Genomic DNA, 226,065 nt, shown 5'->3' with positions numbered 1-226,065 from the left:
TCGATCCGGCCAGGCCGGCCCACCGCTTCCTCGCCAGGCTCCTGGGCCTGGCCAACCTGGGGCTGACGGTGCTGTGGATCCTGCCCGCGTGGGCGTTCCTTCGGGGCGGCCACATCCTCGCTGCCCTGGCCGTCCTCTTCCTGCCGGTACTCCTCCTCGCGATCGGCGTGTGGCACCGACTCGCTCTCTCCCGAGTCCTGTGGACGGAACTGTCCCGCTCCTCCTTCACCGGCAGGGCCCCGAGGACCCCCCTGTTCGCAAGGCGGCACACGGGCACACTGGACGCGATCGGCGAGGAGCAGTTCTCCCGCCTCGTCCTCTACAACGAGGACCAACCCTTCCTCGGCGCCGGCGAGTCCTACCGCCCCTGGTCGCTGGCCCTGGAACTCGAACGCCTTCCCGGCGCCCCGCACAGGGCCGAGCCCCTGGACGGTCGCCGCGTCCTCGACCTCATCACCCCGCAGTTGGCGAGGCTCGCCGAGGTCTCCTCCCAAACCAGCAGGGACCGGCTCAAGGACCTGGAGCTACAGGAGTGCGTCTTCCTCCCGGCCGCCCTCCCCGAGGGCGTGTGGCACGCCGACCGCCTCTACGAGGAGAGCAGCGTCCGTGAACACCTCGAAGCATCCGTCGGGGAGGGCGCCGAGCAGCGGCGGCACTTCCTGCGGATCCGGGTGGGCGGTTGGGACGAGGAGGTCGTCACCACCGTCTTCGTGCGGGTGCACACCCAGGGCGACCTTCTGATCCTGGAGGTGCTGCCTTACGTCCTGTCCCCGTTGCGGAGCTCCTTCCACGAGGTAGACGCCATTACCGCGCGGTCGGCCCGTTTCCCGGTGTCGGCCCTGGTGACCGCGCCCGCGATGACGGTGGCCGTCCTGGTCCGCGGGGCGGGCACCCTCAAGTCGTGGTGGTTCGAATGGTTCGGGCTCGGAGTCGGGGAGACACAGGAGGCGCCCCGGCTCAGCATCCGCGAGTCGGGCTCGCGCGACACACGGTCGATGTTCCAGGAGATGGACGTCAACCGGTACGTCAAGACCATCCAGGACCGTATTACCTCCGGGGCCCAGCAGGCCCTGGTCGAAGCGGGCTACAGGACCGAGGAGTTCCAGCAGCGGGTGGTGAACATCAGCCGCGGAGGCGTGTTCATCGGCGGTTCCATGAGCGGATCGATCGCCACCGGAGCCGCAGCGAAGGCCGTCACCGATCTGGTGGCCAAGAAAAAGAGGAAAGGAGAGGAAGTAGCACCATGACCCACGACGACACCGCACCTGCTGAGGGCTCTGTCTCCATCGGCGGCTCGCTGCACGGCGGAGCGGTCTCCACCGGCACGGGCGGCTCCGCCGAGGTTTCTGCGCCAACGGATTCCGATCGCCGAGAGGAGCCACGCCCCTCCACTCCGGTCGCACTCCCCCGGGGAGCGGTCGGGAAGCGCGCCCCGGGATCCGTCGCCATCGGTGGTGACGCCCGGGGGGTGGCGATCTCTACCGGGGACCACGGCACGGCGCGCTTCGAGGCGTCCTCCGACGCCGTGCAGGACGAGCGGTACCGGGAGCTGTTGGAGCAGGTCCGCCTGCTGCGTCAGCAGCTCCCCCTGTTCGCCGACGCGGAGGGGGTCGCCGAGGTGGAGGCCGAGCTGGTCCAGACGGAGGAGGAGATCGCACAGACCGGCACCGCCGCACCGGGCCTGTTGCGCCGGTTGTGGGAGCGGCTGGAGCAGGCGAACACCGCGCTGGGCGCGCTGACCTCGGCCACCGCCCTGGCCGAGACGGTGCGACAGCTCACCGGCTGAGGGGGGACCGTGCCCGATTCCACGAACGCGCGCTGGGACGCCGACCAGCAGAGTTGGGTCGGAGGAACCCGTCCGGAATCCGCTGGAGGCGAGACACCGAGGCAGCTGAACATACCGACCCTGATGTTGGTGCCCCTGGTCGTCCTGCTCATCGTGGTGGCGGTGGCGGCGGCGGTCGGTATCAGCAGGCCCCCCTCCACCGGGGGCAGCGACTCCGGACAGCAGAGTGCTCCCGCCAAGGACGAGGCCAGTGCGGCGGAGTCCACCGCTGAGGAGCCGTCCGAAGAACCCGCCGAGGACGGGTGTGCGGACGGAGGGAACAGTGAAACCTGTGACGACGCGGAGAGCCCGGAACCCCCCGAGGCCGAGGACCCGTTCGCCGAAGAGGACGTAGAGTCCCAGGCGCTCGACGGATATGAGCTCAGCACGGATTCTGGCTGGTTCGGGCTCCACATACCGGAAGGGTGGCAGTACGAGGGCGGGGGAGCGTCGGAAGAGTTCTTCTACCATCCGGACGATCGGAGCCACTTCATCAAGATCATCGACTTCCAGGGCGAATACCTCTCTCCATGGCGGGCCATGAACGCCCTGGAGTCTGAGTTGGAAGCCACCTACGGGCAGTCTGGTTACGACGACTACAACGGGGCGGCGGTGCTGGAAGAGGATCCGTCGGTCATGGAGTTGAACTACGCCTACGACCACGACACATTCGGGCACCAGGACGTGTACGTGCGTACCTTCTTTGGTGAGGGCGGTGGAATCTACGCGGTATCGGCCGAAGGACCGTTCGAAGAGTGGCGGACCACCAAGGAGCACTGCAAGGAGGCCGCCAACTCGTTCTGCCTGAACGAACATGAATGCTCCTGACAGGACGGCCTCTCCAGGGCGTCGCGTGCGGTCACCACGAGGCCCGCTCGGGGCCGGTCACCGGCTCCGAGCGGTCGACGGCCCGCAAGTCCGGCGGGAGGAGGCCGCCCGTGTGAACCTGTCCTGCTCGACTCCCCGAGTACATCCCCCTCGTCTTCGGTCCGGGATGCCGCTTCGACGGGCGCAGTCATCCACGTCGCGGAGAGCGCTGCCACCGAAATCCTGACCTGCCGTCCCTGAAGGTCCTCACGTGCCATGATCCCCATGGGTCATCTGATGATGACCGGATGTCACTGAACGGGAGAGCACATGAGTGAGCGCCAGACTGGCACTGTGAAGTGGTTCAGCGAGGAGAAGGGGTACGGCTTCGTCACGCCGGATTCCGGAGACCCCGATCTGTTCGTGCACTTCAGGGCGATCGAGAGCAGCGGATTCAAGACCCTTAACGACGGGCAGAAGGTCAGCTTCGAGGCCGTTCAGGGGCAGAAGGGGATGCAGGCCGACAAGGTTCGCGTGGAAGCGGAGTAGGGGACCGGGGGCGGTCTTGCGCGCCGGACCGAAGCCGGGAAGACGCTTCCCGGCTTCGGTCCGGGGCTGATGAGTCGGACTCCATCATGTGCCGGGTGTTCGCCGAAGCTTCTCGTCCTGTGTGTGCAGGGTGGTGATGAGGTCGTCGATGTGTGCGGCGGTGGTGGGGGCTCCGGTGTCGGTGGCCAGGTCGCGGGCTTCTTGGAGGGTGCGGATGAGGGTTGCGTGGTCGGGTCGTGTGTCGAGCAGGGTGTGGAGCTGGGTGCGGGGGTAGCGGCGGTGTCCGCCGAGGGTTTTGACCGAGGCGAGGCGGCCGTCTTTTTCCCAGCGGGCGACGGTCTTGGGGTCCACGCGGAAGAGGCGGGCGACCTCTGCGGGGGTGAGCAGGGCCTCGGCGCTCTCGAGCAGGTCGGGCAGGGGTGCGGTGGGCACGGTGGTTCTCCGTCGGTGTCGATCGGCGGTTGTGGGTTGTGGGTTGTGGGCGGCCGGTGGCCTGTGGAGCGGGCTCGGGGCCGGACCGGGGAAGGTCGTCCGGCCCCGAGCGGGTGGGGCGGGGCCGCCGGCTCCCCTTTTTTGGCGGCGGCCCCGCGGCCCGGTGGTGGTGTGCCACCGGGCGGGGGAGTGGTTCAGCAGCCGAAGACGGCGCGGACGGTGATCGCTCCGCAGGGGGCCTGGGTCCAGTCCCAGTAGGCGCACACGGCCTCGACCAGCCGTAGGCCGTTGCCGCCGACGCGCAGGGGTTCGGGGTCGGGGACGGCGGGGAGTGTGGGGGCGGTTCCGGGTGTGGGGCCGTTGTCGGTGACGTGGAGTTCGAGGTGGCGGCGGGTGCGGTGGATCTCGATGCGCACGGTGCCGCCGGGCAGGCCGGAGGCGGTGTGGCGCAGGGCGTTGGCGGTCAGCTCGGACACCGTGAGGGTGAGGGGGTCGGTCAGGCCGGGGCGGGAGCGGGTGGCGTGGGCGGCCCATTGGCGGGCGGCCTTGACGTGGCTGGGGTGGGGGCCGATGAGGATGCCCGATGTTGTGGGGGTTCCGCACAGGCGGCGTGGAAGTGCGGGGGGAGGGGCGGTAGGCTGCATTTAACTCACCTCGTGTCTTAGTGGACAGGTGAGGCACTAGCTCCGGTGGCCGCCTTTGACTTCGGCCACCGGAGCTTTTTTGTGCCCAAGATGGTCGCCCGCTCGTGGTTAGGGGCGAGCTGTGGTGGGCTCAGGTAGCGACTGACTGTTTCCCAAGAACAGACTGCTGGCCTGGGCGAATGCCGTCTAGCGAGGTGTGGAAACTGGGGTGCGTGTATGCAGGAAGTCTGTGAACTGTAGTGATGTGTGTTTAACTGGAGTCATGACTAAGGCTCATAACCCCGTGAGTCAAGCCGCAGTGGATCAGTTCCGGAACGAGTTGAAACGATTGCGGCTAATGGCTGATTTGTCTCAATCGGAGCTGGGGAGGCGAACAAGCACGTCAGGGGCCCAGATCGGAGCAATCGAGCGAGGTGAGCGACGTCCCGCTCGCACGTTTGCTGAGGCTGCCGACAAGGCTCTGGGTGCCTCCGGGTCGCTACACATGCTTTGGCCGGGCGCTCGTTCGTCGTTCCCCCGATGGATGGCGGAGTTTGCTGAGCTGGAGATGAAAGCCCAGGCCATCTATGAATTTCAGGTACAGGCGCTCCCTGGCCTCACCCAGACGAAAAACTACATGTCAGCACTGCTTGATGCTGCCTGGCCCCCCTTGGGGGTGACTGAAGCTGACCGGATCAGAAACGGCAGGTTGGAGCGGCAGGCAGTCTTCAAGCGAGAACCTCCTCCGATGTGCGTTTTTATCGTGGAAGAGATTGCTTTTCGACGGGACGTCGGCGGCTCAGAGGTGATGAAGGAACAGCTTGATCACCTCTTGCGCCTGGCTAAAGACCCGTTCGTTCAGATCCAGTGCGTTCCGACTGCCCGCGGAGCACACTCGGCCATGGATGGATCGTTCGTCGTACTCGAGATGAGTGAGGCCGAGAGCCTGGTTTACGCTGAAGTGCCGGGCGCGGGGCACGTGATCGTTGATGCACAGACCGTGGCAAACTCCCAGAGGAAGTTTGGTGCGCTGCGCTCGCAGGCGCTCCCGCACGAAGAGACTGTGCGGTTCATTGAAGTGAGAAGAGGGCATCTCGATGACTGACGATGGAGTGTGGCACAAATCCAGCTACAGCGGCCAGCAGGGCCACTGCGTCGAGGTTGCGGAGGGCCTGGTCACCGGTGTCCGCGACACCCAGAACCGAGAGCTGGGGCATCTCGACGTCCCTGCTCCTGAGTGGACCGCGCTGGTGAACGCGGTGCGCTGCCGGTAACACCCCCCACATCCTGCACGCGAAGAACCGCACCCCGTCCGGTTACGGGGTGCGGTTCTCCTGTGAGAGCCGGAGCCCTGCCTCTCGGGGTCACCCCACCTGGGCCAGCCCGGCAGGCCGCCGGCCGGTGGTGGACTTCTTGGACTGCAGCCAGATGATGACGCCGACCACGAGCGCACCGGCGGCGAGCAGTCCGCCGGCGAGGTTGGGGCTGCTGTCGCCGAGTCCCGTGCTGATGACGTAGCCGCCCAACCAGGCCCCGATGGCGTTGCCGAGGTTGAACATGCCGATGTTCATCGAGGAGGCGAGGTTGGGGGCGCCGGCGCGTTCGGCCCGTTCCATCACCAGGCGTTGGATCGGGGAGACGGTGGCGAAGCCCGCGGCGGCCATGAGGAACACCGCGGCGAACGTGACCACGACGTTGTCCGCGGTGAGCCAGAACACGAGCAGCGTGACCGTGAGCAGGGCAAGGCTTCCCAGCAGCAGACCCATGAGGTTCTTGTCGGCCAGCCGTCCTCCCAGGATGTTGCCGATGAACAGCCCGAGCCCGAAGACGAGCATGTAGGCCGTGATCCAGCTCTCCGGGGTGCCGGTCGCGTTCATGGTGATGGGGGCGATGTAGGTGATGGAGGTGAAGAACCCCGCCGGTCCGAGGACGGTGATCAGCATCGCGAGCAGCAGTTGTGGGTTGACGAAGGCGCGGACCTCGGCGGCGAAGTCGAACGACTCATCGGTCCTGCTCGCCGGGATGCAGGCGAGGATGCCGACCAGGACGATCAGGCCGATCGCCGAGATGCCCAGGAACGAGGTCCGCCAGGAGAACTCCGTGGAGACCCAGGTGGCGATCGGGGTGCCGATGAGCGTGGCCAGGGTCAGACCGGAGAACATGAACGCGATCGCGCTGGTCTTCTTGTGCTCGGGAACCGCGCGCGAGGCGATGATCGAGCCGATGCCGATGAAGGCCGCATGGGTCAGTGAGGAGACCACTCTGCCCAGGAGGGTCAGCGCGAAGGACGGGGCGAAGGCGGTCAGCAGGTTCCCGACCACGAACAGGCCCATGAGGACGAGCAGGAATCTCTTCTTCTCGAACCGCTGCCCGACCAGGACCAGGACCGGGGCGCCGAGGAAGACGCCGAGGGCGTAGGCTGTCGCGGCCCAGCCCGCGGTGGTGACCGAGATGCCGAATTCGGTGGCGATTCCGGGCATCAGGCCGGAGATCGCGAACTCGGTGGTGCCGATCCCGAAGGCGCCGGCGGCCAGGGTCAGCAGCACCAGCCGGGTGCGTGAGGCGTTGTCGTGGGAAAGCATGCCCACCAGCCTGGACGGACCGGGATACGGCAGCCAGACACCTGTTGGGTGTGCGCCCGGGGTTCCTACCACTGACAGGGTCATGCTGGTTCGGGCCGGAGTACCTACCCTGGTAGGTATGACACCTTCGGCGAGCACACCATCGGGGAACCTGGGTGAGTTCCTGCGCTCCCGTCGCGCTGCCCTCGACCCCGAACAGGCCGATGTCATCAGCTGGGGCCGACGCCGCAGGGTCCCCGGGCTACGGCGTGAGGAAGTCGCCCAGTTGGCCGGCGTCAGCGTCGCCTACTACACGCGACTGGAACAGGGGCAGGCACGCAACGCCTCGACCGAGGTGCTCCTCGCCCTGGCGCGGGCGCTGCAGCTGACGCCGACCGAGGTCGAGCACCTGCTCGACCTGGCCAAACCCTCGCAACTGCGTCCTGCGCCCCGGACCAGGCCCGAGCGACCGCACCCCCGGGCGCTGGCGATGCTGGAGGCCATCTCCGGTCAGCCCGCCGTACTCCTGGGGCGACGCAACGACGCGCTGGCCTGGACCCGGACGGGCCATGCCCTGCTGGCCCCGCACCTGCCGTTCGACAGCACCGCGGACCCCGCGACACGGCCGTCCATGCCGAGGCTGCTGTTCCTGGACCCGCGCGTGCGGGACTCCTACGTGGACTGGAAGACCGAGGCGTCCACGAACGTCGCCTACCTGCGGCGGATCAGCGGCAAGTACCTCGATGACACCCGTCTGGCCGAACTCGTGGGCGAGCTGAGCATGAAGGACCCCGAGTTCTCCTCCCTCTGGGCGTCCGGCCGCGTGGGGGAGTGCGTCGGTGGCACCAAGCGCTTCCGCCATCCCCTGGTCGGCGAGCTGAGCATGGAGTTCCAGATCTGGCTCCAGGCCGACAGCCCCGACCACCGCTTGGAGGTCTACACCCCGAGCGATCAGATGTCCGCCGATGCGATGACCCTGCTGGAGACCCTCACGCACGACGAGGGGCTGGGAGGCAGGCCTCCCACTGCGGAGAACGCCAACGGCACGGCTTCGGCACGGACACCGTCGGAGTACCGGAGGAACTGACCGGCACGCGAGTACCCGGATCCGCGCGCACGCGTCGGACAGCGGATGCCATGCGACCGCGCCCTCGGTGCACCGGCCCGAGGGGCGGGGGACTCGGGCGGTCGGCGGGGCCGGTCCGCGGCCTCGGGTCCGTCGCCTAGAGTCTGCCCCAGTCCCACAGTGCCTGGAGGACCGGGCCGAGGCGGCGGCCCCGGGGCGTCAGCGAGTAGCGCACCCTCGGCGGCCAGCCCGGACGCCGTTCCCGCCCGACCACCCCGGCCGCGCCGAGGTGTGCGAGACGGTCGGACAGCACCTTGTCCGACAGCTTCGGCAGGGCCTCGCGGAGCTCGCTGTAGGAGCGGTCGCCGCGCAGCAGTTCGCGCACCACCAGCGTCGTCCAACGGCCCTGGACGGCCGAGAGGGCGATCTCCACGGGGCAGGTGGGCGTGGGCTCCGCGACGTCCGCGCGCGGATCCTCGGGCAGTCCCGGGTGGCCAACCGTTGGGTGAGTCACGAGAGCGCCTCCTAGCGTGGTCGACACATTCATGATCCCGAACCGGAAGGACGTCCGTCGACCATGAGAGAACTGGCAGAACGGCCCGAAGACGTGCCAGCGGTGTTCGCCGAGCGGTTCAACAGCGGCGACCCCGACGCGCTGGCCCAGGTCTACGAGGACGCGGCGGTGCTGGTCCTGGACCCGTGGACGCCGCTGACAGGACCGGACGCGCACGCCGCCAACGCCCGGCTCCAGGGGCTCGGCGTTCCCGTCTCCGTCCACCCGCGACACGTCCACACCAGCGGAGACCTGGCGCTGCTGATCGTCGACTGGACCATCGAGGGCACCGGCCGCGACGGGCAGGCGGTGCACATCGAGGGGACCGCCACCGACGTCGCCCGGCGGGGACCGGACGGGCGCTGGCGGTATGCCATCGACAACCCCTTCGGCACCGGGGCTGGGTAAGCCTGCCGACGGCGCGGGGGGAACGGCGCCCTGCCACGGCGCGCCCGGTGACTCCTTTCGCACAGGTCCGGACGCGGAGCCGGACCGAGGACACCCGCACGGTTCCGTCGGAGGTCGCGGCCCGCCCGCCATGGCGGGTCACGACCGGCCGGACTCCTGCTCCGCGGTGCCGCAGCCCCGGTGGTGGCGCATGACACGGGCGGGCGGCCTCCCCCTTCTAGTACGTTTGTACTTGTACGCACGTACTAGACATTGGGGTGAAAAAGATGCTGTTCCGGACCTCTGGGCGACGCGCACAGGGGGAGCGCCCATGACCTCCCGCCGGGACCCCGAGAGGCGCCGACGCGCCATGGTCGAGGCCGCCGCGCAGGAGATGGTCGCCAACGGCAGTTCCGCCCTGACGCACCGGCGGGTGGCCGAACTGGCCCGGGTGCCGCTGGGGGCCACCACCTACTACTTCGACTCCCTGGACGACCTGCGTGCCGCCGCCCTGCAGGCCATCGCCGAGCAGGCCGACGAGGAGCTGCGCGAGTTCGCGGAGGAGATCCACGGCTGCGACGGCCGCCCCGAGGGCATCGCCGCGCTGTTCGCCGCCTACCTGGGCGACCGCGAACGGCTGCGCGCCGAGAGCCTGCTCTACTTCGCCGGCGTGGACAACCCCGATCTGCGTCCGTTCGCCCAGCAGTGGGTACAGGGGGTCACCGAGATCCTGCAGGCCTACGCCGCGCCCGAAGCGGCCCGGGCCACGGCCGTCTACCTGGACGGGGTCATCCTGTACACCCTGCTCCACGACCGGCCCCTCGACGAGGCGGCACTGCGCATGGCGATCGCCGCCCTGATGAGCACATCCCTGGAAGAGAAGCCGTGAGCACTCCGCACCACACCTCCGACGCACCGGGCGCCATCGCCGGACACCTGTCCGCCGGCCGCCGCTGGGCCGCCCTGGCGGTGCTGGCCGCCAGCCTGCTCGTGGTGGTCATGGACATGACCATCCTCAACGTCGCCCTGCCCGAGATGGCCGCGGCGCTGTCCCCGACCGCGGCCCAGCAGCTGTGGATCGTCGACATCTACTCGCTGGTCCTGGCCGGCCTCCTGGTCACCATGAGCACCCTGGGCGACCGGTGGGGCCGCAAGAGGATGCTCCTGACCGGCTTCGCCGTCTTCGGCGGGGCCTCCCTGCTGGTCCTGGCGGCCGAGTCGGCCCCCGTGGTGATCGCCGTGCGCGCCCTGCTGGGCGTGGGCGGGGCGATGATCATGCCGGCCACGCTCTCGATGATCCGCAGCCTGTTCACCGACCCGGCCGAACGGGCCAAGGCGCTCGGCATCTGGGCGGCCGTCGCCTCCCTGGGAGCGGCCGTGGGACCCATCGTGGGCGGTCTGCTGCTGGAGCACTTCTCCTGGCACGCGGCGTTCCTGCTGAACGTGCCCCTGATGGCCGCGGCCGTCCTCGTGAGCCTGTTCCTGCTGCCCGAGGCGCGCAACCCCCGCCCCGGGCGCTGGGACGCCCTGGCCACCGCCCTGTCGATCGCGGGCATGACCGCCCTGGTGTGGGGCATCAAGCGCATCGCCAAGGAGGGACCGGCCGACGCCCTGGCACTGGCGGCGCTCGCGGCGGGGCTGGCCCTGCTGGTCTGGTTCGTGCTGCGCTGCCTCCACAGCGACTCGCCGCTGCTGCGGGTACGCCTGTTCACCGTCCCCTCCTTCACGGCCGGGACCCTGGCGGCGCTGTTCACCATGCTGGCCATGGGATCGGCGCTGCTGCTCGCGGCGCAGTGGTTCCAGCTCGTGCAGGGGTGGTCGCCCCTGCAGGCCGGGATCGGGCTGCTGCCGATGGCTGTCGCCGCCACGGTGGTCTCCCCGCTGGCGCCGGTGCTGGCCCAGCGCATCGGCGCCCGCACCGTCCTGGTGGGCGGCCTGGCGCTGTCGGGGCTGGGCTTCGCCGCCCTGGCCCTCGCCCCCGCGCCGCTCACCTACGCGCCGGTCGCGATATTCCTGACCCTGCTCGGCGCGGGCATGGGATCCCTGGCCATCGCCTCGGCGATCATCATGTCGGGGACCCCGGCCGAGCACGCAGGCAGCGCCGCGGCGATCGAGGAGACCTCCTACGAACTGGGCGCGGTCCTGGGCGTGGCCGTGCTGGGCAGTGCGGCGTCCGCCCTCTACCGCGCCGAACTGCCGGCCTCCGACCTCGCCGCCGCGGGCCTGGGACCGCAGGGGGTGGGGGCGGCGCAGGAGTCCCTGGGCGGCGCCCTGCACGTCCTGGCCGACCTGGGCCCCGCCGGCGCCGCAGCCGCGTTCCAGGCCCAGGAGGCCTTCACCCACGGCCTGACCCTGGTCGGCGGCATCGGCGCCGCGATCATGCTGGTGTCGGTGGTCGTGGTGTTCGCCCTGACGCCCAAGGACCTGGACGTGACCAAGGGCCACTGAGGCCCGACCGCCGCTGCGGGCGGCGTACCGGGCGCCGCCCCCGCACCGTCACAGGACTGGTGCGGGGGCGGTCGGCGTCCTCAAGACCCGCTCGGGGCGTGGTCAGCGGGCGAGCACGACGGTCTTGCCGGGCAGCCGCCCGGAGGCGGCGTCCCCGTGCACGGCGGCCAGCTCGGCCATCGGGCGGCGGTCGGCGACGTGGAGCCGGAGCTTTCCGGCGTCCATCCTGGCGACGAGGGCGGCCAGCTGTGCGCCGTCGCTGCGGACCCACAGGCTCGCGGTGCGCACCTTCCGGTCGGGGACCTCGGGGACCGGGCCGGCCGTGCTGGCGGCGACCCCGCCGTCGGCGACGTAGTCCGCCAGCCGCGCGAGCTCCTCCGGGGAGACGCGCACGTGGTTCACCACGACCTGGAACGGACCGCCCACGGCGGCCGGGCCCGCGGCGAGGTCGAGGGGGCCGACGACCCGGTCCGCGCCGTAGCCCCGAAGGCGGTCGGCGTGCTGCGGCGCGTCCACCGCGGTCACGTGCGCCCCCGCGTCGACGGCGAGCTGCACCACGAGGCTGCCCACAGCGCCCCCCGCCCCGTTGACCAGGATGCTCTGTCCGGGCTTCAGCTCGGCGAGCTCGAAGGCCGTCTGCCAGGCCGCCAGGCCGGTCAGCGGCAGTGCCGCGGCGTCGACCAGCTCGATCGTCCGGGGTGCCGGGGCCAGGGACTCCGCCGGTACGAGTGCGTACTCGGCGGCCCCGCCGGCGGAGTCCAGGGGCAGCATCGCCACGACCCGGTCGCCGACGGCCGGGCCCGTCACGCCCGCGCCGAGTTCGGCGACGGTGCCCGCCAGGTCGATCCCCGGCACGTAGGGGAGGGTGATCGGGAGCATCTCGGCCAGGACGCCGGCGCGGATGTGGTCGTCGACCGGGTTGAACGAGGTGGCCGCCACCCGCACCAGCACCTGGCCGGCGCCGGGGACCGGACGGTCGACCTCCTCGTGGCGCAGGACGTCGCTGCTGCCGAACTCGTGGAAACGGATTGCCTTCATAACACTTTCCTCCGGGGTGTGGTGGTGCCGTCGCCCCAGGACGGGCGATCGGGCGCGAAGGTGAAGCACGTCGAGGCGCTCAGACCAGCTGAACCGACCGGGTGGAGTTGCCCATCACCATGCGGTCGATCGCGCTCACGGCGCTGCCGGGGTCGTCGGCGGCGCCGACGGTCAGCAGCAGCGGGACGAAGTGGTCGGCCGTCGGATGGGCGATCGCGGCGCCGGGCGCCTTGTCGCGGTAGTCGGCGAGGGCATCGGCGTCGCCCCGGGCGAGGGCGTCGACGGCCCATGCGTCGAAGGCCGCGGTGGCGGCGGCGAGCTCGGGCCGGCGGAAGACGGCGAAACTGTGCGTCATGAAGCCCGAGCCGAGAACGAGGACGCCTTCCTCGCGCAGGGGCCGCAGGCGTGTGCCGAGGTCGAGCAGGGCGCCGGGGTCCAGGCCGGGCATCGACAACTGCACGACCGGGACGTCGGCGGCGGGGTACATGGCCATGAGCGGGATGAAGGCGCCGTGGTCGAGGCCGCGGTCGGCGAACTCGTGCACCGGTGTCGGGCCCAGCAGGCCGGTGAGCCGCCGCGCCAGGTCGGTGGCGTCCGGGGTCGCGTAGGGAAGGGTCTTGTAGCGGGGGTGGAAGCCGCTGAAGTCGTAGTGGAGCGGGACGCCGGCCGCGGCTCCCGATATCGCGGCCGGCGCCTGTTCCCAGTGGGCCGATACCACGACGACGGCCCGGGGTTTGGGCATCGACCGGGCCCAGCCGAAGAGGTCGTCGAGCCACTGCGGGTCGTCGAGGGTGAACGGGGCGCCGTGGCTGACGAAGAGGCTGGGCATGGGTCCGTCGGAGGGGGTCCACACCCGCTGTCCGCGCGCCTGTGGCAGGACCCGGGCGAGGAGGTCGTCGTACGCCGCGGCCGGTGCGCGCGGCGGTACAGAGGGGTTCAGGCTGCTCGTGGTGGTCAAAATCAACTCCTTCACTTGCTCAGGAAAGTGTTTTTACTTTCCCAGGCAAGTGAAACGTAGCCCGTCGAGGGTTGCCTGCGCAAGTGATGCGAGTTGCCCAGGCAAGTATGATGGGGCTCATGGACACCCAACCCTGGCTCGACGACGACCAACAGGACCTGTGGCAGGCGCTGCTCACGGTCGTCATCGCCCTACCAGCGGCCCTCGACCGCCAGCTGCAGCGGGAGGCGGGCATCTCCAACTTCGAGTACGGGGTCCTGGCCCGGCTGTCCACGGCCGACGAGGCCACGATGCGGCTCAGCGAGCTGGCCCGGCTCTGCGACAGTACCCAGCCCCGCCTGTCGAAGGTGATGGACCGTTTCGAGGCCCGTGACTGGGTCGTCCGCCGACCCGACCCCGGCGACGGCCGGTACACCCTCGCCACCCTGACCGGCGCCGGTCGGCAGAAGCTCGTCGAGAGCGCGCCGGAACACGTCGCGCAGGTGAAGCGGCTCGTGTTCGACCCGCTCACCGCCGCTCAGCGCCGCCACCTCGGGACCGCGCTCACCCGCATCGCCGCCACCGTGCGCCAGGAGACCGAAGGGGGCTGAGCGCGCCCTTCCCGGACGGGGGTTCCCGTCGGCCCCGCCCCCGCGACGCCGGTGACGGGGTGGGGGGCGCTGCGAGGTGGGCTTCGGCCGCGCGTAGGGGCTCGGCGCACATAGAGGCGCGGTCGACCTGCTGCAGGCGGCCCGGCGTCAGGGGGCTCGTCCCGGGTTCGACCACGGGGGAAGGCCGGTGCTGCACGCCTCGGCGACCAGCAGGGCGCACACGCTGAACAACGCCCCCGGCTCCACCGCCGGCAGCCGTTCGGACCACCTCCAGCGCCGGGCCACGCCGCTGAACCGGCTCGTCGGCGCCGAGTCCTCCTGCCACCTCGCCCGGGACGCCGAGGAAGTGCGGGCCAGGGCCGAGGCCCTGGCCCGCACGTGTGGACCCCTTACACCTGGGCGTATCCACCGTCGGCGTGGAACTCGGCGCCGTTGATGTAGCTCGACGCGTCCGAGGCGAGGAACGTCGTCAGGGCGGCGATCTCCTCGGGCTCGGCGAGCCGGCCGAGGGGGACAGTGGCTTCGGCCTGCTTGAGCGCCTCGGGTGGGACGAGCTCCAGCAGGCCTTCGGTGCGTGTACCGCCGGGGGATACGACGTTGACACGGAAGCCGTGTGTGCGCGCGCTGAGGGCCCAACCGCGAGCGAGGGTGCGAACTGCGGCCTTCGACGCCGCGTAGACCTCAAGTCCCTGGTCGGGTCGGGTCGAGGCGGTCGAGCCCGTCAGGATCACCGAAGCGTTCTTGCTGAGCAGCGGTAGCGCCTGCTGGAGCGTGAGGATCGTTCCCTTGACGTTGGTGGCGAACACCGAGTCGATCAGCTCTTCGGTCACCTCGCCGAACGGAGCCGCGATGCCGATGCCGGCGTTGGCGACCAGCACGTCGACGCGTCCGGCCTGGTCCCGCACGGTGCTGTAGAACGCGTCGAGCTCGGAGGGCACCGAGACGTCGCAGACGACGCCGGTCACGCGGTCGCCGAGCTCGGCGACCGCGGCGTCGAGCACGTGCTTGCGGCGACCGGTGATGAACACCGTGGCGCCCGCGTCGCGGAATGCGCGAGCGGTCGCAAACCCGATGCCGGTGCCGGCCCCGGTAACGACGGCGATCTTACCTTCCAAGACGGCCATGCCGCCCTCCTCTTCATTGTGGACTGGTGCGTCAATAACCATACCCCTGTTATGGACCGATCGGTCAAGATGTGGCTCGTGTCGAAACATCGGGGCTCCGCGTCTCGGGCCCACCCCGTCACCGGCGGCGGCATCGCAGGGGCGGATCGGCCACCCGGGGCGGCCCAAGTCGTCGGTCGCGGATCGGGCCGACCGGCAGCCGGCAGCACACAGAGGGCCTGCAGGCGGACCGCGTTCCCCCCGGAAACAGCGGCGCGCAGCTCGAGGGCGCGCCGCAGGGTGCCAGGCCGGCCGCGGACTGCGGCGGTACGGGCCGGTCGGTAGGGCGCTGTTACTGCGCTGGGGCGGGCAGTAGTCGTGCCAGGGTGGAGTGAGCGGTCGTGCTCAGCGCGTCGATATCCATGCCGGTGCGCCCGAGCGCGATGAGACCGAGCTGCGCGACAAGGGCCGCACGGGCGGTCTCGGAAGGATCGGCGCCGGGATCGAGGTCGCCTTCGCTCCGGGCGCGCTCCAGCGCCGTGGTGAGGACGGCGGTGATCGCGTCGTAGCTGCGGCGGGCCTCGGCAGCGACGTCCGGGGTGCTAGCGGCAAGCTCGGCGTTGCTGTTGGCCAGCAGGCAGCCCCGGCGCGCAGCCGCCCCGGTCGGGTCACCGGTCAGGCCGAGGACGAACTCGCGCACCACGTCGACCCCCTTGGCGGCAGAAGCCAGACGCTCGCGCAGTGCCAGCAGGTTCGCGTCGTCGTACTCCCGCAGCACCCGGAGAAACAAGCTTCTCTTATCCCCGAACGCCCCGTAGAGGCTGCCCTTGCCCAACCCGCTCACGCGCAGCAGGTCGTCCATCGACGTCGCCGCGTACCCCTTGTCCCAGAACTCGTCGCGGACAGCGAGAAGCACGCGGTTTTCGTCGAACTCCCGAGGTCGCGCCATCCGCCCAGCGTACTGGTTCTGGACTACGCGGGCCACAACGAGGGGTTCCGCGTCGTCCGACGGCTTGTGCCCGGCGCGCACAGCGAAGACGACGCCCACCGCGTGGATCGCGTTGAGATTGGGGCATGACAGGACCCTCGGCCGCAGTGGTCGAAGACGCTGGACCGCAAGACCGGTCGGCACATCGGCCTCTTCCTGGCGATGAGGGCCCGACGGGTCGCCGATCCCGTCGCTCTGCCAGAAGGCCGGCGTCGCGACCGCCGATGCCGGGGGTCGAGACAGTCAGGAGTTGTAGATCGAGTGATCTGCTTTCTCCGTGGCTCCGGCCGCCGTGATCACTGCGTGTGGTCGCTGGAGGCGTAGCGGCTCCAGGTCCCGCCCGCCCGGGCAACGGCCCGGGGGGTGGTCGTGGAATGGAACCCCAGCGCCTGGGCGAGGACCGGTGCGGGGCCTGGAGCACGAGTTGACGCAGCGCGGAGGCGCGCACCGCCGTTCCGGGAACACCGATGTCGCGGATCAGCTCGGCGGGACTGTGCGGATACAGGGGGCGTCCGGCCCTGCGTCCGGGAAACAGCCAGGTCGCATCCCGGTTGTTCGTGTTCATGCCGGTCCGTCGGTCCCTGGCCTGGAGCGGCGGGTCAGCGAAGGGTTCGGGGACCGGGACCGGGGCCGGTGGGTCGCCGAGCCGGATGAGCACCCGCCAGTCGGCGTCCTGGGTCAACCGACAGGCGGGTCGGCCTGGTCGACGCGCTCGACACGGAAGGCGTCCAAGACCGCGTCGGCGATCAGCGCGGGCATCTCACCGACCGGGCGGCGCACCCCGAGTTGCGCCTCGATCTCGTCCGCGATCACAGCGGCGAGTGCGTGGGAGACCGCGCGCTTGTCCATCGCACCCTCTTCCTCTGCGCCGGGTGGACAGGGAGCCCGAAAGGAACTGAGGTCGATGGCGGCGCGAGCGCGGTTCATCACGGCGTCGTAGCCGTGAGCGCCGAGTTCCGGGAGGATGAGCGGCGCGAGCGCCTGCTGTACGTCGGACAGCACCTTCTGCTCGACCGGTCTCGCCGATTCGATCGAGCTCAGGTCGTACGCGAACTCTGCAAAGGCGATCAGCTCGTGTAGAACCGTCGCCTCGGCCTGCGACATGCCCAGGGTCACGGACCCGTCGGGGGCATCGGTTGCACGCATCGCATCGCTCCTGCTCAGATGTGTCATCGTGTCGGAACTCGACGGCGGCGCCGTCGGCCGTCACGTACTCGGGCGCTCTCCCCGGCCGAGCTCCAACGCCTCATGCGCCGAGCGGTCGTTCGGCCCGGCGGGATGGTCAGGGCGCAGCCGATGACCCTCCCCGTGCGATCGGTGGCCGCCGGCAGCGCCGACAGGCCCGCGGGAACCCCGCCGACCACGGGCGCGGCGGGCGTCTCGGCGCGGCAGGACGCGGTGGCTCACGGAGCCGCCGCGGGAGCGTCGCCGGGGGAGGGGGCGCTGTCGGCGGGCGCGTCCCCGTGATCGGTCGCCCGTCCGGGGCCGGGGGCGTCCCCGGGGGCGCCGGGGCGGCCCTCGGGGTGCAGGTGGGCCATCAGCCCCCGGAACCGCACCCAGGAGTCGTGCTCCACCCCGGTACCCACCTGGTACCAGAACGCGGGGGTCAGCGGCGGCCCGAACGGCAGCGGGCGCACGGGGGCGCCCAGCGCCCGACCGGTGCCGATGACGGCCACCGCCTCCTGGCCCAGGGCCATGCCCACCGGCAGAGGCAGACCCGCCCAGTGGGGCGCGTAGGTGAGATCGGCGCGGCCGCCCACCCGGCGCACCGTCATGGTCCGCAGCACGTCCCGCTCGGTCAGCTCCCCGACCAGCGAGGGCAGCACCGACAGGTCGGGTTCGGCGCCCTCGGGGTACCCGACGGCGAACGTGATCGCCTCGCGCACCCCGAACGAGGTGCGGCTCACCCGCACCGTGCCCGCGAACGGGCGCACGCCGTCCTCGCGCGCGCCCTCGGGCGGGCCGGAGAACGCCGCCCAGGTCCGGCCGGGGGCGCGGTTGCGCACGGTCCGGGTGAACACGGCCCGCCTCCACTCCTGGGGGAGGGGCTCCGCCGTGCCCCACACGGCGGGCGGGCCGCCGCCCAGGCGCTCGGCGAGCAGTTCCACGGAGCGGCCCAGGACCAGGCCGTTGTCGGCGGGGTGCTCCACGTTGAGGTCCACGTGCAGTTGGCAGCCGCGGTCGGCGTCGTCGGCGCGGAACGCCTCCGGCGGGCCGTCGGCCCGGGCGTCCCCGTCCACGGTGAAGGCCTCGCGCTCGTCCCAGCGCAGCCGAACGCCGGAGAAGCCGTCGTAGTAGGAGCCCCCGGGGGCCTGGACCACCCAGCGGGCGGCGGGGGACATCAGGAAGGAGTGCAGGGCGTGGGTGATGCGCGAGGTCGAGGGGGTGACGACCTGGAGGCGCAGGCCCCTGCGGCCGTGGCGGGCCAGGACGTCCACGATCCAGGGGGAGAGCGGGACCAGGGGGCGGTCCTGCACCACGACGGCGGCCTGCTCGGTGAGGGCGGTGACCGCGGGGTGGCCGGTGGCGCCCTCCAGGAACGGATCGCGCCGGTCCAGCCCGGGGGCGGGCTCCCACACCGAGCCGCCCAGGCGCTCGGCGAGGCGGCGGGCGAAGCGGCCGACCACCCCGGCGGTGTCGGCGCCGGGGAGGTCCGCGCCGCGGGCCTCCACCCAGTACGGCTGGGCGGGCAGGTCGTCGGCGATGCCGTCGGCGAGCAGGCGCTCGGCCTCGGCGGACAGGGCCAGCTTCTGGGCGGCCTGCATGGCGGCGACCACCCGGCCGCCCTCGTCGACGAGCTCCACCAGGGCTCCGTCGGCGACCAGGCGCACCCGCAGGTCGCGCCCGGCTGCGGCGAGCGCGTCGATGAGGGCGCGGCGGTCGGGGGCGTCGGCCAGCAGGGCGACCGCGTCGTGGCTCAAGGGGGACTCCTCAACACAGGGGGGCGGACGGCGGAGTGGTGCCGGGTGGGATACGCGGGATGTCCGGAAGGTTCACGTCCATGTGTTCCCGGAGCGGCCGCGGCGACGCCTCCGGCGGCGGGGGCGTCGCCGAACCCGCTCCGGACGGACCTCCGCGGCGCCCGGTGCCGGAGGGGGCGGGTGACACCCCGGTCCGCGCCGCCGCAGGTCGCGGGCGCCTCCGAAACCCTCGCGCACGGGTGGTTTCCTTTGGTCCGAAGACGGTGAAACCTTCAACGCGGAGGGGACGTCACACCTGTGTCCGCGTCCCGGGAGCCGGCCCCGCCGGCCGCCGGGGCCGTGGCCCCGGGCGACGTCCGACCGGTAGCCTTTTCCTCCCGCGACGCCTGACCCGCGCGCCGCCCCCCCGCCCGCACCCTTCCGGAACGACCCGCACCCCGGGACCGACGGGTCCGGACCGCGCCGGCCGCACGCCGACCGGCGCACACGCGAAAGGAGCAGTCCGTGTCGCAGTGGAACATCCAGCCCGCGGCCGTGGGCGGCGTCCTCCAGGCCGTCGCCGGCCACCTCGGCGAGGAGGGCAGCGGCGAGGGCCTGGTCGGCGTCATGGAGAACGTCGAGGAACACCTGGTGGACAGCGGCGAGTACGCCAAGAGCGGCATCATCGGCATGGCCCTGGGCGAGTTCGCCGAGCACTACTTCGGGATCATGGGCGACATCGCGGGCCTGACCATGGCCGCCGTCACCGGCGCCAGCGAGGCCACCACCCACTACATGAACGGCAACCTCGAGATGGCGGAGGAGGCCCAGGCCAACGCGGGAGTGATCCCGCCCCCGCCCCCGCCGCCCCCCTCGAACGGCCCCAACCAGGCCGTCTGACGCCGCCTCCCCGGCGGCCGACGGCCGCCCCGACGCCCCCGACGTGAAGGGATCACGATGAGCACCACCACCGCGGTCAGCGACCTCGCCGTCCGCATCCACGCGATCGACTGGGACGGCGACCTGGAGCACACGCGGTCGCGGGTCGCGCTGATGCGCGAGTACCTGCGCCGCTCGGCCGTGTGGACGCGTGCCCTGGGCGCCAAGGGGTGGCCGTTCTACGACATCGCGGAGTTCGCGGCGCCGGGCGTGCGCGCCGCCGACGAGGTGGTCGAAGGCGTGCTGGGGAGCCCGGTGATCATCGCGCAGTACCCGACGGTGGGCAAGAGCTGCGTGTGGGCGCTGCACATGGCGGCGGCCCGCGACGCCGGGGCGTCCCTGCCCGACCTGCCCGACCCCTTCGAGCCGCTGATCCGCATGTACGAGCGCGGCGGCGGCTTCTCCCTGTCGACCACCGGCACGATCGACATCGACGCCGCGGGCCTGTACCGGGGCACGCTCCCCACCCACCTCGGGGACGAGCCCAGGGCCCCCGAGACCGAGGCCGGGCTCGACGCCCTCGACGGCGCCGGCGCCTGACCCTCCCCGGTGCCGTGCGCCCGGCGCACGGCACCGCCGCTGAACCCTTCCCCCGCCCCCTCCCACCGGTGCCAGCCCCCACCGGCCGCCCGGACCCGCTCCGCCCGACCCCCCTCGGCCCGGGACGCGGATCCGCCCCGCGCAGACACGTACGGAACCCGGGAAGCACCGCGGCCCCGCACCGCCCGCGACCTTCCCCCGGCACTGGTAACGGTGGTCCCCCTTGTCCGACCTGATCGATCCGAGCGGCTTTCCCGTCCCCGAGACCCTCACGTACGCCCTCGACGCCGTGGCCGCGAAGCTGAAGACCGACGGCACCGACCTCACCGACACCACCGCCGACATCACCGGCGCCTGGGGCGGGCTGCAGGGCATCTACACCGCCCCCGAGGACCAGGACCTCTTCACCGTCCTCAACCCGCTCACCGGCGACGCCGAGGACGTGTCCGGCGCGCTGTCCAGCGCCTCCGGGGCGCTCATCGACTTCGCCGAGAAGGTCCGCGACATCAAGGCGCGCTGGGCCACCCTCAAGACCGACTCCTACGCGTTCCTCAGCAGCATCGACTACGGGAGCAAGGAGGACTGGGACGAGGGCAGCGGCTTCCTCTGGTGGAAGGAGGAGAGCGAGAACGTCACCAAGCACAACGACCTCCTCGACCGGGCCGCGGGCCTGATGCACGAGTTCGAGGAGGCGGAGCGGACCTGCGCCAACGCCATCACCGGGCTGTTCGGCGGCACCACGTTCATCGCCCAGAGGGCCGACGGGTCGGTCACGGCGGGCGACGGCGAGTTCGTGTACGGCTTCGACGCGCCCCTGGAGGGCATCGCCATGGAGTGGGGGGCGCCGCAGACGACCGACCACGCCTGGTACAACGACGTCGGCGACGCCGTCGGCGACTTCTTCGTGGGCATCGCCGAGGACGTCGGCGGGATGGTCGGCGCGCACGGCCCGGACGGGTGGTTCGCCGGGAACTGGGGCGACAACCTCTGGGAGTACTGGGGCGGCACCGTCGAGGGCCTGGGCGCGCTGGTGGGCGTCGGCAAGGACGAGAACGGCGAGTGGGGCTTCTCCTGGGAGACCGCGGGCAACGCCTGGAAGGATGCGGCCCACGCGGTCGTGCCGTGGGAGGAGTGGGGCGAGCGGCCCTGGTACGTCATCGGCACGGCGGCCCTCAACATCGGCGCGACGGTGGGCGGCGCGCTGCTCACCGCCACCGGTGTCGGCGCGGTCGTGGGAGTGCCGCTCATGGCCTGGCGCGGCGCCAACATCGTCAACGCGGTCGGCGGCAGCCGCACCCCGGACGTGCCGGACCTGTCGGAGTTCCCCGGAGGCATCGACCCGTCGGTGCTGGCCCGGGTGCCCCGGTTCGGCGACGGGTCCATCACCCCGGTGGATCTGAGCGACCTGGCCGACCTGGACCTCAGCCCCGCGGACCTCGGGCGGATGACCGACGCGCTGGAGCGGCTCAACGCCGCCGGCACCCCGGACCTCCCGGACGGCGACGGGCGGCGCACCACGGGCGACGGCTCCGACGGCGACACGGGGTCCGACGCCGAGCCCACCGGGGACACGGGGTCCGTGCCGCGCGGGACGACGAACACGAACACGGATCCGGAGCCGGAGAACGACAACCGCCGGAACGGGGACTCCGGCTCCGAGGAGACCGTCGACCCGACCGCCGACCAGCTCGACGCGGGCGCGGACTTCCTGGACGGCGTGGACCCGGAGTCGCGCCGCGACCTGGCGGAGGGGCTGGACGGGGAGCAGAACCGCTGGGTCGCCTCCCAGGTGCCCGACGACGCGGCCGCGCTCGACGACACGCCTGTGGACCGCTTCGAGGCCGACCACGAGAGGGTCGAGGTCGACAGCGCGGGCAACGAGATCGACGCCCGCGACGACGGCACGTTCGACAACAGCGTGGACGGTGCCACGGGGCTGGACGGCCCGCGGGGCGGCACGACCGTGGTGGACGCGGACACCGGGTCGGGACGGGGCGGCAACGGCGGGTCCGATGGGTCGGACCGCGGCCACCACGGCGCGGACGGCGGCGGCCTGCCGGAGCGTCCGGACGGCGACCTCACCCCGGACGGCGACCTCGCCCCGGACCGCACCGACGGCGCCGACGGCCCGGACGGGGAGCGCCCGGAGCACGTCCAGCGGGCCGGAGGGTCCGAGGGCGACAACAACCCCTCGGCCAACCTGGAGGAGGGGCCGGGCTTCTTCGACAGCCAGGGCGACCACATCGAGGTGGGGCGCCGGGACGAGACCGGCACCTACTTCGACGACGAGGGCAACCGGTACATCGACGTGCCGGAGAGCGCCGAGGCCCTGGAGCGCTACAACGAGATCCGCGCCGACGACGGCGACGTCGACCGCATCTCCGAGAACACCGGCTTCGACCCGGACGTCATCGACGAGATCAAGCAGCACCTGTTCTTCCGCGAGCACCCGGACGTCCCGGTGCCGCCGGACGGGACGACCCAGCGCAGCGGCCGGTTCGCCCCCATGGACCACATCGCCGACCTGTGGCGCAAGGCCGAGGCGGGCACCCTGGACGCCTCGGAGGCGGCCCACTTCCGCCGTCTGGTCATGCACGAGTACGTCGAGGCCCGGCTGATGGACGAGGGCGTCCCCTACCGTTCGCGCGATCCGCAGCTGTGGAGCGACGACACCTACACGCCGGACCCGGACCGGAACGGCGCGCACGACATCGCGCCCCGGGAAGGCGGACCCAACGCCTTCAACCTGTGGGAGAAGTGGGGCATCCCCTCACCCGACCCGGACTTCCGGATCTCCGACGACCTGTCCAACCTGGACGGGTACGTCGACTCGGCGCTGGACTGGTGGCGCGACCGCAACCCCTACGACGGCGCGGCGAACCGGCCCTCCTTCGAGCACACCCAGAGGCTCGACGCGGGGGACCCGGGTTTCCCCGGGGAGAACCAGCGGTTCGGGACAGGGGCGAACGGGGCCGAGGTCCGCCTGGATCCCGACACCCTCTACCGGGTGGAGGGCCGGGGGGTCTTCATCACCGACTCCGACGGCAGGATCACCCACGTCGAGACCCGGGCCGGGACGGACACCCAGGGCAACCCCGAACTCGTCTACCCCAGGCCGAACGCCACGTACTACGTCGACAGCCCCAGGACGGGCGGGCAGCTCGTCTACGAGACCGACGCCAGGTCCAGGACGGTCTCCATCGAGGGCGAGCTCAGGCCGGGGAGGGAGTCGCGCAACAACGAGCAGACCGCCATCGGCCACGAGGGCAGGAACTACTTCGAGGAGTACAACGCGCGCGACGACGCGGAGTACGTCTACGACACCTCCACCTGGCAGGGCGGGCACGTCGTCGCGAGCAACTTCTTCGCCGGCCCCGGGGAGCGCATCAACATCATCCCCATGCTCAAATCCCTGAACCACACCGGCGGGGGTGCGACCTTCCTCCAGAACTGGGGGCGCCTCGAATACCTCTGGAACGGGATCCTCTCCGGGGATGACGGGCGCCTGGGCCGGGCGTACAGCACCGAGTACGCGGAGGGCCAGCCGGGCGGGAAGCCGGCGCTCATCGACCACTGGCGCGACCTCGCCGGCGACAATCCCTCGATCACGTTCCGGGTGGAACTCAAATACGATGACTCGCTTCCGGATTTCGACCGGGAAAAATTCCAGGCGAGGCAGGAAAACCTCAATAGCTATGCGGATCGGTATGACAGAGACCGGCCTACGGAAATGGATACCCTGGGGGCCCCGCCTGGGGAAATCGTGGTAGACTGGTCGCTTAATGGCGAGGACCAGGCGATGTTGGTATATGACAACCATCCCACGCGGACTCCGGTGAATTAGTGGAGGGAAATTCGATGGATCTTGCCAAGCAGCAGGAGCTGGTGCGCGACATGGCCCTTGAGCTGGTCGGGGCCGCCCCGGCCGGCTGGACCTCGATGAATTACAGGTATGACTACATCGGGGGTGCTGCGGCGAGCGAGAATCTCGTGACCTTCGAGAGTGGAGAAACAAAGAGGAAGCGTCACCCGTATTCCGTCAGCCAGAAGGCCAAGTTCCTCAAGGGCGAGATGTACGAGGAGGGCAAGGGGACATGGCTGGCCATGTCGATTCTGGTGACCCGTCCGGAGAAGTTCAAGGCGGAATTCCATTACGACAGGGAGCTTGGGGTCCACCCGATTCCTCCGTCGCCGGACAGCTATGTCTTCGAGCTGAGCAAGTTCCCCCGGGACGACGACGCGCTCTCCGACTGGCTCAGGGAGAAGATCGCCCAGGCGCAGGGCTAGGGCGTGTCCTGGAAGCGGCTGGATTCCCCTGCCCCGCGTCGGCCCCGGCGCGCCCTCGTCCTTCTCTGACAGGGCGGCAGACGCCATGACCACGCGGACCGGGGGAGCCGTTCACACGTCGGGCACATGGCGTGGCTGAATACCATGAGGTGAGGCTGCACGTGCATGCCACACCACTCGGGAACCGGAGCGCTCGGTCATGAAGTACACCGTCTCGATCGAGGTCGCCCTACCGCGGGAGAGGGTGGCACAGCTGCTCGCGGACCCGGCACACATGTCGAAGTGGCTGCGGGGCCTGGTACTGCACGAGCCGCTGAGCGGGGTGCACGGGCAGGTCGGTACCACCTCGCGGGTCGTGATGCAGGCGGGAAAGCAGAAGATGGAGTGCACCGAGACCGTCACGCGCCGGGAACCGGCCAACCTGCGCGGGATCCCGAAAGAGCAGGTCGTTCACTTCGACCGCGAGATCGTCGGCGAGGGCATGTGGAGCGCGGCGCGCGACCGGCTGACCGAAGCCGGTCCGGAGACGACCCTCTGGGCGAGCGAGAACGAGTACCGGTTCAGCGGTGTGATGATGCGGCTGGTGGGGCTCCTGATGCCCGGCGCCTTCCGCAAGCAGTCGCACCAGCACATGCAGGACTTCAAAGCCTTCGCCGAGCAGGGAAAGGACGTCCGCGAGGCGAAGGGCTGATCGACGATCAGCGTTCGTCTCCCGCAGGGTGCGGAACGGCCGAGGCGACGGCGGGCCGACCGCTGGACCCCCTCCACGCCGACGGGTGGTCGGGCCGGCGCCCCCGGCGGCGGACATGAAGAAAGCTCCTGGTAGACGGATTCACGACCACATGACCGGTCCGCCAGGAGCTTCGCGTGCCCGTCTGCCATCGATCCGTCCAGCCGCATCCTGCAGCGCCTCCCCGGCCTTCCCACAGTTCACCGACTCCGCCTCGGCTCCCGGTGGAGCCGCCGCAGGCCCGACCCCGGTACCCCTACGGACCGGATTCGCCGGACAGGGCGTCCTTCCGGAGGCGCGGGTGTGTCGTGGGGCACCCCGCCCCTTTTCACGGAACAGCAGCTGGTAGGGTCTGTGCCGTTGTCGGTTTTGCGTAAGACGGGAGGGGAGTTGGCCGTGCAGTCGTCGCCTTCCCCGTTCACGTCGTCCTCGCCGAGCCGTCGTTCCTCTCGGCCGCCCTTCTGCGCGCGGCCCTCTCTCGCAGCCACCGGGCGGATGCGCTTCGCCGAGCGCTACAAGATCTCGGTCCGCAACCCCCGCCCCCTGGGCACCAACGGCTACTCCACCTCGTGGGGCACCAACGCCCACGGTGAGCTCAGCGCCTGCCCGCCCGGACGCAGCTGACCCGTTCCCTCGCCAGAGGGCTCTCTCTTTCACGCAACGACCTCTCCCGCCGCACGTGCGCGCACGGGCCGCTTCGGCGTACCCGGGCAGCACACACCCGTAGCGGGTAGGACGGGCCTGCCCCGTCCCGGTCGTGCGCGCGGCACTCCCGGAGTGCCCCACACCATCCTCGCTCCCTGATCGCCGGTGGTCCCGTGCCCGTGGGCACGACCGCCCCCCGGTGTGCGCCAGCATGCCCGGGGACCGGCGAGGAACCGTGAAAGGACGCGGCGTGCCGCTGCTCCTCCTCCTTGCTGTACTCACAGTGACCGTACTGTCCGTTCCCGTGCTCGACCGCCTGCTGGGCCGTGCCACCGGGTGGCCCCTGGCCGCGGTGCTCGCGCTGCTCACCGCCGCCGTCCTGGCCCGCGGCCCCGACCTCTGGGACGGGGGCCCGGCGTTGGAGGCCTCCCTGCCCTGGATGCCCGCCCTGGGCATCGGGATGTCCCTGCGCATGGACGGCCTGGCCTGGCTGTTCTGCGTCCTGGTCCTGGGCGTGGGCGCGCTCGTCACGGCCTACTCCGCCCGCTACTTCCCGCCCGGGCGCCGCACCGGTTTCTACGTGCTGATGAGCGCCTTCGCCCTGGCGATGACGGGGCTGGTGCTGGCCGACGACATCGTCCTGCTGTTCGTCTTCTGGGAGCTGACCACGATCTGCTCCTTCTACCTGATCGGCCTGTCGGGCCCCTCGGCGTCCCGGCCCGCGGTGCGCACCTTCCTGCTCACCGCACTGGGCGGACTCGCCCTGCTCGCGGCGGTCGTGCTGCTGTGGGTGCGCACCGGCACCACCCGGCTCAGCACCATCCTGGGCGACCTGTCCTGGACCCAGGACACCGGCTTCACCACCGCGGTCGCGGTGCTGGTCATCGTCGCGGTGTTCACCAAGTCCGCCCAGTTCCCCTTCCACTACTGGCTCCCCGACGCCATGGCCGCCAGCACCCCGGTCAGCGCCTACCTGCACGCCGCCGCCATGGTCAAGGCCGGCGTCTACCTGGCGATGCGGTTCTCCCCGGCCTTCGCCGACACGGCCGTGTGGGGCACCACCCTGATCGTCACGGGCCTGGCCACCGCCCTCTTGGGAGCAGCGCTCGCCCTGCGCAGCCACGACCTCAAGAAGCTGACCGCCTACTCCACCGTCAGCCAGCTCGGCTTCCTCATCGCCGTCATCGGCGTGGGCACCACCCAGGCGCTCATCGCCGCCGCCGTCCACACCCTGGCCCACGCCCTGTTCAAGGCGACGCTGTTCATGGCGGTCGGCGTCGTCGACCACCAGACCGGAACCCGGGACCTGCGCGAACTCGGCGGCCTCCGGCGTGCCATGCCCGTGACCGCGACGGTCAGCGCGCTGGCCGCGCTGTCCATGGCGGGGGTGCCGCCCCTGCTGGGGTTCGTCAGCAAGGAGAACCTCTTCGAGGCCCTGCTGCACACGCCCGGCCCCGCCTGGCTCGGCCCGCTCGCCGCCGTCGCGGCGGTCCTGGCCGCGGCGCTGACCGTCGCCTACGCCTTCCGGTTCGTGTACGGGACCTTCGGCGGAGCCCGGGTGCGCCACCCCGGTCCGGACCGTCCCCGGGAGGCGGGCGCCCTCTTCCTGGCCGCCCCGGCCGTAGCCGCACTGGCCGGCCTGGCCCTGGGCCCGGCGGCGCCGCTGCTGAACCCCATGGCCGAACGCGCCGCGGCCGACGCCACAGGCGAACAGGCGCAGGCGCACCTGGCGCTGTGGCACGGCGTCAACCCTGCCCTGGCGATGTCGGCGGCCGCCCTGCTCCTCGGAGCCCTCGTGGCCTGGGGCGCCACCGTGCGGGACCCCGCGTCCTCCCGGCTGCGGCTCCCGGTGACGGGCACGGGCGTCTTTGAGCGCGTCCACGCCGGGCTCATCGCCCTGGGCGCGCGCACCGGCGACCCGACCCGCAGCGACGCACCGGCCCGGCACCTGGCCGTGCCGTTCGTCCTGATCATCGTGTTCGCCGCCGCGGTGGCCGTCCTGGGCCCGGACTACGGGACACCGGCGGACGGGACCTCCCGGCCCCTCGACTGGATGATGGTCGCCCTCGTGGCCGTCTCGGTGCTCACCGCCGTGGTGACCCGGTCCCGGCTGGCGGCCCTGGCCCTGACCGGTGTCGCGGGGTTCGCCGTCGCCCTCTGGTTCCTGTTCCTGGGCGCCGTCGACGTGGCCCTCACCCAGCTCCTGGTGGAGATCCTGACCGTGGTCGTGGCCGTCCTGGTCCTGCGCCGGCTGCCGGCCCGGTTCCACCGCGCCCGACCCTCGCGCACCGCCGCCACCGCGCTGATCGCCGTCGCCGCCGGCACGGCCGCGGGGCTGGGCGCCTACCTGCTCACCGGACGCCGGGAACCCTCGGCGGTGAGCACCCACCTGTTGGAGAACGCGCCCGCCGACACCGGCGGCACCAACGTCGTCAACACCATCCTGGTCGACTACCGGGCCCTGGACACCCTGGGCGAGCTCACCGTCCTGGGCGTGGCCGGGCTCATCATCATCGCCGTCCTGCACTCCTCGGGGCTCACCGCCAACGGCGGGCCCCAACCGGAGGTGGCGCGCACCAACCCGGTCCGGGACGCCGACGCCAACACCGTCATCATGCGCACCGTCGCCCGCGTGCTGATCCCGCTGCTCCTGATCTGGTCCGCCTACCTGCTCCTGCGCGGACACAACGCGCCCGGAGGCGGGTTCATCGGCGGACTGGTCGGCGGCTCGGCCTTCGCCCTGGCCTACCTGGTGGCGCCCAGCGCCTCCGTGGCGCGCATCCGCCTGGCCTACCCGGCCTTCATCGCCGCCGGGGTGGTCACCGCCGTGGCCTCCGGGCTGCTCGGCCTCGCCGACGGCTCCTTCCTGCGGCCCCTGCACGCGGACATCCCGCTGCCGTGGGGCGGCCACTACCACTTCACCAGCGCGCTCGTCTTCGACGTCGGCGTCTACCTGGCCGTGGTCGGCGTGATCCTGACCGCCCTCAACCAGCTGGGCCTGCCGCGCACCGGCGCCGCGCCCGAACGCACCGCCGTTCCCGAACGACACGACACGGCCACCGGAGGCACCCGATGACCCTGGCCATCACCATCGGCGTCCTGATCGCCGGAGCCGTCTACCTCGTCCTGCAACGCGGCATGGTCCGCATCGTCCTGGGCTTCGTCCTGCTCAGCCACGGCGTCAACCTCCTGCTGATGTCCGCCGGCGGTGTCTCCCGAAGGGAGGCGCCCCTCCTCGCCGGTGGAGGCGGGGAAGCCCTGGCCGACCCGCTCCCGCAGGCGTTCGTCCTGACCGCCATCGTCATCGCCTTCTCCATCACCATCTACATGCTCACCCTCGCCGCCACCGGCAAGGGCGACGACACCGAGGACGCCTCATGAACACCGTGCTCCTCCCGCTCCTGGTCGCGGCGCCCCTGCTCGGCGCCGCCCTGCTGACCGTCCTGCCCACCGGACGGCTCGCCCGGTTCCTGCTCCTGGGCACCAGCGCCGGCGCGCTCGCCGCCGGACTGGCCCTGCTCGCGGCCACCCGGGACGGACAGGTGTACGCCCACCAGGTGGGCCTGTGGCCCGCCGGGGTGGCCATCCCGTTCGTCGCCGACACCTTCAGCGCCCTGATGGGCACCACCACGGCCCTGCTCGTCCTGGTGTGCTCGGCCTTCGCCGTCGCCACCGGCGAGGCCGAACGCCGCTTCTTCGCCCCGCTGGTCCTGGTGCTCTCGGCCGGCGTCTACGGGGCGCTGCTCACCGCCGACCTGTTCAACCTGTTCGTCTTCGTCGAGGTGATGCTGCTGCCCTCCTACGGGCTGATGGCCATCGCCGGAACCCTGCACGGCCTGCGCGGCGGACGCACCTACGTCACCGCCAACCTGCTCACCTCCACCGTCTTCCTCGCCGGCGTCGCCCTGGTGTACGGCACCGCCGGGACCGTCCACCTGGGCGAACTCGCCGGCGCCGCCCAGGACTCGCCCGTGGTCGCCGTCGCCATGGGCCTGGTCCTGCTGGCGATGATGGTCAAGGCCGCCGTCGTCCCGGTGCACGGATGGCTGGTGCGCACCTACACCGCGCCCTCCCCGGCCGTGACCGCCCTGTTCTCCGGCCTGCACACCAAGGTCGCCATCTACGTGATCTACCGCCTGTACGCCCTCGTCTTCGACGGCGAGGCCTCACTGCTGTGGATCGGCCTGGTCGTGTTCACCGCGACCATGGCCGTCGGCGTCCTGGGCGCGGTCGGCGAGACCACCACCCGCTCGATCCTGGTCTTCCACATGGTCAGCCAGATCGGCTACATCCTGCTCGGCGTCGCCCTGTTCACCGAGCTCGGCCTCATGGCCGGGATCTTCTACCTCGTCCACCACATGGTGGTCAAGGCCTCCCTGTTCCTGTCCACCGGCGCGATCGAGCACGTCCACGGCACCGGGGACCTCGAACGGCTGCGCGGCGCGGCCCGCGGGCAACCGCTGCTGGCCCTGGCCTTCCTGGGCGCGGCCCTGTCCCTGGCCGGACTGCCGCCCTTCTCCGGGTTCGTCGCCAAGCTGACCCTGGTCGCCGCGGCCCTGGACGCCGGGCAGTGGACCGTCGCCGCGATCGCCGTCGCCGTCAGCCTCATCACGCTGATGTCGATGCTCAAGATCTGGGGCTCGGTCTTCTGGGGCCCACCGCCCGGGGCCGGGCCCGCACCGGAACTCGGACCGGGGCAGGCGCCCGAAGCCGCCGGCGGCACCGCCACCGCTGCTCCGGCCGCCACCCGGGCCCCGGCCCGGATCAGGACCGGACTGGTCCTGCCGGCCGTGGCCCTGACCGCGGTCACCCTGTGCGTCGGCCTGGGAGCCCAGGTCCTGCTCGACCTGAGCGCACAGGCCGCCGCCCACCTGCTGGACACCTCTGCCTACGTCGAGGCGGTGACGAACCGATGAACGGCCTGCTGCGCAGGGCCGCGCGCATCGCGTGGTTCCCCTTCTTCTACGGAACCCGGGTGGTGACCTCCTCGTTCCGGGTCGCCCGGGACATCCTCACCCCCGGCAGCTCGGCGACGCCCGCCTTCCTGGAGGTGCCGCTGCGCTGCCGCACCGACACGGAGATCACCGCCATCGCCAACATGGTCTCCCTGACCCCCGGCACCGTCACCGTGGCCACGCGCACGGACCCGCCCACGCTGTGGGTCCACGGCCTGTACACCGCCGACGAACAGGCCTTCCACGACGACATCCGCCAGATGGAGGACTACCTGCTGGCCATCACCCGACCCCGGGACACGCACCCGCGCACCACCGCGGGAGAGGAGCACCGTTGAACCCGCTCGACATCGCCCTGCTGCTCCTCGGAGCCGCCATGGTGGCCGCCGTCCACCGGATCCTGACCGGCCCCCACCAGGCCGACCGGGCCGCCGGATCCGACATCGTCTTCCTCGGCTTCGTCGGCATCGTCATCGTCCTGGGCCTGCGCCTGGACTCCGCCGCGGTGGTCGACCTCGTCCTGGTGTGCGCCCTCATCGGGTTCCTCGCCGCCCTGTCCCTGGCCCGACTCGTCTCCGGAGGCAAACGATGACCCCCCTCGAAGGACTCGCCCTCCTCTGCGTCCTGGCCGGCGCGGCCGTCTTCGCCGTCGGAGCCTGGGGCCTGGTGCGCCTGGACGACTTCTACGCCCGCCTGCACGGGGTCTCGATCGCGGCCGGGCTGGGCACACCGCTGCTCCTGCTCGGACTCCTGCTGTGGTTCCCCACCGTGGAGAACGCCGTCAAGATCGGCCTGGCCCTGCTCGTGCAGCTGGCCACCGCGGCTGTCGGAGGCAACGCCCTGGCCCGCGCCGGCTACCTGGCCGGCACCCCCGCCGCCCCGCACACCCGGCGCGACGCCCTCGCCGAGGCCGACCGGGCGCCGCACAGCGAACAGGACTGACCGGACCGCCCCGCCCCGGCGGCCCACCGCCGGGGCGGGGGAGGGAGGACACTCATGGACGACATGCTGGTGGGCGAGGTCCGCACCTCGCTGCAGGTCCTCGCCCTCGTGGCCACGGCGGTCACCGGGCTGCTGCTCCGGCTCGCGCACCGGGCCCACACCCGGCTGCGCACCCTGGAGCAGGCGCACGCCCCGCCCCTGCGCGACCTGCCCGCGCCCGGGAACGAGGTCGCGGTCGACGGCAACGCCGAGACGGGCCCCGACGGCCTGCTCACCGCGCCGTACTCGGGGGTCTCCTGCGTGTGGTTCCGCATCGAGGTGTGGGACCGCAGCCCCAACCCCGACACCTACCACGAGAGGATCCGCCACACCCTGCTCTACTCCAGGCAGAGCCGCACCCCGTTCGCCCTGCGCGACCGGACCGGCGCGGTGCTGTGCGAACCGGACCGCGCCGCGGGGGACCGGCTGCCCCTCACCCACGAGTCCTTCGAGCCGGGGGAAGGGGGCGGTGGCGGGACCCCGCACGCCGAACACGTCGCCCCCGACAGCGGGCGCGTCTTCCTGGAGTGGGCCATCGTCCCGGGGACCCGGCTGCTGGTGCACGGGACGGTCGCGCGCAGGGACGGCAGGACCGTGATCCGCTCCACCGACGAGGACACGCTGCTCGTCTCCACCCGCCCCGCGCCCGAGTTCAGGGACGCCCAGCGGATGACGATCCTCTTCACGGCCCTGGCCTTCGCGGTGTCGCTGGCGGGGTTCGTGTGGCTCGCCCTCACCTGAGAAGGTCCTGTTCTCGCAACCGAAGCCACGGCGAGCCGCAGAGCAACCCGTCAGCAGCTACATGGTCTGGCTCGTGGCTCGTCCGCCGGACAGTTCCGGCACGTGTTCGCAGGCCCGGTTCTTCTGGATCCCCAGCAACGTCTGCCGGGGCAGCACCAACACCGTGCGCTACCGGCGGGCGATGATGATCCTGGCCTCCTCCAGCGGCAACACCGTCCCGGTCATCGCCCGCCTGGTCGCCGCTGACGACAAGACCGTGCGCGAGGTCATCCACGCCTTCAACACCCAGGGGCTGGCCTGCCTGGGCCCTCAGTGGGCGGGAGGGGTGTCCCCGCCTGCTCACCCCCGACGAGGAAGACCTCGTCATCCAGACGGCCACCACCCGCCCGGCCAAGCTCGGCCGGCCCTTCACCCGCTGGTCGCTGCGCAAGCTCGCCGCCCACCTGGCCCACCGGCCTGGCCCGGGCCTGCGCATCGGCCGCGAGACCCTGCGGACCCTGCTGCACCCCCGCCACATCGTCCACCGCTTGGCCCGCAAGGGTGTGTGTCTCGTTCCGGGCGTGACGGAGACTCTGGCGTCACCTGGACGGGAGAGAAGACACTGCCCTTCGAGGCCGAGTGCTCGCCATGCTCACCCGAGCCCATGCCGCGCGAGGTGATGCAGTAATCGCCCGCCGCTTCCTCGCGCAAGCTGAACATCTCCTTTCGGTACCGACCTCGCCTCGTTCGCAGTGGACGAGTCCCTTTGACCTCGCTTCCTTGGCGAGTGAAGCAGCCCGCGGACTACACGATCTGAAGGACCACGCGGCGGCGGCCGACCACGCCCGCCATGTGCTGTGTCTGCGTTCACCTGAACGCGTACGCGCCCGAGCCCTGGCTTCCCTGACGCTGGCGCGAGCTCTGCTCAGCCAGGGACAGGTCGAGGAAGCCGCATCAGTGGCCGGTCAGATCGCAGTGTCAGAAGCTGTGAAGGGGTCAGCGGTGGCAGAGGCACATCTCCGCACCGTGGCAAGAGAACTCGGACCGTACCGTCGTATTCCTGAGGTCGCTACGGTGTTGCTCGATGTAGACGAGAACCGGGCTCGGGCGGCTCGACCGCGCCCAGCGGTGGAGGGAGTGCACCATGAGCGGGAATGAGGCGGCAGAGGAACCTCTGTATGTACGTGACCCGGGCGCGTGGCGTGAGCAACTGGCTGAGGGGAACCGATTCCAGGCCCGCAAACGGGTGGCCGCGAAGGTCCTGATCCGCGACGAACAGGGCCGACTGCTCTTGGTCGATCCCGTTTACAAGCCGTTCTGGGACCTGCCCGGAGGCATGGCTGAAGTCAACGAGTCACCCCACAACGCGGCTCGGAGAGAAGTGGATGAGGAGGTGGGGCTGGTTGTCGAAATAGCGGAACTGTTGAGTGTGGAGTGGGTGGCCCCGCACGGGCCGTGGGACGACCTGCTCATGTTCGTCTTCGACGGAGGAGTGGTCACCTCACGGGTGGCGCGCGAGTTGCGACCGAGGGATCCAGAACTACGTGCCATCGGCTGGTACACGCTTGAACAGGCGGCTCGGCTCCTCCGCGAGGACGTATGGGAACGCACCCGCCAGGCCCGGCGGGCGCTGGAGGACAAAACCATCCTCTATCGGTAGCTGGTACTGGCAGTGAACCTTTCGGACGTTGTCGACCGGCCGTCCTGCCGAGGTGAGAGACATGAACGACCTCATTTCGCGGAGAACTGTCTGCGGCAGATGGTGTGGGATCGCTTGGACGCCGTACACGTTGGTCGTTCTGGCTCGTGAGTGGGAAGATCCCGAACTCCCACGGAGCTGACCGGGCAGCCGAACACCTGGCTGCGCACCCGCGTTGGCAGAGGGCCCGGGTTCTCAAGGCCTGTCTCGTTCAGCTCCCTGACACATCAAGCGCACGAACGATCACTGCGGACCCCGGCACTGCAACCGAAGACTGTGCACGCTGATGTCGTCGGGCGGGTGTCCGGCGTCCAGGATTCGCTTGAACATGGCGTAGGCGTGGTGGATCTTGCTGCTCCCAACCGGACCCAAGAGCAGGATCCGTGTCGTGGCGTCGCTGAGCACCTGGTCGCACCACTGATCCGCCGCGGCGTCGACGAACGGGCACCCGCGCACCACGGGTGCGTCCGCCTCGGACTGGTCGAACAGGCGGAGGAACATGTGTGGTGTCTCCCGGAGAGGGCGACAGGGTCCTCCGCGCACGGCAGGTTTCCCGGAACCGTCGCCAGCGCTGAGCCCCCGGTGGCTCGGTCCTCGACCGACTGTTCGGGGCCCGGAGGCGTCCGTACGAGAAACCGCGCCGGGCACCCGGCCTGCGCCGGCGTCCCCCCGAAGCCGCCGACAGGCCGACCGTCCCCGGCAGGGCCTCCGGGAGAACCGTGCCTGGACGAGTAGATCCGAAGTTCGGGCCCGTCAAAGGGGCGAGGGTGTCCATGGTCCGTGTGTGACGACAGACCTGAGCACCCTCTTGACCGCACTGTAGGTGGGGATCGACGACGAGATCGGGGGAACCCGATGCCTCGGCAGGCCACCGCCGTTCAGTGACTCCGACCCCTTCTGTCTGGCGGTGGAACAGGCTTTGCCCGGCTTCCGCTCCGAGGCTCGCCGGCTGGGCTACGCGAACGAGCACCTGTGGAGCATGTTCCCGTATCTGCCGCAGCCGGCGGGCTGCGGCAAGCGACTCCGCTCGGAGCTTGCGCCTTTCGGGGGGCGTCGCCGTCCAGGTTGCCCGGCGCGTCCTGGCGATGGCGGCCGGCATCTGGCACCACGACAAGATCGGCGCACCGGTCACCAGGTCGCTGGTCGCCTGCGATCACTGATCGCGGCGGCCCCCGCTCCACCGGGTCGGCATGCCTCCGTGCGGACTGTTGACCACCAACGGCACAGACCCTTCCGCGAGGTAGAAGTGCCCGGGGTAGTAGTCGATGTGGAGGTGACCTCCGTCCTCGGCGGAGGCCATGTCGCGCACATTGTCCGCGAGCACCGCCCTCCCCGCGGCGTCGCCGCTGATCACCAGGATCTGCCGCTCGGAATCAAGGTGGATGAGGACCCCGGGGCCGGGAGTCTTCTTGACCTCGACCCCCGCCAGGGCGTCAGCGGTCGGCGCCGTGGAGCCGAGCAGCTCCTCGCCCTCGGCGACCGCATCTGCCAGACGGTTCAGCTCTTCCGCCGACGCCGTGAGATCCACTTCGTCGCACACGGTGTCACGGCTGAGTATCACTGGCAGCACTCCCTCGAGGTCGGACTCCCATGATGCCTGCCGGCCGGTGAACGCCATCGGGCACTTCGGATCTACTCGTCTAGACGGGCCCGATGCCCTCCACGATGAGCAGGACCTCCTCGGGGTGGCCCTCCACGGCGCCGTCGGGGCCCTCCAGGAGCTCGTCCATGACGGTGTCGTCCATGTAGGAGACCTCGATCACCACGCCGGGTTCGGGGGAGAAGAGCGCCCCGGCCCCGTTGTAGTGGCCGGTGCCGTCCGGGAGCTCCCGGACGCCGCCTCCGGGCAGGGCTTCCTCGAGGGGGATGCCGCCCTCGGTATCAGGCTCCAGGTAGGCGTCCACGTCCGTGAAGTCCGCGTGCCGGCGGATCGTGACGTACACGTCGGAGGGGGCGAACACCTCGCGCTCGGGAAGGACCCGGCCGTCGTCGTCGACGAGGTGGTCCACGTCCACGGTGTCGGGCAGCCAGGACCGCTCGACCTCCTCGGCGTCGGGCAGGACGACCTCCTCCTGCCCTTGCTGCTGCCGGGACATCCAGGCGTTGACGTCGTGGTCGTAGGGGGTGCCCTCCACGGCGTCGGGCAGGTATCCGATCTCGTAGCCGCTGAGGTCGCCCTCGGCGGGGAAGTAGCCCTGGGCCTCCAGGAACGGTGCGGCCTCCTCCAGGGACATGCGCTCGGAGGGCGCGCTGCCGTCCGGGTTCAGTTCGGGGAGTGCCTCCTCCGAGGAGGAGCTGGGCTCCACCGCCTGGGCGGTTCCGCACGCGGTGGTGGCGACCATGACGGCCACGGCGCCGAGGGCCGTGGCGAGGACGGGGGAGAGGGGGGTGTGCTTCTGCCGGAAGGTCATGGGTCCATCGTGGGGGCCGGGGCCCGCGGCGGCATGAGTACGCGCACTCAACCGTTCTTCCCGGAGGCCTCCGGCAGACGTGGTCCGCCTCCCGTGCCACGCGGCGACGGCACCCTCCGCCGCCCGGCGGAACCGGGGCGGCGTCCGTCCCTGCCGGGGGCCGGTGGCCGGGATCACCGCCCCGTCGGCCGTGACCGCCTTGACCCTGACGCAGCGTCCGGGTCTTTCCTGGTCGCATGCCGCTCAAACACTCCCTCGTCGTCGTCCCCTACCTCGCCTCGCACCTGCTGAGCCTGCTCGGCAACGGCATCGCGGCGGTCGCGCTGCCGCTGATTGTGCTGCAGACGACCGGCAGCCCGCTGGGCACGGCGGCGCTGGCGGCCGCGACAGCGGTCCCGGCCGTACTGGTCGGACTGCTCAGCGGGGTGGTGATCGACCGGATCAACCGGCGGACGGCCTCGGTGGTCTCCGACCTGATCTCCGCGGCCTCCGTCGCCGCGCTGCCGCTGGTCGACCTGGTGTGGGGCCTGGACCTGGCGTGGTTCATCGTGCTGGGCGTCCTGGGCTCGTTCGGGGACGTGCCGGGGACGACGGCCCGCGAGGTGCTGGCCCCGATGGTGGCCCGGCACGCCGGGCTCGACCTGACACGGGTCGTCGGCCTGCGCCAGACCCTGACCTCCGCCGCCCTGGTGATCGGCCCGGCGGCGGCCGGTGTGCTGCTCGCCGCCTTCGACGCCACTTCCGTACTGTGGATCACCGCGGCGACCTCGGCCGCCGCGGCGCTGCTGACGCGGACCCTGCCGCGTCGGCTCGGTGAAGTCGAGTCCGACGGGTCGTCTCGCCGGTCGGTCCTGCGCGAACTCGGGGAAGGCATGGCGGTGGTGGTGCGAAGCCGGTTCCTGCTCGGCACCTCGGGCCTGGTCGTCGGCCTGGCCGTGGCGCTCGGCGGGCTGCAGGGCCTGGTGATGCCGCTGTACTTCGAACTCATCGACCGTCCCGACCTGCTCGGCCTCGTCCTCACCGCGCTGGCCCTCGGGATGCTGGGCGGCGCTGCGCTCTACAGCGCCATCGGCCGACGGCTCCCCGCGCGCACATGGCTCGCGGCCGGGCTCGTCGTCACCACCGCCGGCTTCCTGCTGATGGCCTCCCTGCTGGCCCCGGCCGTCGTGTTCGCCGGCGCCGCAGCCCTGGGATTAGGCAACGCCGTGGTCGGAGCGGTCATCGGGGTGCTGCAGGTCGAACGGACCGCCGGCGCGGTACGCGGGCGGGTGTTCAGCGTCAAGACCGCCCTGCTGATGATCGCCGCACCGGCGGGGATCGGTCTGGCCGGGGTGATGGCGGAGTACGGGACCCCGGTCCTGGCCGGGGCCGGCGTCGTCGGGGTGTGGATCCTCGTGCTGCTGGCCGTGATCGTGTCACGTGCCCTGCGCGACCTGGAACCGAAGGAGCTGTCCCATGCTCAGCGGTGAGCTCGCGGAGCTGGCCGGCGTCACCGTCCGCACGCTGCGCCACTACCACCAGATCGGACTGCTGCCCGAGCCGCCGCGCTCGGCCGGAGGCTACCGGGACTACGGTGTGGACCACCTCGTCCGCCTCCTGCGCATCACGAGGATGACCGCACTCGGCGTACCGCTGTCCGCGCTCCCCGCGGTGCTGGACGATCCCGAGGCCGCGGAGGAGCTGCTCGACGAGCTCGACCGCCGGGCCGCCGCCGACATCGAACGGCTTCTCGCCCGCCGGGCCGGGATCGCCGCGCTGCGCCGCAGCGGCGCCCCGCCCGACCTGCCGCCGGAAGTCTCGGCATGGCGCTCCGGTCCCGCGGCGGAGGTGCCGGAGGACATGGTCCGCTACGAGCACGAACAGCTGGTCCTGGTCGGCCACCTGCTCGGCGAGGACGGCGCGGCGGGGTTCGCCGCCCTGTTCGGCGGGGCGGACAGCGGCACGGCCGCGTTCGCGCCGCTCACGGCGCGCTTCTACGCACTCGGGCCCGACACTCCGGACGAGGAGGTCTCCTCGCTGATCGACGACCTGGTCGAGCACCTCGAGCCGCTGGTACAGCGGCTGGACGGCCTGCCCCCGCTCGACGCGCAGGCCGAAGAGCTGATGGACGAACTGAACCGGCAGAACCTCAGGCCCGTGCAGCACCGCGTCCTGCGCCGGGTCCAACAGCGGCTGGCCCGGCCCGGTGGGGCCTGACCCGGCTCCGCGGCCCCGCGCCGGTCCGTACTCTGAGGGGCACTGTGACCCAGGACATCTCCCGCGGGCTTGCGTACGACGCGACGTCGGGGTCTTGACTCGGGGGCGCCGTATCCACCGACCCCGAGGATTCGCCATGACCGCTCCGTCGAAGCTGATCTCCGTCGAAGAGTTCTTCGGCCCGCCCGTCCGTAGCCGGGCCCTGCTGTCCCCGGACGGCGCGAAGGTCGCCTACCTCGCCCCGTGGCGGGGACGGCTCAACGTGTTCGTCCGCGACCTGGACTCGGACTGGACCGCCCCCGACGACGCCCACGCCCCGGACTCCCGGCGTGTCACCTCCGACCCCCGGCGCGACATCGACGCCTTCTTCTGGACCACGGACGGCCGCTACCTGCTGTTCCAGCAGGACACCGACGGCGACGAGAACTGGCACCTGCACCGCGCCGACCCGTACCGGCCCGACGAGCCCGTGGTCGACCTGACCCCCTTCGAGGGCGTGCGGCTGCTCGGCGCGCAACTCCCGCCGGACCGGCCGGGCACCGCGTTCGTGCAGCTCAACATGCGCCGCCCCGACCTGATCGACCTCTTCGAGCTCGACCTGGCCACCGGCCGCCTGACCACGGCCGCGGAGAACCCCGGCGACGTCCTCTCCTGGCTGCGCACCCCCGACCGGCTGCTGGCCTTCACCATGGAGGAGGGGGGCGACCACGTGCTGTCGGAGTGGGACGCGGGTGAGCGGCGCCCGATCGCGCGGTTCCCCGGCGCGGACGCCCTCTTCGGGGTCCTCCCGGCCGCGCCCACCCCGGACGGGGGAGGGCTGTGGATCGGTTCCTCGCGCGGCTCGGACCGCACCCGCCTGGTCCGGGTCGACCTGGACACCGGCGAGCAGACCGGGGTGGACAGCCACCCCGTGTTCGACCTGGACACCCCCCGTCCCGAGGCCGATCCGCGCTTCCCGTCCTCGCTGATCCTGCACCCGGCCACCGGAGAACTCCTGGGCGCCCGCTACCTCGGGGCCAGGCAGGAGATCCACGCGCTCGACACGCACTTCGCCGCGGTGCTGCCGCGGCTGGCCGAGCTGTCCGACGGCGACCTGGCCCACGTGTCCTGCGACGCCGCGGCGCAACGCTGGGTGGTGGACTTCACCCACGACCGCGATCCCGGCGTCACCTGGTTCTACGACCACGCCACGGGTCGGGCCCGCCGCCTGTTCCGGCCGTTCCCGCACCTGGACCCGGCCCGGCTCGCACCGGTCACCCCGATCACCGTCACCGCCCGCGACGGCCTGACCCTGCCCTGCCACCTCACCCTGCCGGTCGGGGTCGAGCCGCGCGGCCTGCCGACCGTGCTGCTGGTGCACGGCGGACCGTGGTACCGCGACAGCTGGGGCTACGACCCGGAGGTGCAGCTGCTGGCCAACCGCGGCTACGCGGTACTCCAGGTCAACATGCGCGGCTCCACCGGTTACGGCAAGGCCCACACCCGGGCCGCGATCGGCGAGTTCGCGGGCAAGATGCACGACGACCTGCTCGACGCCCTCGACCGGGTGGTCGAGCAGGGGATCACCGACCCGGACCGGGTCGCGATCTACGGCTGCTCCTACGGCGGCTACGCCGCACTCGTCGGGGCCGCGTTCACCCCGGACCGGTTCGCCGCAGCGGTCAGCTACACGGGGATGTCCGACCTCGTCGACCTCGTCCGGTCGGTCGTCCCCTTCGCCCGCCGCGCCGTCGAGAACAGCTACCTGCGCTACATCGGCGACCCGGACGACCCCCGCCAGGAGGCCGACATGCTCGCCCGTTCTCCCATCGGCCGGGTCGACGACATCACCGCGCCGGTGCTGCTCATCCACGGCGCCAACGACGTTCGCGTCCACCGCCGCAACTCCGACCGCGTCTTCGACGCGCTCCGCGCCCGCGGCGCCGAGGTCGAGTACCTGCTGAACGAGAACGAGGGCCACTGGTTCGTCAACACGGACAGCAACATCGAGCTGTACCGCACGCTCGAACGCTTCCTGGCCCGGCACCTGGGCGGGTGCTCCTCGAGCACCGCCTGAGCCGGAGCGGCCGGGAGGGGGCCGCGCTCCCTCCCGGCCCGGGCGCTCCGGAGGCAGGGACGGGTCGACGCCGTTCCCGACTCCGGCCGGGATCTCGTGTTCCGGGGTGTTCCCCGCCCTGCCGTGCCCGAGGGCTACGTCTCGCCGTTCTTGGACAGGTCCTTGACGACGGTGCGGTCGGGTGTGAAGCGGACCAGGCGGCCGTCATCCGCGTAGTGCCGGAAGTCCGGATGCCAGGCCTCCTCGTCCTCACCCAGGTAGCGGCGCAGCAGACGTCTGGCCAGAACCTGGTCGAAGGGCGCCACCTCGGCTTTGCCGTGCATGGTCACCTGGAGGAATTCCATACGCTCCAGATCGCAGGTGTCCACCACCACGGAGGCGCGCGCGTCACGTTCCAGGTACTTGGCCACGACCGAGTAGGAGCCTGTGAGCCACCACAGGGCGTTCTGCTCCCACCCCGCCTCCCTGGCCCGCTTCTGGGCGGCGGCGCTCGACGGGTACGAGGTCGCCCCCTACGACGACGGGGAACTCGAGCGACTCCGACGAGAGGGGATCGAGGACCCCGAGGACGATCCCTCGGTGCTCGTCCAGCCGGTTTCGGGAGCAGCGCCCCGCTTGTTCTTCAACAAGGTCCCCGAACCGAAGAGCGCCAAGAACCGGGTGCACCTGGACCTGTGGGCCGAGGACGTCGGGGCCGAGGCCGAACGGCTCGTCCGACTGGGCGCCACCAGGACGGCCCGGATCGAGGACTGGGTGGCGATGGCCGACCCCGAGGGCAACGAGTTCGACGTCCTGCCCGCGGAGTAGTCGCGCTCGGCACGTCGCGGCCTCTCCGCCCAGGGAAGGCCCCCGCGGGCGGTGCCGCCGGGACCGGAGCCGGGGCCGTCCCGGGGGACGTCCTCCTGCCGGAGGGCAGGGCTGCCCGGCGACCAGCGCCTTGAACGTGGCGAAGTCGCCCGGGGCAAACGGGCCGACCGGCGGGCGGAGCCCGTCGGGGGGATCCGCCTGACGGCATCCGGCCGCGGGGGCGGACGCCCCGGCCCAGGGCCACCTGCGTCGCCTCGGGTGGGCCACCAGGGCCGCGCCGCGCCCCACCACGTGCTCGCAGCGCGGACAACCCTCATCGGTATTCGGTGTTGCTATGTACTGGTAGTCAGTAATACTATGCACTAGTAGTCAGTGTTGATGAGTAGCCAGAGGAGGCGTTCCGTGGGCAAGCAGGCAACGGAGATGCTCAAGGGGATCCTGGAGGGCATCGTCCTCGCGATCCTGTCCGGCCGACCGGCCTACGGCTACGAGATCACGGCGTGGCTGCGGGACCAGGGCTTCTCCGACATCGCCGAGGGCACCGTCTACGCGCTGCTCGTCAGGGTCGAGCGGCGCGGCCTCGTCGACGTCGAGAAGGTCCCGTCCGAGAAGGGGCCGCCGCGCAAGGTGTACTCGCTCAATTCCCAGGGGCGTGCATACCTCGAAGAGTTCTGGAGGACCTGGAGCTTCCTCACAGAACGACTTGAACAGCTCCGAGAAGGAGGAGAGTGAAAATGGCACCCAGTTGGATCGAACAGGTCACGGGATCGTTCGAGGACAAGAAGCGGTACCGGCAGTACAAGGCGCGCACGAAACAGCTTCCCGGGAACTACCGCACGGCGATCGAGGCGCTCGACCGATACCTGATGTACTTCGGCTCGATCACGAAGGGGGACATCCTGATGGAGATGCTGGACGACCTCATCGACCTCTTCGAGCAGAGCGCCGCGGTCGGAACCCCGATCCGGGAGATCGTCGGGGAGGACCCCGTGGAGTTCGCCGAGACGTTCCTGGCGAACTACTCGGAGGGCCAGTGGATCAAGAAGGAGCGCGAACGCCTGGCCCGGGCCATCGAACGCGCCGCCGCAGAAGACACCGGAAAGGAAGAGGGACCCCTCCGATGAAGACACAGAAGCAGTCGGCGATCCGCCTGCGGGGCCTGGAGAAGTCCTACAAGGACCTGCGCGTGCTGCGCGGGGTGGACTTCGACGTCGCGCCGGGCAGCATCTTCGCCCTGCTGGGATCCAACGGGGCGGGCAAGACCACGGTCGTGAGAATCCTGTCCACCCTGCTCAAGGCCGACAAGGGAACCGCCGCGGTCAACGGCTTCGACGTCGCCGCGCAGTCGGCGAACGTGCGGGAGTCCATCAGCCTCACCGGACAGTTCGCCGCCGTCGACGAGATCCTCAGCGGTCGGGAGAACCTCGTGCTCGTCGCCAGGCTGCGCCACATGGAGGAGCCGGGCGCGATCGCCGACGACCTGCTCTCCCGCTTCTCGCTGACGGAGGCGGGCGGGCGGAGGGTGTCGACCTACTCGGGCGGCATGCGCCGCCGCCTGGACATCGCCATGAGCCTCATCGGGAACCCGCCGGTCATCTTCCTGGACGAACCCACGACCGGGCTCGACCCCCAGGCGCGCGTCGAGGTGTGGGAGGCGGTGAAGAACCTCGCCGGGAGCGGCACGACGGTCCTGTTGACCACGCAGTACCTGGACGAGGCCGAACAGCTCGCCGACCGGATCGCGATCCTCCACCGGGGCCGGATCATCGTCAACGGCACCCTCGCCGAGCTCAGGGCGATGCTGCCGCCCGCCGAGGTCGAATACGTCGAGAAGCAGCCGACCCTGGAGGACGTCTTCTTCGCGGTCACCGGCGGCTCCGACACGGACGGCGAAGACCGCCGGACCGCATTAGAGAAGAAGTAGGGGACCGACCATGGCAACGCACTTCCTCGGCGACACCGCCGCGCTCACCGGACGGACCCTGCGCCACGTCACGCGCAGCCCGGACACCATCATCACGACCGCCGTCATGCCCATCGCCATGATGCTGATGTTCGTCTACGTGTTCGGCGGCGCGATCGACACCGGGTCGGTCTCCTATGTGAACTACATGCTGCCCGGCATCCTGCTCATCACCATCGCCTCAGGGATCGCCTACACCGCGTTCCGGCTCTTCACCGACATGCAGGGCGGGATCTTCGAGCGCTTCCAGTCCATGCCGATCGCCCGGTCGGGCGTGCTGTGGGCCCATGTCCTCACCTCGCTCGTCGCCAACGTCCTCTCCCTCGTGGTCGTCGTGGGCGTCGCCCTGCTCATGGGCTTCCGGTCGGGGGCCGGGGTGGGGGCGTGGCTCGCGGTCGCCGGCATCCTGATCCTGTTCACCCTGGCGCTGACCTGGATCGCCGTGATCCCCGGCCTCTCCGCGACCTCGGTGGAGGGCGCGAGCGCCTTCTCCTACCCGCTCATCTTCCTGCCGTTCCTCAGCTCGGCGTTCGTGCCCACCGACACCATGCCCGGCCCGGTGCGCTGGTTCGCCGAACACCAGCCGGTGACGTCCATCGTCAACACGATCCGCGACCTGCTCACCGGCCAACCGGTCGGCAACGACGTCTGGACCGCCCTGGCCTGGTGCGTCGGCATCCTCGTCGTCGCGTACGCCTTCGCCATGGCCACCTACCGGCGCAAGATCAGCTGAGCGCGCTCCCGCCCGGCCGTCCGTCGGGGACGAAGGGCGCGGACCGGCGGCGCCAGGGGCGGCACGGCGCGCCGGGCAGGAGCCCGGCCTCCACGGACGCGCCTCACCACGCACCATGACCCTGTGAGATCGCCCAGACACTCAAGGCGACCAAGGCCGCATGCGGAGACGCCGACGGCCCAGCGGCCCCGCACCGGATTCGTGCCGGTGCGGGGCCGCCGTGGCGGAGGGGCGTCGGTACGGGGCGGGGGGAACCAGGCAGGCGCACCCTCACACGCACGTCCGACCACGGAAGAACACGGTCTCCGAGGTGGCTCCGCCGAGGCCGGGCGCTCCACGGCGGCCGGCGAGGGCGCCGGGGTGTTGGAGGCCAGGGCCCCTTGGTTCTGGATCCTGTGCCGATGCCCCTCGACCCCAGGGGGCCGCAGACCTCAACGGCCCGGCGCGTCGACCTGTCCGGAGGGGCCCGTCTCCGCGGACAGGGTCTCGGGGAAACCACAGTTGCGCAGCCCGGGAATGGGCTCGTAGTTTCCGCCCCCGGAAACGTTCACCGCCGGGAACCAGCCCCATCCCTGGTCCAGATAGGCCTCATCGCCCTGGGTGTAAAGCCACCAGTTGTTGCGGTACTCGCCGGCCGGAGGGTTCTCCAGGTAGGTGAATTGCTGCTGGCAGACGAACCATGCCCTGTTCGCGTAGAGGTATCCAGAAATTTCACTGGGGTTGTCCCTGCCGACACCCCTTTCGAGGTTGCCGCCGAGCCATGCGTTGCAATACGTCGTTGACCAGGACGTTCCGTGGTGATCGACCACGGTCGGCCCTGCGCCGGAGCACCCCTGTGCCGCACTGGCGGGCCCGGCCGCGGCGATGCTCCCGGCCAGCGCTGCCGCGACAAGGAGGATTCTCGTCATTTTTCTCATCGTTCCCGTCCCAGTGGTGGTATTGAGGGTAAACACCGTTGACAATGATCCTCCCATGTGCGGGAGATATCCACTGGGAAAAAACAAACAATGTCCGATTCCGGCCATTGTCGATGGTGAGGAGTCAGTGTCACGCCATTCTCGCGTGCATCAGGATTCCCATCCTGCGAGCGTGTCGCCGTACGCCGACGGGTGCGTGCGCCGGTACGCCGTTCTGCGGAATACCCGTTGTCATGGGTGATGGACCGAAGATCTGCGGATCCGAGTGGATTCGAGCCTCCGCGCACCCCGGGCGGCACGGGTCATCGGCCGCGTCGGCCGCCTGTCGGCAGACGGTCGTCTGCCGACAGGCGCCGCCGGGTGGAGGCGCCGCGGATGTCGGGCATCGCGCGCCGGTGTCAACGTTCCGGCTTCGGGTCGGGTCGGCGGCCCGGTGTGTGTCTGGCGAGCATGGTCTGGACGGCCTGTTCGACGGCGTCGTGGATGTCGGAGGTTGCGGGGTTCCAGTCGGTCAGCAGCATGCGGGGCCACAGGACGTAGTTGGCGATCATGCCGAGGAACTGGTTCGCGGCGCTCACCGCGTCCGGGACATCGGCGTTGCCCGCCTCGTGCTCGGCTTCCAAGTAGTGCTGGACGGAGGTGAAGTAGGGCAGTTTGCCGAGCTGGAACTGCATCCGTCCCAGTTCGGGGAAGCGGGGCAGTTCGGCGATGACGATCCGGAACAGGGCTGTCATGCCGGGTCGGCCGACCAGGTCGGCATAGCGGTGGCCGATGGTCGCCAGTCCGGAGCGCAGGTCTCCGGTCTGCGGCCGCGCGGCGGCGTCGCCGGCGTCACGCTGCCAGGACTCGGTGACGATGGCCTCGAAGAGGGCCGCCTTGGTGGGGAACCGCTTGAACAGGGTGGACTTCGAGACCCCGGCCGCTTCGGCCACCCGGGCCAGCGAGGTGCCGTCGTAGCCGCGATCCAGGAACAGCTCTGTGGCCGCGGTGATGATCGCCTCGCGTTTTCGCTGAGCGAGCCTGCGGTGGTGTGCGGAGAGTTCTGCTGCCATGCGGACAGTATGCCGCAGACCCGAGGCGAGTCACTTGACTCGCCACTCGGCCCTGTCTACGATGCGAGAGCAAGGCGAGTCGAGTGACTCGCATCTTATCTGTGGCGCCCGGGTGAACCCCGGTGGCCGCGCAGTGGAGGAACAGTTCATGACGATCGACAAGATCGCTCTGGTGACCGGTGCGAATCGCGGCCTCGGACGCGGCGCGGCCACCGCTCTGGCCAGCCGCGGGGTTCGGGTCCTGGTCACCCACCGCGGTGATGCGGCCGGGGCCGAGAAGACGGTGGAACAGGTGCGGGCGGTGGGCGGGACCGCCGCTGTTCTCCGGCTCGACATCAGCGACGTCTCCTCCTTCGCGTCCTTCACCTGCGAACTGGGCGAGCAGCTGGAGCGCTGGGGTGCTTCGCGGCTCGACATCTTGGTCAACAACGCGGGCGTGGGGATCTTCGGACCGTTGGAGGACGTCACTGTCGACGACTTCGACACGGTGATGGGCACCAACGTCCGGGGCACGTTCTTCCTCGTCCAGTCACTCGTGCCGCTGCTTGCCCAGGGCGGCCGCGTCATCAACGTCTCGACGTCACTGACCCGCCACACCAGTCCCGCCACCTCGGTCTACTCGGCCTCGAAGGCCGCCGTCGAAGCCCTGAGCCGCACCCTCGCCGCAGAACTCGGCCCGCGCGGCATCCGGGTCAACTCCATCGCCCCGGGGCCGACCGCCACCGATTTCAACGGTGGAGCGATGCGGGACGACGCCGAGATGCGCCGGGGTCTGGCCGGACGGACCGCGCTCGGCCGCGTCGGCGAACCCGAGGAGATCGGCGACGCCATCGCCGCGCTGGCCTCCGAGGGCCTGCGCTGGGTCACCGCCCAGCGCATCGAGGTCTCCGGCGGCGCCCTCCTCTGAGCGACCGGGCGACGGCCTGGAAAGACGCAGGCAACGGGCCCCGGCTCACTCCCGGCCGGGTACGACAAGACCGCCGCCTCCTGCGAAGCGGCGGTCCCTCCCGCCCCGTTCCTGCCCTGGGCGAGACCTGTTCCAAGATGCACCCAAGGTGCACCGGCCCTGGGGACGGGGCGGCCAGGTGGCCTGTGCCGCACGTGCAGCCCGGCCGCCCGCCACGGGCGGCCGGGCGTGCGGGTCAGGAGGGCTCGGCGGTCGCGGTGCGCCGCACCTTCACGGCGGTGACGGTGCGCCCGCTGGTCTCGGCGACCTCGGCCTCCCAGTCGCCGAAGGAGACCTTCTCCCCGGGAGTCCTGGGGATGTGGCCCAGGATCGCGATGAGCAGCCCGGCGACGGTGACGTAGTCGCCCTCGGGGGGATCGTTCAGCGGCAGGTCCAGGTCGGACAGGTCGTGCACCGGGTAGGTGCCCGGCAGCGTCATGGTGCCGTCGTCGTTGGAGACCACGGTGCGGATGTCGGAGTCGGTCTCGTCGTAGATCTCCCCGACGATCTCCTCCAGCAGGTCCTCCAGGCTGACGATGCCGTCGATGCCGCCCATCTCGTCGACCACCACGGCCAGCTGCTGGTGTTCGGCGGTCATCCGGCGCAGGGCCAGGGAGACCACCAGGGAGTCGGGCAGCAGCATCGGCTCCCGCGCCAGCTCACCGGCCGCGCCCTCCCCGCGGACCAGGTCGGACCAGTGCACGACGCCGAGCACCTCGTCGAGGTCGTCGTCGGCGACGACGGGGGCGCGGGAGTGGCCGTGCTCGGCGAGCATGAGGGCGGCCTCCCCGGCCGGGGTGCGGGCCGGGATGGTGAAGACCTCGCCCCGCGGGACGACGACCTGGCGCAGCCGCCGGTCGTCGATCTCGAAGGCACCCGAGATGATGGTGCGCTGCTCGGCGGTCATGCCGCGCTGGGTGGCGAGCATCTCGCGCAGCTCCTCCTCGCCGATCTCCTCCTTGGCGGCGGTGGGGTCACCGCCGGTCAGGCGCACGACCAGGTTGGTGGAGGCGCTCAGCAGCCACACCACGGGACGCGAGAGCGCGGCCAGCAGGTCCAGGGGGCGCGAGACCACCAGGGCCCAGGTCTCGGCGCGCTGCATGGCGATGCGCTTGGGCGCGAGCTCGCCGAAGACCAGGGTGACGAAGGTCAGGACGATGGTGACCAGGACGACCGAGACCGGCGCGGCCGCGGAGCCGAGGAAGCCGAGCGGTTCGACCAGGGGCTGGGCCAGGGCCACGGCCGCGGTGGCCGAGGCCAGGAAGCCGGCCAGGGTGATGCCGATCTGGATGGTGGCGAGGAAACGGTTGGGGTCCTTGGCCAGGCGGGCCACGGCCCTGCCGCCGGGCCCCCGCTCCGCCAGCTGCTTGATCTGTCCTTCGCGCAGGGTGATCAGGGCGATCTCGCTGCCGGCGAAGAGGGCGTTGACCACGACGAGGACCAGGACGAGGCCGATTTGAACCCCGTAGCTCTCCATAACTGCTGTCGTCTCCGATGCTGCTGGTGAAATGTGTGGTTCCTGCCCGGTTCCGGGCCGCACAAGCCTCCCACAAACAGCAGTCGGCCCAGAAGGACCGCCGCGAACCTCCGGAGACGGGGCGGGCGGGGGCGTGACGCCCCGTCCGCCCCCACACCCCAGCGCGCCCCCGCCCCACGGCGCGTCGACGCACCGCGGGGCGACCTCGCGGTTACGCCGGCTTCGGCAGGGTGAGGATCTCGGCCCCGTCCTCGGTGACGGCGATGGTGTGCTCGCTGTGCGCGGTCCGGCAGCCCGTCTCGCTGCGCAGCGTCCACCCGTCGTCGTCGGTGACGAGCCGGGCGGTGTCCGCCATGACCCACGGCTCCAGCGCGAGCAGCAGTCCGGGGCGCAGCTTGTACCCGCGGCCGGGCCGCCCGGTGTTGGGGACGTGCGGGTCCTGGTGCATCGTCGAGCCGATGCCGTGGCCCCCGAACTCGGTGTTGATCGGGTACCCCGCCCCGCGCAGCACCTTGCCGATGGCGTGGGAGATGTCGCCGATGCGGGCCCCGGGCCCGGCGGCGGCGATGCCCGCGGCCAGTGCGCGTTCGGTCGCCTCGATCAGCGCGACGCTCTCCGGCGGCCGGGAGCCGCCCACGACGAAGCTGATGGCGGAGTCCGCGGCGACCCCTCCCAGGGAGACGGCGAGGTCGAGCGTCAGCAGGTCGCCGTCGGCGAGCGCGTAGTCGTGCGGGAGGCCGTGGAGCACCGCGTCGTTGACGGCGGTGCAGATGTAGTGGCCGAACGGTCCGCGTCCGAAGGACGGCGCGTAGTCGACGTAGCAGGACTGCGCGCCGGCCTCGGTGATCATCTCCTGGGCCCACCGGTCGATCTCCAGGAGGTTCGTGCCCACCGTGCTGCGGTCCCTCACCGTCCGCAGGATGTGGCCGACCAGGGCCCCTGTCTCTCTGGCCTGGGGCAGCTTGTCAGGGTCCAGGATCTCGATCATGCGGCGCCTTCCTCATGCAACCAATAACTATACCGTCCGTACTATACCGACTTCGGGGGCCGAACGAGGCCAGGCCGTTCCGCACACCCGCGGACAACGGCTGCGGGGAGGACGGCCACAGGATCCGGCGCCGGGAGCGGGGCTTGGTTCCGAAGCTCCTCACCCCCGGCAGCGGCCGGAAAGTGTCCCATACTGGTGCGCATGAAGGATTCATCCTCCCCCCGCCCCCTCGGCCCGCTCCGGGCCGTCGCGTTGGCTGCCGCGGTCCTGGTGGCCGGCGCCTGCTCTCCCCCCGCCCCCCAGGACGAACCGGGTCCCGCCGCCTCCGGCGAGCCGGCGTCCTCCGCCGACGCCGGTGAATCCTCCCGGGTCACCAGCCTGAACGCCGACTTCACCACGCAGGCCCAGCTCGTCGAAGGGCTCACCGCGGCCGTGCGGAACGTCGAGCGCACCCCGGACTCCAGGGGCGCCCCCTCCCTGGCATTCGACCTCACACTCACCAACGCCACGGGCCAACCCTTCGACGCCACCGGCGTCGCCGTGTTCGTCTTCCACGGCCCCGACAGCAAGGAGGCGTTGCCGGCCATCCTGGAGGTCGACGAGAGCGGCAACGGCACCCTGGCCCACTTCGACGCACCGATCCCCGACGGGCAGGAGGCGACCGTCACCTACGGGTTCGGCGTGTACCCCGACCACGAACAGGTGCTGATAGAGATCGTCCCCGAGGGTTCCGAAGGGTTGTACTTCAGCGGCACCGTCCCCACCTGAGAAAGTCCGCGGGGGACGCCGGTCCGCGCTCACGCGCCTGCGACGGCCGAACGGCGCCGTGGCCGGACCCCTGTGCGAGGGGAGGGACCGCCTCGGCCCTCCCCGGCGGGTCCGGCATTCTCCCGCACACCCCCGGCAAGGAGAACTGTTGAGTTACGACGTGGTGGCCCTGGTCGCGGAGAGGCCCGACGAGCCGGCGATCATCAACGCCCTTCGAGGCGTCGACCCGGAACTGCGGCTGCACCGGCACAAGGACACCGGCGTCCTGCAGATCCGCGACGGCGACGGCCGACTGCTGGCCACCCTCGAACCCGGGCAGCGGGTCGAGGCCGCGGGCGAGGTCGAGCGCCTGCTCGGCGCGGAGGTCGTGGCGGGTCTGCCCGACCGGTTCTGGTGGACGGAGGCCCGCGCTCGCCCCGACGAGCAGGGCCGCGAGGTGGCACACCGGCTCGCCGACCGGCTCGCCCTCACCCTCGGGGGAGCGGTGTGGACCTCGGGAGCGGCAGACTTCGGCCTGTGGGAGGAGTCCGAGCACCCGGCGGCCGAGCGCGCCGCGGCCAGGGCGGTCCTGGTCGCCCAGGACCGGGACGTGGTGCCCTTCTCCTCCTGGCTCAGCGACGCGGTGGCCACCCACGCCGGCCGCAAGACGCTCCAGGTGCTCACCCCGCCCACCGCACGGCTCACCTACGGCGTGCGCACCTTCCTCGCCGGGCCGCTGGGCCGCTGGGTCGTGCGCGGCCAGGACGGCGGCCACTACGACGGCCTCACCGGACTCGCCGTGCACTGGGACCACACCTACGGGTTCCTCGCCGACAAGGAGCCCTCCGGGCCGAACTGGGCGGCGAGGGAACCCGGCGCCGCGCCGGAGCCCGGGTTCCTCGTCGGCTTCGCCGAAGGCGCCGGGACACAGGTGGTCGTGGACGTGTCCGCCCTCCACCCGGGCCCCGCCGCCCCGCGCCCGGGCCGCGCCGCGGAGATCGTCGCCGAGCACCTGGCCGGGCACGCCCCGGCGGCCTGGGGCCCCCACGAGCCCGCGCTCCGGGAGTGGGACCGCGAGCGCATCGCCCGCTTCGCGGCCGAGCGCGGCCCCAGGGCGTCGATCCTCTACCTCGCCGGGCCGCTCGGCCGGGGGCAGCCGCTCGCCGGGCAGATCAGCCTCACCCACCGGGGCGGCCGCCTCCTGGAACGGGTCTCGATCGTGGCCGGGTTCGAGGAACGGGAGAGCGTCCCCTTCGGCGCGCTCCCGGACCTGGTGCGGGCCCTTGCAGCGGAAGGACTCCTGGAGAACCTGCGGGTACGCCATGTGCCGGGGCACAGCGACACCACCTGCGGACCCGTGTGGGCCGGACCCCCGACCCCGGTCGGAGTGGCCATCGGCCCCGACCGCCTGCGCGCGATCGGCCTCGGCCGCGCCCAGGCCGGACCCGTCAGGGGCACGCTCGTGGGGGAGGGCGAGGACCGGGCGCTCTGGTACCCCGTGGTGCAAGACGCCGCATCGCCCCTGAAGGGCCTGTGGCTCATGCAGCGCCAGACCGACTACCTCGCCTCGGCCTCCCCGGGGTGAGGGGCGGGCCGGAGCCGCCGCCGACAGCCGCCAAGACGGGTGGCGGCGCCACTCACGGGCTGCGCCGAGCGGGCGGCGGACACGGGTGCGGAGGACATGCCCCGTGCGGGGCCCGGCCGGTGTGACGCCCGGGTCCCGCACGGGAAGCCGGGATCAGCGCTCCATCAGGGCGAAGACCCCCCCAACCGAGGTACTCACGCGTGGCGCGCGCATAGCGGGCGGGCTCCGCGTCGAGCTCCTTCCGCACCTCGGGGGCCAGCTCGTCGTCCGGGTTCCGGTCGAGCCAACGGCGCAGGTTGAGCCACTGCGCCGCGGCGTACCGGTCCCAGCTGTCCTGGTCGGCCAGCACCATCTCCACGACGTCGTACCCCAGACCCTGGAACTGCCCGATCAGCTCCGGCAGCGACAGGAAATCGTCGATGCCGGCGGCGTTGCAGGCCCTGGCGGTCTCCTCGTCCGGAGGGGTCCGCCGCCAGTACGGCTCACCGATCAACATCAGGCCCCCCGGGGCGCAGGCTGCGGCCGAGCAGCTCGGCCGTCCCGGCGACGCCGTCACCGATCCAGGTGGCGCCGACACAGGCGGCCAGGTCGACCGGCTCGTCCGCGACATGGCCGGAGGCGTCGCCGTGGACGAACTCGACGCGGTCGTCGACGCCGAGCTCGACGGCGCGGGCCCGGGCCTGAGCGGTGAAGGCCGTGCTGATGTCGACGCCCGTGCCCGTGAAGCCCAGGTCGCGTGCCCAGGTGCACAGCATCTCGCCCGAGCCGCTGGCCAGGTCGAGCACCCGCGTCCCGGGGGCCAGGTGGAGCGCCTGACCCAGGGCGGCGAACTTGGCCGGGGTCAGCGGGTTGTGGATGCGGTGGCTGCTCTCGCGGATGGTGAAGATACGGGGAAGGTCCATGACCTGATTCCTTTCCGTCATGCCTTGAAGTTCGGGGACTGCTTGATGGCGCGTCGCAGGCGCGCGCCCTGCTTGGCCTGCCGGTTCATCTCGGCGCGCAGCCGCGCGTCGGTGCGGGAGGCGGCATGGGCGTTCTCGCGAAGCAGCCGGTGACAGCTGTCGGGGCGCCGCCCGGTGAGCCGGCCGTCCTCGACGGCGGCAGTCGGGGGGACGAGCACCGCGCGGGCGGGCCCGGTCTCGGCGACGACGTCGCACAGGCCGCGTGCGGTCCGCACCACGCGGCCCGGGACCGGTCCGCCGGCCCGCGACGGGGAGAAGGAGCGCTCGCGCTCCGCCTCCCAGCCGTAGTCGGCCGGTGTCAGGACGCGCTCGGGCGAAGGGGGAGCAGAGCGGTGTGAAGCGTGTTGACGAAACACAGTGGAGACCCTTGGAAAGGGGCCCCGCCGGACGGCAGGCGTGCCGGAACCACCCCTACGGGGGAGGAAGGCAGGCGAAGGTCAGGACGAGGCCCGGGAAGTGAGGATGGTCCGGGCACCGCGCACAGCGGTGGTCTCCACGACAGTCATCAACTCACCTCCTTCGGTCTCCGCAAGCGAACAGGTCGTCGCTGCGCCAGAAACTGTAGCATCCGATTCGACGAGCCCGGAGGGGAGTTCCGTCACCGGTTCCGGTACGTGCCCGCGAAGACCCGTACCCGGTGGAGCGTCCACCGGTTCCGTCGTCCCGCACCGGCCTGTACGGCGGCCGGGCCACGGGAGCTCGTCGGACAGGTCTCCCCTTCTCGGCGGAGGCGCCCACGAACGCCCCGGGCCCTCGTCGCCGCGGCACAGGAGAACGCCGTCGAGGTCGCGGCGTCGTCGCGGGGTGTTCGCGCGGTGGGCGCGGGGCGGTGAGACGGTGGTTGACGTCCATGGGCCCCGTGCCCGGGGCCGTGAACGAAAGGGAGGGTGTCGGTGGAAGAGGCGCTGGGACTGGTGTCGATCCTGTGCGGGGTGGTGGGGATCTCCGCGGCCTGCATCGCGGTGACCCGTTCGGGTTCCGACGGCCGACTGCCGCGTGACGGGGCGGTCGGGATCCGTACACGGCACACCACGGCCTCCGAGGCGGCATGGCGGGCCGGTCACACCGCGGCCCTGCCCCTGGTGGCCACGACCGCCTGGGTCGCCGCCGCCACCGCCGTGCTCGCGGTCCCGGCCCAGCTCTGGTTCGGTGGAGGATGGGGCGTCGTCGCGGGGCTGTGCGGCATGGCCTGCGAGGTCATCGTGCTCGTGCGTGCGACGATGACGGCCGATCGGGCCGCCCGGAGAGCCTCCTGACGCAACGCCCGACACAGCAGCCCCACCGAGAGGACTTCCGATGCGCAGCGTGATCTCTTCGATGGGCGTCTCACTCGACGGCTACATCGTCGGGCCGGACGGCGGCTTCGCCTGGACGGAGCCCGGTGACGAGGTCTTCCGCTTCGTCACCGACGAGACACGCGGGATCGGCGTCTACCTGTTGGGGCGGCGGCTCTACGAGACGATGCTGTACTGGGAGACCGCCGACCGGGATCCATCGCTCGACGCTCCGACGCTCGAGTGGACCGAGCTCTGGACGTCCCTCCCCAAGGTGGTCTTCTCCACCACGCTGTCGGCGGTACAGGGCCGTGCCCGCCTGGCCTCCGGCGGTCTGGCGGAGGAGGTCGAGCGGTGGCGGGCCGAGCCTGGAGAGGGCGACATCGCGATCGGCGGCGCGACGCTCGCGGCCGAGGCGGCCGAACTGGGTCTGATCGACGAGTACCGGGCCAGGGTCCACCCGGTGCTGGTCGGCGGCGGGATCCCCTTCTTCCCCCGACGCGAGCGCCGGGTGGATCTCGAACTCGTCGAGAACCGCACCTTCGATTCGGGGGTCGTGTACGTCCGCTACCGCGTGGTGCGTCAGCGCCACCACGGGGCCCCCTCGTCCGGTCAGCGGGCAGACGTGTAGAGGCCGCGGTCCCTCCGCGAGCGGCGCGGCGTGCGCCCGGCCACCCGGCGCACCCGCACCGCGATGGAGCACGACCGCCGGGGTCCGGAGCCGGGCACCTGTCGGACAGAACGGCGCGGAACCAACTCCTGAGCCACAGCGTCACAAGCCTTTGATGAGAACTGAAGAGAAGGCGGTGGCCCCGTGAGCCACATGCAGGACGCACTCGTGCTGACCCCGAGCCGTCGCAGGGTCTGGACCAGGCTGGCCGTCGCCGCGGTGCCCCTCGTGACGGCGACCATCGGCATCTGGGTGAAGGCCGGGCCCGTGGCCGGCCTCATCGCGGGCGCCCTGTTCGCCGTGATGGTCGTGCTGCTCCTGCTGCACACGCGCCGCTCCAGCATCGTCCTGACCCCGTACGAGTTCATCGAGAAGGGGCTGGGCTTCCAGCGGCGCCGTCCCAGGGGCCGCATCGCCCGCCTGGTCCGCGCGAACGTCGTCGTGCCCCGCTCGGGTGCCAACGAGACCCTGTACGTGCTCGACGCCGACAACGACGTGGTGATCAGGCTGTACGGCGCGAACTACACGTCCCAGGACGTGGACCGCCTGGTGGAGGCGCTCGCCGTGCCGTGCGAGGGCCCCGACCGGCCGGTCACCTACGCCGAACTGGCCAGGACCCACCCGCACGTCCTGTCGTGGGTCGAGCGGCACCCCGTTCTGATGACCCTGACGATCCTCGGCGTCCTGCTCCTGCTCGTCGCGGTGTTCGTCCTGTCCATGCTCCTGCTGGATATGACGGGGTACGTGTAGGACCGGTCCGGGAAGGGCGCGCGACCAGAAGGCCGGCCGGGGCCGCGGGGCAGGGCGCCCCCGGCGGTCACGCACGGGAATCGAGACGGTGGGAGCGCGGAGGCCTCGGCCCCTGCTCCTTCCCGGCCCCTCTCGTCCGCCTCCCCGGTCGGGGAGCGCCCCGACCGACGGCGGTGCGGGGGCGGCGGGGCGCTACGGCCGCCCGCCCAGCCCCGCCTAGCACCGCGCCGCTCAGCCCCTGCCCGACCGGGACGGCCGGTAGGTCGACTCCCGCGGGAGTCGGCGACGATCAGGGTGAACGCCCGGGCGATCCTGTCGGCGAGGTCGCCGTCGGCGGGGCGCAGCACGGCGGGAGGCCCTGTCGACGGGAGGGACGGGGGCGCCCTTTGTCACTGGGGCTCAGTAGCGTCGCGCCCATGTCGCACACCGCGTACACCTACGCCTATCTGCGGCCCTCCGCGGTGCACAGCACCGCGACGGGGGACACGCTCAGCCTCCAGACCTCCGGGGGGACCACCCCAGCGGGACGGGCCGGCCGCCCGCGGTTCTTCGCAGGCTTCCTGACGAACCCCCAGGTCGCCGCGGCCGGTCTGCTGAGCGTCGCCGACACCGCCGCCGCCCGCTACCACCGGCCGCAGAACAGGGCGTCGCTCGACCCGGTGGTCACCGGGAACGGCGACCGGCTCCGGTTCGAGTCGTTCTCCGGCTGCTGCGGGGTGTACGCACGGCTCGACCTGCTGGACGAGGCCCTCGACGGCGACGACATCAGGCACGGCACGACCAACGTCGACGTCAACGCCCCCCTTGCCGACGCCCTGGGCCGCGTCGGACCGGGCGACCCGCTGCACCTGGAGGTCGGCCCCGACGAGCTGGCCGTCACCACCTTCGACGGGCCGGTGGTGGAGAAGAAGGTGCCGCTGCCCGACCGCTGGCTGCGCGGCTTCGCCGAAACACAGGTCATCGCCTCGGGGTTCGACCTACGCGCCGAACTCGCCGCCGCCGACGCCGTCCGCTTCCTCCGGTCGCTGCCCCGCCCCAACGCCGCCCGGGGCGCGTCGCGCGGGGCCCTCTGGGCGGTGCCGTCCGGCCGCACGCTGCGCACCACCGCGCGCGCGGTCCCCGGGGCCGTGTGTCTCGCGGGCCCGGAACGGCTCGCCCCGCTGACGCGCGTGCTGCGCCACGCCACGGGACTGCGCATCCACGGCCCCCGCGTCGCCGCCGGAAGCGCCCCCGTGGCGAGCGCGTGGGAGGTCCTCCTCCCCGGGATGCGCCTCACCCTCACCCTGTCCCCGGACACCGCACGCGGGTTCTCCGGTGAGGGCGGTGTCCTCGACACCCTGGCGGCGGAGGATTCGACCGACGACGCCGACCTGGTGTCGGTTCTGCTCGCCTGGGAACCCACCGTCGACGTCGGAGACCTGGCCGCGCAGTCAGGACTCACCCCCGAGCGTGTACGGGCGGCGCTCACCCGCCTGGGCACGGCCGGACGCATCGGCTACGACGTGTCGGAGGCGGCGTACTTCCACCGCGAACTGCCCTACGAGACCGGGCGGGCCGAGCGCCACAACCCCCGGCTGAGGGCCGCCCGGGCCCTGGTCGAGGCGGGCTCGGTCCGCTTCGACGGTGACGAGCCCGCCACGGTCACCGTCGACGGCCGCGTCCACCGGGTCCGGTCCGCGCAGGGGCGCCTGACGTGCACCTGCCAGTGGTGGGCCGAGTACCGCGGAGGACGCGGCCCGTGCAAGCACGTCCTCGCCGTCCGCATCGCCCGCCCCCTCACCCCTGCCGACCACCCACCGGAGCCCCGATGACCGACCGCCCCGCCTACGACATCCCCGACACCGCCACCCCGGGCGTGCGAGCCGTGCTGCACGCCGTACGCGAGGGCCGCGGGGAAGACGTCTGCCAACTGCTCGCACCTCTCGCCGACGCCGAGCGCCGCACATGCCTGCCGGTGCTCAAGACCTGGCGCAGGTCGGTGCGCAACAACTGGGGGCCCGAGCACCTGGCGGTGCGCACGGCTCTGTTCTACGCCGGCGCGGGATGCTCCACCGGTACGGCCGACGCGGCGCAATGGATCGCGAGCCCCGATCTGCGCTGGGGCGACCACGACACAGCGCTGGTCGTCTCCGTGGTCGCCCATCGCGGACCGGAGTGGCTGGCCAAGGTCGTCCACCGGCTGGCGGAACGCCGCACCGTGGCCGAGGAGGAGTATCCCCTGATCGCCCTGCTGGCACGGGCCGCGGGCTGCGAGCTTCCCGCGACCGACGGCGTCGTCCTGGGCTGGGAGCAGAGCATCGGCGGCTGGGGCCGCTCGATCGAGGACGACCTGCGCAAGGACCCGTGGCTGACCGTCATGGTCCCGCGGCTGTTCGAGGTGCCCGGGACCGGATCGAGCTTCCAGTACTCCTGGCCGAACGATGCGGGCTGGCCGAACGCACTGGCCCGGCTCGCCGGGGAAGGACTGCTCGACCGGGCGATGCTGCTCGACGGCTGCCTGTCGCGGCTGCTGCGCGAGCCCCGGACCGGCACGGTGCGGGGCTTCCTCGCCCTGTTGACCGCGCTGGACCCGACCGAGGACGAGCACGCGGCACGCCTCCTCACGTGGGTACGGATACTGCCCGACGCGCACCCGCAGGCGGCGGCGCGCGCCCAGCAGGCACTGGCCGTGCTGGACGAGGCGGGCCGACTGGACGACGAGCACCTGATCGAGGCATCGCTGGCCGCCCTGGTCCGTCCCGAGAAGAAGATCGTGCGGACCCAGCTGACCCTCCTCGACAAGGCGATCAAGCGCGACCGGTCACGCGCCGACGTCCTGCTCCCCGTCGTCGCCGAGGCGTTCGGCCAGGAGGAGCACAGCCTCCAGGAGCGCGCCCTGGCCCTGGCCGTGCGCCACAGCCGGCACGCGGACGCCGCCGTGCTCGCCGGGCTGGCCGCAGACTCCGGCAGGCTCGCCCTGGATCTGCGCCGACGGGCCGCGGACGCGTTCGGCGACGCCGTTCCCACGGAGGCTCCGGAGGAGAGCGGGGATGCCCCGCTGCCGCCCGCACCGGAGCCCGAGCGGCTGGCGCCGCCCGCGCCCACCGCCGAGCTCGCCGAGGACGTGGCGGCGCTGCTGCACGGCAACGGCACCCCGGCCCAGGAGGAGCGTGCGCTGAACGCACTCGTGGTGCACGCCCGCGCCGATGCGGACGGCCTGCGCGCGGCCCTCGAACCGGTCGCGGCACGCCACCGCGAACGCGTGCCGTACGTGAACGCCTCCGACGGTCTGTGGTTCGTCGTCCACACCGCCGTGTACGGTCTCCCGCCGCGGAACCTGGACTACATCCGCTCCCTGGTCGAGGGACACCAGTGCCCGCACCAGGCGACCGGATCCATCCGCTTCCTGCGCGCGGACGAGGTCGCCGTACGGCTGCACCGCGACCCCCCGCCGGGCCTGCTGGCCACGCCCACCTGGTCGACGGGGACGATCGACCCCGCGGACCTGGCGGCGCGGATCGCCGACTACGAGCGCTCCGGCGCCGAACCCGGGCCGGTCGACCTCCAGCAGGCGCTGCTGCGTCTGGACCGCGACGTCTCGCCGGAGGCGCACACGGCCGCCGGGCGCCTCACGTCCCCGGCGGGGCGTCGGCTCGCGTCCTGGCTCGCCTCGGGCGGACTGCCCGATCCCGTCCTCACCCGCACCGCCGAACCGCTGCGCCTGCGCTCGCCCCGCCCCGGCGTCCTGGTCCGTACCGCGGCCCTCCCCGGGCACGCCGAATGGCCCGAGCCGTTCCAGTCCCTGCTCGCCGAGCACGACCCCGTCGGCAGCCCGTGCAGGTGCCACGGCGGAGGGGAGTGCTCCGCTGAGGCGCTGGCGATCCTGCCTCAGCACCGGGAGGTCATCGCGGGGCGCATGCTGGTGTCCGTCGCGATCCTCGCCGAGTACGACCGACTCGACGAGCACGCGCCGGTGCTGCCCGCCCTCGCGGAGTCGGGCGGCCCGGCCGGGCCCGCGACCCACCTCATCATGGCCTACGGTCTGGGAGCCCGCCGCCCGGAGTCGCAGATGCACGCCGTGGACGCGATCCTCACCCTGGCCGCCCGCGGCCAACTGGACACGCAGCGCCTGGGCGAGGACGTCGGCGAACTCACCGTCCTGCGCCGGCTCAAGGCGCAGCGCTACGCGAAGGTCCTGCGTGAGGTTTCCCGCGGCGGGGGGCACGACCTGGTGTGGTCCCTCCTGTCGGCGTCCCTGCCCGTCCTGCTGCGGGGTGCCCCGCCGTCCGGCCTGGCGGCCGTGATCACCCTGGCGGCGGACTGCGCGGAGCTCTCCGGGGCCAAGGGCCCCGAGATACCGTGTATCACCGAACTGGCGTCCCGCCCGGGATCATCGCAGCTGGTCAAACAGGCCCGGCGCATCCGCGACATGATCACGGCACCGTAGCGCGTGTTCGGGCGGGGGTGGCGGGACCGAAGGCGGTTTGCCCAGCGGGCCCGTCACCTACGCCGAGCCGGCCAGGACCCGTCCACACGTCCTGTCGTGGGTCGAGCGGCACCCCGTTCTGCCGGCCCGGGTGGTCGTCGGCGTCCTGCTCCTGTTCCTCGCGTTGTTCGTCCTGGTCATGCTTCTGCTGGACGTGACGGGGTACGTGTAGGACCCGCCCCGCGGGGGTGGGGGACCGCAGCCCCTGCGGGTCCGTGGGGGAACACCCGCCGGCCGGGCCCACCGGGCGCACCCGGCTCCGGAGCCGGTGCCGAGAGGAACCCCTGCCCCCGCGTGTTCCTTCCCGGCCGACCGCCGGGTCGCGCCCTGCCCACCCGGACCGGGAGGCCCGGTGGACACGCACAGACCCCTGCGCACCCCTTCATCAGCAGGAAGGATCCTGTCGCCCGCGGATTCCGTCGAGGAGGAAGGCGGTGCGGCGGTCGTACGCGTCCCGGGGCGGGCGGGCGCCGTGTTTGAGCGCGAGTGCGTTGTCGACGACGAGCGCGTGGAGGTCGTCCGGCGTGAACTCGGGCCGCAGGGTTCCGGAGGCGTGACCCGCGGCGACGAGTTCGCCGTTGATCTCGCCCGCGGCCCGGCAGATGTCCATGAGCTGCTGTGAATGGGGAAATTCCTGCAGCAGGACGTCGTTGGCGGTGGGCTGGCGGTACTGCAGGTCCCGGATCGCGGTGATGTAGTACGCGACCCTCTCCCCGGCGCCGTCGAGGGCCCGTGTCCGGTCGATGGCGGCGTAGAGCTCGTTCGCGACGACTTCTTCGATGACGGCCTCGATGAGTCCGACCCGGCCGCCGAACCGGTTGAAGATCGTCGCCTTGCTCACCCCGGCCGCCCTGGCCACCTCCTCCAAAGGCACGCTCAGTCCCCGCCCCTGGAAGGCGCCGATCGCGGCGCGGCGGATCTGCTCCGCGTTGCGCCGGGCGTCGGCGCGCAGCCGAGGCCTCGCGGGTGTCGCACCGGTCATGGTCCCTGCCGTTCCTCGCTGACGCCACCGTAAGTTGACTCTTGGGGTCAGTTTATCTACGGTCGACGGCGGACGCGAAACTGACCGCGCTGGTCAACTTATGCGGAAGTCCGCCACCGGGCCGGACACCAGCGCTGACGCCCAGGGAAGGCCACGAACATGATCGTCGTCACCGGTGCCACCGGCACCCTCAACGGAGCCACGGTCGAGCACCTCCTCAAGCGCCTGCCGGCCGACAGGATCGGCGTCAGCGCGCGCGACGTCGCCAAGGCCCAGCACTTCGCCGACCGCGGCGTGCGCGTACGGCAGGGCTCCTACGAGGATCCGGCCGCTCTGCGCGACTCCTTCGCCGGCGCCGACCAGGTGCTCCTGGTGTCCGGGAACGACCCGGCGGCCGACATGGTGGGTCTGCACCGCAACGCGATCGAGGCGGCCGTCGAGGTCGGCGCCCGGAGGATCCTGTACACGAGCCAGCAAGGCGTTGCGACCGACGGCCCGTACCCTCCGGCGGCCATTCACGCCGCCACCGAGACGATCCTCGCCGATGCGGGGGTCGCATGGACCTCCCTGCGCTACGGCTTCTTCTCCCACAGCTTCGCCCCCCTGCTCGGGCCGTGGCGGGAGACCGGGGTGATCGCCGCACCGGCCGACGGACCCGTCCCGTGGACCGCCCCCGCCGACCTGTCCGAGGCCACGGCGGCCCTCCTCTCCGGTGAGCGCTCCTTCGACGGAGCCGTCACCCTGATCGCCGGTGAGGCCGTCACCCTCGACGACTTCGCCGGGATCGCCTCCGAACTCAGCGGCCGCTCCGTCGAGCGTGTCGTCGTCGACGACGAACAGTGGGTGACCGACCAGACGGCGGACGGTGTTCCGGAGCAGGCGGCCCGCTTCATGCTCACCATGTTCCGTGCGACCCGTGAGGGCTACTTCGCGCAACAGGACCCGCTGCTGGCCGAACTCCTGGGCCGTGAACCCCGCGGCGTCGCCGACCGGCTCGCCGAGCAGATCGGGGCCTGAAGGGCTCGGAGCGGGGCCGAGGAGGACGTCGTGGACCGGGCTCCCCGGCCGCCGGCCGCGGGCGACCGGGGCGCCCGTGTCCGCCGGAGCGCCGGACCACGTCGTCGAGCGCGCAGGTGCTCCGGCGTGCCCGGTGCGGAGCCGGTCCATCGGTCCGAGGTCCCTTCGCGGTGCCACTGCGTCACGGGACAGCCGTGCCCCGAGACGGTTCTTTGACATCCGAGGTCGCGCACAGGCCCTTTCCCGTGCAGCGGCTCCGTCCTCGACGAGCGGTGCGACCCGGGGTAGTGGCGAGAGGGCTCGTCTTCGCCAAATATCAACAAGAGTGACTCAAGTCACCCTCTTGGTTCATGTGGTGACAATGCAGAACATCCGGCCTGCTCAGGTCGATTCCGGTGGCCGTGGGGACGGCGTTCGAGGTGGAACAAAGCCCCTGAGGAAAGTCACTGCATGTAGGCATACTGCAACTGCAAACCCTCAAAGGCAGGTGCAGCACTGACAAAGAGGAGAAAAGCCGGGCGAATGAAGTTCGAGCTGGTAGACCCCCCAGAGCAACCCCCCACCCCCGGAGAACTCCCCGGCCCCTCCGCCGCGAGCCAGGACCGGCAGGAACAGGCCGCGTCCTCCTCGGCCCCCGAGCACCCCGACGCCCTCCTCCCACCGGTCCGGGAACGCATGAACACCGCGGTCGAAGGCGTCCGCGCCTCGCTCGACCAGCTCAGGGCCCGCGTCGCGGACAAGAGCATGGCCGAGGCCGCACGTGCGGCTGCCCAGGTTCGCGACGCCGACGCCGGCACCGCCTTCCACCCGCACCGGTTCACCGCCCGCACACAGGCGGGTGAGCGATGAGCCGGTGGGACATCGACGTCCACGGTGTGGCGCTGACCCTGACCGACTTCAGCACCCAGCTGGGCCTGGACGGCGAGGGCTTCTCCGCCACCATCGACACCACCGCCGACGGCATCGACATGGCCCTGACCAACGCCAAGAGCCCCCCGGTCGAAGCGGCCCTGGGCGGGTTCCTCGGCCACTTCACGACCCAGACCAACGCCATGTTCACCCGCAGCCTCTCCTGCCTGCAGGGCGCCAACGACGCGACCCTCGCCTACGACCAGGGACAGGAGGAGATGGCCGCCGAAGCCCAGAGCCAGGCCGGCACCGGCTTCAACCTCGACCTGGGACCCGACGCCCCCGCCACCCCCGGAGGACCGCGGTGACCTTCGAGCCCACCCAGCCCCAGGACGGGGTGGACCCGAACATGTTCACCCTCATCGACCCCGAGGCCATCCCCTACCCCCTGACCGACGTCTGGTCGCTCAACTACGCCGCCGAGACACTGCGCACCGGCGGGGAGAACCTCCTCGGCGGCGCCGAGGACATGCACTCCACCTGGGCAGGACTACAGGCCCACTACGTCGCGCCGGAGAGCGAGACGCTCTTCGCCGCCATGGACCCGGTGGTGACCCGCGGCGAGGACATCCAGAGCGACCTGGCCACCGTCGCCGACGCCCTGGAGGAACTGGCCGAGGCCGCCTCGACGGCGCGTTCTTCGCTCAACACCCTCAGGATCGAGGCGCAGTCGTTCTGGAACAAGCACCACGACAAGAAGGTGTGGTGGCTGGACAAGGACGACGAGACCGACGAGTGGGCCCTTCAGGAGAACATCCGGCTCAAGGACGGCGTCAACACGGCCTGGGCTGCGTTCAACGAGGCCGAGAACGCCTGCGCCACACGGATCTCCGCCCTCTTCGGCGGACCCTCCTACGCCTCGCCCGATCAGGCGGGCGGGGACGACGTGCTCGTCTACGGGCTGCCCACCGACGCGGGTGAGCGCGAGGCCCCGGGGTTCGACGAGACCTTCATGGACCCGGCCAACGACTTCACCGCGTGGTTGGGCACCGAATTCCACCCCTCCATGGCGAGCTTCTCCAACAGCACCGACCAGGCCGCCTGGGACATCCTCGTGGTCGACGGACTGTGGGGGTCTGCGGTGGGGCTGGCCTCGCTGTCCGGCCTGTGGCACCCCCAGGGCGGATGGCAGATCACCCCCAGCGGGCGCTGGGAGAACGCCAAGAACACCGTCAAGGACGGATGGATGGACGCGATGACCTTCATCGGCGTCCACGACGAACAGGGATGGGTGGCCGATGGCGCCGAGGGCACCAGGTGGGACCGCTGGACCACCAACATCGGCGCCAGCTGGGACCAAGCGGTGGAGGGGCACACGGCCTGGTCCAGGCGTGAGGAGGACCCGGAGTACACCGGTTCCACCAGCGTCCTCAACACCGCGCTGATGACCGTGGGCATCCCGCTCAAGATCGGCACGACCGTGCTGACGCTCGGGCCGGGCGGAGAGGCGATCACCCCCTCCAACCGGGACGGTTCCTACTCCGACGGCAACGGCCAGTCCTCCCAGACCGGCGGGCGCCTCCCGGTGGGCCCGAGCAGCCCGCTGCCCCAGCGCCTGGAAGAAGGAAGCACGCCGATCGGCGAGCGCTTCCGGCATGACCTCACCCTGCTCCGGGAATCGCTCCTGGACCCCGACCAGTACCGCAACACGCCCGCACCCCGGCCGGATGCGCCCTCCCCGTCCCCGAACCGGCCGGTGGTCGGCGACGGCGGCGACCAGCCCTCCCCGACCGCACACCAGCGCGGCGACACCCCGCAGGGTCAGGGAGAGGGCCCTTCGCCCGACCGCCCCCGTGCCGAGGACACGGACACTCCCAGAAGGCCTGACCAGGACACCGAAGCCCTCGCGCCGACCACCCTCCCGGACACCGAAGGACAGCGCGGCGACAACGCGGAGCAACGAGCCGAGGACGGTCCCGAACAGCGTCCTACGAGTCGTACGGACGATGAAGGAACCGACGGTCAGGGCGACGACCGCCCCGTGCGGCGTGACGACGCTCCGAGAGAAGAACCCGCACGTCCGGAAACCGCCACCGGCGATGGTGAGGGCGGCGGAGACCAGCCGCCCCGGGACCGCACCGCCACCGGTGGGGATGATGGCGAAAATGCTGACTCAGGTGAGGAGAATATTTCTCCTCCCTCTGATCCAGACTTGGAAAGAAGGCTCGATAAGGCAGAAAAAGCCGAGAATGGTCTTCGTGATGCGAATTTGTCTGAAGAGGAGATTCTTGCCCTCCGTGGAGATCATCCCCGTGATGGAGACCAGTGGCAGCGTGTCGCATCGGCTCTCAGTCAGAAGTTTGGGGGAGGTGTGGCAAACGATATGCATCCGAGAGCCACTCGCTTTGCCATGGAGGGCGCCGAAAACCCGCGAGAATTCGCCTATCGATACGAGTACTTCAAGGCCACTTTTGACGAATTGGCAACTGAACTCCAGGAAAGTGGAGTAAGCAAGAGGGATTCGCAGAGAAATGTGGCGTCCGAGATGACAGATGATTTTGTTGCTCAACGCCTGGAGCAGGACCATGCTGCGGTCGAACAGAAAAGGCCCGATCAGCCAGCTCGAGTAGATACAGAATTGCCGCCCGAAGAATTCGAGCAGGCAATCCGAGGTCAGGCTGGCAATATCGGCATGGGTCACCAGACGTCCACTGCCTACCATGCTCGGAAGCACTATGATGAGATTCAGCCGTGGGAGCAGGGAGGTAGTATTGTAGATGACTATATGGATAGTGCGGAGGAGACGATCCGGAACGGAGAGATTCGTAGCCGGGAGCCACTTGACGGTGGTGGTGAGAGATTGGAAATAGTAAGACCGAAGCTTGACTTGGACGGGAATCAGGCAATCGACAAGAGAAAGAAAAAAGAAGTATTCTTGAGGGCGATAGTGATTGTCAAGGAAGACGGTTCTATAGTCATGCCGACATACGGCAACACGGTCTTCAAAGACTAGTTCAACTGGGGGAGTTTATGTCTCAAGAAGACATGATAAAAATTATTGAAAAACTTGAAAAGAAAAAAGGCAAAAAAGAGGCGGTGTTGGAAGTCGGCTCGGTGCTCGACTCTCTGCCTTCTGTCTATGTCGAATTGAAGAGTAGCCCCGTTTCTGTTGATATTTCAGAAGGCTTCAGGGCTTCCTTCTCCAGGCTTTTGGTGAATGAGGATAACCTAGGGGGCTTGAGGGCCTATGTTGGAAAGTGTTCCAACTATGCCGAGCGTGGTCGCCTAGATGGTTTTGAAGTGGCGTGCTGGATGCGCTCTGTGCTGCAAATACTCGACGATGAGTTCATGGATTGGGATAGTGTTGGTCCAACAAGTGTAGAAGTTACCTTCCATGAGGATCTTGAAGATATAGATGAAATCATCAAGGATGTTTCTGATGAAGCTCCGCCTGTGCGGAGTTCGGATATTCCAGACTGGGTTCCCGAAGGGTACTGGTGGTGGAGTTCCCCAGTTCGACAAGATATGAGTGAAGAAGAAAAAAGAACACGGCTTGAATATGACCATCTCGATGGTGTGTACGATGAATGACAATGTCTGATTTTTCTCTGAATTTTATCCCCTTTCTTCCTGCTCTCTTTTGGTGTTCCCTGGTCTGAGGTCGGTGCAGGTGAAGTCATATCGAAATATTCAGCGCGGAGCAGACGTATCGGAGAGTAAGGATGCGTACGATATTTATCGTAGTCACCTTCCATCTGCGCAGATGAGACCCTCGATTGATTGCTTGGATCACCCTGTTGGTGGTATGCCCGCACTCCAGGGCTTGAGCGAACCGGAACAGCTCTGTAGGCGCCACTATGAGAAGTCGCCGCTGTGATCGAAGACCTTCTACTGCTCAGGAGTTTCCTTGTCTTCTGACCCCACTCCCGGAGAGATCGCCGCTGCGCGGTTGCGTGCAGACCCCAGCCTGGTACAGCGACGTCTGGACCAGGATCTGGCTGCGATAGCAACGCTCGGACGTAGCGGAGTGCGTATAGAATCCGACGCAGATTCGGCTGCTGTGTGTGAGAAGCTTCGTTCTTACGCGAACATGCTGACGTTCGATTCCCCCGTCAACGCCGCGACGCAGACCAAACGCCGACTTGTTGAACTGCCTTTTACGGAACGCAGGGACGGCACGCCCGTCCGTGCATTCCACGCGTCGGCGTCCACAACAGTGCGAGAAGGAGCTGTGGTCAGCGACATTGCGGACTCCCACGGGTCACGCGTCCTGACCTTCCACCGAGCGGCGGCCGACACCGAGCTGGCTGCCGTGACCTTGTCGGCACGGGTGCGCGTGGAGACCGACGGGGCGGCCAACTTGGACGGTTACGGCTGGCCGGCGCCCCCCACCGAGCCCGTGCACACCTTCAGCGGAAGCGGACACGAGCTGATCTTCCAAGCCGCAGCCGATCTGGCCGACCAACACGTCCCGCTCGACCGGGCACTTCTCCTTCTCTGGGGAGCCACGCTCCAGGGAGGGACGCCTACCCAGGGCGAGAGGCTTCGCATTGCCGAACTCGCCGCGGCTCGAACGGGGGAGATCAACGCCTACCTCGGCCAGACCGACACCTACGCGCTGATGTCCGAGGGAGAGGGCTGGTACGGAGCCTGCCTGTATCGCTCGGCTCTGGAGAACCTGTTCGAGATCTATCTCGGCAGTCTGACTTTCACCTTGCTGGACGCCGAAGACATTGACGACACCGACGAGGAGCTCCGGACGAACCTGTCAGGCGTGCGAGGTGCTGGCACCGCGGTCCCCGAAGGCGTTCCCGTGAGTCACTGGTGGTGGGAGATGGCCACGAACGGATAGTTAACTCTCCTATATCCGCAGGGATGCCCATAAGGTGGAAGGTGAATGGTGGGCGAGCTGTTTCGTGCTCCCATTGAGGTTGGGTCTTGGTCCTGGGATATTGATTTTCAGGGGTGGCCAGGGGTTCAGGCCGCGCGGGCCTGCTCCGAACTCCACGGCTCTCCGTTGCCGATGGCAGCTCGGTCCTCGACCGGGGGCGTCCGTGCGGTGGACCTGCACCACGGGTAGGAGCAGGCCTCCTGCTCGTAGGATGTGCCGCTGTTCCTCTCGTCGTGCCCCGCGTCGCGCACGGCCGGGTTCGTCGGCATGACCACTGATCGCGGGCGGCCCTCAGAGTCCGAGCCAGGTGTGCAGGCGGTTCGCCAGCCAGGCGGGGTTCTGCAGCGGGAGACCGTGTCCGCATCCCTCGACGATCTCCAGCTCGCTGTGGGGGAGGGCCCGGCGCAGCGTCTCGGCCGACTTCCTCATGAACGTGCGCTCCCCGGCCCCGGCGAGAAGGAGCGCCTCACCGGGGAAGGCCGACCACCCCGCGGGCACGGTGAAGCGGATGTTCTCGCCGACGGCCGCGAGCAGCGTGCCCCTGGACACGGTCGAGGAGGTGCGGAGGTAGTCGTCGAGGAGCTCGGGCGGGATGAAGAGCTCCTTCGCCTGCAGCCGGGCGAACCTTTCGTGCTTGGCCAGCCCGGCGGTCGCACCGAGCAGGGCGAGGACCAGGCGCGGGGCCGGTGAGGGGACGGCCTGCGCGCTCACGGCCGCGACCCGGTCGACCAGGTCCGGCCGGCGGGCGGCGAGCAGGACCGCCAACTGCGCGCCGAGGGAGAACCCGACGACCGCGGCGGGCGTCGCCGCCTCCTTCTCGAGCAGCGACTCCAGTTCGGCGACCGCCTGCTCGTGCGAGCGGTAGGCCGTGTCGGCGCTGCGGTCGTGTCCGGGAAGATCCGGTACGAGGAGCCGGAGCCCCGGGTCCAGGTGCGCCCTCAGGGGCTCCCACATCCACCCTGCGACGCCGCCGCCGTGCAGGAGCAGCACGGGTCTGTCCTCCACGCGGCCGAATGTCCTCATGTACACGTGCGTTCTCATTCCCGGAGGGCGGAGCGGTCGGGCGCCGGGGGTGATCCGCCGGGCTCGAAGGTCGCGGCCATTATCGCGTCGGAGCCGCACTGCCGGACCAGGACCTGTCCCGAGTTCTGATCACGAGGGGGCGTTCGCCCCTCGAAGGAGTGCCCGGAGGACCGGCACGGTCCCGTGGACGTGGTGATGGCCCGGGCCGCCGTCCGCGGGGGCGCCGACGCAGGCACCGCCCGGGCCGCCGTCCGGTCGTGCGCCTTCCGGGGCGGACAGCCGCTCCCGTCGACCCCTCACGCGTGAAGGTCGGCCATGACCAGGTAGGCGTCGCCGGGCAACGCGTCGAGGAGCGCGTTCGTGCGGCGCAGGTACTCGCGCCGTGCCTGCCGTGCTTCGGGGCCGTCACCGGCCCCGGGCAGGTGTTCCACGGCGTACCAGGTTCCGTCCGTGTCGATGAGGGCCCATCCCGGCACCGCGCCCCGACGCGCCTGTTCCACGAACTCCTCCCGGGGCGTGGAGTAGTGCTCGACCGCGCGCACGGCGAAGTGCGTGAGTCCGGCTCCTGTGAGCTCCCGGACGGCGTCCTGGGCATGGTAGGCCTTCATGGCGGCCGTCCGTTCGGCCTGGGCGGTCCTCCCCGCCGGCGTCCGGACGTGCGCGGCCGTCGCCCCGGGGCGCGTGCGCTCGGCCCTTTCCCCGCCCCGCAGGAGGAACGCGCGGAGCGTCTCGGCGTCGGGGTGGCGCCGGAGTATCCCCGTGGCGCGGTCCCACCTGTCGGCCGCCCTCCCGGCCGCCGCCTCGCGCTGCGCGTCGAGGTCGAGCAGGGATGCGGGCGCCGCCGTCACCATGCGGGGTTCGCCGTCCTCGGCGGGCAGGACCCGGGGGTCGTCGGGGTCCGTGCACAGGAACGCGTTCTCGAACCGGCCTCCGATCATCCACCGGTCCCACCAGCGGCCGGGCGGGTCCGTGTCCTCGCCCGCGTAGTCGGGTTCCCCCAGCAGGGGGAGCAGCTCCCGCAGGAGCACCTCGCCCGGGGCGGCGCCCGCCGAGGTGTCGGGCGGCTTCGGCAGGACCACGACGACCTGGTGGTGGGACACGTTCGCCTCCTGGGGGTTTTCGGTGGGCGGAGCAGGATCGCACGGACCCACGACACGACGGCTTCCCCGACGGTCTCGTGGCCACCGGTCGAGAGCTCCGTTCGCAAGGCGTCCGCGGCGCTGCGGGCGAGGAGCGGTCGTGTCGCCGGCCGACACCGGATCCAGGGCCGCACACGACCACAACCGGGTTGACCTGCGCACTCGGAGGGCAGGCCGATACGGGACACGCCGCCCCGACTCGACAAGCAAGTGGTTACTTGCCTATCATGGTGGCCGTGGCCGACCAACTCTTCAAAGCTCTGGCCGACCCGACTCGCCGCACCATCCTCGACGAGCTCACGGAGAAGTCCGGGCAGACGCTGTTCGAGATCTGCTCGCGGCTGAGCATGAGGCACCGGCTCGGCATCTCGCGCCAGGCGGTCTCCCAGCACCTCGCCGTGCTGGAGTCCGCAGGGCTCGTCGAGACCAGGCGGGAGGGCCGCTACAAGTTCCACGACCTGAACACGGCCCCGCTGCGGCACATCGCCGAGCGGTGGCCCCTGCCAGACGCATCCGGACCGGAGGGGAACACCCCATGAAGATTCACATGACCAGCGTCTTCGTCGACGACCAGGCCCAGGCCGAGCAGTTCTACACCGAGGTCCTCGGCTTCGTGAAGAAGCACGACGTCCCGGTGGGCGAGAGCGACCGGTGGCTGACCGTCGTCTCGCCCGACGAGCCCGACGGCACCGAGCTCCTCCTCGAGCCCGCCGCCCACCCGGCCGCCAGGACCTACCGCGACGCCCTGGTCAAGGACGGCATCCCGCTCGCCCAGTTCGCCGTCCAGGACGTGCAGGCGGAATACCAGCGCCTGCGCGGCCTCGGCGTCCGCTTCACCCAGGATCCCCTGGAGATGGGACCGGTCACCACCGCCGTCCTCGACGACACCTGCGGCAACCTGATCCAGATCGCGACCGTGCCGCAGTAGGCGGCGACCCGCGTGCGCAGGGCCGCGGGCGGCGACCCGCCCGCGGCCCTGCCCGGGTCCCGTGCCCGGGGCGTCAGAACTGGTGTTCACCGCCGTCGACGTACAGGGTGGTGCCGAGCATGAAGCTGCTGTCGGGGGAGGCGAGGAAGGCCACGGCCGCGGCGACCTCCTCCGGGCGCCCCATGCGGCCGAGGGGGACCCCCGCCGCGAGGCCCGCCTTGGCGGCGGCGGCGTTCTCCTCGCCGACGGCGCCGTCGATGCCGGGGGTGTCGATGGCGCCCGGCGAGACGGCGTTGACCCGGATGCCCCGGCCCTTCAGCTCGTTGGCCAGGGTCCGCGCCAGGGACCGCACCGCGGCCTTGGACGCCGCGTACAGGCCGTAGTCCTCCCAGCCGTCGTCGGCGCGGATCGAGGCGTTCAGGACCACCGACGCGCCCTCGCCCAGCAGCGGCAGGGCCTTCTGTACGGTGAGCAGCGTGCCCCGGACGTTGACGCCGAAGGTCCGCTCGAACTGCTCCCCGGTGGCCTTCTCCAGCGGTGCGAACGAGACCGCGGCCGCGTTGGCGAACAGCACGTCCAGGCCTTCGCCGCGCTCCCGGACCGCGTCGTACAGCCGGTCCAGGTCGGCGGGGTCGGAGATGTCGCCCGCGACCGCGGTGGCCGCGGGGCCGATCGACTCCGCGGCCCGCGCCAGCACGTCCTCGCGCCGGCCGCTGATGAACACGTGGGCGCCCTCGGCCGCCAACCGCGCGGCGGTGGCCAGGCCGATCCCGGTGCCGCCGCCGGTGACGACGGCGGTCCTGCCTTCCAGCTGTCCCATGGGCGCTCTCCCGAAAATTTAGGTACCGAGTGGTACAGAACCAGACCCTAGCACTTCTGTACCGATTGGTACCAATGGTGCGGGTCGACGGCTCGGAACCGTGCGAGGACCGGGCGTCCCGATGTCCGCGCAGGTGCCCCGGCCCCGACCGGCGGGGCCGGGGCGGACCTGCGTTTTCGCCCCCGGTCGCCGGGTAGTCGTGTGCGCGAGGCCCACCGAGAGGCGCGACCGGGGCCGGGGGAGGGGAGCCGATGTCCACACCGACACGGGCGCAGCCGCGCCCGCGCCACGGCCGCAACCTGACCGCCGGGATCCTGCTCGGGCTGGGCACCGTCGCCTTCGTCGACGAGGTGGTCTTCCACCAGCTCCTGCACTGGCACCACTTCTACGACCTGTCCACCAGCGACGTCGGCCTGGTATCGGACGGGCTGTTCCACGCCTTCAGCTGGTTCGCCACCGTCGCCTCGCTGCTGATGGTCGCCGCACTGCGCCGCGAACGCGCCTTCCGGGGCGCTGCCTTCACCGCGGGATGGCTGACCGGGGCGGGGTTCTTCCAGCTCTACGACGGATTGGTCCACCACAAGGTCCTGGGGCTGCACCAGATCCGCTACGGGGTGGACCTGGTGCCCTACGACGTGACCTGGAACGCCGTCGCCGCCGTCCTGCTCGTGTCCGGGATCGTGCTGTGGACCGTGACCGCACGACGCGCGGGCCGGTCCGCCGCAACCACCGGGGCCGGGGCCTGAGCATGCACCACCACGGACACCACGGGACCGAAACCGCTCTGCTCGGCCCGGGCGGGTGGGCGGCGGCGATCCTGCTGGTGGCCGCACTGGCGGCCTACCCGGCCGCGGTGTCGGCCCTGTACAGGCGCGGTACCGCCTGGCCGGCGTCCCGCACCGCGTCGTGGGCGGCCGGGTGCCTGTGCGTGGGCGCCGCACTGGTCGGCCCCCTGGCCGAACGCGCCCACCACGACTTCACCGCCCACATGGCCGGACACGTCCTGCTGGGCATGCTGGGCCCGCTCCTGCTGGTCCTGGCGGCCCCGGTCACCCTGGCCCTGCGGACCCTGCCGGTGCGCGCGGCCCGTCCCCTCGCCCGAATACTGTCCTCGCCCCCGGCGGCCGTCCTGACCGACCCGTTCGTGGCGGGTGCGCTCAGCGTCGGCGGCCTGTGGGCGCTCTACCGGACCGGCCTGTACGCCCTCACGCACACCGACCCGCTCCTGCACGCCCTGGTCCACGCGCACGTGTTCGCCGCCGGGTACCTGTTCGCCTTCGCCGTCCTGGGCGGCCCCGACCCGGCGCCGCACCGCCCCTCCCCGCCGTGGCGGGCAGCGGCCCTGGTCCTGGCGATCGCCGTGCACAACATCCTCGCCAAGACCCTCTACGCGGCCCCGCCCGAGGGAGTCCCCGCCGAGCAGGCCCGCGCGGGCGCGGAACTGATGTACTACGCGGGAGCGCCGGTGGAGATCGCGCTGATCTTCCTGGTGTGCCGCCCCTGGATCCTGCCGCGCCGAAGGACCTCCGACGGTCCCGGGATCGGCTCCGCACAGGTCACCTGACGCCGTGCCCGGGGCGCCTAAGCGCCCGGGGCCTCGGGCACGGCGGCCCCGGACACGAGGGGTCGGCCGCCGCCGACGGCTGTGCCCGGCCCGCTCTCCTCCCGGTCCCTCCGCGCCGACAGTGACACCACGTCACATCCCCACCCGTACGAACGTCATGGTGCATCAGTGACGTGGTGCGACTGCCGGACGGCGGCGCCGACGGCTGGAATGGGGACATGCCAACGCAACCAGTCATCGAAGTCGAGCACCTGAACGTGAAGTACGGCGACTTCCACGCCGTGAAGGACCTGTCCTTCCACGTGGGGCGCGGGGAACTCTACGCGCTGCTCGGAACGAACGGGGCCGGGAAGACCTCGACCCTGGAGGCCGTCGAGGGCCACCGCCCCGCCACGTCCGGCACCGTGCGGGTCTTCGGGAGCGACCCGCGCGACCGCCGCGGCGTACGGCCCCGCACGGGCATCATGCTCCAGGAGAGCGGCTTCTCCCCGGACCTCACGGTCCGGGAGTCGGTCCGCCTGATCGGCCGGCTCAGCAGGCGCACGGACAGCGTCGACCGCCTGCTCGGCGTCGTCGACCTCACCCGCAAGGCCGGCACCAAGGTCTCCCAGCTCTCGGGCGGCGAGAAGCGCCGGCTGGACTTCGCCACCGCCGTGTACGGGGCACCGGAGCTGGTCTTCCTCGACGAGCCCACCACCGGCCTGGACATCCAGTCCCGGGACGCCCTGTGGGAGGCCGTGGACCGGCTGCGCGAGGACGGCTCCACCGTCGTCCTGACCACGCACTACCTGGAGGAGGCCCAGCAGCGCGCCGACCGGATCGGGCTCATGCACCAGGGCTCCTTCCACCGCGAGGGGACGGTCTCCGAGCTCACGCGCACGCTGCCCGCCACGGTCCGCTTCTCCCTCGCGCCCTCCGCCCCGGCGCTGCCGCTGCCCGCCGTTCCCCAGGGCGACGGGTCGTTCCTCGTCGAGACCACCGGTCTGCAGGAGGACCTGCGCGCGCTCCTGAACTGGGCGCACGACCACGGGGCGGAACTGCGCGACCTCCAGGCCGGGCCGACCCGCCTCGACGACGTCTTCCGCGCCATCGGCAGCGAGTAGACCGTGCGGTCCCTCCCGGACCCGGCCGTCGCCGGCCGCCCTTCTTCCGCAACTTCCAGTCAAAGGATCCCCGCCATGCTCGCGATCGCTCACGGTGAGCTGATCCAGATCTTCCGGAACCGGCTGATCCTGGTCACCATGCTCGTCATGCCCGCGGCGTCCAGCGCCTTCTACATGTACCTGCACGACCGCATCCCGGCCCTCGACCTCGGGGCCGTCGCCGCGGTGCTGATGTTCCTCGTCGTGACGATGGGGCTCTACACCACCGCCGTCACCACGCTAGCCTCCCGCCGCCAGAACCTGTTCCTCAAGCGGCTGCGCTCCACCGCGGTGGACGACACCCGCATCCTCGCCGGGCTGCTGCTCCCGGTCACCGCGATCACGCTGGCCCAGGTGGGCGTGGTCCTGGTCGTGCTGTCCGTCGTCGCCGACCCGCCGGCCGACCTCCTGCTCACAGGGGCGGCCACCCTCGCGACGGTGGTCATGATGATCGGACTGGCACTGGCCACGGCCGGGGTGACGAACTCTCCCGAGCACGCCCAGGTGACCACCCTGCCCGTCCTCATCGGCGTGCTCGCCGTGTCCGGCTGGGTCGGGTTCACCGGCACCGAGGAGCTCACCCTGCTCAAGCGGCTGCTCCCCGGCGGTGCGGCTTCCGAGCTGGTCGTCAACGCCTGGAACGGCGGCGTCCCGCTCTCGGAGTCGCTGTTCCTGTTGGCCCCGACCCTGGCCTGGGTCGTCGTCGCCGTCACCCTGGCAACCCGGATCTTCCGGTGGGAACCGCGCCGCTGAGCCGAGGAGCCGTGGGCGCGCGGACGACGGACGCCGAGGGGGCGGTGCTGAGGGCCGCGGACGGCGTCCGGGCGCCCGCGCCGGGAACGGTGCGGGCGCGGCAGCGCTCGGGCAGGCGCCCGCGAGCCCGCCGCGGAGGGGAGCCCGCTACGGCAGCCAGTTCCGCAGCGCCATGTCGGCGCTGTCCTGGAGCTCGTCGCGGCCGAGGCCGTTGGCGGCCTGGACGGCGATGCCGAACGCCACCGTCATGATGTACCGGGCCAACCGCCGCGGGTCGGCGTCCTCCGGGAGGTCGCCCTCGTCGACGGCCCGCCGGAAGCGCTCCTCCACGCGCAGCGTCGCGTCGTTGCGCCAGGCGACGAGCATGTCGTGCGCGGGCCTGCCCCCCTCACCCGACGCCAGCGCGCCCTGCACGCCCAGGCACCCGGGAGGGCCTCCGGGGAGGGTCGTGGTCCGCACCGAGCCGCGCAGGAGCGCCTCGGCGACCTGCCGGGCGGTCGGCTCCTCCATGGCGCGCGCCGCGTAGGAGGCCGGCCCCTCGGTGTAGCGCTCCAGGGCCTTGCGGAACAGCTGCTCCTTGTTGCCGAAGGCCGCGTACATGCTCGTCTTGGTGATCCCCATGGCGCCGGTCAGGTCGGCGAGGCTCGCCCCCTCGTAGCCCCTCTCCCAGAAGACGCGCATGGCGCACTCCAGCGCCTCGTCGACGTCGAACTCCCTGGGACGGCCGATGACAGTACTCCGGGAAACACCCATGCCACGATCCTAACCGGTCGGTACAGAAACCCGGGGCGAGGAGCCGCGGCCGGGCGGGCCCCGGCCTCCGCCCGGCCCCGCGCGGATGCCCTCCGAGGGACCGGCGGGGACGCGCCCACGTGGGCGCGTCCCCGAACCGCGCCCCGGGAAGGGCGTCCTACGCCAGGGATCTGCTCCGACGAGCGACGGGGGAGTGGCCGGCCCGGCGGGCACAGGTGTTCAGGCGCGGCCGCTGCCCGTGCCGGGGAGCATGACGGCGATCTGGCCGCGGATGTCCTGGACGATCTCCTCGACGCTCGCCGTGATGTTCACCGATGCCGCCATGCTGAGGAACATGACGGCCGACACGGTGTGCGCCAGTGTCGCGGCCTCGTGTTCGCCGATCCCGGGGCCCCGACCTATCAGGGCGGCGATGCTCGCCTCGGTCCGGGCCGTGATCGTGAGGGCGTCACGGTGGTGGGGCTCCTCGGGGTCGCCGAACACCATCTCGCGAAGGTAGGTGCGTCCGTTCTCGATCTGCGTGCGGTTGCACTCGACGATCGGGCGCACGACGGCCATCACGGCGTCCACCGTGTCGGTGATGCCCTCGGCGTCCCTGACCCCCCGCTCCAGGGACTCGGAGTAGTGGGAGTTCTGTACCAGCAGAAGCAGTTCGCCCTTGCTCTTGGCGTAGAGGAACAGGGTGCCGGTGCCGATGTCGGCGCGCTCGGCGATCTGCTGGGTGGTGACCTCGTCGATCCCGTGCTCCGCGAAGAGCTCGCCGGCGGCGGCGGTGATGCGTTCGAGTTTTTGCTGCTTGTTGCGCTCGCGTCGCCCCTGCGCCCGGGAGGCGGATGGCATCGTGCCCTCCTTGGGAATAGAGACTGACTAGACTCAGTTATGAGCATAGTCATTTAAAGTGTGGTGCCTACCTGACCGGGCTCATTCTCCCACGCGGGTGCGGAGCGCCCCCTCCCAAGGCGGCATCCACGACCGATCGACGTCACGGAGCAACCGACCCATGAACAGTTCCTCGCTCTGGCAGCCCTTCACCCTCGGCCGGGTGAAGCTTCCGCACCGCCTCGCACTGGCGCCGATGACCCGCAACCGCGCCCACCCGGACGGCACGCCGGGTGACCTGGCCGCCGAGTACTACGGCCGGCGCGCCTCCCTCGGACTGGTCATCACCGAGGGCACACAACCCTCGGAGGACGGACAGGGCTACCCCAACACCCCTGGCATCCACACGCCCGCGCACATCGAGGGCTGGCGCCGGGTCGCCGACGCCGTCCACGACGGTGACGGGGCGCTCTTCATCCAACTGATGCACACGGGCCGCATCGCCCACCCCGACAACACACCGCACCACCGCCGGCCGGTGGCCCCCTCGGCGATCTCCGCCGATGCGGACATCTTCACCCCGACCGGCCCCCGGAAGACACCCGTGCCCCGCGAGCTGAGCATCGGGGACATCCAGGCCACCATCTCCGACTTCCGGCACGCGGCGGCATCCGCGATCGCCGCCGGCGCCGACGGGGTGGAGATCCACGGCGCCAACGGGTACCTGCTCCACCAGTTCCTCTCCCCGAACTCCAACCAGCGCACCGACACCTACGGCGGGTCGGTGGAGAACCGCGCCCGGTTCGTCGTCGAGGTCGCCCGGGCGGTGGCCGAGGAGATCGGCGCGGACCGCGTCGGAATCCGACTGTCCCCGGCCTTTCCCCTGGGCGGGATCGACGAGGGCGACACCGAGGGCGTGCGCGCCCAGTACCGTCACCTGGTCGGTCGGCTCGCGGACCTGAACCTGGCCTACCTGCACATCCACCACATCGGGGACGACGACCTCCTTCGGTCGCTGCGCGCTGTGTGGCCCACCGCGCTGCTCGTGGTCCGCTACGGGCGCACCCGGGAGCAGATCGCCGACGACATCGACGCCGGGCTCGCCGACATCGCGCCCCTGGGCCGCTTCGCGCTGGCCAACCCCGACATCGTCGAACGCCTGCGCAACGACGCCCCGCTCAACGAGGTGGACCCGACCACCCTGTACGGCGGCGGCGCACGGGGCTACACCGACTACCCCACTCTGGCCACGGACTGACGGGCCCCGCAACCCCACCCGGATCCCCCACAGCGAACAGTTGAGGAGAACGAACATGCCCACACTCGACGGATCCGTCGTCCTGGTCACCGGAGCCAACGGCGGTATCGGCACACACTTCGTCAACGAGGCCCTGGCGCGCGGCGCCACCAAGGTCTACGCCACCGCGCGCAAGCCCCGGACCTGGGACGACGAGCGCATCGTCCCCCTGCGTCTGGACGTCACCGACCCTGTCTCCATCCGGGAGGCCGTCGAAGCCGCCGGTGACGTGACCATGCTGGTCAACAACGCCGGGACCTCGGTGTCCAGCCCGGGAATCCTCACGCACACCGACGAGGAGATCCGCACCAACGTCGAGACCAACTTCCTGGGCCCGCTCTTCCTCGCCCGCGCCTTCGCCCCCGTCCTGTCGGCGAAGAAGGCGTCGGCCATCATCGACATCCACTCGGCGCTGAGCTGGTACGCCGTAGCCGGCATCTACAGCGCGACCAAGGCCGCACTGTGGTCGGCGACCAACTCCCTACGCCTGGAGCTCGCCCCTGAGGGGGTGCACGTCGTCGGAGTGCACGTGGGCTACGTCGACACCCCGATGGCCGCGCACTCCGCCGGTCCCAAGACCGACCCCGCCGGCCTCGTGCGCGCCGTGTTCGACGCCACCGAGGCCGGACAGTACGAGGTCCTCGCGGACGAGGACTCCGTCAAGGTCAAGGCCGGGCTCAGTGCCCCGATCGAGGCGCTCTACCCCCAGCTCGACGCGACGAACGCCTGAGACCCCGGTGCCGGGCGCCGCGGCCGTGCGTGTCACGGTCGCGGCGCCCGGCACCGGCGCGGTGGGCCGCTGCCCGAGGGCGGGGGACCCGCACGGCGTTCGGCGGCCTCGCCGGGTGCACGCGCGGGGCCCTGCACCATCCCCTCCCTGGCCCCGGCCCCCGGCCCCCGGCCGTCGGGGTCCGGGGACGTTCCCGCGGCGTCAACGGGTGAGGAACTCCACGGCGACGGGGGCGAACTCCCGGTGGTACTGGAAGATGCCCCCGTGGCCCGAGCCGGGGTAGATGACCAGTTCGGAGCCGGGGATGCGCCGGTGCAGGTCCTCGGAGAGCACCGAGGGCACCATGCGGTCGTTGTCCCCGTTGGCGATCAGGGTGGGCTGAGCGATCACCGACAGGTCGGCGGGCGTCGAACGCCCCCACCTCTTGATGGCCTTCAACTGCTTCTGGAGGGCCTTGACCCTGATGGGTGCGTCGCGATCCGCGGTGCGTTCCCCAAGCCGCTCGACGAACGCCTTCCCTGCCTTCTTGCCGGTGGCGTCGCGGTTGAAGAACAGGAACTCCTTCGGGTCCGACCGGGTCAGCGCCGCCCGCGCCATGTCGTAGTACGTGGTCCTGGCGACCTTGTCGATGTCCTTGCCCCCGGCGGGCCCGGTGCCGGTGAGGACGAGCCTGCGGACCAGTCCGGGGTGCTCGCTCGCCAGTACCTGGGCGACCATGCCGCCGAGGGAGAAGGCGAAGACGTCGATCTCCCCGAACCCCAGGGCCCTGACGAAGGCGGCCGCGTCGGCGGCCATGGCCTCCACCGTGTCGGGGACCTCGCCGGTCGAGGCCCCGACCCCGCGGTTGTCGAAGGCGATGACGTGCCGTTCCCGGGCGACGGGATCGACGATGCGCGGGTCCCAGTTGTCCAGGGTCGCGGCCAGGTGCACGAAGAACACGACGGGGATGCCCCCTCTCGGCCCGAGTTCCCGGTAGGCGTAGGTCACCCCGCCCGCGGTGACCGTGCGGGTCGGCGCCTTCGCGTACGAGGTGTTGACCGGTTCGTCGCTGGTCTCGCTCATGATGGTTCCCCTGATGGTGTGTCGGCACGGGACGGCTCGACGGCGGTGGACGGTTTCCGACGAGTGGTCATGTGCGGCTGATGACGGCCTTGCCGCGGATGCCTCCCTCCGCCAGGGCCCGCAGGGCCTGGGGCGCCTGTTCGAAGGGGAACACCCTTCCCACGACGGGGCGCAGCTCCCCGGCGTCGACGAGGGCGCTGATCCGGCGCAGCTGGTCGCCGTCGGCGCGCATGAACAAGAACTCGTACGTCACGCCGAGTTTCTTGGCCTGGCGGCGGATCCCCGCGCTCAGACCGGTGATCGCCAGGCGCAGCAGCGGGTTCAGGCCGATCTCCCGGGCGAAGTCCGGGTCCGGCGGTCCGGAGATCCCGATCGCCTTGCCGCCGGGCCGGAGCACACGCAGCGACTTCTCCAGGTTCTTGCCGCCCAGGCTGTCCAGGACCAGGTCGTACCCGCTCAGCACCTGCTCGAAGTCCTGGCTGCGGTAGTCGATGACGGTGTCCGCGCCCAGCTCACGGACGAAGTCGGCGTTGGAGGCGCTGGCGGTCGTCGCCACGTGCGCACCGAGGTGTTTGGCGAGCTGGATGGCGATCGACCCGACGCCACCCGAGCCCGCGTGGACGAGGACCTTCTGGCCGGGCCCCACGCTGCCGCGTTCGACCAGCGCCTGCCAGGCGGTGAGCGCCACCAGCGGCAGCGAACCCGCCTCCGTCATGGGGATCGACGAAGGTGTGGGGGCCAGGTCCGCCTCGGAGACGGCGATGCGTTCGGCGAAGGTACCGATCCGGTCCTTGCCGGGCCGGGCGTACACCCGGTCGCCGGGTTTGAAACCCCGGACCTCGGCGCCGACGCCGATGACCGTTCCGGCGACGTCGTTCCCCAGGATCAGCGGAAACTTGTAGGGCAGGATCTGCTTGAACTCGCCGACACGGGTCTTCTCGTCCAGCTGGTTCAGCCCGGCGGCCTCCACCCGGACGAGCACGTCCCCTTCCCCGACGACCGGTTCGGGGACCTCGGTCTCCCTCGGCTCCTCCTTGTACCGGGTGATGACGAACGCTCTCATGCCCTGTCGCTCCTTCTCCGTGGGGCCGGGTGTGGTGTCGGCCGCTGCGCACTGCGCGGAAGGGACCGTCCCGCGGTGGTGCACGCGTTGCGGTGCGGGAAGTCGGAGCCGCCTCCGGCCGGTCACGTGAGCGGTGGCGGTGGGGCCGAGGCCACGAGCTCGGATGCCGTTGTCCGGTGTGCCACAGGCCGGCCTCTCCCTGACCTGGACATACCCGGCTTTAATGAGTGTAATCAAAAATGAGTATACTCATAAATTGTGCAGAGGGAGAGCCTGGCCGTGTGCAGGCGCGTGACGCAGCGGCGAGGCGCCAACGCCCCGGCGGCGGCGCCGTGGACCGAGGAGAGCGAGTCCGGCAGGAAGGCCGCCGAGCGCCGCGCCGTGATCGCGGTCGGGTCTGGACTCCAGGAGTGCGGCCGCACCGGGTTCGGCGCCCTCGCCGGGAACCGGGAGACACTCCATCACCGGTGGGGCCGTGCCCGCCCACCGTGGCCTCCGGGGCCGACATCCGATCGAGGCCCTGGCGGACAGGGTCGGCATCATCGCGGCCGCTCCGCCGCGCTGCGGCCCGGGGTGCCGGCTCGGCCGGGCGGGCTCCCGGCCTCCGCCCGGTCCGGGGGTGACGCCGCCCTGGCGGACCGGCGGGGACGCGCCCACGTGGGCGCGTCCCCGAACCGCGCCCCGGGAAGGGCGTCCTACGTCAGGGGCAGGCTCCGAGGGAAGCCCTCACCGGTCGTCGGCGTCGAAGGCCTCGGCGACGGCGAGACTGTCCTCGTAGACGTGGTGCCTGGTGACCAGGCCGTCCTCGAAGGTGAGGTGCATGGCGAACCGGGCACGGTACGCGCGTCCGGTGGGCCGGGCGGTCTGGCGGATCTCCCCGAGCACGACCGCGTCGTTCCCGTCGACGAGGACGCGTTCGATCTCGGTCGCCACCTGCTCCGGCACATGGTGTTCGGCGATCTCGCGGTAGTGGGCGGCCGCGTCGGCCCGGGTGGAGCGGTGGCGGATCCAGGGCGTGGCGGCGCGGCCGTGCTCGGCCTGCGGCCAGCTCAGCTTCCAGTCGCCCCGATCGGCGTACAGTTCGGCGATGCGCTCGGGGTCGCCCTCACCGATCCTGCGCAGCAACTCCTCCACCGCTGCGTGGGTGTTCGCGGTTGCTGTTGTCGACATGGCCGGCTCCTCCGTAGGGACCGCCTCCTGCTCGGGCGGCGAAGGCCCCAATCTAGCCCGTGGCGAGGACGATCGGCCTCTCCGACGACCGGGGCCCCGGGCTGCCCCGGCCCCCTCCCGGACGGGGCGACCAGCCGGACCCCCGGTCGCGCGCGGCTGTCGGCCGGTGGCTCCAGAACCCGTACCCCGCCGTCGCGCGTGGTCGACGTCGTCGCTCCTCCCTGTTCGCCCAGGTCCGACAGGAGCGACCTCGCCGGGTGACGTCCCAGGGTGTCGTCACCGTTGGGGTCGGTCCATGGCGAGATGGAACCCGGGCACACAGGGGCGGCTCGAGCAGGCCGCACTGGAACTGTTCACAGACCACGGGTACGACAACGTGACCGTGGCGCGCATAGCCGAGCGCGCGGGCATCACCCGGCGCTCGTTCTTCCGCTACTTCCCCGACAAGCGCGAGGTCCTGTTCGGCGGCTCGGAACGGCTGTCCGCCGCCGTGGCGCAGGCCGTCCTCGCCGCAGATGCGGACGACGCCCCGGTGACCGCCGTCTTCAGCGCCTTCTCCCAGGTCGGTGCCCGCCTGGCCGACTACGTCGACCACGCGGCCGAACGCCGAGCCGTGATCGAGACGAGCCCCGACCTGCAGGAGGGCGACCGCACCAAGCTCGCGGACCTCGCCGGGGCCGTCGGCGACGCGCTGGTGCAGCGCGGCGTGGAGCCCGGCTCCGCGAGGATCGTGGCGCGGGTCGCCGCGGTCTTCTACCAGGAGGCCTTCGAGCGGTGGGTCGACGCCGGCGGAGAGGAGGAGTTCGGTTCCTGCCTCCTCGCGGCCGCCGCCTCCCTCCAGGAGGTCCGTTGACCGGGCTCCGACAGCGATGACCCGAACCGGCGCCGACGACCGTCCTGTTTCCCGGTCGCGGGGCGCAGGGTGGGCGCGGTGGCAGCTCTCCACCGCCGAACGCCGCCGTGCGTACACCGGCGGGGGAGCGGGCCCGCACGATATCCCGTCGCCCGTGAGCCCGGGCCCCTCTATCGTGGCCGCCATGGTCCACCCCCCGCTCGGGACTCTGCCGGAGACGCTGCCCACCCGGATCCCCGACGTGTCCCTGCGCGTGCTCACCCCCGCCGACGCCGCCGGCATCCGGGCTCTCCTGCAGGCCGACACCGTCCATCTGACCCGTCACGGCGACTTCACCGAACAGGTCCGGGCTTCTGTGGAGGAGATCGAGGAGGCACTGGCCCACTCCGCCGGGAAGGAACGCGCCTACGGCATACGGCTGCGCGAGAGCCTGGTGGGCCAGGTCAGCATCATCGCGGCCGCTCCGCCGCACTACGGCCTGGGCTACTGGCTCGCCCGGGCCGCCACCGGGAAGGGCCGGGCGGGCGCGGCCTGCGCCGCTCTCATCGGGAGCGCCTTCACCGTCCTGGGCGCCACCGACATGTTCGCGGGCGTCACCCGTGGCAACGATCCGAGCGCCGCCGTACTGCGCAGGCTCGGATTCGCCCCGGTCGAGGAGTTTCCGGCCTACACCCGTTTCCACCTGCCGTTGACCTCCCCCGGCCCCGGGGAGTGTTTTCCGAAGGCTTTCGGTCGATGAGCGGTCGTCCGGGCGATCACTCGCACGACGACGTGCGGTGTACAGCCCGTCCGGGCTTCACGGGCGCGGAGGCGCGGCGAGGGGAAGTTCGCCGGTGGGAGAGGGCCCGGAACAACCCGGGACGCACGAACTAGTTGCGTCCGCCGCGGCACCAGCGCTGTGCGGACAGCGCGGCCGGGGCGTCCGCGAGCCGATCCGCGAACGGCCGCACGACCTCCACCGCCTCGTCCGGCAGAGCCCGCACGACCGCGATCATCCCGGTCGTGGCGGTCCCGTCGTCGTCGACGAGGAGTGCCGTGAAGTGCAGGCTGCCGCCGGGGCCGGCATCCGACGGCAGCAGGTCGGACTCACCTCCGGAACGGGGCCTCGGGGCCCACACACCGGTGACCAGCGTGTGGGGCGCCTCCTCCCCGTCCGTGTCCGGCTTGCGGTCGGACAGGAGGACCGCGCGGAGGGCCGTGTATCCGGTGTAGAGGCCGGCCGACCAGTAGGGCTCCTCGGTCGCGAACCGCTCCGCGGCGGCGCGGTCGGGGACCTCGACCACGTGGACGCTTCCCGTGTGCTCCTCACCGTCGTCGTCCAGGGTGGGGCCCCGCAGGAGGAACCGGTCCTCGAACCGGTCCATGTAGGACCAGTGCTCCTCTGCGAGGTCGTACAGTTCGGACCCCAGCCCGGGGCGGTCCTCGGCGTGCACGTGAAACAGCATGGATGAAAGGTATCGGCACGCCCCCGGGGGCAGCGGGCCGGGGCAGGGTCGGCCGCCCGCGCTGACGACTCCGGTGTCCGGGCGCCTCGCGTTGCGGGGACGGGGCCGACCGGCCCGAAGGCGATGGGACGGCGGCCCCGCGCCACGTCAGGATTCCCTGCCGATACGGGGACACCGTCCGCGGCCACCGGGGAACGGGGCCGTCTCAGCGGGCCGGGGGCGGCTCCGGCGGGCGCATGCGGCCGTTCTGGAAGGAGGTGAACAGCCATGCTCCGCTCTCGCGGACGGCCACGCGTGTCTGGATGGACAGGTCCTCGGGCCGACCGGTGCGAGCGCCCGGCCACAGCACGCAGACACCGCTGGTGACGACCACCGCCAGGTCGGAACCGACGAAACGGATGTGCCATGCCTGCGGGTCGGTGAGACGGGTGCCCGCCATGAAGGTGTCGAACCCCTCCTGCATGCTTGCTGCGATCCCGGCCCGGGTGCGCAGGTGGGAGCCGTCGACGGCGACGAAGTCGGCGTCCTCGGTGAAGGCCGCCGCGAACGCCGCCCCGTCGCCCGCGGCCCAGGCCCGCTGCTGGGCCGCCACCAGGCCGCGCAACTCCTCCCGCGCCGCCTCCTGCGCGTCGTCTCCTCGCACGGGCCGTTCCTCCTCCGTGGTCATGATCGTTCTCCTCCCGTCCACGGCCCTCCGAGGGGGCCGCCCTGTGCGCTTCCCCGACGGTGGATCCGCCGGGGCCTCCGCGGGCGTCCCGCCGGTCACCGCGCCATGGCCCTCCGCAGAGCCAGGAACTCCAGTCCCGCGTAGACCGCCACGACCACCGCTCCGCTCAGCAGGAACGCCGTCCCCGGACCGGTGAGCGGGATCGGTCCCGCGAACACCAGGACCACGAGAGCCACGCAGGAGAGCGCGTTGCCCGTGACGACCAGGGCGGTGTACCGGACCGGGACGGCCGGGTAACCGGCGATCAGTCCCAGGGCGGCGGCGCCGCCGAGCATGGCGACACCGAACGGGACCGACCAGGCGAGCGGGAGTCCCAGCACCTCGACGAACGGCCGACCGGCGGCCAGCAGGACCACACCGAAGACCGCGGTGCTCCAGCCGTCGATCCGCAGGACGGTGCGCAGCTGTTCCGCCGCCCTGCCGCCGATCGCCGTGCGCGCGGCAGAACCCGCCACGATCGATGCGTTCATACCGGCTCCTTCTCCTTCGTGCGGCCCGTACGGGCCGCGTGGGGAGAAAGACTCCCACCGTCCGCTCAGCGCCTCAATAACCTCCGAGGTCATGGCGGCGGCTCCCCCGCAGACCGAGGACCTATGCTTCCGGGCATGGAAACGCGAGAGCCGTCGACCGCGGGCCCCCTGCTGCGGGACTGGCGCCGACGCCGCAAGCTCAGCCAGCTCGACCTGTCCCTGCTGGCCGACACCTCCGCGCGGCACCTGTCGTACATGGAGACCGGGCGGGCCCGCCCGAGCCGGGAGATGCTGCTGCGGCTGTCGGCCGCGCTGGACATCCCCCTGCGCGAGCGCAACACCCTGCTGCTGGCCGGAGGGTACGCCCCCGCCTACCGGGAGAGCAGCCCCGACGACGCGTACATGGCCTCGGTCAGTTCGGCCCTGGAGACCGTCCTGGCGACGCACGAGCCGTACCCGGCCGTCGTCGTGGACCGGCTGTGGAACGTGGTGCGGGGCAACTCCGCCATGTCCGTCCTCATGGAGGGCGTTCCCGCGCACCTGTCGGAGCCCCGGCCGAACGTGTTCCGACTGGCGTTGCACCCCGAGGGCCTCGCCGCGCGCCTGGTCAACCTGGGCGAGGTGCGCGAGCTGTTCCTCGACCGGTTGCTGCACCAGGTCAACACCACCGCCGACGCCGACCTGCGGGCCCTCTACGAGGAGGTGTCGTGCTATCCCGCCGCCGAGGAGCCCGCCGACGCCGGCACCGGTCCGGCGGACGGGCCGAACCCCATCCGGGTGCCGCTGCGCCTGCGCACCCCCTTCGGAGAACTGGCGCTGTTCAGCACCATGGCCACCTTCGGCGCACCGGCCGACGTGACGCTGTCGGAGCTGGCGATCGAGCTGTTCTACCCCTTGGACGGCTTCACCGCCGACACACTGCGCGCCCTGGCGCCGGCGTCCTCGAAGAACTCCGCCGCTCCCGCGAACGTGTTCCCCTAGCCCGACGACACGTCGTGACGGGGCACCGGCAACGCACCGCCGCCGGGGGCGCTCCGGGAACCCGCGCCTGAGCCGCGGCGCCGGGCCCGCCGCCCGCGGGGACGTCCTCGAGCCCCCACCACAGGGTCGCCGGATCCGCCGGGCGGGAGCGCGGCGACGTTCGAGGGGACGCCGTCGACGCCCCCGGCCGCGGCGCCACGGCTCAGGAGGGCGAGACGTGGTCCTGGTAGGCGGTGCTGTCGGTGAGGGTGGCGGCGAGGCCGCGGATCGCGGAGATGCCGACCTCCTCGGCCTGCCGCAACGCTCCGGGGACCTGTAGCTGGTAGCTGCGCGCCTTGGCCTCGCCCGCCGCGATCAACGGCAGCACCGCCGTGAGGGGTGACTCCGGGATGCCCATGGCTGTGGCCTTCTCGCCGTGGAAACGGTGGGCGAGTGCGTGCATCAGGTCGCGCCAGCCCGCCCCGTCCATCGGCGACTGCGGGGCGGAGGCGAGATTGGCGCCGGCGGCGTCGAACAGAGCCCCGACGAGTTGCCTGCTGTTCTCGTCCGGTGCGGCGGAGGTCGAGTCGAGCAGGTCCAGCAGCTCGCCGGCCTGCTCGTGGTCCTCGATGCCGAGGAAGAACTCCTCGTCGAGGCCCAGCAGGTGGCCCACGTACCACCAGTAGCGGTAGAGGAGGGACTGTTCCTCCTCGGTGAGCCGGTAGCCGATGCCCTCCAGTAGCTTGAACGGCACGACGGTGAAGTCGAGCCATGTGCGTGCGACGTCGGCCTGGTTGATCGGCACCCCCCACCGCTCGGAGTCCCAGCCGTGCTTGGTGGCCGCGGCGCGGACGCGTGCGTGCAGCAGCCGGACCTGCACGGTCTGCACGAGGCCGGAGGCGCCGTGGAGCAGGCCGCCGGGCAGGATCGCCGAGGCGTGCCACAGTCCGGTCTCGGCGAGCCGGCGCGGCGCCGTCGAGGTCAGCCGGCCGGTGCCCACGAGCAGTCGCGCGATCGCGGGGGAGCTGTAGGTGTGGGTCAGCGATCCGACGGAGAAGGCGAGACTCCTCCAGTGGAACGGCACGGCGAGCGAGGGTCGGTCGCCCTGCTCCAGGAGTTCGCGTGAGACCCATGCCGGCACGGTCTCCGTGTGGGCGAGCAGGGCGTCGACGGCCGGCGGGGCGTCCGGCACGCTCGCACGGCCCTCGGCGAGGCCGCGCTGGAGGGCGGCGCGGGCGGAACGGCCGTGTTCGTCGAACTCGGCGATGACGGCGTCGGCGAGCGGGTCGCCCACCTGCAGCATGGGCACCAGGAAGTCGACACGGTCGCCGTGGCGGGTCCGCGCGGCGGCGAGGTCGACGAGCCGCTCGGGCACGGACTGGGTGTGGTTCACATCGGTCATGAGGTCGTTTCTATCCTTCCGTGCCCGGAGGCAGCCACGGCCTGCCGATCCCCCCTTCCCCGGCGGAGGCGGGTTCCCCGGGGCGGACCGGCCTCCTCGTGCGGGGGAGCGGCCCCGCCGCCCCATCCTGGGGGCGAGACTGGTAGGAGTCGTTGATCGAGTGATCTGTGTTCTCCGTGGCTTCCGCCACCGTGATCACTGTGTGTGGTCGCTGGGGGCGTAGCGGTTCCAGGTTCCTCCAGCCTGGGCAACGACCCGGGTGGTGGTCTTGGCGTGGGACCCCAGCGCCTGGGCGATGACCGGTGCGGGGGCCTGGAGCACGAGTTGGCGCAGCGCGGATGTGCGCACCGCTGTTCCGGGGATACCGATGTCGCGGATCAGTTCGGTGAGGCTGTTGGGGTGCATGGGGCGCCCCGACCGATGAGCCGGGAGCGGCGGTCGGCCGCCTGTTCTCCCGAGGCCCGCACCAGTCCCCGGACCGTCAGGCGCTCCAACGCCTCGTTCAGGGTGACCGCGTCGCGTCTGAGCCTGTTCTGGGCCAGTCGGCGCACGGAGACGATCACCCCGTAGCCGTGCTGCCGTCCCTCGGGCAGGGCGAGCAACACGAGGTAACTCTGCTCACTCAACCGCATACCCCTGCTCCGTTTCCGGTGCACTCGGTCCGTCCCTGCTTGGTCCCAGGCCTTCCTGGATGCTGCGAGGCCCCGCGCGACAGGGGGCCCTCACCGCTCTCCCCGGGTCGGGTGCAACGGTCCGGTCGGTCGGCCGGGAAGGGGTGGTCGGTGTAGCCCCAGCGCCGCCGTAGATGACCTTCGGTCGCAGTTCGTTGAGCGGTGTCTCCTGGACCAGGCGGTGGGGCGGGTCGGGGTTGGCGATGAAGGGCTTGCCGAACGCGATCGCGCCGGCCCAGCCGGCCTCCAGCACTTACTGAGCCGGCAGCAGTCACCCAGCAGAGCACCACGAACTCCATCAAGGCAGTCACCAGGGATCCAGGACCCAGACCTGAATGACCTCCACACACCGAGGTGTCCGACCTGTCAAACCGAGGCACCACTCAGTGGATTCACCATCTGACCGGGAGAGTGGTGAGTCCGCGGGTGATGTACCCCTGCGTCCACGCCAGATCCTCCAGGGGCAAGGCCAGCTCCAGGTCTGGGAAGTGCTTGGTGAGCGCGTACAGCGCCTCCTGCAGCTCCAGCCGCGCCAAAGACGCGCCCAGGCAATGATGAATGCCGTGGCCCAGACCCAGATGCGGGTTGGGGTTGCGCTCCAGGTCGAGGTGATCGGGCGAGGGGAACACCGCGGGGTCGCGGTTGGCCGCGGCCATCGACACCAGCACGGGCTCCCCCGCACGGACCCGGCCGCCGCTCAGGTCCACGTCTTCGCGGGCATAGAGCACGGAATCGGCGTGGGTGGTGAGCGGGATGAAACGCAACAGCTCCTCGACCGCACACGGCACCAGCCCCGGGTCCGCGTGCAGTCGCCGCCAGGCGCCGGGGGTGTTCAGCAATGTGTACACGAAGTTGGAGATCTGGGAGACGGTGGTCTCGTGGCCGGCGACGAGCAACGCCGATGCCAGATTGACCAGGGCCCACTCGCTGACGCAAGGGTCGGCGTCGGCGGCGGCGACGATGCCGGAGAGCAGATCCTCACGCGGCTCGGCGCGCCGCTGCGCGATGAGACCGCCCAGGTAGGTGCGCAGTTCCTTCATCGCCGCCTGTACGTAGGCGGGGGGGAACGCGCTGACCGCCATGAATGCCCGCCCCCACCGGTGGAACAGCCGGTGGTCTTCGGGCGGGACACCGAGCGCGTCGCAGATCACGGCCACCGGCAAGGGGAATCCCAGATGCTCCACGACATCGGCCAGTGGTCCGGAGTCGGCCATGGCCAAGGTGAACCCTTCGGCGATCTCGCGGATGCGGGGCCGCGACTCCTCCACCCTTCGCGCGGTCAGCGAGCGGGGGACGAGCTCGCGAAGGCGGGTGTGGTCCGGGGGGTCGGTCAAGAGCAGAGCGGTGGGTGGCAGGCGGGACTCGGCCTCCACCCGCGGCATCGCCTCGCCCCGCTCACACGCCATGGCCCGGCTGAAGCGGGGGTCGGCCAGCACGGCGCGCGCGTCGTCGTGGCGGGTGAGCAGCCAGGCATCCTCGCCGTAGGGCATGCGGACGCTCTGGAGGGGTTGGGTGGCGCGCACGCGTGCGTAGGCGGCGTCGAGGCCGAGTTCGATGGCGGGGCCGAACGGGTAGTCCACGGCGGTAGGGCGAGCGGTCTGCTGGCCGGTCATGGTTCCTCCGGGAATCGGTTCAGAGGAGGTCACCGGGGCTCATGTCCTCGTGCGCGGTCGGGGAAACGGGGCAGGCTTCTGTCTCTGACCCCGGGGAGGAAATAAGGCGCGAAATCGCGCGGATCCGCCGCGTTTCGTTGCCTCCAGTCGGCAGGATCGGAGCGGACCGCAATCACCCCGGCGGCGCGCTGTCCACTCGGGTCGCGACGACCTCGCCTCCGAGCCGGTCGACGGGGTGCTGGTCGCGGAGCTGAAGGGCACGCCGACCTCAACACCACCCGCCGCCACACCCTGCCCACGGAGGTGGACAAGACCCGGGCGTTGGCGGTGCTCACCACCGGCCGGTGGGCTTGGGAAGGTCCTCCGCCGCGGCCTGTAGCAATACTCCTCGATCCCCAACCTCTCTCTATCCTGCATAGAATGACTTCTATCTTCCATAGAAGAGTGTGGTGCGGGAGGGGCCCGCCCCCGCGGCGTGCCGCGGTCCGGCGCCCTCCGCACCACCCAGGACGAGAACCACGAGACCCCGCGCCAGCGCGCGACACCGGAGGTGCCCTCCATGCCGGAACGGACCGGACGCCCGATCGCACCGGCCCTGGTGCTCACCGGAGCGGCCTGCGTGGCCCTGGCCCTCGTCCTCCTGTTCGCCAGGGCCGAGCTGCTCCGGACCCCCTCGGCAGGGGCGGGCGGGGAACCGGCGGCCACCGTCAGCGAGGACATGAGGGAGGCGGGGGAGGAGCTCGCCCGCAGACAGGCCGGCGACCCCCGCGCCATGGGAGCGGTGGACGCACCGGTCGTCATGGTCGCCTACTCCGACTACCTGTGCCCCTACTGCGGCGAATGGGTGCGCCGGGTCCAGCCCGAGCTCACCGACACCTACGTCGCGGAGGGCCTGCTGCGCATCGAGTGGCGGGAGTTCCCCTACCTGGGCGACGACTCCCGCCTCCTGGCCCTGGGCGCCGCGGCCGCCGCCGAGCAGGACGCCTTCTGGGAGTACCACGCCCTCGTCTACGAGGCCCCGCGGGAGTTCACCGGGGACGACGCGGCCCTGCGCACACGGCTGGAGGGAGTCGCGCAGGAACTGGACCTGGACACGGAGCGTTTCGCGCGGGACCTGGAGAGTGCCCAAGCGGAGAAGGCGGTCGAGGAGGACTTCGCCGAGGGGCAGACGATGGGGATCAGCGGAACACCCGCCTTCCTGGTCAACGGCGACCCCGTCCTGGGGGCCCAGCCGCTGGAGTCCTTCACCGGAGCCGTCGACCTCGCCCTGCGCGACGCGGGACGCCGGCCGTGAGCCCCGTCGTGGACGGCCCCCGCCGCCCGCGCCGCCCCTCCCACGCAACCCCGCCCCGCTGGGGGACGGCGGTCCGCCGACCGTCCGCCGCCGCAGCCCTCTGCCTGCTCCTGGCCCTCGCGGCCTGCGGCAGGCCCGAACTCGCGGACCCCGCCGACGCCCTGCCCCTGGACGGGGACCCGGCCCCGGCCGCGGCGGTGGAGCCCGACCTGCTCCCCGGCGTCCTCGACGCAGCGGCCGGGCGGGCCACGCCCTACTCCTCCGACCCCCGCGGCACCGACACCGGGTTCGTCGGACCCGTGACGCCGGAGGGAAGCGGCGAACTCCACTTCGTGGGCACGGACGCCGACGGGCGCACCCGCTGGACCACCGAACGCAACCCGAGCTGTACAGGGTTCACCCTCACCCGCACGCACGGCGGCGACGACCTGGTCGTGCTGCTCGACAGCGACGCGGCCCCCGACCGCGGACTCCTGGCCGCCCGGACCACCGCGGCCGCTCTGGACCCCTCCACCGGACGCAGGGTGTGGGGCCCCACGGAGGTGCCCGGCACCTGGGTGGGACCGGGGCTGGTCTTCGCGCAGGTCGCCCACACCGTCATGAGCGCCGACACCGGCCCCGCCGTCGCCCTGTCCGCGGACACCGGGGAGGTCGTCGCGGACGAGAGCCGGGGCGGGGCGGTCCTGCACGAGTACCAGGGCACCGTGGTCCTCCACCGCGACGGCGCGCTGCGCGCGGTCGACGCCCGCTCCGGGGACGAACTCTGGCACCACGCCGACCTGCCAGTCCCCGACACCCTGGAAGGGGAACCGGGGAAGACCTCCCTCACCTACGGCCCCCGCCCCGCCAGCGGCTCCGCTCCGTGGGCGGTCATCACCTGGGAACGGGGGGAGACCACGGCGTTCACCGTCCACGACCTGAGGGACGGCCGCGCCCTGGCGGAGCCCCTCGCGGGGGCTCCGCCCGTGTCGGTGGGCGACGAGCACGGGCGCGCTGCCGTCGCCGGGACCTCCGCCCGCTCCGGCCAACCCGTCATCGCGGGGTGGGACCGGGCCTCCGGGAACCGGGCGTGGACGGTGGGGGCGGACCCGGGGGAGCGGCCCGTCGGCATCGTCTCCGGGTACCTGTACACCTCGCTCGACAGGGAGAACCGCGTCCGCTCCATGGCCGACGGCGCCCTCCTGGGACGCGGCGGCTGGCTGATCCCGGTGGCCGGGACGGCGGGAGGCACGGCCGTGGCGGCGGTCCCCGGCGACGGCGGCGCCGACTCCTACACCGTGTTTCCCCCGCACGGCGCCGACCGCGAACGGGGAGGCGCGTGATCACTATGCTGAGGGAGGATTCGACGTCGATGCGGGGTACGGGTGCGATGATCGCTGGGCTGGGACCACTGGAGGCCGCGGTCATGGAGGTGCTCTGGCGGGCGCCCGAGCCCCTGCCCGTGCGCGGTGTCCTGGAGGGGCTCACCGACCACGAGATCGCCTACACCACCACCTCCACCGTCCTGGAGAACCTGCGGCGCAAGGAATGGGTCGACCGCGAGCGGATCGGCCGCCTGTGGTTCTACCGCCCCCTGCGCGACCGTTCGACGCACGCGGCCGAGGTGATGCACGAGGCGCTGACCGGCAGCCGCGACTCCGAGGCGACACTGCTGCGCTTCGTCGACACCATGCAGCCCGAGGACGTGCGCGCCCTGCGCGCTCTGCTCTCCGAGGTGCCGGGCGAGGAGGAACCGTGATCTGGTCCTTCGCCGCCCTGTGCGCCGTGGCCGCGCTCGGGGTCAGGGGCCCCGGGCTCCTGCGCCGCACCGCCCGCTCCTGCGACCCGGGCCCGCGCACCATGCTGGCGCTGTGGACCGCGGCCACCGCGGCCTGGGTGCTCTCCTGCGCGACCCTGCTCGCGGTGCTCGCCGCCGACCTCCTGGGCCCTTCGGTCAAGGGCGTCCTGGCGGCGTGCGTCAGCCTCCTGCAGGCCCTGGAGCGCAACCACGCCGGGTGGGGGATCGCAGCCGGGGCGGCACTGGCCCTGGCCGCCCTCCTGCGCCTGCTGTGGACCGCCGCCCGTCAGGGGCGGGCCGGCCTGTCCTGGAGGCGCACCCACCACGACGGCCTCCTGGCCACGGCGCAGCGCCGACGCCTGCACGGCCAGCCCGTGTGGCTGCTGGAGACCGCCGAGCCCGGCGCCTACTGCGTCCCCGGCAGCCGGGGCGGCGTCGTCATCACCCGGGGCGCCCTCGGCGTGCTCACCGCCCCCCAGGCCCGCGCCGTCCTGGCCCACGAGCGGGCGCACCTGCGCGGCCGGCACCACCTCGTCGTCGCCTGGGCCCGGCTGCTCGACCGCGCCTTCCCCGGCGTCCCCCTGTTCCGCGCCGCGGCGCGCGAGGTCCCCGTCCTGGTGGAGTGGGCAGCCGACGACCACGCCGTGCGCGCCGTCGGGATGCGCCCCCTGGTCCATGCGCTGGGCTCCCTCGCCGGGGCCGCGCCGGCCGGGGCGCCGCAGACCCTGTCCATCGGCGGCGCGTGCCCGGTCGAACGCGTGCGCCGCCAGGTCCGGCCGCCCGAGCGGTGCCGACCCTGGAGGGCGCGTGCCCGCACCTGGGCCACCGCCGCGCTCGTGGCGCTGCCCCTGGTGTTCACGGTCGCGTCGGCGCTCGCCGCGGTGCTGATCCCGCACTGCCAGTGCGCCGCCGGCTGATCCCTTTGCGTGCCCGCACGGTCGTGAGATCAGTGCGCCAGTAGGCAGTCATCAGCGGGACACGGTCTTCGAAGGTGGGTTTCCACGGCCTCCCCTTGAACGGAGGATCGGCGCCCTCGCGCCGCAATTGCCGGACGAGCTTGGTGGACTGCCGGACCGGTAGCCCGCTGAACAGCTCGTTCATCGTCTTGTCCGCTGCTGTGATCACGCCCGTCGCCCAGTCATGTTCACACGCGCCTCGACAGCGTCCGGGAGGCGCTCTTCGGCCAGCGGAGTCAATTTTGGTTGACGAATCGGGTGGCGGTCAACTACGGTTGACTTATGGATATGGAACAGTTGACCGAGCTCGCGGCATTGACGGCCGACCACGACCCGTTGCTGGGATTGCGCGCCCTGGCGCGGCTCCGCGCCGAGACGGAACGCAGCGAAGCGGTGCCGGTGCGCCGCGCTCGCGACAACGGCGCCACATGGCTGCGAACCGCCGCCGGCCTGGGTGTTCCGAAACAGGCATTCCACAAGAGGTACGCCGGTCGGGGCCTGTTCGGCGGTCGGTCATGACCGCCGGGACACACGGCGACCAGCAGCTCGTCACCAGGCTCGGCGCACTGCTGGGCCCGCGCCACCCGGTCGCCGCGGCGGCCGTGGTCACGCCTGAGGGCATGCGCGTGGCGAGCCGCGGAACCGGCTTCGACGCCGACTTCGAAATCGGCTCGATCGCGAAGGCGGTCACCGGGCTGCTCTACGCCGACGCCCTCGCCCGAGGCGAGATCACCCCCGACACGAGCCTCGGCGAACTGTTGCCCCTGGGCGACGCCCCCGCCGCACGAGTGACACTGCGATCGCTCAGCACACACCGTTCCGGCCTGCCCCGGCTACCGGGATCCGCACGACCGTGGCGGCGCACCTTCGCCCTGTGGCGACACGGAACCAACCCCTACGGCGAGGACCTCGAACAGCTCCTCGACCAGGCCCGGCGCACTCCGCTGGGCACGCCACGGTCCCGCTACTCCAACCTCGGGTTCGAACTTCTCGGACACGCCCTCGCCCGCGCCGCCACGACCACCTATCCGGAGCTCGTCCGACAGCGCATCGCCACCCCGCTGGAACTCGACCGCTTCTACGTCCCGGGGACGGCCGACGAGCTTCGCCCCGGGGCGCTCGACGGCAGAAGCCTCCGTGGACGACCGCGACAACCCTGGACCGGGGAGGGAATCGGACCGGCAGGCGGCATCCGGGCCTCCATCACCGGCATGGCCCGCTTCACGGCGGCGGTACTCGACGGCAGCGCCCCGGGCACCGCCGCACTCGATCCGATCGCCCCGTTCGGCGCCGGCGCCCGCATCGGCGCCGCATGGATCACGATCCAGGCGGAGGGCCGACCGATCACCTGGCACAACGGCGGCACCGGCGGCTTCCGGTCCTGGCTCGGACTCGACCGCAGCACCGGCACCGGCGTCGCCGTCCTCTCGGCCACCGCCGCATCGGTCGACCGTCCCGGGTTCACGCTCCTGGCCGAGCACAGCCGCACCAACGGCCGATAACACGATCAGGCACGTCCGCTCGCCGACAACAGGCACTGACGGGGCCGTCCTCGGCCGCCCGCCACCGGTCCCCGGGGGCCTCCGCCGTCCCGTCGGGCGGAGGCGCGGGCCGGGGCGGCACACCCCCGACTCGTGTTTCTATCCACCTTAGCGGCTCTACTATGTTGGATAGAAACAACTGCCGGGTGAGGAAAGAGGCCGACGATGTCCGATGCCCCGAAGCGGGGAGCGCAGCCCGCGGGCCGCTCCTCCGGAGACGGAACCGCTGCCCGCGGCGGCGCCTCCTGGAAGGTGCCGCTGGCGGCGGGCGCGGCCCTGCTCCTGGTCACCGCCGCGGTCGCCGTGGTGCGGTTCTCCGAGGACCCCGCGGAGGAGACGGGCGCGGCACAGGAGGCGGGCGCGTCGGGCGCCCCGTCCGGGGCCGCCGCCGACGGGCCCGGGGACGCGGCTCCGGACACGGCCTCCGCCGGGGCCGACGCGCCCATGGCCCGTCGACAGGCCGACGACCCCACGGCCCTGGGCGACGTCGACGCGCCGGTCGTCATGGTGGTCTACTCCGACTACCACTGCCCCTACTGCGGCCGCTGGGTACAGGAGACCCAGCCCGAGCTGGCGCACTACGTCGAGTCCGGCGACCTGCGCATCGAGTGGCGGGACTTCCCCGTCATCACCGACACCTCCGAGGACGTCGCCCGGGCCTCCCGCGCCGCCGCCGAGCAGGGCGCCTTCTGGGAGTTCCACGAGGCCTACTACGCCGCGGCCGAGGAGTCGGGCGAGAGCGATACCGAGGAGACCCTCGCCGGGGTCGTCGACGAACTGGGACTGGACGCCGGGCGGTTCGACGAGGACCGCGCCGCGGACGCCGCGGCCGCGCAGGTCGAACGCGACTTCTCCGAGGGTCTCTCGATCGGTGTCACCTCGACCCCGGCCTTCCTGATCAACGGCCAGGCCGTCATGGGCGCCCAGCCCCTGGAGGTGTTCGAGGCGGTCATCGACAGCTCCCTGGAGGCCGCCGGGACCGGGGGTGGGCGGCAGTGACCGACATCGGTTTCGCCGCCGCCCTGGCCGGCGGTGTGCTCGCCCTGCTCAGCCCCTGCAGCGCGCTCCTGCTCCCCTCCTTCTTCGGCTACGCCTTCCGCGACCCGCGCCGCCTCCTCGTGCGCACGACGGTGTTCTACCTCGGGCTGTGCACCACCCTCGTCCCCCTGGGGGCGGGATCCGCGCTGGTCAGCCGCCTGGTCTACGGAGAGCGGGAACTCCTGATCGCCGTCGCCGGATGGCTCGTCATCGCCTTCGGCGTCGCCCAGATCGCGGGCTTCGGCTTCTCCTCCGGCCTGGCACAGCGCATCCAGGGGCGCCTGGCCGGCAGGACCAGCGGGGTGTCGGTCTTCGCCCTGGGAGCGGTGTACGGGTTCGCGGGCTTCTGCTCCGGCCCCATCCTGGGCGCGGTGCTGACCGTCGCCGCCACCGGCGGAACCGTGCGCGGCGCCCTGCTCCTGGCGGTCTACGCCCTGGGCATGGCCGCGCCGCTGTTCGTGCTGGCGCTGCTGTGGGACCGCTACGACCTCGGGTCCCGCCGCTGGCTGCGGGGCCGCACCCTCCGCCTGGGCCCGGTGGAACTGCACACCACCGCCCTGCTGTCGGGCCTGCTGTTCATCGGGGTCGGGGCCGTGTTCCTCACCTCGCAGGGGACGGCGACCCTCTTCGGCGGAACGGGCCGCCTCACCGAGGCGGCGCACGGCGTCCAGGAGTGGGTCTTCGGGGTCGGCGGATCGGGGTCCGACACCGTCCTGCTGGCCGTGGTGGGCCTCCTGCTCCTCGCGGTCGGGCTCCGCGGCTGGTACCGCCAGCGCGGGGACGCCGCGGGGCCGGAGCCGACACGGCCCTCCGAGGCGCCGGGGCAGGAGTCGGACCGGGGCGGGGAGGCCCCCGGCCCCCGTGGTCCTGAAAGTCCTTCGGGCCCGGCGGGATCCTCGTGTTGACGGCCGCGGGGACGGGTTCTGTCACCGGTCTCGCGGTTGGCTCACGAAGGGGCGCGCAGACCTGTGCTCTTGAGCCACGTGCGCACTTCGAGGAGCCGTGAAGTGTCCCTGCTTCTGCTCCGACCGAGTCATGGAACGTGACGCACCACAGGATCGGTGCCAGACATCCCAGGGACGTCAGCGCTCCTCCTGCGCTGTCGGTGAGTGCTCGGGGGAGAAGGCTGAACCGCACGGCCGGGTCGACGGTGAACTCGCCCTTGGCGGGTCGGCGGCCAGTTCTTCGGCGCCCGCTCTCCAAACGGTGACGACCGTCCGCGAACGGCCTGGCGCCCCCTGGGTCCGGCTACCGTCGCCCTATGCCGAATTTCACCATTTTCCCTTGGCCCTCCTGGGTGATCGTGGTCGTCTTCGTGCTCGCCGCCGTCGGAGTGATGGTCTTCAACAGGCGGCGATTGCGTCACAAGACTCCTCCGCTTCCCAGGGACGCCGTGTCGAAGACCAGGCCTTTGGAGATGGACCCAGACCTCGAGCGGATCGGCCCCTACAGGCTTTCAGGTCGCCTGGGCGCCGGCGGCATGGGCCGGGTGTATCTGGGCCGTTCCCCCGGCGGACGCGACGTCGCGATCAAGGTCGTCCACCCCGAGCTCGCCGAAGACCCCGAGTTCCGCCGCCGCTTCGCCGCCGAGGTCGAGGCCGCCCGCAGGGTCGGCGGGTTCCACACCGCCCAGGTTGTGGACGCCGACCCCGACGGGAACCCGCCCTGGCTGGCCACCGCCTATATCCCCGGGCCCACCCTGTACGCGGCGGTCCGCGAGCACGGCCCGCTCCCGGCGGACTCGGTCGCCGCCCTGGGCGCGGGCCTGGCCGAGGGACTCGTCGCGGTGCACGCATGCCGGATCGTTCACCGCGACCTCAAGCCCGGCAACGTCCTCCTGGCCGCCGACGGGCCCCGCCTGATCGACTTCGGCATCGCCCGCGCCCTGGACGCCACCTCCTACACCCGAACCCACGCCGTGCTGGGCACCGCCGCCTTCATGTCCCCCGAACAGGTCACCGGGGCCTCGGTGGGACCCGCCTCCGACGTGTTCTCCCTCGGGTGCGTGCTGGCATTCGCCGCCACCGGCCGCAGCCCGTTCGGCGAGGGCCCCGCCCACGCGATCACCCACCGTATTATCCACTCCGAACCCGACCTGAGCGGACTGACCGGGCCGCTGAAGGACCTGGTCTCCGCCTGCCTGGCCAAGGACCCCGTTGACCGCCCCACCCCCGACAGCGTCCTGGCCGCATGCGGTACGCGGCCCCCGACGGGCCTGGAGTCGCCTGCGGAGGTGTGCGCGATGTTGAGCGGGGTGGAGGCGGCCGTGCGCCAGGGGCGGATGCCACAGGACGGCCTGGACCACGTGCTCCGTCGGGCCGTCGCACTGGTCGAGGCGATCGAGGAGGCCGGTGGCGGGGAGAGCTGAGCACCCGGGGCTCGTGTACGGACGATCAGCGGCTGATCCGGAAACCGACCACTGACGTCTCCACGCTCACGAGCACTGTCGTGTTCGGGGCCTGGCACCGGTCTCGCGGTCGGCTCAGAAGGGGCGCGAAGGCCTGGGCCCTGGAGCCACGTGCGCGCTTCGGAGAGCCGTGAGGTGCTCCTGCTTCTGCTCCGACCGGCCCATGGAACGTGACGCACCGCAAGATCGGTGCCAGAAACCGAAGCTGTCGGTGCCGTCGCCGGTTCCGGCCGCTCCCGGTGACGGTCGACCGGATGCGGTACCTGCGGCCGGGGCAGACTTCGGGCCATGACCGCGATCACGCGAGGGAGCGGAAGTATGACCAGAGTCAACGAGATGAGTGAACGCGAGTACTTCGCCGGTGTGGGCAAGCGGCCGGGGATGTTCGTCGGCCGCGCCACCTTCCACGCAATGACCGCGTTCCTGACCGGGTACGACCAGAGCTCGGCCCGTCACGGGGCACCCGGGCTGGAGGGGTGGCACGAGTGGCTGGTCGCCCACGGGGGACGGGACTGCACCCACGGCTGGCCCGGCCAGGTCCTGCACATCGCCCTGCCCGAGGGCTGGGACAACCCCTGGGAACTGCCGCCCGAGCACGAGGCCCGCGCGATCGAGGTCCTCTTCCGCCTCCTCGACGAGTTCCTCGCGGACCGCGAGGGCGGCGCCGAGGGGTGACCGGCCCGGCGTGCGCTCGCAGGCGGGGACGGACCGACCGCCCCCACCGCGACAACGATCCAGAACACCAACATCTCGCCCCGACGTCCTGGCCGCCCGACGCCGGGAACGGGACCCCGTGTCCGCGGCGAGAGGCGCCTTCGCCGGCGCGGCCCGACAGCACTTCGCGCACATCGCCCCCGACCCATCGAAGGATCCAGAGGCCATTCCCATGAGCATCCGGACGACGCATCGCGCTCTGCTGAGCCGTCTGCTGCCCCACGACGAACCGGACGGCCTCGCAGTGCGCCAGGGGCAGTTCCACACCGTGGTCATCGGCTCGGACCGCGTCGTGTGCCTGCCCCGCAGCCGGGCGGCGGCCGCCCGGCTGCCCGAGCGGGCGGCCGCACTGCAGGCACTCGCCGGCCTCGACCTCGGCTTCCGCATACCCGAGCCGCTGCTCAGGGGCGGCGCCCACGGCACCGACGAGGAGCCGTTCCTGGTGCTCGGCCGCATCCCCGGGGAACCGCTGGAGACCGACTCGCTCGACGACGCCCGAGTGGCCGGCGCCGTGGCGGCGCAGTACGCCGCGCTGCTGTCCGGGCTGGCCCGTGCCGGTGCCGACGAGACGGTACGAGCGGTTCTGTCCCAGGAACCGGAAGACCGGTGGCGGCGGTTCGCTGAGGACGTACGCGCAGAGCTGTTCCCGCTCATGTCCGACAGTGGGCGCCTGCGGGCCGAACGGGAACTCGCCGTGCTCGACGGCCTTCCCCACGTCGACCGGGCCGTGGTGCACGGTGACCTCGGCGCCGAGAACGTCCTGTGGGAGTGGGAGCACGGTCTGCCGCACCTCTCCGGAGTACTCGACTGGGACGGTGTCGCACTCGGCGACCCGGCCGAGGACCTCGCGGCTATCGGCGCCGGCCACGGCCGCGGCCTCCTGGAGCGGGTGCTCGCCCTGGGCGGTCGGCCGGACGACGGGCTCGCCACCCGCATCACCGCGATCCGCGGCACGTTCGCCCTGCAGCAAGCCCTCTACGCCCTCCGCGACGGCGACGGGGAAGAACTGGCCGACGGCCTGGCCGGCTACCGCTGAGGCGCACCGGCGCATCCGCCGCATGGTGCCCCTCATGTCGACGGCAGCCCGGCGGAAGCAGGCGGTCGCCGGCCCGTACCCCGGCGGGCGCCGGTGCCTCAACCCCGGGACGGGGGGAGCGGGCAGGAGCCGGCGGTGCGCAGCCGGGCCCGCAGGGCCACGGCGAGGAGGGCGAGCCCGGCCGCGGCGAGCACCGGTTGCAGCGGCGCGAACCACGCCAGGGCGCCCGAGGCGCCCAGCGCCGGCAGGACGAGCTTGTTGCACACCGGGCAGCCGATGGCCGGCCAGGTCAGGACGACACCGCCCAGGCCGCCCCGCGTGTTCCGCTCCCGCTCCCCGCCCCTGCCGACGTAGGTCGCGGCGAGCAGGCCGGACAGCACCGCGCCGGCGCCCCAGACGGGGTAGGACCACCAGGTGGGCTCGATCTCCCTCGTGAAGAAACCGTTGGGCACCAGTACGGTGGGCACCCCCAGGAGCACCAGCGCGCCCAGGGTGGCGGCCGCGGCGACCGCCCAGTGCCGGTAGGTCCACGCAAGCATCCGCGTCCTCGCCTCTCCCGGGGCCGCTCCGGGGGAGGCGGGCCGCCGATCTGTTTTCTATCTTGCATAGAAGATAAGTCGTCGCCGGGTGGGACGGCCTGCGGGGTGCCGGGGGTGAGGGCGTCCGGTGGGGGTGTGACCCGTCCAACGGTCGGAACGGATACACCCGGGGGTATGCTGGCGGCCATAAGGCGAAAGGATGCAGATGAAGCCTGAAATGGTCGGCGACGCCCTCACGAGGCTCAAGCGCGCCCAGGGGCAGCTCTCCGGTGTGATCTCGATGATCGAGGAGGGCGAGGACTGCGCGGCGGTCCTCCAGCAGCTGGCGGCCGTCTCCCGGGCCCTGGACCGGGCCGGGTTCAAGATCGTCGCCAGCGGCATGCGGCACTGCAACACCGCCCGGGACCGCGGCGAGGAGCCCGAGCTCACCGAGGAGGAGCTGGAGAAGCTCTTCCTCGCCCTGGCCTAGGGCTTCGCGGGGTCCCTCCGCGCGCCCGCGCGCCGTCCGCGCCGGGGGCCGGACCCTCCTGCTCCGACAGGGGCGGGTCTGTGCAGTTCGGATACTCCCCCCGGTATGATCGGGCGGCCGAGCCGTACGGCACGGGACCCCCTTCCTCTCGCCGCGCCCGAGGGGCCGGTCCGCTCTCCCGATACTCCCCGGGGTATGGAGGGGCGGACGGTCTCCCACACGGCGCCCACACGGCGCCCACGAACCACCGACGGCCCGCCCGGGCCGTCCGAGAACCCACGGAGACACATGAGCGGCAACAGCATCGACGTGCACGCCGTGCGCAGTCTGGTCGAGACCGACCCCGACGCCCTGCTGGTGGACGTGCGCACCGCGGCCGAGTACGAGAGCTCCCACATCCCCGGAGCGGTCAACCTGCCCCTGCAGCGGGTGGACGACCACCTGGAGCGCATCGCCGCCGACGCCGGACGCGGCCTCGTCCTGGTCTGCCAGTCCGGGGCCAGGGCCCGCCGGTGCCAGGACAGGCTGGCGGAGGCGGGCCTGCGGGACACAGTGGTGATGAGCGGCGGCATGAACGCCTGGGAGGCCGAAGGAGCCCCCGTCGTGCGGGGACGGGAGCGGTGGGCGCTGGAGCGCCAGGTCCGCCTGGTCGCCGGGGGCCTCGTGCTCACCTCCGTGCTCGCCTCCCTCCTGTGGCCGCCCGCGGTGGCGCTCGCCGGACTCATCGGCGCCGGACTGGCCTTCGCCGCGGTCACCGACACCTGCATGATGGGCACGGCCCTGGCCCGCCTGCCCTACAACCGGCCCCGCGGCCACGTCGACATCGAGGACTCCCTCGAACGGATCGCCGCCCGCCGGTGACCCCCGCGGGCCGGGCGCCGCCGCCGGCCCCGCCGGGAGCGGCGCCGACCGCCGGGCCCACGCGGCACCGACACGAACCCGGGGCCGGGACCGGCCCGCAGCCATCGCCGCACCCGCTCCTCCACATACTCCCCGGAGTATCCGCAGGAGCGGCGGACAACCACCGACAAGGAGAAGACATGCTGCTGGAACGCGTCTACGACGACGACCTCGCCCAGGCGGGCTACCTCATCGGCTGCCAGGCCCGGGGAGAGGCCCTCGTGGTCGACCCCCGCCGCGACATCGGCGAGTACCTCGACCTGGCACGCAGGCACGGCATGCGGATCGTGGCCGTGACCGAGACCCACATCCACGCCGACTACCTCTCCGGCACACGCGAACTCGCCGCGGCGACGGGCGCCACCGCCTACGTCTCCGGCGAGGGCGGCGAGGACTGGCAGTACGGCTTCGACGCCGAACGGCTCATGGACGGTGACACCGTCACCGTCGGCAACATCACCGTGCGGGCCCGGCACACCCCCGGGCACACCCCCGAACACCTGTCCTTCCTGATCACCGACGGGGCCTTCAGCGACCGGCCGGGCTACCTGCTCTCCGGCGACTTCGTCTTCGCCGGAGACATCGGCCGCCCCGACCTGCTCGACGAGGCCGCCGGGGGAGAGGACACACGCTTCGAGGGCGCGCGCCACCTGTTCGCCAGCCTGCGCGACACCTTCCTGGCCCTGCCCGACCACGTCCAGGTCCTCCCCGGGCACGGGGCCGGCAGCGCGTGCGGCAAGGCCCTCGGGGCGCTCCCGGCCACCACGGTCGGATACGAGCGCCTCAACGCCTGGTGGGGCCCCTACCTGCGCGACGACGACGAGAAGGGCTTCGTCGACGAACTCCTCGACGGGCAGCCCGACGCCCACGCGTACTTCGCCAGGATGAAGCGCCAGAACAGGGAGGGGCCCCAGATCCTGGGCCCCCTGGCCCCGCTGCCCGAACTCGCGAACGCCGCCATCGGCAGCGCCCTGGAGGAGGACCGGATCGTGTTCGTCGACACCCGGCCCCACACCGAGGTGCACCGCGGCACCGTGGCCGGGGCGCTGAACGTCCCCGGCCCGGCCAAGGCCGCGAGTTTCGGCGCCTGGGCCCACGACCCGGAGACCGAGACCCGCCCCCTGGTGCTCCTCGCACCCGACGGCGACACCGCCGGGGAGGTGCGCGACCACCTGCTGAGGGTCGGCATCGACCGCGTGACCGGCTACACCACCGGACTCGAGGGCCTGCCGACGACCGTTCCGGCCGTCATCGCCCCCGCGCAGCTGGAGGACTACGGGGCCGCACTCGTCCTGGACGTGCGCAACAGGACCGAACACGCCGCGGGGCACATCCCCGGCTCCGGCCAGCTCAGTGCGGGCCGGGTCCTGTGGCACCTCGACGAGCTGCCCGACGACGGCCCCGTCGTGACCTACTGCCAGGCGGGTGCGCGCAACTCCGTCGCGGCCAGTGCCCTGCGCCGCGCCGGCTACGACGTCGTCGAACTCGACGGCAGCTACACGGGCTGGACCGCCTGGAAGCAGGGACGGGACACCCGGCCCTGAGCGGCCGCCGACCCGGCACGACGACAGGGGCGGGGCCCGCCGGCACCGGCGACGGCCCCGCCCCGGCGCCCGCCCGGACGGGGCGGCGCACCCGACCGACCCGCCCCCCACCCCCCGGCCCGACCAGGGGCGCACCGCCCACGCGGCCGCGCCCGCAGAACCACGCCACGGAGAGTGACGAAGCATGGAGTTCCCACTGATCCTCGTCGTGGGCCCCGCCCTGGTGGTGGGGCTCGCGCTCGGACTGCTCGGAGGCGGCGGCTCCATCCTGATGGTCCCGCTGCTGACCTATGTCGCGGGCATGGACCCCAAGGGCGCCGTGGCCGCCTCCCTGTTCGTCGTCGGCGTGACGTCGCTGGTCGGCGCGGCCACCCACGCGCGCAGGGGCAACGTCCGGTGGCGCACCGGCCTGGTCTTCGGGGCGGCCGGCATGGCGGGCGCCTTCGTCGGCGGCCTCGTGGGCGGACACCTCCCCGGACCCCTGCTGATGACCGCCTTCGCCCTCATGATGGTCGCCACCGCGGCGGCCATGCTCCTCGGCAGGGGGAAGAGCCCCGCCGGAGACGGCGAGCGGCGGCGCGACGGCCTGCCCCTGAGGCGGATCGTCCTCGACGGCCTGGCCGTGGGCACCGTCACCGGCCTGGTCGGCGCGGGCGGCGGCTTCCTCGTGGTGCCCGCCCTGGCGCTGCTCGGCGGCCTCGCGATGCCCGCCGCCGTGGGGACCTCGCTGCTCGTGATCGCCATGAAGTCCTTCGCCGGACTCGCCGGGTACCTGACGACGGTGAGCCCGGACTGGACGCCGGTCGCCGTGGTCACCGTCGCCGCCGTCGCGGGATCGCTCCTCGGCGCGCCACTGGCCTCCCGGGTGCCCGAGGGCGCGCTGCGCAAGGGGTTCGGCGTCTTCGTCCTGGCCGTGGGCGTCCTCGTCCTCGCCCAGGAGCTCCCCGCGCCGCTCGGCCCCGCCGTGGCGGTCGGCGCCGCCGTGCTCGCACTCCTGGCCGTCCTCTGCCGTGTCGCGGGGGAGCACTGCCCCCTGCCGCTGCTGCGGGCACGGGTCTGAGGGGGAGGCGGGCGCCGACCTGTCGGGGGCCGCCCCGTCGGGCGCCCCGGGACCCGGCGGCAGGCGGGGCGCGACCCGGCGCGGTTCGGGCAGCCCCGGAGCCGGGGCCCGGCCGGAGGGCGGCCCTACCCCGATGCCCCGCGGCTGCGCCGCTGTGACGGTCGGACGAGCAGTCCGATGACCACGCCGGCGGCGACCGACACGGCCAGTGCGGCCCACAGCGGCGCCGTCAGTGAGACGACCAGGAACTGGATCTGCGCCGTGTCCCGGTTCTGGGCCACGAAGAGGACGGTGACGACGAGCAGGACCAGCGCCGCCCACACGCGGGGCGGGACCGACGACAGCCCCTTGCGCGACGACACGTGCCCGGAGGCCCCGTCGACCGGTGGCGGGGAAGCGTTCACCGGATCGCCTCCTGCGGCCGTGGGAAGAGGGCCTCGGCGCGGGGCCCGCGTGCTTCCTCCGGCACCGCCTGCCGGTCGCCGCGACCGGCAGGGACGGCATTTCCCGCCCAGCCGCGTGAGAGGGTCGGAAACCGGAAATTCTTCTCCCCGATTCGACAGGAACCTCGGCCGGGACCGTGTGTGGGCGGTCCGTCGGGGTGTTCGTTCCACGGACGAACGGGGTCAGGGGCGCTGACAGTGCAGGTCGGAGCGGGTCCGGGGTGTTCGTGTCGGAACCCCGACTTCCTATGCGTCCCCCGGGGACGCCCCTCACGGAGCGGTGGGGGCGGGGGAGCGGCCGCGGTCCCCGCCGGGGGCTCCCCCCGCGCCCTCGCCGGTAGGCCCCCGCTGTCCCCGGCCCCCGCTGTCCTCGGCGCCGCATGTCCGTGCGCCGGACGGTCCCGCGTGCCGCCGCCCGGTCCGGCGCCCCCGGTGGAACCCGCCCCCGGCCGCCGCGGGATGATCGCGGGGCCGGCACAACGGTCGGCGCAGTCGAGGGGAGCCCCTGCCGTGACCGGACGCCTGCTGCACGTGGGACCGGTGATCGTCGACGTCGTGATGGCGGTCGACGCCCTCCCCCCGGCCGGCGGGGGAGTGTTCGCCTCCTCCGCGCGGACCCAGGCCGGAGGCGGTTTCAACGTCATCGCCGCCGCGGCGCGCGCGGGCATGGAGGTGGTCTACGCGGGGTCGCACGGGACCGGGCCCCACGGGGACCTGGTCCGTGCCGCGCTGCGCTCGGAGGGGGTAGCGGTGGCGCACGCCCCCTTCCCCGACGCGGACACCGGCTTCTGCGTGGCCCTGGTGGACGGCGACGCCGAACGCACCTTCATCACCCGGTTGGGCGCCGAGACGGAGGTGTCCCTGGCCGAGCTGCGCACCCTGCGGCCCCGCCCGGGGGACTACGTCTACACCGTGGGGTACTCGCTGCTGCCCGGACCGCGCGCCGACGACCTCCTCGCCTGGATCGGCGACCTCCCGGAGGGGGTGCGCCTGGTCCTGGACCCGGCGCCGGTCGTGGGCGACCTTCCCCGGCGGACCCTGGACCGGGCCCTGGCCCGCGTCGACCTGCTCAGCCTCAGCGCCGCCGAGGCCGCGACCGTGACCGGCAGCACCGTCCCCGAGGAGGCCGCCGCGCTCCTCCTGCCCCGGATCCGCCCCGGCGGCACGGTGGTCGTGCGCGACGCCGCGAAGGGCTGCGCGGTGGCCGGGGCCGGGGACGCACCCCTGCACGTGCCCGGTTTTCCCGTGCGCGCCGTGGACACCAACGGGGCGGGCGACGCGCACGTGGGTGTGTTCACCGCCGCCGTGGCCGGCGGCCTGGCCCCGGTGGAGGCCGCCCGCCGGGCCAACGCGGCCGCCGCGCTCTCCGTCACCCGCCGCGGACCGGCCACGGGTCCCACGGCGGGGGAGACGGACGCCTTCCTCGCGCGGCACGGGGACGAGGCGCTCCCGGGCCGGAACCGGTGAGCCGATCGGAGGCGCCGCCGGTGAGGCGCGGGCCCTCCGACGGCCGGGCGGCCGGTCCCGGAGGGGCGGAGCCGGGGAGGCGGCGCACGCGCGCGGGTGCTAGCTTCCCTCCTGTGACGGAGCACCAGGAGCAGACCAGGGCGGCCTACGACGGGGTCGTCGAACTGTACGCGTCGATGTTCGCCGACCGGTTGGAGACGCAGCCGTTCTCACGGAACATGATCGGCACCTTCGCCGAGCTGGTGCGCGGGACGGGCAACCCGCGCGCGGCCGACGTCGGGTGCGGGCCCGGGCACCTGACGGCCATGCTGCACGAACGGGGGCTGGACGCCTTCGGGCTCGACCTCTCCCCGGCCATGGTCGACCACGCCCGGCGGGCCCATCCGGCGCTGCGGTTCGACGAGGCGCGGATGGAGGCCCTGCCGGTCGGGGACGGCGCGCTCGGCGGCGTGCTGGCCCACTACTCGATGATCCACACCCCGCCCGCGGAGCTGCCCGCGCTGCTCGCCGAGCAGGCACGCGTCCTGGCGCCGCAGGGACTGCTCCTGGCCTCGTTCTTCGCCACCGACGGACCGGAGCCGGTCCGCTTCGACCACAAGGTGGCGCCCGCGTACAGCTGGCCGGTGGACCGCTTCGCCGCACTGATGGCCGGGGCCGGGCTCGTCCCGTTCGCACGGCTGGTCCACGACCCGGCCTCCGAGCGGGGCTTCCTCGACGCCCACGTGCTGGCCCGCCTGGACCGGACGGGCGGATCCGGGCAGAGCGCCCCCTGAGGAGGGGCGGGAGAGCCCGCGGTCGTGCCGTGACGGCAGGACCCGGACCCCTTGCCCGCGCTCCCCACGGGGCGGGCACGCCACCCCATCAGCGCTCTGGCCTCCCGGCCGACCGGCAGGGCACGGTCTGACTCCAGAACTCAACGGTTCCGGCGACGGAAGTGCTCACCTGCCGGCGGCTACGGCACCGAGTCTCACCGACCCGGCAGATCCCATCAGGCGGCGTCGACGACCTCGTGCAGGCGCAGCCGCCGGTTGAACCCGCCGGCCACCCGCGCGACGACGGTGCGCGGCAGCAGGCGCGCGGGCCAGGTCATGACCCGGTTCACGGTCCGGCCCGGGTAGGACACCGCGCGCCGCCGGGCGTAGTCGTCCAGGGTGTGGGCCGCGACGGTGGCCGCCGTGTCGGCCTGCGGGCCGATCGTGGCCGAGGTGCCGTCGAAGAAGCCGGTCGCGATCGCGCCGGGGTGCGCCGCCATGACGTGGACGCCGGTGCCGCGCAGCTCCTCGGCCAGCGCCTCGGTGAAGGAGAGCACGAAGGCCTTGGTCGCGCCGTAGCTGGCCTGGTACGGCATGGGCTGGAAGGCCGCGGTGGAGGAGACGTTGACGATGCCGCCGGAGCCGCGGGCGACCATCTGCGCCCCGATCGTGTGGGTCAGCGCGAGCAGGCCGCTGACATTGAGCCCGACGGAGGCCAGCTGCGGCCCGAGGGGGCGGGTCAGGAACGGGCCCACGCTGCCCATGCCGGCGTTGTTGAGCAGCAGGTCGACGGTCAGGCCGCGCTCGCGCAGCTCCCGCAGGATCCGCTCCGGGCCGTCCGGGGCGGCGAGGTCGCCGGTGACCACCTCGGCCACCTCGGCGCCCGGCGTCCCGGGGCCTTGTCCGCCGTGCCGTTCCCGGATCTGCTCGGCGAGCTCCTGGAGGTCCCCTTCCGAGCGGGCCAGCAGGATCACCCGCGCTCCCCGGCGCGCCAGTTCCAGGGCGTAGGCCCGCCCCAGCCCCTTGGACGCGCCCGTGACGAGCGCGGTGGTACCGCGGTAGTCGTCTTTCACAGCTCCCCCTTTGTTTCGAGTCTCGAAGTATCAAGCTAGCATGATCCTTCGATGCTCGAAGCGTTTGTAGAATGGCGGCATGACCACACCCGAACTCACCGCGGTGGTCGCCGCGACCCACGACATCTGGATGCGGACCAACGACCTGATCGGGCAGGCGCTGGCCGGGCACCAGCTGACGCCGGCGACCTTCCAGGCGCTGTGGGCCGTCGACCCGGACGAGCCGCCGCCCTCGATGAAGGTGATGGCCGAGCGCCTGTACTGCAACGCCCCGAACCTGACCTTCATCACCAACCAGCTCGCCGACAGGGGCCTGGTCGAGCGCGCGGTGGACCCCGCCGACCGCCGCTCCCGCGTCCTGGTCCTGACCGACAAGGGCCGCGCGGTCCGCGACGAGCTGGTCCGGGCGGCGCTGGAGAAGTCCCCGCTGGCGGTGCTGTCCGACAGCGAGCTGAAGCAGCTCATGGCCCTGCTCGGCCGCGTGGTCCGACCGGGCTGAACCACCGGGCAGGGGCGCCCTGTCGGCGCCGCGCCGCCCCGGCGGTCACCGTCCCCGGCTTGGGGTCCCCGTCGGCCTAGGAACGCCCGCCCACGGCGGTGAGGGGCGCGGGAACGGTCGCGGGCACGGCGCCCTGAGGCCGCGCGGACGGACCGGCCGGCTGCCCGGGGACGAGTGCGCCCGCGCGCCGGAACCCGCTCGGGCTGACGCCCCGGATCCGCTTGAACGCCGCGCTGAAGGCGAACGCGTCGGAGTAGCCCACGGCGCGGGCGACCTCGGCGACGGTCGCCGACTCCCGCTCGACCAGCAGGTCCGCCGCGAGCGTCATGCGCCAGCGGGCGAGGTAGGTCAGCGGCGGTTCGCCGACCAGGTCCGCGAACCGCTTGGCCAGGGTCGAACGCGACACCCCGACCCGCACGGCCAGGGAGGCGACCGTCCAGGGCGCCGCCGGTTCGGCGTGCAGCAGGCGCAGCGCGGCGCCGACCACCGGATCGCGCTGGGCCGCGTACCAGGCCGGCGGCTCGCCGCCGGGCCGGTCGAAGTAGTCGCGCACCGAGCAGACCAGCAACCAGTCCAGCAGCCGGTCCAGGACCACCTGCTGGCCCGGGGTGTCGGCGGCGACCTCGGCCGCCAGGTGCTCCATGACGGGATCGGCCCCGCCGCCGGAGGCCACGCGCAGCACCACGGGCAGCGCCTCCAGCAGCCTGCGGCTGACCTCGCCGCTCGCCGCGTAGGCGCCCACCACCAGCGTCGTCGCGCCCTCGCCCGGGACGCCGCAGCTGTCGCTCCAGCCGACCCGGTGCCGTGTCCCGCCCTGCTCGGGCGTCGCGCAGTACTCGCCGCAGTCGACCGCCTCGGCCCGGGTGCCGGGCTCGTCCACGAAGGAGAAGGGCGCGGGACCCCGCACGATGACCGTCTCCCCGGCGCGCAGCGGCTCGGGCGGGAGCCCCTCCGGCACGATCCAGCCACCCCCGCCCAGGACGGTGCACAGCGTCAGCGGCGCCCCGTCCACGAAGCGCAGCGCCCACGGCGGGGTCAGGGTCGAGCTGCCGAACAGCGAGCCCTGGGCCCGCATCCCCCGGAAGAGGTCACCGAACGCGTCCATGCCCACGAGATTAGACGATCGCAAAGGCCATCCGGTGTCTCACCCATGGAATCGTCCGGACGGATGCCGTTGAATCGCAGTCATGAACAACGACACCACCCTCGTCCTCGGCGCCACCGGCAAGACCGGCCGACGGGTCGCCGCCCGCCTGCGGCTGCGCGGCCTCCAGGTGCGCGCCGCCTCCCGCACCAGCCCCACACCCTTCGACTGGTCCGACCCCGGCGGCTGGGACGCGGCCCTGCGGGGCGTCACCGCCGCCTACGTGGTGGCCCCGACCGTGCCCGGACCGGTGCACGAGTTCGTGGAGCGGGCCGGGGCCGCGGGCGTGCGGCGCCTGGTCCTGCTCTCCGGGCGCGGCGCCGACACCTGGGGCGACTCCGATTTCGGGCTGGACATGCGCTCGGCCGAGGACGCCGTGCGCGGCTCGGCACTGGAGTGGACCGTCCTGCGGCCGTCCAACTTCGCCCAGAACTTCGACGAGGACCTCTTCCACGCCCCACTGGTCGCCGGAGAGCTGGTGCTCCCCGCCGGAGCGGTCCCCGAACCGTTCATCGACCTGGAGGACGTCGCCGACGTGGCGGCCGCGGTGCTGGCCGGACCCGGAGAGCACGCCGGGCGGACCTACGAGCTGACAGGGCCGCGCGCGCTGACCTTCGCCGAGGCCGTCGAACTGATCTCGCGCGCGTCCGGGCTGCCCATCGCCTACAAGCAGGTCTCCCCGGCCGAGTACACCGCGGCGCTGGTCCGGGAGGGCTGGGGCGAGGACGACGCCCACCACGTCGCCGAGATGTTCGTGCTGATGGAGCGCGGGGTGATCGCCGCGACGACGGACGGCGTCGCCGCCGTGCTGGGACGCGGGCCCCGCACCTTCGAGGACTACGTCGTGCGGGCCGCCGCGGCGGGAGCCTGGCGGCCGTGACCCCGCGGCGGCCGCCCCGGGACCTTCCCGCGCCTCGGCGGGCGGGAGCCCCGCACGCCGGGACGGCCCCCGGCCGCCGCCGACCCCGTACTCCGCGCCGCCCGCCCGCCGCACGCGCGAGCGGACGGCGCGGACCGCCCACCGTCACCACCGTGTTCGGAGAGGAAAGCGATGAGCACCACCACCACCGACCTGCTGACCGCCGAGGACCTGGAGTTCCTGCGGCGTCCCCTGCACGGGTTCCTGTCCGTGGCCGGGGGAGCGGAACCGACCCAGCCCCGGCCCGTGTGGTTCGAGGCCACGGACGAGGGAACCCTCCAGCTCTTCACGGAGCCGGACGCGCTCAAGGTGCGGCGCCTGCGCCGCGACCCCCGCGCCTCGATCGTCGTCGCGGCCCCGGTGGGCGAGCGCGAGCGCTGGGTGTCCGTCGTCGGCCGCGCCACGCTGGAGGCCGACGGGGCGCGCGACCTGGCCGCCCGCCTGGCCGCCCGCTACTGGGATCTCGAGGACCCGGCACGCGCCGAGGAGCTCGCGGGCATGCTCGCCGACGACCACCTCCGCGTCGTCATCCACCCGCAGACCGTGCGCCGCCTGACGCACTGACCCGCGCCCCGGGCGCCCGCCGCGGACCGGCTCCGCCCCGGGCGCCCGGCACGTTCCCGCGCCTCCGGGACCGCGACGGCGCCGCCCCGCCCGGTCCGGGCGCGAGACCCGCGTCGTCCCAGCTCCCCGCGCCAGGCCCTTTCCCGGTCCCCGTCGACGCATGACATCTGTCATGCCGGAACCGTGCGGATCGCGCGGGAAACCCATGACCCGTGACACTCCGTCACGGCTCGGCTCCGGCCTAGGTTCGAGGCATGGACCCCGACGACCACCGCTCCCCCTCCCGGCCAGGCCCTGCCGCCGCTGCCCCCCGCGCAGGCGGGGACGGCCGCCGGCGCCCGGCCCGGGTGCCAGGGGGCCGGGTCGCGGGCCGACAGCGGCGTCGGGACCGACACAGGTGAGGACGGACATGGGACGAAGGCGTGGAGCAGGACGGAACTGGGCCGTGGCGGCGGCGATCGGCCTCGCCGGGCCGCTGGTCGCGGTACCGGCCGCGGCCGACGAGCAGGGCACGGAGCCCGCGGGGCGGGTGGAGTGGGGCGCCTGCCCCGAGGAGGTGGCGGCCGAGGCGCCCGGGATGGAGTGCGGCCTGGTGCCCGTGCCCCTGGACCACTCCGACCCCGGGGGCGCGCAGATCGAGATCATGGTGTCCCGGCTGGCGAGCCAGAACCCGGACGAGCGGCGCGGCGTGCTGATGTTCAACCCGGGCGGCCCGGGCGGCTCCGGGCTGACGATGCCGGCGGACCTGGTCTCCCGGGGCCTGCCCGCCGAGGTCGCGGACAGCTACGACCTCATCGGCATGGACACCCGCGGAGTCGGGTACTCGGCGCCGATCAGCTGCGGTTTCACCGACGAGCAGGACTACCGGGGCGCCATCCCGCCCTACGCGGTCGACGACGCGGCGGTCGTCGACCAGGCCGCTGCCGCCGAGGCGGTCGCCGCCCAGTGCGCCGACAACGACCGAGACGACAGGCTGCGCCACGTGTCGACGGCCAACATGGCCCGCGACCTGGACCTGATCCGGGAGGCGCTGGGAGAGCCGAAGACCAGCTTCTACGGGGCCTCCTACGGCACGGCGCTGGGCGCCGCCTACGCCTCGATGTTCCCCGAGCGCTCCGACCGGATCGTGCTCGACAGCAACATCGGCGACACCCACCTCGACCACGAGGGGATGCGCAGGTACGGCCTGGGCGCCGAGGAGACCTTCCCGGACTTCGCGCGATGGGCCGCCGAACGCCACGACGAGTACGGCCTGGGCGAGTCGGAGGAGGAGGTGCGCCAGACCTACTTCGCGCTCGCCGGGCGCCTGGACGAGACCCCGGCGGACACGGCCGGCGGACCCGTCGACGGAAGCCTCTTCCGGCTGTCCACCTTCGTGGGGCTCTACAGCGAGCTGTCCTACCCCGTGACGGCGCAGGCCTGGCAGGAACTGCTCGCCTCCGACCCGGCGGCGGCCGGGGAGCTGCCGGACGGGACCCCGGACACCGGCGGGGCGCCCCCCGGCGCCCGGCCCGCGACGGACGCCGGGCTGTCGCCGTACGACAACTCCTGGTCGGTGTTCCTCGCCGTGACCTGCAACGACGTCGAATGGCCCGAGGACGTCGACACCTACCGGCGCAGCGTCGCCGAGGACCGCGAGAGGTACCCGCTGTTCGGCGCCGCCTCCGCCAACGCCATGCCCTGCGCCTCCTGGTCCTCCGGACCGTCCGAGCCGCCGGTGGAGGTCCTCGACGAGGGGCCGAGCAACGTCCTGATCGTGCAGAACCGGCGCGACCCGGTCACACCGCACCTGGGCGGGGTGCTGCTCGACGAGAAGTTCGGCCAGCGCTCCCGGCTGGTGAGCGTCGACGGCAGCGGGCACGGCGTCTACGTCAACGGCGACAACGCGTGCGCGCAGGACGTGACCACGGCCTTCCTGGTCGGGGGCGACCTGCCGGAGCAGGACACCTCCTGCCCCGCCTGAGCGACCCGGGGCCCGGGACCCGACGGGCCCCGGCGCCGTTCCCGCCGGCCGGCGGGAACGCACAGGAGGAACAGGGGTGACCGCGGCCCCCGTGGGGGCGGGCGGGACGACGGACCCCGCCCCGCCCGCCCCCGCTTCACGGGGCCGCGCGGCCGCCACCACCGGGAGGGGGCGCCCCCGGGCCGACCGCCGCGCGCCCCCTCGCCCCCGGAACCGCCCGCCTCGCGGGACCGGGTGCGCGGGGCCCGTCCACCGTCGAAACACCCACCCACCCTCACGCCAGGGCGGCCCCGAGGCCGCCGAGGCGTTCCCACACGACGACAGGGAGCCCGAGATGCTCAAGGAGTGGCAGCGGCGCCGAGCCGCACGACGTGTAGAACCCGGGAACGGGAAGCCGCTGAAGCCCTTCCGCTGGTGGCAGCCGCTCTCCCGTGTCCTGTTCCACCTCCCGCTGCGCGGCGGCGACGGCGGGCGGACGGACTACGCCGTCGAGGTCCGCTACGCACAGCGGTTCTTCTCCGAGGACGGCAAGGGCAGGGCCCACCTGTACCTCGACGGCAGGCACCACGCCGAGTCCGGGCTCCCCGCCGCCTTCCCCGTCCGGGGCGGCACGATCGAGGTGGCGCTGACACCCTTCGGCCTCAAGCGCTGCCACTACGTCACCGACGGGGGAGCCGAACACCAACTCGTCCCGGACCGGCGCTCGGGCGAGGGGCGGCGTGCGCGCCTGGACCGCGAGCACCCCGTGCTGAGCCGCGCTATCGGCCTCTGCTCGCTGGTCCTGCTCGTCGTCCCCGCGCTCCTCCTCGTCCCGCAGCTCATCGAGGCGGCCTTCCAGGTGCCGCCCGTGACCGAGCGCTTCGGAACCTTCACCTCACCCGTCCAGCTGCCGCTCTGGCTCAACATCGCGCTCACCCTCGGCGCCTCCGCGGCGAGCACGGAGCGCGCGCTGCGCCTGCGGTACAACTGGCTGCTGGACTCCGCCGCCCAGGGGGAGTGACGGCGCGGCACGCCGACCGGCCACCGGGCGCCCCGCCCCCGTCGCGCGGACCGCGCCCGCGCCGCCCCGCGGCGAAGGGCGGGGCGGCGGCAGGGGGGCGGGTTTTCCCCGGTTGGAGGCTTCGACGCCCTATTTCCCAAGAACAGGGCTGCAACCTTCAACCGTTCTTTCAAGGATACGGTTGAGGGGTATGAGCCAAGACATTCGAGACTTCGCGACCCCGCCGTGCGAGCTGCTGGCCCTCGGCGAACCGGTCCACCCCACCCGGGAACCGGCCTTCGGGGACGTCCGCAACGACATCTTCGCCTCGCTCGCGGACCTGGGCTACCGGTCCATCGCCCTGGAGACCGACCGGGTGGCCGCGCTCGCGGTGGACGACTTCGTCCGGCACGGGCGGGGAACCCTCGACACGGCGATGGACGAGGGCTTCTCGCACGGCTTCGGGGCCCTGGAGGCCAACCGGCGGCTGGTCGCCTGGATGCGCGCGTACAACGAGGGCCGCCCCGCCGAGGAGCGGCTGGCCTTCCACGGCTTCGACACCCCGGCCGAGAACACCAGCGCGCCCAGCCCCCGGCTCCACCTGGAACACGTGTGCGACTACCTCGGGATCGCCCCGGACCTCGCGGACCTGCTCGGCGACGACGAGCGGTGGAGCCGCCAGGAGGCGATCCTGGACCCGGCGGCGTCGGTCGGCGCCGGCCCCGCGGCCGAGCGGCTGCGCGTGATCGCCGACGACATGCTCACCTCGCTCCACGCACGCGCACCGGAACTGGTCGCGGCGACCTCCCGCGCCGACTGGTTCCGGGCCCGCACCCGCCTCGCCGCCGGCCTCGGCCTGCTGCGCTACCACGGGCAGGCGGCCCGGCGCACCGAGGAGAGCGCACGCATCTCCGGCCTCCTGGCCACCAGGGACGCGCTCATGGCCCAGAACCTCCTGGAGATCCGCGGCATCGAGGCCGAACGCGGTCCCACGCTCGCCTTCGCGCACAACAGCCACCTGCAGCGCAACCCGAGCTCGATGAGCATGGCGGGCATGGACCTGGGCTGGCACTCCGCGGGCTCCGTCGTCGGCGCCCTGCTGGGCCGGCGGTACACCGTCGTCATCGGAAGCCTGGGCCGCAGCGGGGCCCTCGGGCTCGCGGAGCCCGAACCGGACACCTACGAGGGCCTCCTCCAGAGCCGCGCCACCGGCTGGGGCCTGGCCTCCGCCGCCGAGATCGCCTCCGGGCGCACGCGCACCGACGCCCGGCCCGAGACGGGCTACTTCCCCCTCGACCGGGCGCTCGTGGAGGCGGCCGACGCGATCCTGCACGTCGACGCCGATCCCGCGGCGCCCGGGGGAGAGGACCGGGCATGACCGGCCGCCGCGCGGCACGGCCCCCGCACCCGCCCGGCCGCCGGAGCCGCCCCGCCCACGCGCCGCCGACCCGCGGCTGACGCGGGACCGACCCCCCGCCCACAGGCCGACCACCCGCGGCCGACGCGGGGCCCACGCCCCGACCACGGGCGCCCCTCCACCCGACTGGGCGGAGGGGCGCCCCGCGAGCCCGCTCCCGCGAGAGGGGACGGCGCTCAGTAGTACACGGCGAGCGGTCCGCGCGGCCCGTCCACGACGGTCACCGGCGTCTCGAACACCCGTGTCAGCACCTCGCCGGTCATGATCTCCTCCGGGGTGCCGAACTCCACGACCGCACCGTCCTTGACCGCGCAGATCCGGTCGGCGTAGTGGCCCGCGAAGTTGATGTCGTGGAGCACGACCACGACCGTGCGCTCCAGCTCCTCCGCCACACGGCGCAGGTGCCGCATCATCTGCGCCGAATGGCGCATGTCGAGGTTGTTGAGCGGCTCGTCGAGCAGCACGTACTCGGTCTCCTGCGAGAGCACCATCGCCACGTAGGCGCGCTGGCGCTGCCCGCCCGAGAGCTGGTCCAGGTAGCGGTTCTCCAACCCGCCCAGGTCCAGGAAGTCGATCGCCCGGCTGACGACCTCCTCGTCGGCCGCCGTCAGCCGCCCCCGGGAGTGGGGGAAGCGCCCGAAGGCCACGAGCTGGCGCACCGTCAGCCGGGTGACGAAGTGGTTCTCCTGGCGCAGGACCGAGACGACCTTGGCCAGGTCCTTGGACGGGGTCCGGGCCACGTCGTGGCCCGCGATCTCGATCACCCCCGCGTCCAGGCCCAGCAGGCGGCCCGTCATCGTCAGCAGCGTCGACTTGCCGGCCCCGTTCGGACCCACCAGCGCGGTCACACCGCCCCGGGGGATCCGCAGGTCCACGGGGCCGATCGCGACCTCGCCGCTGTACTCCTTGCGCACACCGCTGAGCGTGATCACAGCCGGCCCTTTCTGAGGATGACGAACAGGAACACCAGGCCGCCGACGAGCTCGATGATGATCGAGACCACGCCGTTGGCGTAGAAGACGTTGCGCATGACGAAGTACGCGCCGCTGAGCACGACGAAGCACGTCAGCACCGCCACCGGGAAGACGTACCGGTGGGCGTGGGCGCCGGTGAACTGGTAGGCCAGGGTCGCCACCAGGAACCCCAGGAACGTCATGGGCCCCACCAGCGCGGTGGAGACCGCCATGAGGACCGAGACCAGGAAGAGCACGCGCATGGTCTCGCGGCGGTGGTCCAGCCCCAGGCCCGTGCTCGCGTCACGCCCCAGCGCGACCACGTCGAGCCGCCGCGAACCCGCCCACAGCAGGACCGCCGCGCCCAGGCACAGCGGGACCGCGAGCGGCAGGTAGGACGCGTCGGCGTTGGAGACGTTGCCGAACAGCCGCGCGGCGAGCACGTCGAACTCGCTCGGCGTGAGCAGGCGCTGCATGAACGTGGAGACCGAGGCCAGGCCGCCGCCGATGACGATGCCGATCAGCAGCATCACCTGGAGGTTCGCGTACCGGCCCGACAGCAGCCACCCGTACAGCAGCATGGCGAAGCCCACCATGAGCACGAGCTGGAGCGCGAACTGCGGCAGGCCCTGGACCGCCACGACCCCGGCGACGCCCAGGAAGTACACCGCCGTGGTCTGGACCGCGACGTAGAGCGCCTCGAACCCCATGATCGACGGGGTGATGACGCGGTTGCCGGTCACGGTCTGGAAGCCCACCGTCGCCACGGCCTGGCAGATCGCGACCACGGCCATGACCACCAGGTTCGTCCCGCGCATCTGCGCGATGCGCCAGAACCCGTCCGAGCCCACGGGCATCGGGTTGTCCCAGGCGAGCAGGCCGAAGCCGAAACCGGCGGCGAGCACGCCGAGCACCGCGACGACGGTCCGGTAGCGGCGGCGGGCACGCCCGGTGGGCAGGGCCCCGGAGGAGCGTGCGGGCGGTGCGGGGAGCGGTCCGGTCACACGGGACGCGGTCGTCTCAGCCATGGCGGCGCTGCCTCAACAGGAGAAGGACGAACACGGCGGCGCCCACGACCCCGAGGATCAGGGACACGGGCACCTCGAAGGGCATGATGACGACCCGGCCGATCAGGTCGCAGACCGTGACGGTGCCGACGCCCAGCAGGCACACCCACGGCAGGTTGCCGCGCAGGTCGTCGCCGCGGAACATCGAGACGACGTTGGGGACGATGAGTCCGAGGAAGGGCAGGTTGCCCACGACCACGGTCACCACGCCGGTCGCCACCGCGATGAGGCCGGTGCCCAGCAGGACGACCCGGCCGTAGTCCAGGCCGACGTTGGTCGCGACCTCCTCGCCCAGTCCGGCGACCGTGAACCGGTCGGCGGCGACGAACACCGCCACGGCCGCCAGCGCCACGATCCACAGCAGCTCGTACTGGCCCCGCAGCACGGAGGTGAAGCTCCCGGCGAACCACACGCCGAGGTTCTGCAGCATGTCGGTCTGCAGCGCGACGAAGGTCGAGACGGCGCTGACGACGGCGCCCAGCATGATGCCGATGATCGGGACGACGAGCGAGGAGCGCAGGGTGACGCGGCGCAGGAAGAGGAAGAACACCATCGTGCCGACGAACGCCGCCAGGACCGCGCCGAGCATGCGTGCGCCGATGCTCGCGCCGGGCACCAGGACCATCACCGTGAGCAGGCCCAGCCCGGCCCACTCGGTGGTGCCGGTGGTCGTCGGCTCCACGAAGCGGTTCTGGGTCAGCAGCTGCATCACCAGGCCCGACATCGCCATCGCCGCGCCGGCCAGGACGAGGGCGACCGTGCGGGGGACGCGGGTGATGGCGAACATCTCGCCGCCGTCGTCCGCGCCGAAGACGTCGTACACGCCGGTGAACAGCGAGAGCACGACCAGGGCGCCCACGACGGCGGTGCCGACGAGCAGTTTCCCGTCGAGGAGGCGTCCCCCGCGCCGAGCCTGGGGGACGGGGGTCTCGGTCGTCATGCCCCGCTCCCTCCCTCGCGCCGGCGGGCGCCGGCGGCGTCGCCACCGCCGGCGCGTGCCGTTCGGTCGGACCGGATCACGCCCGGGCCTCCAGCGCGTCGGCGAACGCGTCGAAGAACTCGGTGTAGGTCTGGATGCCCTCGTTGGTGTAGGTGTCGGCGGGCATGTAGAGGATCTGCTCCTCCTGCACGGCCGTCACGCCCGAGAGCGCCTCGGAGTCCGACAGGATGTTCGAGGCGGGCGCGTACCCGGCCTCGTCGGAGGCGACGGCGGCGTCGCGGTCCATCACCAGGATCCAGTCGGGGTCGGAGTCGGCGATCGCCTCGACGGAGATGTCGTCGCCCTGGTGGTCGTCGCTGGCGCCCTCGACCTCCAGTGCGGGGGTGAGGCCGAAGATGTCGAAGGCGGGGCCGAGCGTGCGGCCCACGCCGGGTGCCAGGTAGCCGATCTCGCCGCCCGAGGTGCTGACGGCCATCACGGACTCGCCCTCGTCGTAGGCGGCGTTCACCCGTTCGACGGCCGCGTCGAGGCCGGCGACGAGCCGGGCGGCCTCGTCCTGCTTGCCGAAGACCTCGCCGAGCACGGTGACCTGGCGCTTGAGCTCGGCGTCGAAGGGCTCGCCCTCGCGCGGGTCGAGCTCCAGGATCGTGGCCTCGGGCACCAGGGAGGCGATGTCGTCGTGGTACTGGGTGAAGCGCTGCCCGTTGACGACGACGTCCGGCCCGGCGGCGACGATCGCCTCGAGGTCGGGCTCGTTGTGCGTGCCGATGTCGATGACCGACTCGTCCTGCGCGTAGCCGACGGTGTCCGGCATGAGGGACACCGCGCCCGCGGACAGCTCCACGCCCCAGTCCGAGAGGGTCTCGAAGGTGCGGTTGTCGAGCGCGACCACGGACTCCGGAGGGGAGGCCACGGTCTGGGCGCCGTTGTTGTCCTCGACCTCGATCGTGCCGCTCGGGGCGGAGGCCTCCTCGGCGTCCTGTCGGCCGGAGGCGCAACCGGAGAGGAGCAGGGCGGAGACCAGGGTGATCGAGAAGGCGGTCAGGGGACGGCCGGGGGACTGCATGGAGGTTCTCCTTCGCTCACTTGAACAAAGGGGAGCCTAACCTAACTCTCGGGTGAAATGTGCATGGATGTGCCCCTATGAGGCGTTTTTCTCAACGGGGGCGTCCGGCGGCAGGGTGTGAAGAGGGCCTGTGATCCCATGATTGGAAAGGAGCGTGGGGAGCCGCGCCCCGGCCGGCGGCCGCCCCTCCGGCGTGGTGGGAGGGGCCCGTGGCCGGCCGACCACGGGCCCCAGTGGCGCCGGGGCGGCCGGGGTCAGGGGGTGACGACGGCGAAGTCGGGGTCCGTGTCGTCCAGGAGGCCGAACAGCGTGGTGAGGACGTCGGTGTCGCCTTCGGTCGTGATCCCCTCCAGGCTCTGCGTGGCGACGAGCCGCAGGAGCTGTGCCTTGGTCAGGGTCAGCGTCAGGTCGGCGTCACTGCCGTCGTGGGCGGTGGTCTGGACGAGGACGCCGTTGGCGAGCTCCAGCCTGACCTCCTCCACGGGATCGGTGAAGTTCCAGTCGATGGTCAGGGTGGTGTCCCAGGCGCGGGGGCCGTCGACGCGGACGGCCACGGAGTCGAAGACCTGCGCGATGCTCAGGGCGCTCATGACGTCGGGGGAGGCGCTGTCGATGGGCGTGGGAGCCTTGTTCCCGCGCAGTTCCGCCGCCCCCTGGAGGTAGAAGTTCCGCCAGGTGCCGTTCTCCGCACCGTGGCCCAGGGCGTCGTAGACCTCGGCGAGCAGTGCGCGCGCACCGGTGTCGCCGGGGTCGGCGAACACGACGTAGTCGAGGACCTGCGCGGCCCACCGCAGCTCCCCCGCCTCGACGGCGGCCCCGGCCTTCGACAGGACCTCCCGGGCGCCGCCCATGAACTCCACGTGCTTCTTCGCCGACTCCTCCGGCGGCAGTGCCCACAGGTGGGCGGGGTTGCCGTCGAACCACCCCATGTAGCGCTGGTAGACCGCCTTGACGTTGTGGGAGACCGAACCGTAGTAACCGCGGGCGTGCCAGGCGCCCTCCAGCGCGGGAGGCAGCTGGATCCTCTCGGCGATCTCGGCGCCGGTGAGCCCCTGGTTGAGCATGCGCAGCGTCTGGTCGTGCAGGTAGGCGTACAGGTCGCGCTGCTGGGACAGGAACAGTGTGAGCTCCTCCGTGCCCCAGGTCGGCCAGTGGTGCGACGCGAACAGCACGTCGGAGCCGCCGGAGAACAGCTCGATGGCCTCCGTGAGGTAGTTCGCCCACACGTGCGGGTCCCGGACGAGCGCGCCGCGCAGCGTCAGCACGTTGTGCAGGGTGTGGGTGGCGTTCTCGGCCATGCACAGGGCCCGCCGGTCGGGGAAGGAGAAGTTCATCTCCGCGGGCGCCTCGGTCCCCGGGGTCAGCTGGAAGACGATCCGGACGCCGTCGACCACCACCTCCTGCCCGGTCCTGGTGACGTACGTGTTCGGCTCGATCAGGGAGATCGTCCCGGTGGAGGTGGTGGGCCCCAGGCCCGCGCCGATCTGGCCCGCGGCCCCCTTGGGCAGCACGGCCCCGTACATGAAGACCGATCGCCGGTTCATGGCGGTGCCGGCGTAGACGTTCTCCGCGACCGCGTGCTCGAGGAAGCCGGAGGGCGCGATGACCGGGACCTCCGTGCCGTCGGGGATCACCCCCCGTACCCCGCCGAAGTGGTCGGCGTGGGAGTGGCTGTAGATCACCGCGGTCACCGGGCGTTCGCCGCGATGCTCCCGGTACAGGGACAGCGCGGCCGCCGCGCACTCGACGGACAGCAGGGGATCGACGACGATGACGCCCTGGTCGCCCTCGACGACGGAGATGTTGGACAGGTCGAAGCCCCGTACCTGGAAGATGCCCTCGCAGACCCGGTAGAGGCCGTGCTTGGCGGCCAGCTGCGACTGGCGCCACAGGCTCGGGTTCGCTGTGCCGGGCACCTCGCCGTGGAGGAAGGCATAGGCGTCCAGGTCCCAGACGACCCGTCCGGCCCCGTCCGTGATCTGCGGTTGTGACGCCGTTCCGAGGAAGCCCTTGTCGGCGTTGTCGAAATCGGTCCGGTCGTCGAACAACGGCTGGGTCACAGAGGGTCTCCTTCGGGCGCTCGGGGTCGGTGGCGCACCCACCCCATCCCCCGCCCTGTGACTCCGAATCGTAGTCAAAGGATTGCTTTAGGTAATGATGGTGGGGTCGGGTCGGCGCCGAGGCACCGTGCGGGGCGCAATGCCGCCCGGCGGGCTCTCGGGGCCGGCAGTGGGGCGGCTCAGACGAGGGGAGCCCGGTCGGCGTCCAGGACGTTGACGCCCTCCGCCTCCAGGAGTTCCTCGAAGGCCGCCAGGGAGTCGCCCGTGACCAGGGCCGCCTCGCTCCGGTGGATCGGCAGCAGCCACAGGAACCGCGCGTTTCCCGCCTCCTCGGGCGCATGCTCCAGCGCCGGCCCGTAGGGGTAGGGCGGGCTCACCAGCAGGTGGTCCATGCGCGAGCCCTCCGCCCACGGGCAGCCGACGTCGATCACCGAGCCGACGCCGAGCCGGTACTCCTCGAAGGAGTGCAGGTGGCCGACCACGGCCAGGGTCTCGGAGTGGGCCGGGTCCTCGTCCGGAGCCATGAGGAAGAACTCGGTGCCGCCTCCGGTCTCGTGGACGGACGAGCCCACCGTCACGTAGACCCAGCCCTCGCCCTCGTCCCTGGGCGCCACCCGGTAGGTGGCGAAGCCCGGGACCCGGTCGAGGAGGGGCGCCTCCGCCCAGGTCGCGTCCTCCACGGCGTGCCCCTGCCAGAACTCCCGGACGTGTTTCTCCAGCGCGCGGATCCGCGCGTCCTCCCCGGTCGCCAAGGAAACCGACCCTCCGTCGTCGTGCCTTCGGCCCCCGGGGCCGCCGCGGTCCCGGATCGCCCGATACGTGGATGTTCCGAGCGGCCAGACTACGGCTTCCCGACGCCCTCCGGTGCGGGGGAGTCCGTCCCGGACGCGTCCTGGCGCACGCGCTTTTCGGGGTGCCTCGGCAGTGCCGAGTAGACGGCCGTCGTGCTCAGCAGCAGCCCGGTGGCGAAGTACATGATGTACACCGCCCACCCCGGGTGCGCCAGGAGTCCCAGGAGCACGGCGGCAAGGACCAGCGACACCACGGCCGACAGTGGGAGCACGCGGTGCGACCGCGCCCCGTGCCTCCGTGGCGTGTTTACACCGAAGGGCTGAAACGAGGCAAAAGCGAACGAGACATCACAGCAGTGCATTCATCTGTTAACAAGTATGTCTTCTACCGCCGTTAACGTCTCGTTCCACTGCGTGCGTGGCTGCAAAGTGGCACAGGAGGTAGAAGGAGGAGTCGTGTATGCCGTTGGACCACAACATGTCCGACTCCTCACGCAAAGCGATCGAGGTCCTCACCGGCATCCAGGTCCCCAGAGCCGGCATCGCCAACCTCGGCCGCGCCTCGGAGATCTACACCGCCCTGGACCAACGCCTGGCCGTGCTCGAGGACCTGTTCGACCTCAGCCGCAAACACGCCCGCCGCCACTTCGACGGCCACACCGCCGACCGCTACGAACGCTCCCTGGACCAGTTCACCAGAGGCGAGAACAACTACGTCGGCTCGGCCCGCGACAACTCCACCGTCATGTCCGCCGAACTCTTCAAGGCCCGCGCCAACGTCGAGTACATGCACATGATGGTCATCGGCCAGTTCGTCCAGCTCCTGGCCGAGATCGCCTGGGCCATCGCCATGGCCAAGTTCACCTTCGGCGCCTCCCTCAAGTGGATCCCGATCTTCAAGGCCATCCGCAGCCTGGCCATGCGCCGCATCCTGACCTGGCTGCTCATCACCGTGCCCGGCCACCAGATCATCAGCCAGATCTTCGCGAGCATGGACAGCATCATCCAGCGCATCCAGATCGGACGCGGCACCCGCCACCACCGCGACCACAACCTGACCGCGAGCGCCCACAAGGGCGCCGCGATCGAGGGCGTGCTCTCCGCGGTCTTCTCCGCCGGCATGGACGGGCTCTTCAGCAAACACCTGTCCGACCTGTTCAGCAAAGGCCTCACCGACCTCAAACTCCTGCCCGACCCGCCACCCCTGGTCCGCACCGGACCCGACGGGCCCGGCGGGCCGCCCCCGGCCGGCCCGCCCCTGCGCGAGAGCCCCGACGGACCCCCGCCCGGACCGCCCACCGGTCCCCCCGACGGCCCCCCTGCCGGGCCGGTCCGGGACGACCCGCCACCGCTCAACCGCGACACCGACACCCCGCCACCACCCGGCGGCGGTGGCGGTCCCGACGGACCCCCCACCCGACCCAAGGACGACCCGCCGGTCAACCCCGACCGGGGCCCGGACTCCCCCGCGCCCAAGGACACCCCGGGCACCACACCCGCGCCCCGGGACACCCCACCGGCTCCCCCGTCGCTGAACAAGGACCTGGCCGAGGTGTTCGGCCGCCACAACGACGAGTTCCTCACCCCCTACAACCCCGCCAGCCCCGTCGGCGCCGGAGCCTTCGACAACGCGACCAAGGCCGCCGCAGCACGCCAGGACTTCGCCGACCTCTTCGCCCGCAACTTCGGCGACCACCTGGGCGAGGCGGCAGCGCGCGACCTGGGACGCGACTACGCCGCCACCCTGGCCCGCCACTGGAACGACCCCGACCTGGGCCGGCACCTGCGCGACACCATCGGCGACCGCCTGCCCCCGCACATGCGCGACCACCTCGCCGACGTCCCCGTCAACCTGCAAAAACCCCTGGGCGAGTACTTCTCCACCACCGGCGCCTACACCCAACAGGTCGGCGGCAGCATCGGCACCGGAGCACTCGAGGGCTACCTCGGCGAGGGCCTGGGCAGCCTGGCCGACGGACGCGGCTGGGAGGCCTCCGGCTACTCCGCCACCGCCGGCGCCACCCAGGCCGGCATCCAACAAGGCGCCACCGACGGCATCCTGCACGGCCTGGACCTGTTCAGCAACAAGGACAAACCCGACCTGTCCGAGCCCGAACCGCCCCGGACCGAGAGCAACGCCGCCGGCAACCGCAACGGCAACCCCACCGGCCCCCAGGCCCCCGGCCCGTGGGCGGGCGGGGACGAGGACCCCGGCCGGGGCGGCGACCACGTCCCCGGCCCCGACCGCGACCGCGGCGGCGAGGGACCCCGGTGGGAGGACGACCGCGACAACGGCCCCGATCGGGGGCAGGACGGGCGGCCCGACCGCGACGGTCCCCCGGCCACCGCCTCACGCGACACCGGCCGCGACGACTCCTCCGACATCGACGACGTCCCCGACCTGGTCAGCGACACCGACTCCGACTCCGGTTCGGAGTTCGGCGACGACGGCTCCGAGTTCGGCGACGCCGACGACCACGACCTGAACAACCACGACACCGTCCGCGTCCACCAGGACGAGGACGCCCGCACCCCCTACCCCGACACCGGCAAGGACCCCTTCGCCACCACCGAGGTCAAACACCCCGGCCTGGGCAGCGACCTCTTCCACCCCGGGATGAACGACGGCCCCCTGACCGTCAACTTCCTCAACGCCATCGTCCCCGACAACCCGATGACGGTCCCGCCTCCCGGCACCGAACAGACCACACCCGACACCGGCAACACGAACCAGGCCGACCGCTCCACCCCCGCCCCCGAGCAGCACACCGCCCCTCCCCTCGTGGCCGCGCCGATCGGCCAAGCAGCTCCACCGCCCGCGACCACACCGCAGAGTTCGGCCACCGACAACAACCAGCGCTCCACACCCACCGAGCGCAACAGCGGTGGACGTCCGTCCCAGAACACCGGCGACACCCGCGCCTCGGACCCGTCACAGCAGCGGTCGACCGCCAACGACACTTCCCAGGTCGTCACCGAGGGCGCACCGCCCGCTCCGGAGACCGAGACCACCGGCCAGAACAACCCGGACAACTCGACGGACGAACAGCGGGCGTCCCCCCACACCGCACCCGACACCGCACCTGCCCCCGAACAGCAGACCTCACCGGCCGAGGTCCCGCTGCCCCCGTCTCCCGTCACCGAGAGCGACGGCCTGCACGACACCGACACCACAACCGTGAGCGGACCGCCCCAGGACACGGAGGACACCGGGCGCACTCCCTCCGACCGCGACGGAGAACAGCCCGACCAGCGCGGCGAGGACGCCTCCCGCGACGACGACCGAACCCAGGACAGCGACAAGGAGCGGACCGGAGAGGGCGGGGACCGGACCGGTGAGCAGGGCGGCGACCGCTCCGGTGACGGCGGAGACAGGCGCGACGACCAGGAAGACCACTTCCAGGACCAGAACAACGACGAAACCGACGGCCAGGACGACAGGGACGATAAGAAGGACGGTGAGGAGGGCGGGGACGAGAAGCAGGCGGACGACGAGCCCGCTCCGGAGGAGTCCTCCGCCGACGGCCAGGACGACAAGCAGCAGGACGGGGAGAAGAGCACCGACAGCGCTCCGGCCCCCGACCCCCAGGAGCGCCACGACACCCCGAACGTCGCGAAGACGGAGAACACCCCCGAGCCCGAGGGCGCCGAGAAGACCCCGACCGAGGACGGCGGCGGGGACGATCCCTCACGCGAGCGCGACACGGATCAGGAGCAGGCCCCCGCGGAGCACGGCGGCACCGATGCCACGGGGACGTCCCGGGACCGGGCTCCGGAGACCGAGCCGGCTCCCGAACCGGACCCCGACTACGCCGGGATGGTGGTCTCGGACCGGAGCACGCCGCACGACATCGGGTACCTCCTGAACTCGTCCCTGGTGAACGCCAGCATGGTCCACGCCCAGCACCTCGACGCGTTCGTGGACGGCACGCTCGGGAACGACGATGTGACGGCCCCCGACAGCGTGCGCGACGAGGTCCGTGACCGGATCGCCGCCCAGCAGGACAAGAACATGTCCACCTTCTTCACACCCGACGGATACTCCACGGAGGTGAAGGGGGACGACGGCTCCGTCTGGACGGCCCAGGTGAAGCTGACCCTGCCGGAGGGCAACTTCTACCACGCCTCCTCGGAGGCCGCCCCGGGCACGAAGACCCCCCAGGCCAAGATGGCCGCCGAGGTGGGTAACAGCGCCGCCTTCGAGGGCAGCGGCGGACACGGCGGCAACAAGGCCTTGAACCTCGGCTTCACCCTCTCGCCGCTCATGCTCGGCGCAACCGGCGTCGGCGACGTCGGCCCGCGGGCGATCTTCAGCTTCACCAGCTCCACGCGTCAGCGGCAGACCGCGGCCAGCACGACCGTCACCTTCGAGTCCGCCATGGGCTACGAGGCCACGGGCACCCCGGAGGTCTACGCCGCGGACCTGGGGATGGACTTCGTCCTGGAGCGGACCTCACCGCCGACGACGTCCTCCCCGACACCGGACACCGCCTCGAAGGACGGGACGGCGCCGTCGACGGACCGGTCCCCTGAGGCCCGGGGTGCCTCGGGCCGGGAGCGAACGCCCGCACCGCCGAAGGAGGGGAACGCCACCGAAGCGAACCCCCGGGTGCAGCGGCGGACGCACTCGTCCAACGGGCTCGCGCTGATCCTGCCCGGCAAGGTCACCCCGCACAAGGGCCCCGCGACGATCACCCTGTCCGATCCCCTGAGCGGCGGTCCCGTCCGGAAGGACGGCACTCCCCCCGCCAGGACCCCCCACGCGAACGTGGCCAACGGCCAGCCCATCAGCCTGGGGGGCTTCCGGGAACGGACGGGGAAGAACGGGGAGGAGACCCAGGACGTCCCTTCCCTGGCCGGCTGGGTGGCCGACAAGGTGGCGCCCCCCGATTCCGGCCCGGGGCGGTTCAAGCGTGCCGCCCGCCACCTGCTTCCCTCCGTCAGCAAGGAACGACGGCAACAGCTCCTGGAGCACGTCCAGAACCAGACGAAGAAGAAGTTCTCCGACGAAGTGATGCTGGAGGTGCTGCCCAAGTCGACGCGGAAAGCACACGCCATCACCCTGACCACCCCCGATGGCGAACAACGTCGCGTGACGATCAGGTCGATCCCGATCTCCTACGTCGCCAAGCCGTCGAGCCTCCCCGAGGGCGGACAGAACCGCTCCGCCAAATCCGAGCACGAGGCCTCCTCCTCGTTGCAGAAGCACAAGATCACGGGTGGGACCGGGGGAGGGGGCGTCGGCCTCGACGTCGGCTTTCCCGGGACGAACCACGGCGTCCGGTTCGACATCGTGTCCGGCGAGGGAGGCCAGCGGCACCGCTCGACGCAGGAGAGCGGAACCGGTAACTCCGGCTCGGTCAAGCGCACCTCCACGGACAGGGCCGGTTCGGGCGTCTACGAGGTCACGCGCAACTACTACGTGCACTTCCAGGGGGATCCGGAGCCGCACAGGCTCACGGGCACCAGTCTGGAGATCCTCACCGACGCGGACGCGTGGACCATCAGCGGCCAGACGCCCCCGGACCCCGCGGGCGAGGGGGACGCCGACGGTCAGGAAAGGACCACCGACGACCACGGCGCAGAGACCGACGCCTCCCGGGACCGGAGCACCCCCGAGACCCCTGAGACGGCCCCCGGCCCGAACACCCGGACCGACGGCACCGGAGCCGATCCGACGGGCACGCCGGCCCCGGACGCACAGGACTCCCGGCGCGAGCGGACGGGAGAGGACCGCACCGCACTCCCGCGCGAGATCGTGCCGAAGGACTTCACCTGGCCCGAAAGCGACCTCTACCACGGCCAGGGCAAAGCCCCGCAGCGCACGGTCTACGACCAGATCCTGTACCAGGTGCTGACCGGCATCGCCAAGCACCGGCCCGGCCTGGTCATGCCCGGCATCACCAGCGACTCCAAGAACTTCAACCGTCCGCCGGGGGAGGGATCGCGCAGCTTCGCGGAGGTGCTGCGCAGCCAGAGGCTGCTCAGCCGCGACCTGAGGACCGCCGAATCCAACACCGCCAAGATCGAGAAGGCGATCTCCGACGCCGGGTTCCTCGGCGGGCTCGACTCCTTGAGGGACAACGGGATCTCCGTCACCCTGACCGAGACCGCGAGAACCGGCGCCTCCTCGGGCAAGTCGACGGGCACCTACCTTCTGCACGCCCCGACCATCACCCTGCGTATCCGAGCCGACTTCTCGGACGTGCGTCACAGCGGAGGCGGGGAGGAAGGCCAGAACGGCAAGGGCGGCGAGAAGCGCAAGGACGACAAGGACGACCAGGAGAGCAAGGACGACAAGGACGACCAGGAGAGCAAGGACGGCAAGAAGGAGCTCTCCTTCAAGTACGGTGGCGCCTCCTCCTACAGCAGCGGTACCGGCACCCAGGATCGCAGCACGGCGAAGGGCACGTCCGGCGCCTACGCCCGCGAGACCGGAGCGGCGGACGCGAACGGGTATGCGCCCCGGTCGGGTAGGGCCTCCGCCTCCACCACGTTGAGCAAGACGAAGTCGGGCTCACAGAACCTGAGCACCAAGGTCCAGAGCGAGCACGGTGTCAGCTATCCCGAGGACACCGTCGACACCTGGACAGCGACGGCGATGATCTCGGCCCGGCTGTACGAGCACGACGACATCGGCATGGCCAAGCCCGACGCGAAGACCAAACCGGTGTCCGAACGCGGGATCGCGCTGTTCGACCCCGTCGAGACGCTCTTCACCGGGGAAACCCCCAAGACGGCCTCCGACGCCGCCCGGGCCGAGCAGGTCCGGCCTGAGCAGCAGAAGGACACCCCCCAGGGCCGGACCACGGCGGATCCGAAGGCCTCCGGTGAACGGCCGGAGCGGTCCGACCGGCGGCGGGACCGGTTCCTGAGGCCGTTCCGCACGAAGGCGAGCGACACCGCGGACGACGGAGGCCGTCCCGCGGACACCCCTTCCCAAGGCGGCACACCGCAGGGGAACCAGGGCGGGACCGGGGCGGGCCGGAGCCGGGAGCCCGGCAGCCCCGAGGTCGTCGTGATCACCCCGATGCCGTCGGAGGATGCCGAGAACATGCTCCGGGGCTTCACGACGGCGGCCCCCGGAAACGTCCGGCAGCGCCCGGGAGGACTGGTGCGCGCGACGAAGCGGTTCGCGAACCGCTTCCACACCGAGTCGGACGGCACCGACCGGGGCCGGGCCCCCACCGACCGGACCGACGCCGACCGGCGAACGACCCCGCAGCCGGACACGACCGCTCAGACCGACGGCACCGACACCACCGACCAGCGGACGAAGGAGCAGCGGCAGGCGGACACCGTCCTGGACACAGGGGCCACGTTCGAATACGCCGCCACCACGTTCACGACCGAGGACGGTCAGGTCAACAGCCTGGTCGAGGCGTTCTACGGGAACTTCCCCAACCGCGCTCCCTGGGACACGAACGGGCCCGGCAAGCAGTCGGACTTCCAGCGGTTCAAGAGCTATCTGGAAGAGCTGAGCCTCGAACGCAACCTGAAGAAGCTGCGCTCCTACCTGACCAGGTCCGAGGGCAACAGGCAGTACATGGAGCACGTCCTCTCCGAGGACAACGTCCGCAACAACCCGCAGACGTACAGCTCCACCGGCCTGCGGGCGAACACCGACATGACCGGTGACCTGCGTTCCGGCCACAACGCGCGCATCACGTCGGCGACCAGGTACGAGCTCGGGGCGATCACCCGCCTCGAACAGTCCGACGCCGCGCTGAGCTGGGAGGACAAGACCAGCCACGAGGTGTCCACGAACACCTCGACGAAGAAGGACCTGACCGTCCAGGGGGCGGGCGGAGGCCGGTACAACCCCAACCCGGCGGAGCCGACCGCCGGCGGCGCCCGGCACTCCGAGGCGCCCGACTCCGCCTCCGACCCGCAGGTCCACCTCGGCCCCGCGCTGGGCAAGAGCATCTACGACTGGACCGTCAGCGACAAGCCCTCGCAGAAGTTCTCGGAGACGATCGGGTTCAGTCCCGGGATCAACAAGTCGTACAAGTTCCACGCCTCGGGTCTCATCAAGCAGGCCGTCGAGTTCTCCAGGAACCTGCGCCACGGACCTCCCGTCCCCCACTCCCCGCGCTATCGCGGCTGGCAGGCCCACCTCCACGACCTCACCCGGGGGCTGCTCCACGTCCGCGACGCCCAGCAGTCGGGCCTGGTGGAGGACAGGGTCGTGGAGGAGGCCGACGGTACCCTGTCGACGGCCCCCCAGCCCGAGCCGGAGCGCCCCGGGCAGGCGCGGGTGCGTCCGGGCGCGGAGGACTCCGGGAAGTTCATGAGGCCCCCCTCCGCGGACGAGGCCCTCAAGGACCTCGCCGACGAGCTCGCCGCGTCGGGCTGGGAACTGACCGGGAAATCCCAGTCCGACATCCTGGACGCGCTGACCTCGTACCGGGGCCTGCGCCCCAATTCCGGGCCCCCGCTCGCGGTGCGGATCAAGCCCGTCGGCCACTCGGTCTTCAAGGGCAACACCACGTCGACCACACCGGTCTCCTTCGACGCCGTCGTGAACCTGAAGCTGGACACGAGCAACACACAGGTCGACTACATCGGCGGCAAGACCCTCTTCAAACAGCAGCAGACCCTGGAGACCGGCAACAAGGGGCAGCAGGAGCGCTCCGGCAGTGCCGGCGCGGGTGTCCAGGAGGCGGTCATGCCGCCGCTGCCCCATAGCGAAGGCGGCCAGCCGTCGAGCGGGGAACCGGGGCCGGCGAGCCGCCCGACGATGATGGGCGTGTTCAGCGACCAGTCCGGGGCCAGGGCCCACAGCGAGGGCGTCGCCGTCAAGGACTCGGGCAAGCGGACCGTGCAGGTGTCGATGGACATCCCCTACGCCAAGACGTCCATGGACAGCCGGCTCACCATCGACCTGGAGATCCCCGAGAAGCAGGGCTTCTCCAACACCCTGGCCTGGGAGGGGCTGGAGAAGGACGAACGGCGCAGCTTCCGGGGCGAGGGCGACTCGGGCACGGTCAAGGCCCTCTACCCGGCCTTCTCCATCGACCTGCCCCGCGCGGGGGACGGGGCGGACGGCTCCACGGACACCTCCGGCGACGACCGCCCAGCCCCACCCGGCGACCGGGCCCCGCTCGACCGGGACACGGCCGCCGACCCCCGGAGCACCCAGGACGGCAGCGGTACCGACCGCACCGGCGCCGCTCCGGATGACCCGCCCCGGAGCGCCCCCGACGACACCGCGACCACCCGCACCGAAGGCCGGAGCACCCACCGCCCCCCGACTCCACCGGCCCCGGAGAACCCCTCCTCGGACACCCACGCGTCCCTCGAGCAGATGATGCGGGACTGGATGTCGAGCAGGAGTCCGGTCGGAGGCCGCGACATCCGGGACGCCGTGGTCATGCCCACCGCCATCGTCCTCGACGGCCAGGACCCCCGCGACATCGCCCATGTCGTGGTGGCCAAGTCGCTCGGCTGGACGCCGTCGCCCGACGCCGTCGTCGACGGGCGCTACACCCCCGGGGCCGTCAAGGAGGCCCGCGCACTCGTCGCGGACAAGATCGGGCTGAACGTCCGCAACGACGCCATCGACCACAGCCTCAACCTGCTCTCCCTCAAGTCGCTCTTCCTCCAGGCCCTCGAACCCGGTGGCGTCGAGATGATCCAGATGGGCCGGACGCGGCTGGCCGTCCAAGCCCTGCCCGACCTGAGGTCCGGGAAGATCATCGACTACAACCCCGACGTGCGCCTGAGCGACTCGTCGGAGTCGGAACAGACGGTCACCTCCTCCCAGAGCACCTCGGACTCCCTGGCCGCGAACCTGGACAACATGCCCGCCGGGCGGGTCGGCGGAACCGACCAGCCGCCCCGGGGCGGACTCTTCGGTTCCGCCGGCGCGGGGGACAGCACGTCCGCGGGCGGCGCCGCCTCCCAGGACACCAAGGCCAAGGACCCCTCCACGACGACCCGCACCCGCACCGGCCCCGGCTATCTCGTGGAGTTCGACACCACGTGGGGCGTGGGCGCCAAAACGGAGCTGCGCGGCGCCTGGTACAAGCGAGCGGCGAAGAGCATCGGCCACAAGAGCGCGGACATGGGCCGGGCAACCGTCGACCGGGCGCGCCGCGGGCTCGGCAAGGAGCCCCGGCACACCTCCTCCCGGGAGAAGCCCGCACGGTGGCAGCGCGGTGAGGTGAACACCAAGGTCCGGACCTGGATCTCCCACGGCGACGCGGTCAAGCTCGGCATCATCGCCCCCGACGGGGTCGACCACCTCAAGCCGCTGATGGACCGGATCGCCAAGACCCAGGAGACCCTGGCCACGGCGGAGAAGAACTACCTCGACGCGCGCGAGCCGCTGGACAAGGCCGCCGCGAAGGTCGTCGACACCCGGAACGCACTGGACGCCGCCCAGGGCGAGGGCTCGGGCCGGGACGGCGCGGCCGACGGGGCGCCCTCCGGTCCGGAGCGGGCCGAGGGGACCGGGCAGACCCGGTCCGACCCCGGTGGGCAGAGGGCCGAGGACGCGCGCAGGGCGCGGGAGGAGTACGACAAGCTCCAAGACGCCCACGACAAGAACCTGGGCGCCTTCAACACGGCGCTGCGGGAGTGGGCCGACGCCCTGCGCGCCCTGCGCCAGGGATTCACCGACACGCCCGCCGTGCGACCGCCGCTCACCGAGAGCACGTCCCCCGACGACGGCGCCGACAAGGGCAAGGCCCCCGAGCGTCCGGCCGACGGCGGTCCCTCCGCCGACCCGACAGGCCGGGGCGACGGCACGGCCGCCGGACAGGACGGTGCGCCGCCCACGAAGGCCGACAGCGGTCAGGCGCTGCGAGACAGGCTGGGCGAGACCTTCGGCATCACCCTCACGGGGACGGGGGAGGACTCCGGAACCGACTCCGGCCAGCCCTTCGACCACGAGTCCGACGACGGGGACGCCCTGGTTCCGGAGAGCTACCGGGTCCAGGTCCACGAGGAGGACGACACCACTCCGCTCCTGCCCCACACCTCCGTCCCGGAGGGCGTCGTCGCCCCCACGGGCGAGCGCGAGAGGGACGGCTCGGAGAACCTGTACGACGCCGGTGACGAGGAGGAGGCACCACGCCCCCGCTGGCTCGACAGGCACTACCCGGAGGCGGCCTCGCTCAGCGGGGAAGAACGCAGAGAGCTGATGCGATCGCTCATGGAACGGTCCCTGGCGGTGGGCCCGGCCGTTCCCGAAGGGTTCCGGTACGACGCGGACCTGGGCGGTCCCGACGACATCGCCTGGATCGAAGCCCGGGGAGCGCAGCGTTTCCCCCCGGAGTCCGACACCACCGCCCTGCTCGGTCCCTCCACGGCCCCGAGCGCACCGCAGCAGCAGGACCGGCCTGCGGAGGATCGGGACCAGCGGCCGCAGCCGGCACCGTCCGAGGAGGAGATGGCCGCGGCGGCCCTGGACGCGGTGCTCACCTTCGACGGGCAGCGCCTCCCCCTCCACACGGGGACCGGACCCGACCACGGCACGGACCTCCCTGCGGACCAGGACACCCTCTCGGAGGCGTCCACGCCGGACTCGGACACACTCAGGGACATGCGGCTGCGGCTGGAGCGGCTGCGCTCGTCGAGCCCGGTCCCTTCCGAGGGCGACCGGCCGTCCCCGGCCGACACCGGCCCGACGGGGGACCACGGCCGGCAGAGCTCCCCCGAGCGGACCGGCCGCGCTTCCGAGGAGCAGCCCGCTCCCCGCCGACCGCAGACCCCTGACCTGCCCGCCCCCTCCACGGACCCGGACCGGAGCGAGTGGGACAACCGGCTCCGGGCCATGCAGGACTGGAGGGCCAACTGGCAGCACAGGGCGCGCACACCGGAGGAGGAGGACCGCCTGCGGCAGGAGTGGAGGGCCCGGTGGTCGCTGCCGACCACGACCAGACCGGGCGGGAGCGGACCCTCCCAGCACGGCACCGACCCGTTCGGCGGCCGTGCGGCGCAGGGTTCCCCCGACCGGGCACAGACCCCCAGCGCTCCTGAGAGCCGGCCCGTCCCCCCGACGGAGACCGCACGGGAGGAACCGCGCTCCCCCGCCCCGACCGGGACGGAACCGGACCTTGACGGCCAAGAGCAGGACCGGGCGACCGCGCCACCGGCCCGGCCGGAACCCGGGGAAAACCCCACCGCTCCGTCCGGGTCCCATTCCGAGGGCCTGGGGGGCGAGGGTTCCCCCGCCCCGTCCCGGGAGCAGACGGTCGTCCCCCCGCAGGAGGCGACTCCGCCCCCGGCCGAACAGGCACCCCTGATCTCCGGCCCGGCGGCCGACCTGTTCGCGTTCTTCGACCAGGAGCTGAACGGTCCCGTGGACGACGGGGACGGCAACTCCGCGCAGGACAGCGGGCGCACCCCCTCCGAGGAGGAGGCGACCGCGGAACCCGCCCCGGTCATCGACGACGACGGGGGCCCGAAGGCGGCGGACCCCGAGACGGCCCCTGCGGAGTCCGAGTCCGTCCCGGCACGGCAACAGCGCGAGAACGAGAACCAGGACGCGTCGGAGAACAAGGACGGCAACGAGGAGAACCGCGAGGAGGACGCCCCCCGGGACAGGAACGAACCCGAGGACGACGGCAAGGACGGAGGCCGGGACGAGGACGGGCCGGGCAGCAGCGGCGACCGCTCCGGCGGCGTCCGGGGCGGCGACGGCCGCAGTGACGGAGACCGGTCCGGCAGCAACGGCGACCGGTCCGACGACAGGGGCGACTCCGGCGCCGGGCACGACCTTGAAGACGAGGGCGGAAGTTCGAACGGGGACGGCGGCCGCTCCACGCGCGCAGACGGCAGGGGCAGCCGAGACACCCGTGACGGCCGGGACCCTGGCCGGCGAGACGCGGACACCGACCCGGCTCCGGACCTGGACTCGAACCCGGACTCGGACGACAGACACGACGGCATGTCCCTGTACGGCCATCCCGACACACCGGCATAGGACCGGACCTTCGTCAACGGCGCCGAGGACGGCCCCACCCCGGCCTGGTCGCCCGCCACCGGCGAACAGCGCCCCGCCCCCTGGCTCTGGGAAGCGCGCGACGGGATTCCCCCGGAGCACGCCCTGCCCCCCGGGCCCGCTCCGGCCGGCGGCTCTTGGAGCGGCCCGCCGGGGGGAAGGACCTACAGTGTCCCCGACCCCCCGGACGGTCCCCGTGCGCGCTCGCCCCCTCCCCACCTGGCTCATCGGAGCCCTTGACCTCCTCGTCGCCGCGGCGATCCCCTTCCTCGTCCTGGGCGCGCTCTGCGCGAGCGCGTGGCTGGACGCCCACGGCCGGGGCTGGCCGGGCGACCTCCTGGCCCTCGTACTCGGTCTCGCGGGGTTCTGCGGCGGGTTCTTCTCGCTGATGCTCTACATGCGCTTCGACTGGATGCCGGAGTTCTTCTTCGCGGGCGCGGTCAGCTTCCTGCTGCTCGGGAGCGCCTCCGCGATCGCGGACCGGATCACCGAGGAGACCCTGCTCGACCGGGGGGTCGAGGTGACCTGCGCACTGCTCGCCGTGGAGTCCCGCACGATCACGACCACCACACACCACGCGGACGGCACCACCTCGACCAGCACCCGCACCGTGTACGACCACACCCTGGACTGCCCGCCGGGCGGACCCGCGGAGATGACCCTGGGGCACAGCGCGGGGCCGGAGGGGGAGCCGGCGGAGATCACCTACGACCCGCGCGGCCGCCTCGACCCCCTGCCCTCGGACTCCCTCCAGGCCGGACCCCCGTCCCCGCTGCCCTGGTGGCTCCTGTCGGCCGCCGCGGCCCTGCGGGTCGGCCACGTGGCGGTCTTCCTCGCCGTGTACCGCCGCTACTGACCGGGCCCGCCCGGGGGCGGGGCCGCGGGAGCCGGAGCGGTTCCGCGCGCGGACACGCGGGAGGCGCCCCCGTCCGCCCGGGACGGACGGGGACGCCCGTGGGTGGAAGCCGCCGCACCGCTCCCCGGTGGCCTCGACACAGGGGAGGGGCGGCGGCTTCCGTGGGACGGGGGCCGGACGTCCTGCCGACCCCCGCCCCGGTCTGCGGGGCCGGTGCGCCCTACCGGGGCACCCTCCTCACGAACGCGGTCAGGATCTGCTTGGCCGCGGCGCCGGTGATCGAGTTCCCGGAGGTCGCGTTGGACCCCTCGCTCCTCCTGCAGTCGAGGACCGCGTCGGCGGTCCTGGCGCCGTAGACGCCGTCGATGGCGCCGGGAGGGAACCCGGCGAAGGTGAGCAGTTCCTGGAGGTACTTCACGCGCTCACCGGTGTCGTTCAGCTTGAGTCCGACCATGTCGCTCTCCGTCTGTGCGTGCGGGCCCGTGGAGCCCCGCGGTGTGGTGTCGTCGCCGCCGTCCGCGGTCCGGTCGCGGCCGGCGCCCGCGGGCAGGAGGCGGGTCGTGTGCGGCCGAGCCCCGTCGCGGGAGTGCCGGCCCGCGGCGGGCCGTGCGGGGCGCCCGTCCTCCCGGCGCCGGGAGGCGGGGGACCTGCCGGGGCGGTGCCGTGGCCGGTTCCGGGGGCACACGGTCCCGGAACCGTTCGGGGCGCCGTCGGGCTGCGCGGGCGGACCGTGGCGCGGTTCGGGTCGGAGCGGCCGTGTCCGACTCGTCACACGGCGCCTCCGACCGTGCGCGAGTCCGTGGGCCATGGGGCCTCCAAGGGAGGGAGAGGGGGTGAGGGCCACCTCACGTCGGGGTCGGTGACCTGGTGTGTTACTACCCCGCGCGGCGAAACGGCGCACAAGCGGGCCACCCGGTGGGGCGCACCGGGTGGCCCGGTGCCGGTCGGGCCGACGCCCGCGGGGCGCCGGTCGGGCGCCCGGCGGAAGCCCCCCGCGCCCGGGGCCGGGCCCGCGGGGCCCTCCACGGTCTCCGGCAGGGGATCGCCGGCCGGGGGAGCGCGCCCCCGGACCGTTCTTCCGGGACCCCGCTCCCGGCGGGCCGGGTCTGCTCGGGGTCGGCGCCCCGCCACCGGCCCGCATCCCCGCGGGAAAGAACACGGCAAGGAACGTCCAGAAATGCACACTCGCGGCCTTCCGGTGCGTACCGGCACGAGCGCGGGGTACGCGCGTCCCAACGCATGACCAGCCGATCCGAGGAGGTTGTGGTGATGCACCCGCAGGATGGGTCCGGCGGGCCCGACAGCGGTGGCGGCCAGAAGGCCGACACCGCTCGCGCGGCGGCGGGCGAGGTCGCGTCCACCGCGAAGGAGCAGGCGCGTTCCCTCGCCGGAGAGGCCCGCTCGGAGACGGGGCACGTCGTCGGCGACGTGCAGGACCGCCTCCGGGAGGAGGCCGACAACCAGACCCGGAAGGCCTCGGGCAACCTGCGGCAGTGGTCGCAGGAGCTGGGGTCCATGGCCGAGCACGGGGACGACGGGTCGCCCGTGGGGGACGTGGTCCGACAGGTCGCCGACGGCGGCCGCGGGGCCGCGGACTTCCTGGACGAGCGGGGAGTCGACGGCCTGCTGGACGAGGCCCGTGACTTCGCCCGGCGAAGGCCGGTGGCGTTCCTCGTGGGGGCCGCGGTGGCCGGGTTCGCGCTCGGTCGCGTCCTCAAGGTGTCCTCCTCGGTCTCCGACCAGGGGGGATCCGGCGGAGGCGACGCCTCCGGGCGGGGGACGCCCGCGGTCGAAGGGCGCGGGGGGACCTCACTGCCGCGGCAGGGGGACCCGGTGGCGGGCGAGGCGGTCCCGCCGACCGCGGCCTCGGAGGGGCCGGGCCGGGACCGGGGAAGCGGGGGAGGCTGACATGGCGACGGTTCCCAGGCCCTCACCGAGCACACGGGACCGGATCCGGCCGGATCCGGTCCAGGACGACAGGTCCATGGCCGAACTCGTCGGCGAGGTGACCACCGACCTCCAGACGCTGTTCCGCCAGGAGCTCGCCCTGGCCAAGGCCGAACTCCGCGAGGAGGCCGTTAAGGCGGGCAAGGCCGCCGGGCTCTTGAGCGGGGCGGGCTTCGCGGGCTACATGACGGTGGTGCTGCTCAGCCTCGCGGCCGTGTTCGGCCTCGCCGAACTCATCGGCCTGGGCTGGTCGGCCCTGGTGGTGGCGGTGCTGTGGGCGATCGCGGGCGCGGTCATGTTCTTCATGGGGCGCAGCCGTATGCGCGAGGTCTCCCCCAGGCCCGACCGCACCATCGAGACGTTGAAGGAGGATGCCCGATGGGCGAAACATCCGACCGGATAAGGCAGGACATCGAACGGACGCGCGCGGAGCTGACCGAGGACACGGACCGTCTGGTGAGCCGCGCCAACCCGAAGAACGTGATCGACCGGCGCACCCACCGGATGCGCCGCAGGGCCCACGACATGAAGGAGCGCGTCATGGGGTCGATGCCGTCCCCGGGATCCGGCGGGGACTCCGCCGGGGGCTCGATCCGGCAGAACGCCGACCAGATGGCCGGCGCGGTCAGGTCGGCTCCCCAACAGGCCCTCCAGCAGACCCAGGGCAACCCGCTCGCCGCGGGCCTGATCGCCTTCGGCGCCGGACTGCTGGCCGCCTCCCTCCTCTCCGAGAGCAGGGCGGAGCGGCAGGCGGCCCAGCAGGTCCAGGACCGTGCGGGCGGGATGATCGAGCCGGTCCAACGGGCCGTCTCCGAGTCCGTGGACCGGGTCAGGGAACAGGCCACCGAGTCGGCCCGCGGCGCCGGGGAGCACCTGAAGGAGAGCGCCTCGGAGAAGGCGCACGCCACCGGTGAGCAGGCCCAGCACGAGGCCAAGAGCGCCTCGGAGGAGATCCGCGGTTCCTAGACCGCGGGCCGCGTCCTCGCCGCGCTCCCACCCGGTCGGCCTCGGTGGCGGGCCGGGAGGGCACGGCCTCGGCTCCGGCGGACCCGCGGGAGAGGAAGGAAGTGGCCGATGGCCCGTCAGCGCGACGAGAAACCCGGCGGCGGACACCCTTCGGCGGGAGAGGCCTCGGCGCCGACCCGCATGTCGAAGTCCTCGTGGTGGGGCTCCCTGCGAAGGACGTTCCGCGAGTTCAGCGCGGACAACGTGACCGACCTGGCCGCCGGGCTGACCTACTACGCGATCCTGTCGCTCTTCCCGGCACTGCTGGTGCTGGTGTCTTTGCTCGGCCTCGCGGGGCCGGGAGCCACGCGGACGCTGACCGAGAACGCCTCGGCCGTCCTGCCCCAGGACGTCTCCGGCCTGGTGACGACCGCCATCGAGAACCTCCAGGGCAGCGCCGGCGTCGCCGGGCTGGTCGGCGTCATCAGCCTGGCCGTCGCCCTGTGGTCGGCCTCGGGCTACATCGCCGCCTTCATGCGGGCGTCCAACATCGTCTACGACGTCCCGGAGGGGCGACCCGTCTGGAAGACGCTGCCCATCCGCGTCGGCGTCACCCTGCTGCTCGTGGTCCTGATGACCCTCACCGTGCTGGCCGTCGCGGCCTCGGGCGGGATCGCCGAGCGGATCGGACAGCTGCTCGGACTGGGACCCACGGCGGTGACGGTCTGGGGCATCGCGAAGTGGCCGGTGCTGCTGGTCGTCGTGGCCTTCATGATCGCCCTGCTGTACTGGGCCTCGCCCAACGCCAGGCGCGGCTTCCGCTGGGTCAGCCCGGGGAGCCTGCTCGCGGTGGTGATCTGGCTCCTCGCCTCGCTGGCGTTCGCCTTCTACGTCGCCAACTTCGCCTCCTACAGCAAGACCTACGGGAGCATGGCGGCCGTGGTGATCTTCCTCGTGTGGCTCTGGATCAGCAACATCGCGATCCTGCTGGGCGAGGAGTTCAACGCCGAGATCGAGCGCGGCCGGGCGGAGGAGGCGGGGCAGCCCCCGGGCGAGGAGCCCTACGTGGAGATGCGCGACCGGCCCAAGGCCGAGGGCGGCAAGCGGTCCGGGCGCCGCGCGTGAGCTCGGCGGGCGCGCGTGTGCGGCCCCGGCCCGGGGGCGGCCCGTCCGCCCGCCTTCCCCGGCCGGAGCCGCAGGTCCGGCTCTTCCGGGCGTCGGGGCGGCTCCTCCCCGGCTTCCGTCCGCCCTCATTCGAATGTTATTGTCATCTGGATGTTGTGAGTATGGGAATTTCGGGGTGCCGGAGCTCCGCCCGACCCCGACGCGGCGCCCCGCGCCCCGGGGCCGCGCGGGGGCCGCCGTACCCCGGACGCGAAACGGTGGGGAGCACGGTTCGACGATGGCGACTCGGCACTTGTACGTGGTGCGGCACGGCGAGGCGGACCCCTTCGGGGAGCTGACCGACGCCGGGCGGCGGCAGTCGGAACTGCTCGGGGAGCGCCTGGCCCCCCTGCCGGTCGACGCCGTGTGGCACTCGCCCCTCGCCCGCGCGGAGCGCTCCGCCCGGATCATCGGCGGGCGCCTGGGCGGGGCCGCCGTGCGGGAGGCGGCCGAACTGGTCGACCACGTCCCGTACGTGCCGGACGAGCCGCCCCCCGGGTGGGCCGGGTTCTTCGACGGGTACGACGCCGCGGAGGCCGCCTCGGGCAGGGAGCTCGCGGACGCCCTCGTCCGCAGGTTCGCCCGTCCCGCCGACACCGTGACCCACGAGGTCCTGGTCACCCACGCCTACCCGGCGGCCTGGCTGGTGAGGCACGCCCTCGACGCGCCGCCCGCGCGCTGGATCGGGCTGAACTGCGCGAACACGGCGCTCACCGTGATCGAGTACCGCGACGGCGCGGGATCCACGGTGCTGGCGTACAACGACATGGGCCACCTCCCGCCCGAACTGCGCTGGACGGGGTTCGGGCCCGGCGTACGGCCCTGAGGGCACGCCCGCGGACGGGCGGGTCCGGGACCGAGGCGGATCCCGGCGCCGGCGGCCGACCGGCTACGACGAAAGGGGCCGCTCCCGGCCACGGGGGTCCGGCCCGTCGTGGCCCAGTGCCGTCCGGATCCGGCCGAGCCACTCCTCGCCCAGCCTGCGCCCGTCCGGGAACCGGTCCTCCCGGTCCCAGCGCCACGCCGTGACCATCGCCAGCACGAGGATCCGGCACCGGCGCAACAGCTCGTGGTCGACGCCGGGGTAGTGCTCGCCGACCTCTTCGGGCGCATGGGCGAGGTCGAAGACGACGGGTCCGCGGCAGCACGTCTCCAGGTCGACGAACACCGGCCCGCTCCGCGTGGCGAGCACGTTGCCCGGGTGCGGCTCCCCGTGCAGCAGCTGCGCGGCGCCGCCGCGCTCGCCCACCACCCGCCCCAGGCTCCGCAGCGTGTCGCCGAGCAGGTCCCGGTCGGCGTCGGCCAGCGCCGGGGTGCGGTCGCGGTCGGCCACGAGCCGCCGGGCCTCTTCGACCCGGTCCGTGAAGTGCGGAGCCGGGACGTCGAGCCCGCGCATGCCGGCGTGCAGCCGCCCGAGCGCGGCGGCATAGTCGGCCGGCGGGACCTCACGGGGCGCCACGGGCTCGTAGTAGGTCCAGAGCGTGACCACGAAGCCGTCGCGCTCGTGGACACGCGGCTCCACCCGGGGGTCGAGCGCTGCCACGGGGCACCCGGAGCCGACGAGGCGCAGGGAGAGGTCGACCTCGAACTGCGCGACCTGGTCCGCCGCAGGCGCCACCCGGGCCAGCACGTCGCAGGGCAGCAGCCGCAGGGTGAGCTTGTTCGAGTCGTGGAGGACGATCGCGTCGTCCGTCGCCAGGCCGAGTGACGAGGCGACCGACACGGCCGCGGCCATCGCGTGCGAGACCTTCGACGCCTGCATCCCCGCCGGGCCCCTCTCCCTCGAGCGGCGCCGCACCTCTTCGCGCGGTGCGACCAGCGCACCCTACCAAGTTCCCGGCCGGGGGGACGGGGCGGTGCGGCGGCCGGTGCGGACCGCCCCGTGGGCGGCCCTGCCGCCGGACGGCGCGAACGGTCTCAGCCGCGGCGCCGGCCGCGCCCGAGCACGGCACGGGCGGCTTCGAGGCGGTCGGCCTCGTCGCCTCCGGAGCGGTCCCCCGACACGTCGTCGGCCCACGCGAGCAGCCGGTGGAGGTGCTCGTCGGCCGCGGTCACGATGATGCGGGGGCGCCCGAGGGCGACCTCGCCGCCCGTGCCGTCGACGGTGACGACGCTGCCCTCGCCCAGCGTGCGTCCACCGACCTCCATCCAATCGGCTCCCACGGACAGGCCGGCGACCCCTACGACGGCCGGCTTGCCCATCGCGCGCGCGACGACCGCGGCGTGGCTGGCCGGACCCCCGCGCGCGGTGACGACCCCCGCGGCGGCGGCCAGGCCGCGCATGTCGTGCGGGGAGGTCTCCGGACGCACGAGGACCACCGGTCCGTCCGCGGCCATGCGCACCGCCGCCTCGGAGGTGGTGGCCACCCCGCCGACAGCGATCCCGGGACACGCGCCCAGCCCCCGGGCCAGCACGTCGGCCTCCCCGGCCGGGTCCAGCCGTGGCGTGCGCACGTGCCGCAGGTGGTGCGGCGAGACCCTGAGCAGCGCCTCGCGGCGTCCGATCGCGCCCTCGTCCGCGAGTTCGGTGGCCACGCGCACGGCTGCGGCCCCGACGAACCGGCCCGGCCGGACCTGCAGCAGCCACAGTTCGCCGGACTGGAAGGTGAACTCGACGTAGCACGCGTCCCGGTAGTGCTCCTCGATCCGGCCCAGGGCGTCGAGCAGGCCCGCCCACACGGCCGGCTCCCGGTCGGCGAGTTCGCGCAGGGGCCGGGTCGCCGCCCTGCCGGAGACGACGTCATCGCCCTGGCGGCCGCACAGGACCTCGCCGAAGGGGGCGTTCCCACCGGTGTCGGGATCGCGGCTGAACGCGACCCCGCTGCCGCTGCGACCGTCGCGGTTGCCGAACACCATCGCCTGCACGACCACGGCGGTGCCCAGGTCGTGCGGGATGCCGTGCAGGTCGCGGTAGGTGCGTGCGCGCGGGGACTCCCAGGAGGAGAACACGGCCCCCACCGCCAGCTCCAGCTGCGCGGCCGCCTCGTCGGGGACCGGCCGGCCCAGGCGCCGCCCGATACGTTCCTGGAGCTCCGCGATCGCACCGGCGGGGTCGGCCTCCCCGTCGTCGGTGTCCCCCTGCGCGGGGGCTCCGCCGGGGGCGGTGCCGGCGCCGTCCGCGTCCGTGAGCGCGGAGGCGAGGGTGGACAGGAACCGCAGCCGCGAGCCCAGCGCGAACCGGGGGTCGCCCGTCTCGGCGGCCAGCCCGGCGGCGGCCCCGTCCGTGAGGCCGAGGTTGAGGACCGTGTCCATCATGCCGGGCATCGACACACCGGCCCCGGAGCGCACGGACACCGCCAACGGCAGCCGCGGCCCGCCGAAGCGGCGACCCGTGGCGGCTTCGAGGCCGCCCACGGCGGCCGCGAGCTCCCCGTCCAGGCCCTCGGGGAGGCGCCCGTCGCGCAGGAAGGCGCGGCATGCCTGCGTGGTGACGACGAACGCCGGGGGCACCCGCAGGCCGAGGCGGTGCAGGAGCACCAGGCCGTGCGCCTTGGCGCCCAGTGTCCGCGCCGTCCCCCGGGTCCCCGCCGAGAGGGGGCGCACCCACCTCATCGGGGGATCCCCAGGGTGGCGAGCAGGTCCTCGTGGAGCTCGGCCCACACGGTGTGGTAGGACGCGGTGGTGTCGGTCACGTGCTCCAGGGCTCCGGCCCGGGCGCGTTCGAGGGCCCCGGCGAGGCGGGTCCGGTAGCGGCCGAACCGGGGCAGCGCGGCGGCCAGGTCGGCGCAGACGGCGGAGGCCCGCCGGTCCAACCCGGCGAACGCGGCCAGGACGCGGGCGTCGTAGGACGGGTCGCCGTGGTCGTTGACGGTCATGACGCCGTCGACGGACCGCAGCTGCCAGGCCGTGCAGAGGTCGAGCAGTTCGGGGTTGAGCACGAGGAAGTCCTCGTAGGCCGCCGTCACGGCGGTGCGGGCGCCGGCAGCCTCCAGCTCCCAGGTGATCCGCTCGGCGTCCGCCGCGCGGCCGGCCTCCGTCAGGCTCCACCCGCCGAAGTCGCCGGCCGTGCGGGTCACCAGGCCGGCGACCGCCAGGTCGATCAGTTCGGACTCGGCCTCGGATGCGGCCAGGCCCGTGGTCGCGGCCACGCGGGAGGGCCCGGAGTGGCCGCCGCAGCGCAGGGCGTGCAGCACCAGCAGGTCGGCGCCGGTCATCGCGGGGCCGCTCATGTGCGGACCGCCCGGGGCCGTGCGCCGCCGGTCCTCCGGCCGTGTCCCGCGGGCCGCGCCTTCGCCGCGCTCGTGCGGGCGGGCCCCCGCCGCCGTGCCCGATCCTGTCGGACCATCACCACCCCTTCCTCCGTGCCAACGCCATCAGGATACTCATAAAATCTGGATGCTGAGAACATCTCAATGTGGAGGGGGCGGGCCGCGAATCCCGGGCCGGAGCGCCGAACGCGTCGACCGGGCCCTCTGTCCGGACGACCCGGGCCTCGTCGTGCTCACCGCCCCCCGAGGGCAACCGCTTCCGCGTCGTCGGCACCGGCCGCGGCCGACGGGTCCGGTCCCCGCCCCGCTTCACGCGGACACCCTCCGGCGCGGACCGCCCGGGGAAGGGCGCCCCGTCGTGGAGGACGCGCACGGCCCCGCCGCGTTAGTCTCCGGGCATGACCGACATTCCTGCGCGTCTGACCGTGGTGACACTCGGCGCCCGCGACATGCCCGGGCTCCGCCGGTTCTACCGGGCCCTGGGATGGGAGGAGGTGGAGTCCAGCGGTGACGGCTGGTCGGGCTTCCTCCTGGGCGGGGTGCTGCTGTCCCTGTACCCCCTGGAGGACCTGGCCGCCGAGGCGGCGGACGGGGCCCCCGCCCCGGCCGGGTGGTCCGGGTTCACCCTCGCCTGCAACGTGGACGGCCCCGAGCAGGTGGACGAGTCGTTCGCGGCCGCGGTCCGGGCCGGCGCCGCGGTCGTGGCCGAACCGGTGGAGCGCCCCTGGGGAGGGCGGTCCGCCTACGTCGCGGACCCCGAGGGCAACCGCTGGGAGATCGCCTGGGCGCCGGGCGCGGGGTTCGACGACCGGGGGGCGCTGACCTCCTTCGGAGCCTGACACCGGCCCGGGGCGTCCGTCCCGGGCGGTGGGGTCCGTGGGCACGGCCCGGCCCCTGGCATGTTCCGGGAGGCCGCGTACGTCCGCCGGCGGACGCGACCGGGGACGGCCGCCCCCGGGAGACGTCAAGTGCGCCTACGGCGGGGGTTTTGAGGGGGTACGGGCGCGGTCATGGTACGGTTATGAAAATCATTTCCATACAGTCTGTGTCACAGGACCGGAGGACCGTGACGTGACCGGAGCAAGGGAGCTACGGCGCAGGACGCCGGGACCCGCGAGCGTGCCCCCCGCCGCGAGAAGCCCCCGGGCGGTCGGCTGAGATGCCCAGGGTGTCCCAGTACGACGACGTCGTCCTCGGTGCGCTGGACCGGAGCACGCACTTCCGCAGCTGCCAGGAGATCCACGCCGCCCTCGGCGGGAGGCGTTCGAGCGGCCCCGGGCCGCCCAGCCTGTCCACCGTCTACCGCACCCTCCACCGGCTGGCCCAGGAGGGCGTCCTCGACACCCTCCACTCAACCGGCGGAGAGCGCCTCTACCGTCTGTGCAGGACCTCCTTCCGCCACCACCACCTGCTGTGCCGCGTCTGCGGCCGGGTGGAGGACGTCGCGCAGGCGGACGAACTGGCGGCGGTCGCCGACCGCGTGCGGCGCGACAGCGGGTTCGAGTCCCTGGACTACTCCTTCGAGCTCTCGGGCGTGTGCCCGCGCTGCGCCTAGCACCGCAGCGACAGGTCGCGCTGTCATGAACTCGCGTACTGCGTCCGTTCCGCAGCCAGGACACGCCCCGTGCGAAGAACCCGTGCGGGCGGCCGGGGCACGGTGGGCTACCGAGGAGTGCTTCCGGACCGCGCACGGTGGGGTCCTCAGGGCGCCGGTCCGGGCCCACGGCGGCGCACCGCCGTGGGCGGACACGGACTCAGTCCCAGGGGGTCGGCGCGGGCGGTCCCGGACACGTCTGCGTGGTGGCCTGCCCGGTGGTGAAGAAGTCGACGGCCGCCGCGGCGCAGTCCAGGTCGGAGAGGGTTCCGTGCCCGTCGTCCTCCACACTCATGACCTCTCCGCCGACGGCCCGCCCCATGTCCAGGGCCCAGACGTGCGGGGTGACCATCTCGTCGACGTGGCCCACCAGCTGCAGGGGGCTGTCCCCGCGGCGCAGATCCGGTTTCACACCCTCCTCGGGCCACCCGACACAGGAGTGCTCGTAGAAGCCCAGGGTGCCCATGACGGGGTACCGCTCGGCCCGTTCCAACCGGTTCTGCCACACCTGGTCGAAGTCACGCGGGCTGTCGGAGTCGTTGCACAGCAGCGACACCTGCGCGAAGGCGTCGAAACCGCTGGGTTCGGCGTCCCAACCGGCGCCGGGGACGGGCCCGTTGCGAACCCCCCACTCGGGCACGCCTCCGTCGAGGAGCGTGGTGAGGGAGCGGGCGTTGGCGGGCCATTCACGTTCGGGGGTGGCCAGCAGGGCGGTCACGGTGCCGCCGTCGGCGACCGTCCCGTCGGGGCCGGTGCGGGGCTCTTCGGTCAGTTCTTCCCGTAGTCCGTACACCTCGTCCCGGATGCGGTCGGCCTCCGTGCCGAGGCCGTAGTGGCCGTCGTGCTCGGCCACCCAGTCGGTGAAGCGGTGGAACGCGGCCTGGGCCGCCATGGCCTGCCCCTCGTCCAACACGGTGACACTGGCCTCGGGCGACATCACCGAGTCCAGGAGCATGGCCTCGACCCGGTCGTCGTACATCGACCTGTAGGCGGCGCCGAGCAGGGTTCCCCAGGACACCCCGTAGTAACCGATCGTCTCCGCTCCCAGTGCCTCACGGATCAGATCCATGTCCCGGGCCACGTTCTCCGCGGTCAGCGAGGCCACCAGCTCGGGGTCGTGGGCATGACATTCGCGGTTGATCCGGCTCTGCTCCTCGGCGACGCGCCGTGCACTCTCCTCGTCACTCAGGCCGGGGTCGGGGTCGGCTCCCCCCATATCGCACTCCACGGCGTTGCTGTAGCCCACGCCGCGCGGATCGAAGCCCACGAGGTCGTGGCCCAGCGCCAGGTCCGCGGCCTCGCTGTCGAGGATGTGCCCGGGCATGGTCACGCCCTGATGCCCCGGGCCGCCGGGGTTGAACAGGATGGGATAGGCGTTCTCCCCGGTGGCGGGCACACGGGTCACCGCTATGTCGATCGTGCGCCCGTCGGGATCCCCGTGGTCCAGGGGCACCGGAACGGTGGCGCACAGGGTGCGGTCGTCGCTCTCGTCCCACCCCCGGGCGACCTCGGAGCACAGCCGCCACTCCGGTTCCGGGCCGGGGGCGGCCGAGGCGGGGGCGGCCGAGGCGGTGAGCAACAGTCCGGAGGCTGCGGCCAGCGCGGCGCTTCGGGCAAGGGGCACGGGTGTTCTCCACTCACATGGCTCTGTACGGGGCCCGCCGTCCGCGGTCGAACGGCGGGAGTCCTCCGCAGGCTAATGTCGGCCGCTCCGTGCGCGCCTCCCCCCGCCGGAGGAGCCGACGGGCCTTCGAACCGACTTTCGTCGGGGGCGCCCCGGTCGGACACGCGCCGCCCGGCCGCCCGGGCCCCGGTCAGGCCGGTCTCCCGCGCCGCGGCCACCACGGCCGCGACGCCCACACGCCCAGGGCGGCTCCGGCCAGGATCATCCCCGCCGTGAACAGCCACTCGCGCGACCCCTCGGGTCCGTACACGCGTGTGGCCGAGCCGACGTCGAAGGAGGGGGTGGCGGCGCCGGCGACACAGGAGGCCCGGTCGGCGCCGTGCAGGTAGACGTCCTCGCGCGCCGCCCCGCCGTCGCCGGGCAGGTGTGTGCCGTAGCAGGTGCAGGACTCGTGGCCGAGGTGGCTCACGCACTCCACCCGGGACGCGGTGAACGTGCCCGGCTCGCCGTCTGCCGAGGCAGCCCGCGCGACCCGCTCCACGCTGGTGGCCCCCAGCCAGACCAGGAGCACCGCGAGGAGGAGGACCACCACATCGAAGGGGCCCGGCCCCCTCCCGACCCGCCGCGTCACCGGACCGGGTCCCCCTCCCGCGCCGCGGCGCAGCCGCACGACATCGCCGCCGCCTCGTCCGGGCGCGGATGCGTGTGCAGGTACATCGCCACGACCATCGGCGCGAACACCAGGGCGTTGTACAGCAGGTGGAGCTCCACCCGGGGCACCACGAACTGGATGAGGCTCATCGGCGCGGCCCCTCCGCCCAGGTGCGACCCCGACAGGGCCTGGAGCAGCAGGAGCAGGTGTTCCAGGTGGTGCCACACCTGGATCCAGAGGGAGGCGAGCCACCAGGAGCGGGAGCGCCCGGAGAACCCCGGCAGGAGCAGGAACAGCCCGACCAGCATGATCAGGGCGTAGCCGTAGTGCATCCACTCGGAGGTGACCAGCCACGGAAAGGGGATGCCCAGCACGCCCCGCGCCTCCGGCACGGGCCAGTCCAGGACGTAGATCTGCGCGGCCTGGACCAGGTGTTCGGCCCAGTGGGCGACCACGACCGCCATGAACACCCACAGTGCCGTCCTGTGGCGGTCGCTGTTCACGGTGGCCAGCAGGCCGCCGCGGTGGCGCGTGGTCGGGTCCGGTCGGGCTGCCATGGGGACTCCTCGGGTGTGTGGTCGGACGGGGTGCGGGGCGGTCGCGGACGGTACGCCCGCGGGGCCGGGGGCGGGGTGCACCGCCCCCGGCGGGTGTCAGGCTCCCGGGGCCTCCGGCGGGGCGGTTCCCCGCGGGACCCGGTCGCGAGCGAAGGACAGCACGGCCGCGGTGAACGCGCGGGTGTCGCACAGGTCGGCCAGGACGGCGTCCGCCCCCGCGCGGGCCAGGGCGCCGGCGTCGGCCCGGCCGGTCGCCACGCCGAGCACGCGCGCGTGGCCGGCCGCCGCCACCGCGGCGTCGGCCGGGGAGTCCCCGACCAGGAGGGTCTCCCCGGCAGGGAACTCCCGCCCGGCGCGGAGCCCGGCCGCGTGCCGCGCCCGGAGGACCACCCCGGCCTTGGTCGCGGCGGTGTCGCCGTAGCCTCCGCACCCCCACTCCACGTGCCGGTCGAGGCCGAAGGCTGCCAGTTTGGCGCGGGCGACGGAGCGCAGGTTGCCGGTGGCGACCCCGACCCGGACCCCGGGCAGGGCCGCCGCCGCGGCCATGGCCTCCCGGGCCCCGGGCAGGACGCGCCCCTGGGCGCGAAGGCCCCCGGGGTCGCCCGCCACCAGGTCCCCGAACAGCTCCAGCGCGCGCCCGACCAGGGGGCCTCCGGGGTCGGCCCCGTTGAGCCGCAGGGTCTCGGCCATCGTGTGCGGTTCGGTTCTGCCCGCTCCCGACGGCGGCAGGACGGGGTCGGCCGTCCCCAGCAGCCGGGTCGCGACGGCCAGGTACGCGCGCCGGTCGAACCGGGTGGTCGTGACGAGCGTGTGGTCGATGTCCCAGAGGAGGAGCAGAGGCAAGGAAGGACCTCCAGTCGTCGTGCGGGCCGGTTCCCGGCCGGCGGGCGCCGCCTCAGACGAAGCCCTTCGTCTCGTCGGCGGGCGCCCACCCCGAGGCGAGGGCCTCCAGGGCCCCGTCGAACGCCGCGAGCAGTTCGTCGACGTCGCCGTCCCCGAAGACCAGCGGGGGGATGACCATGAGGGCCGGGACGGCGTTGAGCACCGACACCAGCACGCCCCGCTCCTCCAGCGCCAGGCGCGCCTTGTTGACGAACCACGGGTCCTGGGCCGCGGCGCCGGCGAACTCCACCACGTACATCAGCCCGGTGCCCCGGACGGCGGACACCGCCGGGCGGCGGCGTGCCAGGTCCAGCAGTCCGGTGCGGAGCCGGTCGCCCTGGGCGGCCACGTTCGCGAACACCTTGCCGTCCTCCAGCGCCCGCAGGACGGCCAGGGCCGCGCTCAGCGCGACGGGGTGCCCGTCGTGGGTGGAGCCCGTGGCGAAGAACCTCTCCACCGGGGCGGCGAGCAGGGCGCGGTGGACCCGCTCCCCCAGGCAGACGGCGGAGAGCCCGGCGTATCCGCTGGTGAGGCCCTTGCCGAGGAGGAGGATGTCCGGGTCCAGACCCAGTTGGGCGCTGCGGGTGTAGTCGCCGGTCCGCCCCATGCCGGTGGTCACCTCGTCGACCACCAGGTGGATCCCGTGGGCGCGGCAGAAGGCCGACAGCTCCGCGGCCTGGCCGCGGGTCAGGACGTGGCCCCCCTCGCCGATGACGGGTTCCACGATGATCGCGCTCACGCGGTCGGGGCCGTGGTCCTCCAGGAGCTCCAGCGCGCGCGCCATGTCCGCCGGCGCGGCGTCCTCGCCGTGGGGCGCCCGCGTGTGGATGACGTCGGGGAGCAGGGGGCCGGCGTGGTGGTGGAGGTAGGACAGCCCGGTGACGGCGCTGGCGCCCGGTCCGAAGCCGTGGAAGCCCCCCCACAGGCCCACCACCGCCGTGCGGTGCGGCTCGCCCTCCAGCAGGCGCAGGTGGCGGGAGAGCAGGACCGCGGTCTCCACGGCCTGGGCGCCGTTGCTCTGGAAGCGGACGTGGTCGATTCCCTCCGGAAGGACCCGGACGAGGGCCTCGGCGCACTCCACGGCGATCTGCGCCGGGCGGCCGTATCCCCACATGTTGCCGTAGGGGAGGCGGCCGACCTGTTCGCGCACGGCCTCGACCAGGCCGGGGTGCCCGTAGCCGAGGGTCACGTTCCAGAACCCGGACCTGGCGTCGAGGTACCAGCGGCCCGCGGCGTCGCGCACCCGTACCCCGTCGCCCTCCACGATCATCTCGTCGGGCTCCAGGTAGGACAGGAACGCCTCCATGGAGGTGCTGTTCCACAGCGGGAACGCGTCAGGGGAGGTCAACGTGGTCCTCGATTCGCTCGTAGACGGACACGTTGTGCACGCTCTGGGAGGTGAAGGCCGCGCCGTCCCAGCCGCTCCACCGGTGGCGCAGGCGCAGGCCGGCGATCTGTGCCATGAGGTCGAGCTCGGCCGGCCAGGCGTAGCGGACCGGGACCGGGAGCAGGCGCACGCTCCCGTTCTCGAAGGAGATCTGCTGCATGAACATGCGCTGCCCGGCGCGGTCGTGCTCCACGACCCACAGGCCGACCCGCTCGGCGCCGACGTGTTCGACGAACACGCCCTGCTGCTCGTCCTCGTCCATCCGGGGGACGCGGGCAGGCACCTCCACCACGAAGACGCCGCCCGGGCGCAGGTGGCGCGCGACGTTGGTGAAGCAGCGCACCTGCTCGGCCTGGGACTCCAGGAGGAACAGGGTGTTGTCGACGCACGTCACCAGGGAGAACTCGCCGTCCACGGGGACGTCGGCCAGGTCGCCCTCGACGACGGCGACCCGCTCGGCGCCCGGCTTGCCGGCCAGGCGGTCGATCATCTCCCGCGAGGACTCCACCCCCGTGACCGCCAGCCCCGACGCCGCGAGGGGCACCGCCACCCGGCCCGTTCCGACGCCCAGTTCGAGGACGGGGCCGCCGTCGGCGAGTTTGCTCAGGGCGGACAGGCAGTCGGAGTCGCTTTCCTCGCCATACCAGGTGTCGAATACGTCGGCTATTCCATCGCCGTAATCGGCCTTTTCGTTCCGGCCGGTCCGCTTATCGCTCATACCGTGACACTAGGGTGGCGGGACGCCCTCCTCCATAGGGAATAGGTACCACAACCGCCCCGTATCCGGGACCGGCCCCGGAGTCCTCCGCGACCGGTCCCCGAACGCCGACGGGGGCGGTCCGGGCTCGGACCGCCCCCGCCGGGGACCTGTGACCGCCGGGTCAGCCCAGCATCTGCACCAGGCTCAGGCGGTGGTCCTCGGGGCTCTTGAAGTCGAACCAGGCCAGGGCGTCCGGGATCTCCTGGCGCTCGCCGCACTCGACGTTCACCGAGGCCAGGCGCTTCTTCTCGGCGTCCAGGTCCTCGACCCCGAACAGGACCTTGGCCCCGGCCGCCTCGGCCTCCTCGTCGCCCGTGGTCAGGAGCAGGCTCACGCCCTCGCGCAGGTCGAACTCCACGTCGGTGGGGGAGGGCTCCCCGGAGGGGCCGTGGCCCAGCACCTTCGTGTACCACGCGGTCGCCGCCTCCAGGTCCTTGACCGGGAGGTTGATGATGACGAGGGTCGGGCTGAATTCTTCGCTCATGTTCTCCTCTTTCCCTGTTTCTCCCGTGCGCGCGGCATCGGGGCCGAACGCCGGGCCGGCACCGGCCAGACATTATCCAATCCGGCCCTGGAAAGTCCATTCGGCACTTCTGGTACCTAGGTGGTACCCATGATCTCTTGTGCCGCGCGGACTCCGCTTGATATTGCTCCGTTCATGCCGCTGTCGTGTGGACTGGTATGCTCTCCGGCGAAATGGCAGTCGCCTTCCGGAAGTGCTTCGATACCGGCCAGGGAGGCGAACTGGCCCGGTCGGTAGAACGCGTACGAACCGAGCGACCACGGATGCGCCGACCAGTCCCAGGTAACGGCGCGTCCGGTCCATGACGAGGCCACGCCCGGAACCAGCGAATCGAACTCGGCCAGGAACCGGTCCGCGATCGCCGCGGGGTCGGCGGCGGGGACCCGCCCGGTGCGCAGGTTGACCAGCACGGCCGGCCCCCCGTCCCCCGGAAGGCCCAGGGTCTCGTCCCAGCACGACTGGAAGCCGCCGTCGGAGACGGCCGCCCCGTTGCAGCCGACCGAGGTCCACGGCCTCCCCGTGAACTCCAGGTGCGTGCGCACCGCCGAGCCCATCCCCAGCTCCCGGACGGCGCGCATGCGGTCCGGTCCGAACTCCGCCCCGGACAGGTCCACGCGCGCCGCGAGGACGGAGAAGGGGACGGTCAGGACGGTGCGGTCCGGCCGGGCCTCGAAGACCCCCCCGTCCCGGTCCAGGACCAGGACGGTGCGGCCGGCCCCGTCCCTGCGCAGGGCGACCAGTTCGTGGCCGAGCCTGACCCGGCCGGGCAGCCGGTCCGCGAGCAGCTCGGCCACGCGCCCGGTCCCGCCCCGCACGGCGTACCGGGCGTCGGCCGGACCGAAGAGCCCGAACTCGCCGGGAGGGTTGGCGCCGAGCAGGGTGACCAGGTGGAGCGCGCTCAGCTCGGCGGCGTCGGCCCCCAGCTCCCAGGCGTAGGCGGTCCCGAGGAGGCGGGCCAGGCGGGTGCCGGGGACCGTGCGTCCGAGGTAGTCCTCGACGGACATGGCGTCCAGTTCCAGGGCGCGGGGGGTCATGCGGCCGCGGCCCGGCGCGGGGCCCGCCGCCTGCCGGTCGGCGCGCACGACCGGGTCCAGCTCGCGGTACTCCGCGTCGGCCTCCTCCAACGGGTAGGGCGCCCCGCCGATCCACAGCAGGGGCCCGGCCCCCGCGTCCCCCGAGGCGTGCAGGTCGACCGTGTCCAGGCCGAGGCGGTCCAGGAGCCGCAGCAGCCGGGTGTCCCCCGAGTCGATCAGCTGGGCGCCGCGCTCGACGGTGCGGCCCCCGAAGGCGTCGACCGTCCAGCAGCGGCCGCCGACCCGGTCGGAGGCCTCGTACACCGTCACCTCGTGCCCGGCCCGTGTCAGCTCGTCGGCGCAGGCGAGCCCCGCCAGCCCCGCTCCCACAATGGCGATCATCCGTTTTTTATAGCTGTTCTTCGGTATGCGTTGTGCGACCAGATTTTGCGGACGGTACCTTTCTGGTACCGGTTGTATTCGATTCGGTACCTCCTTCCTATTGGGACGAATTGCGAAGGACCGTAGATTCGTCGGGTGCGATACAACCAGGGGCGGTGGTCATGTACCTAGGCCGGGCGAGAACGAACTTCCGATCCGTGTTGCAATTCCCCCTCGAGGAGACGACATTCGCCTCCCGCGGGTTCGACCGGGGGGAGGCGGGGACGGTGGCCCGCCTGGAGGCCGCCGGCGCGGCGTTCCACCGGGGCTACGGCACGGCGCTCGACGACCCTGCCCGGGCCCCGGAGACCTTCCCCGAGCAGCACGGCCCCGACGCGGGCTTCGTCTACGAGGGGGCGGCCATGGCCCTGTGCCTGACCGACGCGCTCAGCCTCCCGCGCCGCACCGACTTCTCCCGCATGCTCCACGGGCGCGCCCGCCGCAGCCCCTACACGGCGCACGTCGGCGCGGGCTGGGCCCTGGCCCGCCTGCCGCGCGTGCTCTGGAGGCCGGTCCTGCGCCAGCTCGACCCCCTCCTGGGCTGGCTCGCCTGGGACGGATACGGCTTCCACCAGGTGTTCTTCGGCGGCGCCGACCGGCGGCTGAGCGCGCCGCTGCCCGGATACGTCCGCCACGCCACCGCGCAGGGGGCGGGCCGCGCCCTGTGGTTCGCGCGCTGCGCCGAACCGGAGCGGATCGCCCGCTCCGTCGGCCGGGCCCCACACGGGTTCCACGGCGACCTGTGGAGCGGTGTCGCCCTGGCGGCCGCCTTCACCGGGGCCGCACCGGACCGGGCCCGCCGGCTCCTCGACGCAGCCGGGGTCCACGCACCCGCCCTGGCCCAGGGAGCCGCGTTCGCGGCCAAGGCCCTGGTGACCCTCGGACCGGTCGCGCCGGACTCCGAGTCGGCGGTGCGGACCCTGGCGGGCCTCGGCTCCCGGGACGCGGCGGAGGTGACCGACGAGGAACGGGCCGCACTCCCGCCGTGGGGCCGTGACGCGCCCCGGACCGGGACGCCCGCCTACGCGGTGTGGCGGTCGCGGGTGGCCGCCCGGCTGACGGAGGGGGTCCCCAGTGCCCTCTGAGCGGACACGGTCCCCCCGCCGGCCCCTGCGCGCACACGCGGCCAAGGGCGTCGCCCTGCTCCTGGTCGCCGCCGCCTTCCTCGTCGCACGGGTGCCCGAACCCGGCGCGGACGAGGTGGACGCCCTGGCCTCCGCCTTCTCCTTCACCCCCCTGGAACTCGAACCGCCCCCCGGGCTCCCCATGAGGGAGGACCGCGACCTGCACCCCGACTACGAGGGCATCCAGGCGTGGATGTCCAGCGTGGGCGCGGGCGTGGCCGTCACCGACCTGGACGGCGACGGGCTCATGAACGACCTGTGCTACGTGGACCCCCGCGTGGACCGGGCCTTGGTCGCCCCCGCCCCCACCGGCCCCTCCCGCTACGCACCCTTCGCCCTCGACACGGGCGACCTGCCCTACGACGACACCATGGCCCCGATGGGCTGCCAGCCCGTCGACGCCGACGCCGACGGCCGCATGGACCTGCTCGTCTACTACTGGGGCCGCAGCCCCTCGCTGCACATGGCGGGCGGGGACGCCCCCTCCGCGGACGCCTACGAGGCCGTCGAACTCCTGGACGGCGGCTACGAGACCTGGCACTCCAACGCGGCCCTCACCGCCGACGTGGACGGCGACGGCACGCTCGACCTCGTCATCGGCAACTACTTCCCCGACGACGCGGCGGTCCTGGACACCTCCGGCGGGGGGCGGCCCACCATGCAGCACTCCATGTCCCGGGCCGCCAACGCGGGGGAGAACCGCCTGCTGCTCGGCTCCACCGACCCCGACGGCCCCCTCTTCACCGAAGCCGGCGGTGTCCTGGAGGGCAGGGCGTCCACGGGCTGGACCCTCGCCCTGGGCGCGGCCGACCTCGACGGGGACATGCTCCCCGAGCTGTACGTCTCCAACGACTTCGGCCCCGACGTCCTGCTGCGCAACGACTCCGTGCCGGGCGACCCCTCGTTCACGGCGCTCGGAGGGACCTGGACGCCGACCACCGCCGGTTCCAAGGTCCTGGGGGAGGACTCCTTCAAGGGCATGGGCATCGACTTCGGCGACCTCGACGGCGACGGGCGCCTCGACATGGCCGTCAGCAACATCACCGAGGAGTTCGCCCTCTTCGAGAGCAACTTCATCTGGATGAACACCGACGACGACGGCCTGATCGCCGAGGGCAGGGCGCCCTTCCGCGACCGCAGCGAGCAGCTCGGCCTCGCCCGCTCCGGATGGGGGTGGGACATCCGCTTCACCGACCTCGACAACGACGGCCACAAGGAGGTCGTCCAGGCGACCGGCTTCGTCGCCGGGGAGGTCAACCGGTGGCCGGAGATCCAGGAGGTCGCCCTCGTCAACGACGAACTCCTCGCCGACCCCCGGGTCTGGCCCGACCTCGGCCCCGAGACCGACCTGTCCGGCGACGGGGGCCTGAGCTTCTTCGCCCGGGAAGGGGGGCAGGGCCGCTTCGCCGAGATCGGCGACCACGTGGGCGTCGGCCGGAGCACGGTCAGCCGCGGCGTGGCCATGGCCGACACCGACGGCGACGGACTCCTGGACATCGCGGTCGCCAACCAGTGGGACACCTCGGTGCTCTACCGCAACGACTCGCCCGACCCCGGCGCCTCCGTCTCGCTCAACCTCGTGCGGCCCGCCGAGCACGGCACCACGCCCGCCGTCGGCACCGCCGTCCGCGTGACCGCGCCCGACGGAAGGGTCCACGTCGCCCAGGTCGACGGCGGCAACGGGCACTCCGGCAAGCACGCGCCCGAACTCGTCATCGGCCTCGGCGAAGCCGCGGACGAGGACCCCGTCCCGGTCGAACTGACCTGGCGCGACGACCGGGGGCGCGTCCACACGGCCGAGGTCGTCCTGACCCCCGGCCGCCACACCGTCGTCCTGACCGACGGCGCCGAGACCTCCGAGACCGGCAGCGGGAGCGGATCATGACCGAACTCCGAGTACGAGCGACCGACCGCGAGGACGGCGGCCCCGCCCCCTCGCCGCCGCCCGCACGCGACGTGCGCCTCACCGCCCTGCGCCGCTTCGCCGTCGCCATCACGGTCCTCAACATCCTCGGCTACGCCTACCTGGGCTTCGAGCCGATGGTCGCCGTCCCCCTCGCGGCCCTGGCCACCGCCTACACGATGGAACTGGGACTGGAGTACCTGGACGCGCGGCTCAACGGCCGCCGCCCCAAGTTCCTCGGGGGCGCGCGGACCCTCGTCGACTTCCTGCTGCCCGCCCACATCACCGCCCTCGCCGTCGGGATGCTCCTCTACTCGGGGGAGCGGGTGTGGCCGGTCGTCTTCGGCGTCGTCGTCGCCCTGGCCTCCAAGACCGTGCTCAGGGTCGACACGGGCAAGGGAGTCCGGCACTTCCTCAACCCCTCCAACTTCGGCATCGCCGCGACCCTGGTCACCTTCACCTGGGTCGGCATCGCCCCGCCGTACCACTTCACGGAGAACGTGTCCGGGGCCTGGGACTGGATCCTGCCGGCCCTCATCCTCACCACCGGCAGCCTGCTCAACTTCAAACTCACCAAGCGCGGATGGCTGGTCGTGGCGTGGCTGGGCGGCTTCGCCCTCCAGGGCATCGTGCGGGCCGTGTTCCTGGACGCCTCCCTCGCCGCCGTCCTGGGACCCGTCACCGGACTGGCCTTCGTGCTCTTCACCTTCTACATGGTCACCGACCCCGCCACCACGCCCTCCAGCCCCAGGAACCAGGTGTTCTTCGGGCTCTCGGTCGCGGGGCTCTACGGGGCGCTCACCGCGGCACACGTCGTCTTCGGGCTGTTCTTCGCCCTCGTGGCCGTGTGCGCGGTCCGTGGCCTGTACCTGTACGGACTCTCGAAGTGGGGGAAGGACCGATGAACGGCGTCGCGATCGTGGGCATGGCGTGCACCTACGGAGGGGCCTCCACCCCCGCCGAACTGTGGGACAACGCGCTCTCCGGGCGGCGCGCCTTCCGGCGCATCCCGGCCGAGCGGCTGGACCTCGCCGACTACCTCGGGGAGTCGGGGACCGACCCCGACCGGATCTCGGTCACCCACGCCGCCGTCCTGGAGGGCTACGAGTTCGACCGCGCCGCCTTCGGGGTGGCCGGTCCCACCTACCGCGCCACCGACCTCACCCACTGGCTGGCCCTGGACACCGCGTCCCGGGCGCTCTCCGACGCAGGCCTGGACGCGACCGCGGGCGCGGCGGACACGTCGGTCTTCGTGGGCAACACCCTGACCGGCGAGTTCACCCGGTCGCACGTGCTCCGGACCCGCTGGCCCTACGTCCGCCGCGTGGTCGCCGGCCTGCTGGCCGAGCGCGGGGAGACCGACCCCTGCCTCCTGGACGACCTGCGCGACCGCTTCCTGGAGCCCTTTCCCGAGCCGGACGGCGACACGCTCGCCGGCAGCCTGTCCAACACCATCGCGGGGCGCATCTGCTCGCACTTCGGCTTCGGCGGCGGCGGGTACACCGTGGACGGGGCCTGCGCCTCCTCCCTCCTGGCGGTCATCCACGGGTGCCGGGAGATCACCGAGGGCCGGGCCCGTACCGTCGTCGCCGGCGGGGTGGACCTGAGCATCGACCCCTTCGAGCTCGTGGGCTTCTCCCGGGCGGGCGCCCTGGCCCGCGACCGCATGCGCGTCTTCGACCGCGGCTCCTCGGGGTTCCTGCCGGGCGAGGGCTGCGGCATGGTGGTCCTGACTCGGCTGGAGGACGCCCAGGCCCTGGGGCTGCGCCCCTACGCGGTCCTGCGGGGCTGGGGGGTGTCCTCGGACGGCACCGGCGGCATCACCAGGCCCGAGAGCGAGGGGCAGCGCCTCGCCCTGGACCGCGCCTACCGCGAGGCCGGCTTCCACGCGCGGACCGTGTCCTACTTCGAGGCGCACGGCACCGGCACCGTCATCGGGGACCGGGCCGAGCTGAAGGCCCTCTCGGGCCTGGTCGGGGAACCCGGCGACGGGCCGCTGCCCGCCGTGGGCTCGGTCAAGGCGCTCATCGGCCACACGAAGGCCGCCGCGGGCGCGGCCGGCCTCATCAAGGCCGTCATGGCGGTCCACACCCAGGTCGTCCCGCCCACCGCCGGGTGCGAGGACCCCGTCGAGGAGCTCTCCGGGGACCGCGCCCGCCTGCGCACGGTCCGCGAACCCGAGACCTGGCCGCAGGGCCGGCCCCTGCGGGCCGGGGTCAGCTCCATGGGCTTCGGCGGCATCAACGCCCACGTCGTGGTCGAGGGGCTGGCCGCCCACCGGCGCACCGGCCTGGACGCGCGCACCGCCACCCTGGGACGCACCCCCCAGGAGAGCGAGCTCCTCGTGTTCTCCGCGGACTCCGCCGAGGAGCTCCGGGAGAGGATCCAGGACGCCGCCCGCACGGCCGACACGCTGTCCTACGCCCAGTACACCGACCTGGCGGCCGAACTCTCCCGCACCCGCGGCGGCGGAGCGCACCGGGCCGCGGTCACCGCCGCGCCGGACGCCGGGCTCCCCGGCCTCCTGCGGCGGGCCGCGGACGCGGTCGCCGCCGGCCGCCGCACCCTCGGCCCCGACGTCTTCACCGCACCGCCCGGAGGGGACGGGGCGCGGATCGGCCTGCTGATGTCGGGACAGGCGGCCTCGGCCGGCCGCACCGGCGGCGCGCTGGCGCGGCGGCTGCCCGCCGTCGCCGACCTCTACGAGGGGGCGGACCTGCCCGAGGGCGATCCGGCCGCCGACACCTCCGTCGCCCAGCCCCGCATCGTCGCCGCGTCCCTGGCCTCGATCGCGGCGCTGGAGGCCCTGGGCATCCGCGCCGACCTGGCGGTCGGCCACAGCCTGGGCGAACTCACCGCCCTGGCGTGGGCGGGCGCCCTCTCCGAGGCCGACCTGGCGGCCGTCGTGCGCGAACGGGGCCGGGCGATGGCCGCCCTGCCCGGGGACCACGGGGCCATGGCCGCCCTGGCGATGCCCGAGGAACGGGTGCGGCCGCTCCTGCCCGACGGCGTCGGTGTCGCCTGCCTCAACGCCCCCGGGGCCACGGTGGTCTCCGGCGGCACCGCAGCGGTCGACCGGGTGGTCCGCGAACTGGACGGCCTGCGCCTGCCGGTCGCCCACGCCTTCCACTCGCCGCTCGTGGCCGGGGCCGCCGCCGACCTGCGCAAGGCACTGGACGCCGCCGAGGTGACGGCCCCGCGCCGACCCGTCTACTCCACCGTCACCGGGGAACTCCTCGCCCCCGGGACCGACCTGCGCGAACACCTGGTCCGCCAGACCACCGCCCCCGTCCTCTTCGACCGGGCCATGGAGGCCGCCGCCGGGACCGACCTGTGGATCGAGGCCGGACCCGACACCGTCCTCACCCACCTGGCCCGGGGGAGGGGCGTCCCGGCCTTCGCCGTCGAGGCCGGCTCCGACGGGATCGGCGGGCTGCTGCGCTGCGCCGCCGCGGCCTGGGCCCTGGGACGGGACGTACGCGTCGAGGCACTGTACGAGCACCGCTTCCTGCGCCCGATCGACCCCGGCCGGCCCCAGCGCTTCCTCGCCAACCCCTGCGAACGGGCCGCGCCCGCCGCGGCGCCCGAGCCCGAGCGCCGGCCCGCCCCCGTCCCCGCCCCCGGCGCCACCGCCGAGGAGGCCGCCGGGGCGGCCCCGGCCGACGTCATCCGGGCCGTGGTCGCCGAACGCGCCGAACTCCCCCTCGCCTCGGTCACCGGGGACACCCGGCTGCGCGCCGACCTGCACCTGAACTCCATCACCGTCGCCCAGCTCATCGCCGAGGCGGCCAGGAGGCTCTCGCTGCCCGTCCCCGCGCACCTCACCGAGCACTCCGGGGCCACCATCGCGCAGATCGCCGAACTCCTGGCGGAGGGCCCGGCCACCGGGACGGAAGCCGCGAAGGCCGACACCGTCGCGGGCGTCGCCCCCTGGGTGCGCGTGTTCACCGTCGACCACGTCGAGGTGCGCCCCCTCCGCCCGGGGACCGGGGGACCGCGCACGGCGCCGGCCGACGGCGGGGCGGGGGGCGCCCACGTCGTCGCCCGCGACGACGACGCCCTGGGCGCCGCACTGGCCCCGCGCAACCTGGGGGAGGGCACCCTCGTACTGCGCCCGGCCCGCGACGACGACCCCCTCGACTGCCTCGACCTGGTCGCCGAGGCGGCCAAGGCCCTCACCGGGGCCCGGCGCCTCCTCGTCGTCCAGGACGACGACGGCCCCGCGCACGCCACGGCTGCGGGGTTCGCCCGCAGCGCCCACCTCGAACTCGGCGTGCCCGCCGCCGTGGTCACCGTTCCCGCGCGGTCCCCGGGGGCCGCCGACCTGGTGGAGGCCGAGGCCGCTTCCCTGGCCGAGCACGGCGGCTACGCCGAGTGCCGCCACCACCCGGACGGGACGCGCACCGAGCCGCGACTGCGCCACCGCCCCCTGTCGGAGCCCCCCGCCGGACACCGCTTCCCCGGCCCCGGCGACGTCCTCCTCGTCACCGGCGGGGGCAAGGGCATCGGAGCCGAGTGCGCGCGCACCCTCGCCGTGCGCACCGGGGCGCGGATCGCCGTCCTGGGGCGCTCCGACCCCGCGGACGACCCCGAACTGGCGCGCAACCTCGCCCGGTTCGAGGAGGACGGCGTGGACCACACCTACCAGCGGGCCGACGTGCGCGACCCCGACTCGGTGAGGCGGGCGGTGCACGCCGCCGTCGACGCGCTCGGCCCGGTCACCGGCGTCCTGCACGGCGCGGGGGCCAACGAGCCCGCGGCCCTGGCCGACCTGGACCCGGGTGCACTCGAACACGCCGTCGCCCCCAAGGTCTCCGGCCTGCTCAACCTCCTCGACGCCCTCGACCCGGGCCCCCTGCGCCTCTTCGTCTCCTTCGGCTCCCTCATCGCCCGCACCGGCCTGCCCGGCGAGGCCCACTACGCCCTGGCCAACGAATGGCTCGGCGCTCTCACCGAGGAGGTCGCCTCCCGCGTGGAGGGCTGCCGCGCCCTCGCCGTGGACTGGTCGGTGTGGTCGGGAGCCGGGATGGGCGAACGCCTGGGGACCCTGGACGCGCTGGCCCGGCGCGGCATCGACCCCATCCCGCTCGACACCGGACTCGACCTGCTCCACCGGCTCATCGCCTCGCCGGACGTCTCGGGCGGCGTCGTCGTGACCGGACGCTACGGCGACGCGCCCACCCTGCGGGCGGAGGAGGCGGAACTGCCCATGCTCCGCTTCCTCGAACGCCCCCGCAGGGTCGTCCCGGGGGTCGAGGCCGTCGCCGACACCGTCCTGCGCGCCGACACCGACCCCTACCTGGAACACCACGAGTTCGAGGGGGACAGGCTCCTGCCCGCGGTGCTGGGCATGGAGGCCATGGCGCAGGCGGCCTCCGTCCTGACCGGCACGCGCGAGCACCCCGTCCTGGAGGACCTGAGGCTCACCGCGCCGGTGGTCGTCGGACGGGGGGAGGAGGTCACCCTCCGGGCGGCCGCGCTCGCCCTGCCCGACGGCACCGTCCGCACGGTCCTGCGCAGCTCCGCCACCGGCTTCGCCGTGGACCACTTCACCGCGGTCCTGCCGCCCCCGGGCACGCCGGACACGGGCCGCCGGGTCGTGCTCCCCGTGGTCCCGGACGCCCCGGTGCCGGTCCGTCCCGACGAGCACCTGTACGGGCGCCTCCTCTTCCAGGACGGCCCCCTGCGCCGCGTCGGCGCCTACCGGCGGCTCACCGGCTACGACTGCGTCGCGGACCTGGAGGAGGGCCCCGGCGGCGCCTGGTTCGCCCACCACCTTCCCGGCCGCCTGCTCCTGGGCGACCCGGGGCGCCGCGACGCGGCCCTGCACGCGCTCCAGGCGTGCCTGCCCGGCACCCGCCTGCTCCCGGTGGGCGCCGAGCGCGTCACGATCCTGGACACCGCGTCCGCCCCGGCGCTGCTCCACGCCAGGGAGCGCCACGCGGAGGGCGGCCGGCACGTCTTCGACCTGGAGCTGACCGGTGCCGACGGCGCCGTGCTCGAACGCTGGGAGGGGCTGGCCCTCAACGTCATGGGCCCCGGGCCGCTCCCGGTCGGCGTCGAACTCCTCGGCCCGCACCTGGACCGCCGGGCGGCCGAGGTCACCGGGGTCGCGGGGGTGCGGGTGGCCGTCGAGCGGGGGGACACCCAGGTGCGCAGGCGCGCCCGTGCCGTCCACCGCCTCCTCGGCACCGGCGTCACGGTCCGCGGACGGCCCGACGGCCGCCCCGAGCTGTCCACCGGCGACCAGGTGTCGGTCACCCACTGCGGTGCGGTCACCATGGTCGCCACCGCCCCCGTTCCCGTGGGGGTGGACCTGGTGTGGATGCCCGACACGGTCGAGGCGCGCGTGCGCTGGGACGACGTCCTCGGCCCCGAGGCGCTCGCCCTGCGCGACGCCCTCGCCGACCGCGACCCCGGGCGCGGGCGCGACGAGCACGCGGCCGTGGTCTGGGCCGCTTCGGAGGCCCTGCGCAAGTGCGCCGGCCGCCCCGGCGGCCCCATGACCCTGAGGAGCCTGGACGGGCCGTGGATCCTCCTGGACGGCGGCGGGGTCACCGTCGCCGTTCACCACGACGGCGACGACGTCGCCGCCGTCGCGGTCCGGGGAGGCGACGGTGCCTGAGAGCTTCGAGTACCGGCACGTCGTCACCCTCGACGAGACCAACCAGCTGGGCAACGTGTACTTCGCCCACTTCCTGCGCTGGCAGGGGCACTGCCGGGAGCTCTTCCTGCGCAGGACCGCCCCCGAGGTCGTCTCCTCGCTGGACCACGAGCACGCCCTCGTCACCGTCCGGGCCGAGTGCTCCTACCTGGACGAGCTCTACGCCTTCGACGAGGTCAGCGTGCGGATGCGGGTCGGCGAGGTCGTCCAGAACCGCATGACCCTCTCCTTCGAGTACTGGCGGGCCTCCGGTCGACAGGACCTGGTCGCCCGCGGAGAGCAGCAGCTCGCCTGGTTGAAGAGGTCCGGGGACGGCTTCGAGCCCGTCCCCGTCCCGGAGGTGCTGCTCCGCGCAATCGACGCCTACCTGGCCGAACCGGTCCGGACGGGGTGGCGCGCATGAACCAGACCGGAGTTGATGCTGATTCGTCACCGACGAGGAGCGTGAGATGACCACCACCGACACGTTGAAGGACCGCTTGCGGGCCGCCGATCCGGCGCTCGCGGCCGAACTGCTGCACTCCAAGACCAGCCACCTGGTCGACGTCATGATCCCCCGCCGCGAGCTCAGCGACGGCAGCCTGGGGTTCAAGGCGAGGGTCCGGACCACCATCACCCTCAAGTTCGGGGGGGACGCCTCCGCGGACACCCCCGAGGAGGTCATCACCCTGGTGGCCGAGGAGTCCGAGATCAGGCTGCACGACCCCGTGCTGACCCTGGACGGCGCCCTGCGGCTGGACCTGGAGACCATCACCTACGACGCCGTCGGCACCAGCGAGGTGCTGTGGCCGGGCGAGCGGGTCCGGCTGCGCGTGGGCCGCGGGCTCGACCCGATGATGCGCCCCACCTTCGGGCGCCTGGAGATCGACCCCCTGGTCAACTTCGGCACCGACCCGGTGCGCAGCGTCCAGGAGGTGTACGTCGAGGCGGACACCCCCCTGGGCACCCTGCACAACCGCCTGCCGGCTGTCATGCACTGCGACCTGACCTCCATCCCGCCGATCGGCCAGCCCTACGTCCAGCAGGGCCAGGTCGCGCTGTACGACGCCGACGGACAGGTCGTCTGCATGAAGACCACGACCGAGAGCGAGCTCACCGCACTGGTGGACTAGGGCCCTTCCCCTGAACCGGCCCCGGCCCCGCCCGGCGGCCCGCACCGGGCGACCGCCCGGACGCGCGGGCGCCGCCGGGCGGGCGTCCGGCCCGCCGGGCCCTTCCCACACCGGACCCGTCCCCGACCGCGGGGAGGGCCCGGCACACCGGTCCCTGTACCGGGGCCGGGGGTCCCGCACAGGACCCCCGGCCCGTCGTCCCCACGGAGAGGCGCCATGCGGATCCTGTTCACCACCCTGCCGGTCGAGACCCACCTGCGACCGCTCGTCGCGGTCGCGGAGACCGCCCTGGCCCGGGGGCACGACGTGGCCGTCTGCGCCCCCGAGTCCTTCCGGGACGAGGTCGACCACTACGGCCTGCCCTTCCTCCCCGCCGGGAAGGACTGGATCACCGGCATGCTCGCCCCCCTCTTCGACTCCGAACGCATCCCCCCGGAACAGGTCGACGCCCTGATGCGCCGGCTCGTCTCCGAGGGGCTGCCCGGCGACGGCGCCCTCGCCACGGCCCGCGACGTGCTCGGCCACATCCGCGAGGGCGGCGCCGACGCGGTGGTGCGCGAGGCCTACGACATGGGCGGCTACCTCGCGGCCGAGGCCGCCGGGATCGCCCACGCCTCCGTCGGCGTGGTCGGCCGGGTCACCGAGTTCCTGGCCCCTGACCGCCTCGCACAGCCCCTGGACGAGCACCGCGCGCAGCTCGGGCTGCCGCCCGACCCCCGGGCGGAGCGCCTCTACGCCCACCTGCACGCCCACCTCATGCCGCCCGGCTACGACCCGGCCGAGACGGCCATCCCCACGCTGCGCTGCTACCGGCACCGCACGGTGGACCGCCCCGGTGACCGGCTGCCGCCCCTGCTCGGCGGGCTCGACCACTCCCTCCCGCTGGTCTACGCCAGCCTCGGCACCGTGGCGCCCCTGTTCAGGGCCGCGGACACACGGCTGCGGTCCATCGTCGACGGACTCGGCGAGGTCGCCTGCGAGGCCGTCGTCGCCGTCGGCCGCGGCCGGGCGCAGGACCTCGGCCGCTCGGCCCCGCCCAACGTCCGCGTCGTGGACTTCGTCGCCCAGCCCCTTCTCCTGGACACGGCCGACCTGCTGGTCACCCACGCCGGATTCACCAGCGTCAGGGAGGCGCTGCGCGCGGGCCTGCCCATGGTCGCGATCCCCTGGATCGCCGAGAACCACCTGGTCGCCACCAGGTGCGAGGAGCTCGGACTGGCCCGGCGCCTGGACTGGGAGCACCTCGACGCCGGGCGCGTGGCGGACGCCTGCCGCGAGGTGCTGGGCGACCCCTCCTTCCGGGCACGGGCCAGGGGGGTGCAGCGCGACATGCTCGCCCTGCCCTCCCTGGACACGCTCGTCACCGACATCGAGGAACTGGCCGCCGGGGCGGCGCGGTGACCGCCTTCCACGTCGTCGGCGGGACCTACACCGACGACGTCTACTGGGTCGGCTCCGAACTCGACTTCGACGTCAGCCTCACCGCCTCCGGCCACGAGCGCACCCCCGGCGGCCCGGGGGCCTGCCTCGCCCTCGCGCTGCGCCGCCTCGGCGCCGACGTGGAGCTCACCACCGCCCTCGGGGACCAGGAGGACAGCACCCGGGCGCTGTCGCTGCTGGAGTCGGAGGGCGTCCGCGTCGGCCCTCTCCGGGGCACCGGACCGCTGGACCACACGGTCACCCTGGTCACGCCCAGCCTGGAGTCCGTCACCGTCACCCGCAGGGAGCAGCCTCCCCTGGAAGCGGTGCACGACCCGGCCGCCGCACCGCGGCCGGACACCGTCCTCGTCGTCTGCTCACCGAGCCGGCTCTCCACCCTCGCCGCCCGGGCACGCGGGCGCCGCCTCGTGCTCGTCCCCCACCTCACCCAGTGCCGCGAACTCGCGGCCATGCCCTCCGGCCGGCGCGCCGACCTCCTCGGGGCGGTCGACCTCCTGGTCGCCAACCGGCGCGAGTTCGACCTCCTCGCACCGCTGCCCGAGATCTCCCTCGTCGGCGCCGTCGCGGTCACCAGCGGTGCGGGCGGGAGCGTCCTGCGCACCGGGGACCGGCGCCTGCGACAGCCCGCCCTGTCCCGCGGCGGGACGCCCCGCAACCCCAACGGCGCGGGGGAGGCGTTCACCGCCGCGCTGCTGGTGGCCAGGGCCTCCGGCGCCGACTGGGAACCCTCGCTCAGGGCCGCGGCGATCCACGCCGGACGCCACGTCTGCCGCCGGGCCTCGCTCTCCTTCCCCCGCAGCAGCCCCCGTGAACTGGTCGCGTCCGGACTGACCCCCACAGAGACGGAGCCCGCGTATGGTTGACCGCCCCCACGTACTGGTCGTGGACGAGTTCCTCGCCAGAGGACTCAGCCTGGCCGAGGAGCTCTCCCGGGCCGGGCTCGACAGCTCGGCGGCTGCCGACCCCCCGCAGAGCTGCGACGGCGTCGACGTCGTCCTGGTCGAGGCAGCCCACCCCCGCCGCGTCGAGGTCATCCGCCGGTTCGCGGGCGAGGACGGCCCCGCCGCCCTGGTGATCGGCTCCGGCGTCTGCCATGAGGCCGTCCTGCACTGCCTGGAAGCGGGCGCGGTCGGCTTCGTGTCGGCGCAGGAGAGCACCGAGAGCCTGGTCGGCGCCCTGCGCGACGTCGTGCGCAGGGGAGCCCTGGGAGGCAGGCGCCTCACACGGCGCCAGACCCAGGTGCTGGCCCTCGTCGCGGTCGGCCTCCCCAACAGGGAGATCGCCACCCGGCTGGGGATACGCCACCACACCGTCAAGAACCACGTGCAGAGCATCCTGGGCAAGCTCGGCGTCGGCAGCCGCACAGCCGCCGTGGTGGCCCTGACCGGGGGCGGACGGGGGAGCGTGGGCCATGGGCACGCCTAGACCGGACAAGGCCGAGGACCTCGACGGCCTGCGGCGGCTGGGGGAGCGGGCGCGCTCCTCCGGACTGCGCACCGCCCTGTGCCACGGCTGCTTCGACCTGCTCCACGTCGGCCACGTCCACCACTTCCACGAGGCCGCGGCCCTGGCCGACCTGCTGGTCGTCAGCGTCAGCGCAGACGCCGCGTGCGTGAAGGGACCGGGGCGCCCCCTGTACGGTGTCGCCGACCGGACCGGCCTGATCGCGGCGCTGGAGGCCGTCGACCACGTCCACGCCGCCGAGGACAGCAGCCCGATGCGCGTCATCGAGGCACTGCGCCCCGACGTGTACGTCAAGGGACCGGACTACGCGCGCAACCCCTGTGTGCGCCTGCGAGCCGAATCGGCACTGGTCGAACGGCTGGGGGGCCGCACGGTCTTCACCGACGAGGCCGTCACCGCGTCCTCGACCGCACTCCTGAGGAGGCTCCATGCCTAGCGCCCCGCACCCGGTCGCCGGACGGCGCGTGCTGGTCACGGGCGGCGCCGGATTCATCGGCAGCCACGTCGTGCGACGCCTGGCGGAGGCGGGCGCGGAGGTGACGGTGCTCGACTCCCTGGACGCCTACGCCTTCGACCAGGCGGAGAGGTTCGGCGTCGGCGCGCTGGCGAAGGTCGTCAGGGGGGACGTCACCGACGCCGCGACCACGGGACCGCTGGTCGCGCGCAGCGACGCGGTGGTCCACGCCGCGGCCCTGGCCGACGTCGCCGCGTGCACGGCGGAGCCCGACCGCGACTTCGCCAGCATGAGGGCCACCCAGGTGGTCCTGGAGGCGGCCCGGCGGCACGGCACGGGGCGTGTCGTCCTGACCTCCTCCGCCCAGGTGTACGGCGACGTCCCGGCGCGGGGCGACCGGTTCCACGAGGACGACCCCCTGGGGGAGCCCGGCATGCTCTACGCCAACTCCAAGAGCTGGTCGGAGCGCCAGGCGCGGCTCTACGGGACCCGGTTCGGGGTGCCGGTCACCGTCCTGCGCTACTTCAGCGTCTACGGGCCGCACCAGGTGCCCAAGGCGGGCAGCCACAGCTGGTGCGCGGCGATCTTCTGCGTGCGGGCGCTGCGCGGTCTGCCCCTGGTGGTCCACGGGGACGGCGCGCAGGTGCGCGACATGGTCTCGGTGACCGACGTGGCCGCCGCGACGGCGGAGGCGGTGACCGCGCCCCGAGCGGCCGGGCGCACCGTCAACGTCGGAACCGGGCGGGCCACCCCGATCGCGGAGCTCGCCCGGACCGTGGCGGACCTGGTGCCGGGGGTCCGGGTGACCCGCGGCCCCCGCCCGGTCGGGGACCCGGACGGCGGAGCGGCCGACACCGCCCGCCTGCGCGACCTCCTGGGGTTCGAGGCGCGCACGACGCTGGCCGACGGCCTGCGGCACTACCTCGACTGGACACGGGCCAATCCGGACCTGTTCGGGGAGCGCCCGTGAGCGGGGCCGGCCCCCGGCCGCGCCGGCACGGCGACGACGCGGCCCCGCACGAGCACTCGATCCCCCCGTCCTACTTCGACGGCCGCTACACCGAGTCCCCCGACCCGTGGAACCTGTCGGTGCGCTGGTACGAGCGCAGGAAGTACGACCTGACCCTCGCCAGCCTGCCCCGGAGGCGCTACGCCTCCGGATACGAGCCCGCCTGCTCGATCGGGGTGCTGACACGGGGGCTGGCCGGACGCTGCGACCGTCTGCTGGCCGTGGACAGCGCGCCCGCGGCGGTCGAGGCCGCCACGGCCGCGCTGGCCGACTCCCCGCACGTGAGCGTGCGCCGGTCGGTGCTCCCCCGGGACCTGCCCGACGCCTCCTTCGACCTCGTGGTCCTCTCCGAGTTCCTGTACTACTTCACCCCCGACGACCTCGAGCTCCTCGCGAAGGGCCTCCGGGACCGCCTGCGGCCCGGCGGCCACGTCGTCTGCGTGCACCGGCGGAGCACGGCGCCGGGGCAGGGGTGGGACGGCTACAACGCGCACCGGGCGGTGGAGGGGCGCATGGGGCTGGACACGGTCATGAGCCTCGACGACCCAGGTTTCGAGATCGTCGTCCTTGAGCGTCGGAAGGGGTGACCGCCGACCAGCCGACGAGCTCGTGGGCCCGCGCGGCGGCCTCGCCCCGCCGCTTCGCCCCGAGCTTGCGCAGGATGTTGTGCACGTGGTTCTTGACGGTGCGCAGTTCGATGAAGAGCTCGCGTGAGATCTGCTGGTTCGACGCCCCCAGGGAGATCAGGGACAGGACCTCCTGCTCCCTCCGGGTCAGGTGGACGGCGGGTTTCTGCTCCGGCGCCTGGGAGGCCATGAGGCCGATGTGCCGCCACAGCTGGAAGGCGATGTCCGGTGAGCAGTGCATCTCCCTGCGGACGGCGGCCCTCGTGCTCCTGACGACGTCGTCGATGTCGCCGCTGAGCGGTACGTAGCCCGCCGCACCGGACTCGGCGAGCCCGATGACCTGTTTCTCGGTCTCCTCGACCCCCAGGGCGATGACGGCCAGGGGGACCTTGGACAGGGAGGAGATCACCTGCTCGACGTTGGGGGCGCTCGCGTTGATCAGGGCGGCGTCGTATCTGAGCGCCTCCGCATGCGTGTGGTCATTGATTTCTCTTAATGAGCACAACGTGACTTCGTTGATGTCCACATGTCCCCGAAGACGTCGGGCCAGGGGCTCCGCGTAGAGTCGGGCATTGTCGATCAGTAACAGGTGCATGCGGCGTCTGCTTTCCAACGTGGCGGGTACCAGGCGGTGACCGTATCCTCGAACCGGAGTGGGTAACAGAGTAGGAAGTCCGGCATTCACTTGTCCATTGACAGTTTTCGTGTCCGTGTAAAGGCGCTGTCGGCCGGAAGAAGGCGCGACCCCCGACCAAAAGAGCTCGGCCGGGGGTCAAGGGGCAGGTCAGGGGGTTATGGCAGGGTGTAGGTCAAGGTCACGTGGGCTTCCGGGGTGCCGTCGGTGAGGATCTGCCCGCAGCCGCTGAGTCCTGCCAGGTCGCCGCTCGCGGACCCGTCCACGACGCACCACTCGGCGCTGATGGCGCCCCCCGCGTCGGCGGTGCCCCACGCGTCCATCGCGAAGGTGCCCTCGACGCCGTTCAGGGAGCCGACGAACCTCCCCGCGCCCTCGCTGGTCGCGCCGCCGGAGGCGTCCACGAGGTCCAGATAGACGTGGTACCCCTTGCCGTCGAGGTCGCCGACGAAGTCGGTCTGGAAGACGGTGTTGAGGATCTGGGTCCCGCTGGGGTCGCCGGGGGGCCCGATCTCCTCGACGGTCTGGTCGAGGAGGTGGACGACGGCGGTGGCGGTGCGCTCCTGGGAGGGGCTGGAGCTGGGTTCGGGGGTGGGGCCGGTGCTGGGCTGGGCACTCGGGTCCGGGGTCGCGCCGGGGCCGGGGCCCTGCGTCGGGGAGGCGGTGCCGCCGTCGGGCGGGGGCGGGCCGTCTCCCGGGTCGGCCCACACGGGTGAGCAGGCCGACAGGAGCGTCGCCGCGGCTCCGGCGGCCAACAGGGGGGTTGCTCTCGCGAAATCTCTGCCGCAGATTCTCATGCCTACTCCTCTGCACCGGGGGTGGATCGTCATTCACCCTGGAAATGAACATAGGGAACATTTCGGACGGTCGCATGAGTCGTTGGATACGGCGGGGGCCTAGATCTCGGTTCCTCACCTTCTGTTTCCGATCCATTACTTTAAATAGTGGCCGCCTTTTTTCTCCGGTGCTTTTCCTTGGAAATCCCCCGGGAAGGGAGAGGGAATCCCCTGTGGGGAGGGAATGGAATTACGGTTCGCGGTCCCCCGGTTGCGGAGGAAGCGTTTTCCGGAGCCCGGAGCCCGGAGCCCGGAGCCCGGAGCCCGGTGCGGGGGCGGGGGTGGGGGCGGCGGTCCTGTGGCGGCGCACGGGCCCCGGCCGCGCGGGGCGGCCGGGGCCCCGGCGTCAGGAGGGGTTGCGGGCCAGGACGAGGTCGGTCAGCTCCTGGCTGGGGAAGTCCATGACGACGACGCCCGTCCGGGGCGCCCGCGAGGAGCGCAGGTGGTCCACGGCGTAGGCGTTGACGCCCCGCTGTCCCAGGGCGCCCCACGCGACGTCGCGCGGATTGGCCCACGGGGCGCCGCTGCCGCTCAGGTGGTTGACGTACAGCAGGTCCGCGGGGCCGCCGGCCGCCGCGTCGAAGTGCGCCCGGGCGCTGTCCCACTTCGCGGGGATGTCGAAGAGCGTGGGCACGCGGTAGTCGTCCTGGACGCTGAGCGCGGGCCCGTTCCAGTGGACGCCGTAGGCGCGGGAGGCGGCGAAGTCCTGCACGATGACGATCCGGCCCCGGACCTCGCCCAGGTCGGGCACCCGGTTCCCGTCCCCGTCCGGAACCCACAGGTGCTCCGCCAGCACATCACGGGTGTCCGGGTTCTGCTCGATGTAGTGGTCCAGCGTCTCCTCGTAGCTGCGGGTGTTCTCCTCCTCGGTGTGCTCCTTCTTGAGCCGCATGAGCACGGTCTCGCCCGGGTTCCGTTCGAGGAAGGCGCCCACGTCGGTGACCACGTCGGTGAAGTTGAGGTGCAGGTACTCGGCCCCGTGGTGGATGGGGAACGCGTCGCGGTAGTGGCGCGTGCGCACGTCGAGGAAGCGCACGCCGGAGTCGAGCTGCTGGGCGATGGTCAGGTCCTGGGTGCGGGACCACACGGATCCGCGCCAGGCGCCGCTGTCGTGCGTGCCGGGCACCGACAGCGCTGACAGGCTCGCGCCGTCGGGCAGCGCCGCCATCCAGGAGGAGTGCTCGACCAGGGGGGCCGGGGCCGCGGAGGCGGGGGCAGCCGGGGCCAGCAGGGCGGGGAGGACGAGGAGGGCGGACAGGGCCGCGGCCAGCAGGGACGCGGGCCCGGTCGGGGAGGCGGGGCCGGGGGAGGGGAGCATGGGGGCTTCCTTCGGTCACGGGGCGGGCGCGCCACCGGGGCGCGTCCGGAACGCCGTCCACACTGCCACGGCGCGACCGTCCTGACACCCCCTGTGCGCGGCCGTCGTCCGCTCCCGCCGCGGGCGTCGGCCGCCCCGGACCCCAGCGAGAATCTACACCGTAAAGGTGAGACTGGGGATGGTCCGCCCACCCCACGAGTTATGGCAAACAGGGTCCGAGAAGGCACCGGATTCCGTAGGCTGGTCCCTGCGTGTCCGCGCGCACGCCGGTGCGGGGCAGCGTGGACGGATGCCCCGCACCGGCCTCTCCCGTCTCCCACCCGGTCACCGCGTGAGGACGCCGCAGCCTGCGGCCCCGACCGGCCGGGAGGGGCGCCTGCGAAGCCTCATCCCCACCGGCGGGTACGGGGCAGGAGGGCCTGCGGCGCGATCTCCAGCATCCAGTGCTGCCGTTCCGACCAGCCCAGGAAGCGCCGGGCACCGTCACTTCCCCCCTCCACCAGGGGCCCGCCGTCGACGACCCGGCGCAGGCCGGCCACCACCGGAGCCATCCGCTCACGGGTGTGGCGGGGGCGCGCGAGAAGGGACTCCTCCATCCGCGCCACCGCCCCGCGCTGCTCCGGGGCCGGGCACAGGGACAGGAAGAACACCGCCTGGCGCCAGGAGAACGCCGCGCTCCGGACGTGCCCGCGGGGAGTGCCGACGCGCGGCAGGCGCTCGACCGCCGCGACGGCCAGGGCGTGGGCGCGCCATGCCAGGTCCGCCCACCCCGCCGCCGGCGCGGCCCCGGCCCCCACCAGCGTGGCGAGGTTGTGGGTCGTGAGGATCTGCGCCTGTTCGATCACCGTGCCGCTGGAGGCGACCCCGGACCTCCGCAGCCCCGCCCGCTCCGCGCACAGCAGGGCGAAGGGGGAGGTCCGGTCGGCGGACCCGGCGGGCGGCGCCTCCTCCAGGGCGAGCACCTCCGCGCAGTCGATTCCGTAGTAGCGGGCGTAGGCGGTGCCCTCCACCAGCGAGGCGGCGGCCTTGGCGGCACGGAGGAACTTCGGCGCGAACTCGCCCGTGAAGATGTCGGCGGCCAGCTCCTCCAGCCACGGCAGGTCCAGCCCCGCGGACCGGGACACGGCGTTGAACTCGCGCACCAGCGGGTTGGGCAGGACCGTGCCGGGGAAATGGGTCAGTGCCGACGCGCCGAGCTCGGGGACCAGCCGCGAGACGGCCTCCCGGCGGGTCCCCGTGTCGGAGAGGTGGGGCCGCAGCGCCCGCACCCACGGCAGCCGGTCCGCCCGGACCTGGCTCTCCAGGTTCAGCAGCATCAGGGAGCGCCGGCGGCTGAACGCCCGGTGGTGGGCGGCGACCAGCCGGGAGAGCGCGGGGTCGGGCGCGGCGGCGGCCTCCGCGGACGCGGTGAGGGCCGGGACCAGCTCCGCCATCACCTCGGCGGAGGGGACCACCCCGAGTGCGACCAGGTCGTCCAGGGGAGCGGCGGCGGCCCGCAGGGCGATGCGGCGCAGGGGGCCGGGAACGGGCCAGCCCACGGGGACACGGAGACCGTCGGCCTCCTCGCGCGTGGCGGGGGCGAGCGCCTCCTCGATCCGGGGCACACCGGAGTTCTGCGGCAGCCCGGCCAGGCGGGCGGACACGAGTCCGGCGAGCACGTCGTGGGTGGGCCGTGCGGCGTGCGCGGCCTGCGCGGTGCGCAGGGCGGTGTGCGCGGGGGAGCCGGGCAGGCCGCGCTTGCGCACCATGGAGTCCACGGCGTGCTGGAGCAGGCCGCGGCTGCGGGCGGTGGGCCCGTCCGACTCCACGGCCTCGCGCAGCGCGGTCAGCATGACCGCCAGGTTCTCCTTGGGCCTGCGGTGCTTGGTGCACAGTGTGTGCTCCGCCGCCAGCCGTGCGTACTCGGCGAGCAGGTCCGCGCCCCGGGCCCGCCAGCCCTCGGGGCGGCGGCCGTCCACGCGGTCCCCCGTGCGGGTCTGCCACCAGTGGGCGAGGACGCGGTCGGCGAACGGGTTCCACACCGCCAGGGCCTCCTGTTGGACCAGGGGCCGGTTCTCGGCGGGGGACCTGCGCCGCGTGCGCCGGTCCAGGTCCGCGCGCACCTCCCCGGCGGAGGCCCGGTGGACCACGCGGCCGGGCAGTTCGTGGAACGGAGCAGGCCGGGGCGTGAAGCACAGGGTGTCGGCGAAGGGCTCGACCGCGGCGAGCAGCCGCAGCGCGCCGGCGGTGTCCCCGGCGCGCACCAGCCACGCCACGCCGAGCAGGGCGGCCTGTTCGGGCACGTCGATCTCGTAGGCGCCGCTGTCCAGCAGGCCGGACAGCTCGGCCAGGCCGTCCTGGGTGAGGTGGTGGGCGTACAGGGCCGAGCGCGTGGCGGGCAGGCCGTGCCGCCGGGCCAGGGCCTCCTCGTGCGGCCGGAGGAGGCCGCCCGCCGCCGCCCTCCCGGTGGCGAAGCCGCCGGGGGCGATCTCCAGGGTGACCCAGGGGGGCAGGTGGCGGACCGGGGCGCCGGAGCCGATGTCGAGGGTGCCGTCGGCCATGCCCGCGACGACGAGCCGCCAGGCGTCGGCGCGCTTCTCGGCGGCCTCGCGGACACGGGGGTCCTCGTGGGTGAGCGCGGCCGTGAACGCCTCGGCGAGGCGGCCGACGGCGTAACCGGGGTCGGCCTGTGCGGGTGCGGTGTTCTCGTCCATGCCGACATGGCGGGTCCTGCCCCCGCGTCCTCCCGGACCGGAGCCGGGTGCTCTGCTGCTGAGCTACACGTCGTGGTGGCCCGGTGTCCCGGACCGCCCGGTCCCCGCAACCCTCGGGGGTCGGGCCCGGGTCGCCGGCACGGCGGGTTCCGCCCCCGCGTCCTCCCGGTCCCGAGCCGGGTGCTCTTCTGCTGAGCTACGTGCCGTGGCCGCGGCCACGGCCCCGCCGGCGCCCTTCCGGGTGGTCCGGGGGCCACGGCGTCGGGCCGTACTGCGTCGCGCGCCTCACCGTAGCCGTCCCGGGTTCCGGGGGGAAAGGGGTTTTCGCGGGCGGGGCGCCGGGCCCGTCGGCGCCCTCCCGGGCACCCGGGCCGCGGGGAGCTCTCGCCCCGGGGGTGCGCTCGGGGCGGGGGCCGAACCGGTGGGGGCCGCCGGGCGCGGCCGGGCTCAGGCCGTGGGGTCGAGGCCGTGGGAACCGGCGAAGCGGGTCGCCAGGGAGAAGACCGCGCAGGGGGCGGGGAGCGGCCCCCGGCGCAGGAGGGTGTCCAGGCAGGGGCACCACGGGGCGCGTCCCTGGGACAGGCACGCCAGGACGCCGAGCAGGCGCAGGGACAGGGCGATGTCCTCCAGGTGCGGGCCGAGGTGCTCGACGCGGGCCCGGTTGAAGGAGCGGGTGCTGACCTGGCTCTCCTTGGCGTGGGCCAGGGTGCGCGCGATCCGGTGCTCGTGTGTGCGGGGCAGGTCGGCGAAGCCGTGCTCCGCGACGCGGTGCAGGGCGCCGACCGCGACGGCGCGCGGGGACTCGCAGGCGCGGGCGAGGGCTTCGAGGGCGGGGCAGTCGGCGCGCGAGCGGGAGGAGGCGACCCTGTTCCACTGGGCGGCGGGGACCAGGGAGGCGAAGCAGTCCAGGGCGGCGCGGGTGCGCGGGGTCAGCCAGCGCCGGGCCTGCTCGGCGCCGGCGGCGGAGTGGGCGGGGGCGGGCCAGGGGGAGGCCAGCAGCGGCAGGAGGGGGACGCCCCGGGGGCGGGGCGTGCGCAGCACGGTGGGAGGCGCGGGCCAGGGCGGCGCGGCCCTGCGGCGGGAGAGGGCGTGGGGGGTGTGGTCCCGGCAGGGCGGGACCAGGCGTCGGCGGCGGCAGCGTCCGTGGTCCAGGGTGGGGCCGCCGCAGGGGAGCGCGCGGCCGGTTGTCCTCGCCATGACCACGAGGTTCCAGGATCGGGCCGTTCGCGGCCATGCCCCGGGGGGTGAGGTTGTCCGGTCCGCGTGGTAAGGGCGAGGGGTGCGGGGGAGTCCGCCGCGGTCGGCGGGCCCCGTCGCCGACCGGGGGAGCGGTCCTGCCGCGGGCGGCGGCGTCCGGTGCGGACCCTGTCCTCGGTGGGCGGTGACCGCCGTGCGGCGTCCGGCACGGGAGTGTCGGCGGCCGGGACCCGGTGACCGCCGTGCGGCGGCCGGCCGGGGAGCCGGGTGGGCGGGTGCGCCCGAGGGGCGGCACCCGCCGCCGGTCAGCGGGTCTTGATGAACGCGGGGATGATGCCGGCGATGAGCATCATCGACAGGCTCACGACCATGAGCACAAAGGCGATGGTTCCGACCATGGTGTTTCCTCACGTTTGTTGTTCCCGGACACCGCGCGCGGTGTCCGCCGCGCGGTCGACGCCCGGTGGGCCGGGCGCGCCGCGTGCCTCTTCGGTGGCTCACCCTATCTCGACCCGGCGCCGGTTCCCCGGCGGGTGCCCGTACTGGTCGGCGGGGTCGCGGGGAGTGGCGGCGGGGTCCTCAGCGGGCGTCCCAGGACCTCCGGTAGGCGTCGACCAGCCAGCGGTCGGCCCAGGTGCGGTCGGGCTCCTCGGGTAGGTCGGCGTGGTCGCACAGCCACACCAGCCGCTCCTCCAGCTCCGTGGCGCGCTCGAGGGCCTCGGTGCGGCTGTGTTGGCCGCGGCGCAGCTCCAGCAGCCAGGTGCGGTCGGGGCCGGGCATCGGCAGGGTCAGCCGCCCGGTCTCCATGAGTTCGACGCCCTGGATGCCGAGCCGGACCATGTGGTAGGCGTACTTGGTGTCGAAGCCGTAGGCGTCGACCAGCTCCGGCCTGTTGGTGTGCTTGCCGCCGCGCAGGCCCTCCATGCGTTCGCGCTGGGCGCGCAGGTAGCCGAGGAAGCGGTGGCCCGCCCGGCGCGACAGGACGCGGTCGGCGCAGGCGCGCAGTTCGCGGCCGGTGTCCGTGACGGCGACGATCTCGCCGTCGGGGACGAACAGGGGCAGCAGGACGGTCGGGTTGCCGTCCAGGGCCAGGCGCATCCACTTGCGCAGAGAGTAGACGGTCAGGTCGAGGTCGCCCGGGCCGGAGCGGGAGTGCTCGGGCCGGGTGCGGAAGACGTACTGCTCGAAGGCGCGCAGTCCGATCACGTACTCGGGCGGTTCGAGGCAGATGCCCATCTCGTCGCGGTCGTTCTGTCCGTCGAGGGCGACCCCGTGGACGCCGGATCCCACCTGGCAGCGCAGGACGGTGCCCTTCTCGGCGATGCGTGCGTACTCGGGGGCGGAGTGCTTCACCTGCGGCTCCTGGTCGTCGCTGTGCGGAAGGGGGGTGTGGGCAACCTATCCGCCGGAGTGCGGGCGGTTCGACTCCTTTTCGGCGGTCGGGGGTGGGGGAGGCCTGTGGGGCGGGGGATTCGGGCGGTTCGGTAGTTGCCCGCCGGTCCCCGGGACCGTTTACTTGTCCGCGTAGCGCCCCTTTTCGGGCGCTTCCGAGCGACATGCACAGAAAGAGGCCTTCCGTGCCCCCCGTGACTTCCGAGGGTCCCGCCCCCAGGATCGACACCTCCGTCCCCCACAACGCCCGTATCTGGAACTACTGGCTGGGAGGCAAGGACAACTACCCGGTGGACCGGGAGATGGGCGAGCAGATCCGCTCGTTCTTCCCGGAGATCGTGGACAACGCGGTCGCGGACCGCGCCTTCCTCGTCCGCACGGTCACCCACCTCGCGAAGGAGGAGGGGATCCGGCAGTTCCTGGACGTCGGCACCGGCCTGCCGACCCACAACAACACCCACGAGGTCGCCCAGTCCGTGGCCGCGGACGCGCGGGTCGTCTACGTGGACAACGACCCGCTCGTGCTCACGCACGCGCGGGCGCTGCTGACGGGGTCGGCCCAGGGGGCGACCGACTACGTGGACGCCGACCTGCGCGACCCCGACGCGATCCTGAGCGCGGCCTCCGCGACCCTGGACCTGTCGGAGCCCGTGGCCCTGATGCTGCTGGGCGTGGTGAACTTCGTCGCCGACGACGGCGAGGTCCGCTCGGTCCTGGACCGGCTCCTCGACGCGCTCGCGCCGGGGAGCTTCCTGGTCGTGTCCCACCCCACGGACGACATCGACCACGAGCGCGCCCACCAGGTGGCGGCCGCGTGGAACGAGCGCGGCACCCCCAAGATCACCATCCGCTCGGCCGAGGGCATCGCGGCGCTCTTCGACGGCCTGGAGCTGCTGGAGCCGGGCGTGGTCTCCTGCTCCCTGTGGCGCCCGGGCCCCACCGAGGTGGGCGAGGTCCGACCGGTGGCCGAGTACGGCGGGGTGGCCCGCAAGGGGTAGGGGCGCGGCCCGGGGCGGGGGCCTCCCGCGGGCCGGGGCCCGGACGCCGCCGCGGACGGCCCGCCGGCGGGCCGTCCGCGCCGCGCGCCCCCGCCCCGCGGCCCTCCGGGCGTATCGATTGCGCCACGGAACCCCCGGGGGAAGCGTCGCCCCTTTTGTACCGTGCGTCACACCCCCTACATTCTTGCCACTGGACGGGCGGACTCCGTCCCCGCACGAAGGAGGGGCCGGTGGCGGCCACCGAACAACGCAGGGCGACCTGGAAGCAGCTCGGGCCGGGCATCGTCGTCGCGGCCACGGGCGTCGGCGCTGGCGACATGGTCGCCACACTCATCGCGGGCAACCGCTTCGGCTACGCCCTGCTGTGGGCGACGATCGTCGGCTGCCTGGTGAAGATCTCCCTGGCGGAGGCCACCGGGCGCTGGCACCTGGCGACCGGGCGCACCATCTTCGACGGGTGGAGCAGCATGGGGAAGTGGACCACCGTCTACTTCGCCCCCTACATCGTGATCTGGGGCTTCGTCTACGGGGCGAGCGCGATGACCGCGACGGCCCTGCCCCTGGCCACCCTCTTCCCGGTGCTCCCGCTGGAGCTGTGGGCGGTCCTGGCGGGCGTTTCGGGGCTGGCGATCGTCTGGTTCAACCGGTACGCGGTCTTCGAGAAGATCATGACGGTCCTGGTCGGCGTCATGTTCGTGACGGTGGTGGGCCTGGCCCTCTACGTCGGGCCGGACATCGGCCAGACCCTGCGCGGGCTCGTCCCCCTGCTCCCGGAGGGGTCGGTGTTCTACACCCTGGGCCTCGTCGGCGGCGTGGGCGGCACCATCACCATGGCGGCCTACGGGTACTGGGTGAACGCGAAGGGCTGGCGCGACTCCGGCTGGATGAGGATGATGCGGCTGGACAACCGCGTCGCCTACGTCACGACCGGCGTCTTCGTCGTCGCGATGCTCGTCGTGGGCGCCGAACTCCTGTACGCCAGCGGCATCGCGCTGGAGCAGGGCGACCAGGGGCTCCTCCAACTGGGCGACATCCTGCGCGAGCGGTTCGGCGGGTTCGTGGCGACCGTGTTCCTCGTCGGCTTCTTCTCCGCCGCCTACTCCTCCATCATCGGCGTGTGGCACGGCGTGAGCCTGCTCTTCGCGGACTTCGTCAACCACGTGCGGGGGCGCACCGACACCGATCCCGTGGAGAACGAGAAGAGCTGGGCCTTCCGCGGCTACATGCTGTGGCTGACCTTCCCGCCCATGCTCCTGCTGCTGGTGGGCAGGCCCTTCCAGCTGATCATCGCCTACGGCGTGCTGGGCGCGTTCTTCATGCCGTTCCTGGCGTTCACCCTGATGTGGCTGCTCAACTCCTCCCGCACCCCCCGCGAATGGCGCAACGGCTGGATCAGCAACACCGGGCTGGCCCTGGCGGGCTCGCTCTTCGTGGTCCTGTGCTGCTACGAGCTCTACGGGATCGTCGCCGGGGCCTGACCCCCGCCGGGGCCGGCGGAGGCCAGGCCCCGGCTCTCCCCTCCCGCCCGGGCGGACCGGGCGGGAGGGGAGAGCCGGGGACGCGGAGGAGCGGGCCCGCACGGCCGCCCGATCCCGTCCGGGCGGCCGTGCCCGCGTCCGCGGGCGGCCTCACCCGGCCCGTGCGATGGCGATGGTCGCCCCCAGGCGGTGGCCCGCCTCGTAGAACATGTACTGCGTGCCCCCGTCGGACCCGTAGGAGGGGGCCGCGCTGCGGCCCGAGTCCGGCGGCCCAGCCAGGGGGCTGTGGACCACGCCCAGGTGGTTGCGCAGGGAGAAGTCCCGCCCGACCTCGGTGAGGCGGATGTCGCCCCGGTCGGTGTGGTAGGCGACGTAGGTGCTCCCGCCCCGCTCGAGGACATGGGGCCCGGACAGGTTCGCCACCCCCACGGAGGAGTGGGAGACCAGCGGCCGGGGGTCGAAGTCGAAGGTGATGCCGTCGGCCGACCACCCCCACCCGATGGAGCGGTTGCCGCCCGTGCTGTTGCGCATGAACACCATCACGTAGCGCGCGCCCCGGTCGGGCAGGGGGTGCTCGAAGACCCGGGCGTAGGAGGCCTCCGTGGTGCCCGGCACCATCGCCGTGGTCAGGACGGTGCCCTGGTAGTCGAAGTCGATCCCGTTCCGCGAGCGCGCCAGGCGAGTGGTGGTGTTCTCGCCGTGGAAGTACAGCCACATCTCCCGGTGCTCGGCGTTCCACATCACGTGCGGCGAGGAGACGTGGCTGACCGAGTAGTGCGGGGACCAGGTGCGGGACACGATCGGGTTGCCCGGGTGCTCGGTGAAGGGGCCCTCCGGGCTGTCGGCGTACGCCAGGCAGATGCCGCCGGGCGCGTCGTGGGGGGCGTAGTAGAGCAGGAAGCGGCCGGGGGCGCCGGAGAGTCTCCCGGCGGTGCCGCGCAGGCACGGGAAGATCAGCTCCCCCGTCGGGTTGTAGGCCAGCGACGAGGTGTCCAGGGCCTCGCGCAGGAACGTGTACCGGGGCAGGACCGGGGCGGTGCGGGCGGCGCCCGCGGGCGCCGGCCCGAGGAGGCCGGGGGCGAGGAGGGCCCCGGCCGCGGCGGCCCCGGCGCCCAGGAGCGCGGTCCTGCGGCCCACGCCCGGGGCCGGGGTGTCGGGGGAGTGTGCGTCGGACATGACGGTTCCCTTCCGGAGCGTGTCGGGGGGTGCTCCGAGGTCCAGAGTCTCTGCCAGGGACGATGCGTCAGTCAAGGACCTAATACGTATTAGTGAAACTCCATGGCCATCGGTCGGAAATCCGGCCGACACCTCTTGACATACCGCGTGGCGCGGCTCACAGTCATGGACTAATGCGCATTAGGACGCCGTATCAGAGGAGGAACAGGTGACCGACGCAAGCCGGGAGAGGGCCGCCGGGCGCCGCAGGCCCCGCCAGTCCGACATCGCGCGGGTCGCGGGCGTCTCCCAGGCCGCCGTCTCCCTCATCCTGCGGGGGACGCCCTCGGGCATGGCGCTCGCCAGGGAGACCCGGCAGAGGGTCCTCGACGCCGCGGAGGAACTCGGCTACGTGCCCGACCCCGTGGCCACGCGGCTCGCCTCCGCGCGCAACGCGATGCTCGGCCTGTACACCTTCAGCACCACGTTCCCCACCGACGTCGCCCACTCCTACTACCCGGTCCTGGCCGGGGTGGAGGAGGAGGCGGCCGCCCAGGGGCAGGACCTCATCCTGTTCACCGGCTCCGCCCGCGCCGCTGCGCGGGCGCAGGACCCGGCCGCGGTACGGCGCGTCCGCGTCGCCGACGGCTGCCTGTTCTTCGGGCGCCACGTGCCGGAGGAGCCCATCCGGCGCCTGGTCGAGGACGGATTCCCCTTCGTCTACATCGGCCGCCGGGACGAGCCCGGCGTCCCCTACGTCGGCGCCGACTACGTCCCGGCGTCGGCGCAGGTCGTGGCGCGACTCGTCGCGGCGGGCCACCGCAAGATCCGCTACCTGCGCGAACACGACCAGGCGCCGGCCTCGGCCGACCGGGAGGAGGGTGTCCTGAAGGGCGCCCGCGAAGCCGGCCTGGACACCCGGGGCCTGGTCGCGCCGACCGACGGCGCCGACGCGGACGCCCTGCTGGGCGGCTGGCTGGCCGAGGGCGTCACCGCCGTCGTCGTCGAGCAGACCGACACCGGGGCCGCCCTGGCGGGGCTCGGGGCGGCCGTGGGCCGGGCGGGCCTGGACTGTCCCGGAGACCTGTCCCTGGCGGTGCTCGGCGCGGCCACCGGTACCCGGGGCCGCGCCCCGGGCGGGGGCGCCGCGTTCAGCGGGTTCGACGTCCCCATGCGCGAGATGGGCCGCGACGCCGTCCGCCTGCTGCTGGAGCTGATCGCGGGCTCCCCCGGGGCAGCCACCCGGCGCCTGCTGCCCTGCGAACCGGTGGAGGGCGGCACGATCGCCGCCCCCCGCCCGCCGAAGAAGCACACCTGAGAGACATCTCAGGTGGCCTCGCCGGGCCGGGAACCGACAGGGGTCGGCCCGGTGCCCACGCGGCCACCACGAAACAGATCCGTCCTGGACCAGTCCAGCAGTCCTTCAGCAGAGCTGTCTGGAACCGCTTACGAACGAATTAGGCACACGATGACCGAGACCCGTACAGAGATCCTCGTCGTGGGCGGGGGACTGGGCGGCGTGGCCGCCGCGCTGGCCGCCGCCGACTCCGGCCGCCGCGTCGTCCTCACCGAGGAGACCGACTGGATCGGCGGACAGCTCACCTCGCAGGCCGTCCCGCCCGACGAGAACCCCTGGATCGAGCAGTTCGGCGCCACCGCCTCCTACCGCCGCCTGCGCGAGGGCATCCGCGACCACTACCGCCGGGCCTACCCGCTGCGCGCGGAGGCCGCCGCCTCCCGCACCCTCAACCCCGGCGCCGGCCGGGTCAGCAAGCTCTGCCACGAGCCCCGGGTCGCCCTGGCCGTCCTGGAGGAGATGCTCGCCCCCCACCGTGCCGCCGGGCGCGTCACCGTGCTCGAACGGCACCGTCCCGTGGAGGCGCGCACGGACGGGTACCGGGTGGACTCCGTCGTCCTGGAGGACGCGCGGGGCCGGAGGCACACCGTCGCCGCCGACTACGTCCTCGACGCCACGGAGAACGGCGACCTCCTGCCGATGGCGGGGATCGACCACGTCACCGGCGCGGAGGCCAGGTCGGAGCACGGCGAGCCGCACGCACCCGAGACCGCCGACCCCGCCAACCTCCAGGGCATCACGTACTGCTTCGCCGTCTCCCACCACGAGGGCGAGGACCACACGATCGAGCGCCCGCGCATGTACGACTTCTGGCGCTCCTACCGGCCCGACTTCTGGCCGGGCCCCCTGCTGGGCTTCGCCGCGCCCGACCCGCGCACCCTGGAGCCCTCCCGGCGCACGTTCGTCCCCAACCCCGACGTGGACCCCCTCGCCGTGGCCGCCGACCAGAGCGCCGACGCCGGGGACAAGGAGCTGTGGGGCTTCCGCCGCATCCTGGCGCGCGGCATGCACCGCCCCGGCGCGTTCGACTCCGACATCACCCTGGTCAACTGGCCGCTCAACGACTACTGGCTCAAGCCCGCCCTGGAGATCGAGGGCGTCGTGGACGCCGCGACCGTCCGCGAGGCCCACGAGGAGGCCCGCCAGCTGTCCCTGTCGGTCCTGTACTGGCTCCAGACCGAGGCGCCGCGGCCCGACGGCGGAACCGGGTTCCCGGGACTGCGACCGCGCCCCGACGTCACCGGCGCGGAGGGCGGGCTGGCCAAGGCCGCCTACGTCCGCGAGTCCCGCCGCATCAGGGCGGTCACCACCGTCACCGAGCACGACGTGTCCCTCGACCTCGTGGGACCGCACGGCATCGTCCGGCGCCACGACTCCGTGGGCATCGGCAGCTACCGCATCGACCTGCACCCCTCCACCGGCGGCGACACCTACGTCGACATCGCCAGCGTCCCGTTCGAGATCCCCCTGGGCGCGCTCCTGCCCGCCCGGGAGACCAACCTGCTCCCCGCCGCGAAGAACATCGGCACCACCCACATCACCAACGGCTGCTTCCGGCTGCACCCCGTCGAGTGGAACATCGGCGAGGCGGCCGGACGGCTCGCCGCCTTCGCCCTGGAGCAGGGCACCACACCGCACGCCGTCCGCGACAAGGCCGACCTCCTGGAGGCCTTCACCGCCCTCCTGGACCGCACCGGCGTCGAACGCCACTGGCCCGACGTCCGCGGCTACTGACACCCCTCGGCGCCGCCGACCGCACCCCGCCCGGCCGGCGGCGCCCCGTACCTCCCACTCCCCACGCACTCCCCGAAGGGGCGACGATGATCGACCCGACCCCACCTCCCACCCGCGGCCCCGTACGCGTCGGCATCGACGTCGGGGGCACCTTCACCGACGCCGTGGCCGTCAGCGCCACCACGTTCGCCCTCCTCGGCCAGGTCAAGGTGCCGACCAGCCACGACCACGCCGACGGCGTCGCCCACGGCATCATGACCGCGCTGGAGCGCCTGCTCGACGACATCGGCGTCGGCGCCGACGACGTCGGCTTCCTCGCGCACGGCACCACCCAGGCCACCAACGCCCTCCTGGAGGGCGACGTCGCCACCATCGGCATCGTGGGGATCGGCACCGGCTACGACGCGTTCGCCACCGGGCGCCTGCGCTCCCTGGGCAAGCTCAGACTCGACTCCGGGCACCGGCTCCCCGTCCGCTACACCGCGCTCCGGGACCCCGAGGACGCCGCGGCCGCGCTCGCCGGCGTGGACCGGGTGCTCGCCGAGGGCGCCGAGGTCGTGGTCGCGGTCGAACCCTTCAGCGTGGACGACCCCAGGGGCGAGGCCGCCGTCCGGGCGGCGGCCGAGCTGCGGGGCGTCCCCGTCACCGCCACCCACGAGATCACCCAGCTCTACGGCCTGGGCAAGCGGGCCCGCACCGCCGCGCTCAACGCCGGGGTGATGCCCCGCATGCTCAGGACCGCCGACCTCGTCGAGAGCAGCATCCTCAAGGCCGGGGTGAGCGCGCCGCTGATGGTGATGCGCTGCGACGGCGGGGTCATGTCCCTGGCCGAGATGCGCAGCCGACCCCTCCTGACGGTGCTCTCCGGACCCGCGGCCGGGGTCGCGGGAGCCCTCATGGGGGAGAAGGTGAGCGAGGGCGTCTTCCTGGAGACGGGAGGCACCTCCACCGACGTCAGCGTGATCCGGCGCGGGCGCGTGCAGATCAGGCACGCCGAGTTGGGGGGCAAGGAGACCTACCTGTCGGCCCTGGACGTGCGCACCGTCGGGGTGGGCGGCGGCTCCCTCGTGCGCCTGTCCGGAGGCGACGGGTCCGGCGGGGCCGCCCTGACGGACGTGGGCCCCCGCAGCGCCCACATCGCGGGCCTGCCCTACGCCTGCTTCGCCGACCCGGCCGAACTGGAGGGGGCCCGGCTGGTCCGGGTCAGCCCGCTGGCCTCCGACCCCGCCGACTACGCCGTCCTGGACACCGGCGGACGGCGCTTCGCCCTCACGGTCACCTGCGCGGCCAACGCCGCCGGGCTGGTGCCCGAGGGCGACTACGCCCGCTCCGACGCCCGCGCCGCACGGGCCGCCCTGGCCCCGCTGGCACGCGCCCTCGGGGTCGACGTGGACGGGGCCGCGCGCGCCGTCCTGCACCGGGCCACCGAGCGCGTCAGCGCCGTCGTGGAGGCCCTCGTGCGCGACTACGGTCTCGACCGCGACGTGTGCGACCTCGTCGGCGGGGGAGGCGGCGCCGCCACCGTCACCCCCTACCTGGGCGAGCGCACGGGCATGCGGTCCCGCATCGCCGCCCACAGCGAGGTCATCAGCCCCCTCGGAGTGGCCCTCGCACTGGTCCGCGAGTCCGTCGAGCGCATCATCCCCGGCGCCACCCACTCCGACGTGCTCGCCGTGCGCTCCGAGGCCGAGCAGGCGGTGCTCGCGCAGGGCGCCGACCCCTCCGGGGTGGAGGTGGACGTCACCGTCGACCCGCAGCGCAACCTCGTCACCGCCGTCGCCACGGGCGCCACCGAGCTGCGCACCAAGGACCGCACCGCCGTCACGGACGCCGGCGCGGCCCGCGCCGCGGCCGCCGCCAGCCTCGGCGCGGACCCGGGGGCCGTCACCGAGTACGCCTCCAACGGCTGGTACCGGGTCTTCGGCCTGCTCCGCCGCCCCGGGGGGCCGTTCGGCCGCTTCGCCCGGGAGCGCGCCCACGTGCGCGTCGTGGACGCCGAGGGCGTCGTGCGCCTGCACAGCGCCGACGCCCGGGTGGACACCCTGACCGCCGCGGAGGCGGAGGGAAGGCTCAGGGACCTGGTGGCGGAGCGCACCGCCTACGGCGACGGAGGGGCGGTCCCGCCCGCGGTGTGGCTCCTGCTGGGCCCCAAGCTCGCCGACCTGTCGGGGGTCATGGACCCCGGCCACCTCTTGGCGCTCGCGGCCACCGAGATCGGCCGCCGCGGCCCCGACGAGACGGTGATCGCCCTGATGGAGACACGCCGATGACCGCGCCGCCGCGCCCCGGGGCCGACTACGGCCGCATCTCGGCGGCCTCCGACGAGGACCTGGCCGCCGAACTCCTGGCCCTGACCCCCACGCACGAGGGCCGCGACCCCGAGCAGCTGCGCGACTGGGCGCGCACCGCCCTGGCCTTCGGGCGCGAGCTGGCCGACACCGCCCGCGCGGGGCCCGCCGGGCCCGGGGGAGCGGGGGCCGAGGTGACCGACAGGGCCACCGGGGGCCTGCGCCCCGGCGAGGTCCTGCTCGCCGAGTACCTCCACCGGGCCGCGGGGGACCGGGTGATCGTCTACGCCGACGCCCTGGACTACGCCCGCGGGGTGGCGGAGGCGGCGGGCTGGGGCCGGGACTACCCGCGCGCCGCGCTGCGCGGGGCGGCGCTCGCCCACGAGGAGGCCCACCGCATGCTGCACCGCGGCCACGGCCGGGAGCTGCGCCGCAGACTCGGCCACACGGCGCTGAGGCTGGGGCCCCTGCGGGTGCGGGGGCACGTCGCCGGCGCGGACGAGATCGCCGCCCACGCCTACGCCGGACGGCGCGGGGCGCTCCGCCGGAGCCCGCTCGCGCTCACCGCGGCCATCGCCGCCACCCTCGCCCACCGGGGCCCGGACCAGCACGGTCCGGGCCCGAGAACCACCTCCGGAGACCGCCCGTGACCGCCCTGGGAATCCTTCTCGCCATGGCCGTGGGCGTCGGCCTGATGCTGACGCGCCGCCTCCCCACCGCCTTCGCCCTCGTCCTGCTGTCCGTCGCCGTCGCTCTGATCGCGGGGGCGCCCCTCACCGGGGAGGAGGGCAGCGTCGTCGGCACGGTCGTCCAGGAGGGGGCTCCGCGCCTGGCGGCGACCATGGTCGCCATCCTGCTGGGCTGCTGGCTGGGCACGCTGATGTCGGAGGCGGGGATCGCCTCGACGCTCGTCCGCAAGATCGTGGAGTTCGGCGGCGAGCGCCCCTCCGTGGTCGCGGTCGGCGTGTTCCTGGTCGCGATCCTGTGCGGGGCCATCACGGGTTCGGCCCCGGCGGCGATGCTCGCGGGCGTCGTCGGCATCCCGGCGATGATCGCGGTCGGGGTCACGCCCACCGTCGCGGCGGGCACCGTCCTGGTGGGCATCGCCGCCGGGCTCCCCCTGGAGCTGATCAACTGGCAGTTCCTGTCCGACGCCATCGGCGTCCCGGTCTCCACGGTGCAGCACTTCCAGCTGCGCATGTTCCCGATCGCCCTGGTCGGCGGCCTCGCCTACATCCTCGTGGAGATGCGCCGCAAGGGGGCGCGGCACACGTGGGCGGTGCGCGTCCCCGCGCCCGCCGGGGGCGGGGGCCCCGGCCGCCCCGCCGGCCGGCGCGCACGCGCCGCCGAGCGGCGCCGCCGCCGCGGGGACGCCCCCTGGTACGCGCTGGTCACACCCCTGGTCCCGATCGTGCTGGCGCTGGGGCTGGAGATCCCCATCGTGCCCTCGCTGATCGCGGGCGTCGTCTACGCGCTGCTCACCGCCGTGCCCTGGCGGGACATGACGAGCACCGCGCTGCGCACCCTCTACCAGGCGTTCGACGTGGCGGCCCCGCCCATCGTCCTGTTCATCGCGATCGGGATGCTCCTCGCCGCGGTGAACCTGCCCGGCGCGGTCCAGGCGCTCAGCCCCGTGGTCACCGCGATCAGTCCGGGCAGCCCGTGGCTGTTCGTCCTGGTCTTCGCCGCACTGGTGCCGCTGGCCCTCTACCGCGGTCCGATGAACATCTTCGGCCTCGGCGCGGGGGTGGCCGGGGTGCTCATCTCCGGCGGCATCTACCCCGCCCCGGCGGTGCTGGGCATGATGGCCTCCTACGGCCAGGTCCTGGGCGTCTCGGACCCCACCAGCACCCAGACGGTGTGGGCCTCGCAGTACGCCGGGGTCCGCCCCGAGCGCTCCATGCTCTCCACGCTCCCCTACACGTGGGCGGTCGCCGTCGCCGGCCTGGCCCTCACCGCGTTCCTCTACCTGCGGTGAGCCGCCCGGCGGCGGGCCCCGCCCGGAAGGGGCGAGGCCTCCCGGGCCCGTCCGCCGGGGCACGTCACCGCGCTGACGCCCCGGTCCTCCCGGAGGGCCGGCGCCGCAGGGGAGCCCGCCGGTGGGCCGATCGGCCCACCGGACCGCGGCCGCGCTGGTAGCGTGGCGCGCCATGACGATCCTGAGCCGCCCCCCGTTCGCGCGCCTGGTGGCCCGGTCGATGCAGGCGGGCATGGCGCTCGCGGCGGGACCCGCGACCCGCCGCGCGCACGCGAGGCTTCCCGAGTACCCCCGAAGGACCGAGGCGCTCACCGTCCCCACCTCCTACGGTCCGGCGCGCGTCACCGTCCACCGCCCCGGACCCGCTCCCCGGCCCCCGGCGGTGTACGTCAACCTGCACGGCGGGGGCTTCGTGCTGGGGTGGACGGAGATGGACGATCCGCTGTGCCGCGCGCTGGCGGCCGAGGCCGGGGCGGTCGTGCTCAACGTCGGCTACGCGGTCGCGCCACAGCACCCGTTCCCGGCCCCGGCCCGCCAGGCGCACGAGATCGTGCGGTGGGCGGCGGCCCACGGCGGCGAGCACGGCTGGGACGGGTCGCGCCTGGTGGTCGGCGGGCAGAGCGCGGGAGGCGCCCTGGCCGCGGCGGCGGCGCGGCTGGACCTGGAGGCCGGCGAGTCCCTGGTCGGGTTGCAGGTGCTGCACTACCCGCCGCTGGACATGACCGTGGCGGCGGGGGACAAGCCCTCGGTCGTCGACCGTCCCCTGCTGCGGCCCTGGATGGGCGAGGTCTTCAACTCCTCCTACCTGCCCGATCCGGCGGAGCGGGGCCACCGGCTGGCCTCCCCGGCGGGGCCGCGGGACACCGCGGACCTCACCGGTATCGCGCCCGCCCTCGTCATCGTCGCCGAGCACGACATCCTGCGCGAGGAGGGGCGCCGCTACGCCCGCCGGCTCGACGGGGCCGGCGCGCTCGCGGCCCTGCACGAGGTCGCCGGCCGCGACCACGGCTACGACGTGGGCGACGACGACGCGGCCCGGCAGACCTACCGCCTGATCGCCTCCCACGTCGCACGGGCGCTTCCGGCGCCGGGGTAGGGCCCGCGGGCCCGGCGCCGGGCCCGTCTTCCGCGGGCGGCGCGCGCACGCCGACGGCCGCCGGCGTGCGCGCGCAGGACCGTGGGGCGTGCCGCCTACGCCCGGGGCCGCTGGTCGACGATGCGCCGGAACTTGCCCACGGACCGCTCGATCTGCTCGGGGTCCACGACGTCCACGGTGACGCTCACGCCGACCCTGTCCTTGACCGTGGCGACGATCTCCCGGCTCAGGGCGGTGCGGCGCTCGGCGGTGCAGTCCGGGGCGGCCTCGATCCGCACGGCCATGCGGTCCAGGCGGCCCTCCTTGGTGAGCACCAGCTGGAAGTGCGGGGCGAGCCCGTCCAGGCCCAGGACGATCTCCTCGATCTGGGTCGGGAAGACGTTGACGCCGCGCAGGATGATCATGTCGTCGCTGCGTCCGGTGACCTTGTCCATGCGGCGCATGGGCCGGGCGGTGCCCGGGCGCAGCGTCGTCAGGTCGCGGGTGCGGTAGCGGATCACGGGCATCGCCTGCTTGGTGAGCGAGGTGAAGACCAGCTCGCCGCTCTGCCCGTCGGGCAGGACCTCCTGTGTGACGGGGTCCAGGACCTCGGGGTAGAAGTGGTCCTCCCACACGTGCAGGCCGTCCTTGGTCTCCACGCACTCGTTGGCCACGCCCGGTCCCATGACCTCGGACAGGCCGTAGATGTCGACGGCGTGGATGTCGAAGCGCTCCTCGATCTCGCGGCGCATCTGCTCGGTCCAGGGCTCGGCGCCGAAGATGCCGATCCTGAGGGAGGTCGTGCGCGGGTCGATGCCCTGGCGCTCGAACTCGTCCATCAGGGTCAGCATGTAGCTGGGGGTGACCATGATGATCTCGGGCCGGAAGTCCTGGATGAGCTGGACCTGCTTGGCGGTCTGGCCGCCGGAGGCCGGGATGACCGTGCAGCCGAGCTTCTCGGCGCCGTAGTGGGCGCCCAGGCCGCCGGTGAAGAGCCCGTAGCCGTAGGAGACGTGGACCTTGTGGCCGGGCCGCCCGCCCGCCGCGCGGATGGAGCGGGCCACGACCGTGGCCCAGGTGTCGATGTCCTCGCGGGTGTAGCCCACGACCGTGGGGCGGCCCGTGGTGCCGCTGGAGGCGTGGATGCGGCTGACCTGCTCCTGGGGGACGGCGAACATGCCGAAGGGGTAGTTGTCGCGCAGGTCGGCCTTGGTGGTGTGCGGGAAGAGGCCGATGTCCTCCAGCGTCCGCAGGTCCGCGGGGCGCACCCCGGCCTCGTCGAACTTCTTCCTGTACAGCGGCACGTTGGCGTACGCGTGGTCCAGCGTCCACCGCAGGCGCCTCAGCTGGAGGGCGCGCAGTTCGTCGACACCCATGCGCTCGGCCGGGTCCAGGAGGTCGGGTGCGGGCGCCTGCCCGAGGCGCTGGTGAGGGGCGGCACCGGCCGACTGCGTGGTGGTGTCGTGGCTTGCCATGGGCCTCTCCGTGTACTGTGCGCGGGAACCCGCCGGGCCGGCAGGCCCGGGGGGAGGGTGGGCGGGGGCCGCGCGGTCGTGGATGTGGTGCGGGCCCTGTGCGGGGGGACCCGACTTGCTTACTGACCGAACGTTCGGTTACTAATGCATTAACGCAGTCTCCGGGCGAGCATGTCAAGGAGAAGTGTCGATGATTTCACAGATGGCGGTGGCGCAGGCCACTGCCGCCAACACGGGAGGACGCACGTGAGCGACGTCTACTTGGTCGACGGGGTGCGAACCCCCCAGGGCCGCTACGGCGGCGCCCTCGCCGCCGTCCGCCCCGACGACCTCGCCGCCACGGCCGTCGCCGAGGCGGTCCGCCGCTCGGGCGTCCCCGGCGAGGCCGTCGACGAGGTGATCCTCGGCGCCGCCAACCAGGCCGGCGAGGACAACCGCAACGTGGCACGCATGGCCGTGCTGCTCTCCGGACTCGACCCCCGGGTCCCCGCCTACACCGTCAACCGGCTCTGCGCCAGCGGGCTGACCGCCGTCTCCTCCGCAGCCCAGGCCATCCGCGCCGGGGAGGCCGACGTGGTCGTCGCGGGCGGCGTCGAGTCCATGACCCGCGCCCCCTGGGTGATGGCCAAGCCCGGCACCCCCTGGGCCAAGCCCGGAGAGGTCGCCGACACCTCCCTGGGCTGGCGCTTCACCAACCCGCGCTTCACCGAGGCCGACGCGCGGGTCCCCGCCGGCGCCGCGCCCACCGACCTGCGCTACACGCTGTCCATGGGCGAGACCGCCGAAGAGGTCGCCCTCCTGGAGGGCCTGACCCGCGAGGAGTGCGACGCCTTCGCCCTGCGCAGCCACGAGCGCGCCGTCGCCGCGGCCGGGGCCGGGCGCTTCGACGCGGAGATCGTCCCGGTCACCGTCACCGACCGCAAGGGCCGGACCCACGAGGTCACCGCCGACGAGGGCCCCCGCCCCGACTCCGGCATGGAGAGCCTGGGCAGGCTGCGGCCCGTCTTCCGCGAGGGCGGCGTCGTCACCGCCGGCAACTCCTCCTCGCTCTCCGACGGAGCCTCCGCCCTCGTCCTGGCCGGCGGGCACGCCGTCCGCGAGTACGGCCTCACCCCCCGCGCCCGCGTCGTCGGCTCCGCCTCCGCCGGGGTGGACCCGCAGCTCATGGGGCTGGGCCCCGTCCCGGCCACCCGCAAGGCCCTGGACCGCGCGGGCTGGACGGTCGGCGACATCGGTGCGGCCGAACTCAACGAGGCCTTCGCCGCCCAGTCCCTGGGCGTGGTGCGACAGCTGGGGATGGACGAGGGGATCGTCAACGCCGACGGCGGCGCGATCGCCCTGGGCCACCCGCTCGGCAGCTCGGGCTCCCGCATCCTCGTCACCCTGCTCAACCGCATGGAGCGCGAGGACGCCCGGCGCGGACTGGCCACCCTGTGCGTCGGCGTCGGCCAGGGCGTCGCCCTCCTGGTGGAGCGCCCGTGAGCGCCCGCCAGGACTTCGGGACGCTCCTCGTCGACCGCCGCGAGGACCGCGTGGTGGTCGAGCTGCACCGCCCCGAGGCGCGCAACGCCATCAACGCACGGATGATCGCCGAGCTGCACGAGGTGTGCGCCGAGATCGAGGCCGACCCCAGGCCGCTGCTGCTCACCGGGCACGGGAGCGTGTTCGCGGGCGGCGCCGACATCGCCGAGCTGCGCGAACGCGGACGCGAGGAGGCGATGGCCGGCATCAACAGCCGCCTGTTCGAGCGCCTGCACCGGCTCCCGGCGCCCACCGTGGCCGCCGTGGACGGGTGGGCGCTGGGCGGCGGGGCAGAGCTGTCCTACGCGTGCGACATCCGGCTCGCCACGCCCACCGCAGTCTTTGCCCAGCCCGAGCCGGGACTGGGCATCATCGCGGGGGCCGGCGCGTGCTGGCGGCTGCGGGAGCTGGTCGGCGCCTCGGTCGCCAAACAGGTGCTGCTGGGCGGTTTCCGGCTGGACGCCGAGGCGGCCCTGCGCCACGGCCTGGTCGCCGAGATCGTCCCGGCCGGGGAGCTGCGCGCGAGCGCCCACGCCCTCCTGGACCGGATGGCGGCCTCCTCGGCACCGGCCCTGCGCATGACCAAGCTGGTCCTGGACGCCGACGGGGCGCACCCGCTGGCCGACGACATGGCGCAGGCGGTGCTGTTCGAGAGCGCCGACAAGCACGACCGGATGACCCGTTTCCTGGAGAGGAAGAAGCGTTGAGCACCCACGAGCAGAGCGCCGCCGGGGCGGGCGTCCCCGCGGTCGTCGCCGTCGTCGGCGGCGGCACCATGGGCGCCGGGATCGTCCAGCAGTTCCTCACGGCGGGCGCGGACGTGGTCCTGGTCGAGGCCACCGCCGAGGCCGCCGGGGCCGGCCGCGCCCGGGTGGCCGCCGGTCTGGAGGGGGCACGCTCCCGGGGCAGGATCGACGCCGAGCCGGCCGCCTACCTGGCCCGGCTGCGCACGGTCACCGACACCGCCGCCATCCCCGCCGACACCGGCCTGGTGGTGGAGGCCGTGCCCGAGCGGCCGGAGCTGAAGATCGCCGTGCTCACCGCCGCGGAGGCGGCCGTGGGCGAGGACGCCGTCCTGGCCTCCAACACCAGCTCCCTGTCGGTCACCGAACTCGCGGCCGCGCTCCAGCGCCCCCACCGCTTCCTGGGCACCCACTTCTTCAACCCGGTCCCCGCCTCCAAGCTGGTGGAGATCGTGGTCGCCCCCGGGACCGACCCCGCCGTGCTGGAGTCGGTGCGCGGCTGGGTCGGCGCCCTGGGCAAGACCGAGATCGCGGTCAGGGACGCACCCGGGTTCGCCACCAGCCGCCTGGGCGTGACGCTCGGCCTGGAGGCCATCCGCATGGTCGAGGAGGAGGTCGCCTCCCCCGCCGACATCGACACCGCCATGGAGCTGGGCTACCGCCACCCGATGGGGCCGCTCCGGCTCACCGACCTGGTCGGGCTCGACGTGCGCCTGGCCATCGCGGAACACCTGGCCTCCGAGCTGGGGGACCGGTTCGCGCCCCCGGAGCTGCTGCGCCGTATGGTCGCGGAGGGAAAGCTCGGCAAGAAGACCGGCCAGGGCTTCCACACCTGGGACGAGGGAGAATAGAGCGTTGAGCGAACAGAGGGCGGCGGAGTTCGTCGAGGCCGACGGGATCGCCACGGTGCGCCTGAACAGGCCCGCACTGACCCGCGAGGTCAAGGAGGAGCTGCTGGCGGCGCTCCGGGGCGCGGCGGCCTCCACCACGGCCCGCGCCGTACTGCTGCTGGGGTCGGCCAAGGCCTTCTGCGTGGGCCAGGACCTGGCCGAGCACGCGCGGATCCTCGAGGAGGAGCCGGGCCAGGCGCTCACCACGGTGCGCGAGCACTACAACCCGATCGTGCTGGCCCTGGAGGGCATCCAGGTGCCCGTGGTGGTCGGGATCGGCGGGGCGTGCGTCGGGGCCGGACTGGGGTTCGCCCTGGCCGGGGACGTGCGCATCGCCGCGCGCAGGGCCAAGTTCGGCACGGCCTTCACGGGCATCGGGCTGGCCTCGGACTCCGGCCTGGCCTACCGCCTGGTGTCGTCGCTGGGACAGGCGCGGGCCATGGAGCTGATGCTCCTGGGCACCGTCGTCGGCGCGGACCGCGCCCTGGAGCTGGGCCTGGTCACCGAGGTCGTGGAGGACGACGCCTGGGAGGGGCGCGCCCGCGAGGTCGCCGCCCTGCTCGCCTCGGGCCCGACCAGCGCGTTCGTGGCCGCCAAGCGCGAGGTCCGCTCGGCCGCCGACGGCGCCCGTGACCTGCCCGAGCTGCTGGAGGAGGAGGCCGACCTCCAGAACCAGCTCGGGATGACCGCGGACCACGCCGGGGCGGTCGAGGCCTTCCTGGCCAAGCGGGCCCCGACCTTCGGCGGCGGCTGAGCTGGGGGATCCCCCCGCCCCGGGGACTTGCCCGGGCGGGGGAATCCGGGGATACTAATTACTGACCGAACGTTCGGTTATGAATGGGGAACGATCAATGTCCACCGTGACGGCCCAGGAGACGCCCCCCGGCGCAGACCTGGAACACCAGGCGGAGTTCGACGCCAAGGTCGCCGCCGACCAGCGCATCGAGCCGCGTGACTGGATGCCCGAGGCCTACCGCAGGACCCTGGTGCGCCAGGTCTCCCAGCACGCCCACTCGGAGATCATCGGCATGCAGCCCGAGGGCGACTGGATCGCCTCCGCGCCCAGCCTGCGGCGCAAGGCCATCCTGCTGGCCAAGGTCCAGGACGAGGCCGGGCACGGCCTGTACCTGTACGCCGCGGCCGAGACCCTCGGCGTGGACCGCGCCGACCTGACCGAGCGCCTCATCGAGGGGCGCCAGAAGTACTCCTCGATCTTCAACTACCCGTCGCTGACCTTCGCCGACGTCGGCGTGATCGGCTGGCTGGTCGACGGCGCCGCGATCTGCAACCAGGTCCCGCTGTGCCGCAGCTCCTTCGGCCCCTACTCCCGCGCCATGGTGCGCATCTGCAAGGAGGAGTCCTTCCACCAGCGGCAGGGCTACGAACTGCTCATGCGGATGATGGAGGGCACCGAGGGCCAGCGCCGGATGGTCCAGGACGCCGTCGACCGGTGGTGGTGGCCCTCCCTGATGATGTTCGGCCCGCCGGACGCCGAGTCGCCCAACACCCGCCAGTCCATGGCCTGGCGCATCAAGCGCGACACCAACGACGACCTCCGCCAGAAGTTCGTCGACATGAGCGTCCCCCAGGCCGAGAAGCTGGGCGTCACCCTCCCCGACCCCGAACTGGCCTGGAACGGGGAGCGCGGCCACTACGACTTCGGCGAGCCCGACTGGGTCGAGTTCAAGCAGGTCGTCTCCGGAGCCGGCCCCAAGAACGCCGAGCGCGTCGCGCGCCGCCGCGCCGCCCACGAGAAGGGCGCGTGGGTCCGCGAGGCCGCCACCGCCTACGCCAGGAAGCACCAGAGCGCCGAGGAGGCCACGGTATGAGCGACGACGTCACCGGCGCCACCGGGGCGGCCCGCCCCGAGTGGCCCCTCTACGAGGTCTTCGTCCGCGGCAAGCGCGGCCTGAACCACGTCCACGTGGGCTCCCTGCACGCGCCCGACCGCACCATGGCGCTCCACAACGCCCGCAACCTCTACACCCGCCGCAACGAGGGCGTCAGCATCTGGGTGGTGCTCGCGCAGGACATCACCGCGTCCAGCCCCGACGAGAAGGACCCCTTCTTCGCGCCCAGCGGTGACAAGGTCTACCGCCACCCGACCTTCTACCCCATCCCCGAGGACGTCCCGCACATCTAGCGCGGACGACGGGACCGGGGAACACGAGGCCAAAGGAAACAACCATGAGTGGCGACACCATCTTCACGGCCCTGACCGAGGAGCACGGCGGCGACGCCCGCTGGGCCTTCGGCACCGGCTTCACCGACGCCCTCGCGGGCGTGGACACCACCCTTCCCGCGGGGGTGGACGGCGGCGACCTCGCGCTGTACTGCCAGATGCTCGGCGACGACGCCCTCGTCCAGGCGCAGCGCCTCGTCGAATGGGTGACCGACGCGCCCGAACTGGAGGAGGAGGTGGCGCTGGCCAACATCGCCCTCGACCTCCTCGGCCAGGCGCGCCTGCTGCTGGCCCGCGCCGGCCAGGCCGACGGCACCGGCCGCGACGAGGACGCCTTCGCCTACCGGCGGGGCCCCACCGAGTTCCGCAACGTGCACCTGGCCGAGGCCCCCCGGGGCGACTTCGCCCGGGCCGTGGTCACCCTGCTGGCCCTGTCCAGCTCCCGGCTCGCCCTGTTCGCCCGGCTCACGGACAGCAAGGACCCCGTGCTCGCCGCGATCGCCGCCAAGGCGGTCAACGAACTCGCCTACCACCGCGAGTACGCGGTCTCCTGGACCCTCCGCCTGGGCGACGGCACCCCCTACTCCCGCGAGCGCACGGCCGAGGCCGTCGCCGCCGTGTGGCCGCTCACCGGCGAACTCTTCGCCACCCACTCCGTCGAGGCGCGCCTGGCCGGCCAGGGCGTGGGCGTGGACCCGGCCACCGTGCGCGACGAGGTCCACGCCGTCCTCGCCCGGGTGCTGGTCGAGGCCACGCTGGACGCCCCCGCGCCCTTCCCCGAGAGCGCCACCGCCGGGCGCGACGGCAGGCACACCGAACTCCTCGCCCCGCTGCTCGACGAACTCCAGAAGGTGGCCAGGGAGCACCCGGAGGCGACATGGTAGCCACGGACCGGACCACCGGCCCCGAACGCGCCCGGGCGGCGGCCGCGGCGGTCACCGACCCCGAACTGCCCATGCTCACCCTCGCCGACCTGGGCATCCTGCGCCGGGTCGAGATCGAGGAGGACGGGACCGCGGCCGTGTGGATCACCCCCACCTACTCCGGCTGCCCTGCGCTGGCCGAGATGCGCGCCGACGTGGACCGGGCCGTGCGCGGCGCGGGCTTCGACCGGGTGGAGGTGCGCACCGAGCTGTCCCCGCCCTGGACCACCGACTGGATCACCGACGAGGGCAGGCGCAAGCTCTCCGAGAACGGCATCTCACCGCCCGGCGGGGCGCCCCGCCGGGCGCCGGGGCCCGTGCCGCTGACCCTGATGCCCACCCGCACCGTTCCGCGCTGCCCGCTGTGCGGCGCGGCCGACACCGAGGAACTGTCCCGGTTCGGCGCGACCTCCTGCAAGTCGCTCCACCGCTGCCGGTCCTGCCTCGAACCGTTCGAGCACGTCAAGGAGATCTGACAGTGACCACACCCGTCACCGACGCCGGGCAGGCCCCGCCGCGCCGCCGGGGCGCCTTCCACCGGCTGCGCGTGGCCGCCGTCGAGCGCCTGTGCGACGACGCCGTCGCCGTCACCTTCGAGGTGCCCGACCACCTGGCCGAGGAGTACGCGTTCGCCCCCGGGCAGTCGCTGACCCTGCGCCGCGAGGTCGACGGCGTGGAGGAACGGCGCAGCTACTCCATCTGCGCCCCCGTCGGGGAGGCCCCCCGCGTGGGCGTGCGCCTGGTACCCGACGGCCTGTTCTCCGGATGGCTGGTGAACGAGGTCCGGCCGGGCGACGAGGTCGAGGTGGGCGCGCCCACCGGACGCTTCAGCCCCGACCTGGGCGCCTCGGCCCGCCACGTGATGATCGCCGCCGGCTCGGGCATCACCCCGGTGCTGTCGATGGCCTCGTCCCTGCTGCGCCGCACCGGGTCCCACGTCACCCTGCTGTACGGCAACCGCCGCAGCGACACGGTGATGTTCGCCGACGACGTGGCCGACCTCAAGGACGCGTACGGGCACCGCTTCGAGCTGGTGCACGTGCTCTCCCGCGAGCCGCGCGAGGCCGACCTGTTCACCGGGCGCCTGGACGGCGGGAAGCTGGAGGCGCTCCTGGACACGGTCGTCGCCGCCGACGCCGCCGACCACTGGTGGCTCTGCGGGCCCTACGGGATGGTCACCGACGCCAGGGAGGTCCTGGAGGGCCGCGGCGTGCCCGGCGACCGCATCCACCAGGAGCTGTTCTTCGTCGAGGGTGCGGAGCCGCCCCCTCAGACCAGGCACGAGGAGCCCGGGGTGGAGGGGCCCTCCAGCGAGGTCACCGTCGTCCTGGACGGCCGCACCAGCACCCTGACCCTGCCGCGCGGCGTACCTGTGCTCGACGCGGCCCAGCGCTACCGCCCCGACCTGCCCTTCGCCTGCAAGGGCGGCGTGTGCGGGACCTGCCGGGTGAGGGTCTGCGAGGGGGAGGTGCGAATGCTGCGCAACTACGCGCTCAGCGACGCCGAGGTGGAGGCCGGGTACGCCCTGTCCTGCCAGTCCGTCCCCGAGACCGACACCGTGACCGTGGACTTCGACTCGTGAGCGCCCGCAACGAGACCGCCTGGCGGATGTTCGAGGCCGACCGCGCGTCCAAGAACCTGGGGATGCGCCTGGTCCGGGCCGACCACGGCACCGCGGTCGTGGAGATGACCGTCGGCCCGATGATGGTGAACGGGCACGGGATCGCCCACGGCGGATACGTGTTCACCCTCGCCGACACCGCCTTCGCCTGCGCGTGCAACACGGACGGGGGAGGGGTGACGGTGGCCTCCGGCGCGGACGTGACCTTCGTGGCCGCCGCTCACGAGGGCGACGAGCTCGTGGCCACCGCCCAGGAGCGGACGCTGTTCGGCCGCAGCGGCCTCTACGACGTCACCGTGCGCCGGGGCGAGGAGGTCGTCGCCGAGTTCCGGGGGCGCAGCCGCACCCTGCCCGGCCGCACCTGACGCGAGAGGGGACCCGACACACGTGGGGCCGGGCCGATCAGGGCCCGGCCCCCGTGGGCGTGCGGGGGGACGCGCCGGGGCCCGTGACGCTGCCGGCGGCCCGCCTCCTCCCGGGCCCGGCGGTCCGGTGGCCATGACCGGACACGGGGGCGGGGGTTTACTCCGATGTCAGGGCGAGTGTCGGACCTTGTGGGCGAAAAGCGACTCTTGTTGCCTATGTGGGGTTCTGGGTAATTTCTTCCTGTTCTGTTTCGAAGCCCGTACGCGGGCCCCAGCCAGACGGGCATCCCCCACATGCGTCGTTCCCTGACCTGTACGACGGCGGCCGCGGCCGCCCTCGCACTGGCCCTCTCCCTTCTCGGGCAGTCCCCCGCACTGGCCGAGGACAATCGCCCCCCGGGCCGGCCGGAGACCTCCACGCTCACCGCGCGCGGCGAGGCCTGCTCGACGGACCCGGCCGATCCCACCCTCCTCAACAGCACTACGCTCACCCTGAGCGGAGGCATCTCCGACCCCGACGCGGAAACGGTGTCACAGCAGGTCAAGGCACAGTTCGAATGGGGCCTCGAAGGCTCCGAGGAGCCACTCGGCAGCTCGGACTCCGCGTACGTCTCGCAGGCTCCGGGCGGTCCCCCCGTGACGCACTCGATCACCGCGAGGGACCTGCCCGAAGAGGTCCTGATCGGCTACCGCGCCCGTGGCCACGACACACGGGCGTGGGGAGAGTGGTCCGACCGGTGCTGGATCGAGATCAGCACGAGCAAGCCCGCGGCGCCGCCGACCGTCACGTCCGACGACTACCCCGCCGACAACAGGTTCCACGGTGCACCTGGGCGGTCGGGCGACTTCACGTTCGACGCCAACGGCGTGGATGACGCGGTCGCCGTCTACTACTCCGTCGACGACAACATCTGCACCACGCGGGTGGAACTGAAGGAGCCCGGTGGGGAGGCCACGGTTCGGATCACACCGCAAAGGTCCGGCCCCCGGTCGATCCACGCGCGTTCCGTGGACGCCTACGGCAATTCGTCTCCGTGCGCGAGGGTCTACGAGTTCTGGGTCGCGCCGCACGCCGACCCCGTCGCCTACTTCCCCCTCGACGAGGGCGGGGACTCCACCGCACACGACTCCATGGTGAGGGGCAGGACCGCCGAGGGCACCGGTGCCATCGACTGGGCGCGGGGCAGGGCGGGCACACGCGGCGGCACCCACCGACTGGAGGGGGCGTCGGTGGTGACGTCCGACGGCCACCTCCGCACGGAGGGGCCCGTCGTCGACACCTCCGGCGCGTTCACGGTGACGGCCTGGGTGCGGCTGGACGACACCGGTGAGGACGCCGTCGCCGTTTCCCAGGACGGTGAGCACGTCAGCGGATTCCAGCTCGGCTACGACGCGCACGAGCGGCGCTGGGCCTTCCGGCAGACGTCTGCCGACGACGTGGACGCCGAGTTCGACCGTCAGGTCCTCTCCCGGGAAGCAGCCGAGACGGGTGCCTGGACCCGGTTGCTCGCGACCCACGACCCCGCGGAGGACAGGATCGACCTCTACGTCGACGGCGTCCACCAGGGCGGAGCGGACCACGCGTCGGCGTGGAACGCCGGGGGAGCCTTCGCCATCGGCGGCGGCACGGGGCAGGGCGGATCGGTCCTCGGCTGGCCGGGGGCGGTCGACGACGTGATCGTCTGGGAACGCGTCCTCTCCGACGAGGCACTGGTCGATTCGAGCACCGGTCGATCGGAGGTCTGGGAGTACGCCAACAGGCCCGTCGTCCAGGAGGGCGTGTGGCTGCTGGACGAGTACGACGGTCCCGCGGCTGCCGACAGCACCGACCACGGGCTCGACGCGACGCTGCACGGCGATCCCGCCACGGTGTGGGACGCCACCTACTCCGAAATCCGGTTCGCCCCCGCCGTCGTGCTGGACGGCGCGCTCGCCGAGCACTTCCGCACCGACGGGGCCGCCGTGCGGACCGATCGCAGCTTCACGGCCTCGGCCGAGGTCCGTCTGGACGATGGCGAGGCCGACGCGGTGGCGCTGTCACAGAGCGGCGAACACACCTCGGGGTTCGCGCTCGGGTACGACGCGGACAGCCGCCGGTGGGTCTTCGAGACGGCCTCGGAGGACGCCGGCGGGGGCGGCGGTGCGCACCGGGTCCTCTCCGACACCTTCGCCGTGACCGGTAGGTGGGTCCACATCCTCGGCGTCTACGACCACACCGTCGGCACGCTGGAGCTCTACGTGGACGGACAGCTCGCGGGAACGACGACGCGTGAAGGGTCCTGGCACGCCGACGGGGACGTCGTCATCGGCGGAGCCGGCCACGCCGGCGGCGTCGAGCGTGCCTGGACCGGAGCGCTCGGCCTGGCCCAGGTGCACCAGGGAGTGGCACTGCGGCAGGACATCACCCACATCAGGTTCGGTCGGCCCCCGGTGTGAGCCCGGCGGGGTGGGCCCGTCGCCGACGGGCCCACCCCGGCCGCTGTCGTTCGTGGCGTCCCCGACCGCGAACACGCGGGGGAGGAGGTGCGTCCCATGGGGGACGGTCCTTCTTCCCTCCCCGGTGGGGAGACGCCCTGCGACCGCGCCGTGGAGACCGCCGGGGAGGCTGCTTCGGCCTCCCCGGCGCGGCCCGGACTCAGGGGGCCGTGCTGAAGCTCGGCGACTCCGCCCCGGCGCCCTCCCGGGCGCCTCCCGCGCGGGGGCGGTCCAGGAAGCCCGCCAGCACGGCGATGCCCAGGCCCACGACGGCCAGCAGCGCGCCGATCGCGGCGGGGGAGGTGTAGCCCAGGCCCGCGCTGATCCCGACGCCGCCCAGCCAGGCCCCGCCCGCGTTCGCCAGGTTGAAGGCGGAGTGGTTCGAGGCCGCGGCCATGGTCGGCGCCGCCCCGGCCCGGTTCATCACCAGGACCTGGAGCGGGGTGCACACGCCGAACCCCACCGCCCCCAGGACGACCAGGCTGACCGCCGCCGTCCAGGGGTTGTGCACGGTCACGGTGAACAGCGCCAGCACGATCGCCAGCGCGGCGAGGGAGCCGTAGATGGTGGGGCGCAGCGCGCGGTCGGCCAGGGGCCCCACGACCAGGGAGCCCAGGGTCATGCCGACCCCGAACAGGGCCAGGACGACCGGCACGGACGACGCGGACATCCCCGCCAGCTCGGTCATCATCGGCGAGACGTAGCTGTAGACGGCGAAGACCCCGGCGAAACCGAAGACCGCGGTGGTCAGGCCGAGCACGACCTGGGGGCGTCCCAGCTCGGACAGCTCCTGGCGCAGGCCAGCCCCCGGCGCCGCGGGCTGGCGCGGCACGAACGCCGCGACGCCCAGGGTGGCGAGCAGGGCGATGCCGGAGACGACCAGGAAGGCGGCGCGCCATCCCATCGCCTGGCCCAGGAAGGTGCCCACCGGCACCCCGACGATGTTGGCCACGGTCAGGCCCAGGAGGACGCGCGACACCGCCGTCGCCTGGCGGCCGGGGCCGGCCATCTGCGCGGCGACCAGGGACCCCACGCCGAGGAAGGCCCCGTGCGGCAGGCCGGCCAGGACCCGGGAGGCGAAGACGGCCCCGTAGGAGGGCGCCAGGACGGTGGCGAGGTTGCCCGCGAGGAAGAGTCCCATGAAGAGCAGCAGGACCGTCTTGCGGGGGACACGTGTGCTGAGCGCGGTGAGCAGCGGCGCGCCGACGACCACGCCCAGCGCGTAGGCGGAGATGAGATAGCCGGCGGTGGGGACCGAGACGCCGAGGTCGGCGGCGACGTCGGGCAGCAGTCCCATGATGACGAACTCGGTGGTACCGATGGCGAAGGCCCCGAGGGCCAGGGCGAGCAGGGCCAGAGGCATGGGTGGGCCCTCCAGACAAGGGACGGGGAAGAGACGGGGATCGCGGCGGGCGCCGTCGCCCGGAAAGCCCGCGCCTCGGCGACCCTGCCGGAGCGCCGAGGCGCGCAAGGGTCGTTTGGCACGTGCTAAATCCAGCCTCGCAGCACGGCCGGGGGGTTCTCAAACGATTCCGGTGTGATCTGTCCCGTGCGGGGGGAGAGCCTCACCACTCCCGCGTCCCGGCCGGACCCGCAGCGGGGGCAGGCCCCGGAGGGGCCGGATCAGCGCCGCGGGGGAGGTCCGGTGCTGCTCCGGACGGTGAGCACGGGCTCCAGGACCAGGTGTCGGCTCCCGGTGCGCCCGTCGTCCAGCCGCTCGGCCACCGAGCGGACCGCGAGCCGGGCCATCTGCGCCGCGTCCTGACGCACGGAGGTGAGCCGCAGGAAGGGCAGGCGGGCCGTGCGGCTGTCGTCGTAGCCCACCACGGACATGTCCTCCGGAACGGAGGTCCCGGCGCGGACCAGGGTTCCCGCCAGGCCCAGGGCGCACAGGTCGTTGCACGCGACCACGGCCGTCGGGGGCCGGACCCGGGAGAGCAGCGTGCGCGCCGCCCGGGCCCCGGACTCCTCGGTGTAGTCGCCGGGGAGGACGTCGACGCGCCCGGAGAGCCCGTGGGCGGCCATTCCCTCCCGGTACCCCCTCAGGCGCTCACGTGCTCCGGGCAGGTCGCCCCCGTCGACGTGGGCGATGTCGCCGTGCCCCAGGGAGACCAGGTGGTCGACGGCCTGGCGGACCCCGCGCGCGTCGGCGGTCCGGACGCTGTCGGTGCCGGGCGCGCCGGTGCGCTGCCCGATCTCCACCACCGGCACGAGTTCGGCGACCTTGGCCAGGTCGGCCGGGGCGGCGGCGGACATGCCGATGAGGATGAGGGCCTCGCACCGCAGGCCCAGGAGGTCGTCGACGGACTCGCGCTCGGTGCGGGTGGGCAGCATGGCGCTGAGGACGACGCTGTAGTCGAGTTCGGCCGCCACCGGGTAGACGGCCTCGACCACGTGCGCGTCGAGGGGGTGTTCCAGGGTGAACAGCACGCCGACCTGGCGGCTGCGCGTCCGGCGCAGGAGGCGGGCGGCGGTGTCGGCCCGGTAGCCGAGCTCCTCGGCCGCCCGCAGGATCTGCTCGCGGGCGGAGGCGCTGGGGCCGGGGCGCCCGCCGAGGACGAGGGAGACCAGCTGCCGGGAGACGCCCACGCGGGCGGCGACGTCGGCCATGGTCGGGCGCCGGGCGGGCCGCTGCCCCCCGGGCCCGCCCGCGCCGGGGTCACCGGGCTTCGGCATCTGCGTCCCCTCGGACTCGCTGGTGTAAGCGCATCGTACTGCGGGGCGCGGCCCCGGCCGTCCGGTTGCCGTCCGCGTCCTCGGCGCGGGGATGGCCCGACACCTCGTGGAGGAGATGTGGGAGCCGGGGAGGGGGAGGCCGTGTCGGGGGCCTCGTCCCGCGGGCGGGCCCCGGCCTTCCGCCGGAGCGGCGGGGCGGCGGGGCGACCCCGGCACGCGCACGTGAGGGAGGCACGGGGAGCGGTGGTCGGGGGAAGGGCGGTGAAAAGGGTCCGGGGACGTGCCGGTGTGGCGGCACGTCCCCGGACGTAGCTGTGGCCCACGTCCCCCAACGCGGGCCACAGCGGGCGCGGCCAGTGTGCACTGAGTGCGGTCTGGCCGCTGGGAAGGCGGATGCAGCGACTGAATACGTGCCGGAAACCCCCATTGCCGACACGAGCGCGTGCATCCGCGCTTGGTTTGTGGTGCGAGCGCCTCACAGGACCTGGGTGGGTGTGGGAAGACTGCGGGGTCGGGGTTCGGTCTGGGGCGCTTCACCTGTGAGAACGCTTCGTCTGATTGTGGTGTTCCCGTTCCTCGCACCGATTTTCGGTCCGGCCGGTAAAAAGCGGGTGCTGACTGGGGCAAGGGATGTCTATGCTCCTGCTGTGAACAGCACAGGAGAGGGCGGGGGCACGCCGGGGACGATGACCCTGTGGCGGCCCACAGGGCCCCGGGAACTCGCCCTGGTCAGGGATTCCGGCTGGCGGGAGTGGCCGCCGCGGCTGCCGGAGCAGCCCATTTTCTACCCGGTCCTGAACCGGGGGTACGCGGAGAGGATCGCCAGGGAGTGGAACCTGCCACGCGACGGTGAGGGGCACGTCACCCGGTTCCGCGTGGACGCCGGATTCGCGTCCCGGTACCCCGTGAGGCAGGCGGGCGGACGCACGATCCTGGAGCTGTGGGTGCCCGCGGAGGAGCTGGCGGAGTTCAACGCCCACCTGCGCGGCCCGATCGAGCTGGTGTGGTCCTACCTGCCCGAGCACCCCGAGGGGGTCTCCCCCCGCTGACGGCAGGGGAGCGGGCGGGACCCCGGCCGCAGGGGCGGGGTCCCGCCGGTCGGCGTGTCAGGCGTCGGGCACGAGTGCCAGGTCGGGGTCCAGGTCCGTGAGGGCGGCGAGGACGTCGCCGAAGGCGTCCGCGAGCACGACGGGCTCGCGGTCGGTGCGGTCGGTGGCCGGTGCGGAGGGGTCGCGTCGGGGGTCGAGGGTGGTGGCCATGGGGTTCCGGGCGCGGGGGCCGGTGGGGCGCGCCCTCCTCCTTCTCGTGTGATCACGTGCTCGGACGTCCCGGTCGCCGTGACTCCCGGTGACCGCGGGGTTCGGGTCAGGGATAGCACGCGGTGACGACCGTTCGGCTTGCGTCGCACCGGTCTCCCTTCCCCGGGAGGTGTCCGGTCCCTGGGCATGGTCATACCCGCGCACCACATCCGCGTGAACAGACGGCCTCCGGCCTGTGGACGGAGTGCCGGAGCGGGTCGGGCCGACCGTCCGGCGGACCGCTCGGCCACCGGCTCCGGTAACGCGTTCCGGACATGTCGGTCCCGCGCACGCTCCGGTGTCCGCACCCCCGGCGGAGCGGTTCGCGAACCATGCCCCGGTCTTTGCGTGAAATTGGCCTTTCTCTTTTGGAGGCGAGGACGTTCCGTGGGAGACATGTGACGTAAAGTCACCCGATCCCGAGGAAGCCCACATGCCCTACGGATACTCCACAGGTTCCGGAGCGACGCTCGCGGCGACGGGGTTCGCCGCCGGCTACCTCTGGCTGGTCGTCGTCGGCCTCGTCCTGGTCGTCGCCGGAGCGCTGCTCGTCCGCGTCTCCTTCCGCCGGGACAGGGGACCGCTGGAGCGATGACCCTCACTTTCCGCGACGCGGACCGGTCCGGGGGCCGGCCCCGGCCGCCGCATGACCCGGTCCTGCCCACCGCCAGGACCGCGCGCCCCGGCGCGATGGCGTTCCTGGGGATGCTCGCGTTCGCCGCGTTCACCGTGTGGGGCATGGCCCACGTGGTCGGCGCGGTCGGTGGGTTCCACGAACCCCGGGCGAGCCTGGCCATGGTGTGGCTCGCCTCGTTCCTGCTCCTGTGGTGGGCGCCCTTCGCCTGGCTGGAGAGGCCCGTCCGCGCGACCGCCGACGAACAGGTGGCGCTCGACTCCCTGACCGTGACGGTCCAGGTCCCCGTCTACAACGAGGACCCGCTGGTCCTGCGCGCGTGCCTGGACTCGGTCCTCGCGCAGAGCCGCACGGTGGACCGTGTGCGGGTCGTCGACGACGGGTCCGTGGACGCCGACGGGGAGCCCGTGGACTACGGCGGCATCCGCGACGCGTTCCTCGCCCGGGCCGCCGGCCACGGGGTGGAGGCCACCTGGGACCGCACCGCCAACCGCGGCAAGCGCTTCGCCCAGATGCACGTGCTCGCCGAGGACGACGCCGACGTCTTCGTCACTCTCGACAGCGACTCGGTGCTCGACCGCCACGCCGTGAGGGAGGGCCTCGCGCCCTTCGCCAGTCCGCGGGTGCAGTCGGTGGCGGGCCACGTCCTGGTGCTCAACAGGGACGCCAACCTGCTCACCAGGCTCACCTGTGTGCTCTACCTGCCGTTCACCCGGGGCCTGCGCAGCGCGCAGTCGGTCCTGCGCCGGGTGACGATCAACTCCGGCACCCTGGCCTTCTACCGGGCGCAGACGGTCCGCGATAGCGCGGGGGCCTACGAGAACGAGCACTTCTGGGGCCGTCCCATGCAGATGAACGACGACTCCATGCTCACCTTCTACGCCCTGCTCAAGGGCGACACCGTCCACCAGCCGTCCGCGATCGTCTTCACCCTCGTCCCGGAGCGCCCGCGCCACTACTTCGGCCAGCAGCTGCGCTGGATGAGGGGGACGACGGTGCGGCACCTGTGGTGGCTGAGGTACATGCCGCTGCGCGGCGTGGTGTTCTAGGGGACGGTGACCGAGTACCTGCACATGTTCGTGGCCTACGCGGTTCCGCTGCTCGTGCTGTGCGACGAGGGCCTGCGCGAACAGTGGAGGTCCATCGCGGTCGCCGCACTCGTGATCGGCCTGGCGATCAACTACATCATGGCGCTGCGCCTGTTCACCATGCGCAGGAGCGACGAGTCGGCGGGCTACCTGCTCATGCTGTACCTGGTCTCCCCCGCGGCCGCGGTGTGGAGGCTCCTGGTGCTGCGGCCCCTGTACCTCTACGCGATGCTGACCTGCAGGCGGATCACCCGCTGGGGCACCAGGGAGGGGGTCGAGGTCGCCATGGCCGGCGGTTCCCCGCAGGCGGAACCCGGGGCCGCCGCCCGGAGCGCCTCCCCGGCGTGAGGGAGCGGGGCGGTCGGAGGCGGGGGGAGGGGACCCATGAACCGAGGGGACCCCTCCTCCCGCACGGGGCGCCCCGGACCCCGGGGCGGCGGTCCTGCGGGGGCGCCGCCGTCCACGCCTTCCGCTCCGGGGACGCCGGGGAATACCTGTGTCGCCCCACCCGTTCCCCGTGATACCTTCATAGGAAATTACTTCTCAGGAAACAATATCGGGGAGCAGGCCATGCAGTTCGGAATCTTCTCAGTCAGTGACGTGACCACCGACCCGACGACGGGACGCACGCCGACCGAGGCCGAGCGGGTCAAGGCGATGGTCGCGATCGCGCTCAAGGCGGAGGAGGTCGGCCTCGACGTCTTCGCCACCGGAGAGCACCACAACCCGCCGTTCGTGGCGTCCTCCCCGACGACGATGCTCGGCTACATCGCGGCGCGGACCGAGAAGCTGATCCTGTCCACCTCCACCACGCTGATCACCACCAACGACCCGGTGAAGATCTCCGAGGACTTCGCGATGCTGCAGCACCTGGCCGACGGCCGGGTGGACCTGATGATGGGCCGCGGCAACACCGGCCCCGTCTACCCCTGGTTCGGCCAGGACATCCGCCAGGGCATCCCGCTGGCGCTGGAGAACTACAACCTGCTCCACCGCCTGTGGAGGGAGGACGTCGTCGACTGGGAGGGCAAGTTCCGCACCCCCCTCCAGGGCTTCACCTCCACGCCCCGGCCCCTGGACGGGGTGCCGCCTTTCGTCTGGCACGGCTCGATCCGCAGCCCGGAGATCGCCGAGCAGGCCGCGTACTACGGTGACGGCTTCTTCCACAACAACATCTTCTGGCCGGCCACGCACACCAAGAAGCTGATCTCCCTGTACCGGCGCCGCTTCGAGCACTACGGCCACGGCAAGGCCGACCAGGCCGTCGTCGGCCTCGGCGGGCAGGTCTTCATGCGCAAGAACTCCCAGGACGCGGTCAAGGAGTTCCGCCCCTACTTCGACAACGCCCCCGTCTACGGCGGCGGGCCCAGCCTGGAGGAGTTCACCCGCGAGACCCCGCTGACCGTCGGAAGCCCGCAGGAGGTCATCGACCGCACCCTGACCTTCCGGGACTCCTTCGGCCACTACCAGCGCCAGCTCTTCCTCATGGACCACGCCGGCCTGCCGCTGAAGACGGTCCTGGAGCAGCTGGACCTGCTCGGCGAGGAGGTCGTCCCGGTGCTGCGCAAGGAGTTCGCGGCCGGGCGGCCCGCCCACGTCCCCGACGCCCCGACCCACGCCTCCCTGTTGGCGGCCAAGGGCGCCGGGGGCGACAAGGGTGCGCAGACCGGCCGCGCCTGAGCCCCGGCCCGCCCGGTCCGGGGTGCGGGTGCGCCCCGCACCCCGGACCGGGTGTCAGGCGAGGGGGCCCGGCGCCGCCGGGGAGGCGCTCCCGGCGAAGTACGCCCTGGCACCCCCGGAGTAGAGCAGCGCGATCACGGTGAAGGCGAACGCGGCGGCGACGAGTTCCGGGAGTCCCGCGACCGGGGTGAAGGCCAGGGCGAGGATGCCCACGCCGTAGACGGCGTTGACGCCCAGGGCCGCGGGCCGCGCCGCGGGACGGCCCCGGGCGACCATGACGGTGAGCGCCAGCGAGGCGCCCCCGTACACGAGGGCGACGGCGGCGGCCACGAAGATGGCCCAGGCCGGGACCTCGGTCGCGGTCGGCATCGAGGGCGCGGCCTGCGCGGCGAACCCGCCGAGGAGGGCGAGCCCGCCGGCTCCGAGCTGGTAGAGGGTGATCAGGATGAGCAGGACGAGGACCGCGGTGACGCTCGACGGTCTGGTACGTGCGTTCATGTGACGTTTCCTCCGCGCTAGGGGACGTCTCCTCCCAGGCACATAGCCGCAGGGAAGGGCCCTACACGTGAGCCGCACGGGCGCCGGGGCGTTCCCCCAGGTGGTGCGGGGGAAACTCATGCGTTCTCGAGGAGCTCGGCCGACCGGTCACGGGGAATAGGCCCCGGGGGCCGGACGTTCCGAGTGTTATCCTTTCTAGGAAACTTCTTCTTAGAAAACCTTTCGCGTGGAGGCCAGGCATGAGCACCCGAAGGATCGTCACCGTGTCGGCGGGGCTGAGCACCCCGTCCTCCACCCGGCTGCTGGCCGACCGGCTCACCGCCGCCACCGAGGCCTCGCTGGCCGACCGGGGGGAGAAGGTCGAGACCCGGGTCGTGGAGCTGCGCGACCTGGCCCACGACATCATGAACGCCATGACGACCCGGGTGCCCACCGGGGAGCTCCCCGGGGTCCTGGAGGACATCGCCGCCGCCGACGGCGTCATCGCCGTCACCCCCGTGTTCAACGCCTCCTACAGCGGCCTGTTCAAGTCGTTCTTCGACATCGTCGAGCCCGAGGCCCTGGACGGGACGCCGGTGCTCGTCGCCGCGACCGGCGGCAGCCCGCGCCACTCGCTGGTGCTGGAGCACGCGCTGCGCCCGATGTTCGCCTACACCCGCTCCGTGGTCGTGCCGACCGGCGTGTACGCGGCCTCGGAGGACTGGGGGGCGGGAGGCGGCGGCGGTCGGGAGCTGTCCGAGCGCGTCGACCGTGCCGCACGGCAGCTGGCCCTGCTCGCGGCCGACCACGCCCCCGGGGCAGACGACCCCTACGAGGAGCCCACGTCGTTCGCGGAACTGATGTCCGGCCTGGGAACCTGACCCCCCGCCGCACCCCGAACACGCCCGACCGGGGCGGATCCACGGCGCGCAGTGCACTGCACTGCGCGCCTCCGTTGTGCCCTGCACAACATTGGCACTCCTCCCTTCAACGGAGTCGGACCGAGTGACTACGGTCACTCCACCAGGCTGTCGGTCCCCACCGACCCCACCCCACCGGCCTGGTGAGGGAGTACCGATGCGATTCTCAGGACCCGTGCGCGCCTGCGCGCTCCTCGGGCTTGCCGCCCTTGTCTCCGCGTGCGCGCCCCTCCAGACCAGCGGCGCCGCCTCCGGTGTCGACGAGACGGAGGGAACCCTCCGCGTCTGGCTGTTCTCCGAGGTCGACCAGGCGCCCAAGGAGCGGGTCGTGGCGGCGGCGGTGGAGGAGTTCGAGGCCGCGCACGACGGGGTCGAGGTCGAGGTCCAGTACATCCCGGTGGAGACCCGCGCGGAGCGCTTCCAGGGCGCCTTCCTCGACCCCGCCTCCGCCCCCGACGTCGCCGAGTACGGCAACACCGACCTGGCCGGGTACGTGGAGTCCGCGGGCCTGGCCGACCTCACCGAGGACCTGGCCGACTGGGAGCCCCGCGCGGACATCTCCGACGACGTCGCGGCCACCGCACGGGTCGACGGCGCCGACTACGGCGTGCCCTGGTTCCTCGGCGTGCGCGCCCTCTACTACCGCACCGACGTCCTCGGGGACCTCGGGCTGGAGGTCCCCCGGACCCTGCAGGAGGTCGTGGAGACCGGCCGGGCGGTGCGCGAGGACGACCCGCGGATGCTGGGCGTCTCCGCCGGCGGCGCCTACACCTACGCGATGATGCCGTTCGTCTGGGCGCACGGCGGCGACATCGCCGAACCCGACGGCGACTCCTACACCGCGACCATCGACTCCGCCGAGGCCAAGGAGGGCCTGGAGCTGTACGGGCAGATCCTCTCCGACGACGTGTGCCCGCCCCAGACCTGCTCGGAGATGCGAGGGGACGCCTCCGTGCAGAACTTCGTGGCCGGCAGCGCTGCGATGACCATCGGGGGCAACTTCAACCTCAACGCGGTGCGCGCCAGCGACATCGCCGACGACGCCGCGGTCGTACCGCTCCCGGGCACCGAGCCCGGCAGCATCGCCCCGGCCTTCGCCGGGGGCAACAACCTCGGCGTCCTCGCCGGAACCCAGCGGCGCACGCTCTCCGTGGAGTTCGTGAAGCTGCTGGCCGGAAAGGAGTACCAGCTGCGCATGTACGAGGCCATGGGCAACCTGCCCGTCTTCACCGACGTCCGGGCGGAGCTGGCCGCCTCCGACGACGAGATCGCCCCCTTCGTCGAGACCATCGACGCGGGCACCCGGTTCGTCCCGGTCACCCCCTCCTGGGCGACCGTCGACGCCGAGGGCATCCTGCCGGCCATGGTGCAGCGCCTGGCCGCGGGGGACGCCTCGGTCGACCAGGCCGCGGACGAGGCCGCGCGGGCCCTCGACGACGCCTTCGGGCGGGGGTGACGCGCCGACATGGACAACCGGACAGCTCTTCGCCGCCGCCCGACCGGCGGGCCCTCCGGCAACCGGAGCCGAGGGGTCGAACCCTGGATGTACCTGGTGCCCGCCGCGGTGGTGCTGGGCGGGATGCTCGTCTACCCGCTCTACCAGCTGGTGCTCGTCTCCTTCTTCGACTACCGCCAGCCCCAGGTCACGGGCGCCGAGCCCCTGCGCTTCGTCGGCTGGCAGAACTACCGTGAACTGCTGGCGGACGCCCAGTTCTGGGAGGTGCTGCTCAACACGGTCGGCTTCGCCGCGGCGTGCGTCGCGGGCACGCTCGCCGTGGGCGGAGCGCTGGCCGTGCTCGCCACCCGGCTGACCCCCTGGGTGCGCACCCTGCTCTTCCTCGCCGCACTCGGGGCCTGGGCGACGCCCGCCGTCACCGGCAGCGCGGTCTGGCTCCTGCTGTTCGACCCCACCCTCGGCCCGGTCAACCAGGCGCTCGCCGGGCTGGGCCTGACCGAGTTCGCCGGGCACTCCTGGACCTACGACAAGTGGTCGGCCTTCGGCCTCGTCGGCGCGCAGGTGGTGTGGTGCTCGTTCCCGTTCGTCATGGTCACCCTCTACGCCGGCATCCGGGCCATCCCCGGGGAGGTCGTCGAGGCCGCGCGTCTGGACGGCGCCTCCACGTCCCGGATCGCCTGGTCGGTGATGCTGCCGATCCTGCGCCCGGCCGTGACCATCGTGACCATCCAGTCGATCATCTGGGACTTCAAGATCTTCACGCAGATCTACGTCATGACCGGGGGCGGCGGGATCGCCGGACAGAACCTCGTGCTCAACGTCTACGCGTACCAGAAGGCGTTCGCCTCGGGCCAGTACGGGCTCGGCTCCGCCATCGGCGTGATCACCACGCTGCTGCTCCTCCTGATCACGCTCGTCTACCTGCGCGCCCTGCGCCGCCAAGGGGAGGTCCTGTGACGCTCCGCCGACTCAGGAACGACATCGCGGGACTGCTCGTCGCGCTGGTCGTCGCCCTGCCGCTCTACTGGATGCTGCTCTCGGCGCTCAGGCCGCGCGCCGAACTGGAGGCCGGCGACACCACGCCCTACACCCTCACCCCGTCCCTGGACTCGTTCCGACGGGTGCTCACGGTCGACGGGTTCGGCCAGTACCTGCTGAACAGCGCGCTGGTGGCGGTCGTGGTCGTGACCGCCTCGACCCTCTGCGCGTTCCTGGCCGCGGTGGCGCTCACCCGCTACCGCTTCCGGCTCCGCACCACCCTGCTCGTCATGGTGCTGGTGGCGCAGATGGTCCCGGTGGAGGCGCTGACCATCCCGCTGTTCTTCCTCATGCGCGCCGTGGGCCAGGGGGTCCCCGAACTGGGCCTGAACCACCTGGGATCGCTCATGCTGGTGCACACGGCGTTCGCCCTGCCGCTGGCGATCTGGATGCTGCGCAGCTTCGTCTCGGCGGTCCCCCGGGAGCTGGAGGAGGCGGCCTGGCTGGACGGCGCCGGAAGCCTCGCCTTCGTCACCCGGGTGCTCTTCCCCCTCGTGGCCCCGGGCGTGGTGGCCTGCAGTATCTTCTCGTTCATCATGACGTGGAACGACTTCCTGTTCGCCCGGACCTTCATCATCTCGGCGCAGGAGAACCAGACGCTGCCGATCGCCCTGCTGTCGCTCTTCAAGCCGGACCAGAACGACTGGGGCGGCATCATGGCGGGATCGGTCCTGATGACGATCCCCGTCCTGGTGTTCTTCCTGTTCGTGCAGCACCGCCTCGCCTCGGGGCTGGGAGGGGCGGTGAAGGGGTGAACCGGGCCCCGGCACCCCGGCGCAACTCGTCGGCGTCGCTGCGCCGCGCGCTGGCCATCGTGGACTTCGTCCGGGCGAGCCCGGCCGGGAGCGGCGGCGCGACCCTCACCGAGGTGGCCGAGAACGTGGGGGTGAACAAGAGCACGGTGCTGCGCCTGTCCGTTCCGCTGGTGGAGTACGGCCTGCTCACCCGTGACCCGCGCAGCGGACGGTTCCGCCTGGGCACGGCCGCCCTCACCCTGTGGCAGGCCTACCTGGACGACATGGAGCTGCGCTCGGTCGCCTCGGACCACCTGCGCGACCTCATGAGGCGCACCGGGCACACCTGCCACCTGGTGCTGCTGGACGGCCACGACGTCGTCTACGTGGACAAGGTGGAGAACACGGCCACGGTCCGGATGGCCTCGCGGATCGGCGCGAGGATGCCCGCCTACCGCACCGCGGTGGGCAGGGCGATCCTCGCGTTCTGCCCGGACGACCTCGTGGAGGACGTGGTGGCGGCGGGCCTCCCTGCGGTCACCGCGAGGACGGTGACCGATCCGGCGGTCCTCGCCGGGGAGCTGCGCCGGGTGCGCGAGCGCGGCTACGCCATCGACGACCGGGAGAACGAGCCCGAGGTCCGCTGCGTCGCCGCACCGGTGTTCGACCACAACCGCGACCCCGTGGCGGCGATCAGCGTCTCCTCCCTCGTGAGCCGTCTGCCGGTGGTCGAGGTGCGCAGGCTGGGGCCGGAGGTGGCCGCGGTGGCCGCGCGCATCTCCGCCGAGCTGGGCGGCGGGCAGGTCGAGGCAGCGAGCAGTGCAGGTCGGGGCGGGTAGGGGCGCCGCGGCCCCCGCTCCCCGGAGCCGCACCCGGGAGGCGTCCGCGGGGACCGTCCTCCCCGGGGGCGGCCCCACCCTGGCCTAACGCTGTTAGTTAGGCTCGGGGGATGGACTCCGCGCGCATCTACGAGACGTGTCAGAACCGCCTGCTCGACCTGGCCGCCACCCTCGACGGGGAGCAGCTCGGCACCGTCGTGCCCGCCTGCCCCGACTGGACCGTCAGGCAGGTCTACGCCCACCTCGCCGGGCTCTGCGCCGACGTGGTGCACGGCGACGTCACCCCTCCGGCCGGCGACGAGGTCACCGCGCGCCAGGTCGCCGACCGGGAGGGCCACGGCCTCGAGGCCGTCCTCGCCGAGTGGACCCGCACGACCCCGGCCCTGCTGGAACTCCTCACCGCCCGGAGGCGCAGGCGCCACAGCCTGCCCGCCCTGGACGTGTGGCACCACGAGAACGACGTCCGGGGCGCCCTCGGCCTGCCCGCGCAGACCGAGGACGCCGACCAGCTCGCGGACTTCCCGCTGGGCGGCCTGGCCGGGGGATGGTCGGCGCAGCTCCCGCCGGTGCGCGTGGTCGCGACCGACACCGGCCAGGAGTGGGCGCTCGGCGAGGGCGCCGTGCTCACCCTCAGGGGCACGGCCTTCGAGCTCGCCCGCGCCGTGACCGGTCGGCGCAGCCTCGCCCAGATCCTCGCCATGGACTGGAGCGGCGGCGACGCCGCGTCCGCGGCCCCGTTCCTGCCGACGCTGCCCGCGCCCGCGGCCGACCTGGTCGTGTGAAGGCAACGCGGCCCCGTGCCCCGTGCCCCGTGCCCCGCGGCCGGGGACGGGGACGGGGACGGCGGCCCCCGACAGCAGGGGGCGGCGCCCGGGGCCTCCGCCGGCATGTGCAGAGATGGCCCCGTCTTGACGCAAGCGGGACCCGGACCGGGCGCAGACTGGGTAGAGAGCCCGACCGGTCAAGGGTTGGCCGCCCGGGCGGGGAGGGGAGGGCCGGACGATGTCCACCCGTACCGAGACGGACCCCCGGTTCGACAGCGGGGCGCTGACGCGCGCCGTCGAGTCGGCGGACGCCGACGCGATGCTCGCGCTGTTCGCGGACGACGCCGAGATGGAGATGATCGACAAGAGGGCTCAGCCCAGCAGGCCGGCGGTCCTGCACGGGAAGGCCGCCATCGCGCCGGCCCTGCGCGAGGTCTTCTCGCGCGACATGACCCACGAGGTCCTCGACTGCGTGGTGGACGCCGACCACGCCGCCTACACCGAGCGCTGCTCCTACCCCGACGGCACCCGGGTCATGAGCATGACCATGCTCGACCTGAGGGACGGGCGGATCTCCCACCAGTCCACGGTGCAGGCCTGGGACGAGCCCGCGGCCCCGCGGCCGGAGACGGGCGACTTCGCCCGGGCGGAGGAGACCGAGGTCCTCGACCGGGCCCGCACGGAGGCACTGCGGGTGGGAGGTCACACCGCCGTCCGGATGACCCTGCGGCCCGGTTGGCGCTGGACGGTGGACATGGCCGAGTCCAGGGGTACCGCGAAGTGCATGGCGAACCACCGCGCCTACGTCGTCTCGGGCGCCCTGCGCTGGCAGATGGACGACGGCACGGAGGGCGAGGTGCGCGCCGGACAGGTCGTGTGCCTGCCGCCGAACCACGACGCGTGGGTGCTCGGCGACGAGCCCGTCACCCTGGTCGACTGGCCGGTGGCCGAGGGCTGACCGCCGCGGCGGACCGAAACGCCCCGGGGGCCGGGGCGCGTCGGTCGCGCGCGTTCCGGGGCGGGCGCGGGGGCCGGTCCCGTCCCGGCTCCGACGGGCCCCGGGACGGAGGGTCCGGCGGTCTCCGGTCCCTCCTTCGGGCACGCTTCCCACTGTCTGTCCGAAAAGCCCCGTAGATCACGAATCCTGGGCCGGATTCCTCTGGTTGACCCCATTGCAGGCGCTTATCAATGGTGTTAACTTTTCGGCACTGCTCATGGGAGCGCTCCCGAAAAGGGATCGGGTCCCCCTGGGCACCGGAAGGCACCGCTAGCGAGACCGGCGCGGACACCGCGCCCCCCATGGCCCCGCACCGTCGACGCCGACGCCGCCGCGGCCAGCGCCCCCCGTCCTCAAGGCCCGCACAAGCCCCCTGTCTCGGCCCCCCGCTGCCCCCGCCGAGGCGCCGCCACACCCCGGCCGACGCACCGCCCGGGGCGCCGCGCCCCTGCTCCGCGGCACCGGAGAGGCCCCTGCGGGGCACCCTCCGAGGAGAACGATGTGACCGACCGACCCGCAACCCGCCGCCGCAGACGGCGGTGGCCCCTCCCCGCGGCCGTGAGCGCCGCACTCGTGGCGGCCACCTTCACGGTGGCCCCCTCCGCCCAGGCCGGGCCCGCCGAGCCCGCCTCCACCTACGAGTACACGCCCGTGGCCGACGCGCTCCTGGCCGAGAACCCGGAGATCACCGAGTACGAGGCCTCCTTCCTGGAGCAGTACGACAAGATCAAGGACCCGTCCAGCGGCTACTTCCGCGAGTTCGACGGCCTCCTCGTCCCCTACCACTCCGTGGAGACCCTGATCGTGGAGGCGCCCGACCACGGGCACGCCACCACCTCGGAGGCCTTCAGCTACTACCTGTGGCTGGAGGCGACCTACGGGCGCGTCTCCGGCGACTGGCAGCCGTTCAACGACGCCTGGGCCTCCATGGAGGCCTTCATCATCCCCGGGACCGCCGACCAGCCCACCAACGGCGCCTACGACCCCTCGTCGCCGGCCACCTACATCCCCGAGTCCCTGGATCCCAGCGACTACCCGATGCCGCTCGACCAGGGGGTGGAGGCCGGACAGGACCCCCTCGCGGCCGAGCTCAGCAGCACCTACGGGACCGACGAGGTCTACGGCATGCACTGGCTGCTGGACGTGGACAACACGTACGGCTACGGGTTCTGCGGCGACGGCAGCGACGAGGCCCCCGCCTACATCAACACCTTCCAGCGCGGCTCCAACGAGTCGGTCTGGGAGACCGTGCCCCACCCCTCCTGCGAGACGTTCGCGCACGGCGGCGACGACGGCACCGGCTACCTCAACCTGTTCGTCGACGACCCGCAGGCCTCGGAGCAGTGGCGCTACACCAACGCCCCCGACGCCGACGCGCGCGCCGTCCAGGTCGCCTACCTCGCGCACGAGTGGGCGAGCGAGCAGGGCAACGAGTCCGCCATCGCGGAGAACGTCTCCAACGCGGCGATGATGGGCGACTACCTGCGCTACGCGATGTTCGACAAGTACTTCAAGGAGGTCGGCGACTGCGTCGGCGCCCAGTCCTGCCCGCCCGGAACGGGCAAGGACTCCGCGCACTACCTCATGGCCTGGTACTACTCCTGGGGCGGCGCCCTGGAGAGCGCCCAGTACCCCTGGGCCTGGCGCATCGGCGGATCCTCCGCCCACCAGGGCTACCAGAACGTGATGGCCGCCTACGCGCTCTCGGAGGTCGACGAGCTCCGGCCGCAGTCGGCCACCGGGGCCGACGACTGGGGCACCAGCCTCGACCGCCAGCTGGAGTTCCTCCAGTGGCTCCAGTCCTCCGACGGCGGCATCGCCGGCGGCGCGACCAACAGCTGGGAGGGCACCTACGCGCAGCCCCCCGCGGACACGCCCACCTTCTACGGCATGTTCTACGACGAGAAGCCGGTCTGGCACGACCCGCCCTCGAACCGGTGGTTCGGCTTCCAGGTCTGGGACATCGAGCGCGTGGCCGAGTACTACCGCATCAGCGGGGACGAGCGAGCCGGGGACATCCTCGACTCCTGGGTGCCCTGGGCCATCGCCAACACCACCGTCGGCGAGGGCGGCGACTTCGCCGTCCCGGCCGACATGGAGTGGAGCGGCGCCCCCGACGACTGGACCGGTGAGCCCACGGGCAACCCGGACCTGAGCGTCGAGGTCGTCTCGCACAACCAGGACGTCGGCATCGCCGCCGGCCTGGCCAAGACCCTGATGCACTACGCCGCCGCCACCGGCGACACCGCCTCCCAGGAGACCGCCGAGGGCCTGCTCGACGCGCTGCTCGTCCACCAGGACGACCTGGGCGTCGCCGTCCCCGAGACCAGGGCGGACTACGAGCGCTTCGACGACCCGTTCGACTCCCCGAACGGCGGGCTCTACGTCCCCGACGGCTGGACCGGGCAGATGCCCAACGGCGACGTGATCGACTCCGACTCCACGTTCGCCTCCATCCGCTCCTTCTACGAGCAGGACGAGGACTGGCCGCAGGTCCAGGCCTACCTGGACGGGGGAGAGGCCCCCGAGTTCACCTACCACCGCTTCTGGGCGCAGGTCGACGTGGCCACCGCGCTCGCCACCCACGGCGAGCTGTTCGGCGGCACGGCCGGGGAGGGCGGTGAGGGCGCGGGATAGGCACGGACCACCTCGGGGCCGGGCGCCGCGGGCGCCCGGCCCCCCATCCCGCAACGCCACATCGTGGAAAGGTAGGAGAGACCATGTCGGAGAACACGGGGCACGCGCGCCGCCGTGCCGGGGCCGTCGCCGCGACCGTCCTCGCGGCGGGCCTGCTCGCCGGGGGCTTCGCGGCCTCCGCCCACGGACAGGAGGAGCCGCCGGCCGGGACCGCGCAGGAGGAGACCCTCCGGGACCTGGCCGACCAGCGGGGCGTGTTCATGGGCACCGCCCTCGCGTCCCACCGCCTCGGAGAGGCCCAGTACGCGGAGACCGCCTCCGCCGAGTTCAACTCCGTCACCCACGAGAACGACCTCAAGTGGGAGGCGGTCCAACCGCAGCGGGGCCAGTACTCGTGGGCCGGCGCCGACCGGGTCGTGGACTTCGCCGAGGCCAACGGCCAGGACGTCCACGGACACACCCTGGTCTGGCACAGCCAGCTGCCCTCGTGGGTGTCCGGCGGCGGTTTCACGGCCGACGAGCTGCTGGCCGTCATGGACGACCACATCAGCACGACCATGGGCCGCTACGCCGGGCGGATCGACACCTGGGACGTCGTCAACGAGCCCATCGGGGACGACGCGCGGTTCCGGGACTCGGTCTTCCACCGCACCCTGGGGGAGGACTTCGTCGCCGAGTCCCTGCGCATGGCCAGGGCGGCCGACCCCGCGGCGGAGCTGTACATCAACGACTACAGCATCGACGGCGTCAACGCCAAGAGCGACGCCTACTACGACCTGGTCGTCGACCTGCTGGACCAGGGCGTCCCCCTGGACGGGATCGGCTTCCAGAGCCACCTGATCGTCGGACAGGTCCCCGCCAGCATGCGCCAGAACATCGAGCGGTTCACGGACCTCGGGTTGAAGGTGCGGATCACCGAGCTCGACATCCGGATGAACGTCCCCGCGAGCCAGGCCGACCTGGAGCGGCAGGCGGACGACTACCGGGAGGTCGTGACCACCTGCCTGGAGGTCGACGGCTGCACGGGCGTGACCGTCTGGGGCGTCACCGACGCCTACTCCTGGGTCCCCGACCACTTCGACGGCCAGGGCGCGGCCCTGCCCATCGACGAGTCCTACCAGCCCAAACCCGCCTACTGGGCGGTCCACGAGGCCCTCGGGGGCACCCCGGGCCCACAGCCGACCGACCCGCCCACGGAGGAGCCCACCGACCCGGCCGGGGACTGCGAGGCCGAGTACCGCGTCACCAACCAGTGGCCGAACGGCTTCCAGGCCGAGGTGACCGTCACCGCCGGCAGGGACCTCGACGGATGGACCGTGACCTGGGACTTCGGCGGAGGTGAACGCGTCGGTCACGCCTGGAACGCCTCCGTCTCCAGCAGCGGGTCCGCCGTCACCGCCGTGAACGCCGTCCACAACGCCAGGGTCGCGGCAGGCCGGTCCACCTCGTTCGGCCTCACCGGCACCCACGAGGGGACCGTCTCCGCACCGCAACCCGTCTGCACCGGGACCTGACCCCCGCGGGCCCGCCCGCCCCACGACCGGGCGCCGGGGACCGGGGCCGCCTCCCACGGCGGCCCCCGGCCGGCGCCCACCGACCGCCACCGGCCCGCCCCTCCTCGGGCCGGTGGCGCCCGGCCCCCTCCACGACACACCCCCCACCACTGGAGACCCCATGGCCACACGCCTGCTCATCGCCCTCGGGGCGGTCCTCAGCCTCGTCACCGCCCTCCTCGTCCACACCGCGCCGGCCCACGCCGACACCGGGTTCCGGGTCAGCGACGGCCGACTCGTCGACGCCGCCGGGAACGACTTCGTCATCCGGGGCGTCAGCCACGCCCACACCTGGTACCCCCAGGAGACCGGCGCCCTCGCCGACATCAAGTCCCTGGGCGCCAACACCGTCCGCGTCGTCCTCAGCAGCGGGCAGCGCTGGACCGAGAACAGCGCCGCCGACGTCGCCGCCGTCGTGGCCGACTGCAAGGCCAACCGGCTGATCTGCATGCTGGAGGTGCACGACACCACCGGCTACGGCGACCAGGACGGGGCGGCCACCCTGGACCAGGCCGTCGACTACTGGCTGCGCGTCCAGGACGCCGTCGAGGGGGAGGAGGACCACGTCCTCGTCAACATCGGCAACGAGCCCTTCGGCAACGACGCCGCCACCAACCAGAACTGGGCCTCCGCCACCGGCGAGGCGATCAACCGGCTGCGCGACGCCGGGTTCGACCACACCCTGGTCGTGGACGCTCCCAACTGGGGCCAGGACTGGTCGGGGACCATGCGCGACAACGCCCAGGGCGTCTTCGACGCCGACCCCGACGCCAACACGGTGTTCTCCGTCCACATGTACGGGGTCTACCAACAGGAGTCCACGGTGGTCTCCTACCTGGAGCACTTCACCGACGCCGGCCTGCCGCTGATCGTCGGCGAGTTCGGCATCGACCACAGCGACGGCAACCCCGACGAGGACGCCATCATGGCCCACACCGAGCGCCTGGGCCTGGGCTACATCGGCTGGTCCTGGAGCGGCAACGGTTCCCCCGTGGAGTACCTCGACATGGTCGAGGGGTTCGACGTCGACAGCCTCACCCCCTGGGGCGAGCGCATCTTCCACGGTCCCGACGGCATCGCCGAGACCTCCGTCGAGGCCCCGGTCTACGGCGGCCCGGGCGAGCCCACCGACCCGCCGACCGAGGAGCCCACCGACCCGCCCACGGAACAGCCCACCGACCCGGCCGGGGACTGCGGGGCCGAGTACCGCGTCACCAACCGGTGGCACGACGGATTCCAGGGCGAGGTGACCGTCACCGCCGCGACCGACATCACCGGCTGGACCGTCACCTGGACCGCCGGCGCGGGCGAGGCCGTGGGCCACGCCTGGAACGCCACCGTCTCCAGCAGCGGATCCGCCGTCACCGCCGTGAACGCCCCCTACAACGGAGCGCTCGACGCGGGCGAGTCCACCTCGTTCGGCTTCACCGGCACCCACGGCGGCACCCTCTCCGCTCCCGCACTCTCCTGCTCCGCCTGACCCGTACAGGGTCGGAACAGAACCCCGGCCGCGCCGCCCCGCGCGGCCGGGCCTCCCCCACAGAGATAGGAGTGGCCCATGAGGTCACGCAACGCCATCGCCCTGGCAGCGGCGCTCGGCGGGCTCGCCGTCGGCACCGCCGTCGTCGTCCTGCCCGACTCCGCCGAGGCCCACGGAGCGTTCACCTACCCGGCCAGCCGCACCTACGCCTGCTTCCAGGACGCCACCGGCGGCACCGGCGGCGGCGCGCTCCGGCCCACCAACGAGGCCTGCGCCGACGCCCTGGCCGAGGGCGGCGACTACCCGTTCTGGAACTGGTTCGGCAACCTCATCAGCGACGCCGACGGCCGCCACCAGGAGGTCGTGGCCGACGGCGAGCTGTGCGGCCCCACCGACAGGTTCGCGGCCTTCAACGCGGCCCGCACCGACTGGCCCACCACGGCCCTGGAGCCGAACACCACCGTGGAGTTCCGGCACAACGCCTGGGCCCCGCACCCCGGGGTCTTCCGCACCTACGTCACCGAGGACGGCTTCGACCCCGAGCAGGCGCTGAACTGGGACGACCTGGAACTCGTCGACGAGGTGACGGACCCGCCGCTGCGCAGCGGCGGCGACGCCGGAGCCGAGTACTACTGGGACGTGGACCTGCCGGACCGGGAGGGGCGCCACATCGTCTACGTGGTGTGGGAGCGCTCCGACAGCCCCGAGGCGTTCTACAACTGCTCCGACGTGGTCTTCGGCGAGGACCCGGGCACCGGCCCCGGGCCGGACCCGGACCCCTCCCCGGACCCGGACCCCTCCCCGGACCCGGACCCCACGGAGGAGCCGACGCCCGGCCCCACCGACCCGCCCGGTGACCACTGCACGGCCGAGTACACCGTCACCAACCAGTGGTCCAACGGCTTCCAGGTGGACGTCGAGGTCACCGCGGGGGAGGAGGGCGTCGACGGCTGGATGGTCGACTGGGTGTTCGCCAACCGCCAGGAGATCTCCAGCGTCTGGAACGCCGCCCTCGTCAACCACGGCGCGCACTTCGAGGCCCGCAACTCCGCCCACAACGGGCAGCTCGATCCCGGGGAGTCCACCAGCTTCGGGTTCACCGCCACCCACCCGGGCGTGAACATCGAGCCCCTCGTGGCCTGCCACGAGGACTGACCGGCCCCGCCCGCGACCGCGGGCCCGGACCGCCGCGCTCCGACCCGCGCGGGGCGCCGGCGTGCGAAACGCCGAACACCGGCCGCAGCACGCCGCGCCCCGAACCGCTCCCGGGCCGGAGCGCGGACCGGCCCCTCGCGCCGGCGGCCCGGGCGGAGCCGCCGGCCCCGGAACCGGCTCTTCCGGGGCCGGTCGCCTCCGCGCCCGCCCTCAGGGGCGGTAGGGGAGGCGGTCCACCGCCCGCACCTCGCCCAGCGTCGACCACTCGTTGCGGCCCAGCCGCGCCAATGGGCGCATCAGCTCCACGTCCGGGTGCCCGTCCGCGAGCACGTCCTCGCGCACGGCCACACGCACGACCCTTCCGAACACCACCGTGGAGTCGCCCAGCCCCAGCGTCGAGTGCAGGGTGCACTCCAGCGCCACCGGGGACCCCGCCACCCGCGGCGGACGCACCGACACGCTCGCCTCGCGCCCGATCCCCAGGGCCTCGAACTCGTCGACCTCCGGCGGGTAGGGGGTGCCGCTGGCGTTGACCTGGTCCCACATCGCCTCCGGGGCCAGGTTCACCACGAACTCGCCGGTCTCCTCCGCGTTGCGCAGCGAGTCCTTGCGCCGCACCGACGTGAACTGCACGATCGGGGGCTCGGTGCAGGAGATCGTGAAGAACGAGTGCGGCGCCAGGTTGTCCACGCCGTCGCCGGACGTGGTGGAGACCCACGCGATGGGGCGCGGCACCACCACGGAGGTCATCAGCTGGTAGAACGCCCGTCCGGGCAGGTCGTCTGGGGTCCATTCGGTACGCATCGGCTCCGATTATGCAGCCTCGGCCGTGTGCCGGCGCAGCCGACGGGCATACACGGCGCATGGAACTGGTCACCGCCGACGACGTCCGCGCCGCAGCCACCCGCCTCCAGGGCCACGTGGTCCGCACGCCCCTGACGGCGGGTCCCCCGGGTGCGGACTTCCTCCTCAAACCCGAGAGCCTCCAGGCCACGGGCGCCTTCAAGATCCGGGGCGCCACCAACGCCGTCGCCCTGCTCGGTCCGGGGCAGCGCCGTTCCGGCGTGGTCACGCACTCCTCCGGCAACCACGGACAGGCCCTCGCCCTCGCCGCCGCCCGGCACGGGGCGCCCTGCACCGTCGTGGTCCCCGAGGGGGCGCCCGAGGTCAAGGTC

213 protein-coding genes, 2 tRNA genes and 4 pseudogenes (2 of these 219 running past the window's edge) are annotated in these 226,065 nt (G+C 72.8%); 142 read left to right on the top strand and 77 right to left on the bottom strand.

From position 1 onward, the window contains the following. The 4 genes from OUQ99_RS17380 to OUQ99_RS17365 all read left to right on the top strand — a co-directional run. Positions 1-1,247: the 3' portion of a hypothetical protein gene (locus OUQ99_RS17380; RefSeq protein ID WP_267944811.1), read on the top strand. Its footprint begins 607 nt before the window's first position; the window shows 1,247 of its 1,854 coding nt (coding positions 608-1,854); its start codon lies off the left edge, out of view; its stop codon occupies positions 1,245-1,247. Between the two features lie 221 nt (positions 1,248-1,468). Continuing rightward, positions 1,469-1,786: a hypothetical protein gene (locus tag OUQ99_RS17375; RefSeq protein ID WP_267944810.1), complete on the top strand. Its 318-nt coding sequence runs from the start codon at positions 1,469-1,471 to the stop codon at positions 1,784-1,786. 9 nt (positions 1,787-1,795) lie between these two features. Next, a complete protein-coding gene (locus OUQ99_RS17370; RefSeq protein ID WP_267944809.1) occupies positions 1,796-2,653 on the top strand; it encodes a hypothetical protein in 858 nt (285 codons plus the stop codon). A 309-nt stretch (positions 2,654-2,962) separates the two neighbouring features. Further along, complete coding sequence (locus tag OUQ99_RS17365; protein WP_267944808.1) at positions 2,963-3,181, top strand: cold-shock protein; 219 nt, start codon at positions 2,963-2,965, stop codon at positions 3,179-3,181. Between the two features lie 243 nt (positions 3,182-3,424). Here the strand turns inward: OUQ99_RS17365 and OUQ99_RS17360 are convergent. Further along, a pseudogene (locus OUQ99_RS17360) lies at positions 3,425-3,598 on the bottom strand (BldC family transcriptional regulator); the annotation flags it as partial. Positions 3,599-3,807: 209 nt separating this feature from the next. Next, entirely contained in the window at positions 3,808-4,257 is a 450-nt protein-coding gene (locus OUQ99_RS17355) for an ATP-binding protein (RefSeq protein WP_267944807.1), read from the bottom strand. Positions 4,258-4,519: 262 nt separating this feature from the next. Here OUQ99_RS17355 and OUQ99_RS31725 point away from each other — a divergent pair. From OUQ99_RS31725 to OUQ99_RS17345, 3 genes and pseudogenes are all read left to right on the top strand, one after another. Further along, positions 4,520-4,726 (top strand): annotated as a pseudogene (locus tag OUQ99_RS31725) (helix-turn-helix transcriptional regulator); the annotation flags it as partial. Positions 4,727-4,780: 54 nt separating this feature from the next. Further along, on the top strand, positions 4,781-5,341 hold the full coding sequence (locus OUQ99_RS17350; RefSeq protein ID WP_267944806.1) for a DUF5753 domain-containing protein: 561 nt from the start codon (positions 4,781-4,783) through the stop codon (positions 5,339-5,341). Further along, a complete protein-coding gene (locus tag OUQ99_RS17345) occupies positions 5,334-5,510 on the top strand; it encodes a DUF397 domain-containing protein (RefSeq protein WP_267944805.1) in 177 nt (58 codons plus the stop codon). The genes OUQ99_RS17350 and OUQ99_RS17345 overlap by 8 nt, the downstream gene beginning before the upstream one ends. Before the next feature lie 90 nt (positions 5,511-5,600). On the opposite strand, the gene OUQ99_RS17340 is transcribed toward OUQ99_RS17345, so the two are convergent. Next, positions 5,601-6,818 (bottom strand): MFS transporter, encoded by a 1,218-nt coding sequence (locus OUQ99_RS17340; protein WP_267944804.1) that lies wholly within the window; start codon positions 6,816-6,818, stop codon positions 5,601-5,603. Positions 6,819-6,936: 118 nt separating this feature from the next. Between OUQ99_RS17340 and OUQ99_RS17335 the strand changes: the two genes are divergently transcribed. After that, on the top strand, positions 6,937-7,884 hold the full coding sequence (locus tag OUQ99_RS17335; RefSeq protein WP_267944803.1) for a helix-turn-helix domain-containing protein: 948 nt from the start codon (positions 6,937-6,939) through the stop codon (positions 7,882-7,884). Positions 7,885-8,020: 136 nt separating this feature from the next. Here the strand turns inward: OUQ99_RS17335 and OUQ99_RS17330 are convergent, their stop codons facing one another. Further along, on the bottom strand, positions 8,021-8,377 hold the full coding sequence (locus OUQ99_RS17330) for a winged helix-turn-helix transcriptional regulator (RefSeq protein WP_267944802.1): 357 nt from the start codon (positions 8,375-8,377) through the stop codon (positions 8,021-8,023). 63 nt (positions 8,378-8,440) lie between these two features. On the opposite strand from OUQ99_RS17330, the gene OUQ99_RS17325 reads away from it, so the two are divergent. From OUQ99_RS17325 to OUQ99_RS17315, 3 genes are all read left to right on the top strand, one after another. Continuing rightward, positions 8,441-8,824 carry a YybH family protein gene (locus OUQ99_RS17325; protein WP_267944801.1) on the top strand — a complete coding sequence of 128 codons (384 nt, stop codon included), beginning with the start codon at positions 8,441-8,443 and terminating at the stop codon, positions 8,822-8,824. A 310-nt stretch (positions 8,825-9,134) separates the two neighbouring features. Further along, positions 9,135-9,692, top strand: a complete 558-nt coding sequence (locus tag OUQ99_RS17320; RefSeq protein WP_267944800.1) for a TetR/AcrR family transcriptional regulator — start codon at positions 9,135-9,137, stop codon at positions 9,690-9,692. A 35-nt stretch (positions 9,693-9,727) separates the two neighbouring features. Further along, complete coding sequence (locus tag OUQ99_RS17315) at positions 9,728-11,251, top strand: MFS transporter (protein ID WP_267950412.1); 1,524 nt, start codon at positions 9,728-9,730, stop codon at positions 11,249-11,251. A 102-nt stretch (positions 11,252-11,353) separates the two neighbouring features. On the opposite strand, the gene OUQ99_RS17310 is transcribed toward OUQ99_RS17315, so the two are convergent. Both OUQ99_RS17310 and OUQ99_RS17305 read right to left on the bottom strand, forming a co-directional pair. Then, positions 11,354-12,289: an NADP-dependent oxidoreductase gene (locus OUQ99_RS17310; RefSeq protein ID WP_267944799.1), complete on the bottom strand. Its 936-nt coding sequence runs from the start codon at positions 12,287-12,289 to the stop codon at positions 11,354-11,356. A 79-nt stretch (positions 12,290-12,368) separates the two neighbouring features. Next, a complete protein-coding gene (locus OUQ99_RS17305; protein WP_267944798.1) occupies positions 12,369-13,247 on the bottom strand; it encodes a dioxygenase family protein in 879 nt (292 codons plus the stop codon). 119 nt (positions 13,248-13,366) lie between these two features. Here OUQ99_RS17305 and OUQ99_RS17300 point away from each other — a divergent pair, with 119 nt between their 5' ends. Then, a complete protein-coding gene (locus OUQ99_RS17300; RefSeq protein WP_267944797.1) occupies positions 13,367-13,837 on the top strand; it encodes a MarR family winged helix-turn-helix transcriptional regulator in 471 nt (156 codons plus the stop codon). Between the two features lie 147 nt (positions 13,838-13,984). On the opposite strand, the gene OUQ99_RS17295 is transcribed toward OUQ99_RS17300, so the two are convergent. From OUQ99_RS17295 to OUQ99_RS17275, 5 genes are all read right to left on the bottom strand, one after another. Next, complete coding sequence (locus tag OUQ99_RS17295) at positions 13,985-14,215, bottom strand: hypothetical protein (RefSeq protein WP_267944796.1); 231 nt, start codon at positions 14,213-14,215, stop codon at positions 13,985-13,987. 11 nt (positions 14,216-14,226) lie between these two features. Beyond that, on the bottom strand, positions 14,227-14,961 hold the full coding sequence (locus OUQ99_RS17290) for an SDR family NAD(P)-dependent oxidoreductase (RefSeq protein WP_267944795.1): 735 nt from the start codon (positions 14,959-14,961) through the stop codon (positions 14,227-14,229). Between the two features lie 331 nt (positions 14,962-15,292). Then, on the bottom strand, positions 15,293-15,988 hold the full coding sequence (locus tag OUQ99_RS17285; RefSeq protein ID WP_267944794.1) for a TetR/AcrR family transcriptional regulator: 696 nt from the start codon (positions 15,986-15,988) through the stop codon (positions 15,293-15,295). Positions 15,989-16,606: 618 nt separating this feature from the next. Continuing rightward, a complete protein-coding gene (locus OUQ99_RS17280) occupies positions 16,607-17,074 on the bottom strand; it encodes a hypothetical protein (protein ID WP_267944793.1) in 468 nt (155 codons plus the stop codon). A gap of 257 nt (positions 17,075-17,331) precedes the next feature. After that, entirely contained in the window at positions 17,332-18,849 is a 1,518-nt protein-coding gene (locus tag OUQ99_RS17275) for a DUF6177 family protein (protein WP_267944792.1), read from the bottom strand. Positions 18,850-19,353: 504 nt separating this feature from the next. Between OUQ99_RS17275 and OUQ99_RS17270 the strand changes: the two genes are divergently transcribed. From OUQ99_RS17270 to OUQ99_RS17200, 15 genes and pseudogenes are all read left to right on the top strand, one after another. Next, positions 19,354-19,728 carry a DUF6507 family protein gene (locus OUQ99_RS17270; RefSeq protein ID WP_267944791.1) on the top strand — a complete coding sequence of 125 codons (375 nt, stop codon included), beginning with the start codon at positions 19,354-19,356 and terminating at the stop codon, positions 19,726-19,728. A gap of 57 nt (positions 19,729-19,785) precedes the next feature. Next, positions 19,786-20,307 carry a hypothetical protein gene (locus tag OUQ99_RS17265; RefSeq protein WP_267944790.1) on the top strand — a complete coding sequence of 174 codons (522 nt, stop codon included), beginning with the start codon at positions 19,786-19,788 and terminating at the stop codon, positions 20,305-20,307. Positions 20,308-20,530: 223 nt separating this feature from the next. Then, complete coding sequence (locus OUQ99_RS17260) at positions 20,531-24,151, top strand: DNA/RNA non-specific endonuclease (RefSeq protein ID WP_267944789.1); 3,621 nt, start codon at positions 20,531-20,533, stop codon at positions 24,149-24,151. 14 nt (positions 24,152-24,165) lie between these two features. Beyond that, entirely contained in the window at positions 24,166-24,594 is a 429-nt protein-coding gene (locus OUQ99_RS17255; protein WP_267944788.1) for a hypothetical protein, read from the top strand. 199 nt (positions 24,595-24,793) lie between these two features. Then, positions 24,794-25,285 (top strand): SRPBCC family protein, encoded by a 492-nt coding sequence (locus tag OUQ99_RS17250; RefSeq protein WP_267944787.1) that lies wholly within the window; start codon positions 24,794-24,796, stop codon positions 25,283-25,285. Between the two features lie 534 nt (positions 25,286-25,819). Continuing rightward, a complete protein-coding gene (locus tag OUQ99_RS17245) occupies positions 25,820-25,948 on the top strand; it encodes a hypothetical protein (RefSeq protein WP_267944786.1) in 129 nt (42 codons plus the stop codon). 271 nt (positions 25,949-26,219) lie between these two features. Then, entirely contained in the window at positions 26,220-29,045 is a 2,826-nt protein-coding gene (locus OUQ99_RS17240; RefSeq protein WP_267944785.1) for a DUF4040 family protein, read from the top strand. Beyond that, on the top strand, positions 29,042-29,350 hold the full coding sequence (locus OUQ99_RS17235; protein WP_267944784.1) for a sodium:proton antiporter: 309 nt from the start codon (positions 29,042-29,044) through the stop codon (positions 29,348-29,350). The genes OUQ99_RS17240 and OUQ99_RS17235 overlap by 4 nt, the downstream gene beginning before the upstream one ends. Next, on the top strand, positions 29,347-30,885 hold the full coding sequence (locus OUQ99_RS17230; protein WP_267944783.1) for a monovalent cation/H+ antiporter subunit D family protein: 1,539 nt from the start codon (positions 29,347-29,349) through the stop codon (positions 30,883-30,885). The genes OUQ99_RS17235 and OUQ99_RS17230 overlap by 4 nt, the downstream gene beginning before the upstream one ends. After that, positions 30,882-31,262, top strand: coding sequence for a Na+/H+ antiporter subunit E (locus OUQ99_RS17225; protein ID WP_267944782.1), 381 nt, complete (start codon positions 30,882-30,884; stop codon positions 31,260-31,262). Before OUQ99_RS17230 ends, OUQ99_RS17225 begins: the two co-directional genes overlap by 4 nt. Then, positions 31,259-31,516: a monovalent cation/H+ antiporter complex subunit F gene (locus OUQ99_RS17220; RefSeq protein ID WP_267944781.1), complete on the top strand. Its 258-nt coding sequence runs from the start codon at positions 31,259-31,261 to the stop codon at positions 31,514-31,516. The genes OUQ99_RS17225 and OUQ99_RS17220 overlap by 4 nt, the downstream gene beginning before the upstream one ends. Further along, positions 31,513-31,866 carry a monovalent cation/H(+) antiporter subunit G gene (gene mnhG / locus OUQ99_RS17215; RefSeq protein WP_267944780.1) on the top strand — a complete coding sequence of 118 codons (354 nt, stop codon included), beginning with the start codon at positions 31,513-31,515 and terminating at the stop codon, positions 31,864-31,866. The genes OUQ99_RS17220 and mnhG overlap by 4 nt, the downstream gene beginning before the upstream one ends. Positions 31,867-31,920: 54 nt before the next feature. Then, positions 31,921-32,646, top strand: a complete 726-nt coding sequence (locus OUQ99_RS17210) for a GIDE domain-containing protein (RefSeq protein WP_267944779.1) — start codon at positions 31,921-31,923, stop codon at positions 32,644-32,646. 139 nt (positions 32,647-32,785) lie between these two features. Continuing rightward, a pseudogene (locus OUQ99_RS31600) lies at positions 32,786-33,161 on the top strand (helix-turn-helix domain-containing protein); the annotation flags it as partial. 608 nt (positions 33,162-33,769) lie between these two features. Beyond that, complete coding sequence (locus OUQ99_RS17200) at positions 33,770-34,285, top strand: NUDIX domain-containing protein (protein WP_267944778.1); 516 nt, start codon at positions 33,770-33,772, stop codon at positions 34,283-34,285. Between the two features lie 282 nt (positions 34,286-34,567). Here the strand turns inward: OUQ99_RS17200 and OUQ99_RS17195 are convergent, their stop codons facing one another. After that, a complete protein-coding gene (locus OUQ99_RS17195; RefSeq protein WP_267944777.1) occupies positions 34,568-34,825 on the bottom strand; it encodes a hypothetical protein in 258 nt (85 codons plus the stop codon). Between the two features lie 533 nt (positions 34,826-35,358). Here OUQ99_RS17195 and OUQ99_RS17190 point away from each other — a divergent pair. Then, a complete protein-coding gene (locus tag OUQ99_RS17190; protein WP_267944776.1) occupies positions 35,359-35,484 on the top strand; it encodes a hypothetical protein in 126 nt (41 codons plus the stop codon). On the opposite strand, the gene OUQ99_RS17185 is transcribed toward OUQ99_RS17190, so the two are convergent. Continuing rightward, positions 35,478-35,885 carry an Imm32 family immunity protein gene (locus tag OUQ99_RS17185; protein ID WP_267944775.1) on the bottom strand — a complete coding sequence of 136 codons (408 nt, stop codon included), beginning with the start codon at positions 35,883-35,885 and terminating at the stop codon, positions 35,478-35,480. The two genes, OUQ99_RS17190 and OUQ99_RS17185, sit on opposite strands and share 7 nt — an antisense overlap. Positions 35,886-35,964: 79 nt before the next feature. Beyond that, on the bottom strand, positions 35,965-36,735 hold the full coding sequence (locus tag OUQ99_RS17180; protein WP_267944774.1) for a hypothetical protein: 771 nt from the start codon (positions 36,733-36,735) through the stop codon (positions 35,965-35,967). Positions 36,736-36,971: 236 nt separating this feature from the next. Here OUQ99_RS17180 and OUQ99_RS17175 point away from each other — a divergent pair, with 236 nt between their 5' ends. The 3 genes from OUQ99_RS17175 (at position 36,972) to OUQ99_RS17165 (ending at position 40,987) form a co-directional block, all read left to right on the top strand. Beyond that, positions 36,972-38,204 (top strand): MFS transporter, encoded by a 1,233-nt coding sequence (locus OUQ99_RS17175; protein ID WP_267944773.1) that lies wholly within the window; start codon positions 36,972-36,974, stop codon positions 38,202-38,204. Next, entirely contained in the window at positions 38,191-38,931 is a 741-nt protein-coding gene (locus tag OUQ99_RS17170) for a MerR family transcriptional regulator (protein ID WP_267944772.1), read from the top strand. The genes OUQ99_RS17175 and OUQ99_RS17170 overlap by 14 nt, the downstream gene beginning before the upstream one ends. A gap of 136 nt (positions 38,932-39,067) precedes the next feature. Next, a complete protein-coding gene (locus OUQ99_RS17165; protein ID WP_267944771.1) occupies positions 39,068-40,987 on the top strand; it encodes a S9 family peptidase in 1,920 nt (639 codons plus the stop codon). A gap of 134 nt (positions 40,988-41,121) precedes the next feature. Here OUQ99_RS17165 and OUQ99_RS17160 read toward each other — a convergent pair. Continuing rightward, a pseudogene (locus OUQ99_RS17160) lies at positions 41,122-41,442 on the bottom strand (pyridoxamine 5'-phosphate oxidase family protein); the annotation flags it as partial. On the opposite strand from OUQ99_RS17160, the gene OUQ99_RS17155 reads away from it, so the two are divergent. The 5 genes from OUQ99_RS17155 (at position 41,414) to OUQ99_RS17135 (ending at position 44,490) form a co-directional block, all read left to right on the top strand. After that, the gene (locus OUQ99_RS17155) at positions 41,414-41,794 is read left to right on the top strand and encodes a VOC family protein (protein WP_267944770.1); all 381 of its coding nucleotides are present in this window, start codon (positions 41,414-41,416) and stop codon (positions 41,792-41,794) included. The pseudogene OUQ99_RS17160 and the gene OUQ99_RS17155 overlap by 29 nt on opposite strands. A 402-nt stretch (positions 41,795-42,196) precedes the next feature. After that, a complete protein-coding gene (locus OUQ99_RS17150) occupies positions 42,197-42,526 on the top strand; it encodes a PadR family transcriptional regulator (protein WP_267944769.1) in 330 nt (109 codons plus the stop codon). A 2-nt stretch (positions 42,527-42,528) separates the two neighbouring features. Then, positions 42,529-42,918: a DUF1048 domain-containing protein gene (locus OUQ99_RS17145; RefSeq protein WP_267944768.1), complete on the top strand. Its 390-nt coding sequence runs from the start codon at positions 42,529-42,531 to the stop codon at positions 42,916-42,918. Next, positions 42,915-43,718 (top strand): ABC transporter ATP-binding protein, encoded by an 804-nt coding sequence (locus OUQ99_RS17140; RefSeq protein ID WP_267944767.1) that lies wholly within the window; start codon positions 42,915-42,917, stop codon positions 43,716-43,718. The genes OUQ99_RS17145 and OUQ99_RS17140 overlap by 4 nt, the downstream gene beginning before the upstream one ends. 10 nt (positions 43,719-43,728) lie before the next feature. Then, complete coding sequence (locus OUQ99_RS17135) at positions 43,729-44,490, top strand: ABC transporter permease (RefSeq protein ID WP_267944766.1); 762 nt, start codon at positions 43,729-43,731, stop codon at positions 44,488-44,490. A gap of 431 nt (positions 44,491-44,921) precedes the next feature. Here the strand turns inward: OUQ99_RS17135 and OUQ99_RS17130 are convergent, their stop codons facing one another. Further along, positions 44,922-45,398: a hypothetical protein gene (locus OUQ99_RS17130; RefSeq protein WP_267944765.1), complete on the bottom strand. Its 477-nt coding sequence runs from the start codon at positions 45,396-45,398 to the stop codon at positions 44,922-44,924. Positions 45,399-45,805: 407 nt separating this feature from the next. Continuing rightward, positions 45,806-46,459 (bottom strand): TetR/AcrR family transcriptional regulator, encoded by a 654-nt coding sequence (locus tag OUQ99_RS17125; protein WP_267944764.1) that lies wholly within the window; start codon positions 46,457-46,459, stop codon positions 45,806-45,808. 148 nt (positions 46,460-46,607) lie between these two features. Here OUQ99_RS17125 and OUQ99_RS17120 point away from each other — a divergent pair, with 148 nt between their 5' ends. Further along, positions 46,608-47,366 (top strand): SDR family NAD(P)-dependent oxidoreductase, encoded by a 759-nt coding sequence (locus OUQ99_RS17120; protein WP_267944763.1) that lies wholly within the window; start codon positions 46,608-46,610, stop codon positions 47,364-47,366. A 235-nt stretch (positions 47,367-47,601) separates the two neighbouring features. On the opposite strand, the gene OUQ99_RS17115 is transcribed toward OUQ99_RS17120, so the two are convergent. Both OUQ99_RS17115 and map read right to left on the bottom strand, forming a co-directional pair. After that, positions 47,602-48,882, bottom strand: coding sequence for a hemolysin family protein (locus OUQ99_RS17115; protein ID WP_267944762.1), 1,281 nt, complete (start codon positions 48,880-48,882; stop codon positions 47,602-47,604). 211 nt (positions 48,883-49,093) lie between these two features. Beyond that, positions 49,094-49,870, bottom strand: coding sequence for a type I methionyl aminopeptidase (map, locus tag OUQ99_RS17110; protein WP_267944761.1), 777 nt, complete (start codon positions 49,868-49,870; stop codon positions 49,094-49,096). A 201-nt stretch (positions 49,871-50,071) separates the two neighbouring features. Between map and OUQ99_RS17105 the strand changes: the two genes are divergently transcribed. Then, a complete protein-coding gene (locus OUQ99_RS17105) occupies positions 50,072-50,638 on the top strand; it encodes a hypothetical protein (RefSeq protein ID WP_267944760.1) in 567 nt (188 codons plus the stop codon). Between the two features lie 148 nt (positions 50,639-50,786). Continuing rightward, entirely contained in the window at positions 50,787-52,202 is a 1,416-nt protein-coding gene (locus OUQ99_RS17100; RefSeq protein WP_267944759.1) for a DUF6177 family protein, read from the top strand. Positions 52,203-52,254: 52 nt separating this feature from the next. On the opposite strand, the gene OUQ99_RS17095 is transcribed toward OUQ99_RS17100, so the two are convergent. The 3 genes from OUQ99_RS17095 to OUQ99_RS17085 are packed head-to-tail and all read right to left on the bottom strand — an operon-like array spanning position 52,255 to position 53,520. Further along, positions 52,255-52,698, bottom strand: a complete 444-nt coding sequence (locus OUQ99_RS17095) for a hypothetical protein (RefSeq protein WP_267944758.1) — start codon at positions 52,696-52,698, stop codon at positions 52,255-52,257. Continuing rightward, a complete protein-coding gene (locus OUQ99_RS17090; protein WP_267944757.1) occupies positions 52,685-53,104 on the bottom strand; it encodes an SAM-dependent methyltransferase in 420 nt (139 codons plus the stop codon). The genes OUQ99_RS17095 and OUQ99_RS17090 overlap by 14 nt, the downstream gene beginning before the upstream one ends. A 17-nt stretch (positions 53,105-53,121) precedes the next feature. Continuing rightward, positions 53,122-53,520 (bottom strand): hypothetical protein, encoded by a 399-nt coding sequence (locus tag OUQ99_RS17085; protein WP_267944756.1) that lies wholly within the window; start codon positions 53,518-53,520, stop codon positions 53,122-53,124. Between the two features lie 537 nt (positions 53,521-54,057). Here OUQ99_RS17085 and OUQ99_RS17080 point away from each other — a divergent pair. From OUQ99_RS17080 to OUQ99_RS17055, 6 genes are all read left to right on the top strand, one after another. Then, entirely contained in the window at positions 54,058-54,420 is a 363-nt protein-coding gene (locus OUQ99_RS17080) for an SdpI family protein (protein ID WP_267944755.1), read from the top strand. 40 nt (positions 54,421-54,460) lie between these two features. Next, positions 54,461-55,069: a dihydrofolate reductase family protein gene (locus OUQ99_RS17075; RefSeq protein ID WP_267944754.1), complete on the top strand. Its 609-nt coding sequence runs from the start codon at positions 54,461-54,463 to the stop codon at positions 55,067-55,069. Positions 55,070-55,252: 183 nt separating this feature from the next. Continuing rightward, on the top strand, positions 55,253-55,858 hold the full coding sequence (locus OUQ99_RS17070; protein WP_431061425.1) for a hypothetical protein: 606 nt from the start codon (positions 55,253-55,255) through the stop codon (positions 55,856-55,858). A gap of 416 nt (positions 55,859-56,274) precedes the next feature. After that, positions 56,275-57,669 carry an SWIM zinc finger family protein gene (locus tag OUQ99_RS17065; protein WP_267944753.1) on the top strand — a complete coding sequence of 465 codons (1,395 nt, stop codon included), beginning with the start codon at positions 56,275-56,277 and terminating at the stop codon, positions 57,667-57,669. Beyond that, complete coding sequence (locus OUQ99_RS17060; RefSeq protein ID WP_267944752.1) at positions 57,666-60,284, top strand: DUF6493 family protein; 2,619 nt, start codon at positions 57,666-57,668, stop codon at positions 60,282-60,284. Before OUQ99_RS17065 ends, OUQ99_RS17060 begins: the two co-directional genes overlap by 4 nt. A 37-nt stretch (positions 60,285-60,321) precedes the next feature. Then, positions 60,322-60,495, top strand: a complete 174-nt coding sequence (locus OUQ99_RS17055; protein ID WP_267944751.1) for a hypothetical protein — start codon at positions 60,322-60,324, stop codon at positions 60,493-60,495. 213 nt (positions 60,496-60,708) lie between these two features. Here OUQ99_RS17055 and OUQ99_RS17050 read toward each other — a convergent pair whose 3' ends face one another. Further along, on the bottom strand, positions 60,709-61,305 hold the full coding sequence (locus tag OUQ99_RS17050) for a TetR/AcrR family transcriptional regulator (RefSeq protein ID WP_267944750.1): 597 nt from the start codon (positions 61,303-61,305) through the stop codon (positions 60,709-60,711). Positions 61,306-61,464: 159 nt separating this feature from the next. Between OUQ99_RS17050 and OUQ99_RS17045 the strand changes: the two genes are divergently transcribed. The 6 genes from OUQ99_RS17045 (at position 61,465) to OUQ99_RS17020 (ending at position 68,023) form a co-directional block, all read left to right on the top strand. Beyond that, positions 61,465-62,322: an NAD(P)H-binding protein gene (locus OUQ99_RS17045; protein ID WP_267944749.1), complete on the top strand. Its 858-nt coding sequence runs from the start codon at positions 61,465-61,467 to the stop codon at positions 62,320-62,322. A 522-nt stretch (positions 62,323-62,844) separates the two neighbouring features. After that, on the top strand, positions 62,845-63,171 hold the full coding sequence (locus OUQ99_RS17040; RefSeq protein WP_267944748.1) for a cell envelope biogenesis protein TolA: 327 nt from the start codon (positions 62,845-62,847) through the stop codon (positions 63,169-63,171). Further along, positions 63,168-63,539, top strand: coding sequence for a DUF6507 family protein (locus OUQ99_RS17035; RefSeq protein ID WP_267944747.1), 372 nt, complete (start codon positions 63,168-63,170; stop codon positions 63,537-63,539). Before OUQ99_RS17040 ends, OUQ99_RS17035 begins: the two co-directional genes overlap by 4 nt. Then, positions 63,536-66,184 carry a hypothetical protein gene (locus tag OUQ99_RS17030; RefSeq protein ID WP_267944746.1) on the top strand — a complete coding sequence of 883 codons (2,649 nt, stop codon included), beginning with the start codon at positions 63,536-63,538 and terminating at the stop codon, positions 66,182-66,184. The genes OUQ99_RS17035 and OUQ99_RS17030 overlap by 4 nt, the downstream gene beginning before the upstream one ends. Positions 66,185-66,201: 17 nt before the next feature. Then, complete coding sequence (locus OUQ99_RS17025; RefSeq protein ID WP_267944745.1) at positions 66,202-66,762, top strand: hypothetical protein; 561 nt, start codon at positions 66,202-66,204, stop codon at positions 66,760-66,762. A 499-nt stretch (positions 66,763-67,261) separates the two neighbouring features. Next, positions 67,262-68,023, top strand: a complete 762-nt coding sequence (locus tag OUQ99_RS17020) for a hypothetical protein (RefSeq protein WP_267944744.1) — start codon at positions 67,262-67,264, stop codon at positions 68,021-68,023. Between the two features lie 125 nt (positions 68,024-68,148). Here OUQ99_RS17020 and OUQ99_RS17015 read toward each other — a convergent pair whose 3' ends face one another. The 3 genes from OUQ99_RS17015 to OUQ99_RS17005 form a co-directional block, all read right to left on the bottom strand. Then, on the bottom strand, positions 68,149-68,331 hold the full coding sequence (locus OUQ99_RS17015) for a hypothetical protein (protein WP_267944743.1): 183 nt from the start codon (positions 68,329-68,331) through the stop codon (positions 68,149-68,151). Between the two features lie 22 nt (positions 68,332-68,353). After that, positions 68,354-69,067 (bottom strand): alpha/beta fold hydrolase, encoded by a 714-nt coding sequence (locus tag OUQ99_RS17010; RefSeq protein WP_267944742.1) that lies wholly within the window; start codon positions 69,065-69,067, stop codon positions 68,354-68,356. Positions 69,068-69,381: 314 nt separating this feature from the next. Beyond that, complete coding sequence (locus OUQ99_RS17005; RefSeq protein ID WP_267944741.1) at positions 69,382-70,185, bottom strand: hypothetical protein; 804 nt, start codon at positions 70,183-70,185, stop codon at positions 69,382-69,384. 266 nt (positions 70,186-70,451) lie between these two features. Here OUQ99_RS17005 and OUQ99_RS17000 point away from each other — a divergent pair, with 266 nt between their 5' ends. Then, positions 70,452-70,763: an ArsR/SmtB family transcription factor gene (locus OUQ99_RS17000; protein ID WP_267950409.1), complete on the top strand. Its 312-nt coding sequence runs from the start codon at positions 70,452-70,454 to the stop codon at positions 70,761-70,763. Continuing rightward, positions 70,760-71,152: a VOC family protein gene (locus tag OUQ99_RS16995; RefSeq protein WP_267944740.1), complete on the top strand. Its 393-nt coding sequence runs from the start codon at positions 70,760-70,762 to the stop codon at positions 71,150-71,152. The genes OUQ99_RS17000 and OUQ99_RS16995 overlap by 4 nt, the downstream gene beginning before the upstream one ends. Positions 71,153-71,225: 73 nt before the next feature. Here the strand turns inward: OUQ99_RS16995 and OUQ99_RS16990 are convergent, their stop codons facing one another. Continuing rightward, a complete protein-coding gene (locus tag OUQ99_RS16990) occupies positions 71,226-71,972 on the bottom strand; it encodes an SDR family NAD(P)-dependent oxidoreductase (protein ID WP_267944739.1) in 747 nt (248 codons plus the stop codon). A 251-nt stretch (positions 71,973-72,223) separates the two neighbouring features. On the opposite strand from OUQ99_RS16990, the gene OUQ99_RS16985 reads away from it, so the two are divergent. The 4 genes from OUQ99_RS16985 (at position 72,224) to OUQ99_RS16970 (ending at position 75,431) form a co-directional block, all read left to right on the top strand. Next, positions 72,224-72,718 (top strand): DUF2243 domain-containing protein, encoded by a 495-nt coding sequence (locus OUQ99_RS16985; protein ID WP_267944738.1) that lies wholly within the window; start codon positions 72,224-72,226, stop codon positions 72,716-72,718. Then, entirely contained in the window at positions 72,658-73,536 is an 879-nt protein-coding gene (locus tag OUQ99_RS16980) for a cytochrome c oxidase assembly protein (protein WP_267944737.1), read from the top strand. Before OUQ99_RS16985 ends, OUQ99_RS16980 begins: the two co-directional genes overlap by 61 nt. Positions 73,537-73,754: 218 nt before the next feature. After that, entirely contained in the window at positions 73,755-74,639 is an 885-nt protein-coding gene (locus OUQ99_RS16975) for an ABC transporter ATP-binding protein (protein WP_267944736.1), read from the top strand. Positions 74,640-74,714: 75 nt separating this feature from the next. After that, entirely contained in the window at positions 74,715-75,431 is a 717-nt protein-coding gene (locus tag OUQ99_RS16970) for an ABC transporter permease (protein ID WP_267944735.1), read from the top strand. Positions 75,432-75,578: 147 nt separating this feature from the next. Here OUQ99_RS16970 and OUQ99_RS16965 read toward each other — a convergent pair whose 3' ends face one another. After that, complete coding sequence (locus OUQ99_RS16965; RefSeq protein ID WP_267944734.1) at positions 75,579-76,184, bottom strand: TetR/AcrR family transcriptional regulator; 606 nt, start codon at positions 76,182-76,184, stop codon at positions 75,579-75,581. Between the two features lie 219 nt (positions 76,185-76,403). After that, on the bottom strand, positions 76,404-77,024 hold the full coding sequence (locus OUQ99_RS16960; protein WP_267944733.1) for a TetR/AcrR family transcriptional regulator: 621 nt from the start codon (positions 77,022-77,024) through the stop codon (positions 76,404-76,406). A gap of 160 nt (positions 77,025-77,184) precedes the next feature. Between OUQ99_RS16960 and OUQ99_RS16955 the strand changes: the two genes are divergently transcribed. Continuing rightward, positions 77,185-78,261, top strand: a complete 1,077-nt coding sequence (locus tag OUQ99_RS16955; protein ID WP_267944732.1) for an alkene reductase — start codon at positions 77,185-77,187, stop codon at positions 78,259-78,261. A 55-nt stretch (positions 78,262-78,316) separates the two neighbouring features. Continuing rightward, positions 78,317-79,030 carry an SDR family oxidoreductase gene (locus OUQ99_RS16950; RefSeq protein WP_267944731.1) on the top strand — a complete coding sequence of 238 codons (714 nt, stop codon included), beginning with the start codon at positions 78,317-78,319 and terminating at the stop codon, positions 79,028-79,030. Between the two features lie 201 nt (positions 79,031-79,231). On the opposite strand, the gene OUQ99_RS16945 is transcribed toward OUQ99_RS16950, so the two are convergent. From OUQ99_RS16945 to OUQ99_RS16935, 3 genes are all read right to left on the bottom strand, one after another. After that, positions 79,232-80,092 carry an alpha/beta fold hydrolase gene (locus OUQ99_RS16945; RefSeq protein ID WP_267944730.1) on the bottom strand — a complete coding sequence of 287 codons (861 nt, stop codon included), beginning with the start codon at positions 80,090-80,092 and terminating at the stop codon, positions 79,232-79,234. A 67-nt stretch (positions 80,093-80,159) separates the two neighbouring features. Then, positions 80,160-81,155: an NADP-dependent oxidoreductase gene (locus OUQ99_RS16940; protein ID WP_267944729.1), complete on the bottom strand. Its 996-nt coding sequence runs from the start codon at positions 81,153-81,155 to the stop codon at positions 80,160-80,162. Positions 81,156-81,881: 726 nt separating this feature from the next. Beyond that, positions 81,882-82,325 carry a nuclear transport factor 2 family protein gene (locus tag OUQ99_RS16935; protein WP_267944728.1) on the bottom strand — a complete coding sequence of 148 codons (444 nt, stop codon included), beginning with the start codon at positions 82,323-82,325 and terminating at the stop codon, positions 81,882-81,884. 295 nt (positions 82,326-82,620) lie between these two features. On the opposite strand from OUQ99_RS16935, the gene OUQ99_RS16930 reads away from it, so the two are divergent. Both OUQ99_RS16930 and OUQ99_RS16925 read left to right on the top strand, forming a co-directional pair. Further along, positions 82,621-83,178 (top strand): TetR/AcrR family transcriptional regulator, encoded by a 558-nt coding sequence (locus tag OUQ99_RS16930; protein WP_267944727.1) that lies wholly within the window; start codon positions 82,621-82,623, stop codon positions 83,176-83,178. 184 nt (positions 83,179-83,362) lie between these two features. Further along, positions 83,363-83,917, top strand: coding sequence for a GNAT family N-acetyltransferase (locus OUQ99_RS16925; protein WP_267944726.1), 555 nt, complete (start codon positions 83,363-83,365; stop codon positions 83,915-83,917). Between the two features lie 130 nt (positions 83,918-84,047). Here OUQ99_RS16925 and OUQ99_RS16920 read toward each other — a convergent pair whose 3' ends face one another. The 3 genes from OUQ99_RS16920 to OUQ99_RS16910 form a co-directional block, all read right to left on the bottom strand. Further along, the gene (locus OUQ99_RS16920) at positions 84,048-84,623 is read right to left on the bottom strand and encodes a YciI family protein (RefSeq protein WP_267944725.1); all 576 of its coding nucleotides are present in this window, start codon (positions 84,621-84,623) and stop codon (positions 84,048-84,050) included. 205 nt (positions 84,624-84,828) lie between these two features. Further along, entirely contained in the window at positions 84,829-85,290 is a 462-nt protein-coding gene (locus tag OUQ99_RS16915; RefSeq protein WP_267944724.1) for an SgcJ/EcaC family oxidoreductase, read from the bottom strand. Between the two features lie 95 nt (positions 85,291-85,385). Next, positions 85,386-85,820, bottom strand: a complete 435-nt coding sequence (locus OUQ99_RS16910) for a hypothetical protein (RefSeq protein ID WP_267944723.1) — start codon at positions 85,818-85,820, stop codon at positions 85,386-85,388. A 135-nt stretch (positions 85,821-85,955) separates the two neighbouring features. Between OUQ99_RS16910 and OUQ99_RS16905 the strand changes: the two genes are divergently transcribed. Next, positions 85,956-86,801, top strand: coding sequence for a helix-turn-helix domain-containing protein (locus OUQ99_RS16905; protein WP_267944722.1), 846 nt, complete (start codon positions 85,956-85,958; stop codon positions 86,799-86,801). Positions 86,802-87,003: 202 nt separating this feature from the next. Here the strand turns inward: OUQ99_RS16905 and OUQ99_RS16900 are convergent, their stop codons facing one another. From OUQ99_RS16900 to OUQ99_RS16885, 4 genes are all read right to left on the bottom strand, one after another. Then, positions 87,004-88,182 (bottom strand): oxygenase MpaB family protein, encoded by a 1,179-nt coding sequence (locus OUQ99_RS16900; RefSeq protein ID WP_267944721.1) that lies wholly within the window; start codon positions 88,180-88,182, stop codon positions 87,004-87,006. Between the two features lie 195 nt (positions 88,183-88,377). After that, positions 88,378-88,587, bottom strand: coding sequence for a hypothetical protein (locus OUQ99_RS16895; protein ID WP_267944720.1), 210 nt, complete (start codon positions 88,585-88,587; stop codon positions 88,378-88,380). Then, positions 88,560-88,808, bottom strand: a complete 249-nt coding sequence (locus OUQ99_RS16890) for a hypothetical protein (protein WP_267944719.1) — start codon at positions 88,806-88,808, stop codon at positions 88,560-88,562. Before OUQ99_RS16890 ends, OUQ99_RS16895 begins: the two co-directional genes overlap by 28 nt. A gap of 437 nt (positions 88,809-89,245) precedes the next feature. Beyond that, positions 89,246-90,466 (bottom strand): cytochrome P450, encoded by a 1,221-nt coding sequence (locus OUQ99_RS16885; protein WP_267944718.1) that lies wholly within the window; start codon positions 90,464-90,466, stop codon positions 89,246-89,248. Positions 90,467-91,025: 559 nt separating this feature from the next. Between OUQ99_RS16885 and OUQ99_RS16880 the strand changes: the two genes are divergently transcribed. From OUQ99_RS16880 to vph, 11 genes are all read left to right on the top strand, one after another. After that, positions 91,026-91,760 carry a DsbA family protein gene (locus tag OUQ99_RS16880; protein ID WP_267944717.1) on the top strand — a complete coding sequence of 245 codons (735 nt, stop codon included), beginning with the start codon at positions 91,026-91,028 and terminating at the stop codon, positions 91,758-91,760. Beyond that, entirely contained in the window at positions 91,757-93,082 is a 1,326-nt protein-coding gene (locus OUQ99_RS16875) for a PQQ-binding-like beta-propeller repeat protein (protein WP_267944716.1), read from the top strand. Before OUQ99_RS16880 ends, OUQ99_RS16875 begins: the two co-directional genes overlap by 4 nt. A 29-nt stretch (positions 93,083-93,111) precedes the next feature. After that, positions 93,112-93,498 carry a BlaI/MecI/CopY family transcriptional regulator gene (locus tag OUQ99_RS16870; RefSeq protein WP_267944715.1) on the top strand — a complete coding sequence of 129 codons (387 nt, stop codon included), beginning with the start codon at positions 93,112-93,114 and terminating at the stop codon, positions 93,496-93,498. Beyond that, positions 93,495-94,454 (top strand): M56 family metallopeptidase, encoded by a 960-nt coding sequence (locus tag OUQ99_RS16865; protein WP_267944714.1) that lies wholly within the window; start codon positions 93,495-93,497, stop codon positions 94,452-94,454. Before OUQ99_RS16870 ends, OUQ99_RS16865 begins: the two co-directional genes overlap by 4 nt. Positions 94,455-94,775: 321 nt before the next feature. Next, on the top strand, positions 94,776-95,012 hold the full coding sequence (locus OUQ99_RS16860) for a hypothetical protein (protein WP_267944713.1): 237 nt from the start codon (positions 94,776-94,778) through the stop codon (positions 95,010-95,012). Further along, positions 95,009-95,995: a serine hydrolase domain-containing protein gene (locus OUQ99_RS16855; protein WP_267944712.1), complete on the top strand. Its 987-nt coding sequence runs from the start codon at positions 95,009-95,011 to the stop codon at positions 95,993-95,995. Before OUQ99_RS16860 ends, OUQ99_RS16855 begins: the two co-directional genes overlap by 4 nt. Before the next feature lie 204 nt (positions 95,996-96,199). Further along, the gene (locus OUQ99_RS16850) at positions 96,200-97,033 is read left to right on the top strand and encodes a DsbA family protein (RefSeq protein ID WP_267944711.1); all 834 of its coding nucleotides are present in this window, start codon (positions 96,200-96,202) and stop codon (positions 97,031-97,033) included. Then, a complete protein-coding gene (locus tag OUQ99_RS16845) occupies positions 97,030-97,977 on the top strand; it encodes a cytochrome c biogenesis CcdA family protein (protein WP_267944710.1) in 948 nt (315 codons plus the stop codon). The genes OUQ99_RS16850 and OUQ99_RS16845 overlap by 4 nt, the downstream gene beginning before the upstream one ends. A 356-nt stretch (positions 97,978-98,333) precedes the next feature. Then, positions 98,334-99,440, top strand: a complete 1,107-nt coding sequence (locus OUQ99_RS16840; protein WP_267944709.1) for a serine/threonine-protein kinase — start codon at positions 98,334-98,336, stop codon at positions 99,438-99,440. A gap of 357 nt (positions 99,441-99,797) precedes the next feature. After that, a complete protein-coding gene (locus tag OUQ99_RS16835) occupies positions 99,798-100,154 on the top strand; it encodes a hypothetical protein (protein ID WP_267944708.1) in 357 nt (118 codons plus the stop codon). A gap of 211 nt (positions 100,155-100,365) precedes the next feature. Continuing rightward, the gene (gene vph, locus OUQ99_RS16830; protein ID WP_267944707.1) at positions 100,366-101,229 is read left to right on the top strand and encodes a viomycin phosphotransferase; all 864 of its coding nucleotides are present in this window, start codon (positions 100,366-100,368) and stop codon (positions 101,227-101,229) included. 98 nt (positions 101,230-101,327) lie between these two features. On the opposite strand, the gene OUQ99_RS16825 is transcribed toward vph, so the two are convergent. Further along, positions 101,328-101,768, bottom strand: a complete 441-nt coding sequence (locus OUQ99_RS16825; RefSeq protein WP_267944706.1) for a hypothetical protein — start codon at positions 101,766-101,768, stop codon at positions 101,328-101,330. A 217-nt stretch (positions 101,769-101,985) separates the two neighbouring features. Here OUQ99_RS16825 and OUQ99_RS16820 point away from each other — a divergent pair, with 217 nt between their 5' ends. From OUQ99_RS16820 to OUQ99_RS16805, 4 genes are all read left to right on the top strand, one after another. Then, a complete protein-coding gene (locus OUQ99_RS16820; protein ID WP_267950408.1) occupies positions 101,986-102,237 on the top strand; it encodes a metal-sensitive transcriptional regulator in 252 nt (83 codons plus the stop codon). A 288-nt stretch (positions 102,238-102,525) separates the two neighbouring features. Continuing rightward, positions 102,526-103,098 (top strand): rhodanese-like domain-containing protein, encoded by a 573-nt coding sequence (locus OUQ99_RS16815; RefSeq protein ID WP_267944705.1) that lies wholly within the window; start codon positions 102,526-102,528, stop codon positions 103,096-103,098. Positions 103,099-103,277: 179 nt separating this feature from the next. Further along, positions 103,278-104,681, top strand: coding sequence for an MBL fold metallo-hydrolase (locus tag OUQ99_RS16810; protein WP_267944704.1), 1,404 nt, complete (start codon positions 103,278-103,280; stop codon positions 104,679-104,681). A 184-nt stretch (positions 104,682-104,865) separates the two neighbouring features. After that, the gene (locus OUQ99_RS16805; RefSeq protein WP_267944703.1) at positions 104,866-105,741 is read left to right on the top strand and encodes a sulfite exporter TauE/SafE family protein; all 876 of its coding nucleotides are present in this window, start codon (positions 104,866-104,868) and stop codon (positions 105,739-105,741) included. Positions 105,742-105,866: 125 nt separating this feature from the next. Here the strand turns inward: OUQ99_RS16805 and OUQ99_RS16800 are convergent, their stop codons facing one another. Continuing rightward, the gene (locus OUQ99_RS16800; protein WP_267944702.1) at positions 105,867-106,145 is read right to left on the bottom strand and encodes a LapA family protein; all 279 of its coding nucleotides are present in this window, start codon (positions 106,143-106,145) and stop codon (positions 105,867-105,869) included. 549 nt (positions 106,146-106,694) lie between these two features. Between OUQ99_RS16800 and OUQ99_RS16795 the strand changes: the two genes are divergently transcribed. Together OUQ99_RS16795 and OUQ99_RS16790 are read left to right on the top strand one after the other, a co-directional pair. Continuing rightward, on the top strand, positions 106,695-107,651 hold the full coding sequence (locus tag OUQ99_RS16795) for a PfkB family carbohydrate kinase (RefSeq protein ID WP_267944701.1): 957 nt from the start codon (positions 106,695-106,697) through the stop codon (positions 107,649-107,651). A gap of 113 nt (positions 107,652-107,764) precedes the next feature. Further along, positions 107,765-108,424: a class I SAM-dependent methyltransferase gene (locus OUQ99_RS16790; protein WP_267944700.1), complete on the top strand. Its 660-nt coding sequence runs from the start codon at positions 107,765-107,767 to the stop codon at positions 108,422-108,424. A gap of 215 nt (positions 108,425-108,639) precedes the next feature. Here the strand turns inward: OUQ99_RS16790 and OUQ99_RS16785 are convergent, their stop codons facing one another. After that, positions 108,640-109,476, bottom strand: a complete 837-nt coding sequence (locus tag OUQ99_RS16785) for an SDR family NAD(P)-dependent oxidoreductase (protein WP_267944699.1) — start codon at positions 109,474-109,476, stop codon at positions 108,640-108,642. 79 nt (positions 109,477-109,555) lie between these two features. On the opposite strand from OUQ99_RS16785, the gene OUQ99_RS16780 reads away from it, so the two are divergent. Further along, on the top strand, positions 109,556-109,975 hold the full coding sequence (locus OUQ99_RS16780) for a MarR family winged helix-turn-helix transcriptional regulator (protein ID WP_267944698.1): 420 nt from the start codon (positions 109,556-109,558) through the stop codon (positions 109,973-109,975). 76 nt (positions 109,976-110,051) lie between these two features. Here OUQ99_RS16780 and OUQ99_RS16775 read toward each other — a convergent pair whose 3' ends face one another. Continuing rightward, on the bottom strand, positions 110,052-111,080 hold the full coding sequence (locus tag OUQ99_RS16775) for an AraC family transcriptional regulator (RefSeq protein ID WP_267944697.1): 1,029 nt from the start codon (positions 111,078-111,080) through the stop codon (positions 110,052-110,054). 82 nt (positions 111,081-111,162) lie between these two features. On the opposite strand from OUQ99_RS16775, the gene OUQ99_RS16770 reads away from it, so the two are divergent. The 5 genes from OUQ99_RS16770 to OUQ99_RS16750 all read left to right on the top strand — a co-directional run bounded on the left by OUQ99_RS16770 (position 111,163) and on the right by OUQ99_RS16750 (position 116,922). Beyond that, the gene (locus tag OUQ99_RS16770; protein ID WP_267944696.1) at positions 111,163-111,999 is read left to right on the top strand and encodes an NAD(P)H-binding protein; all 837 of its coding nucleotides are present in this window, start codon (positions 111,163-111,165) and stop codon (positions 111,997-111,999) included. Between the two features lie 171 nt (positions 112,000-112,170). Then, a complete protein-coding gene (locus OUQ99_RS16765; protein ID WP_267944695.1) occupies positions 112,171-112,602 on the top strand; it encodes a pyridoxamine 5'-phosphate oxidase family protein in 432 nt (143 codons plus the stop codon). Between the two features lie 409 nt (positions 112,603-113,011). Then, positions 113,012-114,565 (top strand): alpha/beta hydrolase, encoded by a 1,554-nt coding sequence (locus OUQ99_RS16760; protein ID WP_267944694.1) that lies wholly within the window; start codon positions 113,012-113,014, stop codon positions 114,563-114,565. 334 nt (positions 114,566-114,899) lie between these two features. Then, a complete protein-coding gene (locus OUQ99_RS16755) occupies positions 114,900-115,565 on the top strand; it encodes a hypothetical protein (RefSeq protein ID WP_267944693.1) in 666 nt (221 codons plus the stop codon). 190 nt (positions 115,566-115,755) lie between these two features. Then, on the top strand, positions 115,756-116,922 hold the full coding sequence (locus OUQ99_RS16750; protein WP_267944692.1) for an erythromycin esterase family protein: 1,167 nt from the start codon (positions 115,756-115,758) through the stop codon (positions 116,920-116,922). Positions 116,923-117,137: 215 nt separating this feature from the next. Here OUQ99_RS16750 and OUQ99_RS16745 read toward each other — a convergent pair whose 3' ends face one another. The 7 genes from OUQ99_RS16745 to OUQ99_RS16715 form a co-directional block, all read right to left on the bottom strand. Then, the gene (locus OUQ99_RS16745) at positions 117,138-117,893 is read right to left on the bottom strand and encodes an iron ABC transporter ATP-binding protein (RefSeq protein WP_267944691.1); all 756 of its coding nucleotides are present in this window, start codon (positions 117,891-117,893) and stop codon (positions 117,138-117,140) included. Beyond that, positions 117,890-118,942 (bottom strand): iron chelate uptake ABC transporter family permease subunit, encoded by a 1,053-nt coding sequence (locus OUQ99_RS16740; RefSeq protein WP_267944690.1) that lies wholly within the window; start codon positions 118,940-118,942, stop codon positions 117,890-117,892. Before OUQ99_RS16740 ends, OUQ99_RS16745 begins: the two co-directional genes overlap by 4 nt. Then, the gene (locus OUQ99_RS16735) at positions 118,935-119,921 is read right to left on the bottom strand and encodes an ABC transporter permease (protein ID WP_267944689.1); all 987 of its coding nucleotides are present in this window, start codon (positions 119,919-119,921) and stop codon (positions 118,935-118,937) included. Before OUQ99_RS16735 ends, OUQ99_RS16740 begins: the two co-directional genes overlap by 8 nt. 76 nt (positions 119,922-119,997) lie before the next feature. Further along, positions 119,998-120,987: a siderophore ABC transporter substrate-binding protein gene (locus OUQ99_RS16730; RefSeq protein WP_267944688.1), complete on the bottom strand. Its 990-nt coding sequence runs from the start codon at positions 120,985-120,987 to the stop codon at positions 119,998-120,000. 254 nt (positions 120,988-121,241) lie between these two features. Further along, on the bottom strand, positions 121,242-123,047 hold the full coding sequence (locus OUQ99_RS16725) for an alkyl/aryl-sulfatase (RefSeq protein ID WP_267944687.1): 1,806 nt from the start codon (positions 123,045-123,047) through the stop codon (positions 121,242-121,244). Between the two features lie 179 nt (positions 123,048-123,226). Beyond that, positions 123,227-123,799: a suppressor of fused domain protein gene (locus tag OUQ99_RS16720; protein WP_267944686.1), complete on the bottom strand. Its 573-nt coding sequence runs from the start codon at positions 123,797-123,799 to the stop codon at positions 123,227-123,229. 89 nt (positions 123,800-123,888) lie between these two features. Beyond that, positions 123,889-124,110 carry a hypothetical protein gene (locus OUQ99_RS16715; RefSeq protein WP_267944685.1) on the bottom strand — a complete coding sequence of 74 codons (222 nt, stop codon included), beginning with the start codon at positions 124,108-124,110 and terminating at the stop codon, positions 123,889-123,891. A gap of 188 nt (positions 124,111-124,298) precedes the next feature. On the opposite strand from OUQ99_RS16715, the gene OUQ99_RS16710 reads away from it, so the two are divergent. Together OUQ99_RS16710 and OUQ99_RS16705 are read left to right on the top strand one after the other, a co-directional pair. Beyond that, the gene (locus OUQ99_RS16710; protein ID WP_267944684.1) at positions 124,299-136,769 is read left to right on the top strand and encodes a hypothetical protein; all 12,471 of its coding nucleotides are present in this window, start codon (positions 124,299-124,301) and stop codon (positions 136,767-136,769) included. A gap of 214 nt (positions 136,770-136,983) precedes the next feature. Next, the gene (locus OUQ99_RS16705; protein WP_267944683.1) at positions 136,984-137,643 is read left to right on the top strand and encodes a hypothetical protein; all 660 of its coding nucleotides are present in this window, start codon (positions 136,984-136,986) and stop codon (positions 137,641-137,643) included. 220 nt (positions 137,644-137,863) lie between these two features. Here OUQ99_RS16705 and OUQ99_RS16700 read toward each other — a convergent pair whose 3' ends face one another. Continuing rightward, positions 137,864-138,097 carry a peptidoglycan-binding domain-containing protein gene (locus tag OUQ99_RS16700; protein WP_267944682.1) on the bottom strand — a complete coding sequence of 78 codons (234 nt, stop codon included), beginning with the start codon at positions 138,095-138,097 and terminating at the stop codon, positions 137,864-137,866. An 815-nt stretch (positions 138,098-138,912) separates the two neighbouring features. Here OUQ99_RS16700 and OUQ99_RS16695 point away from each other — a divergent pair. The 5 genes from OUQ99_RS16695 to OUQ99_RS16675 all read left to right on the top strand — a co-directional run bounded on the left by OUQ99_RS16695 (position 138,913) and on the right by OUQ99_RS16675 (position 142,525). Beyond that, entirely contained in the window at positions 138,913-139,551 is a 639-nt protein-coding gene (locus tag OUQ99_RS16695) for a hypothetical protein (RefSeq protein WP_267944681.1), read from the top strand. 1 nt (position 139,552) lies between these two features. Further along, positions 139,553-139,993: a phage holin family protein gene (locus tag OUQ99_RS16690; protein ID WP_267944680.1), complete on the top strand. Its 441-nt coding sequence runs from the start codon at positions 139,553-139,555 to the stop codon at positions 139,991-139,993. Then, entirely contained in the window at positions 139,969-140,556 is a 588-nt protein-coding gene (locus OUQ99_RS16685) for a DUF3618 domain-containing protein (protein WP_267944679.1), read from the top strand. Before OUQ99_RS16690 ends, OUQ99_RS16685 begins: the two co-directional genes overlap by 25 nt. Positions 140,557-140,664: 108 nt before the next feature. Next, positions 140,665-141,660 carry a YihY/virulence factor BrkB family protein gene (locus OUQ99_RS16680; protein ID WP_431061424.1) on the top strand — a complete coding sequence of 332 codons (996 nt, stop codon included), beginning with the start codon at positions 140,665-140,667 and terminating at the stop codon, positions 141,658-141,660. Positions 141,661-141,937: 277 nt separating this feature from the next. Next, positions 141,938-142,525, top strand: coding sequence for a histidine phosphatase family protein (locus OUQ99_RS16675; protein ID WP_267944678.1), 588 nt, complete (start codon positions 141,938-141,940; stop codon positions 142,523-142,525). Between the two features lie 63 nt (positions 142,526-142,588). Here the strand turns inward: OUQ99_RS16675 and OUQ99_RS16670 are convergent, their stop codons facing one another. From OUQ99_RS16670 to OUQ99_RS16660, 3 genes are all read right to left on the bottom strand, one after another. Further along, positions 142,589-143,461 carry a phosphotransferase enzyme family protein gene (locus tag OUQ99_RS16670; protein WP_267944677.1) on the bottom strand — a complete coding sequence of 291 codons (873 nt, stop codon included), beginning with the start codon at positions 143,459-143,461 and terminating at the stop codon, positions 142,589-142,591. A 155-nt stretch (positions 143,462-143,616) separates the two neighbouring features. Beyond that, positions 143,617-145,251 (bottom strand): pyruvate, phosphate dikinase, encoded by a 1,635-nt coding sequence (locus tag OUQ99_RS16665; protein WP_267944676.1) that lies wholly within the window; start codon positions 145,249-145,251, stop codon positions 143,617-143,619. Then, positions 145,248-145,868 (bottom strand): transcriptional regulator, encoded by a 621-nt coding sequence (locus OUQ99_RS16660; RefSeq protein WP_267944675.1) that lies wholly within the window; start codon positions 145,866-145,868, stop codon positions 145,248-145,250. Before OUQ99_RS16660 ends, OUQ99_RS16665 begins: the two co-directional genes overlap by 4 nt. Before the next feature lie 437 nt (positions 145,869-146,305). On the opposite strand from OUQ99_RS16660, the gene OUQ99_RS16655 reads away from it, so the two are divergent. Further along, positions 146,306-146,746 carry a VOC family protein gene (locus tag OUQ99_RS16655; RefSeq protein ID WP_267944674.1) on the top strand — a complete coding sequence of 147 codons (441 nt, stop codon included), beginning with the start codon at positions 146,306-146,308 and terminating at the stop codon, positions 146,744-146,746. Positions 146,747-147,066: 320 nt separating this feature from the next. Then, positions 147,067-147,462: a Fur family transcriptional regulator gene (locus tag OUQ99_RS16650; protein ID WP_267944673.1), complete on the top strand. Its 396-nt coding sequence runs from the start codon at positions 147,067-147,069 to the stop codon at positions 147,460-147,462. A gap of 199 nt (positions 147,463-147,661) precedes the next feature. Here the strand turns inward: OUQ99_RS16650 and OUQ99_RS16645 are convergent, their stop codons facing one another. The 8 genes from OUQ99_RS16645 to OUQ99_RS16610 all read right to left on the bottom strand — a co-directional run bounded on the left by OUQ99_RS16645 (position 147,662) and on the right by OUQ99_RS16610 (position 155,301). Beyond that, complete coding sequence (locus tag OUQ99_RS16645) at positions 147,662-149,125, bottom strand: alpha/beta fold hydrolase (RefSeq protein ID WP_267944672.1); 1,464 nt, start codon at positions 149,123-149,125, stop codon at positions 147,662-147,664. 190 nt (positions 149,126-149,315) lie between these two features. Then, positions 149,316-149,756: a hypothetical protein gene (locus tag OUQ99_RS16640; RefSeq protein ID WP_267944671.1), complete on the bottom strand. Its 441-nt coding sequence runs from the start codon at positions 149,754-149,756 to the stop codon at positions 149,316-149,318. Further along, positions 149,753-150,334 (bottom strand): hypothetical protein, encoded by a 582-nt coding sequence (locus tag OUQ99_RS16635; protein WP_267944670.1) that lies wholly within the window; start codon positions 150,332-150,334, stop codon positions 149,753-149,755. The genes OUQ99_RS16640 and OUQ99_RS16635 overlap by 4 nt, the downstream gene beginning before the upstream one ends. A gap of 96 nt (positions 150,335-150,430) precedes the next feature. Next, positions 150,431-151,177, bottom strand: a complete 747-nt coding sequence (locus OUQ99_RS16630; protein ID WP_267944669.1) for an HAD family hydrolase — start codon at positions 151,175-151,177, stop codon at positions 150,431-150,433. 52 nt (positions 151,178-151,229) lie between these two features. Then, on the bottom strand, positions 151,230-152,564 hold the full coding sequence (locus OUQ99_RS16625) for an aspartate aminotransferase family protein (RefSeq protein ID WP_267944668.1): 1,335 nt from the start codon (positions 152,562-152,564) through the stop codon (positions 151,230-151,232). Further along, positions 152,551-153,321, bottom strand: coding sequence for a class I SAM-dependent DNA methyltransferase (locus OUQ99_RS16620; protein WP_267944667.1), 771 nt, complete (start codon positions 153,319-153,321; stop codon positions 152,551-152,553). Before OUQ99_RS16620 ends, OUQ99_RS16625 begins: the two co-directional genes overlap by 14 nt. A gap of 163 nt (positions 153,322-153,484) precedes the next feature. Beyond that, the gene (locus OUQ99_RS16615) at positions 153,485-153,847 is read right to left on the bottom strand and encodes a VOC family protein (protein WP_267944666.1); all 363 of its coding nucleotides are present in this window, start codon (positions 153,845-153,847) and stop codon (positions 153,485-153,487) included. A gap of 116 nt (positions 153,848-153,963) precedes the next feature. After that, complete coding sequence (locus tag OUQ99_RS16610; RefSeq protein WP_276567166.1) at positions 153,964-155,301, bottom strand: flavin monoamine oxidase family protein; 1,338 nt, start codon at positions 155,299-155,301, stop codon at positions 153,964-153,966. A 197-nt stretch (positions 155,302-155,498) separates the two neighbouring features. Here OUQ99_RS16610 and OUQ99_RS16605 point away from each other — a divergent pair, with 197 nt between their 5' ends. From OUQ99_RS16605 to OUQ99_RS16550, 12 genes are all read left to right on the top strand, one after another. Continuing rightward, positions 155,499-156,425 (top strand): DUF1702 family protein, encoded by a 927-nt coding sequence (locus OUQ99_RS16605; RefSeq protein ID WP_267944665.1) that lies wholly within the window; start codon positions 155,499-155,501, stop codon positions 156,423-156,425. Beyond that, on the top strand, positions 156,415-158,349 hold the full coding sequence (locus OUQ99_RS16600; protein WP_267944664.1) for an FG-GAP repeat domain-containing protein: 1,935 nt from the start codon (positions 156,415-156,417) through the stop codon (positions 158,347-158,349). The genes OUQ99_RS16605 and OUQ99_RS16600 overlap by 11 nt, the downstream gene beginning before the upstream one ends. Then, positions 158,346-159,272 (top strand): enediyne biosynthesis protein UnbU, encoded by a 927-nt coding sequence (locus tag OUQ99_RS16595; protein WP_267944663.1) that lies wholly within the window; start codon positions 158,346-158,348, stop codon positions 159,270-159,272. Before OUQ99_RS16600 ends, OUQ99_RS16595 begins: the two co-directional genes overlap by 4 nt. Next, a complete protein-coding gene (locus OUQ99_RS16590) occupies positions 159,269-164,992 on the top strand; it encodes an SDR family NAD(P)-dependent oxidoreductase (RefSeq protein ID WP_267944662.1) in 5,724 nt (1,907 codons plus the stop codon). Before OUQ99_RS16595 ends, OUQ99_RS16590 begins: the two co-directional genes overlap by 4 nt. Further along, positions 164,985-165,434, top strand: a complete 450-nt coding sequence (locus tag OUQ99_RS16585; RefSeq protein ID WP_267944661.1) for an acyl-CoA thioesterase — start codon at positions 164,985-164,987, stop codon at positions 165,432-165,434. Before OUQ99_RS16590 ends, OUQ99_RS16585 begins: the two co-directional genes overlap by 8 nt. 46 nt (positions 165,435-165,480) lie before the next feature. Then, on the top strand, positions 165,481-166,143 hold the full coding sequence (locus OUQ99_RS16580; RefSeq protein WP_267944660.1) for a hypothetical protein: 663 nt from the start codon (positions 165,481-165,483) through the stop codon (positions 166,141-166,143). A 216-nt stretch (positions 166,144-166,359) separates the two neighbouring features. Next, a complete protein-coding gene (locus tag OUQ99_RS16575) occupies positions 166,360-167,544 on the top strand; it encodes a glycosyltransferase (RefSeq protein WP_267944659.1) in 1,185 nt (394 codons plus the stop codon). Continuing rightward, on the top strand, positions 167,541-168,446 hold the full coding sequence (locus OUQ99_RS16570) for a carbohydrate kinase family protein (protein ID WP_267944658.1): 906 nt from the start codon (positions 167,541-167,543) through the stop codon (positions 168,444-168,446). The genes OUQ99_RS16575 and OUQ99_RS16570 overlap by 4 nt, the downstream gene beginning before the upstream one ends. Next, positions 168,439-169,008, top strand: a complete 570-nt coding sequence (locus OUQ99_RS16565; RefSeq protein WP_267944657.1) for a helix-turn-helix transcriptional regulator — start codon at positions 168,439-168,441, stop codon at positions 169,006-169,008. Before OUQ99_RS16570 ends, OUQ99_RS16565 begins: the two co-directional genes overlap by 8 nt. Further along, positions 168,995-169,483, top strand: a complete 489-nt coding sequence (locus tag OUQ99_RS16560; RefSeq protein WP_267944656.1) for an adenylyltransferase/cytidyltransferase family protein — start codon at positions 168,995-168,997, stop codon at positions 169,481-169,483. The genes OUQ99_RS16565 and OUQ99_RS16560 overlap by 14 nt, the downstream gene beginning before the upstream one ends. Then, positions 169,476-170,471: an NAD-dependent epimerase/dehydratase family protein gene (locus OUQ99_RS16555; RefSeq protein ID WP_267944655.1), complete on the top strand. Its 996-nt coding sequence runs from the start codon at positions 169,476-169,478 to the stop codon at positions 170,469-170,471. Before OUQ99_RS16560 ends, OUQ99_RS16555 begins: the two co-directional genes overlap by 8 nt. Further along, a complete protein-coding gene (locus OUQ99_RS16550) occupies positions 170,468-171,097 on the top strand; it encodes an SAM-dependent methyltransferase (RefSeq protein ID WP_267944654.1) in 630 nt (209 codons plus the stop codon). Before OUQ99_RS16555 ends, OUQ99_RS16550 begins: the two co-directional genes overlap by 4 nt. On the opposite strand, the gene OUQ99_RS16545 is transcribed toward OUQ99_RS16550, so the two are convergent. From OUQ99_RS16545 to OUQ99_RS16510, 8 genes are all read right to left on the bottom strand, one after another. Then, positions 171,039-171,662, bottom strand: a complete 624-nt coding sequence (locus tag OUQ99_RS16545) for a response regulator transcription factor (RefSeq protein ID WP_267944653.1) — start codon at positions 171,660-171,662, stop codon at positions 171,039-171,041. The two genes, OUQ99_RS16550 and OUQ99_RS16545, sit on opposite strands and share 59 nt — an antisense overlap. A 266-nt stretch (positions 171,663-171,928) precedes the next feature. Continuing rightward, positions 171,929-172,525 carry a DUF3224 domain-containing protein gene (locus OUQ99_RS16540; RefSeq protein WP_267944652.1) on the bottom strand — a complete coding sequence of 199 codons (597 nt, stop codon included), beginning with the start codon at positions 172,523-172,525 and terminating at the stop codon, positions 171,929-171,931. 427 nt (positions 172,526-172,952) lie between these two features. Next, the gene (locus OUQ99_RS16535) at positions 172,953-173,924 is read right to left on the bottom strand and encodes a phosphatidylinositol-specific phospholipase C (RefSeq protein WP_267944651.1); all 972 of its coding nucleotides are present in this window, start codon (positions 173,922-173,924) and stop codon (positions 172,953-172,955) included. A gap of 386 nt (positions 173,925-174,310) precedes the next feature. Further along, positions 174,311-176,617, bottom strand: coding sequence for a transcriptional regulator (locus tag OUQ99_RS16530; protein ID WP_267944650.1), 2,307 nt, complete (start codon positions 176,615-176,617; stop codon positions 174,311-174,313). A gap of 1 nt (position 176,618) precedes the next feature. Then, positions 176,619-176,690, bottom strand: a tRNA-Arg gene (locus tag OUQ99_RS16525). Between the two features lie 61 nt (positions 176,691-176,751). Beyond that, positions 176,752-176,823: transfer RNA gene (locus OUQ99_RS16520), tRNA-Pro, on the bottom strand. A 241-nt stretch (positions 176,824-177,064) separates the two neighbouring features. Then, on the bottom strand, positions 177,065-177,814 hold the full coding sequence (locus tag OUQ99_RS16515) for a hypothetical protein (RefSeq protein ID WP_267944649.1): 750 nt from the start codon (positions 177,812-177,814) through the stop codon (positions 177,065-177,067). Positions 177,815-178,393: 579 nt separating this feature from the next. After that, the gene (locus OUQ99_RS16510) at positions 178,394-179,167 is read right to left on the bottom strand and encodes a nucleotidyltransferase domain-containing protein (RefSeq protein WP_267944648.1); all 774 of its coding nucleotides are present in this window, start codon (positions 179,165-179,167) and stop codon (positions 178,394-178,396) included. 203 nt (positions 179,168-179,370) lie between these two features. Between OUQ99_RS16510 and OUQ99_RS16505 the strand changes: the two genes are divergently transcribed. Beyond that, positions 179,371-180,204 carry an SAM-dependent methyltransferase gene (locus OUQ99_RS16505; RefSeq protein ID WP_431061423.1) on the top strand — a complete coding sequence of 278 codons (834 nt, stop codon included), beginning with the start codon at positions 179,371-179,373 and terminating at the stop codon, positions 180,202-180,204. Positions 180,205-180,434: 230 nt separating this feature from the next. Then, positions 180,435-181,682, top strand: a complete 1,248-nt coding sequence (locus OUQ99_RS16500) for an Nramp family divalent metal transporter (protein WP_267944646.1) — start codon at positions 180,435-180,437, stop codon at positions 181,680-181,682. Between the two features lie 150 nt (positions 181,683-181,832). Here the strand turns inward: OUQ99_RS16500 and OUQ99_RS16495 are convergent, their stop codons facing one another. Then, the gene (locus OUQ99_RS16495; protein WP_267944645.1) at positions 181,833-182,858 is read right to left on the bottom strand and encodes a hypothetical protein; all 1,026 of its coding nucleotides are present in this window, start codon (positions 182,856-182,858) and stop codon (positions 181,833-181,835) included. Positions 182,859-183,066: 208 nt separating this feature from the next. On the opposite strand from OUQ99_RS16495, the gene OUQ99_RS16490 reads away from it, so the two are divergent. The 6 genes from OUQ99_RS16490 (at position 183,067) to OUQ99_RS16465 (ending at position 191,290) form a co-directional block, all read left to right on the top strand. Continuing rightward, the gene (locus tag OUQ99_RS16490) at positions 183,067-184,155 is read left to right on the top strand and encodes a LacI family DNA-binding transcriptional regulator (RefSeq protein WP_267944644.1); all 1,089 of its coding nucleotides are present in this window, start codon (positions 183,067-183,069) and stop codon (positions 184,153-184,155) included. A gap of 150 nt (positions 184,156-184,305) precedes the next feature. Next, positions 184,306-185,928, top strand: a complete 1,623-nt coding sequence (locus tag OUQ99_RS16485; RefSeq protein ID WP_267944643.1) for an FAD-dependent oxidoreductase — start codon at positions 184,306-184,308, stop codon at positions 185,926-185,928. An 86-nt stretch (positions 185,929-186,014) separates the two neighbouring features. Next, positions 186,015-188,198 (top strand): hydantoinase/oxoprolinase family protein, encoded by a 2,184-nt coding sequence (locus OUQ99_RS16480; protein ID WP_267944642.1) that lies wholly within the window; start codon positions 186,015-186,017, stop codon positions 188,196-188,198. Further along, entirely contained in the window at positions 188,195-188,866 is a 672-nt protein-coding gene (locus tag OUQ99_RS16475) for a hypothetical protein (RefSeq protein ID WP_267944641.1), read from the top strand. Before OUQ99_RS16480 ends, OUQ99_RS16475 begins: the two co-directional genes overlap by 4 nt. Beyond that, positions 188,863-190,194: a transporter gene (locus tag OUQ99_RS16470; protein ID WP_267944640.1), complete on the top strand. Its 1,332-nt coding sequence runs from the start codon at positions 188,863-188,865 to the stop codon at positions 190,192-190,194. Before OUQ99_RS16475 ends, OUQ99_RS16470 begins: the two co-directional genes overlap by 4 nt. Before the next feature lie 172 nt (positions 190,195-190,366). Then, positions 190,367-191,290, top strand: a complete 924-nt coding sequence (locus OUQ99_RS16465; RefSeq protein ID WP_267944639.1) for an alpha/beta hydrolase fold domain-containing protein — start codon at positions 190,367-190,369, stop codon at positions 191,288-191,290. A 95-nt stretch (positions 191,291-191,385) separates the two neighbouring features. Here the strand turns inward: OUQ99_RS16465 and paaK are convergent, their stop codons facing one another. Next, positions 191,386-192,744 (bottom strand): phenylacetate--CoA ligase PaaK, encoded by a 1,359-nt coding sequence (gene paaK / locus OUQ99_RS16460; protein WP_267944638.1) that lies wholly within the window; start codon positions 192,742-192,744, stop codon positions 191,386-191,388. Positions 192,745-192,990: 246 nt separating this feature from the next. On the opposite strand from paaK, the gene OUQ99_RS16455 reads away from it, so the two are divergent. The 11 genes from OUQ99_RS16455 to OUQ99_RS16405 all read left to right on the top strand — a co-directional run bounded on the left by OUQ99_RS16455 (position 192,991) and on the right by OUQ99_RS16405 (position 203,425). After that, on the top strand, positions 192,991-194,226 hold the full coding sequence (locus OUQ99_RS16455; RefSeq protein ID WP_267944637.1) for a thiolase family protein: 1,236 nt from the start codon (positions 192,991-192,993) through the stop codon (positions 194,224-194,226). After that, on the top strand, positions 194,223-194,972 hold the full coding sequence (locus OUQ99_RS16450) for an enoyl-CoA hydratase/isomerase family protein (protein ID WP_267944636.1): 750 nt from the start codon (positions 194,223-194,225) through the stop codon (positions 194,970-194,972). Before OUQ99_RS16455 ends, OUQ99_RS16450 begins: the two co-directional genes overlap by 4 nt. Then, positions 194,969-195,859: a 3-hydroxyacyl-CoA dehydrogenase family protein gene (locus OUQ99_RS16445; RefSeq protein WP_267944635.1), complete on the top strand. Its 891-nt coding sequence runs from the start codon at positions 194,969-194,971 to the stop codon at positions 195,857-195,859. Before OUQ99_RS16450 ends, OUQ99_RS16445 begins: the two co-directional genes overlap by 4 nt. A gap of 4 nt (positions 195,860-195,863) precedes the next feature. Further along, positions 195,864-196,652 (top strand): enoyl-CoA hydratase/isomerase family protein, encoded by a 789-nt coding sequence (locus OUQ99_RS16440; RefSeq protein ID WP_267944634.1) that lies wholly within the window; start codon positions 195,864-195,866, stop codon positions 196,650-196,652. Positions 196,653-196,749: 97 nt separating this feature from the next. Beyond that, a complete protein-coding gene (gene paaA / locus OUQ99_RS16435; protein WP_267944633.1) occupies positions 196,750-197,727 on the top strand; it encodes a 1,2-phenylacetyl-CoA epoxidase subunit PaaA in 978 nt (325 codons plus the stop codon). Further along, positions 197,724-198,041: a 1,2-phenylacetyl-CoA epoxidase subunit PaaB gene (paaB, locus tag OUQ99_RS16430; RefSeq protein ID WP_267944632.1), complete on the top strand. Its 318-nt coding sequence runs from the start codon at positions 197,724-197,726 to the stop codon at positions 198,039-198,041. Before paaA ends, paaB begins: the two co-directional genes overlap by 4 nt. A 44-nt stretch (positions 198,042-198,085) precedes the next feature. Beyond that, on the top strand, positions 198,086-198,964 hold the full coding sequence (paaC, locus tag OUQ99_RS16425) for a 1,2-phenylacetyl-CoA epoxidase subunit PaaC (protein ID WP_267944631.1): 879 nt from the start codon (positions 198,086-198,088) through the stop codon (positions 198,962-198,964). Beyond that, positions 198,958-199,479, top strand: coding sequence for a 1,2-phenylacetyl-CoA epoxidase subunit PaaD (gene paaD / locus OUQ99_RS16420; protein ID WP_267944630.1), 522 nt, complete (start codon positions 198,958-198,960; stop codon positions 199,477-199,479). Before paaC ends, paaD begins: the two co-directional genes overlap by 7 nt. A 2-nt stretch (positions 199,480-199,481) precedes the next feature. Continuing rightward, on the top strand, positions 199,482-200,585 hold the full coding sequence (gene paaE / locus OUQ99_RS16415) for a 1,2-phenylacetyl-CoA epoxidase subunit PaaE (RefSeq protein ID WP_267944629.1): 1,104 nt from the start codon (positions 199,482-199,484) through the stop codon (positions 200,583-200,585). Beyond that, positions 200,582-200,989: a hydroxyphenylacetyl-CoA thioesterase PaaI gene (gene paaI / locus OUQ99_RS16410; protein WP_267944628.1), complete on the top strand. Its 408-nt coding sequence runs from the start codon at positions 200,582-200,584 to the stop codon at positions 200,987-200,989. The genes paaE and paaI overlap by 4 nt, the downstream gene beginning before the upstream one ends. Positions 200,990-201,283: 294 nt before the next feature. Continuing rightward, positions 201,284-203,425 (top strand): LamG domain-containing protein, encoded by a 2,142-nt coding sequence (locus tag OUQ99_RS16405; protein WP_267944627.1) that lies wholly within the window; start codon positions 201,284-201,286, stop codon positions 203,423-203,425. 199 nt (positions 203,426-203,624) lie between these two features. Here the strand turns inward: OUQ99_RS16405 and OUQ99_RS16400 are convergent, their stop codons facing one another. Both OUQ99_RS16400 and OUQ99_RS16395 read right to left on the bottom strand, forming a co-directional pair. Beyond that, entirely contained in the window at positions 203,625-204,827 is a 1,203-nt protein-coding gene (locus OUQ99_RS16400; protein WP_267944626.1) for an MFS transporter, read from the bottom strand. Between the two features lie 260 nt (positions 204,828-205,087). Further along, a complete protein-coding gene (locus OUQ99_RS16395) occupies positions 205,088-206,074 on the bottom strand; it encodes a LacI family DNA-binding transcriptional regulator (protein ID WP_267950406.1) in 987 nt (328 codons plus the stop codon). 752 nt (positions 206,075-206,826) lie between these two features. Between OUQ99_RS16395 and OUQ99_RS16390 the strand changes: the two genes are divergently transcribed. Beyond that, positions 206,827-207,189, top strand: coding sequence for an ADP-ribosylation/crystallin J1 (locus OUQ99_RS16390; protein ID WP_267950405.1), 363 nt, complete (start codon positions 206,827-206,829; stop codon positions 207,187-207,189). A 57-nt stretch (positions 207,190-207,246) separates the two neighbouring features. On the opposite strand, the gene OUQ99_RS16385 is transcribed toward OUQ99_RS16390, so the two are convergent. Then, complete coding sequence (locus tag OUQ99_RS16385) at positions 207,247-207,399, bottom strand: hypothetical protein (protein ID WP_267944625.1); 153 nt, start codon at positions 207,397-207,399, stop codon at positions 207,247-207,249. A 472-nt stretch (positions 207,400-207,871) separates the two neighbouring features. On the opposite strand from OUQ99_RS16385, the gene OUQ99_RS16380 reads away from it, so the two are divergent. The 4 genes from OUQ99_RS16380 to OUQ99_RS16365 all read left to right on the top strand — a co-directional run bounded on the left by OUQ99_RS16380 (position 207,872) and on the right by OUQ99_RS16365 (position 210,840). Beyond that, positions 207,872-208,033, top strand: coding sequence for an LPXTG cell wall anchor domain-containing protein (locus OUQ99_RS16380; protein WP_267944624.1), 162 nt, complete (start codon positions 207,872-207,874; stop codon positions 208,031-208,033). Continuing rightward, positions 208,030-209,121 (top strand): glycosyltransferase family 2 protein, encoded by a 1,092-nt coding sequence (locus OUQ99_RS16375; protein ID WP_267944623.1) that lies wholly within the window; start codon positions 208,030-208,032, stop codon positions 209,119-209,121. The genes OUQ99_RS16380 and OUQ99_RS16375 overlap by 4 nt, the downstream gene beginning before the upstream one ends. Before the next feature lie 6 nt (positions 209,122-209,127). Then, on the top strand, positions 209,128-209,508 hold the full coding sequence (locus OUQ99_RS16370) for a hypothetical protein (protein WP_267944622.1): 381 nt from the start codon (positions 209,128-209,130) through the stop codon (positions 209,506-209,508). A 222-nt stretch (positions 209,509-209,730) separates the two neighbouring features. Continuing rightward, positions 209,731-210,840 carry an LLM class flavin-dependent oxidoreductase gene (locus tag OUQ99_RS16365; protein ID WP_267944621.1) on the top strand — a complete coding sequence of 370 codons (1,110 nt, stop codon included), beginning with the start codon at positions 209,731-209,733 and terminating at the stop codon, positions 210,838-210,840. Between the two features lie 54 nt (positions 210,841-210,894). On the opposite strand, the gene OUQ99_RS16360 is transcribed toward OUQ99_RS16365, so the two are convergent. Continuing rightward, on the bottom strand, positions 210,895-211,338 hold the full coding sequence (locus OUQ99_RS16360; RefSeq protein ID WP_267944620.1) for a hypothetical protein: 444 nt from the start codon (positions 211,336-211,338) through the stop codon (positions 210,895-210,897). A gap of 239 nt (positions 211,339-211,577) precedes the next feature. Between OUQ99_RS16360 and OUQ99_RS16355 the strand changes: the two genes are divergently transcribed. The 11 genes from OUQ99_RS16355 to OUQ99_RS16305 all read left to right on the top strand — a co-directional run bounded on the left by OUQ99_RS16355 (position 211,578) and on the right by OUQ99_RS16305 (position 224,890). After that, a complete protein-coding gene (locus tag OUQ99_RS16355; protein ID WP_267944619.1) occupies positions 211,578-212,198 on the top strand; it encodes an FMN reductase in 621 nt (206 codons plus the stop codon). Positions 212,199-212,394: 196 nt separating this feature from the next. Beyond that, positions 212,395-213,693, top strand: a complete 1,299-nt coding sequence (locus OUQ99_RS16350; RefSeq protein ID WP_267944618.1) for an extracellular solute-binding protein — start codon at positions 212,395-212,397, stop codon at positions 213,691-213,693. Between the two features lie 87 nt (positions 213,694-213,780). Then, positions 213,781-214,650 (top strand): carbohydrate ABC transporter permease, encoded by an 870-nt coding sequence (locus OUQ99_RS16345; protein WP_267944617.1) that lies wholly within the window; start codon positions 213,781-213,783, stop codon positions 214,648-214,650. Continuing rightward, positions 214,647-215,486: a carbohydrate ABC transporter permease gene (locus tag OUQ99_RS16340; protein ID WP_267944616.1), complete on the top strand. Its 840-nt coding sequence runs from the start codon at positions 214,647-214,649 to the stop codon at positions 215,484-215,486. Before OUQ99_RS16345 ends, OUQ99_RS16340 begins: the two co-directional genes overlap by 4 nt. Then, positions 215,483-216,304, top strand: coding sequence for an IclR family transcriptional regulator (locus tag OUQ99_RS16335; RefSeq protein WP_267944615.1), 822 nt, complete (start codon positions 215,483-215,485; stop codon positions 216,302-216,304). The genes OUQ99_RS16340 and OUQ99_RS16335 overlap by 4 nt, the downstream gene beginning before the upstream one ends. Positions 216,305-216,414: 110 nt before the next feature. Next, a complete protein-coding gene (locus tag OUQ99_RS16330; protein ID WP_267944614.1) occupies positions 216,415-217,086 on the top strand; it encodes a maleylpyruvate isomerase family mycothiol-dependent enzyme in 672 nt (223 codons plus the stop codon). A gap of 220 nt (positions 217,087-217,306) precedes the next feature. Continuing rightward, the gene (locus tag OUQ99_RS16325) at positions 217,307-218,026 is read left to right on the top strand and encodes a nuclear transport factor 2 family protein (RefSeq protein ID WP_267944613.1); all 720 of its coding nucleotides are present in this window, start codon (positions 217,307-217,309) and stop codon (positions 218,024-218,026) included. 540 nt (positions 218,027-218,566) lie between these two features. Beyond that, a complete protein-coding gene (locus OUQ99_RS16320) occupies positions 218,567-220,702 on the top strand; it encodes a glycoside hydrolase family 48 protein (RefSeq protein WP_267944612.1) in 2,136 nt (711 codons plus the stop codon). A gap of 83 nt (positions 220,703-220,785) precedes the next feature. Then, entirely contained in the window at positions 220,786-222,216 is a 1,431-nt protein-coding gene (locus OUQ99_RS16315) for an endo-1,4-beta-xylanase (RefSeq protein WP_267944611.1), read from the top strand. Positions 222,217-222,376: 160 nt separating this feature from the next. Further along, on the top strand, positions 222,377-223,735 hold the full coding sequence (locus OUQ99_RS16310; RefSeq protein ID WP_267944610.1) for a cellulase family glycosylhydrolase: 1,359 nt from the start codon (positions 222,377-222,379) through the stop codon (positions 223,733-223,735). A gap of 78 nt (positions 223,736-223,813) precedes the next feature. Continuing rightward, complete coding sequence (locus OUQ99_RS16305) at positions 223,814-224,890, top strand: lytic polysaccharide monooxygenase (RefSeq protein WP_267944609.1); 1,077 nt, start codon at positions 223,814-223,816, stop codon at positions 224,888-224,890. Positions 224,891-225,100: 210 nt separating this feature from the next. On the opposite strand, the gene OUQ99_RS16300 is transcribed toward OUQ99_RS16305, so the two are convergent. After that, positions 225,101-225,694 carry a flavin reductase family protein gene (locus tag OUQ99_RS16300; RefSeq protein ID WP_267944608.1) on the bottom strand — a complete coding sequence of 198 codons (594 nt, stop codon included), beginning with the start codon at positions 225,692-225,694 and terminating at the stop codon, positions 225,101-225,103. Positions 225,695-225,753: 59 nt separating this feature from the next. Between OUQ99_RS16300 and OUQ99_RS16295 the strand changes: the two genes are divergently transcribed. Then, positions 225,754-226,065, top strand: the start of a protein-coding gene (locus tag OUQ99_RS16295) for a threonine ammonia-lyase (protein ID WP_267944607.1). The gene runs 648 nt beyond the window's last position; 312 of the gene's 960 nt are visible here — the first part of the coding sequence; its start codon is at positions 225,754-225,756; its stop codon lies off the right edge, out of view.

It is taken from the genome of Streptomonospora nanhaiensis, assembly GCF_026642255.1.
Classification (GTDB): Bacteria; Actinomycetota; Actinomycetes; order Streptosporangiales; family Streptosporangiaceae; genus Nocardiopsis; species Nocardiopsis tropica.
Note: the sequence above shows the minus strand (reverse complement) of the source record. Positions and strands in the feature narration are given on the sequence as shown.

What these genes read in the sequence shown, in the direction of transcription:
- OUQ99_RS16565 (WP_267944657.1), top strand. Translation starts at nt 168,439, where the DNA reads ATGGTTGACCGCCCCCACGTACTGGTCGTGGACGAGTTCCTCGCCAGA.
- OUQ99_RS16635 (WP_267944670.1), bottom strand. Translation starts at nt 150,334, where the DNA reads ATGGCAGCCCGACCGGACCCGACCACGCGCCACCGCGGCGGCCTGCTG.
- OUQ99_RS16820 (WP_267950408.1), top strand. Translation starts at nt 101,986, where the DNA reads ATGGTCGGCGACGCCCTCACGAGGCTCAAGCGCGCCCAGGGGCAGCTC.
- OUQ99_RS16965 (WP_267944734.1), bottom strand. Translation starts at nt 76,184, where the DNA reads ATGGGTGTTTCCCGGAGTACTGTCATCGGCCGTCCCAGGGAGTTCGAC.
- OUQ99_RS16850 (WP_267944711.1), top strand. Translation starts at nt 96,200, where the DNA reads ATGTCCGATGCCCCGAAGCGGGGAGCGCAGCCCGCGGGCCGCTCCTCC.
- OUQ99_RS16750 (WP_267944692.1), top strand. Translation starts at nt 115,756, where the DNA reads ATGAGCCAAGACATTCGAGACTTCGCGACCCCGCCGTGCGAGCTGCTG.
- OUQ99_RS17175 (WP_267944773.1), top strand. Translation starts at nt 36,972, where the DNA reads ATGCCGCTCAAACACTCCCTCGTCGTCGTCCCCTACCTCGCCTCGCAC.
- OUQ99_RS16405 (WP_267944627.1), top strand. Translation starts at nt 201,284, where the DNA reads ATGCGTCGTTCCCTGACCTGTACGACGGCGGCCGCGGCCGCCCTCGCA.
- OUQ99_RS16880 (WP_267944717.1), top strand. Translation starts at nt 91,026, where the DNA reads ATGCCGGAACGGACCGGACGCCCGATCGCACCGGCCCTGGTGCTCACC.
- OUQ99_RS17015 (WP_267944743.1), bottom strand. Translation starts at nt 68,331, where the DNA reads ATGCCGACGAACCCGGCCGTGCGCGACGCGGGGCACGACGAGAGGAAC.
- OUQ99_RS16465 (WP_267944639.1), top strand. Translation starts at nt 190,367, where the DNA reads ATGACGATCCTGAGCCGCCCCCCGTTCGCGCGCCTGGTGGCCCGGTCG.
- OUQ99_RS16900 (WP_267944721.1), bottom strand. Translation starts at nt 88,182, where the DNA reads ATGACCGATGTGAACCACACCCAGTCCGTGCCCGAGCGGCTCGTCGAC.
- OUQ99_RS16885 (WP_267944718.1), bottom strand. Translation starts at nt 90,466, where the DNA reads ATGACCGGCCAGCAGACCGCTCGCCCTACCGCCGTGGACTACCCGTTC.
- OUQ99_RS17255 (WP_267944788.1), top strand. Translation starts at nt 24,166, where the DNA reads ATGGATCTTGCCAAGCAGCAGGAGCTGGTGCGCGACATGGCCCTTGAG.
- OUQ99_RS16390 (WP_267950405.1), top strand. Translation starts at nt 206,827, where the DNA reads ATGACCCTGTGGCGGCCCACAGGGCCCCGGGAACTCGCCCTGGTCAGG.
- OUQ99_RS17210 (WP_267944779.1), top strand. Translation starts at nt 31,921, where the DNA reads ATGGACGACATGCTGGTGGGCGAGGTCCGCACCTCGCTGCAGGTCCTC.
- OUQ99_RS16375 (WP_267944623.1), top strand. Translation starts at nt 208,030, where the DNA reads ATGACCCTCACTTTCCGCGACGCGGACCGGTCCGGGGGCCGGCCCCGG.
- OUQ99_RS16575 (WP_267944659.1), top strand. Translation starts at nt 166,360, where the DNA reads ATGCGGATCCTGTTCACCACCCTGCCGGTCGAGACCCACCTGCGACCG.
- OUQ99_RS16385 (WP_267944625.1), bottom strand. Translation starts at nt 207,399, where the DNA reads ATGGCCACCACCCTCGACCCCCGACGCGACCCCTCCGCACCGGCCACC.
- OUQ99_RS17065 (WP_267944753.1), top strand. Translation starts at nt 56,275, where the DNA reads ATGTCGCACACCGCGTACACCTACGCCTATCTGCGGCCCTCCGCGGTG.
- mnhG (WP_267944780.1), top strand. Translation starts at nt 31,513, where the DNA reads ATGACCCCCCTCGAAGGACTCGCCCTCCTCTGCGTCCTGGCCGGCGCG.
- OUQ99_RS16535 (WP_267944651.1), bottom strand. Translation starts at nt 173,924, where the DNA reads ATGCTCCCCTCCCCCGGCCCCGCCTCCCCGACCGGGCCCGCGTCCCTG.
- OUQ99_RS17365 (WP_267944808.1), top strand. Translation starts at nt 2,963, where the DNA reads ATGAGTGAGCGCCAGACTGGCACTGTGAAGTGGTTCAGCGAGGAGAAG.
- OUQ99_RS17225 (WP_267944782.1), top strand. Translation starts at nt 30,882, where the DNA reads ATGAACGGCCTGCTGCGCAGGGCCGCGCGCATCGCGTGGTTCCCCTTC.
- OUQ99_RS16300 (WP_267944608.1), bottom strand. Translation starts at nt 225,694, where the DNA reads ATGCGTACCGAATGGACCCCAGACGACCTGCCCGGACGGGCGTTCTAC.
- OUQ99_RS17115 (WP_267944762.1), bottom strand. Translation starts at nt 48,882, where the DNA reads ATGGAGAGCTACGGGGTTCAAATCGGCCTCGTCCTGGTCCTCGTCGTG.
- OUQ99_RS16305 (WP_267944609.1), top strand. Translation starts at nt 223,814, where the DNA reads ATGAGGTCACGCAACGCCATCGCCCTGGCAGCGGCGCTCGGCGGGCTC.
- OUQ99_RS16505 (WP_431061423.1), top strand. Translation starts at nt 179,371, where the DNA reads ATGCACAGAAAGAGGCCTTCCGTGCCCCCCGTGACTTCCGAGGGTCCC.
- OUQ99_RS17165 (WP_267944771.1), top strand. Translation starts at nt 39,068, where the DNA reads ATGACCGCTCCGTCGAAGCTGATCTCCGTCGAAGAGTTCTTCGGCCCG.
- OUQ99_RS16915 (WP_267944724.1), bottom strand. Translation starts at nt 85,290, where the DNA reads ATGACCACGGAGGAGGAACGGCCCGTGCGAGGAGACGACGCGCAGGAG.
- OUQ99_RS16940 (WP_267944729.1), bottom strand. Translation starts at nt 81,155, where the DNA reads ATGAGAGCGTTCGTCATCACCCGGTACAAGGAGGAGCCGAGGGAGACC.
- OUQ99_RS16345 (WP_267944617.1), top strand. Translation starts at nt 213,781, where the DNA reads ATGTACCTGGTGCCCGCCGCGGTGGTGCTGGGCGGGATGCTCGTCTAC.
- OUQ99_RS17180 (WP_267944774.1), bottom strand. Translation starts at nt 36,735, where the DNA reads ATGACCTTCCGGCAGAAGCACACCCCCCTCTCCCCCGTCCTCGCCACG.
- OUQ99_RS17135 (WP_267944766.1), top strand. Translation starts at nt 43,729, where the DNA reads ATGGCAACGCACTTCCTCGGCGACACCGCCGCGCTCACCGGACGGACC.
- OUQ99_RS17170 (WP_267944772.1), top strand. Translation starts at nt 38,191, where the DNA reads ATGCTCAGCGGTGAGCTCGCGGAGCTGGCCGGCGTCACCGTCCGCACG.
- OUQ99_RS16815 (WP_267944705.1), top strand. Translation starts at nt 102,526, where the DNA reads ATGAGCGGCAACAGCATCGACGTGCACGCCGTGCGCAGTCTGGTCGAG.
- OUQ99_RS17125 (WP_267944764.1), bottom strand. Translation starts at nt 46,459, where the DNA reads ATGGCAGCAGAACTCTCCGCACACCACCGCAGGCTCGCTCAGCGAAAA.
- OUQ99_RS16515 (WP_267944649.1), bottom strand. Translation starts at nt 177,814, where the DNA reads ATGGCGAGGACAACCGGCCGCGCGCTCCCCTGCGGCGGCCCCACCCTG.
- OUQ99_RS16825 (WP_267944706.1), bottom strand. Translation starts at nt 101,768, where the DNA reads ATGCTTGCGTGGACCTACCGGCACTGGGCGGTCGCCGCGGCCGCCACC.
- OUQ99_RS16730 (WP_267944688.1), bottom strand. Translation starts at nt 120,987, where the DNA reads ATGCAGTCCCCCGGCCGTCCCCTGACCGCCTTCTCGATCACCCTGGTC.
- OUQ99_RS16685 (WP_267944679.1), top strand. Translation starts at nt 139,969, where the DNA reads ATGGGCGAAACATCCGACCGGATAAGGCAGGACATCGAACGGACGCGC.
- OUQ99_RS17200 (WP_267944778.1), top strand. Translation starts at nt 33,770, where the DNA reads ATGAGCGGGAATGAGGCGGCAGAGGAACCTCTGTATGTACGTGACCCG.
- OUQ99_RS17020 (WP_267944744.1), top strand. Translation starts at nt 67,262, where the DNA reads ATGCTGACGTTCGATTCCCCCGTCAACGCCGCGACGCAGACCAAACGC.
- OUQ99_RS16970 (WP_267944735.1), top strand. Translation starts at nt 74,715, where the DNA reads ATGCTCGCGATCGCTCACGGTGAGCTGATCCAGATCTTCCGGAACCGG.
- OUQ99_RS16325 (WP_267944613.1), top strand. Translation starts at nt 217,307, where the DNA reads ATGTCCACCCGTACCGAGACGGACCCCCGGTTCGACAGCGGGGCGCTG.
- OUQ99_RS16835 (WP_267944708.1), top strand. Translation starts at nt 99,798, where the DNA reads ATGACCAGAGTCAACGAGATGAGTGAACGCGAGTACTTCGCCGGTGTG.
- OUQ99_RS16555 (WP_267944655.1), top strand. Translation starts at nt 169,476, where the DNA reads ATGCCTAGCGCCCCGCACCCGGTCGCCGGACGGCGCGTGCTGGTCACG.
- OUQ99_RS17035 (WP_267944747.1), top strand. Translation starts at nt 63,168, where the DNA reads ATGAGCCGGTGGGACATCGACGTCCACGGTGTGGCGCTGACCCTGACC.
- OUQ99_RS16960 (WP_267944733.1), bottom strand. Translation starts at nt 77,024, where the DNA reads ATGCCATCCGCCTCCCGGGCGCAGGGGCGACGCGAGCGCAACAAGCAG.
- OUQ99_RS16670 (WP_267944677.1), bottom strand. Translation starts at nt 143,461, where the DNA reads ATGCAGGCGTCGAAGGTCTCGCACGCGATGGCCGCGGCCGTGTCGGTC.
- OUQ99_RS16560 (WP_267944656.1), top strand. Translation starts at nt 168,995, where the DNA reads ATGGGCACGCCTAGACCGGACAAGGCCGAGGACCTCGACGGCCTGCGG.
- OUQ99_RS17040 (WP_267944748.1), top strand. Translation starts at nt 62,845, where the DNA reads ATGAAGTTCGAGCTGGTAGACCCCCCAGAGCAACCCCCCACCCCCGGA.
- OUQ99_RS17345 (WP_267944805.1), top strand. Translation starts at nt 5,334, where the DNA reads ATGACTGACGATGGAGTGTGGCACAAATCCAGCTACAGCGGCCAGCAG.
- OUQ99_RS16650 (WP_267944673.1), top strand. Translation starts at nt 147,067, where the DNA reads ATGCCCAGGGTGTCCCAGTACGACGACGTCGTCCTCGGTGCGCTGGAC.
- OUQ99_RS17095 (WP_267944758.1), bottom strand. Translation starts at nt 52,698, where the DNA reads ATGTTGATCGGTGAGCCGTACTGGCGGCGGACCCCTCCGGACGAGGAG.
- OUQ99_RS16840 (WP_267944709.1), top strand. Translation starts at nt 98,334, where the DNA reads ATGCCGAATTTCACCATTTTCCCTTGGCCCTCCTGGGTGATCGTGGTC.
- OUQ99_RS16930 (WP_267944727.1), top strand. Translation starts at nt 82,621, where the DNA reads ATGGCGAGATGGAACCCGGGCACACAGGGGCGGCTCGAGCAGGCCGCA.
- OUQ99_RS17250 (WP_267944787.1), top strand. Translation starts at nt 24,794, where the DNA reads ATGAAGTACACCGTCTCGATCGAGGTCGCCCTACCGCGGGAGAGGGTG.
- OUQ99_RS17060 (WP_267944752.1), top strand. Translation starts at nt 57,666, where the DNA reads ATGACCGACCGCCCCGCCTACGACATCCCCGACACCGCCACCCCGGGC.
- OUQ99_RS17355 (WP_267944807.1), bottom strand. Translation starts at nt 4,257, where the DNA reads ATGCAGCCTACCGCCCCTCCCCCCGCACTTCCACGCCGCCTGTGCGGA.
- OUQ99_RS16400 (WP_267944626.1), bottom strand. Translation starts at nt 204,827, where the DNA reads ATGCCTCTGGCCCTGCTCGCCCTGGCCCTCGGGGCCTTCGCCATCGGT.
- OUQ99_RS17320 (WP_267944800.1), top strand. Translation starts at nt 9,135, where the DNA reads ATGACCTCCCGCCGGGACCCCGAGAGGCGCCGACGCGCCATGGTCGAG.
- OUQ99_RS16780 (WP_267944698.1), top strand. Translation starts at nt 109,556, where the DNA reads ATGACCACACCCGAACTCACCGCGGTGGTCGCCGCGACCCACGACATC.
- OUQ99_RS16950 (WP_267944731.1), top strand. Translation starts at nt 78,317, where the DNA reads ATGCCCACACTCGACGGATCCGTCGTCCTGGTCACCGGAGCCAACGGC.
- OUQ99_RS16975 (WP_267944736.1), top strand. Translation starts at nt 73,755, where the DNA reads ATGCCAACGCAACCAGTCATCGAAGTCGAGCACCTGAACGTGAAGTAC.
- OUQ99_RS16660 (WP_267944675.1), bottom strand. Translation starts at nt 145,868, where the DNA reads ATGAGCGGCCCCGCGATGACCGGCGCCGACCTGCTGGTGCTGCACGCC.
- OUQ99_RS16615 (WP_267944666.1), bottom strand. Translation starts at nt 153,847, where the DNA reads ATGAGCGAAGAATTCAGCCCGACCCTCGTCATCATCAACCTCCCGGTC.
- OUQ99_RS17075 (WP_267944754.1), top strand. Translation starts at nt 54,461, where the DNA reads ATGCGCAGCGTGATCTCTTCGATGGGCGTCTCACTCGACGGCTACATC.
- OUQ99_RS16310 (WP_267944610.1), top strand. Translation starts at nt 222,377, where the DNA reads ATGGCCACACGCCTGCTCATCGCCCTCGGGGCGGTCCTCAGCCTCGTC.
- OUQ99_RS16680 (WP_431061424.1), top strand. Translation starts at nt 140,665, where the DNA reads ATGGCCCGTCAGCGCGACGAGAAACCCGGCGGCGGACACCCTTCGGCG.
- OUQ99_RS17045 (WP_267944749.1), top strand. Translation starts at nt 61,465, where the DNA reads ATGATCGTCGTCACCGGTGCCACCGGCACCCTCAACGGAGCCACGGTC.
- OUQ99_RS17335 (WP_267944803.1), top strand. Translation starts at nt 6,937, where the DNA reads ATGACACCTTCGGCGAGCACACCATCGGGGAACCTGGGTGAGTTCCTG.
- OUQ99_RS16675 (WP_267944678.1), top strand. Translation starts at nt 141,938, where the DNA reads ATGGCGACTCGGCACTTGTACGTGGTGCGGCACGGCGAGGCGGACCCC.
- OUQ99_RS16700 (WP_267944682.1), bottom strand. Translation starts at nt 138,097, where the DNA reads ATGGTCGGACTCAAGCTGAACGACACCGGTGAGCGCGTGAAGTACCTC.
- OUQ99_RS16760 (WP_267944694.1), top strand. Translation starts at nt 113,012, where the DNA reads ATGGGACGAAGGCGTGGAGCAGGACGGAACTGGGCCGTGGCGGCGGCG.
- OUQ99_RS16395 (WP_267950406.1), bottom strand. Translation starts at nt 206,074, where the DNA reads ATGGCCGACGTCGCCGCCCGCGTGGGCGTCTCCCGGCAGCTGGTCTCC.
- OUQ99_RS17000 (WP_267950409.1), top strand. Translation starts at nt 70,452, where the DNA reads ATGGTGGCCGTGGCCGACCAACTCTTCAAAGCTCTGGCCGACCCGACT.
- OUQ99_RS17140 (WP_267944767.1), top strand. Translation starts at nt 42,915, where the DNA reads ATGAAGACACAGAAGCAGTCGGCGATCCGCCTGCGGGGCCTGGAGAAG.
- OUQ99_RS16860 (WP_267944713.1), top strand. Translation starts at nt 94,776, where the DNA reads ATGGATATGGAACAGTTGACCGAGCTCGCGGCATTGACGGCCGACCAC.
- OUQ99_RS17325 (WP_267944801.1), top strand. Translation starts at nt 8,441, where the DNA reads ATGAGAGAACTGGCAGAACGGCCCGAAGACGTGCCAGCGGTGTTCGCC.
- paaB (WP_267944632.1), top strand. Translation starts at nt 197,724, where the DNA reads ATGAGCGACGACGTCACCGGCGCCACCGGGGCGGCCCGCCCCGAGTGG.
- OUQ99_RS17245 (WP_267944786.1), top strand. Translation starts at nt 25,820, where the DNA reads ATGCGCTTCGCCGAGCGCTACAAGATCTCGGTCCGCAACCCCCGCCCC.
- paaK (WP_267944638.1), bottom strand. Translation starts at nt 192,744, where the DNA reads ATGGCAAGCCACGACACCACCACGCAGTCGGCCGGTGCCGCCCCTCAC.
- OUQ99_RS17340 (WP_267944804.1), bottom strand. Translation starts at nt 6,818, where the DNA reads ATGCTTTCCCACGACAACGCCTCACGCACCCGGCTGGTGCTGCTGACC.
- OUQ99_RS16995 (WP_267944740.1), top strand. Translation starts at nt 70,760, where the DNA reads ATGAAGATTCACATGACCAGCGTCTTCGTCGACGACCAGGCCCAGGCC.
- paaA (WP_267944633.1), top strand. Translation starts at nt 196,750, where the DNA reads ATGTCCACCGTGACGGCCCAGGAGACGCCCCCCGGCGCAGACCTGGAA.
- OUQ99_RS16595 (WP_267944663.1), top strand. Translation starts at nt 158,346, where the DNA reads ATGACCGAACTCCGAGTACGAGCGACCGACCGCGAGGACGGCGGCCCC.
- OUQ99_RS16695 (WP_267944681.1), top strand. Translation starts at nt 138,913, where the DNA reads ATGCACCCGCAGGATGGGTCCGGCGGGCCCGACAGCGGTGGCGGCCAG.
- OUQ99_RS16910 (WP_267944723.1), bottom strand. Translation starts at nt 85,820, where the DNA reads ATGAACGCATCGATCGTGGCGGGTTCTGCCGCGCGCACGGCGATCGGC.
- OUQ99_RS16365 (WP_267944621.1), top strand. Translation starts at nt 209,731, where the DNA reads ATGCAGTTCGGAATCTTCTCAGTCAGTGACGTGACCACCGACCCGACG.
- OUQ99_RS16610 (WP_276567166.1), bottom strand. Translation starts at nt 155,301, where the DNA reads ATGATCGCCATTGTGGGAGCGGGGCTGGCGGGGCTCGCCTGCGCCGAC.
- OUQ99_RS16905 (WP_267944722.1), top strand. Translation starts at nt 85,956, where the DNA reads ATGGAAACGCGAGAGCCGTCGACCGCGGGCCCCCTGCTGCGGGACTGG.
- OUQ99_RS16805 (WP_267944703.1), top strand. Translation starts at nt 104,866, where the DNA reads ATGGAGTTCCCACTGATCCTCGTCGTGGGCCCCGCCCTGGTGGTGGGG.
- paaD (WP_267944630.1), top strand. Translation starts at nt 198,958, where the DNA reads ATGGTAGCCACGGACCGGACCACCGGCCCCGAACGCGCCCGGGCGGCG.
- OUQ99_RS17300 (WP_267944797.1), top strand. Translation starts at nt 13,367, where the DNA reads ATGGACACCCAACCCTGGCTCGACGACGACCAACAGGACCTGTGGCAG.
- map (WP_267944761.1), bottom strand. Translation starts at nt 49,870, where the DNA reads ATGATCGAGATCCTGGACCCTGACAAGCTGCCCCAGGCCAGAGAGACA.
- OUQ99_RS17050 (WP_267944750.1), bottom strand. Translation starts at nt 61,305, where the DNA reads ATGACCGGTGCGACACCCGCGAGGCCTCGGCTGCGCGCCGACGCCCGG.
- OUQ99_RS16330 (WP_267944614.1), top strand. Translation starts at nt 216,415, where the DNA reads ATGGACTCCGCGCGCATCTACGAGACGTGTCAGAACCGCCTGCTCGAC.
- OUQ99_RS16920 (WP_267944725.1), bottom strand. Translation starts at nt 84,623, where the DNA reads ATGCTGTTTCACGTGCACGCCGAGGACCGCCCCGGGCTGGGGTCCGAA.
- OUQ99_RS16530 (WP_267944650.1), bottom strand. Translation starts at nt 176,617, where the DNA reads ATGGACGAGAACACCGCACCCGCACAGGCCGACCCCGGTTACGCCGTC.
- OUQ99_RS16740 (WP_267944690.1), bottom strand. Translation starts at nt 118,942, where the DNA reads ATGGCTGAGACGACCGCGTCCCGTGTGACCGGACCGCTCCCCGCACCG.
- OUQ99_RS17310 (WP_267944799.1), bottom strand. Translation starts at nt 12,289, where the DNA reads ATGAAGGCAATCCGTTTCCACGAGTTCGGCAGCAGCGACGTCCTGCGC.
- OUQ99_RS16990 (WP_267944739.1), bottom strand. Translation starts at nt 71,972, where the DNA reads ATGGGACAGCTGGAAGGCAGGACCGCCGTCGTCACCGGCGGCGGCACC.
- OUQ99_RS16355 (WP_267944619.1), top strand. Translation starts at nt 211,578, where the DNA reads ATGAGCACCCGAAGGATCGTCACCGTGTCGGCGGGGCTGAGCACCCCG.
- OUQ99_RS16935 (WP_267944728.1), bottom strand. Translation starts at nt 82,325, where the DNA reads ATGTCGACAACAGCAACCGCGAACACCCACGCAGCGGTGGAGGAGTTG.
- OUQ99_RS17350 (WP_267944806.1), top strand. Translation starts at nt 4,781, where the DNA reads ATGGCGGAGTTTGCTGAGCTGGAGATGAAAGCCCAGGCCATCTATGAA.
- OUQ99_RS16855 (WP_267944712.1), top strand. Translation starts at nt 95,009, where the DNA reads ATGACCGCCGGGACACACGGCGACCAGCAGCTCGTCACCAGGCTCGGC.
- OUQ99_RS16770 (WP_267944696.1), top strand. Translation starts at nt 111,163, where the DNA reads ATGAACAACGACACCACCCTCGTCCTCGGCGCCACCGGCAAGACCGGC.
- OUQ99_RS16765 (WP_267944695.1), top strand. Translation starts at nt 112,171, where the DNA reads ATGAGCACCACCACCACCGACCTGCTGACCGCCGAGGACCTGGAGTTC.
- OUQ99_RS16870 (WP_267944715.1), top strand. Translation starts at nt 93,112, where the DNA reads ATGCGGGGTACGGGTGCGATGATCGCTGGGCTGGGACCACTGGAGGCC.
- OUQ99_RS16475 (WP_267944641.1), top strand. Translation starts at nt 188,195, where the DNA reads ATGACCGCGCCGCCGCGCCCCGGGGCCGACTACGGCCGCATCTCGGCG.
- OUQ99_RS16485 (WP_267944643.1), top strand. Translation starts at nt 184,306, where the DNA reads ATGACCGAGACCCGTACAGAGATCCTCGTCGTGGGCGGGGGACTGGGC.
- OUQ99_RS16360 (WP_267944620.1), bottom strand. Translation starts at nt 211,338, where the DNA reads ATGAACGCACGTACCAGACCGTCGAGCGTCACCGCGGTCCTCGTCCTG.
- OUQ99_RS16380 (WP_267944624.1), top strand. Translation starts at nt 207,872, where the DNA reads ATGCCCTACGGATACTCCACAGGTTCCGGAGCGACGCTCGCGGCGACG.
- OUQ99_RS16580 (WP_267944660.1), top strand. Translation starts at nt 165,481, where the DNA reads ATGACCACCACCGACACGTTGAAGGACCGCTTGCGGGCCGCCGATCCG.
- OUQ99_RS16945 (WP_267944730.1), bottom strand. Translation starts at nt 80,092, where the DNA reads ATGAGCGAGACCAGCGACGAACCGGTCAACACCTCGTACGCGAAGGCG.
- OUQ99_RS16665 (WP_267944676.1), bottom strand. Translation starts at nt 145,251, where the DNA reads ATGAGGTGGGTGCGCCCCCTCTCGGCGGGGACCCGGGGGACGGCGCGG.
- OUQ99_RS17195 (WP_267944777.1), bottom strand. Translation starts at nt 34,825, where the DNA reads ATGTTCCTCCGCCTGTTCGACCAGTCCGAGGCGGACGCACCCGTGGTG.
- OUQ99_RS16690 (WP_267944680.1), top strand. Translation starts at nt 139,553, where the DNA reads ATGGCGACGGTTCCCAGGCCCTCACCGAGCACACGGGACCGGATCCGG.
- OUQ99_RS17025 (WP_267944745.1), top strand. Translation starts at nt 66,202, where the DNA reads ATGTCTCAAGAAGACATGATAAAAATTATTGAAAAACTTGAAAAGAAA.
- OUQ99_RS16775 (WP_267944697.1), bottom strand. Translation starts at nt 111,080, where the DNA reads ATGGACGCGTTCGGTGACCTCTTCCGGGGGATGCGGGCCCAGGGCTCG.
- paaC (WP_267944631.1), top strand. Translation starts at nt 198,086, where the DNA reads ATGAGTGGCGACACCATCTTCACGGCCCTGACCGAGGAGCACGGCGGC.
- OUQ99_RS17090 (WP_267944757.1), bottom strand. Translation starts at nt 53,104, where the DNA reads ATGGACCTTCCCCGTATCTTCACCATCCGCGAGAGCAGCCACCGCATC.
- OUQ99_RS16655 (WP_267944674.1), top strand. Translation starts at nt 146,306, where the DNA reads ATGACCGACATTCCTGCGCGTCTGACCGTGGTGACACTCGGCGCCCGC.
- OUQ99_RS17280 (WP_267944793.1), bottom strand. Translation starts at nt 17,074, where the DNA reads ATGCGTGCAACCGATGCCCCCGACGGGTCCGTGACCCTGGGCATGTCG.
- OUQ99_RS16590 (WP_267944662.1), top strand. Translation starts at nt 159,269, where the DNA reads ATGAACGGCGTCGCGATCGTGGGCATGGCGTGCACCTACGGAGGGGCC.
- OUQ99_RS17130 (WP_267944765.1), bottom strand. Translation starts at nt 45,398, where the DNA reads ATGACGAGAATCCTCCTTGTCGCGGCAGCGCTGGCCGGGAGCATCGCC.
- OUQ99_RS16985 (WP_267944738.1), top strand. Translation starts at nt 72,224, where the DNA reads ATGTCCACACCGACACGGGCGCAGCCGCGCCCGCGCCACGGCCGCAAC.
- OUQ99_RS16955 (WP_267944732.1), top strand. Translation starts at nt 77,185, where the DNA reads ATGAACAGTTCCTCGCTCTGGCAGCCCTTCACCCTCGGCCGGGTGAAG.
- OUQ99_RS16895 (WP_267944720.1), bottom strand. Translation starts at nt 88,587, where the DNA reads ATGCACCCCAACAGCCTCACCGAACTGATCCGCGACATCGGTATCCCC.
- OUQ99_RS17145 (WP_267944768.1), top strand. Translation starts at nt 42,529, where the DNA reads ATGGCACCCAGTTGGATCGAACAGGTCACGGGATCGTTCGAGGACAAG.
- OUQ99_RS16810 (WP_267944704.1), top strand. Translation starts at nt 103,278, where the DNA reads ATGCTGCTGGAACGCGTCTACGACGACGACCTCGCCCAGGCGGGCTAC.
- OUQ99_RS17290 (WP_267944795.1), bottom strand. Translation starts at nt 14,961, where the DNA reads ATGGCCGTCTTGGAAGGTAAGATCGCCGTCGTTACCGGGGCCGGCACC.
- OUQ99_RS17230 (WP_267944783.1), top strand. Translation starts at nt 29,347, where the DNA reads ATGAACACCGTGCTCCTCCCGCTCCTGGTCGCGGCGCCCCTGCTCGGC.
- vph (WP_267944707.1), top strand. Translation starts at nt 100,366, where the DNA reads ATGAGCATCCGGACGACGCATCGCGCTCTGCTGAGCCGTCTGCTGCCC.
- OUQ99_RS17265 (WP_267944790.1), top strand. Translation starts at nt 19,786, where the DNA reads ATGAGCACCACCACCGCGGTCAGCGACCTCGCCGTCCGCATCCACGCG.
- OUQ99_RS16925 (WP_267944726.1), top strand. Translation starts at nt 83,363, where the DNA reads ATGGTCCACCCCCCGCTCGGGACTCTGCCGGAGACGCTGCCCACCCGG.
- OUQ99_RS17105 (WP_267944760.1), top strand. Translation starts at nt 50,072, where the DNA reads ATGAAGGATTCATCCTCCCCCCGCCCCCTCGGCCCGCTCCGGGCCGTC.
- OUQ99_RS17120 (WP_267944763.1), top strand. Translation starts at nt 46,608, where the DNA reads ATGACGATCGACAAGATCGCTCTGGTGACCGGTGCGAATCGCGGCCTC.
- OUQ99_RS16755 (WP_267944693.1), top strand. Translation starts at nt 114,900, where the DNA reads ATGCTCAAGGAGTGGCAGCGGCGCCGAGCCGCACGACGTGTAGAACCC.
- OUQ99_RS16620 (WP_267944667.1), bottom strand. Translation starts at nt 153,321, where the DNA reads ATGAGCGATAAGCGGACCGGCCGGAACGAAAAGGCCGATTACGGCGAT.
- OUQ99_RS16315 (WP_267944611.1), top strand. Translation starts at nt 220,786, where the DNA reads ATGTCGGAGAACACGGGGCACGCGCGCCGCCGTGCCGGGGCCGTCGCC.
- OUQ99_RS16735 (WP_267944689.1), bottom strand. Translation starts at nt 119,921, where the DNA reads ATGACGACCGAGACCCCCGTCCCCCAGGCTCGGCGCGGGGGACGCCTC.
- OUQ99_RS16350 (WP_267944618.1), top strand. Translation starts at nt 212,395, where the DNA reads ATGCGATTCTCAGGACCCGTGCGCGCCTGCGCGCTCCTCGGGCTTGCC.
- OUQ99_RS17235 (WP_267944784.1), top strand. Translation starts at nt 29,042, where the DNA reads ATGACCCTGGCCATCACCATCGGCGTCCTGATCGCCGGAGCCGTCTAC.
- OUQ99_RS16495 (WP_267944645.1), bottom strand. Translation starts at nt 182,858, where the DNA reads ATGTCCGACGCACACTCCCCCGACACCCCGGCCCCGGGCGTGGGCCGC.
- OUQ99_RS16710 (WP_267944684.1), top strand. Translation starts at nt 124,299, where the DNA reads ATGCCGTTGGACCACAACATGTCCGACTCCTCACGCAAAGCGATCGAG.
- OUQ99_RS16480 (WP_267944642.1), top strand. Translation starts at nt 186,015, where the DNA reads ATGATCGACCCGACCCCACCTCCCACCCGCGGCCCCGTACGCGTCGGC.